Origin of the sequence: Ekhidna sp., from assembly GCF_964218185.1 — a bacterium.
Lineage (GTDB): Bacteria > Bacteroidota > Bacteroidia > Cytophagales > Cyclobacteriaceae > Ekhidna.
In genome coordinates, this window is the sequence record NZ_CAXPLV010000004.1 from 57672 (window position 1) to 288357 (window position 230686).

General features: G+C 42.4%; 206 protein-coding genes and 1 tRNA gene (1 of these 207 running past the window's edge). 121 read left to right on the forward strand and 86 right to left on the reverse strand.

Annotated elements, in window-relative coordinates:
- Positions 1-2: 2 nt before the first annotated feature.
- The 3 genes from ACEQZT_RS04085 to ACEQZT_RS04095 are packed head-to-tail and all read left to right on the forward strand — an operon-like array spanning position 3 to position 2192.
- A complete protein-coding gene (locus ACEQZT_RS04085) occupies positions 3-1427 on the forward strand; it encodes an MATE family efflux transporter (RefSeq protein WP_370087499.1) in 1425 nt (474 codons plus the stop codon).
- A 3-nt stretch (positions 1428-1430) separates the two neighbouring features.
- Positions 1431-1814: a DUF1801 domain-containing protein gene (locus ACEQZT_RS04090; RefSeq protein WP_370087501.1), complete on the forward strand. Its 384-nt coding sequence runs from the start codon at positions 1431-1433 to the stop codon at positions 1812-1814.
- Between the two features lie 27 nt (positions 1815-1841).
- Positions 1842-2192, forward strand: coding sequence for a DUF2200 domain-containing protein (locus ACEQZT_RS04095; RefSeq protein WP_370087503.1), 351 nt, complete (start codon positions 1842-1844; stop codon positions 2190-2192).
- A gap of 71 nt (positions 2193-2263) precedes the next feature.
- Here the strand turns inward: ACEQZT_RS04095 and ACEQZT_RS04100 are convergent, their stop codons facing one another.
- The 3 genes from ACEQZT_RS04100 to ACEQZT_RS04110 all read right to left on the reverse strand — a co-directional run bounded on the left by ACEQZT_RS04100 (position 2264) and on the right by ACEQZT_RS04110 (position 5599).
- Entirely contained in the window at positions 2264-3682 is a 1419-nt protein-coding gene (locus ACEQZT_RS04100; RefSeq protein ID WP_370087505.1) for a DUF5689 domain-containing protein, read from the reverse strand.
- A 180-nt stretch (positions 3683-3862) separates the two neighbouring features.
- Positions 3863-4624, reverse strand: a complete 762-nt coding sequence (locus ACEQZT_RS04105; protein WP_370087507.1) for a hypothetical protein — start codon at positions 4622-4624, stop codon at positions 3863-3865.
- A gap of 102 nt (positions 4625-4726) precedes the next feature.
- On the reverse strand, positions 4727-5599 hold the full coding sequence (locus ACEQZT_RS04110; protein WP_370087509.1) for a hypothetical protein: 873 nt from the start codon (positions 5597-5599) through the stop codon (positions 4727-4729).
- A gap of 159 nt (positions 5600-5758) precedes the next feature.
- On the opposite strand from ACEQZT_RS04110, the gene ACEQZT_RS04115 reads away from it, so the two are divergent.
- From ACEQZT_RS04115 to ACEQZT_RS04130, 4 genes are all read left to right on the forward strand, one after another.
- On the forward strand, positions 5759-6415 hold the full coding sequence (locus ACEQZT_RS04115) for a DUF4386 domain-containing protein (protein WP_370087511.1): 657 nt from the start codon (positions 5759-5761) through the stop codon (positions 6413-6415).
- Positions 6416-6513: 98 nt separating this feature from the next.
- Complete coding sequence (locus tag ACEQZT_RS04120) at positions 6514-6804, forward strand: YciI family protein (RefSeq protein ID WP_370087513.1); 291 nt, start codon at positions 6514-6516, stop codon at positions 6802-6804.
- Positions 6805-6975: 171 nt separating this feature from the next.
- On the forward strand, positions 6976-7290 hold the full coding sequence (locus ACEQZT_RS04125; protein ID WP_370087515.1) for an ArsR/SmtB family transcription factor: 315 nt from the start codon (positions 6976-6978) through the stop codon (positions 7288-7290).
- A gap of 190 nt (positions 7291-7480) precedes the next feature.
- Positions 7481-7963, forward strand: coding sequence for an SRPBCC domain-containing protein (locus tag ACEQZT_RS04130; protein WP_370087517.1), 483 nt, complete (start codon positions 7481-7483; stop codon positions 7961-7963).
- Positions 7964-8058: 95 nt separating this feature from the next.
- Here the strand turns inward: ACEQZT_RS04130 and ACEQZT_RS04135 are convergent, their stop codons facing one another.
- Positions 8059-9315: a hypothetical protein gene (locus ACEQZT_RS04135; protein WP_370087519.1), complete on the reverse strand. Its 1257-nt coding sequence runs from the start codon at positions 9313-9315 to the stop codon at positions 8059-8061.
- A 446-nt stretch (positions 9316-9761) separates the two neighbouring features.
- Here ACEQZT_RS04135 and mraZ point away from each other — a divergent pair, with 446 nt between their 5' ends.
- The 14 genes from mraZ to ftsZ all read left to right on the forward strand — a co-directional run bounded on the left by mraZ (position 9762) and on the right by ftsZ (position 25638).
- Complete coding sequence (gene mraZ / locus ACEQZT_RS04140; protein ID WP_370087521.1) at positions 9762-10205, forward strand: division/cell wall cluster transcriptional repressor MraZ; 444 nt, start codon at positions 9762-9764, stop codon at positions 10203-10205.
- A gap of 111 nt (positions 10206-10316) precedes the next feature.
- A complete protein-coding gene (rsmH, locus tag ACEQZT_RS04145) occupies positions 10317-11240 on the forward strand; it encodes a 16S rRNA (cytosine(1402)-N(4))-methyltransferase RsmH (protein ID WP_370087523.1) in 924 nt (307 codons plus the stop codon).
- Between the two features lie 61 nt (positions 11241-11301).
- Positions 11302-11664, forward strand: a complete 363-nt coding sequence (locus ACEQZT_RS04150) for an FtsL-like putative cell division protein (protein ID WP_370087525.1) — start codon at positions 11302-11304, stop codon at positions 11662-11664.
- Positions 11661-13760 carry a penicillin-binding protein gene (locus ACEQZT_RS04155; protein WP_370087527.1) on the forward strand — a complete coding sequence of 700 codons (2100 nt, stop codon included), beginning with the start codon at positions 11661-11663 and terminating at the stop codon, positions 13758-13760. The genes ACEQZT_RS04150 and ACEQZT_RS04155 overlap by 4 nt, the downstream gene beginning before the upstream one ends.
- Positions 13760-15211, forward strand: a complete 1452-nt coding sequence (locus ACEQZT_RS04160) for a UDP-N-acetylmuramoyl-L-alanyl-D-glutamate--2,6-diaminopimelate ligase (RefSeq protein ID WP_370087528.1) — start codon at positions 13760-13762, stop codon at positions 15209-15211. Before ACEQZT_RS04155 ends, ACEQZT_RS04160 begins: the two co-directional genes overlap by 1 nt.
- A gap of 106 nt (positions 15212-15317) precedes the next feature.
- Positions 15318-16493, forward strand: coding sequence for a phospho-N-acetylmuramoyl-pentapeptide-transferase (gene mraY, locus ACEQZT_RS04165; RefSeq protein ID WP_370087530.1), 1176 nt, complete (start codon positions 15318-15320; stop codon positions 16491-16493).
- A complete protein-coding gene (locus tag ACEQZT_RS04170; RefSeq protein ID WP_370087532.1) occupies positions 16493-16861 on the forward strand; it encodes a hypothetical protein in 369 nt (122 codons plus the stop codon). Before mraY ends, ACEQZT_RS04170 begins: the two co-directional genes overlap by 1 nt.
- A complete protein-coding gene (gene murD, locus ACEQZT_RS04175; protein ID WP_370087534.1) occupies positions 16861-18240 on the forward strand; it encodes a UDP-N-acetylmuramoyl-L-alanine--D-glutamate ligase in 1380 nt (459 codons plus the stop codon). Before ACEQZT_RS04170 ends, murD begins: the two co-directional genes overlap by 1 nt.
- Positions 18237-19388 (forward strand): FtsW/RodA/SpoVE family cell cycle protein, encoded by a 1152-nt coding sequence (locus tag ACEQZT_RS04180; protein WP_370087536.1) that lies wholly within the window; start codon positions 18237-18239, stop codon positions 19386-19388. The genes murD and ACEQZT_RS04180 overlap by 4 nt, the downstream gene beginning before the upstream one ends.
- Before the next feature lie 26 nt (positions 19389-19414).
- Positions 19415-20494, forward strand: a complete 1080-nt coding sequence (gene murG / locus ACEQZT_RS04185) for an undecaprenyldiphospho-muramoylpentapeptide beta-N-acetylglucosaminyltransferase (protein WP_370087538.1) — start codon at positions 19415-19417, stop codon at positions 20492-20494.
- Positions 20494-21888: a UDP-N-acetylmuramate--L-alanine ligase gene (murC, locus tag ACEQZT_RS04190; protein ID WP_370087540.1), complete on the forward strand. Its 1395-nt coding sequence runs from the start codon at positions 20494-20496 to the stop codon at positions 21886-21888. Before murG ends, murC begins: the two co-directional genes overlap by 1 nt.
- Positions 21881-22639, forward strand: a complete 759-nt coding sequence (locus ACEQZT_RS04195; protein ID WP_370087542.1) for a cell division protein FtsQ/DivIB — start codon at positions 21881-21883, stop codon at positions 22637-22639. Before murC ends, ACEQZT_RS04195 begins: the two co-directional genes overlap by 8 nt.
- A gap of 75 nt (positions 22640-22714) precedes the next feature.
- The gene (gene ftsA, locus ACEQZT_RS04200; protein ID WP_370087544.1) at positions 22715-24010 is read left to right on the forward strand and encodes a cell division protein FtsA; all 1296 of its coding nucleotides are present in this window, start codon (positions 22715-22717) and stop codon (positions 24008-24010) included.
- Positions 24011-24081: 71 nt separating this feature from the next.
- Complete coding sequence (ftsZ, locus tag ACEQZT_RS04205; protein ID WP_370087546.1) at positions 24082-25638, forward strand: cell division protein FtsZ; 1557 nt, start codon at positions 24082-24084, stop codon at positions 25636-25638.
- Between the two features lie 272 nt (positions 25639-25910).
- Here the strand turns inward: ftsZ and ACEQZT_RS04210 are convergent, their stop codons facing one another.
- The 8 genes from ACEQZT_RS04210 to ACEQZT_RS04245 all read right to left on the reverse strand — a co-directional run bounded on the left by ACEQZT_RS04210 (position 25911) and on the right by ACEQZT_RS04245 (position 36032).
- Positions 25911-28502, reverse strand: coding sequence for a hypothetical protein (locus tag ACEQZT_RS04210; RefSeq protein ID WP_370087548.1), 2592 nt, complete (start codon positions 28500-28502; stop codon positions 25911-25913).
- 622 nt (positions 28503-29124) lie between these two features.
- Positions 29125-29421, reverse strand: a complete 297-nt coding sequence (locus ACEQZT_RS04215) for a type II toxin-antitoxin system RelE/ParE family toxin (RefSeq protein ID WP_370087550.1) — start codon at positions 29419-29421, stop codon at positions 29125-29127.
- Positions 29409-29588, reverse strand: a complete 180-nt coding sequence (locus ACEQZT_RS04220) for a hypothetical protein (RefSeq protein WP_370087552.1) — start codon at positions 29586-29588, stop codon at positions 29409-29411. Before ACEQZT_RS04220 ends, ACEQZT_RS04215 begins: the two co-directional genes overlap by 13 nt.
- Before the next feature lie 290 nt (positions 29589-29878).
- Complete coding sequence (locus tag ACEQZT_RS04225; protein WP_370087554.1) at positions 29879-30367, reverse strand: hypothetical protein; 489 nt, start codon at positions 30365-30367, stop codon at positions 29879-29881.
- Between the two features lie 236 nt (positions 30368-30603).
- Positions 30604-31086, reverse strand: a complete 483-nt coding sequence (locus tag ACEQZT_RS04230; protein WP_370087556.1) for a hypothetical protein — start codon at positions 31084-31086, stop codon at positions 30604-30606.
- A gap of 494 nt (positions 31087-31580) precedes the next feature.
- Positions 31581-32690, reverse strand: a complete 1110-nt coding sequence (locus tag ACEQZT_RS04235) for a hypothetical protein (protein WP_370087558.1) — start codon at positions 32688-32690, stop codon at positions 31581-31583.
- Between the two features lie 37 nt (positions 32691-32727).
- Positions 32728-33459: a lysophospholipid acyltransferase family protein gene (locus ACEQZT_RS04240; protein WP_370087560.1), complete on the reverse strand. Its 732-nt coding sequence runs from the start codon at positions 33457-33459 to the stop codon at positions 32728-32730.
- A gap of 113 nt (positions 33460-33572) precedes the next feature.
- The gene (locus tag ACEQZT_RS04245) at positions 33573-36032 is read right to left on the reverse strand and encodes an ABC transporter permease (RefSeq protein ID WP_370087562.1); all 2460 of its coding nucleotides are present in this window, start codon (positions 36030-36032) and stop codon (positions 33573-33575) included.
- Positions 36033-36200: 168 nt separating this feature from the next.
- On the opposite strand from ACEQZT_RS04245, the gene ACEQZT_RS04250 reads away from it, so the two are divergent.
- A complete protein-coding gene (locus ACEQZT_RS04250) occupies positions 36201-37364 on the forward strand; it encodes a thioredoxin fold domain-containing protein (protein ID WP_370087564.1) in 1164 nt (387 codons plus the stop codon).
- Between the two features lie 25 nt (positions 37365-37389).
- On the opposite strand, the gene ACEQZT_RS04255 is transcribed toward ACEQZT_RS04250, so the two are convergent.
- Positions 37390-37833 carry a GNAT family N-acetyltransferase gene (locus tag ACEQZT_RS04255; protein ID WP_370087566.1) on the reverse strand — a complete coding sequence of 148 codons (444 nt, stop codon included), beginning with the start codon at positions 37831-37833 and terminating at the stop codon, positions 37390-37392.
- A 4-nt stretch (positions 37834-37837) separates the two neighbouring features.
- Positions 37838-38479, reverse strand: a complete 642-nt coding sequence (gene pyrE, locus ACEQZT_RS04260; protein ID WP_370088023.1) for an orotate phosphoribosyltransferase — start codon at positions 38477-38479, stop codon at positions 37838-37840.
- A 103-nt stretch (positions 38480-38582) separates the two neighbouring features.
- Between pyrE and ACEQZT_RS04265 the strand changes: the two genes are divergently transcribed.
- Positions 38583-39257, forward strand: a complete 675-nt coding sequence (locus ACEQZT_RS04265) for an NUDIX hydrolase (RefSeq protein ID WP_370087568.1) — start codon at positions 38583-38585, stop codon at positions 39255-39257.
- 11 nt (positions 39258-39268) lie between these two features.
- On the opposite strand, the gene coaD is transcribed toward ACEQZT_RS04265, so the two are convergent.
- The 4 genes from coaD to ACEQZT_RS04285 all read right to left on the reverse strand — a co-directional run bounded on the left by coaD (position 39269) and on the right by ACEQZT_RS04285 (position 41795).
- Positions 39269-39721: a pantetheine-phosphate adenylyltransferase gene (gene coaD / locus ACEQZT_RS04270; RefSeq protein ID WP_370087570.1), complete on the reverse strand. Its 453-nt coding sequence runs from the start codon at positions 39719-39721 to the stop codon at positions 39269-39271.
- A gap of 18 nt (positions 39722-39739) precedes the next feature.
- Positions 39740-40630 carry a DUF3822 family protein gene (locus tag ACEQZT_RS04275; protein WP_370087572.1) on the reverse strand — a complete coding sequence of 297 codons (891 nt, stop codon included), beginning with the start codon at positions 40628-40630 and terminating at the stop codon, positions 39740-39742.
- Positions 40631-40636: 6 nt separating this feature from the next.
- Positions 40637-41230, reverse strand: a complete 594-nt coding sequence (locus ACEQZT_RS04280; protein ID WP_370087574.1) for a hypothetical protein — start codon at positions 41228-41230, stop codon at positions 40637-40639.
- A gap of 73 nt (positions 41231-41303) precedes the next feature.
- Positions 41304-41795, reverse strand: coding sequence for an NUDIX domain-containing protein (locus ACEQZT_RS04285; protein WP_370087576.1), 492 nt, complete (start codon positions 41793-41795; stop codon positions 41304-41306).
- Between the two features lie 56 nt (positions 41796-41851).
- On the opposite strand from ACEQZT_RS04285, the gene ACEQZT_RS04290 reads away from it, so the two are divergent.
- Complete coding sequence (locus tag ACEQZT_RS04290; protein ID WP_370087578.1) at positions 41852-42256, forward strand: DUF1573 domain-containing protein; 405 nt, start codon at positions 41852-41854, stop codon at positions 42254-42256.
- Here the strand turns inward: ACEQZT_RS04290 and ACEQZT_RS04295 are convergent.
- Entirely contained in the window at positions 42253-42921 is a 669-nt protein-coding gene (locus tag ACEQZT_RS04295) for a YggS family pyridoxal phosphate-dependent enzyme (protein ID WP_370087580.1), read from the reverse strand. The genes ACEQZT_RS04290 and ACEQZT_RS04295 overlap by 4 nt on opposite strands.
- Positions 42922-42980: 59 nt before the next feature.
- Here ACEQZT_RS04295 and ACEQZT_RS04300 point away from each other — a divergent pair, with 59 nt between their 5' ends.
- Complete coding sequence (locus ACEQZT_RS04300; protein WP_370087582.1) at positions 42981-44534, forward strand: GH3 auxin-responsive promoter family protein; 1554 nt, start codon at positions 42981-42983, stop codon at positions 44532-44534.
- Positions 44535-45155, forward strand: coding sequence for a LysE family translocator (locus tag ACEQZT_RS04305; protein ID WP_370087584.1), 621 nt, complete (start codon positions 44535-44537; stop codon positions 45153-45155).
- Positions 45156-45212: 57 nt separating this feature from the next.
- Here the strand turns inward: ACEQZT_RS04305 and ACEQZT_RS04310 are convergent, their stop codons facing one another.
- The 10 genes from ACEQZT_RS04310 to ACEQZT_RS04355 all read right to left on the reverse strand — a co-directional run bounded on the left by ACEQZT_RS04310 (position 45213) and on the right by ACEQZT_RS04355 (position 52274).
- A complete protein-coding gene (locus tag ACEQZT_RS04310) occupies positions 45213-45545 on the reverse strand; it encodes a hypothetical protein (RefSeq protein WP_370087585.1) in 333 nt (110 codons plus the stop codon).
- Between the two features lie 113 nt (positions 45546-45658).
- Positions 45659-46498, reverse strand: coding sequence for an ABC transporter permease (locus tag ACEQZT_RS04315; protein WP_370087587.1), 840 nt, complete (start codon positions 46496-46498; stop codon positions 45659-45661).
- Positions 46491-47384, reverse strand: a complete 894-nt coding sequence (locus tag ACEQZT_RS04320) for an ABC transporter ATP-binding protein (RefSeq protein ID WP_370087589.1) — start codon at positions 47382-47384, stop codon at positions 46491-46493. Before ACEQZT_RS04320 ends, ACEQZT_RS04315 begins: the two co-directional genes overlap by 8 nt.
- Positions 47381-47866, reverse strand: coding sequence for a hypothetical protein (locus ACEQZT_RS04325; protein WP_370087591.1), 486 nt, complete (start codon positions 47864-47866; stop codon positions 47381-47383). Before ACEQZT_RS04325 ends, ACEQZT_RS04320 begins: the two co-directional genes overlap by 4 nt.
- A gap of 58 nt (positions 47867-47924) precedes the next feature.
- Positions 47925-48452: a DUF4252 domain-containing protein gene (locus tag ACEQZT_RS04330; protein ID WP_370087593.1), complete on the reverse strand. Its 528-nt coding sequence runs from the start codon at positions 48450-48452 to the stop codon at positions 47925-47927.
- 57 nt (positions 48453-48509) lie between these two features.
- Positions 48510-48926 (reverse strand): hypothetical protein, encoded by a 417-nt coding sequence (locus tag ACEQZT_RS04335; protein WP_370087595.1) that lies wholly within the window; start codon positions 48924-48926, stop codon positions 48510-48512.
- Complete coding sequence (locus tag ACEQZT_RS04340) at positions 48910-49419, reverse strand: RNA polymerase sigma factor (RefSeq protein ID WP_370087597.1); 510 nt, start codon at positions 49417-49419, stop codon at positions 48910-48912. Before ACEQZT_RS04340 ends, ACEQZT_RS04335 begins: the two co-directional genes overlap by 17 nt.
- 54 nt (positions 49420-49473) lie before the next feature.
- Complete coding sequence (locus ACEQZT_RS04345) at positions 49474-50517, reverse strand: VWA domain-containing protein (protein WP_370087599.1); 1044 nt, start codon at positions 50515-50517, stop codon at positions 49474-49476.
- Positions 50507-51409: a hypothetical protein gene (locus tag ACEQZT_RS04350; protein ID WP_372530134.1), complete on the reverse strand. Its 903-nt coding sequence runs from the start codon at positions 51407-51409 to the stop codon at positions 50507-50509. The genes ACEQZT_RS04345 and ACEQZT_RS04350 overlap by 11 nt, the downstream gene beginning before the upstream one ends.
- Positions 51390-52274: a DUF58 domain-containing protein gene (locus tag ACEQZT_RS04355; protein ID WP_370087603.1), complete on the reverse strand. Its 885-nt coding sequence runs from the start codon at positions 52272-52274 to the stop codon at positions 51390-51392. Before ACEQZT_RS04355 ends, ACEQZT_RS04350 begins: the two co-directional genes overlap by 20 nt.
- 135 nt (positions 52275-52409) lie before the next feature.
- On the opposite strand from ACEQZT_RS04355, the gene ACEQZT_RS04360 reads away from it, so the two are divergent.
- From ACEQZT_RS04360 to ACEQZT_RS04410, 11 genes are all read left to right on the forward strand, one after another.
- Complete coding sequence (locus ACEQZT_RS04360) at positions 52410-52742, forward strand: DUF4296 domain-containing protein (RefSeq protein WP_370087605.1); 333 nt, start codon at positions 52410-52412, stop codon at positions 52740-52742.
- A complete protein-coding gene (locus tag ACEQZT_RS04365) occupies positions 52742-55102 on the forward strand; it encodes an endonuclease MutS2 (RefSeq protein ID WP_370087607.1) in 2361 nt (786 codons plus the stop codon). Before ACEQZT_RS04360 ends, ACEQZT_RS04365 begins: the two co-directional genes overlap by 1 nt.
- Positions 55102-55329 (forward strand): cytochrome b5 domain-containing protein, encoded by a 228-nt coding sequence (locus tag ACEQZT_RS04370; protein WP_370087609.1) that lies wholly within the window; start codon positions 55102-55104, stop codon positions 55327-55329. The genes ACEQZT_RS04365 and ACEQZT_RS04370 overlap by 1 nt, the downstream gene beginning before the upstream one ends.
- Positions 55330-55338: 9 nt before the next feature.
- Positions 55339-58191, forward strand: coding sequence for a histidine kinase (locus ACEQZT_RS04375; RefSeq protein WP_370087611.1), 2853 nt, complete (start codon positions 55339-55341; stop codon positions 58189-58191).
- Between the two features lie 5 nt (positions 58192-58196).
- Positions 58197-58928: a LytR/AlgR family response regulator transcription factor gene (locus ACEQZT_RS04380; protein ID WP_370087613.1), complete on the forward strand. Its 732-nt coding sequence runs from the start codon at positions 58197-58199 to the stop codon at positions 58926-58928.
- 490 nt (positions 58929-59418) lie between these two features.
- Positions 59419-60519, forward strand: a complete 1101-nt coding sequence (locus tag ACEQZT_RS04385) for a DegT/DnrJ/EryC1/StrS family aminotransferase (protein WP_370087615.1) — start codon at positions 59419-59421, stop codon at positions 60517-60519.
- Complete coding sequence (locus ACEQZT_RS04390) at positions 60512-61378, forward strand: sulfotransferase domain-containing protein (protein WP_370087617.1); 867 nt, start codon at positions 60512-60514, stop codon at positions 61376-61378. Before ACEQZT_RS04385 ends, ACEQZT_RS04390 begins: the two co-directional genes overlap by 8 nt.
- Entirely contained in the window at positions 61379-62023 is a 645-nt protein-coding gene (locus ACEQZT_RS04395; RefSeq protein ID WP_370087619.1) for a sulfotransferase family 2 domain-containing protein, read from the forward strand.
- Positions 62013-62924, forward strand: coding sequence for a glycosyltransferase (locus ACEQZT_RS04400; protein ID WP_370087621.1), 912 nt, complete (start codon positions 62013-62015; stop codon positions 62922-62924). Before ACEQZT_RS04395 ends, ACEQZT_RS04400 begins: the two co-directional genes overlap by 11 nt.
- Positions 62921-63613 carry a glycosyltransferase family 32 protein gene (locus ACEQZT_RS04405; RefSeq protein WP_370087623.1) on the forward strand — a complete coding sequence of 231 codons (693 nt, stop codon included), beginning with the start codon at positions 62921-62923 and terminating at the stop codon, positions 63611-63613. The genes ACEQZT_RS04400 and ACEQZT_RS04405 overlap by 4 nt, the downstream gene beginning before the upstream one ends.
- Entirely contained in the window at positions 63594-64283 is a 690-nt protein-coding gene (locus tag ACEQZT_RS04410) for a methyltransferase domain-containing protein (protein WP_370087625.1), read from the forward strand. Before ACEQZT_RS04405 ends, ACEQZT_RS04410 begins: the two co-directional genes overlap by 20 nt.
- Here ACEQZT_RS04410 and ACEQZT_RS04415 read toward each other — a convergent pair.
- Genes ACEQZT_RS04415 through folK form a run of 4 tightly spaced genes read right to left on the reverse strand, consistent with a single transcriptional unit; the run spans position 64268 to position 69440 of the window.
- Positions 64268-66700 carry a YfhO family protein gene (locus ACEQZT_RS04415; RefSeq protein ID WP_370087627.1) on the reverse strand — a complete coding sequence of 811 codons (2433 nt, stop codon included), beginning with the start codon at positions 66698-66700 and terminating at the stop codon, positions 64268-64270. The two genes, ACEQZT_RS04410 and ACEQZT_RS04415, sit on opposite strands and share 16 nt — an antisense overlap.
- Positions 66697-68190 (reverse strand): lipopolysaccharide biosynthesis protein, encoded by a 1494-nt coding sequence (locus ACEQZT_RS04420; RefSeq protein ID WP_370087629.1) that lies wholly within the window; start codon positions 68188-68190, stop codon positions 66697-66699. Before ACEQZT_RS04420 ends, ACEQZT_RS04415 begins: the two co-directional genes overlap by 4 nt.
- 10 nt (positions 68191-68200) lie before the next feature.
- Entirely contained in the window at positions 68201-68947 is a 747-nt protein-coding gene (locus tag ACEQZT_RS04425) for a sulfite exporter TauE/SafE family protein (protein ID WP_370087631.1), read from the reverse strand.
- Between the two features lies 1 nt (position 68948).
- On the reverse strand, positions 68949-69440 hold the full coding sequence (folK, locus tag ACEQZT_RS04430) for a 2-amino-4-hydroxy-6-hydroxymethyldihydropteridine diphosphokinase (RefSeq protein ID WP_370087633.1): 492 nt from the start codon (positions 69438-69440) through the stop codon (positions 68949-68951).
- An 82-nt stretch (positions 69441-69522) separates the two neighbouring features.
- Here folK and sppA point away from each other — a divergent pair, with 82 nt between their 5' ends.
- Complete coding sequence (sppA, locus tag ACEQZT_RS04435) at positions 69523-71256, forward strand: signal peptide peptidase SppA (RefSeq protein WP_370087635.1); 1734 nt, start codon at positions 69523-69525, stop codon at positions 71254-71256.
- A 441-nt stretch (positions 71257-71697) separates the two neighbouring features.
- On the opposite strand, the gene ACEQZT_RS04440 is transcribed toward sppA, so the two are convergent.
- From ACEQZT_RS04440 to ACEQZT_RS04475, 8 genes are all read right to left on the reverse strand, one after another.
- Positions 71698-72000: a hypothetical protein gene (locus tag ACEQZT_RS04440; protein WP_370087637.1), complete on the reverse strand. Its 303-nt coding sequence runs from the start codon at positions 71998-72000 to the stop codon at positions 71698-71700.
- Between the two features lie 107 nt (positions 72001-72107).
- Positions 72108-72266 carry a zinc ribbon domain-containing protein gene (locus ACEQZT_RS04445; protein ID WP_370087639.1) on the reverse strand — a complete coding sequence of 53 codons (159 nt, stop codon included), beginning with the start codon at positions 72264-72266 and terminating at the stop codon, positions 72108-72110.
- Positions 72266-72640, reverse strand: a complete 375-nt coding sequence (locus tag ACEQZT_RS04450) for a DUF423 domain-containing protein (RefSeq protein ID WP_370087641.1) — start codon at positions 72638-72640, stop codon at positions 72266-72268. The genes ACEQZT_RS04445 and ACEQZT_RS04450 overlap by 1 nt, the downstream gene beginning before the upstream one ends.
- Positions 72640-73254 (reverse strand): hypothetical protein, encoded by a 615-nt coding sequence (locus ACEQZT_RS04455; RefSeq protein WP_370087643.1) that lies wholly within the window; start codon positions 73252-73254, stop codon positions 72640-72642. The genes ACEQZT_RS04450 and ACEQZT_RS04455 overlap by 1 nt, the downstream gene beginning before the upstream one ends.
- 100 nt (positions 73255-73354) lie before the next feature.
- Entirely contained in the window at positions 73355-73543 is a 189-nt protein-coding gene (locus ACEQZT_RS04460) for a hypothetical protein (protein WP_370087645.1), read from the reverse strand.
- Between the two features lie 93 nt (positions 73544-73636).
- On the reverse strand, positions 73637-76510 hold the full coding sequence (locus ACEQZT_RS04465; protein ID WP_370087647.1) for a tetratricopeptide repeat protein: 2874 nt from the start codon (positions 76508-76510) through the stop codon (positions 73637-73639).
- Positions 76511-76674: 164 nt separating this feature from the next.
- Complete coding sequence (locus tag ACEQZT_RS04470; RefSeq protein ID WP_370087649.1) at positions 76675-77355, reverse strand: nitroreductase family protein; 681 nt, start codon at positions 77353-77355, stop codon at positions 76675-76677.
- Entirely contained in the window at positions 77355-78992 is a 1638-nt protein-coding gene (locus ACEQZT_RS04475; RefSeq protein ID WP_370087651.1) for a Zn-dependent hydrolase, read from the reverse strand. Before ACEQZT_RS04475 ends, ACEQZT_RS04470 begins: the two co-directional genes overlap by 1 nt.
- A 96-nt stretch (positions 78993-79088) precedes the next feature.
- Here ACEQZT_RS04475 and ACEQZT_RS04480 point away from each other — a divergent pair, with 96 nt between their 5' ends.
- The 4 genes from ACEQZT_RS04480 to ACEQZT_RS04495 all read left to right on the forward strand — a co-directional run bounded on the left by ACEQZT_RS04480 (position 79089) and on the right by ACEQZT_RS04495 (position 83122).
- Positions 79089-80720 carry a M28 family metallopeptidase gene (locus ACEQZT_RS04480; protein WP_370087653.1) on the forward strand — a complete coding sequence of 544 codons (1632 nt, stop codon included), beginning with the start codon at positions 79089-79091 and terminating at the stop codon, positions 80718-80720.
- Between the two features lie 72 nt (positions 80721-80792).
- Complete coding sequence (locus tag ACEQZT_RS04485) at positions 80793-81365, forward strand: RidA family protein (RefSeq protein WP_370087655.1); 573 nt, start codon at positions 80793-80795, stop codon at positions 81363-81365.
- A 44-nt stretch (positions 81366-81409) separates the two neighbouring features.
- Complete coding sequence (locus ACEQZT_RS04490; RefSeq protein ID WP_370087657.1) at positions 81410-82030, forward strand: FISUMP domain-containing protein; 621 nt, start codon at positions 81410-81412, stop codon at positions 82028-82030.
- 12 nt (positions 82031-82042) lie between these two features.
- A complete protein-coding gene (locus ACEQZT_RS04495; RefSeq protein ID WP_370087659.1) occupies positions 82043-83122 on the forward strand; it encodes a BamA/TamA family outer membrane protein in 1080 nt (359 codons plus the stop codon).
- Here the strand turns inward: ACEQZT_RS04495 and ACEQZT_RS04500 are convergent.
- A complete protein-coding gene (locus tag ACEQZT_RS04500; protein ID WP_370087661.1) occupies positions 83119-85320 on the reverse strand; it encodes a radical SAM protein in 2202 nt (733 codons plus the stop codon). The two genes, ACEQZT_RS04495 and ACEQZT_RS04500, sit on opposite strands and share 4 nt — an antisense overlap.
- A 69-nt stretch (positions 85321-85389) precedes the next feature.
- Here ACEQZT_RS04500 and ACEQZT_RS04505 point away from each other — a divergent pair, with 69 nt between their 5' ends.
- Together ACEQZT_RS04505 and ACEQZT_RS04510 are read left to right on the forward strand one after the other, a co-directional pair.
- The gene (locus tag ACEQZT_RS04505; protein WP_370087663.1) at positions 85390-86010 is read left to right on the forward strand and encodes a hypothetical protein; all 621 of its coding nucleotides are present in this window, start codon (positions 85390-85392) and stop codon (positions 86008-86010) included.
- Between the two features lie 106 nt (positions 86011-86116).
- Complete coding sequence (locus ACEQZT_RS04510) at positions 86117-88228, forward strand: M1 family metallopeptidase (protein ID WP_370087665.1); 2112 nt, start codon at positions 86117-86119, stop codon at positions 88226-88228.
- Between the two features lie 159 nt (positions 88229-88387).
- On the opposite strand, the gene ACEQZT_RS04515 is transcribed toward ACEQZT_RS04510, so the two are convergent.
- From ACEQZT_RS04515 to ACEQZT_RS04530, 4 genes are all read right to left on the reverse strand, one after another.
- Positions 88388-88741 (reverse strand): SiaC family regulatory phosphoprotein, encoded by a 354-nt coding sequence (locus tag ACEQZT_RS04515; RefSeq protein ID WP_370087666.1) that lies wholly within the window; start codon positions 88739-88741, stop codon positions 88388-88390.
- 211 nt (positions 88742-88952) lie between these two features.
- Positions 88953-91553 carry an ABC transporter permease gene (locus tag ACEQZT_RS04520; RefSeq protein WP_370087667.1) on the reverse strand — a complete coding sequence of 867 codons (2601 nt, stop codon included), beginning with the start codon at positions 91551-91553 and terminating at the stop codon, positions 88953-88955.
- On the reverse strand, positions 91553-91891 hold the full coding sequence (locus ACEQZT_RS04525; RefSeq protein ID WP_370087669.1) for a PadR family transcriptional regulator: 339 nt from the start codon (positions 91889-91891) through the stop codon (positions 91553-91555). The genes ACEQZT_RS04520 and ACEQZT_RS04525 overlap by 1 nt, the downstream gene beginning before the upstream one ends.
- 114 nt (positions 91892-92005) lie before the next feature.
- A complete protein-coding gene (locus tag ACEQZT_RS04530; RefSeq protein WP_370087671.1) occupies positions 92006-92506 on the reverse strand; it encodes a metallophosphoesterase in 501 nt (166 codons plus the stop codon).
- Between the two features lie 99 nt (positions 92507-92605).
- On the opposite strand from ACEQZT_RS04530, the gene ACEQZT_RS04535 reads away from it, so the two are divergent.
- From ACEQZT_RS04535 to ACEQZT_RS04565, 7 genes are all read left to right on the forward strand, one after another.
- Positions 92606-93529: an ATP-binding cassette domain-containing protein gene (locus ACEQZT_RS04535; protein WP_370087673.1), complete on the forward strand. Its 924-nt coding sequence runs from the start codon at positions 92606-92608 to the stop codon at positions 93527-93529.
- A gap of 3 nt (positions 93530-93532) precedes the next feature.
- Entirely contained in the window at positions 93533-94255 is a 723-nt protein-coding gene (locus ACEQZT_RS04540; protein WP_370087675.1) for an ABC transporter permease subunit, read from the forward strand.
- Position 94256: 1 nt separating this feature from the next.
- Entirely contained in the window at positions 94257-95768 is a 1512-nt protein-coding gene (locus ACEQZT_RS04545; RefSeq protein WP_370087677.1) for a GldG family protein, read from the forward strand.
- 16 nt (positions 95769-95784) lie between these two features.
- Positions 95785-96684, forward strand: a complete 900-nt coding sequence (locus ACEQZT_RS04550) for a DUF4340 domain-containing protein (protein ID WP_370087679.1) — start codon at positions 95785-95787, stop codon at positions 96682-96684.
- Between the two features lie 63 nt (positions 96685-96747).
- Entirely contained in the window at positions 96748-97278 is a 531-nt protein-coding gene (locus ACEQZT_RS04555; RefSeq protein WP_370087681.1) for a thioredoxin family protein, read from the forward strand.
- A gap of 82 nt (positions 97279-97360) precedes the next feature.
- Complete coding sequence (locus ACEQZT_RS04560; protein WP_370087683.1) at positions 97361-98107, forward strand: head GIN domain-containing protein; 747 nt, start codon at positions 97361-97363, stop codon at positions 98105-98107.
- A gap of 62 nt (positions 98108-98169) precedes the next feature.
- Positions 98170-99189, forward strand: a complete 1020-nt coding sequence (locus ACEQZT_RS04565; protein WP_370087685.1) for a tetratricopeptide repeat protein — start codon at positions 98170-98172, stop codon at positions 99187-99189.
- On the opposite strand, the gene ACEQZT_RS04570 is transcribed toward ACEQZT_RS04565, so the two are convergent.
- Positions 99174-99890, reverse strand: coding sequence for a hypothetical protein (locus ACEQZT_RS04570; RefSeq protein WP_370087687.1), 717 nt, complete (start codon positions 99888-99890; stop codon positions 99174-99176). The genes ACEQZT_RS04565 and ACEQZT_RS04570 overlap by 16 nt on opposite strands.
- Before the next feature lie 72 nt (positions 99891-99962).
- On the opposite strand from ACEQZT_RS04570, the gene ACEQZT_RS04575 reads away from it, so the two are divergent.
- The 8 genes from ACEQZT_RS04575 to ACEQZT_RS04610 all read left to right on the forward strand — a co-directional run bounded on the left by ACEQZT_RS04575 (position 99963) and on the right by ACEQZT_RS04610 (position 106313).
- Positions 99963-100604, forward strand: a complete 642-nt coding sequence (locus tag ACEQZT_RS04575) for a CoA pyrophosphatase (protein ID WP_370087689.1) — start codon at positions 99963-99965, stop codon at positions 100602-100604.
- Between the two features lie 56 nt (positions 100605-100660).
- The gene (locus ACEQZT_RS04580; RefSeq protein ID WP_370087691.1) at positions 100661-100810 is read left to right on the forward strand and encodes a hypothetical protein; all 150 of its coding nucleotides are present in this window, start codon (positions 100661-100663) and stop codon (positions 100808-100810) included.
- Between the two features lie 173 nt (positions 100811-100983).
- The gene (gene fsa, locus ACEQZT_RS04585; protein WP_370087693.1) at positions 100984-101640 is read left to right on the forward strand and encodes a fructose-6-phosphate aldolase; all 657 of its coding nucleotides are present in this window, start codon (positions 100984-100986) and stop codon (positions 101638-101640) included.
- Positions 101641-101691: 51 nt separating this feature from the next.
- Positions 101692-101895 (forward strand): fructose-6-phosphate aldolase, encoded by a 204-nt coding sequence (locus ACEQZT_RS04590; protein WP_370088025.1) that lies wholly within the window; start codon positions 101692-101694, stop codon positions 101893-101895.
- A gap of 6 nt (positions 101896-101901) precedes the next feature.
- Positions 101902-102612, forward strand: a complete 711-nt coding sequence (locus tag ACEQZT_RS04595) for a cell division ATP-binding protein FtsE (protein WP_370087695.1) — start codon at positions 101902-101904, stop codon at positions 102610-102612.
- 98 nt (positions 102613-102710) lie between these two features.
- On the forward strand, positions 102711-103952 hold the full coding sequence (locus ACEQZT_RS04600) for a DEAD/DEAH box helicase (protein ID WP_370087697.1): 1242 nt from the start codon (positions 102711-102713) through the stop codon (positions 103950-103952).
- Complete coding sequence (locus ACEQZT_RS04605; protein WP_370087699.1) at positions 103952-104998, forward strand: trans-acting enoyl reductase family protein; 1047 nt, start codon at positions 103952-103954, stop codon at positions 104996-104998. Before ACEQZT_RS04600 ends, ACEQZT_RS04605 begins: the two co-directional genes overlap by 1 nt.
- 85 nt (positions 104999-105083) lie before the next feature.
- Complete coding sequence (locus ACEQZT_RS04610; protein WP_370087701.1) at positions 105084-106313, forward strand: caspase domain-containing protein; 1230 nt, start codon at positions 105084-105086, stop codon at positions 106311-106313.
- A 129-nt stretch (positions 106314-106442) separates the two neighbouring features.
- On the opposite strand, the gene dinB is transcribed toward ACEQZT_RS04610, so the two are convergent.
- Together dinB and ACEQZT_RS04620 are read right to left on the reverse strand one after the other, a co-directional pair.
- Positions 106443-107489, reverse strand: a complete 1047-nt coding sequence (gene dinB, locus ACEQZT_RS04615; protein WP_370087703.1) for a DNA polymerase IV — start codon at positions 107487-107489, stop codon at positions 106443-106445.
- Between the two features lie 607 nt (positions 107490-108096).
- Positions 108097-108543, reverse strand: coding sequence for a hypothetical protein (locus ACEQZT_RS04620; RefSeq protein ID WP_370087705.1), 447 nt, complete (start codon positions 108541-108543; stop codon positions 108097-108099).
- A gap of 347 nt (positions 108544-108890) precedes the next feature.
- On the opposite strand from ACEQZT_RS04620, the gene ACEQZT_RS04625 reads away from it, so the two are divergent.
- From ACEQZT_RS04625 to ACEQZT_RS04660, 8 genes are all read left to right on the forward strand, one after another.
- Positions 108891-110531 (forward strand): TldD/PmbA family protein, encoded by a 1641-nt coding sequence (locus tag ACEQZT_RS04625; RefSeq protein ID WP_370087707.1) that lies wholly within the window; start codon positions 108891-108893, stop codon positions 110529-110531.
- Between the two features lie 20 nt (positions 110532-110551).
- The gene (locus ACEQZT_RS04630) at positions 110552-111868 is read left to right on the forward strand and encodes a TldD/PmbA family protein (protein WP_370087709.1); all 1317 of its coding nucleotides are present in this window, start codon (positions 110552-110554) and stop codon (positions 111866-111868) included.
- A 275-nt stretch (positions 111869-112143) separates the two neighbouring features.
- Positions 112144-112776, forward strand: coding sequence for a DUF4159 domain-containing protein (locus ACEQZT_RS04635; protein ID WP_370087711.1), 633 nt, complete (start codon positions 112144-112146; stop codon positions 112774-112776).
- A gap of 21 nt (positions 112777-112797) precedes the next feature.
- A complete protein-coding gene (locus tag ACEQZT_RS04640) occupies positions 112798-113784 on the forward strand; it encodes an AAA family ATPase (RefSeq protein WP_370087713.1) in 987 nt (328 codons plus the stop codon).
- A 1-nt stretch (position 113785) separates the two neighbouring features.
- The gene (locus ACEQZT_RS04645; RefSeq protein WP_370087715.1) at positions 113786-114649 is read left to right on the forward strand and encodes a DUF58 domain-containing protein; all 864 of its coding nucleotides are present in this window, start codon (positions 113786-113788) and stop codon (positions 114647-114649) included.
- Positions 114649-115803 carry a BatA domain-containing protein gene (locus tag ACEQZT_RS04650; protein ID WP_370087717.1) on the forward strand — a complete coding sequence of 385 codons (1155 nt, stop codon included), beginning with the start codon at positions 114649-114651 and terminating at the stop codon, positions 115801-115803. The genes ACEQZT_RS04645 and ACEQZT_RS04650 overlap by 1 nt, the downstream gene beginning before the upstream one ends.
- The gene (locus ACEQZT_RS04655) at positions 115800-118019 is read left to right on the forward strand and encodes a DUF4175 family protein (protein WP_370087719.1); all 2220 of its coding nucleotides are present in this window, start codon (positions 115800-115802) and stop codon (positions 118017-118019) included. The genes ACEQZT_RS04650 and ACEQZT_RS04655 overlap by 4 nt, the downstream gene beginning before the upstream one ends.
- Positions 118016-119683 carry a hypothetical protein gene (locus ACEQZT_RS04660; protein ID WP_370087721.1) on the forward strand — a complete coding sequence of 556 codons (1668 nt, stop codon included), beginning with the start codon at positions 118016-118018 and terminating at the stop codon, positions 119681-119683. The genes ACEQZT_RS04655 and ACEQZT_RS04660 overlap by 4 nt, the downstream gene beginning before the upstream one ends.
- A 17-nt stretch (positions 119684-119700) precedes the next feature.
- Here ACEQZT_RS04660 and ACEQZT_RS04665 read toward each other — a convergent pair whose 3' ends face one another.
- The 3 genes from ACEQZT_RS04665 to ACEQZT_RS04675 all read right to left on the reverse strand — a co-directional run bounded on the left by ACEQZT_RS04665 (position 119701) and on the right by ACEQZT_RS04675 (position 123050).
- Positions 119701-121059 carry a M20/M25/M40 family metallo-hydrolase gene (locus tag ACEQZT_RS04665; RefSeq protein WP_370087723.1) on the reverse strand — a complete coding sequence of 453 codons (1359 nt, stop codon included), beginning with the start codon at positions 121057-121059 and terminating at the stop codon, positions 119701-119703.
- Between the two features lie 107 nt (positions 121060-121166).
- The gene (locus ACEQZT_RS04670) at positions 121167-121799 is read right to left on the reverse strand and encodes an alpha/beta hydrolase (protein ID WP_370087725.1); all 633 of its coding nucleotides are present in this window, start codon (positions 121797-121799) and stop codon (positions 121167-121169) included.
- A gap of 9 nt (positions 121800-121808) precedes the next feature.
- The gene (locus ACEQZT_RS04675; protein ID WP_370087727.1) at positions 121809-123050 is read right to left on the reverse strand and encodes a DUF819 domain-containing protein; all 1242 of its coding nucleotides are present in this window, start codon (positions 123048-123050) and stop codon (positions 121809-121811) included.
- Positions 123051-123098: 48 nt separating this feature from the next.
- On the opposite strand from ACEQZT_RS04675, the gene ACEQZT_RS04680 reads away from it, so the two are divergent.
- Genes ACEQZT_RS04680 through ACEQZT_RS04690 form a run of 3 tightly spaced genes read left to right on the forward strand, consistent with a single transcriptional unit; the run spans position 123099 to position 125008 of the window.
- Complete coding sequence (locus tag ACEQZT_RS04680) at positions 123099-123260, forward strand: 30S ribosomal protein THX (protein ID WP_370087729.1); 162 nt, start codon at positions 123099-123101, stop codon at positions 123258-123260.
- A gap of 3 nt (positions 123261-123263) precedes the next feature.
- Positions 123264-123938, forward strand: a complete 675-nt coding sequence (locus tag ACEQZT_RS04685) for a porin family protein (RefSeq protein WP_370087731.1) — start codon at positions 123264-123266, stop codon at positions 123936-123938.
- Positions 123938-125008 (forward strand): alkane 1-monooxygenase, encoded by a 1071-nt coding sequence (locus tag ACEQZT_RS04690; RefSeq protein WP_370087733.1) that lies wholly within the window; start codon positions 123938-123940, stop codon positions 125006-125008. The genes ACEQZT_RS04685 and ACEQZT_RS04690 overlap by 1 nt, the downstream gene beginning before the upstream one ends.
- Here ACEQZT_RS04690 and ACEQZT_RS04695 read toward each other — a convergent pair.
- The gene (locus ACEQZT_RS04695) at positions 125005-127281 is read right to left on the reverse strand and encodes a DUF5916 domain-containing protein (protein ID WP_370087735.1); all 2277 of its coding nucleotides are present in this window, start codon (positions 127279-127281) and stop codon (positions 125005-125007) included. The genes ACEQZT_RS04690 and ACEQZT_RS04695 overlap by 4 nt on opposite strands.
- Positions 127262-127684 (reverse strand): TerB family tellurite resistance protein, encoded by a 423-nt coding sequence (locus ACEQZT_RS04700; RefSeq protein ID WP_370087737.1) that lies wholly within the window; start codon positions 127682-127684, stop codon positions 127262-127264. Before ACEQZT_RS04700 ends, ACEQZT_RS04695 begins: the two co-directional genes overlap by 20 nt.
- A 249-nt stretch (positions 127685-127933) precedes the next feature.
- Between ACEQZT_RS04700 and ACEQZT_RS04705 the strand changes: the two genes are divergently transcribed.
- From ACEQZT_RS04705 to ppk1, 14 genes are all read left to right on the forward strand, one after another.
- The gene (locus ACEQZT_RS04705) at positions 127934-129325 is read left to right on the forward strand and encodes an anthranilate synthase component I family protein (RefSeq protein ID WP_370087739.1); all 1392 of its coding nucleotides are present in this window, start codon (positions 127934-127936) and stop codon (positions 129323-129325) included.
- A complete protein-coding gene (locus ACEQZT_RS04710; protein WP_370087741.1) occupies positions 129322-129894 on the forward strand; it encodes an aminodeoxychorismate/anthranilate synthase component II in 573 nt (190 codons plus the stop codon). The genes ACEQZT_RS04705 and ACEQZT_RS04710 overlap by 4 nt, the downstream gene beginning before the upstream one ends.
- A complete protein-coding gene (gene trpD / locus ACEQZT_RS04715) occupies positions 129891-130883 on the forward strand; it encodes an anthranilate phosphoribosyltransferase (protein WP_370087743.1) in 993 nt (330 codons plus the stop codon). The genes ACEQZT_RS04710 and trpD overlap by 4 nt, the downstream gene beginning before the upstream one ends.
- Entirely contained in the window at positions 130883-131668 is a 786-nt protein-coding gene (gene trpC, locus ACEQZT_RS04720; RefSeq protein WP_370087745.1) for an indole-3-glycerol phosphate synthase TrpC, read from the forward strand. Before trpD ends, trpC begins: the two co-directional genes overlap by 1 nt.
- Positions 131665-132285, forward strand: a complete 621-nt coding sequence (locus tag ACEQZT_RS04725; protein WP_370087747.1) for a phosphoribosylanthranilate isomerase — start codon at positions 131665-131667, stop codon at positions 132283-132285. The genes trpC and ACEQZT_RS04725 overlap by 4 nt, the downstream gene beginning before the upstream one ends.
- Complete coding sequence (gene trpB / locus ACEQZT_RS04730) at positions 132282-133466, forward strand: tryptophan synthase subunit beta (RefSeq protein ID WP_370087749.1); 1185 nt, start codon at positions 132282-132284, stop codon at positions 133464-133466. Before ACEQZT_RS04725 ends, trpB begins: the two co-directional genes overlap by 4 nt.
- Positions 133451-134239, forward strand: coding sequence for a tryptophan synthase subunit alpha (trpA, locus tag ACEQZT_RS04735; protein ID WP_370087751.1), 789 nt, complete (start codon positions 133451-133453; stop codon positions 134237-134239). The genes trpB and trpA overlap by 16 nt, the downstream gene beginning before the upstream one ends.
- A gap of 2 nt (positions 134240-134241) precedes the next feature.
- The gene (gene aroF / locus ACEQZT_RS04740) at positions 134242-135249 is read left to right on the forward strand and encodes a 3-deoxy-7-phosphoheptulonate synthase (protein ID WP_370087753.1); all 1008 of its coding nucleotides are present in this window, start codon (positions 134242-134244) and stop codon (positions 135247-135249) included.
- A 1-nt stretch (position 135250) separates the two neighbouring features.
- Positions 135251-135982, forward strand: coding sequence for a phenylalanine 4-monooxygenase (locus ACEQZT_RS04745; RefSeq protein ID WP_370087755.1), 732 nt, complete (start codon positions 135251-135253; stop codon positions 135980-135982).
- Positions 135983-136395: 413 nt separating this feature from the next.
- A complete protein-coding gene (locus ACEQZT_RS04750; RefSeq protein WP_370087757.1) occupies positions 136396-137877 on the forward strand; it encodes an NAD(P)/FAD-dependent oxidoreductase in 1482 nt (493 codons plus the stop codon).
- A 107-nt stretch (positions 137878-137984) separates the two neighbouring features.
- A complete protein-coding gene (locus ACEQZT_RS04755) occupies positions 137985-138533 on the forward strand; it encodes a DUF2911 domain-containing protein (RefSeq protein WP_370087759.1) in 549 nt (182 codons plus the stop codon).
- Positions 138534-138539: 6 nt separating this feature from the next.
- Complete coding sequence (locus tag ACEQZT_RS04760; RefSeq protein WP_370087761.1) at positions 138540-139661, forward strand: amidohydrolase family protein; 1122 nt, start codon at positions 138540-138542, stop codon at positions 139659-139661.
- A gap of 164 nt (positions 139662-139825) precedes the next feature.
- Entirely contained in the window at positions 139826-140764 is a 939-nt protein-coding gene (gene mdh / locus ACEQZT_RS04765) for a malate dehydrogenase (protein ID WP_370087763.1), read from the forward strand.
- Between the two features lie 77 nt (positions 140765-140841).
- Positions 140842-142941 carry a polyphosphate kinase 1 gene (ppk1, locus tag ACEQZT_RS04770; protein ID WP_370087765.1) on the forward strand — a complete coding sequence of 700 codons (2100 nt, stop codon included), beginning with the start codon at positions 140842-140844 and terminating at the stop codon, positions 142939-142941.
- Here ppk1 and ACEQZT_RS04775 read toward each other — a convergent pair whose 3' ends face one another.
- Both ACEQZT_RS04775 and ACEQZT_RS04780 read right to left on the reverse strand, forming a co-directional pair.
- On the reverse strand, positions 142942-143325 hold the full coding sequence (locus tag ACEQZT_RS04775) for a hypothetical protein (RefSeq protein WP_370087767.1): 384 nt from the start codon (positions 143323-143325) through the stop codon (positions 142942-142944).
- 87 nt (positions 143326-143412) lie between these two features.
- Complete coding sequence (locus tag ACEQZT_RS04780) at positions 143413-143571, reverse strand: DUF1328 domain-containing protein (RefSeq protein ID WP_370087769.1); 159 nt, start codon at positions 143569-143571, stop codon at positions 143413-143415.
- Positions 143572-143798: 227 nt separating this feature from the next.
- Between ACEQZT_RS04780 and ACEQZT_RS04785 the strand changes: the two genes are divergently transcribed.
- Complete coding sequence (locus ACEQZT_RS04785) at positions 143799-144221, forward strand: hypothetical protein (RefSeq protein WP_370087770.1); 423 nt, start codon at positions 143799-143801, stop codon at positions 144219-144221.
- A gap of 69 nt (positions 144222-144290) precedes the next feature.
- The gene (locus ACEQZT_RS04790; RefSeq protein WP_370087772.1) at positions 144291-144746 is read left to right on the forward strand and encodes a hypothetical protein; all 456 of its coding nucleotides are present in this window, start codon (positions 144291-144293) and stop codon (positions 144744-144746) included.
- Positions 144747-144798: 52 nt separating this feature from the next.
- Here ACEQZT_RS04790 and ACEQZT_RS04795 read toward each other — a convergent pair whose 3' ends face one another.
- Positions 144799-145638, reverse strand: a complete 840-nt coding sequence (locus ACEQZT_RS04795; protein WP_370087774.1) for a M57 family metalloprotease — start codon at positions 145636-145638, stop codon at positions 144799-144801.
- A gap of 247 nt (positions 145639-145885) precedes the next feature.
- Here ACEQZT_RS04795 and ACEQZT_RS04800 point away from each other — a divergent pair, with 247 nt between their 5' ends.
- Positions 145886-148660: a S8 family peptidase gene (locus ACEQZT_RS04800; protein WP_370087776.1), complete on the forward strand. Its 2775-nt coding sequence runs from the start codon at positions 145886-145888 to the stop codon at positions 148658-148660.
- 26 nt (positions 148661-148686) lie between these two features.
- Here ACEQZT_RS04800 and ACEQZT_RS04805 read toward each other — a convergent pair whose 3' ends face one another.
- The gene (locus ACEQZT_RS04805; protein ID WP_370087778.1) at positions 148687-149022 is read right to left on the reverse strand and encodes a single-stranded DNA-binding protein; all 336 of its coding nucleotides are present in this window, start codon (positions 149020-149022) and stop codon (positions 148687-148689) included.
- A gap of 178 nt (positions 149023-149200) precedes the next feature.
- On the opposite strand from ACEQZT_RS04805, the gene ACEQZT_RS04810 reads away from it, so the two are divergent.
- The gene (locus ACEQZT_RS04810; RefSeq protein ID WP_370087780.1) at positions 149201-149557 is read left to right on the forward strand and encodes a hypothetical protein; all 357 of its coding nucleotides are present in this window, start codon (positions 149201-149203) and stop codon (positions 149555-149557) included.
- A gap of 3 nt (positions 149558-149560) precedes the next feature.
- Here ACEQZT_RS04810 and ACEQZT_RS04815 read toward each other — a convergent pair whose 3' ends face one another.
- Positions 149561-149926: a hypothetical protein gene (locus tag ACEQZT_RS04815; protein ID WP_370087782.1), complete on the reverse strand. Its 366-nt coding sequence runs from the start codon at positions 149924-149926 to the stop codon at positions 149561-149563.
- A 358-nt stretch (positions 149927-150284) separates the two neighbouring features.
- On the opposite strand from ACEQZT_RS04815, the gene ACEQZT_RS04820 reads away from it, so the two are divergent.
- From ACEQZT_RS04820 to ACEQZT_RS04850, 7 genes are all read left to right on the forward strand, one after another.
- Entirely contained in the window at positions 150285-154043 is a 3759-nt protein-coding gene (locus ACEQZT_RS04820; protein ID WP_370087784.1) for a GEVED domain-containing protein, read from the forward strand.
- A gap of 77 nt (positions 154044-154120) precedes the next feature.
- A complete protein-coding gene (locus tag ACEQZT_RS04825; RefSeq protein WP_370087785.1) occupies positions 154121-156022 on the forward strand; it encodes a histidine kinase dimerization/phosphoacceptor domain -containing protein in 1902 nt (633 codons plus the stop codon).
- Positions 156019-156714 carry a LytR/AlgR family response regulator transcription factor gene (locus tag ACEQZT_RS04830; RefSeq protein ID WP_370087786.1) on the forward strand — a complete coding sequence of 232 codons (696 nt, stop codon included), beginning with the start codon at positions 156019-156021 and terminating at the stop codon, positions 156712-156714. The genes ACEQZT_RS04825 and ACEQZT_RS04830 overlap by 4 nt, the downstream gene beginning before the upstream one ends.
- A 115-nt stretch (positions 156715-156829) precedes the next feature.
- Positions 156830-161833, forward strand: coding sequence for a T9SS type A sorting domain-containing protein (locus ACEQZT_RS04835; RefSeq protein ID WP_370087788.1), 5004 nt, complete (start codon positions 156830-156832; stop codon positions 161831-161833).
- Positions 161834-161904: 71 nt separating this feature from the next.
- Entirely contained in the window at positions 161905-162357 is a 453-nt protein-coding gene (locus ACEQZT_RS04840; RefSeq protein WP_370087790.1) for an isoprenylcysteine carboxylmethyltransferase family protein, read from the forward strand.
- Positions 162358-162460: 103 nt separating this feature from the next.
- A complete protein-coding gene (locus ACEQZT_RS04845; RefSeq protein WP_370087792.1) occupies positions 162461-165205 on the forward strand; it encodes a 7TM diverse intracellular signaling domain-containing protein in 2745 nt (914 codons plus the stop codon).
- A 110-nt stretch (positions 165206-165315) separates the two neighbouring features.
- Positions 165316-165705, forward strand: a complete 390-nt coding sequence (locus tag ACEQZT_RS04850) for a hypothetical protein (RefSeq protein WP_370087794.1) — start codon at positions 165316-165318, stop codon at positions 165703-165705.
- Between the two features lie 221 nt (positions 165706-165926).
- Here the strand turns inward: ACEQZT_RS04850 and ACEQZT_RS04855 are convergent, their stop codons facing one another.
- Positions 165927-166223, reverse strand: a complete 297-nt coding sequence (locus ACEQZT_RS04855) for a hypothetical protein (RefSeq protein WP_370087796.1) — start codon at positions 166221-166223, stop codon at positions 165927-165929.
- 602 nt (positions 166224-166825) lie between these two features.
- Here ACEQZT_RS04855 and ACEQZT_RS04860 point away from each other — a divergent pair.
- Positions 166826-167104 carry a DUF1778 domain-containing protein gene (locus ACEQZT_RS04860; protein WP_370087798.1) on the forward strand — a complete coding sequence of 93 codons (279 nt, stop codon included), beginning with the start codon at positions 166826-166828 and terminating at the stop codon, positions 167102-167104.
- Positions 167101-167598, forward strand: coding sequence for a GNAT family N-acetyltransferase (locus ACEQZT_RS04865; protein ID WP_370087800.1), 498 nt, complete (start codon positions 167101-167103; stop codon positions 167596-167598). Before ACEQZT_RS04860 ends, ACEQZT_RS04865 begins: the two co-directional genes overlap by 4 nt.
- Positions 167599-167840: 242 nt before the next feature.
- Here ACEQZT_RS04865 and ACEQZT_RS04870 read toward each other — a convergent pair whose 3' ends face one another.
- The gene (locus ACEQZT_RS04870) at positions 167841-168416 is read right to left on the reverse strand and encodes a hypothetical protein (RefSeq protein WP_370087802.1); all 576 of its coding nucleotides are present in this window, start codon (positions 168414-168416) and stop codon (positions 167841-167843) included.
- Between the two features lie 23 nt (positions 168417-168439).
- Between ACEQZT_RS04870 and ACEQZT_RS04875 the strand changes: the two genes are divergently transcribed.
- Positions 168440-168628: a hypothetical protein gene (locus ACEQZT_RS04875; protein WP_370087804.1), complete on the forward strand. Its 189-nt coding sequence runs from the start codon at positions 168440-168442 to the stop codon at positions 168626-168628.
- Between the two features lie 33 nt (positions 168629-168661).
- Here ACEQZT_RS04875 and ACEQZT_RS04880 read toward each other — a convergent pair whose 3' ends face one another.
- The 10 genes from ACEQZT_RS04880 to ACEQZT_RS04925 all read right to left on the reverse strand — a co-directional run bounded on the left by ACEQZT_RS04880 (position 168662) and on the right by ACEQZT_RS04925 (position 183810).
- Entirely contained in the window at positions 168662-169537 is an 876-nt protein-coding gene (locus ACEQZT_RS04880) for a hypothetical protein (protein ID WP_370087805.1), read from the reverse strand.
- Positions 169538-169611: 74 nt separating this feature from the next.
- On the reverse strand, positions 169612-169914 hold the full coding sequence (locus ACEQZT_RS04885) for a tyrosine-type recombinase/integrase (RefSeq protein WP_370087807.1): 303 nt from the start codon (positions 169912-169914) through the stop codon (positions 169612-169614).
- Positions 169915-170001: 87 nt separating this feature from the next.
- On the reverse strand, positions 170002-171432 hold the full coding sequence (locus ACEQZT_RS04890; protein WP_370087809.1) for an alpha-amylase: 1431 nt from the start codon (positions 171430-171432) through the stop codon (positions 170002-170004).
- 166 nt (positions 171433-171598) lie between these two features.
- The gene (locus ACEQZT_RS04895; protein WP_370087811.1) at positions 171599-173446 is read right to left on the reverse strand and encodes a glycoside hydrolase family 13 protein; all 1848 of its coding nucleotides are present in this window, start codon (positions 173444-173446) and stop codon (positions 171599-171601) included.
- A 15-nt stretch (positions 173447-173461) separates the two neighbouring features.
- Positions 173462-176605: an alpha-amylase family glycosyl hydrolase gene (locus ACEQZT_RS04900; protein ID WP_370087813.1), complete on the reverse strand. Its 3144-nt coding sequence runs from the start codon at positions 176603-176605 to the stop codon at positions 173462-173464.
- The gene (locus tag ACEQZT_RS04905; protein WP_370087815.1) at positions 176559-177392 is read right to left on the reverse strand and encodes a hypothetical protein; all 834 of its coding nucleotides are present in this window, start codon (positions 177390-177392) and stop codon (positions 176559-176561) included. Before ACEQZT_RS04905 ends, ACEQZT_RS04900 begins: the two co-directional genes overlap by 47 nt.
- A gap of 7 nt (positions 177393-177399) precedes the next feature.
- Positions 177400-177846, reverse strand: a complete 447-nt coding sequence (locus ACEQZT_RS04910) for a DUF5004 domain-containing protein (RefSeq protein WP_370087817.1) — start codon at positions 177844-177846, stop codon at positions 177400-177402.
- A gap of 11 nt (positions 177847-177857) precedes the next feature.
- A complete protein-coding gene (locus ACEQZT_RS04915; RefSeq protein ID WP_370087819.1) occupies positions 177858-179222 on the reverse strand; it encodes a RagB/SusD family nutrient uptake outer membrane protein in 1365 nt (454 codons plus the stop codon).
- 5 nt (positions 179223-179227) lie between these two features.
- Entirely contained in the window at positions 179228-182278 is a 3051-nt protein-coding gene (locus ACEQZT_RS04920) for a SusC/RagA family TonB-linked outer membrane protein (RefSeq protein WP_370087821.1), read from the reverse strand.
- A gap of 68 nt (positions 182279-182346) precedes the next feature.
- Positions 182347-183810, reverse strand: a complete 1464-nt coding sequence (locus ACEQZT_RS04925) for a DUF4625 domain-containing protein (RefSeq protein WP_370087823.1) — start codon at positions 183808-183810, stop codon at positions 182347-182349.
- Between the two features lie 216 nt (positions 183811-184026).
- Here ACEQZT_RS04925 and ACEQZT_RS04930 point away from each other — a divergent pair, with 216 nt between their 5' ends.
- The 7 genes from ACEQZT_RS04930 (at position 184027) to pfkA (ending at position 194483) form a co-directional block, all read left to right on the forward strand.
- Entirely contained in the window at positions 184027-185049 is a 1023-nt protein-coding gene (locus ACEQZT_RS04930; protein ID WP_370087825.1) for a LacI family DNA-binding transcriptional regulator, read from the forward strand.
- A 131-nt stretch (positions 185050-185180) separates the two neighbouring features.
- Positions 185181-187580, forward strand: coding sequence for a glycoside hydrolase family 31 protein (locus tag ACEQZT_RS04935; RefSeq protein WP_370087827.1), 2400 nt, complete (start codon positions 185181-185183; stop codon positions 187578-187580).
- Positions 187555-189870 carry an alpha-amylase family glycosyl hydrolase gene (locus ACEQZT_RS04940; RefSeq protein WP_370087829.1) on the forward strand — a complete coding sequence of 772 codons (2316 nt, stop codon included), beginning with the start codon at positions 187555-187557 and terminating at the stop codon, positions 189868-189870. Before ACEQZT_RS04935 ends, ACEQZT_RS04940 begins: the two co-directional genes overlap by 26 nt.
- Positions 189871-189879: 9 nt before the next feature.
- The gene (locus ACEQZT_RS04945) at positions 189880-191229 is read left to right on the forward strand and encodes an alpha-amylase family glycosyl hydrolase (RefSeq protein ID WP_370087831.1); all 1350 of its coding nucleotides are present in this window, start codon (positions 189880-189882) and stop codon (positions 191227-191229) included.
- Positions 191222-192562 carry an MFS transporter gene (locus tag ACEQZT_RS04950; protein WP_370087833.1) on the forward strand — a complete coding sequence of 447 codons (1341 nt, stop codon included), beginning with the start codon at positions 191222-191224 and terminating at the stop codon, positions 192560-192562. Before ACEQZT_RS04945 ends, ACEQZT_RS04950 begins: the two co-directional genes overlap by 8 nt.
- On the forward strand, positions 192559-193515 hold the full coding sequence (locus ACEQZT_RS04955; RefSeq protein WP_370087835.1) for an ROK family protein: 957 nt from the start codon (positions 192559-192561) through the stop codon (positions 193513-193515). The genes ACEQZT_RS04950 and ACEQZT_RS04955 overlap by 4 nt, the downstream gene beginning before the upstream one ends.
- Positions 193512-194483, forward strand: coding sequence for a 6-phosphofructokinase (pfkA, locus tag ACEQZT_RS04960; protein WP_370087837.1), 972 nt, complete (start codon positions 193512-193514; stop codon positions 194481-194483). Before ACEQZT_RS04955 ends, pfkA begins: the two co-directional genes overlap by 4 nt.
- Before the next feature lie 110 nt (positions 194484-194593).
- Here the strand turns inward: pfkA and ACEQZT_RS04965 are convergent, their stop codons facing one another.
- Positions 194594-194734: a hypothetical protein gene (locus ACEQZT_RS04965; protein ID WP_370087839.1), complete on the reverse strand. Its 141-nt coding sequence runs from the start codon at positions 194732-194734 to the stop codon at positions 194594-194596.
- A 65-nt stretch (positions 194735-194799) separates the two neighbouring features.
- Here ACEQZT_RS04965 and ACEQZT_RS04970 point away from each other — a divergent pair, with 65 nt between their 5' ends.
- The 7 genes from ACEQZT_RS04970 (at position 194800) to ACEQZT_RS05000 (ending at position 211034) form a co-directional block, all read left to right on the forward strand.
- Positions 194800-195348 (forward strand): PKD domain-containing protein, encoded by a 549-nt coding sequence (locus ACEQZT_RS04970; protein WP_370087841.1) that lies wholly within the window; start codon positions 194800-194802, stop codon positions 195346-195348.
- Positions 195349-195354: 6 nt separating this feature from the next.
- The gene (locus ACEQZT_RS04975; RefSeq protein WP_370087843.1) at positions 195355-196326 is read left to right on the forward strand and encodes a hypothetical protein; all 972 of its coding nucleotides are present in this window, start codon (positions 195355-195357) and stop codon (positions 196324-196326) included.
- Positions 196319-198904 (forward strand): two-component regulator propeller domain-containing protein, encoded by a 2586-nt coding sequence (locus ACEQZT_RS04980; RefSeq protein WP_370087845.1) that lies wholly within the window; start codon positions 196319-196321, stop codon positions 198902-198904. Before ACEQZT_RS04975 ends, ACEQZT_RS04980 begins: the two co-directional genes overlap by 8 nt.
- Before the next feature lie 21 nt (positions 198905-198925).
- Positions 198926-200890: an OmpA family protein gene (locus ACEQZT_RS04985; protein WP_370087847.1), complete on the forward strand. Its 1965-nt coding sequence runs from the start codon at positions 198926-198928 to the stop codon at positions 200888-200890.
- A gap of 127 nt (positions 200891-201017) precedes the next feature.
- Complete coding sequence (locus ACEQZT_RS04990) at positions 201018-209456, forward strand: Ig-like domain-containing protein (protein ID WP_370087849.1); 8439 nt, start codon at positions 201018-201020, stop codon at positions 209454-209456.
- A gap of 166 nt (positions 209457-209622) precedes the next feature.
- The gene (locus ACEQZT_RS04995) at positions 209623-210528 is read left to right on the forward strand and encodes a type IX secretion system membrane protein PorP/SprF (RefSeq protein ID WP_370087851.1); all 906 of its coding nucleotides are present in this window, start codon (positions 209623-209625) and stop codon (positions 210526-210528) included.
- A 113-nt stretch (positions 210529-210641) separates the two neighbouring features.
- The gene (locus ACEQZT_RS05000; RefSeq protein WP_370087853.1) at positions 210642-211034 is read left to right on the forward strand and encodes a DoxX family protein; all 393 of its coding nucleotides are present in this window, start codon (positions 210642-210644) and stop codon (positions 211032-211034) included.
- Here the strand turns inward: ACEQZT_RS05000 and ACEQZT_RS05005 are convergent.
- A complete protein-coding gene (locus ACEQZT_RS05005; RefSeq protein WP_370087855.1) occupies positions 210984-211175 on the reverse strand; it encodes a hypothetical protein in 192 nt (63 codons plus the stop codon). The genes ACEQZT_RS05000 and ACEQZT_RS05005 overlap by 51 nt on opposite strands.
- A 154-nt stretch (positions 211176-211329) precedes the next feature.
- Between ACEQZT_RS05005 and ACEQZT_RS05010 the strand changes: the two genes are divergently transcribed.
- Positions 211330-211842: a GNAT family N-acetyltransferase gene (locus ACEQZT_RS05010; RefSeq protein WP_370087857.1), complete on the forward strand. Its 513-nt coding sequence runs from the start codon at positions 211330-211332 to the stop codon at positions 211840-211842.
- A gap of 49 nt (positions 211843-211891) precedes the next feature.
- On the opposite strand, the gene ACEQZT_RS05015 is transcribed toward ACEQZT_RS05010, so the two are convergent.
- From ACEQZT_RS05015 to ACEQZT_RS05035, 5 genes are all read right to left on the reverse strand, one after another.
- The gene (locus ACEQZT_RS05015; protein ID WP_370087859.1) at positions 211892-212635 is read right to left on the reverse strand and encodes a hypothetical protein; all 744 of its coding nucleotides are present in this window, start codon (positions 212633-212635) and stop codon (positions 211892-211894) included.
- Positions 212636-212701: 66 nt separating this feature from the next.
- Entirely contained in the window at positions 212702-214033 is a 1332-nt protein-coding gene (locus ACEQZT_RS05020) for a hypothetical protein (RefSeq protein WP_370087861.1), read from the reverse strand.
- A complete protein-coding gene (locus ACEQZT_RS05025) occupies positions 214033-214299 on the reverse strand; it encodes a type II toxin-antitoxin system RelE/ParE family toxin (protein ID WP_370087863.1) in 267 nt (88 codons plus the stop codon). Before ACEQZT_RS05025 ends, ACEQZT_RS05020 begins: the two co-directional genes overlap by 1 nt.
- A complete protein-coding gene (locus tag ACEQZT_RS05030; RefSeq protein ID WP_370087865.1) occupies positions 214299-214496 on the reverse strand; it encodes a hypothetical protein in 198 nt (65 codons plus the stop codon). The genes ACEQZT_RS05025 and ACEQZT_RS05030 overlap by 1 nt, the downstream gene beginning before the upstream one ends.
- Before the next feature lie 13 nt (positions 214497-214509).
- Positions 214510-215415, reverse strand: coding sequence for an AAA family ATPase (locus tag ACEQZT_RS05035; protein WP_370087866.1), 906 nt, complete (start codon positions 215413-215415; stop codon positions 214510-214512).
- Between the two features lie 184 nt (positions 215416-215599).
- Here ACEQZT_RS05035 and ACEQZT_RS05040 point away from each other — a divergent pair, with 184 nt between their 5' ends.
- Positions 215600-217513 carry a PAS domain-containing protein gene (locus ACEQZT_RS05040; protein ID WP_370087868.1) on the forward strand — a complete coding sequence of 638 codons (1914 nt, stop codon included), beginning with the start codon at positions 215600-215602 and terminating at the stop codon, positions 217511-217513.
- Positions 217506-217898: a response regulator gene (locus tag ACEQZT_RS05045; RefSeq protein WP_370087870.1), complete on the forward strand. Its 393-nt coding sequence runs from the start codon at positions 217506-217508 to the stop codon at positions 217896-217898. Before ACEQZT_RS05040 ends, ACEQZT_RS05045 begins: the two co-directional genes overlap by 8 nt.
- Before the next feature lies 1 nt (position 217899).
- Here ACEQZT_RS05045 and ACEQZT_RS05050 read toward each other — a convergent pair whose 3' ends face one another.
- Both ACEQZT_RS05050 and ACEQZT_RS05055 read right to left on the reverse strand, forming a co-directional pair.
- Entirely contained in the window at positions 217900-218535 is a 636-nt protein-coding gene (locus tag ACEQZT_RS05050) for a transglutaminase family protein (protein ID WP_370087872.1), read from the reverse strand.
- 7 nt (positions 218536-218542) lie between these two features.
- Entirely contained in the window at positions 218543-219706 is a 1164-nt protein-coding gene (locus tag ACEQZT_RS05055) for a methionine aminotransferase (RefSeq protein WP_370087874.1), read from the reverse strand.
- 213 nt (positions 219707-219919) lie between these two features.
- Between ACEQZT_RS05055 and ACEQZT_RS05060 the strand changes: the two genes are divergently transcribed.
- Positions 219920-223039 carry an endonuclease gene (locus ACEQZT_RS05060; protein WP_370087876.1) on the forward strand — a complete coding sequence of 1040 codons (3120 nt, stop codon included), beginning with the start codon at positions 219920-219922 and terminating at the stop codon, positions 223037-223039.
- 106 nt (positions 223040-223145) lie between these two features.
- Here ACEQZT_RS05060 and ACEQZT_RS05065 read toward each other — a convergent pair whose 3' ends face one another.
- Positions 223146-223502 (reverse strand): hypothetical protein, encoded by a 357-nt coding sequence (locus tag ACEQZT_RS05065; RefSeq protein WP_370087878.1) that lies wholly within the window; start codon positions 223500-223502, stop codon positions 223146-223148.
- Between the two features lie 163 nt (positions 223503-223665).
- On the opposite strand from ACEQZT_RS05065, the gene ACEQZT_RS05070 reads away from it, so the two are divergent.
- From ACEQZT_RS05070 to ACEQZT_RS05080, 3 genes are read left to right on the forward strand one after another with little or no spacing between them, the layout of a single operon-like run.
- A complete protein-coding gene (locus ACEQZT_RS05070; protein ID WP_370087879.1) occupies positions 223666-224226 on the forward strand; it encodes a hypothetical protein in 561 nt (186 codons plus the stop codon).
- A gap of 13 nt (positions 224227-224239) precedes the next feature.
- Entirely contained in the window at positions 224240-224422 is a 183-nt protein-coding gene (locus tag ACEQZT_RS05075; protein ID WP_370087880.1) for a hypothetical protein, read from the forward strand.
- A gap of 11 nt (positions 224423-224433) precedes the next feature.
- Positions 224434-225072 carry a hypothetical protein gene (locus ACEQZT_RS05080; RefSeq protein ID WP_370087881.1) on the forward strand — a complete coding sequence of 213 codons (639 nt, stop codon included), beginning with the start codon at positions 224434-224436 and terminating at the stop codon, positions 225070-225072.
- A 159-nt stretch (positions 225073-225231) separates the two neighbouring features.
- On the opposite strand, the gene ACEQZT_RS05085 is transcribed toward ACEQZT_RS05080, so the two are convergent.
- Positions 225232-225305 (reverse strand) — tRNA-Ile (locus tag ACEQZT_RS05085).
- 57 nt (positions 225306-225362) lie between these two features.
- Between ACEQZT_RS05085 and ACEQZT_RS05090 the strand changes: the two genes are divergently transcribed.
- Both ACEQZT_RS05090 and ACEQZT_RS05095 read left to right on the forward strand, forming a co-directional pair.
- Positions 225363-225998 (forward strand): HAD family hydrolase, encoded by a 636-nt coding sequence (locus tag ACEQZT_RS05090; RefSeq protein ID WP_370087882.1) that lies wholly within the window; start codon positions 225363-225365, stop codon positions 225996-225998.
- Entirely contained in the window at positions 225991-227211 is a 1221-nt protein-coding gene (locus ACEQZT_RS05095) for a site-2 protease family protein (protein ID WP_370087884.1), read from the forward strand. The genes ACEQZT_RS05090 and ACEQZT_RS05095 overlap by 8 nt, the downstream gene beginning before the upstream one ends.
- Here ACEQZT_RS05095 and ACEQZT_RS05100 read toward each other — a convergent pair.
- The 4 genes in view from ACEQZT_RS05100 to ACEQZT_RS05115 are tightly spaced (at most 34 nt apart) and all read right to left on the reverse strand, a layout consistent with a single transcriptional unit that may run on beyond the window.
- Positions 227208-227507: a rhodanese-like domain-containing protein gene (locus ACEQZT_RS05100; protein WP_370087886.1), complete on the reverse strand. Its 300-nt coding sequence runs from the start codon at positions 227505-227507 to the stop codon at positions 227208-227210. The genes ACEQZT_RS05095 and ACEQZT_RS05100 overlap by 4 nt on opposite strands.
- The gene (locus ACEQZT_RS05105; protein ID WP_370087888.1) at positions 227504-229366 is read right to left on the reverse strand and encodes a T9SS type A sorting domain-containing protein; all 1863 of its coding nucleotides are present in this window, start codon (positions 229364-229366) and stop codon (positions 227504-227506) included. Before ACEQZT_RS05105 ends, ACEQZT_RS05100 begins: the two co-directional genes overlap by 4 nt.
- Positions 229363-230214, reverse strand: coding sequence for a PASTA domain-containing protein (locus tag ACEQZT_RS05110; protein ID WP_370087890.1), 852 nt, complete (start codon positions 230212-230214; stop codon positions 229363-229365). The genes ACEQZT_RS05105 and ACEQZT_RS05110 overlap by 4 nt, the downstream gene beginning before the upstream one ends.
- 34 nt (positions 230215-230248) lie before the next feature.
- Positions 230249-230686, reverse strand: the 3' portion of a protein-coding gene (locus tag ACEQZT_RS05115; protein ID WP_370087892.1) for a choice-of-anchor J domain-containing protein. Its footprint extends 2493 nt past the window's final position; only the last 438 of its 2931 coding nucleotides appear in the window; the start codon falls outside the window, past its right edge; it ends in the stop codon at positions 230249-230251.

The following is a 230686-nucleotide window of genomic DNA, read 5'->3' on the forward strand; positions in this document are numbered from 1 at the left end:
GAATGGAAAATCAAAATGAAATAGCGGAGACACCAGCTCCAAAAAGATCTCTGTGGAGAGCCCTCAATGATGCCATCCGTGGTACGGATGCAGACTATACCAAAATAGATTTGAAAAAGGCCATTTTTTTGCTAGCCGTGCCAATGATTCTTGAATTGGTAATGGAGTCCACGTTTGCTGTCGTGGATATTTATTTTGTGGGACAGCTTGGATCTTCAGCTGTAGCTACTGTTGGTCTCACCGAGACTTACCTGTTTTTGCTCTACTCTATCGCCATGGGGCTTGCCATGGCGGTCACCGCTATTATTGCACGAAGAATTGGTGAGAAGAACAAAGAGGAGGCTGGTAAATCGGCTGTACAGGCGATCTTTCTATCTATCCTGATTTCGCTTCCATTTGCCATTGCCGGAATATTCTTCGCCAAAGAGCTCCTTGCTCTCATGGGCGCTGATCAATGGGCTATTGAAAATGGCTATGGATACACTCAATGGATGTTGGGCGCCAATGGGATCATTATTCTGCTTTTCGTAATCAATGCAGTTTTTAGAGGTGCGGGAGATGCCGCCATTGCCATGCGTGTACTATGGATTGCCAATGGCTTGAACATCATACTTGATCCATTATTCATTTTTGGCTGGGGACCGATACCAGCTATGGGTATCGAGGGAGCTGCCATTGCAACAACAACAGGAAGAGGTATCGCAGTAGCCATTCAACTTTGGACTTTATTCAAAGGAGGAAAGCATATCCGGGTACTGCTCTCACAAATCAATTGGGATGCTAAAGCAGCTATGAACATCATTAAAACTTCCCTTGGAGGTATTGGGCAGATGATTGTGGCCATGACCTCCTGGATATTCATCATGCGAATACTTGCTGATGTGGGGAGTGAGGCAGTAGCAGGATCTACCATTGCTCTTCGAGTGATGCTATTCACGCTCATGCCTGCCTGGGGACTTTCCAATGCAGCAGCAACGCTGGTAGGCCAAAATCTTGGAGCAGGAAATGCAGAACGAGCAGAGTCAGCGGTCTGGAAGATTGGATTTTACAACATGATTTTTCTGGTAGGTGTTTCATTTGCTTACTTCTTTTTCAATGAGCAACTGATGGGCATTTTCACCAAGGATCAGCGTGTAATTTCCATAGGAGGGGAGTGGTTACGAATCCTGTCTTATTCCTACTTTGTATATGGATGGTGGATGGTTTCTGTGCAGGCATTCAATGGTTCAGGCGACACAAACACTCCTACAAAAATCAATCTGGTCTTCTTCTGGATGATTCAAATTCCATTGGCTTATTTACTTGCCTTGAAGCTGGATTGGGGCCACTCCGGAGTATTTTGGGCGGTATTCTTCTCAGAGACAGGAGTTGGGTTGTTTACTCTTTGGCTCTTCAAGCGAGGTAAATGGAAAACAGTGGAAGTCTGATTTATGAAGATCAGCGAATACAATCAAAGTCAATCTGAGAACGATCAGCAAATCTGTAAACAGCTGATGAACGCGATCAATGAGGGGCTTCCGGAAGCTGAGAGCAAAATCTGGCATAAACATCCGGTGTGGTTTCTGGAGGAGAATCCAATTGTTGGGTACAGCAAGCTAAAAGGTGGAATTCGATTGATGTTTTGGAGTGGGGCAAGCTTTAATGAGCCAGAGTTGAAGCCGGGCACTGGTAAGTTCAAAGATGCCTCTAAGACCTATTCATCTGCTGATCAGATCAAGATTGAAGATGTGAGGCGATGGTTGGAGAAAGCAAGGGATATTCAGTGGGATTATAAAAACATTGTAAAGAAGAAGGGGCAACTAGATCGTCTGTAGTAAATTGGATTAGCAAAAAAATACAGAATGACCAAGCACAGAATCTATACCATGAGCTTTGCTGGTGTGTATCCGCATTACATCACAAAAGCGGAGAAAAAGGGACGTACAAAAGCGGAGGTGGATCAAATTATTGAATGGTTGACGGGATACGGTGAAAAGGAACTAGAAAAAGTCCTCGCAGACAAAACCAACTTTGAAGATTTCTTCGCCCAGGCACCTAAGCTTAATCCCAATCGTAGCTTGATCAAGGGAGTGGTGTGCGGTGTTCGGATCGAAGAAATTGAGGATCCGCTAATGAAAGAGGTACGTTACTTGGACAAGCTTATTGATGAGCTTGCAAGAGGTAAGAAGATGGAGAAGATTCTCAGGGAGTAATAGGGGATGCTAAAAATAAACGCCATCATCTGAATAGATGATGGCGTTTTTGCATTTCAGTATTCTTCATTTTAGAAATACTGAACCGATGAAGCATTGATCACATGAAGATGATTCCACGATCCTGCAACCCCGATGATTGAGAAAGTTCCTCCCGGCAATACCTGCTGACTAAAATCAACATGATTGTAGGTAGTGACTATACCTTTATTAGGATTCACACCATCAGACAGCTGGTTTGAACCACCCCATTTCCTAACGCCATCAGCTTGTGGGAAGTGAACTCCAGTTAGTTTCACCAGGCGCCCGGAATATGTTCCGGCAATCAGGTCGTCGATCGTGATTTCCACCGGCTGTATATAGGCGTTTGTAGCTAGTGTCGTCCCAAGTCTGTCTTCAACACCCATCATCGCCTTTTGATTATTCACATTTTCGCCAATTGCATTTTTCAGATTTAACCGAACCTTGGTGCCAACTTTCAGCATATTTTCCGCATTAAAGATGAGCATAATCCCAGCAGTTTCGTCCTGGATGTAGATGCTCTTGTCATTTATCACATTCCTGGTGCTTGTAACCACACCTTCAATGTAATAATCAGTGGGGAAGAACCAGCTTCCTTCATGTGTTTCAAAGTGATCTCTTAAATCCTGGATTGAATGAACTTCAGCAACAATATCTTCTTCATCGTCGATGAGGGAAATGCGGGTGTCAAACTGCTGACCAGGTTCTACGCCTGTACTCCAGTCATTGATAGTGAAAATGAATTCGACATCATTAGCCAGCACATTATTGTTGATTGGATAAAACATAAAACCCTTGCTGATTTGACCTACTTCAAAGTAGATAGGGATAAGGCCATCCGCCATGGCAGGCTCTGTGTAAAAATGCACTCCGTACTCTATGCCTGTTGGGATGCCCACAGCTACCATAACAGCCTCCTGCACCCGAGTGGCTTGAGAGAGAAGTAGATTTACTTCAATTCCATTCGAGTTGTTTTCTAAAATAGACTCACTATTAAAGGAGAAATTAACAATGGCCACCTCTCTGGAACTTCCATCCTCATCGTCATCAGCAATGCTCACCTGCAGCTGTTTATGATGTCCTAGCTCAAACCCATCCGAAGGATTGGAGAGTTCTATTGTCACAGACTTATTGCCTGTGTTCAAATCGTCATTGATTGGGAGTAAAAGAAATTGTACCTCATCATCTCCCTTTTCAAATTCCAGAATCAGGATGTCATCCTCAAGTTCTGGCAATACAATGTAGTGTTCTGGGTTTGTTGCAGTTCCACTAAAAGTTACCTCAACCTGCCCATCTGCTTTGGCAGGTTGATCAAAAGATACGGTCACTACGAGTGACTCGTCAGCTTCATTAAGTGCAAGCGTGCTGCTTGCAAATGCTACCACGGTCTTAGCCGGGTTTACTCGATCATCGTTGGAACATCCAAGAGCCAACAATGCAATAATTAGGGTTGTGAATTTTGACCTCATAGCTCATCAGAGATAAACTGAGAGCGGCTTGGCAAATCGAATGCCAGATTTGAAAAGGTCTCAAAAATTATGATTTAAATGATGTGAATTTCTTCATTTTGTCCGTTTATGGACGCTGAGAGGTGATTATTGATCGTTTTCGATCATGTAACTTAGAGTAACCCTCAGCGGATATTGACTTTAACGATCCCTTCCGAAAAGAAATTCTCGTTCCTTATAAGTTGCTTTTCTAAAGTCAAAATGAAATCTTTTTCCTTCATGAGGGAAGGTGATTCGATGATAGTTCTTCACTTCTGAAACTCTTCTAAACAGAACCTTGCCGTAGTAACTCTCACCTGGATATATCACATCCTTGTGAAATAACTCAGCAGGTAGATATCTCAACTCATCTTTTGCCGATTCTCCGCTTTGTAATGCAGCCTCTGTTAAAATATCCGTAGCTAATAAGGTAGTAGCCGTGGCAATATCGCGTCCTAATGATTTCTTCTCATCTTCTTTCGTCCAGCTAGACTTTCTATTGTCCTGCTCATCTTTGATAGCATCATAAGTAGAAATGGCGGCACCCACTAAAAAAAGAAATACTGCAGCAGCTTGAGCATCCTGTTCCTTTTTCTTAAAAAACCGTTTTACTTTATCAGGTGTCATTGCGATTGTGATTTCCTGAAAGGCTTTTGCTTCTTCGTCCTGATAGGAAAGGTGATGTGCATACTTTCGAATTTGTTCCAAATCTATAAATACTGGCTTGTCACTATGATTTTGTACCCCCATCCCAAAAACATAATGATCACTTTTAATCTCAAGGTTTACAAGTGATACAGAGATGGAATCAACTTCTACATAGGCCTCATCATTATTTTGCGCGATGCTAAAGTCATTAGGAACGAGTAGCTTGGGTAAACAACTGGAAAAGATGAATGGAATTAAAGCTATGGTGAGTTTCATAATTGAGGGTTTTGCAATTATGAGGCCAAAGTGCCGAAAGCTTATTAAAAAAGCCGACCCATTTGTGGGTCGGCTTTTAGAAAATTTATTCTGATTGTTAGCCTATTTTTCTGACTGAATTACAAGGTAGTTGCCGCTTTTCCAGAAGGTCTCAGGATCCTTGATGGTCAACTTACCTCTTTTATCTCCAGCTAGTGTCCACTCATATGAGCCATCCGGGTGCTGAGAAATTAATTGTGAATTTTTGCCAGTCATTTCAAATTCCAAATGTTCATCTTTTCTGATTTGAATGAACAAACTGTCTTGTGTATTGGCGCGGATCATTTTTACCCGTCCAATGCCAATGAATCCACCTTCATTAGTTACAACTCCAAGTGACTTAAGCTGCTTTCCACTTGCATTTATATAGTAGGCTCTGTTTAAGATTGCTTTTAATTCAGCTGCATACTTAGCCTCCATCTGATACAGTTCTTCCATCTGATCCAACTCATTATCAAGAAGCTCTATTTCAGCATCCTTGTCTAGTAAGTTTTTGGTCAGGCTTTTAACTTGCCTATCCAACGCCAATATCTCATCACTTTTACCGGCAGATTCTTTTCTAAGCGCATTCATGGATTTGTCCAGCGTCATAACCTTTAGTCTACTGTTCTCCATCAGAGCTTTGATGTTTGCAATGTGATTTTTGATTTCTGAACTCACATCTTTTTTTCCACCTTTAGCCTCCTGGTTTAGTTTAGTCACCAGGTCCTTGCTTTTGTTTATCTCGGCAAGGTTCTGCTCAATTTCTTTTAAAAATTTATTGTACTGATCTACCGATGTTTTCAGTTTCTTCTCACCGGCTTTCAGTTTGGTGTTCTCACTTTTGAGAGCCTCAAGCTCAATTTTCATTTGAGCCATTTCCTGATCTTTCTTGTTGTCTGAACAGGCGATTGTTGCCGTCATTGCCAGCAGTACAATCATAAATTTTATTTTCATTCTCACTTTATAATTTCTAAACCACTTAATTTAATGTGTAGCTATTTGACTGAGTTTTAAGGAAAAGTCACATCGTTTTGAAAACATTCTTCAGCATTTTCTTTTAAACGAAGCAACTATTTGAAGCACTGAAACATCAACAAACTAAACAACCTAATCATGCATACACTATTAGAACAAAAGAGCGCCGTAAAATGGCTAAGAGTCATCTATCCACTGTGGGCCATTCTTGGAATATTCAGCCTTTTGTATGTTCCTTCCGAATTGATAGATCTTGAGAATGCTCAGCTTACGGTAGATAATATTACCTCAAGCGAGCTCCTTTTTCGTTTGGGAATAGTCGGCAGTCTGATTACCCAATTGTTTGTAATCGCCGCAGTGTGGTTTCTCTACAAGCTATTCTATACCAATTATAAGGATGCGGTGATTCTGACTGCCATTTTCGCATTGGTGGGGATACCCATCGATATGCTTAGTACAGCCAATGAACTGGTAGTGCTTGAGGTTTTGGATCAGCCGAACCAGGTGGTTTATCTACTTACGCAAAGTAGAAAGGGTACTGCGATTGCATCCATTTTCTGGGGATTGTGGCTGCTACCAATCGGCTATATGATAATTAAGTCACCGCTTTTTCCTCGAATCATTGGTTGGCTGGTGGTCCTGGCCGGAGTAGCCTATACGATTATTGCTTTTGCCTCCTTTCTGGGTATCAAAGGAGCATTTATGGAGATACTTGATTATCTCACCTTTGGTGAACTGATCTGGATGTTGTGGATCATGATTATGGGAGCAAAGTGGAAGGCGGTGGAGCATTAACTTCTCAGTGAGTCGTACTTTTCATTTACTGTATTAGAATTCCCCTTTAAAAGGGAGAAGGGGATTGTTTGTATTAGTTTAACACAAAAAACATCCCTATGTACGTCATCGATTTAAATTACATCGTGTCGCTAGAAGAACTTGATGCACACATGACCGAACATGTGAAATACCTCCATCGATATTATAAGCAAAATAAATTTGTGGCTTCCGGGCGAAAGGTACCCCGGACAGGTGGGATCATCCTGGCACTTGCCGATTCAAAAGATGAGGTGGAGCAGATCATTTCTGAAGATCCATTCTTCATTCATAAGTTGGCAGAATTTAAAATCACCGAGTTTCAAACCTCCCAGATGCATCCTGATTTGAAGCCTTTGCTTAAAGCTTAAAAACTACTTTATCGTCATGCCGGACCTGATCCGGCATCTTCCACTGTTGTTTCTAATTCCCCCTTTGAAGGGGGCGAGGGGGTTGTTTTGACAACCTTGCCAAAAATTTCTTGTATAAACTTGCGCAAGTAAATACTTGCATATAAATTAGCAAGCACTTACTTGCATATTATGGAGCAACGTAGAGATATTTTTCAAGCCATAGCTGATCCTACTCGTCGTGAGATTCTGTCAACGCTTATTGAGGAGCCTAAGAATCTGAACACACTGGCAGAGCAGTTTTCAATTTCTCGTCAGGGGGTGTCGCTGCATGTGAAGGTGCTGGAGGAGTGTGACATGATCTCCATATCAAAGGAGGGAAGGGAGCGGTATTGTCACATCAAGCCCGAAAAGCTTTTGGAGATTATTGAGTGGTTGGAACCCTTTAAGCAATTATGGCGCGATCGATTTGATCAGCTGGATGACCTATTAAAAAACATTAAATGAATTTATAACAGATACTACTTCAGTTCTTCAAAAACTGTCATATTGAATGCAATATCTACATCGACAATTGTTAACTATTTTCAATGTCAGACACCACTCGAGATTTTAAAGATTTCTCCTTACGTCGAAAAGACAGGTTTTAAAGAATTGTATTTCTAAAACAAAACTTCAAAAATCAAATCCTACAACAATGAACAAAACCACATTCACTGAAGATCTGGAAAACAACCAACTAATTGCTGTGCGCACCTTTGATGCACCGGTTGAAAAAGTATGGAAAGCCTGGAGCGATCCTGATATCCTATGCCAGTGGTGGGCACCACAACCTTACGTCTGCAAAATCGATAAGATGGATTTTAGAGAAGGCGGCTACTGGATTTACAGTATGACAGGACCGGAAGGTGATGTGCACCGTGGACGCATGGACTATCTGAAAATAGAGCCACACAAGCGACTGGAAGCTGAAGACTATTTCGTGGATAAGGATGGCAATGCATCAACCGGCATTCCACCCATGCAAATGTCCGTGAAGTTTGACTCAAATGGATCATCTACTACCGTGACATCCATTACCACCTTTGCCTCAGCAGAAGCCCTCAAACAAATGTCCGAGATGGGCATGGCAGAAGGCTGGGAGCTGGCTTGTAATCAGTTGGAAGCGCTATTGGTTTAATTGAAACTTTAAAGAGATTCTCATGACTCGAACATGTCTGCGACTGAAAGTGAGGTACGAACGAGACCCCTTTAAGTCTGGTAAGATAAGTAATGTCAATTACTGCACAAACCTTCTGAAATCTCTTTCAGCGACGGATTATGGGCATTGCCAGTAATAGAAAATGAGTAAGCGCTTGGTTCTTCTAAGATTAATGATTTAGCAATTTCTGTTATTCCGCATAAGTTATTCAATGAAGTGTTACCAGATATTCTAATTCCCGAAAAATTACTGGAAAGACTTATAGATGGTATATTTTGTAGCGCATCTAATGATAAAAGTTTTGAATTATTTGTAATTGTTAAATGCTCAATCTCGGAATCTAAATTTTCAATTCCTTTAAGACTGGTCAGATTCTCATTACGATCTATATGTATCTTAGAAACTTTTGATAGTTCTAAGCCCTCCAAATTTATCAACTGATTATTTTCTATTATAGTCAGCTCGCTAACTCCAATTTTAAGATCGAATGATTCTAAAGATGAGTTTCCATTAATATAAAGAACAGGTATGTTGAAATCGGTGAAATTAGCTGTGATATGCTTTAAACTATCATTGTTGTTGAAACTAATTGAACCATGAATTAGCACTAAATTCAACGGCCCATCTATTATTTTCAGTGAATGGCATCCCCCTATTAACAAATTAGAGACCACTTTGAGCATTGCGAGTTCATTAATTGATTCAAGCATTTTGTTGTCAACGACTAAAAGATCTCCTCCGATTTTAACAATATTTTCAAGACCAGCTAAATCATTAAGCTGATTATTGAGTACGATTGATAGATCTCCTCGCACTTCCTTTATGGATTCTAATCCATTCAAACTTTCAAGTTGAGGATTATTCTCAATTGCAATATTTCCGCTAAAAATTCCACCAATTTTATTTAAACCTTTGATTGACTTAAGTGAGTTACAATTTATTATTGAAATATTTCCAGCCACATTGGTAGATCCGTTGAGTCCATCGAGATTTTTTAGCTTACCACTATTATTGATTTCTAGATTACCGGCTATTGATTTTATTTGATTTAAACCATCTAGGTCTTCAAGATTATGACAACTTTTAATGACAAGACCAGAGACTTCTTCAATTGTACTTAAAGGAGAAAGATCGACTATTGAATAACTATTTAAGATTTTTAATACTCCATTAACCTTTCGAGGTGACGCATTGCCCAGTTGGTTGATTTCCTCTTGAGTTGTAAGAATCAAGTCTCCTTCATAGATATAAGTCTGATCTTGATCTTCTTTGCACGCTGAAAGCAAAAGCAACAGTAAGGAAATTAAAAGGTTTTTATAAGTGTACAGCATGATTAGAATAAAGATAAACCATAACAAGAATTTAATAAGAAGTTGTATCGACCTGAAAACACGTTACAAATTAAACATATAGTCCTACATATAACCCAATCTAATCCTCGTTGCAACGAGGATCCTAAAACACCTACTAATCCTACTCCAAATTTTCCCATTTCCAATCCTCCTTTCTTAATCATCCCCCACCATCTCCCACCAAACTCCCTAAATCCTAAATTTCTGCTGCATAATTCTGAAAAATTTTCAAAATAAAGTGGCTGAAGTGGCTGATTCTCATAACTCTCTCATTCACAGAACATTCATTTTAAGCTCAAAATCATTGATTTAATGCTCAAATAAGCAATTTTTTGTATTTTGTGTATGAAAGTGGGGGAAAGTGGAAGAAAATAGGAAAAGTTGATTACATTTGTTCCGGTGGTTTATATTTTTCAAGGCTCAGTATGACGTTTTTTACAAGCGAATATGAGTGTAAGTTGGATACTAAAGGAAGGTTGGTCTTGCCTGCAAAGATCAAGGTCAACCTTCCGGAGGTCTCCACTGCAGAACTGATAATTCGGAAGGGATTCGAGCCGAACCTAATCCTCTACCCAATGGTGGAGTATAAAAAGATACACCACAAGATCTCATCACTTAGTGAATTCGATCCTGAACAGCGAAAGCTGAAACGGACATTTTTCAGGAGCATCGCGCAGGTGGAGCTGGATAATGCTAATCGCATCCTGATCCCGAAACAGATGCTCGCTCATGCGCAGATAGACAAGGAGGCTCTCCTCATCGGCACGGGCAATTATATAGAAATGTGGAATCCTGAAGTATTCGAGAAGCATATGATCAGTGACGATAGCGAATACTCAGAGCTGGCACAGAAGTTTTTGGATGAATAGTGTGATGGCAGTCTTCGAGAGCCTCAGACTGACAGCTGAAAGTTTCATACAGACACAAGTGGGTTGTCATCCTGAGCTTGTCGAAGGGTGTGCGGGGGAAGGAGGAGAAAGATGAGTCAATACCACAATCCGGTGATGCTGAAAGAGTGTCTGGAAGGATTAGACATAAAACCAGATGGAGTATACGTGGATGTGACCTTCGGAGGAGGCGGGCACAGCAAAGCGATACTTGAAAAATTGACAACCGGCCACCTCATTGCTTTTGATCAGGACAAAGACGCTGAACAAAATGCACAACAGCTGGCAAAAGAAGCCGGCAAACGTTCTTTTACATTCATTGAATCAAATTTCAGATACCTGAAAAAATTCCTCAGACTACATGGCATCACGGAAGTGGATGGCATTCTGGCGGATTTGGGAGTTAGCTCCCATCAGTTTGACGAGCCATCGCGTGGATTCACCATTAGGGCAGAAGGTGTGTTGGACATGCGCATGGATCAGGCCGCTGCTAAAAGCGCCAGGGAAGTAGTCAACGAATATGAGGAAAAGGATCTGATACACATTTTGAGTGCGTACGGGGAAATCAGAAATGCACGAACACTCGCAAGAGAGATAGTGAATTTCCGAATGAACCAACCCATTGAGACCAACGAGCAATTGAAAGCCATCGCGTTGAAGAATGCTCCTAAAGGTCGGGATCTTAAATACCTCGCACAGGTCTTTCAGGCCATTCGTATTGAGGTAAATGAGGAGATGGAGGCACTCAGGGAATTTTTGGTACAGGCGGGCGAGGTGCTAAAGGCAGAAGGCAGACTCGTGGTGATGAGTTATCACTCATTGGAGGACCGGCCGGTCAAGAATTTTATAAATAAAGGAAATATTAAAGGGGTCGATGAAAAAGACTTTTATGGGAATCCAATCAGGGTGTTAGACCCGGTGAACCGAAAGCCGATCGTCCCCACAGCGGCAGAAATTAAAGAAAACAGCAGAGCGAGAAGCGCTAAGCTGCGTATTGGCAGAAAAAGAAGTAAGTAACAAGCCTCAAGCCACAAGCTTGACTTGAAACTTGCAGCTTGAAACTTGTAACTAACAAGAAATGAAGAACACCTACAAATTACCCCAAAGAGAAGAGCGAGGAGGCTTATTCCGTCTCATCAATCGCTTTCTACGCATGGACTCATCCATGAGCGAGGTGATACACGTGCGTTTTCTTCCCCAAATTCTATTTCTGGCATTCTTATGTCTGCTGTATATCGGCAACCGCCACTACGCAGAAAAGAAAGTTCGTGACATCAGTCATCTCGAAAATGAGGTAGAGGATTTGCGTGCGGATTATACCACTCTGAAGGCTGATTTTATGTATGAAAGTAAGCAATCGGAAGTGGCAAAACGAGCTGCAGAGCTTGGATTAAAAGAGAGTAAGGAATTACCGGTACTTATCAAGGAAGTTCGGAAATGAGTATAAAAAGGGACATAGTATTACGCGTGCGCATCGCTTTCATCCTCACCTTTCTGGTGGCGGGAGCGGTCGTTTTTCGTATTGCTAAAATCCAGTACATCGAAGGAGAAGAGTGGAGAAGCCTGGGTGAAACACTTGGTATGCAGGTGATGAATGTGAAAGCTACACGTGGCAATATCTATGCGGATGATGGTAGCTTGCTGGCCACTTCACTTCCTTTTTACCGATTAGCGATTGATCCGTACTTGCCTTCCAATGGACTTTATAAGAATAATATCGATTCACTCTGTTATTTACTGTCCCGATACTATGGGGATTTAAGTCCAACTCAATACAAGCGAAAAATTGATGACGCCCGAAAAAATGGTCGCCGCTACCTAACGCTCAATCGAAAGGAAATTGGCTACCAGGACAAAAAGTACATGGAAAACTGGCCACTCTTCCGGGAAGGCCGGTTGAAAGGTGGGGTACTCTTTGAAAAGGTGGAAAAGCGATTTCTACCTTTCTCTCATTTAGGTATTCGCACCATCGGTAGTGTCAATGCCAACGATCGCGGAACAGTGGGATTGGAGTATAGCTTCAACAAGCAGCTTGCCGGAGTAAATGGAAAGGGATTGTACCAAAAAATGGCTGGTGGAGGCTGGAAGCCAGTCTATGACGGTACAGAAAGACGACCAGTCGATGGATATGATATTCAAACCACGATCAATGTAGACCTTCAGGATGTCACTGAGTCAGCTCTGCTCGATGAGTTGCAGAAACATGATGCCGACTATGGGGTAGCCATTGTGATGGAGGTGAAAACGGGAGAAATCAAGGCGATTTCCAACCTAAGTAGAAATAGTCAAGGCGATTATTACGAGCGATACAATTACGCGGTGGGTAGCCAGGGATCACGTGAGCCGGGATCTACTTTTAAGCTGGCTAGCATGATAGCCTTATTGGAAGAAACCGATATCAAACTCACTGACACAGTAGACACTGGCGATGGTAAGCTTGAGTTTTTTGATAAAACCATGCGGGATCATACTCCTGAGGGATTCGGGAAACTCACCGTGCAGGAGGTATTTGAAAAGTCATCCAACATTGGTGTGGCAAAGTTGATCTCTCATCATTTCGGAAATAATCCGGAGAAATACATCAACTATCTCAAGCGTATGAACCTTCATCAACCACTTGATTTTCAGATGGTAGGAGAGGGTAAGCCATACATCAAAGATCCATCCGATAGCACATGGAGTGGGGTTTCCCTACCCTGGATGTCTCATGGTTACGAGCTGAAAATGACGCCTTTGCAAATGCTAACGCTGTACAATGCTGTGGCTAATAATGGCAAGATGGTAAAGCCAATGATTGTGAAGGGAGTAATGAAAGCAGATCGAATGGTTGAAAGGTTTGAAACCGAGGTGATCAATGAGCGAATCGCTTCAAAGGAAACATTGAGAAAAGTGAAGTTGATGATGGAGGGCGTTGTAGAGCGAGGTACTGCAAAAAATATCAACCATAGCCACTACAAAATAGCTGGTAAGACCGGTACTGCCAAAAAGGTGAAAAACGGACGGTATGTACGCGAATATTACACCTCATTTGCTGGGTATTTTCCAGCAGAGGCACCTCGATATAGCTGCATTGTAGTGATCGACAATCCGAAAGGCTATCAGATTTATGGTAGCGATGTGTCAGCTCCGGTTTTCAAAGAAATAGCTGACAAGATTTACTCGCTTGAGCTGGATATGCACGAAATAGGCACCCAGGAGCGCACCTATGTGACTGGCGTTTTCCCATACATCAAGGCAGGAAAGCGCGATGAGCTCACCATGATTTGCAATGAGCTAGGAATATCAAATCATGCAAAAGCTGAAACAGAGTGGGTGAAGACGGATGTGATCAATGATGCGGTTTATTGGAAAGGAAATAATATAAAATATGAAGTGGTGCCGGATGTGAGAGGTATGACGCTACGAGATGCAATCTATGTACTTGAAAATCTGGGGCTAGATGTAGAAGTAAAAGGCAGAGGGCGTGTAGCCACTCAGTCTATGACGCCAGGTGGAAAATTAACCAAAGGTTCAACCATAAAACTCCAACTAAGCTGATGCAAACGCTGAAAGACATATTGTTTGGAGTATCGCTGCAGTCTATCACTGGAAATCGTGAGGAGGAAGTGAAAGGAGTTGCATTTGACTCCAGAAAGATTGAGCCAGGATTCTTATTTGTAGCTGTCAAAGGACTTACAGTGGATGGCCATGATTTTATCGAATCTACTATCGACAAAGGTGCGCGAGTAATCGTGTGTGAAAAGGTACCTAAGAATTTACCAAATGACATAACCATCGTTCAAACGGATAATTCAGCGAAGGCTTTGGGTGTCATCGCTTCGAATTTCTATGGACGACCATCTGAAAATATTAAGCTTGTGGGTATTACGGGCACGAATGGAAAAACCACTTGTGCAACGTTGCTATTCGAGCTTTTCCAAAACCTGGGCTACTCGGTGGGCTTACTTTCAACTGTAGAGAATAAGATTAACCATAAGGTCTTAGACACCAGCTTTACCACACCGGACGCGATACAACTAAACCAGCTTTTGGCGGAGATGGTCGAGAGTGGTTGTACGCATGCTTTTATGGAGGTAAGCTCCCACGCCCTGGTACAGCATCGGGTGTCCGGTATTCATTTTACCGGTGGTGTTTTCACCAACATCACCCACGATCATCTGGACTATCACAAAACATTTGACGAATACATCGCAGCAAAGAAGCTGCTGTTCGACGGCCTTTCGTCAGAGTCTTTTGCTTTGGTCAACGTCGATGACAAGCGTGGAATGGTGATGTTGCAGAATACAAAAGCAGACAAACACCGATTGGGCATTCGATCCATGGCGGATTTCAAAGTGCGAATCATCCACAATACGCTGCAGGGGTTGGAATTGAATTTCGATGGGGTGGATGTGTGGTTCAAACTGATTGGAGAGTTCAACGCCTACAATCTACTCACAGCTTATGCAGTGGCTATTTTATTAGACGAGGAGAAAGAAGATGTACTTAGTGGACTTTCAACTACCACAGGAGCAAGTGGACGATTTGAGAAGGTGGAAAACACCTCCAATGTGATGGCAATAGTGGATTATGCACACACACCGGATGCGCTTGAAAATGTGCTAAAAACAATCGATGATCTCAGAACGAAAAATGAGATGCTGGTGACTGTAGTAGGATGCGGTGGAGATCGGGATAAAGCAAAGCGACCAAAAATGGCAGGTATAGCCGCTCGATTTAGTGACAAGATCATTTTGACATCAGACAACCCAAGAACGGAGGATCCTCAACAGATTTTGGATGACATGAAAGTGGGAATACCCAAATCAAAAGAGCGAAATGTGATGGTTATTGCAAATAGAAAAGAGGCAATAAGAACGGCATGCAATCTGGTGAGTGATCAGGATATCATTTTGGTAGCTGGAAAGGGACATGAAACCTATCAGGAAATAAATGGAGTTCGTCACCACTTTGACGATAGAGAAATACTCAAGGAATTATTGAATTGATAAAGACAAGGAAAAATATTGTAAAGAAATATTCCCCCTTGGAAGGGGGGCGTGAAGGCCAGTGTGCTGGCAGGGGGATGTTTAACAGCAAACAGATTAGTGAATAATGCTGAATTACTTATTTGAATACCTAAATCAAATAGACTTCCCAGGGGCGGGAATGTTTCAGTACATCTCGTTCAGAGCGGGGATGGCGGCTCTTCTGTCCCTTTTGATTACGATTACTTTCGGAAAGTACCTGATCGAAATGCTCCGCAAGTATCAGCTTGGAGAATCGATCCGTGATCTTGGGCTGGACGGCCAGATGGAGAAAAAAGGAACCCCTACTATGGGTGGTATTATCATCATCTCAGCTATCGTCATCCCTACCTTGCTTTTTGCTGATTTAGGAAACATCTACATTATCCTTTTGATTATCTCAGCTCTTTGGATGGGAAGTATAGGCTTCCTTGATGATTACCTGAAGGTGAAAAAGAAAAACAAAGAAGGTCTACGCGGTAAATTCAAAGTGATTGGTCAGATTGGGCTGGGACTACTTGTAGGTCTGGTGATGGTTTTTCATGACGATATTGTGGTTCGTGACTTCTCAGGAGAGGCATTCAAAGATGAGAATTCATTACTTACCACCATTCCATTCGTAGCTAACAATGAGTTTCAATACGATTGGCTGCTACCTGAATTTTTAGTTGATTACTCATGGGTGCTTTATGTATTGGTTGTGATTTTCATTGTCACAGCTGTATCCAATGGAGCCAATATCACTGATGGTCTGGACGGGCTTGCAGCCGGAACATGTGCGATCATCGGACTAACGTTGGCTGTGCTTGCATACCTGTCTGGTAACGCCATTTTTGCCAATTACCTCAACATTATGTTCATACCAAACTCAGGTGAGCTGGTGATATTCTGTACCGCTTTTGTTGGTGCATGTATTGGATTCCTCTGGTACAATTCATACCCGGCACAGGTTTTCATGGGAGACACTGGCAGTCTTTCATTGGGAGGAATCATCGCGGTGTTGGCGTTTGTCATTCGAAAAGAATTATTGATCCCGGTGTTGTGTGGCATTCTTGTCATCGAAAATCTATCGGTAATCATTCAGGTGTCCTATTTCAAGTACACCAAAAAGAAATACGGTGAAGGCAGACGCATCTTCTTGATGTCGCCACTCCATCACCACTATCAAAAGAAAGGACTTCATGAAGCGAAGATTGTAGCTCGCTTCTGGACCGTGGGGATCCTATTAGCCATTTTCACATTAGCAACTTTAAAAATCAGGTGATGACAGTAACGCAAATTCATGAATTAAATGAAAAGTTTCAGAAGAGTGCAGTGCAGCTTTCTGAACTTATTCCTTCCGGCACCTTGGTGCAGGCCACTTCTATGTTGATAAGGAGTGCCAGAAAGATAGATGAGCAATTTTTAAGGTTGCTAAAAGCTCCAACTGAGGTGGTATTCAACCAGATTATGGACAAGCTGGAAGACGAAACTGATGAAGTACTATTCATCCTTGATCAGTTGGAAATAGCTAATAAGAAACAGAAGATCAGTCTGATCAATGACTTTTTGAAGGATGGTTACGACCTGATTTCCATCTACTCAAAATGCTTTGACGTGATCATCGACGGAAAAGTAAAAGACGAAGAATAATGAATGAACGCATAGTCATATTAGGCGGTGGTGAGAGCGGTGTTGGTGCCGCTGTGCTTGCTCTGCAAAAGGGCTATGAAGTTTTCCTGTCGGATGGCGGGAACCTGGCTTCTGAGAGGAGGCGTGTGCTCAAAAGTCAGAAGATCGATTTTGAAGAAGGAGGTCACACGGAGGAGTTGATTCTCAATGCGTCGGTGGTAGTAAAAAGCCCGGGGATACCTGATTCTGCCCCGTTAATTAAAAAAATAGTTGCTAAAGGGATACCCGTAATCTCTGAGATAGAGTTTGCTTATCGATTCATTGATAAGGCGAAAGTCATCGCCATTACAGGTACGAATGGAAAAACAACGACCTCATTGCTGACCTACCACCTGCTAAAAACTGCAGGCTATAAAGTGGCTTTAGGAGGCAATGTTGGCAAGAGTCTGGCGGGACTGGTTGCCAAGGGTGGATATCATTACTACGTGGTGGAGGTGAGCAGCTTCCAGCTGGATGGCATTGTCAATTTCAGACCTGATGTGGCAGTATTGCTCAATATCACCCCTGATCATCTGGATCGGTATGAATACAATTTCAATAAGTACATCACCTCCAAATTCAGAATTGTAGAAAACCTGACCAACGAGCAGGCATTCATCTACAGTGCAGATTCTGAACCGGTTACAGAGGAGATCAGCAGAAGGAAAATTGAAGCGAGCATGTTTGCCATGTCAGCATCAAACAACAGCAAGCTCAATGCCTACCTGAAGGATGAGCATTTGATTTTCAATTTCCAATACAAAGAAGACAGGAAACAATACCAGATTCCGATTTCTGAAGTTTCGCTGATTGGCAAGCACAATATGGTCAATAGCATGGCGGCTGTATTGAGTGCTTTGAATATGGATGTACCGATAGAAAAAATCCTTAAAGGATTAAAATCCTTTAAAAATGCACCGCACAGATTAGAATTTGTGAAGGAAATAGACGGAGCTGCATATATCAATGATTCCAAGGCCACCAATGTGGATTCAGTTTACTATGCATTGGACGGAGTGAAAGGAAAGATCATTTGGATTGCCGGAGGCATTGACAAAGGAAACGACTACACGCAGATCGAAAAGTTGGTGAAGAAAAAGGTGAAAGCACTGATCTGCATGGGTAAGGATAATCGTGGACTCACCGATTTTTTCGGATCAAAACTGGACATGATTGCCGAGGTGGATAGTGCGAAGAAAGCAGTGGAGCAGGCTCACGAATGGGCAGAAAAGGGAGATGTGGTATTGCTGTCTCCGGCTTGTGCCAGCTTCGATTTATTCAACAATTATGAAGATCGTGGTGATAAGTTCAAGAGTGCGGTAAATAAGCTGAGTAAGAAACTAAAAGTAAACGAGGCATGAACGAGATAAAAAATTGGGCATATCGTAACCTGAAAGGTGACCCGGTAATATGGTTCATCGTGTTCATCCTTTCACTGTTTAGTATTCTGGTGGTTTATAGTGCCACTGGTAGCCTGGCATACAAAATGATGGATGGAAATACAGAGTATTACCTCATCAAGCATTCATTATTAGTGATCCTCAGCTTGGTAGCCATTTGGGTGGCACACCGCATTGACTACCGATACTACTCTAAAATTTCAAGACTTGTACTGTGGCTATGTGTGCCATTATTATTATTCACATGGTTATTCGGATCAACCATCAATGAAGCCTCTCGCTGGCTCACTGTACCTGTGATCAATCAGGCATTCCAGCCATCAGATCTTGCGAAGCTTGCACTTTTGGTTACACTAGCCAGTATGCTTTCTAAACGTCAGAGATCGATCGATGACTTTCAAAAGGCTATCGTGCCTATGCTTTTCTGGATCGGTTTGATCTGCGGACTAATTGCATTGACCAATTTCTCTTCAGCGATTCTATTATTCCTGACTTGTATGCTCGTGCTATTCATTGGACGGGTGCCGGTAAAATACCTGGCCATGCTGGTGGTGATCTGCATGTCATTTGGGTCTGTCGCTTTCATGATCGGTCAAAGAGGCGGAACCGCAATTTCCAGGGTAGAAGATTTTGTTAGTGGTGATACTCCCTATCAGGCCAAGCAGGCATATATAGCCATTGCTTCCGGTGGGGTGATCGGAAAAGGACCGGGGCAAAGTGATCAAAGAAACTTCCTGCCACACCCATATTCGGATTTCATCTATGCAATCATTTTGGAGGAGTATGGAATGATCGGGGGTGTGCTTATCCTGTTTTTATACCTCGCTCTTTTGTATCGGGGAATGAAGGCAGCCGAGCAAAATGATCGGGCTTATGGAGGCCTACTCTCTGCCGGACTGAGCTTTGCGCTGGTCGTTCAGGCATTGGTAAATATGGGCGTGGCTGTTGGCCTGGGACCTGTTACCGGGTTGACACTTCCGTTTATCAGTATGGGAGGAACGTCACAGCTATTTGCCGGGGTGGCATTGGGAATTATTCTCAGCGTTAGCCGGGGTGAGATAGACAATTTCGGAGGAACGATAGGTAATCAATATAAAGAAGCAGCATAATCGAAAAGGAACGTACATATCGCATTATGATAAGCGGTGGCGGCACAGGTGGCCACATCTATCCTGCTATTTCCATTGCGCAGACCCTAAAGGATATGCTGCAGCATGTAGAGATTCTCTTTGTAGGTGCGAAGGACAAAATGGAGATGAAGAAGGTGCCGGAAGCAGGCTTTGAGATTGAGGGATTATGGATCAGCGGCATCCAACGAAAAATCTCTGCAGATAACCTGATGTTTCCAATCAAGCTGTTTTCGAGTTTACGTCAATCTGCGCGATTGATCAAGAAATTTAAGCCGGACGTGGTAGTAGGTGTTGGCGGATTTGCCAGCGGTCCTTTGCTTTATGTTGCCAGCAAAAAGGGCATCCCAACGTTGATTCAGGAACAAAACTCCTATGCAGGGCTGACCAATAAGTGGCTGTCGAAATCAGTGAATAAAATCTGTGTAGCTCACGAGGGAATGGAAAAATACTTTCCTGCGGAGAAGCTGGTGGTTACAGGAAATCCTGTGAGAAAAACCATCAAGCTAAATCCAAACAGGAGGGGAGAAGCTTACAAGCATTTTGAGTTGGATGAGAGTAAGTTAACACTACTTGTGATCGGCGGTAGTCTGGGAGCAAGGACGCTAAATGAAAGTGTGATGGCTGGGCTGGATAAGCTCAAAGAAGAGGACATTCAGTTGATCTGGCAGTGTGGAGGATTTTACAAAAATGAAATGACCGAGCGAGCGGAAGGCAAGGGAGGCAAGGTGGTTCTCAAAGATTTCATTTTGCAGATGGACTTTGCTTATGAATGTGCAGATGTGGTGATCTCAAGAGCAGGGGCTCTGTCGATCGCTGAGCTAATGCTAACTGGTAAACCATCCATTTTGGTGCCTTCACCAAACGTAGCGGAGGACCATCAGACGATCAATGCAAAGGCATTGGTGGATAATGACGCTGCAGAGATGGTAAAAGATAGTGAGGCGATGGACAAGTTGATCAACGAGGCTATCGCACTGTTAAAAGATAAAGATCGGCAGCAAAAGCTGTCTAAAAATATAGGAGCCATGGCGCATGAAAATGCCGCTGTGGATATTGCCAACGAAGTAATGAAACTCATTGCATAATGAAACTGAACGAAGTAAATAACGCCTATTTCATCGGTATCGGAGGTATCGGAATGAGTGCATTGGCTCGTTGGTTTCAGGCCAAAGGAAAAATGGTGGCAGGGTACGACAAGACAGAGTCCGACCTGACCAAAAAGCTGATTGAGGAGAAGATAGATGTACACTATGAAGATCAGCTGGATCTGATCGATGATAAATTCCTTGAAAAAGAAGGGACGCTTATTGTGTACACTCCTGCAATCCCTGCAGATCATTTTGAGTTGAATTATTTCCGTGACAATGGCTTCACAGTCATGAAGCGCTCAGAAGTGCTGGGCATGATTACTGAGAATCATTTCACCATCGCTGTTGCTGGTACACATGGCAAGACAACAACCACTTCCATGATTGCACACTTGCTGAGCCATTCCAGAAAAGGATGTTCAGCATTTGTCGGTGGCATTATGGCCAATACAGGCACCAACCTAATTATCGGTGACGACAATGCACCAATTGTTGTGGAGGCCGACGAGTACGATCGGTCCTTTATGCGACTGAATCCAAACTATGTGATAATCACCTCACTTGACCCGGATCACCTGGATATTTATGGAGATGAGACAGCCATGCTGGACACCTACGAGGAGTTCGTGAAGAAAACGCCTAAGGAAGGTAAAGTCTTGATGCACTCAGAGGCAGGTTTTAAAATCAATCCGGGCAATAAATACATTTCTTATGCCATTCGAAATGGAGATGCCGTAGCAGATGCACTTCGTATTGTAAATGGAGCTTTTGTCTTCACTTACCGATATGGCATGGAGAAGATTTCAGACGTTCATCTCGAATTCCCTGGCTACCACAATGTGGAGAATGCACTTGCTGCAATCACGGTAGCTGTTGATCTGGGAATGGAAGGTCGCGAAATTAGAAAGCTGATGCGATCCTATAAAGGAGTAAAGCGTCGCTTCGAATATGTCTTCAGAAGTCCGCATGCCACGCTCATCGATGACTATGCACATCACCCGGAGGAGATCAATGCCTTTTTGAAATCAGTTCGGTCATTAGCTGGTAAGCGAAAGATCACGGCTATTTTCCAGCCGCACTTGTATTCCCGCACCAATGACTTCAAGAAAGGATTTGCTGAGGCCTTGGATAAAGCTGATGAAGTGATATTACTGGATATCTATCCGGCCAGAGAAGAGCCGATAGAAGGTGTGTCCTCCAAATCAATTTATGATTTGATGGAGAATGAAAAGAAGGTGATGGTGACAAAGGATTATCTCCTGCAAGAGCTTGACGATCACAACCTGGATATCGTGGTAACAATTGGCGCAGGGGATATTGACAGAGAAGTGCCAAAGATCGCTGAGTATATGAAGAATAAGTTCAACCCTAAATCTGAAGAAGATGAGTAAGGAAGAAAAGAAAAATATTCTGATCTATTCTTTCAGTGGATTATTGTTGATCACACTGATCACTTTTGCGGGTATAAAAAATAATGGACGAACTGTAGAGGAAGTAAAAGTTGAAATCACGGATCAGGAAGGAAACTTCTTCACCGACCAGCTGGAAGTGGTGGATCTGATGACGGATAAAAGCGCAGACTATGTGCTTGGTGTGGAAATGGGCAACCTTGATCCTAAAGTGTTGGAGGAGCGGGTGGAAGCAAACCCATTTGTGAAAGATGCGCAGGTATATAGGGACCTTAAAGGCAACCTGCAGGTGAAGGTGGAGCAGAGCAAACCGATTGCCCGACTGTTTATCGATGGGAAGAAAGATCGATACATCGATGCTGATGGAAGGGTACTTCCGGTGAATGCCAAGCATACTGCGAGAGTACCATTGATGGAGACTGAGTTTGAGTTTATGTGGGAGGAGAATTTGAGCGAAAGCAAATATGGAAAGCAGATATTTGAACTGCTGACTTTTATAGAAAAGGATAAATTCTGGAAAGCCCAGATCGCACATATCTTCATCAAAAAAGATGGAGAGATCGAATTGTACCCGCAGGTGACAAAGCAGGTAGTGGAGTTTGGTAAGCCTGAGGATTTAGATAGGAAGTTTTCGAAGCTGATGACTTTCTACAAAGAGATTTTACCGAAGAAAGGATGGAACACCTATGATCGGGTAAATCTGAAGTTTGAGAATCAAATTATTTGTGAATGAAAAAGCCACAAGTCATAAGCGACAAGCCACAAGCTTACTTGAAGCTTATTACTTGCAACTTATAACTAAAGAATTATGGAAGATAAAATCATCGTTGGATTGGACATAGGCACGACTAAGATCTGTGCCATTGTCGGAAAGAAAAATGAATACGGTAAGCTCGAGATACTCGGCATGGGCAAGGCAGTATCTGATGGTGTAATCCGTGGGATCGTGACAAATATCGACAAGACCGTTCGGGCGATCGAGAAGGCCATTGCGGAAGCAAGTGAGCAGTCTGGAATCGACATAGGAGTGGTAAATGTGGGTATTGCCGGTCAGCACATCAAGAGTGCAGTCCACCATGGAGGGATCACGCGTGAGGATAAGGACGGTGAGATCACCATCGAAGATTTGGCTCGCCTGAATAGCGATATGCACCGAATCGTGACTCCTCCGGGCAGTGAGATCATCCATGTGATGCCTCAGGATTACATCGTTGATTATGAGGACGGTATCATGGATCCTGTGGGCATGACCGGGGTAAAACTCGAGGCAGACTTCCATATCATCACAGCACAGACCAACGCGATTAACAACATAAACAAGTGTGTGAAAAAGGCTGGACTCCAGATTGAGAACCTCATTTTGGAACCACTCGCGTCCAGCTTATCTGTTCTTTCCGAGGAGGAGAAAGAGGCAGGTGTTTGCCTGGTAGATATTGGGGGTGGTACCACCGATGTGGCGGTGTTCTACGACAACATCATTAGGCACACGGCAGTCATTCCTTTTGGTGGCAACATCATTACTTCAGACATCAAGCAAGGATGCATGGTGATGGAGCATCAGGCGGAGTTGCTGAAGACGAAGTTCGGTAAGGCCATCTCTGAGGAGGCCAGCCCGAATGAGATCGTTTCGATCCCTGGCTTGAGAAACAGACCTCCTAAGGAGATTTCCATCAAGAACCTTGCGCACATCATTGAAGCGAGGATGGAAGAGATCATTGAACTTGTGCACACCGAAATCATTAGCTCCGGCTACAATAAGAAGTTGGCAGCCGGTATCGTGGTGACTGGTGGAGGCTCACAACTGACCAACCTGAGCCAGCTATTCGAATACATGACTGGGTTGGATACACGCATTGGCTACCCGAATGAGCATTTGGGCCGAAGCAAGGTGGATGCGGCAAAGAGCCCAATGTTTGCAACGACCGTCGGACTGGTGCTTTCAGGATTCAAAGCGCTGGACATCCGTCAGGCTAGGTACTCCGAATCTCCAACCTATAAAGGAGAAGGAAAGAAAAAGATGAAGCAAGGCAACAAGTTCTTTTCCAACATTTTGGAGAAAACGAAAGGCCTTTTAATCGATGATTTTGATGATAAGATTAATTAAGTAGCAAGCTGCAAGAAACAAGCTACAAGGTGACTTGGGGCTTGAAGCTTGAAACTCAAAACTTTATAAAAATGGCAGAAAATATGTATCAATTCGACTTACCGTCACATCACAAGTCCATCATCAAGGTGGTGGGAGTTGGTGGTGGTGGCAGCAACGCTGTTAATCACATGTACAGCCTGGGGATCCGGGATGTAGAATTTGTGGTTTGTAATACAGACCATCAGGCGCTGGAAAGCAGCGCAGTACCGAACAGACTGCAGATTGGAACTAATCTGACTAGTGGTCTGGGAGCAGGAGCAAATCCTGAACGAGGCAGAAATGCCGCAATCGAAAGTAAAGAAGAGATTCGTGACCTACTCTCGCAAGACACGAAAATGGTCTTCATCACCGCCGGAATGGGTGGAGGTACTGGCACAGGTGCTGCCCCGGTTATTGCGCAGGTGGCCAGTGAGCTGGATATCCTTACCGTGGGTATCGTGACGGCTCCATTTGCTTTCGAAGGAAAGAAAAAAATGAAAGCTGCTGAAGATGGAATCAAAGAGCTGAAGAAGTACTGCGATACCGTCTTAGTAATTATGAATGACAAGCTGCGTGAGATTTATGGAAACCTATCCATCAGCGAAGCATTTGGTCAGGCAGACAATGTATTGACCACAGCAGCGAAAGGAATCGCGGAGATCATTACCGTTCCGGGTTATGTAAACGTTGATTTTGAGGATGTGAAGACCGTGATGAAAGGAGCAGGACCAGCTGTAATGGGCTCTGCAAAAACCATTGGTGACAACAGAGCGAGAAGAGCCGCTGAAGAAGCGCTCAACTCTCCACTGTTGAATCAGCAGGATATCTACGGTGCTGAGAAGATTTTGCTTTCCATCATCTCCGGTGAGGAAGCTGAGCTTCAGATGGACGAGCTTACAGACATCACCGATTACATTCAGGAATATGCCGGCGACAATGCAGAGGTGATCTTCGGTCACGGTGTAGATAGCTCACTGGGTGAGAATATCAGCGTGACGGTGATTGCCACAGGTTTTGGTAAAGTGGATGAGCATGGTGAGTACATCTCTAAGGAGGAGGAAGCCAAGCGATTTGACCTGAACTCTCAACGGGAGATTGACGAATCAAAAAGACGCGGAAATACTTCAGACTTCATGTTTGAAATTGAGGAGGAGAGTGACAAGGAAGGTGTGGAAGACTGGAACTATGAATTCAGCTCGCTGAAAGATGAAATAAAGCGCGAAGTAGAAGAGGAAGAGCAGCGTAGAAAGCGACCTGCTGAGCAGTCTTCTTTTGAGTTTGATTTTACCAATGGATTCGATGACGAAGAGGAAGAAATACACGAAGATGAAGTGAGCATAGCCGACGCATTTGATGCTTCGCCTAGCTCCAAGCAAGTGAGACTTGCACAAGAGCGAGCAGAGCGCGAGGCGATGTTCGCCAGCAAGAAGTTCGACATGCCAACGGAGGAATTCAAGGAAAGACTGGATGTGCCTGCGTATGAGCGTAAGAAAATCAAGCTTCAGAATGTACCTCACTCAGCAGAGCGAAACATTTCCAAGTTCAACCTGAACGAGGAGAATCAGATTTTAGGCAACAATAAGTTTTTGCACGATAACGTGGACTGATTGAAAGGCTAGTCCTTCAATCTACCGTCATCACGAGGAGCAAAGCGATCCTAATTTTGAGATTGCTTCACGAAATGAGTGTCATTCTGAGCTCAGCTGTCATCCTGAGTTTATCGAAGGATAGACAGCCATCGAGTGCCTCAGGATGACATTAAAGACATGGTTAACAGTAGGTGTTAGTCATACATCGCTGGTCTAGAACCAGCATTCTGCCAAGAATAAGCCCCGGCCATGGTCGGGGCTTGATTGTTTTTGGTACACGCTGAATCCAGCTATTTGATTGAGATTTTTTGGGCGTAGAATCTTTCGGTCGTCTCAATGATAATGAGATAAACCTGACCATTGGACTTTTGAAGTTCTGGAATCTTATAACCATCAGATCCATTCTTTTGTAGCTTTGAAATAACAGCACCATTCAGGCTATTCAGGGTTACATTCACGATCTGTTCGTAATTATTCTGTAGTTCAATAGTTACAATTTCTCCCGTCGATACCGGGTTTGGATGAATAATGATCCTCCTCATGGGAATAACCTCTTCTCCTTCAATTAGAATTACTTCATGATGTTCAAATTGACCATCAAAATCTACCTGCTTCAACCTATAGTATGATGAATTGATGGGCTTTACTACATAATAGTAGTAGTCTATTCGGCTATTGGAATTTCCGTTACCAGGGATGTTGGCCACTTTACTCCATGTAATACCATCTTTGCTAAGCTCCAATTCAAAAAAATCATTGTTCACTTCACTGGCAGTAGCCCAGTGTAGAAGGATTTTGTTATTCAATTTTTCACCCCTGAAAAACAGCATCGTTACCGGTAAAGGATTGCTTGATTTATCACCACCAATACCAAACTCACCAAAACCTGACATGACTGTTCTTCTAAGCACGGGTGCTACGTTCGAACCTGTGGTTGTCTGATGTGTTCCATCGAGAAGCCAGGAAGAAGCTGAGTTTGTTCGCTTGACCAGGTGTAAGGTTGAATAATCGAGGACCCCAGTGAAGTTCGTTCCCGTAAAAGTCCCGGTGTAATTACCTCCGGAAAGGGTGATAGGTGTAAGTTGCCAGACTCCTGATTCACCTGCTTTGTTTATATCTACTGCGGATTCATTTAATGGGAGACCCACATTTCCGGGATCACCCTCGATAAATTGGGCTGTTAATCGTCCACCTGTTGTTGGCGAAGAAGTGAATTCAATGGTCACCGGGCGATAATCGGTTAGCGTTCCAACAGGAAAATGCCCCGTCGTGCCGGAGTTGGTTGCGTTGGTAAACCAGCGGGTGAAAGAACCAAATATCAGGCCCGATGTACGAGTGAGTGTACCACGAGATGATGTAGATGTGCCAAGAGTGAACGTGTTTGATCCAGTGTGAATATCACCTGAAGTCATTGTAAGGATATTCCTTACATTCAAGGCTGTACCTAGTGTCACAATTCCGGAGGAAGTTCGGTTTACAGTTAGATTGTTTAGACTCTGCGACCCTGAGGTGAAATTTAGCGTACCTAAACTGCCAGAACCTCCAATAACCATATTGGAATTAGTCCCTCCGGAGATGGTTCCATTCACGTTCGTTATTGTTCCGTTCAAAGTTAAGGTATTGCTTCCGATAGCCAGAGCACCCTCTTCCAGGAGTAAATTCCCCGAAATCGTTATGCTGCCGGAGATAGTCACTCCGTTGGTGTTGTAAATTTCAAGATTTCCAAATATGCCATTCCCTGTGATGGTTTGAGAGGAAGCTCCGTCAAGCAGGAGTACCCCATCCGGACTACTCAAGTGGGTGCCTGAATTTGTGATGTTTCCCTCAACGGTGAAGATGGAACCACCATCAGAAAAAGTGGAGCTACTGTTTATGGTTAATGTTCCTTCGGTACTGCCTGTGCCTGACAAGGTTTTAGTGCTTGCGCCGGAGATAATCAAATTATGGTACGCCCGTCCCGAGACATTCTGGGCCGTAGAGGCACCATATGATATTGTAGAAGATCCTCCGTTGCTTGTTCTGGAAATCTGTCCGAGGGTAGGCAGGGTAGCGTTATTTAGGTTTACCGTAGCGTTATTGGATACGTCCATTTCTCCCGTATAAGTGAATCCGGATGGGATGGTAAACTCTATCGCATTACTTCCATTGCCCACCACCAGCCTTGATCCGGTACCTGAAATCGTCAGGTTGTCAGCAAGGGTTACTGTAGCTCTATTTCTTAAATTAAATACCTGATTGTTGCTAGTGAAGTTGCCGGGGGCTGTTCCTGAGCCATCAGTATTTGTACCCCAGCTGCTTAGCAGGTTTAGATTTCCGGTGGCCTTGGAGTAAAAATTGTTTTGATTGAAGTAGACAGTGATCCTCACATATTCCACCCTGGGTGTAGCCGTATTTTTCCTTGCCTTAGCAGCTATATCAATTCCAAATGCGCTGTTATTAATATCTGAGTGCGACCAGCTGGTTCCCCACAGATCAGCAGCCCCGCCAAATCGAACATACCTGGCGCTATTTTTTGGCCAGGTAGCTTTCTTACGGGCTTTATTCGACCCAACAGGACCAGCTGCTTTTTTCAGTTGGATGGTTTGATCACGGCTCCTTCCATTTGTGCCTTGCATTCTTATTTCTACCAATATGCCGTTGATCGTAGCTCCGATGGGGATGCTGAAACCAAAGTTGGTAAGCCTTAATAGATTGGTGGTATTATTAGCACCAACGATAGTAGCCGTAGCTGCAGATGTATTATCTGTTAGGGCATTGGACGGGTTTGTCCAGTTGTATGATGTGCTGCCTGAGGTAGTGGCTGTTCCGGGTCCAAATGGACCCTGCTGACCGTATATGAAAACAACAAGGCCAAAAAAACAAAGGGACAGAATGCTTTTCATGGTGGTATTAGAAAAACCAAAGATAGTCTGAGTTTGGTCAAAATTATTATGTGAGCTAGTCGGCTGCTTAATAGTTTCGATGTAATGCTAATGTCTTGCGATCCGCCATTAGCGGAGAGCCGATCATAAAAATGTGATCATAAATGAGTGTCCCCCTGAGCCTATCTGGCCCCCTGAGCCTGCCTGTCATCCTGAGTCTATCGAAGGATAGACAGTTTTCGATATCAGTCTTCGATAAACTCAGTCTTCGATAAACTCAGTCTTCGATAAACTCAGACTGACACTTTATCTCTTGATACCCGACGGAGCATCTCCGAACCTCAGCCTTGAGTATTTTATATGCGGCGTTGAGTCTTTTTATGTCTCGCTTGAGTCTTTGATGCTCTCCGTTGCACCTTTTATATGCACGCTTGAGTCTTTTTTACTCAACGTTGAGTCTCTGAACCTCACGTGTTAGTCTTTTATATGCTCGCTTGCATATCAAACACTCAACGGAGCATATCTGAGCTGGGAGGGGGTACCTCGGAGGTGGGTAGGGGCACTTCGTAGGGGTAACGAAGGAGATCGGGCCATCCTGCGATACTTGCTAGAAGCAGTCTGACATCTGCATCGCTAGCATATGTTAGTCATCGTTTTTCAACTTCAAAATTCTAGAGCTATGATGCACAGTTAGGATGAAGATATTGTCGTTGATAATCTCATAGATAATTCTGAAGTTGCCCTCTATGAGTTCTCTTAAATTTTCCAACTCCATTTCAGGAACTATGCGTCCAACTCGTGGGTGCGTTAATAGTACTTCAACCTTATGATAAAGCTTTGATACAGTTAGTTCGGCATACTTAGGTGAATCGGTTGCAATGTATTCACCAATTTCACTTAAGTCAGTTAGTGCATTGCTAGTCCATACTACTTCAGCCACTTGTCAAGTTTGCTTTTTGCTTCGTCATGGGAAAAAGTTTGTCCGGTTTCAATGTCTTTTCGACCTTTTTCGATCTTATCAAGAACAACTAACCGCTCAATCAATTCATCAAGTTCGAAATCTTGAGGCATGTCTTTTAGCGAATCAATAGCTACTTGTCTATTCATAGTATAAAGTTACTGAAGATCGATGATAAAAGTTGCAAAGAGACAGATGATGACTAGCGCTCAGGTAAAATGCTGTGTGGCCCGAGCTTTTTAAATTTCGATAAAAGTAGCGATTCTGGCTCAGGCTCACAACGGTTCAGATACATCACGTTTCACAAGCATTTTTCCGAGTGGCAGTAAGAAAAGTAGAAAGCACTGACCTCTCCAAAAGCCAGAAATCGCGGTTCAGTTGCACAAAAAGTGGCAGATGGGCAGTAGCCACATGCATTTTTACCGCTTGTTAGCACCAGTTATTTCTTGGTTACTTTGAGTTGTCCGTTCGTTAAAATCTCAACTTCTAGAAGTTCATCGCTCTCAATGAGTTCAAAAGTTCGAAAGTCGGTCCATTGCTTAAAGCTGAGGTTGGTCAAACGTCCATATTCGAGGACGTTCTCTGCTAGGTCAAAACCTGTATAGAAGTTACGCTCAATAGCTTTCTTTGCTTCACCTTCTTCGTTAGGTAGTTCGATTTTCTCTACTAATAAGTTGTAATAAATCTCACTGACGACAAATGAAATGCGATATCTGAAAGATCCTGCATATTCAGTGTCATTCTTCCAAGTCTCGTATTGATCGTTGGAGTTTGCCACCTTGTAAAACCGTTCGCTCGTTGTTAAAAAGTCTACGTCAATATCCAAGTCGATTCCGTTCTTGGGGAATTTGTAGGGTTCTACAGTTTGCGATTGGCCTAGAAGTTCAGCCGTTGAGAAGATAAGAAGGGAAAGCAGAATTAATCTCATTGCAGTCTATTGGTGCTAACGCCCAACTAGCGGGCTGTGACCTAAAAGTAGCAAATACCGATGAAAGAGCGAACCTGAACGGTGCGATAAACTCTCAGAAACCACTGCGAAACACAAGAAAAACAAACCAGTAGAAGGGCAGAGTAGAATGCACTAATATTAGTTTGGCGGAAGGTGAGCGGTTTAGCTCGATGAACTCTGCAAATGGCTCATGTGGCCATGCCCGCTAGTGTTTGTTACACACTGTACTTTTCGAGCAGGTTAAGGTGTATTTTTCGAATAGGTTCAAGTTCAGCTACGGCCAAGTCGATTTGCTTGCATTCGAAAGTCAAAGTTGTAGAGTTTCTAAGGTCAGATGGCCAACCAAGATGATGTTGTCCAGTAGTCCATTTAAAAGACCCAATTCTCTTTCCTAGTTGACTTAGCAGTTCTAGAAGGGTCTCGGATAGTTCGAAATTAGTCTTGATAGCAGGCTTACCGATCAATCTTGTTTTTACTTGAATTGAAAGTTCGCCCGTAGAATTGGAGTAAATTGAAAGTTTACTACCGTACTCGGCGATTGGTTTGGAATGCTTGAGTTCGTAAAAAATGTTATCCTTCTCTTTGAGTTGATATGTTGTTACAGTTCCGCTCCCGTATGATAAATCTGACTCTTTTAATTGAATTTGATGTTTGTTAGCAAAACCGGTGATGTCGTTATGTAGTTTCTTCCAGTCCAAATCTACGGTGAGCAAATGGTGTGTAACATTAATGTAACGAACATAAACCCGTGCAAATTAGGGTTTAATAGCATTCTATTTGATACAGTCAAATATACCGTTTTATCAAATTACGTCATCGCGAGGAACGGAGCAATCTTAATAATGAGATTGCTTCAACCGCCTGTCAGCGGATTCGCACTGACGGAAAGGGTTTAAGACACACTTTTGACTTTTTATAGGAGCCAGTTCATATCGGAACCGAACCAGTTTCCCTCTGATATGAATTCACTTCCCTTTTATACGAACTCACTTCCCTCGGAACCAAACTAGTTCATCTTTTATACGAACCAGTTCATATCTGAACTGAATTAGTTTCCCTTTGATATGAGTTGACTTCCATTTTATATGAACTCACTCCCCTCTGAACCGAACCAGTTCATATCTGAGGTGGTAGGGGGTACCTCGGAGGTGGGTAGGGGTACTTCGTAGGTGGGGGTAGATGGCTGGTTTAGTCATTTCTCAAAAGCTGCCTCCCATGAGCCAAGGGCTTCTTTCTCTGCGCCATCTTCGTTCACAATGCCGGTGCTGATCCATAGTTTTCCCAGGTCTTTTACATCGTCTGGGAAAGTCTCCCAAAGTACGTCATAGTCTCTGTGTGTCCACCAGATCACGTAGAGGTAGTTTTCTTCCTGCGCGTTGGTGAGAAGCGTTTCCAGGTAGTCCTTTTGTTCGGTCTCATTTCCGGGAATGAAGAGATCAAACGATTCCACTTCCAGGTCTTCAGACAGGTGCCCTGTCTCGGCAAAGGCAATGGGTTTGGTAATCTTATCGTGCAGGAAGTCCAGCGCATCCTGAAATCCTGCTTTATCATTCAATCCTTTGAAAAAAGGATAAAAGCTAATCGCCGCAAAGTCCAGCGCATTGGCATAGCCGGCTACCTCGTTGATGTACTCATCAGGGTTATCTACTGAGGGTTGGTATAGGTTGTGTAGCGTCATCGATTCGGAGATCGGAAGCGTGGGGAATGCGGCCTTCATGCGGGTGCGGATATTCGCCATCACCAGCTTGTATTCTTCCCATTTATCAGGATCGTGCATCAGCAGTTCATTCCCTTCAATTGACACAATCAGGTAGTCTGGGTTTAGCTCATTGGCAATGTATTGCAGGTGTTTGAAGTAGGCATCCTCTATTGCCTGATCATTCAAAGCGGTATAGGTAGGAGGTGCTCCATTGTAATCGGTGGCAATGTCATTCCTCGAGAGATTTAGAAAGCTTACCGATACGGCAAGCTTGGCATTAGCGATTTTTCTATTCTTTCTCGAAACGATTTCATCCGTAAATGCTGTCGGGAGTTCCGTGTCATTCATCCAGGCATCCCATGGCACGCTCAGATCCAGGTGTTCGGAATACACGTCCGCATGATTGGCGATAAAATTGTAAGTGTCGTCAACTGATTCTATTGAGGGTTCATAAGGCCAGGTACTGAATCCCATTTCAAAGCTTCGCGAATCATACTCACTAAAAAAGCTTGTGATATCATCAGGAGCACTGTCATCTTTGCCGCAGCTGATGATAAAAGCAGTTGCCATTGCAAAATGGATAAGTATCAGATTCTTTTTCATAATGGGCTGTGATAAACAATGATGATGCCGAAATGGGTTATGCTGCCGGGTGATCCTCCCCAATCGCCACCCCGATCTTCTTGACCAGCACTTCCACAGAATCATTCTCGTAATCGATATCCAGTGGCTGTCCGAATTTTAGAGATAGCTCTGTTCCTTTTTTCAGTCGCTTCAGTCCGGTCTTATCAAAGGCGGTGCGGAAACCATCTACTCGTACAGGGATCACGACAGGCTTGTGTTGTTTGATGAGGTGTGCTGTCCCCTTTCGCACCGGAGCACCTTGTCTGGTAGTTCCCTGCGGGAAGGTCACCACCCAGCCGTCTTTGATCGCCATGCCAATAGATTTGGTATCATCCGGATTTACATCCCGTTTGATCATCTCTTCTCCTTTTCTCCACGTTCTATCCACAGTCACTGCTCCCGCTAGTGCCAGGATAGGGGGTAAGATTCCTTTTTCCATGGTTTCGCGTGCAGCCACATAGTACACGTTCACCTTTGGATTCTTGAGAAAACTCCAGTCATCAATGGAATCAAGTTGTCCGTTTAGCGCAGCAAACATGGCCTGAAACATGGCAATCACATCGGTGAAGATGGTCTGGTGGTTGGCTACAAAAAGCACATTTTCACCGGGTATTTTCGTGAGTATTTCGCTTCCAGTGATTTTTACTTTGTTGGGCTTAAGCAGGTACCACATCACAAACCTCCCCACGGTTTGAAAGATCTTCTTCTTGACCCAAATAGACTGACCGAATACGTTCTTCTTTCCCATAGTTTTTCTTTTCCCACCTCGAAATTAAATCAACCTTGTGAATGAGTTCGGAAAAAAGAAAACCCCGCCGAAGCGAGGTTTCTAGTAGAGTAAGTAAGTGATTGGGCGTTTCTTTATTCTGTTCGAAGTGATTTCACCGGATTGGTTCGTACGGTTCCCATCACCTTAGAGAAGATGCTCAGCAGTGCCAGGCCTATCACAAAAGCGATCGGGATAACGATAAACCACCAGCCAAGCTCAATTCTAAAGGTATAATCCAATAGCCACTGTGACATGATCCACCAGGCAATAGGCAGGCTGATAATGCAGGCAGCACCAACGAGGATCATATACTCTTTTGACAGTAGCAGCATGAGGTTTTTGGCTGTAGCTCCCAGCACTTTTCTGATGCCAATTTCTTTGGTTCTTTGTTGCACGCTAAAAGAGGTGAGTCCAAATAACCCAAGGCACGCAATCAATATGGCCAGCCCGGAAAACCCGGAAAATATTTTACCAAAGCGAATGTCTTCTTTGTATTGCTCATCAAATGCACGATCGAGGAAGAAATAGTCCATCTGATAATCAGTAAATACCTGATTCCATTCTGCTTTTACAGTAGCAACCAAATCGTTAAGCTGATCGTTTTTCGATTCCCCACTGGTTTCATCCAAGCGAAGTTTAATAAAATAGAACTCTGTCCATGAACTAAGTATATAAGCTAGTGGCTGATAATCATTATGGAGAGAGGTGTGATGATGATTTTCCAGCACGCCCTGCACCTTGAGGGTGGGGCCATAGAATCCTTCGATCTCAGCACCCAGCGCATCTTCCGGATTGGTAAACCCAAGTTGCTCTGCAAGCTTTTGATTGATGACCACATCACCCTTTGCCCAGGGGCTATCTCCCTTTCTCAATCCTCTTCCGGCAATCACGTCAATACCAAAAAATTCAGGGAAATCTAAATCCATTGAGATCAGTCCGGTGTATACTGAGTTTTCATCCGATTCATTCTTGAGCTTAAGCGGCGCTCCCCATCCCACCGGCTCGCCTGGTATTTCACCTGCATTCGTGATTTGTTTGATGCCCGCATATTTAGACAGCTCGGTTTTTAGTGTGCTGAATCTTTTTACGTCCTGACGATCTTCGTCTTGCACAGATCCGGGAGGAGATTTAATTACCAGAATGTTTTCAATGTCAATTCCAAGATCAGCCTCACGCATGTAGTTGATTTGGTGATAGACTGTGACTGTTCCTGCAATAAGTATGAACGTGATCATAAACTGTACGAAAACCATACTTTTGCGCATTTTCACTCCACCGACTTTACCCCTGTTGCCCACAAGGATATTCACGATATCCATGGTTTTTAGGAGGATGTAAGGGTAAAAGCCGATGAGCAAAGTGCCAACTCCGATTAGTCCTAATAATAGAGTTAAAACCTTCAGGTCCATTAAAGCAGCAACAGGCAGTCCCGTCACCTCAATCAAATATTTTTCGCCGATCTGAGTAATGAAAAGAGCAAATAGGAATGCGATCACGTTCATTACAAAAGCTTCCAAAACGAAGAGCTGTGTAATTTGCTTCATGGATGATCCCATACACTTCCGAATGCCCATTTCTTTGAGTCGCTCCATGGTTCTCACCAGAGAGAGATTCATGTAATTGATCCAGGCAATCACCAGGATGATAATGGCAATGAAGCTTAGCACAAATACCGTTTTGCTATCTACACCGGCACTATTGGCCCATTCGGTTTCAGCATTTAGGTGGATGTCTGTGAGTGGACGGAGAAAATAGTCTACTGCATATCCATTGGAGGCGTAAGATTCTTTTGAATTTTCTTCATGCAGCTGATTTACCACGGACATAGCCTCCGATTGTCTCTCCGGGTTGGAAAGCATTAAATAGGTAGTTACGCTACTCCATGTCCAGCTGCTTCTGGCCTTTGTGTAATTGTCCATCGATGGGTAGGAGAGCAGCAACTCAAACTGGATGTGAGAGTTTTCAGGTATATCTTCCAAAATCCCAATGAGCTCATATTCGTGAGGGCCATTATTTCCACTGAGTGTAAAGGATTTCCCAATTGCTTTTTCAGGATTGTCAAAGTATTTTCTTGAGGCTTCCAATGTAAGGATAGCCTTTTGTGGCTCTTTAAATCGTGATGCACTACCTGCGATGAAATCGAAATCAAACAGTTTGAAAACTCCATCATCCGCAACGAAAACACCAGTCTGCTCAAAGCTGACTTTATCATTCCCGTCTGTATAAATGATGGAATTGTTGGCGTAGTTGTAATCATAGAACCGTGCCACCTCTTGTACCACAGGAGATTGGTCGCGGACCGTTTCTCCCATCAGTGATGGTGCATTGTATGATTGACCAAGAGATTCTCCATTTTTATAAGCGTTGGATTCCAGCCTGAATACCTTATTAGCATTGGAGTGAAATCCATCAAAGGAGGTGTGAAAATTTACATACTGGGTAATAACCAGACAGGCAGCCATCCCCAAAGCCAACCCCAGAATATTAATTGAGGAAAAGACCTTGTTCTTTTGGATCTGTCGGGTGATCGTAATCAGATAGTTCTTTAGCATGTCGATTTTGGTTTGGTTAATACTTAAAAGTCAATCCGCATGCCATGAATTATAAAACTCAGTAAATCAGCTACTTATATGCAGCAAACAAATTCAACTCTGTGCGAAATCGCACAATTGACTGTACACTATGAGCAGATTTTGACGTTTTTTGTTGAAATTTCAGCTATGAAAAAATTGATTACGATCTTTTGTCTGATTCCGCTTCTGGTTGATGCACAAATCAACTTTGAGAAAACATGGGACGAGGCAGTTTCCAAGTCCAGGATGTCAGGAAAGCTGATTTTTCTGAATGCCTATGCGGAGTGGTGTGAGCCATGCGAAGAGATGGAAGAGTATACTTTTTCAGATCTCGAAGTGATCAATTATTACAATGCCAACTTTATCAATGTAAGCCTGGATATGGAGGATTATCCAGGGGTGGAGTTGGCTGAAGATTATTCCATTGGCGTGTTTCCTTCCATGCTTTTTGTCAATGGAAATGGTGAGGTGGTGCACAGAGGATGTGGCGCCATGGATGCTGCAGAGTTTTTGCAGCTTGGTGAAGTGGCACTTTCAGAAACGGGAACTTTAATGTCTATGGAGGAGAAGTATGATGCCGGTGATCGCTCAGCGGACTTCATGCTCGACTATTTGGAAATGCTGGAAAATGCATGTCTTGATGCTGAGCGATTTGCTGCAAACTATCTAAAAGGAGTACCACTGGATCAACTCACTCAAGATACTCCATGGGAAGTTTTTGCCTCCTATCAGTGGGATATTTACAGCAGGGAGTTTCAGTATGTTTTGAAAAACAAGTCTGCTTTTGAAGAAAAAGTAGGTGCGCGACTGGTGAGTGCGAAGCTTTACGATACTTATTTGGCGCAGTATCAGGAAGTGTATGAGGCTGAAGAATTGCATGACTATGGCATGCGAGCCTTACTTCACTCCATCAGGGATGTGACTTTTACGGGGGCTGACACACTCAAGCTGATGATGAACCTGCATTATGCCGAATTCACTGAGAATTGGAAGGAGTATGCTGAATACGCTGTTGATTTGGTGGGCATGAGTGGGATGGAAGATCCAGAAGAGCTTAATGAGCTTGCATGGAAATTCTACTTGTTTGTGGATAATAAAAATCAGTTAGAGATCGCTTCAGGATGGGCACAGCAGGCAGTGGATAAAATGCCTCAACCTTCGATAATAGATACTTACGCATCACTACAGTTCAAGCTCGGCAACAAGAAAAAAGCCATTGATTTGGAAAAGCGAGCACTAGAGCTTGCCCGTGAACTGTACGATGACACCTCACATTATGAGTATCAGTTAAAGAAATTTGAGGGCGGATAGCATAATCACTCGATGCATTGCTGCCTTAGCTGAAATTGAAATTATAGAATTTGAGTAAGGTATACTTTCCTTCATTTGAAGTGCCTTGAGATACTTTTTTCCATCCATTATTAAGGTAAAAATTCATTGCCCCCTCATTGAGGTCAAGACACTTTAGGGTTAATGGTTCTTCTACCATTTCCTGTGCCTTTTGTATCAAGGCTTTACCAATACCTTGTCGCTGATGTGAGGGTAAAATGTATAGGTGATGTAAAAAGCTGTCAGGTAACCAAATGGAGATAAACCCAACCGGCTGATTGTTAATTGATGCGACAAGAATCTCTTCACCAGCAGTATCATCGTCGAAAGAGGCTTGCGCTAAATAGTTTTGATCCATCCAGGTAAATGTGGAGGATCTTACTCTCAAATAAATTTCGCGAAGTACAGGACGATCCGTTTCTTTAAAGGAGGAAATTAATAGCTCTCTCAAGTTTTCAACCCCAATTTCCCGGATCTTCTCGCCACTCTTTCAGAGTCTTCAGCACCTCGTTTTCAAACATGCGCTCATCTTGTGCATGATTCAGTAGATGATGATAATCACTTAGCACCACCAAGTCTACACCTGCCTTTTGGAAGTTTTCCTCAGATACAGAAAATCCATAAGTGAAGATGGCTACCATGCCAACCACCTCTGCACCAGCTTGTCTTAGTGCCTCAGCGGCAGCCAGCGAACTGCCTCCTGTGGATACCAAATCCTCAACCAAAAGCACTTTCTGCCCCTTCTCAACCTTCCCCTCAATCATATTTTGCAACCCATGTCCCTTTGACTTGGAACGAACGTAAATGAATGGGAGCCCCAACTCTTCTGCCACTAAGGCACCTTGTGGGATGCCTGCAGTAGCAACCCCCGCAATCACATCGATTCCGTCAAATGAATTTGAAATGGCGAGCGCAAGTGCGGTTTTGATTTTCGATCGGACGTCAGGAAAGGAGAGGCTTAGTCTGTTGTCGCAATAGATGGGTGACTTCCAGCCAGATGCCCAGGTGAATGGTTCTTTTGGACTCAGTTTGATCGCTCCGATTTTCAGTAGATCTGCGGCTATTTCAGCGGCAAGTTTAGAGTTGTAGATTTTGATGCTCATGAGAGTGCAAAAATAAAACGCAAGTATTACCCATCAATAGCATAAACAGCTTGTTTCATTTTTAATTTATAGTTTAATTGCTGCTTCAATTTCTCACATGAAGATTTTTATCAATGACATCCCGGTCTACATACTTTCTGAGAAGAAGGTGAACATGAACCGGGCTTATGGGCTGATCGTGCGTGAGTTTGAAACCATTGTGCCGGATGTACTTGTGGATGATACGCTCATAATGAATGCCACTTTTGAGCAAATTGACAGCCTGCTAAAGCTTATGACGGATAAGAAGTTGAAAAAAGTGCACTCAATCTTTATTTCTTCGAGGGAAAAACGAGCGCTGATTGACTACCTGAAAAGCAAGTTTAAGGTGATTGAAGCAGGAGGGGGGATCGTTGAGAAAGAGGGAAAACTACTAATGATTTACCGCAGAAAAGTTTGGGATATACCAAAAGGTAAACGAGATAAGGGAGAGACCTTGGAGGAATGCGCCGTGAGGGAAGTGGAGGAGGAGACAGGAGTGCGGGCTGTTATCGATAAGGAAATTGATGCGGTGTGGCACACATACACGACCAAGAAGAAATACATCTTAAAGAAAACACACTGGTATGCGATGCATTGTGTGGATGATATGAATATGGCTCCCCAAAAAGGCGAGGGTATCAAAAAAGTAGAGTGGATGGACTTGGAGCAGGTGCGTATAGCTCTGCATGATTCTTATCGATCTATCAGGTATGTGATGCAGGAGTATACTAAAATGATGAGAGAGGCCTAAATCGTCCTAACTTATACTTCGTACGGCAAAAAGGGATTTACATCTCCACCATATCTATGTACCTCTCGAATGATGCTGGAACTGATGGGAGCGAGCTCCGGAGAAGTAATTAAAAAGATCGTTTCCAGGTCTTCATTCAGATATCTGTTGATTTGGGAGATGCTGTTCTCATATTCGAAATCGGTGGTATTTCTTAATCCGCGAACCATGAACTGAGCATCGAATTTTTTAGCAAGAGAGGCAGTTAGCTCATCATACACTTCGATCTCCACCCGGCTTTCATTGGCAAATGCTTCATTGATTTTATCTACCATCCAATCCAGTTCAAAATATCTGGTGTTTTTAGAGGTATTGTGCCCGATGGCGATAATTACACGATCAAACAAATCGAGGCTCCTTTGCACAATATCAAAGTGACCTTTAGTAAACGGATCGAAGGAACCGGGGAAAATTGCCGTTTTCATATTCGTGCTCGATTGTGATTATACACAAAGATACCCACTCAGTACGTCAAAGTACTGGTGGTCTTCTACTTCATCGTAGAGGTAACTAAACTTGAGGAAGGAAGGCTTAGAACCAAAGGAAATGTTGCGTATGTATCGTTTGAGCAGAGCCATCTCTTCTGATGCTGGCTTGATAAAACCCCAGAGAAACACATGGCTTTCTTTCCCACTCATTCCCAGCTCATTGAACACCAACATGATATACTTAAGGTAATCTTCTTTCTTACGTGCTGCAAACTGGTTGTAATAGAGTAAATTTTTACCTTCAGTTACAACCAAATGTAAAATACCTCTATCGACGTACGCATACATGCTTTTCTCATCAATGTGATCTGCATGCTTCATGAAACCCTCAATAAGCGCACTGCCTTGATGGATGATGTGTACCTTCTTCTTTTTATAGATCGATTCGATCCATCGGCAAAGTTTGGTTTCGGCGGCAAATACGTTTACGGTATCCACAGCCACCTGTTTGTAGTAGTTTACTTCTTCGAACGCCGTTTTTATTTCGCTATTCAGAGCTAGGTAGTCAGCGGCAGACTCTTGTACAAACATATTGGAGGGAACCAGGGAAAACTTATGCGTTTTCAGGCACAGTTTTACATCCTTCCAAAACCCAGCCGTCATGTATTCGTGAGTGTCAAGGATCTCCTTGATTAGTCTGAGGCGACCATTTACCGTTTTTATTCCTTCGAGACGGTAATCCTCGAGACCCATCACCACATTATCCTGAGAGTCTACAACTGCAAATTGCAGGTCGTATATCCCAACCTGCATGATAAGCGAGTAATGGTCAAGTTCATCAATTGTGAACTTGGTGTCCTTTACTCGCTTAATCAGCTTGTAGGTCGATGTGTCTTGTGCAATCAAAATATTTTATTCCCAGTTACCAGCGGTGGTCACACTCGTGCGCGATCCAAATCTCAATGGCTTTCGGGTATTGTATTCACTTTCTTCGTCTCTGCTTGGATCCACAGGTCTTGGGTTTTTCACTTCAATAGCGTTTACCAATAGACCTGCCTTTAAGATTTTATCAGCCCAAATGTCAAACTTCACAGGAGGCTCTACACCCGGTACGTAAGGCAAAGTAGCAAGATTAAATCTTGGCCACTTGTTGTTGCCAAAGAGTGAATCCATCACAGCTTTGGTGCCCAGCGTGTCAATCTCTACGTAGATGCTATCTTTTCCATAGGGCTGAGGGATGATGGTTTCAGTCTTCTCGGTAAGGTAGAAACTACCTGTGTCGATGAAGGCTAACAGTTTATCCCAGTCGCTAGTGTATTGCCCGTTTACAGACATGTAAGCAATTTCTGCTTCGCGGATCATCTTGAGTTGCTCAATGATTCGAGCTTCGGCTCTTTCAATTCGTTCCGCTTCATCGATGGATGATTTGATACTGTATACTAAAAATACGGCCAATGACACCCATACCACGAGCATGACCACAGAAACAATTTTTGTTTTACTCATTGCTAAATTTCTTTTTCGCTAGGTTTTTGCAATTATAAATATTTAATGGTGATTCTTGAACACCAGAATACTATTAATGCTTAAAAGTAATCAAACCCCTAAGTTCGGTAATTTTATCTCTTGCACCAGCGGCATTAAATGCATTATGAATGGCATTTTCAGGAAGTGAAGCTAAATCTTCCGCTGAAAAGAATCTAACCTCTGTCAAAATCTGCTTTTCTGCGCTTAATTCAGGATCACTTCCTAGCTTTAAATTACCTGAGGGCCTTTTCACCTCAAAAAAAAGTTCGATAGCGTGATGGTTTCCCCCAATGTATTCATTCGTGAAAAGATATTCCCCTACTTCCACATGCAGGTTGGTTTCTTCAGCGAATTCTTTTTTAAGTGTTTCCGTAATGTGTTCGCCAAATTCCACACCACCACCAGGTGGAGACCACAAATAGCCTGCTGGCCCTATCGAGTTGTGTTTCAAAAGCAAGATTTTGCCATTTTCCTGTAATATGCCGCAGACTCGTACTCTCACTCTATCCTGAAACGGATTTTTGGAATGATTTTGATTTAACATTTGCCAAATATGTTCGTTAACTTTGGTTCTGGAATTACATTTTAATTAAAAATACTATGAAATACTTAGCGTCATTGCTGTTGATTGGATTTGCATTTTTTGCGACAGCACAGGAAGAAGATGAGCCAATGACAGGCCCAAAGATTTCTTTTACGGAAAAGTCATTTGATTTTGGGGAAATCACTCAAGGTGAGAAAGTGGAGCATGTTTTCGAATTCGAAAATGTGGGAACTGAGCCATTGATCCTGTCGGATGTGAGAACTACATGCGGATGTACAGCACCTGAGTGGCCGAGAGAGCCAATTGCTCCTGGTAAGAAGGCCAAACTAAAAGTGGTGTTTAATAGTGCCGGAAAAATGGGCATGCAAAACAAGGTGATTACTGTAATGTCAAATGCGGTGAACAATCCGGAGCGTGTGAAGATCGTCACCAATGTGATGCCTCCTGATCCAAACAATTAATAATTTCTGGAGCCAAAGATTGCGCTCCCTATTCTGACCATATTACTTCCTTCCTCCAGAGCGATTTGATAATCCCCGCTCATTCCCATGGATAGGATGTTCATTTGAACATTGGTATGGTCAGAATTTTTTATTTCATTGAAGAGGTTCTTAAGTCCTCTAAATTCCCTTCTCACCTGTTCTTCATTGTCTGTATTGGTGGCCATGCCCATGAGTCCGGCGATACGAACATGCTTCATTTCCTTAAATTCTTCGCTGGATAGAAGCTCAGTTAATTCATTTTTGTCTAGTCCGAATTTGGTGTCTTCTTCTGCAATATGCATTTGAAGAAGGCAGTCTATGATGCGGTTAGCTTTTCTCCCCTGTTTGTTTATTTCTTTTAGAAGTTTAAATGAATCGACTCCATGAATAAGGTGAACAAATGAAGCTATGTATTTTACCTTGTTTCTTTGAAGGTGACCGATCATGTGCCAGCGAATATCTTTGGGAAGCTCTTCTGCCTTTTTGGTTAGTTCCTGAACTTTATTTTCACCAAAATCGAAATGCCCGATTCTATACGCCTCCATGATATCTTCATTAGGTTTGGTTTTGCTCACCGCCACCAAAGTGCATGATCCTGGAAGGCTTTTCTTTAAATCTGTCAGTTGGTTTGATATTTCGCTCATTATTGTCTCTTTTACATCCTTAAATTTGAAAACGAAAAAATAAGTTTCGATAGGATTGAATGGCAATTTTAGGGACATTACTCAAGAAGGGGATCATGTTGCGCGAAAGTTTGGAGCAGTTATATACTTCCCCACTGGATTTGCAGAAGCAGGAGCTCAGAAACTTACTCATCCACTGTCAGAATACTAAGTTTGGCAAGGCATACTCGTTTGATAAAATCCTTAGTTCCTTCAAGCGAAGAAACGATCAGTTTTACCAGTCATTTAAGCAAGAGGTTCCCATTTTCGATTATGACAAGCTTTACGAGGAGTGGTGGCATATGGCGAAAGAGGGGAAAAAGGATGTGTGCTGGCCTGGTAAAATCAGATACTTTGCGCTGAGCTCAGGTACCTCAGGTGCGTCTTCAAAATATATTCCAATAACCAGAGAGATGGTGAAGTCTATCAGGAAAACCTCCATGAGACAGATCCTGACTATGAGCAAATACGATCTTCCGGCCTCATTGTTTTCAAAGGGGATATTGATGCTGGGTGGCAGCACAGACTTAAAGAAAAGTGGTCACTATTTCGAGGGGGATTTAAGCGGCATTACAGCAGCTCAGATTCCGTTCTGGTTTCAGCATTTTTATAAGCCGGGAAAGAAGATAGCGAAGACGAAAGATTGGAATGACAAGCTTGAAGAAATCGTCAAAAGCGCACCGGAATGGGATATCGGGATCATTGTTGGTGTTCCTGCATGGCTTCAGATTCTGATGGAAAAGATTATTGAAAAGTACAACGTGAAGACGATTCATGACATCTGGCCTAACCTGCAGATTTTCGTACACGGTGGAGTATCCTTTGAGCCATATAGGCGAGGCTTTGAGCGCTTGCTGAGTCGTCCGCTTCACTACATGGAAACATACCTTGCCTCTGAGGGTTTCATTGCTTTTCAGGCGTATCCCAATCAGAAGTCAATGAGACTTGTGCTTAATAATGGGATATTTTATGAATTCGTGCCATTCACGGTAACAAACTTTGATGAAGACGGAAAGATCAAAGAGGGTGCAGAGACTCTGAAGATTGATGAGGTAGAGGAGGGTAAGGAATACGCTTTGTTGATCACAACCAATGCAGGCGCATGGAGATACCTTATTGGAGACGTTATCAAATTTACATCTGTTGAGGAAAATGAGATTGTGATTACAGGCCGAACAAAGCTATTTATGAGCTTGTGTGGCGAGCATTTGAGTCTGGATAACATGAACAAGGCAATTGAATTGGTGGAGGAAGAAATGAAGATTGATATTAGGGAGTTTACACTACTTGGAGAAAGAGCAGATAGCTTATTTGCTCATCATTGGTATATTGGAACGGATGACCCAGTAGATGAAAATCAATTGAAAGATAGAATTGATCACTATCTAAAAGAATTAAACGATGATTATCGGGTGGAGCGAACCTCAGCACTCAAAGAGGTGAGAATAAGCGTGTTAGCATCAAATACCTTTTATGAATGGATGGAGTCTCAAGGTAAGGTTGGCAGTCAAAATAAATTTCCGCGTGTATTAAAGAAAGAAAAAGCCCAACTTTGGAAAAATTTTCTAACCGACCAAAATACCCAAGCGAGCTAGATGCCACCAATTATTAACGGACTGATCTTTGGACTGATCTTCATTTTTGCTCTTGGTCCTGCATTTTTTGCACTTATCCAAACCAGCATTCAGCAAGGATTTAAAAAAGCTATCGTACTTGCAGTCGGTATATCTATAAGTGACGTGTTTTATGTGGTTCTGGTCTTGCTAGGTATGGCAAAAGCTCTGGAGACAGATGACTTCAAATTTTGGATGGGAATTTTTGGTGTGATCATGCTGGGAGCATATGGTCTCTATAGCTGGTTTAAAACACCAAAAATCCAAAGTGAGGAGGCTATCATGAACGACTCAAACTACGCGAAACATTTTGCGAAAGGGCTTTTTTTAAATGGGCTCAACCCCTTTATTATCGTTTCGTGGGCTACCTGGGTGAGCGCTATAGCAATCAATTTTGAGTACAGCTTCAATGAGCAACTTCAGTTTTTCGGAGGCATGCTCATTACGATCTTAAGTATGGACATTGGAAAAGCGTTTATTGCGCATCGTTTGAAACACCTGATAACAGTAAAATTCGTTCGTAACATGAATAGAACAGTAGCTGTAATACTGATTCTCTTTGCTTTCCAGATTCTATATTTCCTGCTAAATAATTACGTATAAAAAAAGCGCGTCCCGAGATCGGAACACGCTTACTTTTAACTTACTAACCTAACCTAATTATTGTATTGTAAAACCAAATACCTTTTCGTCTGCATTGGTATTTACTACTAATGTGTAAGTACCTTCTACAAGGTTTGTGATTTTAGATAAATCAATTTTTTCTTCGTTGATTTCTTTTTCTTCCTCGTTGAGGTAAAGTTTTATTTCTTCTTTCTTTGGATTGGTAATCCAAATTTTAGTTCCTTTCGAGAAAACCGGCTGTCCGCTTTCGATGGCAACAGCGCTATTGCTAAACTCTACCTCCAGTTCCTGAGGCTGAGACGAAGTGGTGAATGATACAACAAAATTAAATCCAACCACTGACAGTAAAATTGCTACAAACTTTATCATAACCTGCTTTCTTTAATAGTAGTGTAACACAAACAACGAGAAAAACCCTGACTTGGTATCAGGGTTTTAGTTTAGTTACAATAAAGTATAGTCGAAATGCTAAATATTGTCGTTTAGGCCTTTAAGTCTCTTTTATTGAGAATCCAGGTGATAAAAAGCATGAAAATAGCTCCCCAGCCGATAGCAATAACCCATTCGTGCCAATAGATGTCATCTTTAATTTCTTGAAAGAAATATCGTGCAAAAGGACTTTCGTAAGCTTTACCGCAAAGCTTCTCCATGGAATAGATTGGGAAAAACTTGACTATCCCTGCTGTATAGTCTTTGGTAAATGGAGCAAATTCCAAAATGGAAGTGACAATAGGCTCAAAGACCAGGCTATACATCATCGTAAATACGATTGCAAAACCTGCCTTTTTAATGACCATTGCCAAACTGAAAGCAAAGAGACAAAAGATGACCAACTGGAAGAAGTAGGCGAGAAGATACTCCATCTCGTCAAAGATGTATTTGAAATCGGTGACATGTGAGTATAGGAAGCCCGCTATAAGTCCGGAGGCGAATAGCACCAGCGTACACACTGCAGACAGAAAAAGAATTAACGAAAGCTTAGAAAGCAAAAACTCCTTTTTACTCACACCATCTATAATGTTTTGGCGGAGAGTGTTATAGGATAGCTCATTGTTTACCGAAACAATCACGATAAATGAGATGAGAACCTTGACGAATGATGCCAGCCAAACAGAATTTTGCCAGATGTCCGGGAAATCGTAAATCGGTAGGATGGTTGGATCAATGCCGTCAAAGTCAACATCCTTGCTCTTGAGCCACTCCAGGAAGAACACACCTCCATTGGTAATGATCAATTGAGCGAGTAAATAGAGCCCAAACAGAATCCAGAATACCCTGTAATGCTTCAGTTTCAGCCATTCAAGTGTAAAAGCTCTAATCATTTTCTTTTAAGATTTTTAGGAATTCCTGTTCTAGTGATTTGGATTGTGGAATTAGTTTTTTCAGAGCTATGCCCTGATCAAAGCAGAATTGGTTTAGGTGATCCGAGGATTGTCCTTCTTTTAGGTAGGCCATTAGTGAACCATTTTGACGCTCCATTTTCTCCAGGCCATCAAATTTTTCAATGGCTGTCGAGAGCTGATCGAGATCAGGCGATGATATTTCTACCGCGTTGGTCTCACCCAGAATTTCATTTACGGATCCTTCGTGTAGTTTCACTCCTTTTCTCAGGATGCAGAAATCTGTACATACCTTTTGTACTTCATCCAGCAAGTGGCTGGCCATGATGATGGTTTTTCCCTGTGCAGCGATATCTCTGATTAGCTGCCTCACTTCTGCGATTCCTTCAGGATCAAGCCCATTGGTTGGTTCGTCGAGCATTAATACCGGAGGATCGGAGAGAAGGGCTGCCGCTAAGGATAGGCGCTGCTTCATTCCTAAGCTGTAAGTCTTAAATTTATCGTCCTTGCGCTCGTACAGGTTTACTTGCTTCAAGATTTCATCGATCCTACTCGTCCCACATTTTTTGATGTGAGCGACAATTCTTAGATTTTGAACGGCGGTGAGATAGCTATAGAAGCAAGGAGTCTCCAGGATGGAACCGATCTTTTGTCTGGCCTCTACATTTTTCATTCCACCAAACCACTCAAAGCTTCCACTCGATGGTGCTACAACTTCAAGTATCATTCCGAGTGTAGTTGTCTTTCCACTTCCGTTCGGCCCCAGTATACCGTAAACCTGACCCTCTTTTATGGTGAGATCTAGTTGGTTTACAGCCGTGAGTCGGCCAAATTTCTTGGTGAGTTTATTGATTTTTAAAACACTCATTTGAATTGCTCAGTTATCATTGGTAGCACATCATCACTTTGGAAGGTTTGAATCAGTGTGGGAATCTTAGCAAATGGAATATCTCCTCTCAGGTAAAATGCCATAGCTCTTCCTTCTGAAGCCATCACGCCAACATACTCTTGTTTTTTCCCGATGATTCGAATCTCCTGTTGACCGAGCATAGTCATATACTCTTCATATCCGACAGCCTCATAATCTTTAAGGAAGCTTGTATATGTTTTTGATGCAACTGTTGCAGAATCCAACGTATAGATCAATACCTTCTCTATGTCGTTCACAAGCTCATTAAAGTTAGGATCTTGAGTGATATTAATCATCCGGAGTGTGCTTGGGTAGAAACACAGTGGATTCATCCATCTTGTGGGTCTTCGCGGCTCTGCAAAGTCTTTGATGATTGATTCCTGTGCTAGCAGGCTGCAGCTGAGAAGCAATGCAAAAGCAAGTAGTGATAGTTTTTTCATTGTGATTTAATAAAGGCAGGGGAGATATATCTCACCCCACCTTGTCAACTAACTGTCTTTAGTTCTTACCGTCTTCTTCCAGATTTTTGAGGTATTTCAGCTCGCTCATTCGCATCATGCTTGCCAGCTTAGACACCTGCTTTAGGTCTATAATTCCGTACAGACTGACCATGGCAAATTTCTCTTTACCACCGGCTACCAGAATCAACTCCTCAATGATGCCGTCTTTCTCTTTGATAGAGATTTTCACATTTTCCTCGGCATCTTTTACAGTCATCAATTCCTCATATCCTGCTTTGGCAACATCGCTGATGGCGCTGTTGTAAAGCCCTTTAGGGTCAGATACCTTTTCGCTGGCTACTACTTTCATGCCTTTCAGCTTACTGATAACATCCAGAAATTCCTTTTCATCTTCGGTGTTTCCTTCCATCTCTGTGAATAGCGAAAACATCTTGCTACTCACAGATACCTTTGTGAATGTTTCATCATTTTCATACTTGTCAAAGTATTTGGAAACTACGGCTCCCTGTCCGAAGGCATAGCCTGCAACAGAAAGAACAAACATGGTTAATACAATCTTTTTCATCGTTTTATTTTTTATGGTCTTAAATCGAGGTTTTGGTTTTCTGTAGTAAAAAGTGCTTTAGGATTCTTCCTGTAGCTCTTCTTTAGCTTTATTAAACTTTGTGAGCTCCAACGTGTGACTCTGCCCTTGATTTAGCTCAGAGCCAATCATCATTAAAGCATCTTTGGTTGCCTGGAGTGCAGTTTCAGGGTCATCAATATCAAACGGGTCCTTACCTGCATCATTGAAAACCAACGCTGCTGTAATAACTCCGATCGTAATTGTGGCTGCTGCTGAAAGCCAGGCTTTTTTTCCGCTAAGGCCTTTTGATCCTTTGTACTTCACCTCTTTTTGCTTGGTGAGGTATCGGAAATAGTGACTTTCATTGTTGAGAGCAGGGTTGGATTTGAAGTGTGATTTAATCACTTTCTCTTCTTCCAGGCTGGTCTCACCGTTCCAGTACTTTTCCAGTAGTTTATCAATTTGCGATCCCATATGCGTCTATTTTTTGCATGGCTTCCTTCACTTTCTTTCTGGCCCGATGAATGTTGACTTTTACGTCACTCTCACTGAGGCCACATGTATCAGCTATATCCTGATAGCTCATGTCTTCCACTTCACGAAGGTGAAAGACCTCCTGCTGCTTGGCCGGTAGCGTTTTGAGCACTTCATTCATCAGTGACATAAAGTCATCTGTGATGGCCTGCTCTTCTACCGTGCCTGAATATCTCATATTCACCACCTTTTCATCCAGGTCTGCATATCGGTTCCTTCGCAAGATCTCGATGCATCGGTTTCTGACAATACGAAAAGCCCACGCGTTGACTTTTTCTACTTTGTCCAGATCCTTGCGAATACTCCAGATTTTCGTAAGACAGTCCTGCACTACATCCTTGGCAGTCTCCGGTTCATGTACTATTGATAACGCGTATCGGTACATGCCGTCGCTGGCTGGTAGGATGTGTTTATGGTAAAGGTTGTGTGACATTCAGCAAGATGATGTGGAAGCCGAATGAAAAGTTACAGATTAGTTTAATCTTTTTTAATCCGTCAACACATTAGTAACGAAAGTCGACTTAGTCATCAGCCAAAGCAGCAAGAAAATAGCTGCCCATTTCAGGTATACATAGTAGAAGTCAGTCGTGTCCTTATATCTGGTTTCTTTGATCTCTGCTTTTTCAAGCCTGTCTATTTCGTCAAAAACCTGAACCAGGGCTTCTTTGTCCGACACCCTATAAAACTTACCGTTTCCGATCTTGGCAATTTCCCTGAGGGTGGTCTCATCAAAAGTATTTTCCACTAGCCTTGGCCGTCCAAAAAAATCAGTCCCAAATGGGACCTTTCCTTCTCTACCAATGGCAATCACATACATCTTGATGTTGTAGGCGTTTGCCAGATTGGCTGCTGTGATAGGATCTACATTGCCGGCTGTATTGTCTCCATCGCTAAGCAAAATCATCACTTTAGACTCAGACTCTGATTCGCGCAAGAAATTTATCCCAGAAGTAATGGCATTACCAATGGCTGTGCCCCTGCTTTCTATCTTGTCAAAGTCTATGTCCTCAATTAGTTCGTAAAGAAGACCATAATCGGTGGTGAGAGGGCAAGAAGGCAAAGCATCACCAGAAAAGATCACGAGTCCAATTCTATCTTGAAAGCGACCGGCAACAAAGTTTCGCGCTACTTCTTTGGCTGCTTCCAGACGATTGGGGAGGAAATCCATGATTTGCATTGATTCTGAGATGTCAATATTCAGAACTATGTCAATTCCTTCACTCCATTGCTCTACCTGCTCATTGGTGGTTTGAGGCCTGGCCAGACTGGTCATGATGAGCACCAGACTTAAGATGAAGAAAATAGGTGGAATGAATCTTAGGTAAGTAATTGGATCACTCTTTAGATCCTTCTTAGTAAGCGCTACAGGTAATTTTTGGCTAAACCGATTTACAATTAACCATCTAAGTATAAAAATTAATGGAATAGACAGCATGGCATAAAACCATAGTGGGTTGGCCCAATCAAAGCTTTGGAGTCTTGCAGGGCTAAACCATTCAAGTGAGAGCCAGTTTGCTGTTTTACTTTCCATTTTTGATTTCCTCTACTTTTTTAGAATACCTGTCCTGAGTAAAGTCTTCTATCTGCTGAAAATCCTGAAATACATTTTCTTGCACACGCTTACCATACACCACCCGATCAATGGCTTTGAGTGGTTTTTCCAATTCTTGTGCAAAATCATGGCTTAAGATTTCCTTCGTTGTAAGTACTGAGAAAGGCACCTGATCCAACTGCTCCTGATAGTTTTTCCAGAAAACGAGCGTTTTTTCTGCTAATTCCGGATCTGGGTCTACTTTAAGTTTGGTTACATAGGAGTTGAAAATCTCAGAGAACTGCTCGTATCGTTTCCTCAGCCTCATAAGCTTAAACCATTTCGCAATTCGCTTTCCGAAAATCAAAAGCAATGTGATTGTCAACAGAATCAGTCCACCGAGGATGTAGTACATCAGTGGATAGTTGAACTGCCTATCTACAGCCTGGTAGTCAAGGTTAGTTTTAAGTTTTGTTGAGTCTGAAACAATTGGCGCCAGTTCCGTCAGGAAAATAGAGTCTAGCGGGGTTTCGATCCTGGTGGAGTCTTTTCCTTTCAAAATGACGGCCGGCAGTTTGAGATACTGTACTAGATCAATCTCGAAGGATTGAATCGTGTACACCGTGCTGTCATATGCCAAGCCATCCTTTATGGATGTAGGGAAATAAGTTTTGGAACTAAACTCAAATGGCGCAAATGAATATAAGCTATCCGGGAACACCATTTCCAAATCAGGAGGATAAGACGCTGACATCCAGAAATTCACATCCTGCCCAATAAGCAGGCTATCCTCTACAAAGCCGCCCTTTACAGAAATTTCCTGTGCGCTCATGTTTATGGAGCACAAAAGGGCAATGATCGTCAACCAACGTTTACCTTGTCCTTCTCGCATTGCTTCTGTTTCTGTGTCTGAAAAGTTTGATGAGTTTAGGAACGTAATCATCCTCTGTGCCAATGGAAATGTAGTTTACGTCATTTCGCTTACAGAAATCCTCAAGGGATTCTTTATTCTGCCCATGCGTCTTTTCCACGGCATTTTTAAATTCTTTTGATGAGGTGTTTAGCCACACTGTTTTGCCGGATTCCTTTTCGTAAAGGGGTACAATGCCCAAATGAGGAATTGCAGATTCTCTTTTATCTGAGATATGCACAACCACCAGGTCGTGTTTACGTGCCAAACCCCGCATTGAATGGGTAAAGTTTTCATCGATGAAATCAGAGATAACAAATACGATGGCTTTTTTATTTAGAAGATTGAGCGTGTACTTGATGCCTTCGTTGATGTTGGTCTTTCTGGACTTTGGCTTGAGCGAAAACATTCGATTGATGATCTCATATGCATGCTTTACCGTCTTGCTCGGCTTCACATAGTCTTCTACCTGATCAGAATAGCAGAGCAGACCCACCTTGCTGCCTTCACGTATAGCCGAAAGTGCCAAAAGCCCGGTCATTTCTTTCGCCAAATCTATTTTTTGTCGTTTGTCTTTCCCGATTTCCTGAGAGGCTGAAACATCCAAAAGAAAGAAAACAGTCTGCTCTTTCTCTTCAATGAATGTTTTCATGAAGGTACCATGACCTTTGGCGGTTACTCGCCAGTCTATGTTTCTTACATCATCTCCCCATTGGTAGGGACGAACGTCATCAAACTCCAATCCCGATCCTTTGAAGATGGAATGGAAGTCTCCCTGCATCTGCGAATTGATCGCTTTTCTGATGCGTATTTCGTACCGTCTAAGTCTTTTGAGGATGTCCTTCATGTCGAGTTTTTTGCTTTATCAAGTTTGGCAAGAATATGGCATCATTGATAATTGCATTGCTTGTATGATCTTTGCTTTTAGATCAAAACAAGCTTTGACCTTCAAAATTATATTTTCACGAATTTATAGACCGATTTGAGAAACATTTTTTTAACCGTTCTTGTAATAGTTTGCTCCTGCACAAGTTCAGACACTCCTGAGGATCTGATTACGCCACCCAAGATGGTGGAGGTGATGATCGAAATTCACCTACTTGATGCTAAAATCAACAATGTGCCGGTGGTTCCTTCCGATAGTACGCAAGCGGTTTACGAACACTATGAGAAATTGTTATTTAAGGACCTAGGTATCACCCAGGAACAATACGAGCGTAGTTTCAACTATTATGTAGATAATCCAAATGATTTTGAGAAGATCTACACAGCTGTAGTGGATACTTTGATGGCCAGAGAAAAGAGGTATAAGTAGTGAAAGTATATCCGCAGGATATTGAAGAAAAATTAGGATTTGATCAAATCCGCAATCACTTGATCGGGTTTTGTCAGAGCGACCGGGGGGAGCAGCTCGCCAAAAAAGCAAAGCCAACCGATAATTATGAGGTACTGATAAAGTGGCTAAATCAAGCCAAGGAGATGATCAGGCTTAAACGGAGTTCTGAAGATAAAGTGTCTTTCGAATTTCCGGATATTGATGATTATCTCACCAGAATAAGAGTGCCGGGTTCATTTCTTGATCCACAGGATTTTCATGAGCTCAAAAGGGGTGTAAAGACGCTAACATCCTGGGTATTGTTTTTTCAGCAAAAAGGAGATGGCTACCCGGAGCTCTTCAGTCTTTCCAGCAGGATTGAAATTGATTCGAACCTTGCCATCCACATTGATAAAACAATAGATGATAGGGGAGAAGTAAAAGACTCAGCTTCTCGAGAGCTTGCTGAGATCAGATCAAAAATTACAAAGTCCGAGCAAGCGGTGCGTTCGGCCATCCAAAAGATACTGAAGAAGGCAAAGGAGGATCAGTTTACAGAGGATGATAGTACGCTTACGGTACGAGATGGACGGCTGGTTATTCCTGTAAAAGCAGAGCATAAGAAGCGCATTCAGGGATTTGTGCATGACGAATCCGCAACAGGGCAAACGGTCTATCTTGAGCCTGGAGAGGTGCTGGATTTGAACAATCAGGTGAGGGAGCTGAAATATGCGGAGAAGAGAGAGGTTATTCGCATTTTGATTGAGTTGTCAGATCATGTCCGAGCTAATCTTTCAGATTTAAAGAATGGTTCTGACTTACTGGAAAAGTTGGATTTTATTCATGCGAAAGCCTTATTGGCTGACTTGATCAATGGAGTGATTCCAGAGGTTGGTAAATCAACCAGTTTTTCAATGATTAACGCTATCCACCCGCTGCTCTTTTTGTCGCATCAAGCTAGTAGCAAGCCAGTGATTCCATTAAACCTGACTCTAGATCAGGAGAAAAGAATTTTGATCATATCAGGACCTAATGCTGGTGGTAAATCTGTAGCATTAAAGACCGTTGGGTTACTTCAATACATGCTGCAAGCAGGATTACCGGTTTCCATCAATGAAGAAAGCAAAATGGGCATTTTCTCTTCTATTTTCATTGATATTGGAGATACTCAATCTATTGAGGATGATTTGAGTACATACAGTTCTCATTTGGCCTCCATGAAGTTTTTTCTTAAGCAAACGAATAAAAAATCCTTATTCTTAATCGATGAGTTTGGGAAGGGAACCGAACCGCAGTTTGGCGGTGCTATTGCTGAATCTGTTTTACATGAGCTAAACAAGCAGCGTGCATTCGGGATTGTGACAACACATTATCAAAATCTGAAAAAGATTGGTGATGAAACCCCGGGGTTGATCAATGGAGCAATGAAATATGATCTGGAGGCTCTGGAGCCACTTTTTGAATTGGAGGTGGGTAAGCCGGGAAGCTCGTTTGCGTTTGAAATAGCAAGTAAAATTGGATTGCCGGCTGAGATCATCGAATCAGCGAGGAAGAAGATAGGTAGCTCACATGTAGCCTATGATCAGCTTTTGAACCAACTGGAGAAGGAGAAAGCTCGATATGAAAAGTTGACGAAGAAATTGGAGAAGGATCAGGGTGACTTAAATAAGGTTCGCAAGGACTATGAGGATCTAAGGAGCATGCTGGAAGAGGATAAAAAACGAATCATTAAGGAAGCTAAGAAAGAGGCTAATCACATCCTGGAAGCTGCGAACAAAGATGTGGAGCGGGTGATCCGGGAGATAAAGGAGAGCAAAGCATCAAAGGAGAGAACAAAGGCTGCCAGGGAAAAGCTTGATCATAAAAAATCTCAATTGAAAGAAAAGCAGAAGCCCCGAAAAGCTGAGATAAAAGAAGGTGATGTTGTTAGCGTCATTGGTCAGGATACAACTGGTACGGTTCAGAAAATAAAAGGCAAGCAGGCTGAGGTTTTATTTGGATCTATGAAGTCCATCGTATCAACTGACAAACTGCAAAAAGCGAACGCTTCGCCTCAGGTGAGCTATCAAAAGAAGGTGAAAAAACTGGGGATTGATCTAAGCAATAAGATGGCCAACTTCAATCATGAAATAAGCATCAGAGGGATGAGAGCGGATGAAGCTATGAGTGAGGTTGAAGCTTTTATTGATGAAGCTTTGCTAGTGGGAGCAGACGAGATAAGAATCGTACATGGAAAAGGACATGGTGTGCTTAGAGAGATTGTGAGGACGGTGACCAAAGGTCATCCGAGTATTGCCAGCATCGAAGATGAGCATGCAGATAGGGGTGGAGCTGGCATTTCAGTGATTAAGCTACAATAATGGAATTTACCAGGCAGCAACTAGCACTTAGAAATGGCAATGATCGGGAAGAAATCTGGATTGCATACCGAGGAGTGATTTATGATGTGACGCATTCCAGATTATGGAAAAACGGAAAGCACTATGAGCACTGGGCAGGCCAGGATCTCACAGACGAATTGCAAGATGCTCCCCACGATACAAAAGTTTTTGAGAAATTGCAGGTAGTAGGGAAACTTGTTAAATGACTTCAGGTAGTGTTACGAACGTTATTTTTCCTTTCATCATTCAGCTTTTTAATTGGATTGTCATTTTCACAATTTCCAAATTCTATCAATTATACTATTAATGATGGCCTTCCTTCAAACACCGTTTATTGCATAATTCAAGATAATCAGGGCTTTATTTGGTTCGGGACAGACGCTGGATTAAGCCGATTTGATGGTGTGGAATTCAGGAATTATGGATTAAAAGAGGGGTTACCGGATATGGATATCCTTTCCTTTTTTAAGGACTCCAAGGACAGGATATGGTTTTACACCTATAATGGGAGAGTAGGGTACTTAAAGGATGGAAGGATTTATAATTCTAAAAATGAAAGCTTTTTGAAAAATGCTGATTTTAAATCCCGAATCTCAAGTATTGTTGAAAGCCAGGGAAAGATTTATGTTTCAGCTCTGGTTGATGGCATTAAGATCTTGAATGAAACCACCACTGACTCATTAAAATTTGATGGGTTTACCTATTATTTGACCGAATTAAATGGAAAATGCAATTGGGTCATTGTGAGTGGTTATGATGTAAAATACACGATCTTAGAAGTTGATAAATTAATGGAGCTTGATAGCTTATCTAACTCCGATTTAAAATTAATGGGTCAGGGAAAGTGCCATTCTTTCTCTTACCTTAAATCTTATGATGAAAAGATCTACACTTGCTTCCCCTCGCTCAATCAGGGGTTGATGAAAATTGATCCTCAAAAAAAATCTATTGAGGAGTTTATCATCCAAGACACCAAAATCTACAATTTTGACAGAGGTGAGGATGATTTTTTATTATTCACTGACAAAGGAATTAAGTCTTTAGATCCTCATATACTCAATAGTACTGATATCTTAAACCTTGATGAGACAACCTCTAGCATACTGGATAATGAAGGAAATCGATGGGTATCAACATTGGATAAGGGAGTTTTTTTTCTACCAAAAAATGAGGTAAAAAAGCATGAAGACCTTGAAATAGAAGGTTTGAGTGCTTATAATGATTCGATTCTTTACCTGGTCCACTCAGACAATAAAGTCGGGTATTTAGATCATGGTCAAGTAACCGACCTATATGACGTGCCCAGTTCTTATTTGAAAGCCATCTATGTGGATTCTCTTCAGGATATATGGACACTTCATTCAAATTTTTTTTATAAAAATGGTCGAATTAATGACAATCGCTTCAAAGCAACCAATACAAGTTTTCTAAAAGGGCACATATTCATTTTTCAATCACCAAATGGGCTTAAGTATGTCCATTTGCTGGATGGAACAGAAAGGGATTTTGCATACCATCAAATCGGTAAAATCAGAGATCTAGAGTTTTTATCAGATGAGGAAATCTTCATTGCGAGTTCCAGAGGGTTGTTTATGATGGATTTAGGTAAGAATACCATCAAAAGCTATCGAGCATTTGATAACCTTCAAATTACAGATATAGGTATGGATCGGTATGATTTTATCTGGGTTGCAACAAATGGATTAGGCCTATTGAGAATTAAGCTTAGTGCATTAAAAGATCTAAATCCTGATCAACTCAACGCTTTTCGGGCCACTAATTATTCCAATGTGTATGGAAAGACATTAATCATCGATACAATCATCTATGCCGCCAGTCCCAAAGGAGTGAGTAAGTTTTATTTCGATGAAAACACCATTTCCAAACTTTCACATATTTCCGAATCAAACGGCCTGATTCCTGCCAGAGTGAATGATATCAAGTATTTTAGAAATGATATATATATAGCTCAGGATAACGGACTATTTACTTTTTCACATAGTCAGGACTTTGACGAAAGTATGGATTTTCCAATCATTATAGACGAAGTAGTGGCGGATGATTCGTTGTTTTCAAATACAGATGATATAATTTATTTTCCTTACGATGTTGGTCCTATTCAGATTAATACGAAAACTATTTATTTCAAGGATCATAGAAATCTGGCTTATCAGTTTCGGCTAATCAAGGACAATGAACTTGAACCTGTTTGGTCAGGGAGCCCCAACAATGAATTTATTTTCTCAAAGCTATCACCGGGCAGCTATACTTTTCAGGTCAGGTCAAAGTCAATCAATAGTGAATGGTCCACTCCACAAATTTTGAAATTTCACATTGATAATATTTTTTGGCAAACACAATGGTTTCTCTTAGTTGTCACTTTGGCGCTCCTATTATTTGCTTACTTAATTTATTTCTTTATTTCAAAGGCAAAGAGGAATCGGCAGATGCTGATGCGTGCCAAGATTGAATCTGATCTGAAAGCGCTTAAAGCTCAAATAAATCCTCATTTCCTTTTCAATTCGATTAATTCAATTCAGACGTTTATCCTGGAGGGTAATAGCTCTATTGCAGAAAGCTATTTGGTTAAGTACGGCAAGCTAATGAGGACGATTTTAAATCATTCTGATTCTCTCACAGTATCCATAAGTGAAGAAATAGATGCGATGAGGTTATATGTTGAGTTGGAGAAACTGCGATTGTATAGACCTTTAGATTTCGAGATTTCAGTTGATGAAAATATCGATATCTATCTCGAAAGAATACCATCAATGATAGTGCAACCCATAATTGAAAATTCAATTTGGCACGGTATTCAGCCTAGCGATTCGGCCAATAAAATTCTGCTAACATTTGAACTTAAGGGAAAGCAAATATTTGTCAAAGTTGAGGATAATGGTGTCGGTTTTACCTCTAATGAGGATTTGCATAACAATCCTCATGGTATTCAACTGATAGAAGAAAGAATAAGTCTAATTAATAAATTACACGGTGTAGAGTCCAAATTTGAAATAAATTCTGATGAAACAGGCACAAGTGTGACATTTTGTTATCCTTCCATAAGTTGAATAGAATGATAAAAGGATTAATTGTAGATGATGAACCAAGAGCCATCAAAGGCCTCCAGATACTCATTGAACAATATTGTCCGGAAATTACTTTGATTGGTTCTGCAAACAACATTAATGAGGCATATAAAATTATAGTACAGAAAGAACCAGATCTTATATTTCTTGATATCAATATGCCGAACGGATCAGGAATTGATCTACTGAAAAGATTAAACAAGACCAGTCAAGCTAAAGTCATATTTACTACTGCTTACGATGAGTTTGCGATTACTGCACTTAGGCTGTCAGCCTTAGATTACCTACTCAAGCCGGTGGATAAGGCAGAACTGATAAGTGCGATTGAAAAATATAAAGAGCTGGCTAAAACCGACGAGAGGCTCAATATTCTATCAGAATTGATAGAGAACAAAGTTTCGGACCGATTTTCCATTAATACTGTAGATGGTATTTACATTTTGAAATATGCAGATGTGAATTTTCTATCCTCTGAAAAGAATTACACCAAATTTCATTTAGCAGATTCCACCATGATTGCTTCTAAACCTTTGGGAGAGTATGAGAAGCTTTTGAGTGACAAAAATTTTGTTCGCCTTCACAGATCATATCTAGTCAATATGGATAAAATTGTGGAGTATGATAAAAAGCAAGGAAGTGTGGTTCTTGAGAACGGTGTGTCTGTGGAGGTATCACGAAATAAAAAGGATTACTTGATTGAAAAATTGCAGCAGCTATAGCTGTCTATTCATTGGATACGACACTTCATCCGCTAAAACTGGCCTGTTATTCATTTGATTCAAGATTCGTTGTAGGTCATTTTGCTATCACCTTCCTTTGTAAAATGAGAAAACTTCAATTGGTCTTAAACAATCCGAATTTTAGTTCAAACGCCACCTTTATTGTGAAGGCAGTAATATTAATTGGTCTGTTTTGGTTGATTGGGAGTTGAGAGAAGTTAATTCTAATCTTTTTTACATCCTTACCTTGTTCACTAATTGTGTCACTTTTTATTCACGAAAAGTAAGGTCTATTAATTTCGAAAAATAGGTTCAAATCATTCGATTTCCGGGATATTTGTAATCATATTAGATTGAAATCCGATTCGGTTTTCTTTCAAAGAAAGTCGTTTGTTATTATAAGATATTAAATCTTGAGTGAAAGCGTATAGACTTTACTTGTGCATCGAATTCAAGGCTGAAAGAGAAATTGGGATTGATTAATAATCAAATGAGTGTTCCATTCACAGATTTAAAGGCACAGTATCTTTCTATTAAAGATGAGATTGATGAGGCTGTTTTCTCGGTGATCAATCAAGGTAGTTACATTCAAGGGGATATAGTCCATCAGTTTGAATCGAATTTTGCTGATTATCTCGGGGCAAAGCGCTGCATAGGTGTTGCTAATGGAACAGACGCTCTGGAAATCGCGCTTAAGTCTTTAGGAATTGGAATAGGGGATGAGGTGATAGTTCCGGCCCTTTCCTGGATGAGCACTGCAGGGGCGGTGAGTAATGTTGGAGCAAAACCGGTATTTGTGGATGTTCTCGAATCTGAGAAAACCATTGATCCGGACGGAATAGAGATCAAAATATCAAATAAAACCAAAGCGATTATTCCGGTGCATCTTTATGGATTACCTGCGAGAATGACCGATATCCTTGCAATAGCTAAAAAACACAATCTGAAAGTTGTGGAGGATTGTGCACAAGCTCATGGCGCGGAAATAGATGGCAAGCGAGTTGGAACATTTGGTGATGTTTCAGCTTTCAGTTTCTATCCAACTAAAAACTTGGGAGCCTATGGTGATGCAGGAGGTATAATCACCAATGATAACGGGATTGCTCAAACATGTAGAATGATTTCAAACTATGGACAGATGTCTAAACATGACCATCAGGTTGTTGGAAGAAACAGTAGGTTAGATTCTCTACAAGCAGCAATTTTAAAAGCTAAACTTCCCCACTTGGAAAAATGGATAGATGCCCGTCAGCAGGTGGCAGCTTGGTATGCGGATAAGTTGAGCGGAGTTGTACTACCAATCATCCCGCAAGATTTAAGGCATGCATTCCACCTCTTTGTGATTCAGAGCAAAGACCGAACATCATTGATTAAAAAATTTGATAAAGCAGAGATTGGCTATGGAATCCATTATCCAACACCTTTACCATTTCAGAAGTGCTACGCAGATCAAAATCATAAATTGGGTGATTTTCCCATAGCTGAAAAACTTTGCAATGAGGTAATTTCCCTTCCAATTTATCCTGAGATGAAAGAAGAGTGGGTGGGTAGGGTTTGTGAAGTTTTAAACAATTCAACTTCTGATGAATAGTATTTCTCTTGAAAAGATGCAGCTTCCAAATCTTATCATTGTTGGTCCGCCAAAGACAGGTACTACGTCAATTTTTAATTGGCTGAATGCACATCCTGAATGTTTTGGGACGCAGCAAAAGGAGACGCATTTTTTTGCTGATCACATAAATTCCTATAATCAGAGTTGTAATTATATTGAGCACGGTATGTCTGCTTACAACAGATTATTTTCAGAGGTTGAAAACGAGAGAATAATCATGGAAGCAACAGCAGGGTATATAGACTCTACCAACGCATTCGAGGCAATACCATCTTTAGATAGCAATCCATTATTATTCTTTATTTATAGAAATCCTGTTGAGCGAATTTGGTCTGAGTATGTTTTTATGAAATATAAGACTAAAGACTTTAAGGGTGATTTGATGGAGTATTTAGGATACGATGGAAATCGGTTTAGTGGTAAAAATTTTGAAAGAGGCAAGATCGTATCCTTGATAAATAAGTGGATTGAAAAAGTCGGGAGAGATAGGGTTTACGTTTTTGATTTTTCAGACTTGAAGAGGCCTCTATATTTGATGAGGATGATGTGTGGAATTCTTAAGATTGAATCTGGTTTCTATGATTCCTTTAGCTTTGAAAAGCTTAATGAATCATATCGGGTACGAAATAGAGCTTTTCACTTATCAGCAATGAGTATTAAGAAGATCATACCAAAAAAAATGACTCAGTTTGCGTCTGAAATATATTTCAAGTTAAATGGCTCTTCTTTGCCAGAGATTACAGCTAAAGAGAAACATATACTGTCCGAACTAGGAAAACATTACGCTGATCAAGATGCTCGGAATCTTTTAACTCCTATAGTAACCCTTGATAATTGAATGGTTTTTAGAAGTAGATTTTTAAGTTCTATAGTTCCTGAACTCTTCAATGAGAGACTTAATAGGTCAAGTGTTTACAAGAACTTTTATGATAGAAATGAAACTATATTCATTCATACACCCAAGACAGGAGGGACAAGTGTATCTAAGCTGATGTATGGCGATGATCCATGGCATTACTCTGCCTGTGAGCTCTCACTAATAAACCCTGAAAAATTCAAAAGATATCGTAAAGTTGGCTTTGTGAGAAACCCTTTTGATCGATTGGTTTCTACCTATTACTACGGACAAGAATGGATAAAAGTACATCCCACTACATCTTTAAAATTTCTTAGTGAATTCAATTCTTTTGAACATTTTATTGAGTCAGGTCTCAATAGACGATTGGTGGCCAACCACTACTTCTTCTGGCCATATACCAAATATCTATTTATAAACAAAAAGCTGCCAATGGATGAAGTTGGACGCTTTGAAAACTTGGCCAATGAGGTTAATCGGATTTTTGATTTACCGATGGACAAGATTCCATTTGAAAATAAATCTTCAATAAAGAGGAATTATAAAGAGTACTACTCGCCCTCTACCGTTAAAAAGATCAATCAATTGTATCAAAGCGACCTTAGAAATTTTGACTATGACTTCTGACAAAATTTTAACGGTTATCATTTGTACCTATAACCGAGCCAGCCTACTTAAATACTGCTTGGACTCCTTAGTCAATCAGAAGTGTAATGACTTTGATGTATTGGTGATTAGCAATAATTGCGATGATAATACATCCGAAGTTGTAAAAAGCTTTCATAAAATCCTTTCAATTAGGGAAGTCATCGAAAAAGAACAAGGACTAAGTTTCGCAAGAAATAGAGGGTATAGAGAAGCAGCTACTTCTTGGGTCGCTTATCTTGATGATGATGCAATGGCACATAGCAATTGGGTGAAAGTGATTTTGTCAACCATTAAAAGCTATGATTTTGGAGCTTTTGGAGGTATATATCTTCCATGGTATAAGGAAGGCAAGGTCAAATGGTATAAAGACTCTTACGGGTCGAACCAGAAGTTTTTTAAGCAAAAAGGGGTTTATGAATTATCTGGAATCCAGTTTATAAGTGGAGGTAATGCGGTATATGATAGAATGGCACTTATGTCATCCGATGGCTTTCCTACTGACATAGGAATGAATGGAGATATTTTAAGCTATGGTGAGGAGATAGTTCTTCAACGGCAGTTGAAAAAAAATGGACTTAAGCTTGGTATAAATACAGATCTTCTGATAGATCACCTAGTGCCTTTAAGGAAACAAAAAGTATCCTTTTTCATTGAGAGCTTTCAGAATAAAGGGAAGGTCTATTGGCATGGGAAAAAGACAAATCCTGGCAAACTTATCGTTTTCACAATCCAGGGGATTCTTAGTGTAACTTTTACTGTTTTCTTTGCATGCTTCAAGCTTTTTAAAAGGGATTTTTTTAAAGAAAATGCTAAAGTTGAGATTTACTCTAAGTTTCAATTTTACCTGCAAAGCATTCTAAATTATAAATCAAGAACATGATCCCTCGGAAGATACATTATTGTTGGTTTGGGAAGTCGGCATATCCACTTCTAGTTGAAAAGTGTCTGGCAAATTGGAAAAAAAAATTGCCTGACTATGAATATAAGCTTTGGGACGAGAGCAACTCTCCAATGTCAGAGCCGGTAATTCAAAGTGCATATAAAAAGAAGAATTATGCATTTGTATCTGATTTTGTAAGATTGCATGCTGTACACTCCGAGGGTGGTATTTATCTCGATTCGGATATAGAAATTGTCCGTGATTTCGATCCTCTGTTGTCAGAAAAGTGCTTTCTGGGATTTTCTCAAAGAAACTTTGTGAATAATGCAGTAATGGGGGGAGAGAAAGGTTTTGCCTTGCTACTTGAAATGATGGATTTCATGAAAAAGATGTATTTAGAAGGCGAAGAACAACTAACCTCCCCGAGAGTAACGACGGCTGTATTAAGAGAGCATGGATTAAAAGACTATGGAGATCAAATCATAGCTAATGCTAGGTTGTTACCCAGAGAAGCTTTTTATCCATACAACCCTTATGATCCTGAACGACCACTCAATAATTTCTTCTTTGAAGATGTCAAAGAGAACACGTTTACCGTGCATCACTACATGGCTAGCTGGAACAAGACAAATAAGCTTAAACTGATTTTGAATAAGATAAAGAACACGAATGTTTTTAAGAAAAATTAAGACATTACCATTGGTCGGACCTCTGGTAAAGCGAATTCATAACCAATACCTATTAAGAAAGCGAAGTAAGAATTTTAAATCATCAACTCAGTTTTGGACCGAAAAGTATGTTCAGGGCGGACACTCGGGTTTCGGATCCTATAATGAATTAGCAGAGTTCAAAGCGGATGTGATTAACGAATTAATTAAGCAAAACAATTTTTCCACATTTGTTGAATTTGGAAGTGGAGACGGGAATCAGGTTAAGTTGATTGATTACCCAAATTATGTCGGATATGATATAAGTGAAGTTGCTGTTGAAATGTGTAGGGAGCATTTCAAAGGTCAGGATAACCGGGACTTCAGACTGATGAGTGATTACGGTTCAGAAAAGTTTGATGTATCCATTTCTTTGGATGTGATCTTCCACCTTGTAGAAGATGATGTTTACCAATCCTATTTGAAAACACTGTTTGGAGCAGCTGAAAAAGCAGTAATTATTTACTCATCCAACAATGAAGAAAACACGGATAATTACTATCCTCAGGTGCGCCACAGAAAATTCACAGCAGATGTGGAAGCAATGTTTCCTGACTTCTTTTTAGAAACTCACATTCCCAACAAGTACCCATATAAGGGCAACTCTCTTACTGGATCATTTGCAGATTTTTACATCTATAAGCGGAAGTAACTGCGAATAGCGAAACCGAGTGTAATCAAGAATGCTGCTAAGATTATTATAGAGCTTAGTAGCATAATGTTATTACCAGACTGATAAATTTTCGGCTTAAACTCAAACACAATCTCGTGAGTGCCTTCAGGTATCTCCAATGCCCTGAGGACATAGTTAGCTCGGAGGATGTCTACCTCAGTCCCATCAATGGTGGCTGTCCACCCCTTAGGATAGTATATTTCTGAAAATACACCCAGCGCAGAGCCTCCGGTTATTGTTGCTGTATAGCTCACCTTGTTGGGTGTCTTCTCTGTAAGTTGGATCGATCCGAATCCTGAAACCTGAGGAATGGCAAATTTGGTCTGATCTATTAAAGCTTGAGATTTGGTATTGATAGCGCAAACTTGCCCCACTTCTTCATCGGCGGAATTAACAGGAATAATTTCCGAAACCACCCAGGCATTTCCGTTAGCAGCCGGATTGGGGATCACTCCGTTTTGCTGCGTTCCAAAATACAGGTAGCGCGTATTTAGCATATTCAGAACCTGCAGATCGGAAAAATCAGTCGACTGACTTTGAAGATTCCCAATGGCCGTTTGCAACTCGGACTGGATGCAGTAATCAATTAAATCCTGGTAGCGACGAATCTTCGCGCCATGGTATCCACCAATCGATTCATGGTAGTAGGATGTTCTGTTTTCATTAAACGGATTTTGTAAGTTCAGCACCCGCTCACCGTATAGAGCCCTCGAGGCAATGGCTCTATCTGCCTCTGTCATTTGGAAGAATTCCTCAGATGGATCTTTTGCAAATTTTTCCTCTCCGAGAAATCTTTTTGTCAATGAAAAGCTATCCACAAACACAATGAAAACCAGCCCTAACATAACCTGGTTGGTTTTTACTTTCTTTTTGAAGATTGCCCAGGCCATCACAGCAAAGGAAACGACAAACATTAAAGCTCTCAAGCTGTCTTTAATCAGCAGTGATTGTCGGTCTTCTCTAATCGCATCAATGAACCAGTCAGGTAGCTGAGCATCAATAGCACCTCGGTATCCTAGTGCGCCGGAAAAAACCAAAAGTGCGATCAAGAAACCACCCCCTATTCCGAACAGAATATAGATTTTCTTTTTCAGCGCTACATTCCATTCACTGCTCACTAGCTTTTCTAAAGCAATGGACCCTAGCAGATTCATAGCAAAAATGGTGATGATGATGGTGAAGGTGACCGATCTGAATTTGTTGTATCCCGGTAGGTAGTCGAAGAGGAAGTTGTTAAATCCTTCGAAATTTTTCCCCCAGCTCATCATTATGCCAAGAATCACTAGTGTGATCAGCCAAACTTTATGTTTTTTAGGAAGCAGAAGTATACCTAATATAAATAGCAAAACGGTCAATGTACCAGCGTAGTACGGCGCTGTTAGTGGCTGATCTCCCCAATAGGTGGGGATCGCCTGAATCTGCTGGGTGATCTGCGAACGATTGTAGCCCGCACTTCTAAGTGCATCGGCTACCGCAGATTTTGGAGTAAGCTCCTGCTGCGATGAGCCTCCGAAAATGTTTGGAACAAAAAGAAAAAGGGGTTCTGCAATTCCATTGCTGTAGCGGAAAGCATACTCTTTGTCCAGACCTGAAGATGCTTGCTGATCACTTTTCAGTTCTGATTTTCCTCTGATTGTATACTTACTATATTCCAATGTGGTGGCCAGTCGTCCATAGTTAGCACCCACAGCCAGCACAGCTGCAAGTATCATTAGGGCAGCATTGATTCCAAATTCCTTGTAGCTTTTTTCTTTGATGACATTGACTATCAAGTTGATTCCGTAGGCCGCCACAATGATCACCAGGTAGTAGGTAATCTGCGGGTGATTTGCACGAATCTGCAACCCAAGTGATAGAGCAGTCAGCCCAAAACCAAGCCAGCGTTTACCTGAAAAAGTCAAATGAATTCCTGCAAGCACCAATGGCATCAATGCTACAGCTGCAATTTTCGCATTGTGACCAGCCATGATTCCTATGACATTGAAGCCATTCAAACCAAAAGCAATCGCTCCGGCAGCCGCAATTAGTGGTCTCACTTTGAAGCATAGCAGCAGAATGTAGAAGCTTACAAATGATAGGAACATGATACCCTCCGGATGTCCCATCCCGATCATAGCTGCTTTGTACGCATATCTTAATAGATCTCCGGAATATTGTACTCCTGTCAAATAGGCCGGCATTCCGCTAAACATATACGGATTCCAAAGTGCTTCTTCACCAGTTCCACTTCGGTGCAACTGAAGCTGATTGTTACCACCCTGCCCTTGCAAAATGTCATGCTGGTGGATCGTTTTATCACCTAAAAAGGAAGGGTAGTGAACAAGAATGGTGATTAATAAAAAGCCCAGAATGATCAGTCCGTGGGTGAGTAGATTTTTCTTAAGTGCTGCGTTCATTTTGGAAGGTTAATTTTCAAGAATCGCTCAAAGGTAGAATGAATGATTTTATTGATATCGGCTGAGATTCTAAATCGATAAATAAGGAATACATAAACGATGACCGTAAGTATGGATCTGATGGTGATATCAAAAACAGGATGAAGACCTGTTTTGAAAAAGTAGGCAGAAATGGTTACCAAAGCGCCAATTATGAAAAGTGGAACGTGAGACTTCATGAGCGGATGAATCCCAAAGTGATATCTCACAAAGGCTACCTTTAGCAAGATGTGAAAAAAGATAGCAGACATGTAGCTGATCACAGCACCATTGAGTCCCCACTGCGCAATGAAAATCGAATTGAGAGCAATCAGAATGACGGCTGCCAATACCTGAAAAATCAGGTTGTATTTATACATTTCAGAAAAGTTGATGATCTCACCTGCAAAACTTGAGGTCATCAAACTCAGCTTCACCAGACACACGCCTATTACTACCCAAAATCCTGTTTGAAAATCTGACCCTTTTGGAATGAAATCAAAAAGTGATTGTAGGTTGGTGACGATACCGATGAAAAGAAGTAGGCCAAGCACAGACATGGTGATGGAGCCTCGTTTGTAAAGCTTCTCCACTTCCGCCATGTTATTTTTTTCAAATTCTGATGACAGAATCGGAGAAATCACCTTGGCCATATTTCGCCTGGGCATTTCCACGATCATTGCTATAAAAAAACAGGTGGTGAATATTCCATTCATTTCCGGCCCAAGAATAGTCGTAACCTGATCGTACGAGACATTATTTAGTAGAGCAAAGCTTCCTGCCAGCAGCATGGAGTAGCTGCCAAATTTCAAAAGATTAATACGCCATTTTTTATCAATAAAGCCAAAGGAGAAATTGAATCGGAAGCCGTGGTAAACCACCAGCTGGATGAATAAGAAAACGAATGCCAGTAAATAGATTAAGCCCAGTCCAATCACAGCACCATTAAAATTCCACCAGTCGATCGCATAGCCAAAGACAAGAAGTAGCGAAGCAATGCGCAAGTACACATCCCTTAAAAAGGAAGGGAATATCACCTTCATGATCGTGCGGCTGTAGCTGAAAAAGAGTTCAAACAAACTATTAGACACAATGATGATGGCCGTAATTGAAAGATAGTTGATGTAGGTAGGTGCCGTCTCAAGGTATCGTGCAGCTATATGATCTCTCAGTAAAAAACCCGTGAGCAGTACTAATCCATTTCCGATAATGGTGATGAGAAGGAGGAAGGTAAAAAACTGATTTCGCTTACCTGCCTCAAAGGAGGGGAAGTACTTGATAAATGAGCTACCCATCCCAAAAGATGAGACCGGTGATACAATCATGGCATTGGCAGTGATCAGGGTGAAAAGACCAATCTGAGAAAGATCGAAATACTCCGCACGCAAGTACAGTGTATTGAAGTATCCAACGATGACCCCCAGGTAGGCGATCACTGTTCCCCAAAAACTTTGCTTAATGACTACTCCCACAAAAGTTCTGTTAGAAAAACCACAATTTAATAGAAAGTGCCACCACCATCACTAGCAATATCATACGGATGAGTTTATCACTTTTCTCCACCGACCACCGACTTGCAATCCATCCTCCTGTTGCATTGCCCACTGCCAGCACAAGTCCATATTCCCACCTTATTTTATCACTGAGATAAAAGACCACAAGTGCTGCAACAGTATAGGTTAACGCTACAAACACTTTGATAGCGTTGGTTTTGGCCATTTTAAACCCGTGGATCGCGGTAAGAGAAGCAATGATCAAAAAGCCTACTCCCGCCTGTATAAATCCTCCATAAACTCCCAAAAAGAAGAAAATGATTACACTCAGCCACACCTTTTTTGTGGTGAGCATCTCTGACGCCTCTTTTTTTACATTGGGCTTAAATACCGTAATTCCCATGACCATCAGCATGATCACTGCCAATATTTTGTTGAATACATCTTCATTGATATCTACAGCAATTTTTGACCCGACGATGGCGCCAATAGTAGCCGGGATAGCGACCCACACTGCAAATGGAAAGATTCGAACGCCTTTGCTTTGAAAGCCTGCGACAGAAAAAATATTTTGAACAAAAATGGCTACCCGATTAGAAGCATTGGCTTCTGCCGATGGTAAGCCAAGAAAGATAAGCAACGGCAAAGTAATCAGTGAGCCGCCACCAGCGATGGTATTAATAAACCCTGCAAAGATTCCGGTGGCAATTAGAAAAGCTCCTTCCAGTACAGTCATATCAAAGCTTATAGTCTGTGAGCTTGCAATCTAATTCATCCTTACATGCAGCCAGCAATTCCATCTGATTTTGGTTGAGTGTTGGGTGAATTTCTATAGGACACATTTCTACAAGGGGGATTAGTGTGAACTTCCGATCGGGGATGCCCGGGTGTGGTACGGTCAGTTGGTCAGTTTCAACGATCTCATCATGAAAGTAGAGTATATCAATGTCGATGGAGCGCTCACCCCATTTTTCCTTACGGATTCTACCCAATGATTTTTCAATACTTAGTATGGTGGTTAGTAGCTCTTCGGGACTTTTAGAGCATTCAATTTGTAGAACCACATTTAAAAACCAATCCTGATTTTCCTTACCCCACGGCTCAGTCTCGTAAATAGACGACTCATCAATCACATGTATGCCATGCTGAATGAGCAGCTGCTCGGCCTCTCTCAGGTATTCCAGCCGGTTGCCCATATTGCTGCCCAGTAGGAGATAAATTCCGTTCATATACTTTCTAAATCCAATGTTTGCAAACCTCGTCTTACTTTTGCTGCTTTCAAAGACTAATTAAACGTACTAAAAAATATCCATGGCTTTTTTAAGGAATCTTCTGGCTACCATAGTGGGCCTCATCATTTTTTCAATCATTGGCTTTTTCATGCTGATAGGAATTGTAGCTTCAGCCTCGGCTGATGAAGCTCCTACGGTAAAGACCAACTCTGTCCTTTACTTTCCTATGACGGGCGTTTTACAGGAAAAGGCAGTAGAAGATCCGTTCCTTACTGTATTTGCTGATGCTCCTCCGGCTCAAAGCCTGCTTGACATAATATCAGCTATTAAAAAAGCTAAGACCGATGATCGGATCAAGGGAATCTATGTAGAGCCGATGTACCTGGCAGCCAGCTACGCAGGATTGCAGGAGATCAGGGACGCGCTGCTGGATTTCAAAGAGTCTGGAAAGTTCGTTTATGCCTATGGTGAGTACCTCAGCGAAGGTGACTATTACGTAGCGTCGGTAGCTGATAGCTTGTTTTTGAACCCGACGGGTGCCATCGAATTCAATGGGCTGGATGTGAATATCACCTTCTTTAAAGGGATGTTTGATAAACTTGACATCAAGCCGGAGATATTCAGGGTTGGCGAATTTAAAAGCTATGTGGAGCCCTATATCAGAAAGGATTTAAGTGCAGAAAACAGACTTCAATATTCTGAGCTGCTCAATTCTATGTACAACATCTATTTATCGAACGTATCAAACTCTGTGCAGATTCCGGTAGATAAGCTCGCAGAGATCTCGGATCAGATGAAGGTGAGTCTACCGAAAGATGCCGAAGATGTGGGGTTGGTGCATAAAGTTGGATTTGAAGATGAACTGAAGAGCGTGATGAAGCAGAAGCTGGGCTTATCCGAAAGTGCAGAGCTGCGAACGATGAAGATGAATAAATACATCCAGGCTATCGAGAAGGAAAGTAATTACTCCCGAAACCGCATAGCTGTAATAGTGGCCGAAGGTGACATTGTCATGGGAGGTGATGAAGGCATTGTGGGAGCAACCTATGCGGAAGAAATCCGAAAGGCTAGAAATAATGACCGAGTAAAAGCCATCGTGATGCGGGTAAACTCCGGAGGAGGGAGCATGACCGCTTCGGATATGATCTGGAGAGAGCTGATGCTGACCAAGGGTAAGAAGCCAATCATTGCCTCGATGGGTGGAGCTGCGGCTTCAGGCGGATACTACATAGCCATGCCAGCGGATACGATCATTGCTCAGCCAAATACGATTACAGGTTCCATTGGAATCTTCGGGATGTGGTTCAATTTCGGGGAGTTTCTGGAAAATAAAATAGGGATCACGCATGATGTAGTGAAGACCGGTGAATACTCGGATATCTATACCCTGACTCGTCCGCTCAGAGATGCCGAACGAGCGATCATCCAGCGTGGAGTAAATGAGGGGTATGAAGTATTTACCCAAAAAGCGGCGGATGCCAGAGGCATGACGCAGGATGACTTGAAAAAAATAGCGAGTGGCCGGGTATGGAGCGGTGAGCAGGCATTGAGCAATGGACTGGTGGATCAGCTGGGTGATTTTTATGATGCCGTTGAACTAGCGGCCAAAGCTGCAGGTATAGAAGATGATTATGGTATTTCGTACTACCCTAAAGAAAAGCCATTCATTGAGGAGTTTCTGGAAAAGATGAATGCCAAGGTGCAGTTTACGCTGTTTGGGATGGATGCCGACCCTATGGCCAAAGCAGTGAAAGAACTAAACCAACATAAAGGACTGCAAGCGAGGGTGCCGGGGAATCTTGAGGTGAGGTAACGCCCAGATATGGCGCTGTGGCCTCCGAGCTTTATTAATTGCGATAAAAGTAGCTTATCTGCCGGTGCATTCAAAGTATCAAACTGACACTGCGCCAACACAAATAAAAATCTCCCACGAGCAGAACTCAGTAGAAAGCACTTCACTTTCTTGGTGGCTGCTAAGCGGGATGTTTCGCAGACACTTTGCAGATGACTAAGTAAGGCCATGCGCAATATTGTCTGTTAGCAAAAGTTCATTCTTTGTTCAGGAAAGTAGTTACTAGACTATTGTCTTCAGATTCCATTTCAGTTGTCCAACTGTCAATCCACCAACGACCGTTTTCGTAATGCAATTGTATGCTGTTAAGTCCTCTAATAGAAGATTCAATGTTTGGGTCCGTTCGTATTTCAAATGCACTCCATACTTGTGCAATGTTACCATACCGACTCACTTTCCGTTTTAGTTCTTTTTCAAAAAAATCTTCTCTTGGGGATAATCCAATGGGTATATATTCTGCCTCCAGCGAATGGGTATCAGCTCGTCCGTTTTCATCGATTCTTGTGATAAATGCACTTTTTGAATGAATGTATTTATCTCTTTCAAATCCCAGGGTTCATTACTTGAACCTGAAACAACATCGTAGTAGGCAGTTATAATAGCGTCTATCGACTCAACATCCTTCGCATATTTTTGATCCAGATTTTGTCCAGTAACCCCTGAGGAAGTTATTATGGTAAAAACGAAAAGCATGCTTTTTTTCATAGCGACTATTTTTGCTAACATTAATGTAACGCACACAAACCCGTGCAAAACGTTACTTCCTTTCAAATATAGCGGAAGTGTCCGCTTTTTAGTTTATGAGGCTTTCTTTAAAACACAAACAGATACAACAGCATCACAACAATCAAGACAATAGCGATCCACTTGTAGTTGGTGCTTGTTTCAGCAAACTCGTATTGACAGATAGGGCAGACGGTAGAGGAGATGTCTACCTCCATGGCACAGGATGGACATTCTTTGGTTTTCATCACAGTGATTTTATGGCCGTCATCAATAGACACAGCCAACCGGCTATAAACATCAACCCACCGATAGGCGTGACAGCTCCCAGCCACTTCATGCCGGTAAAGCACAATACATAAAGTGATCCTGAAAATATAAGAATGCCTAGTGTAATGCTATAGCCTGCATAGGTGAGCCACTGGCTTTCTATTTTGGTCATGAGCAGAGCTATGCCCAGCAGCGCCAGCGTGTGATAAAACTGATACTGTACTGCTGTTTGATAGATGTCCAGCGTGCCTTCTGTTTCCAGCTTGGATTTGAGTGCATGCGCGCCAAAAGCCCCTAGTCCTACTGCCAGTATGCCTGAGATGGAAGATATGATGAGGAAGAGTTTATGCATTACTTCTGTTCTGTGTAGTATTCAGGAAAAGTAAAAAGAATGGGGTTCGGAGAGACGTCCAGCTTTACTTCAGTCGCTGTGGCTTCTATGTCGCGATCTCCTAGTTTTATTTTTCTTTTTAGTACCAGACCATTCCACACCCATAGCTCCTGAATGGCTTTCCCTTCAAAGGTCCATATCTGACACTTTTTATCTAACAGCATGGCATCCTCTGCCTGCTGACCACCCATGGAAAACAAAATGGCTTCCGAAACCTGATCCGGTGTTTTGTAGGATGCCTGCTGGCTCCATTTAAAATCTTTTTTCAATGTGTAGGTAGAATCTTCCTCATTGAGCCGATAGACAAAATCCCCATCAGTGATTTCATAAACAGACTGGGTGCTGGTAATACCATACAGCTCGAATGTCATGGTCTGCTGCTTCAGACTGGTCCATCCAAAATCTGTGAAAACCATGGATTCCTCGCCTGAGGCGTCTCCCGAAATCTCATAAGTGATTTCAGCACTTTCGATGGTGTATTTTTTCAAGTCCTGAGCTCTGAGTTCTTCGGCTGTTTTGGCCTGAGAAAAGCCAAGGCAGGGGATGAGGACGAGGAGGGAGATGGCTGATTTCATTTATGGGTATGTGTTGTTATCTCAAAGATAAAAAAACCCCTGACAGTAAGAAGTCAGGGGCTGTCAACCAGCTATAGTCCAAAAATCCCTAGTCAGGGGATTACCTTAAGCGCGAGAGCTGGCACTTGTTCAGCTCTGCCACAATTTTTATCAATGTTCTTTCCGATGCATCTCTGAATCGCTCCAGGGCTAATATCTCATGTGGTTTCCCGGAGATTTTGGCTTGAAATTCTTCATAGCTTCCAAACTGGTAGGACTGAACGGCGGTGTTGTACCAAATAACTTGCATGATGGTGGATTTAATTTGGTTTCGTAATTCGAATGTGAGAAGATTTGATTTTCAAATCCTGCCAAGTGTCTTTCAAATCCTGCCAAAGTGTATTTAATTGCTCAATACCTCCTTAAAAGGCTGTCCGAAACGTTTTTCATACTGAGTAGCAAAAGAGCTGGCATTGTTCATACCTATGAGCTGTGCCGCTTCGGTAGCAGTTTGCACCTTGTGATCCTTCAGGTAATTTTCCAGATATTGCCATCGCACCTCTTTGATCAATTCATAAGGTGTGAGTCCCGAGATTTTCTTGATCATCCGATAGACTTTACGCTCACTTGCTGCCATTTCATCAGCCAGATCGAGGACAGATAGGTGAGGGTCATCCACGCGTTTGATGATGAGTGCTTCCATCTTTTGCATGATATTTTTCTCAAATTCCTCAGCTGTTTCACTATACAGTTTGGTGAGCGCTTTGTTGCTGTCCCATTCGCGACTCATAATGTTTTGAATCTTCAGCATCAGTTCTTCTTTATCAAAAGGCTTGCTGATCACATCCTCAGCACCCTTTGAAATCAAGTCCAGCTTTTCTTTCTTATCTGTACGAGCACTCACTACCATTACTGGGATCTTTTTCAATGTTTTGTCCTTTTTCAGGTGATCCACCAGCTCAAATCCATCCATGTACGGCATCATGAGGTCTGTGATGATCAGGTCGATTTTCTCGGCCTGCAAAAGCTCCAGGGCACTAGCGCCATTGGCAGCAAGGAAAACCCTGAACTCACTATTGAGGATGCTCTGGAGGTACGTTCGCAACTCTTTGTGATCTTCTACAATCAGTACAGCTTTCGCATCAGGGTCTGCATTTTTTATTCCGGGCACCTGTAGTCGTTCCTTTTCTTCCTGCAAATCCATCCAGAGGGAATTGCGTGTGACTACATCCAGGGATCGTTCCGGAATGATGGCTTTTGAAACCCAATCGCTCTTTTTGAATGGAAACCGAATGATAAATACAGATCCATTGTCTCCGCTTGCCGCTTTTATGCTGCCTCCATGCAACTCTACCAACTCCTTCACCAGAGCAAGACCTATCCCAACACCCGCCTGTGCAGCATTTGCAGCCGCTGATTGATAATAGCGATCGAAGATCAGATCGAGGCTTTCGGCAGGAATGCCGGGACCTGAATCTGAGATGGCGATTTCAAGGTATGCCTTGTCCGTGTTGAGCTGCACATCAACAACTCCATTTGGTGGAGTAAATTTTATAGCATTGGATAGGAGGTTGTAAATGATTTTTTCGAACTGATGTGGATCTATTTGCAGAGTAGTTTCATCCTCCGCATGGCTGGTAAATTTTAGTTTGATAGACTTAATGTCTGCGGCACTGCTAAACATCTTGGTAAGGAGTCGTAAGTAGGGAACGATCTTGACGTACTGAAGGTCGAGGTTGATCTTACCTTCTTCCAGTCGTGTCAGATCCATGATTTCGTCAGCAAGATAGAGCAGCCGCTTCCCGTTTTTAATCCCCAGATCCAATAGTTCTTTTGATTCCTTATCCAGTATTTCATAGTCACGTTCGGTGATTTTGTCGAGTGAACCCAATATGAGTGTGAGTGGTGAGCGTAGATCATGAGAAATGTTAGCAAAGAAGCGTGTCTTGGCCTGATCCAGCTCTTTAAGCTTGGCTGATTGTGCCTCAATCTTTTGAAGCAGCTTCTTTCGCAATGCCAGTTGATTTCTGAGAATAAATGCGATAACCAGGAGCAGAATGACGATCACAATCGCTGAAATGATCATAATGGTTTGCGTTCGAATTCTTTGATTTTGAATGATAGCTTCCTCACGCAGGATTTGATTTTCCTTTTCCTTTAGTTCATTCTGGAACTTTGCTTCGGCATCTTCAGCGGCTTGTAGTATCGCTTCACTTGTTATTTTCTCTCTTATTTCTGTGTATTCCTGAAAAAGTTTGGCCGCTGTTTCAAAGTTTTTGAGACCGGCTTCTGCTACGCCCAAAAACCAAATGGCCTCAGAAAGTCGTTCAGGATTATCATATTGCTCTGCAATACTGACTGCCTCAGTAGCGTATTCTTTTGCCTTGGTATGATTTCCTAGTTCACTGTAAATTTTAGTCAGGGTGATGGTGGCATAGGTAAGCGTGAGTCCCTGACCGAATTTCTTTTTAAGATCGTACGATTTGTGAGCGTAGTACAAGGCAGAATCGTACATTTTATCATCCTGAAAGGACTCTGCGATATTCCCGTATGTGCTCGCAAATCTCAATTCGTTTCCTTCTGAGCTTAGATTGCTTACGGCCTTTTGTAAATAGTGTCGGGCCTTGTCGCTTTGACCAAGCTTTGAGTAAGCGATACCCATATTGTTAAAGATCCCATTGGCTCGGCTACTTTCTTCCCCAACAATAGCGAGTGCTTCCTGATAGTATTCCATCGCCTTTTCTGCATTCTCTAATTTCATGTACACCAGGCCCAGATTACTCATCGTGCTGGCTGCCGACTCTTCCCGCCCGGTTTCCATTTTGATTTGGATGGATTTACCATAGTAGGTGATGGCAGAGTCATAGACTCCCATGCTTTCATAGGCATTTCCCAGGTTATTATAATTGGAAGAAATCCCTCTTTGATCGTTTGCCTTGAGATTGAAGTAGAGCGACTTCCTTAAGTCACCTATACCAAAATCAGCGATGTTGTTTTGCATCTTGATGACTCCATTGGTAGAAAAAGCAATGGCGGTCAGTCGATCATCTTTCAATTTTTCTACTTGCTCGATAGCCATTTTCCCGTACATCAGTGCTGAATCTGCGTCCATTCGCCTGTAAGTCCATGCCAGTTCATCGAGTACTCGAAACCTCAGTGAATCATCGGTGACCACCTGAAGATCGTTTTTCAAACTATCCAGGAAAGGACGTACCTGAGCAGAAAGAAGAAATGTGGCGGTAAAGAAGCAAAGAGTAAGGATTATTTTTTTAAACATGGTGTATATGCTTGGTGACTAAAGATATAAAAAAAGCTCCCCTGAATAGATCAAAGGAGCTTTACTTCTACCCACGGTGCTATGCGTGATTAGGTGGATTTCGAAAGTGAAGGTAGGAGATCAGTATTTAATTATTCTGCCAACTTGCTTCACAATCCTGCCATTCATTCATAAAACACCGCTACTTCTTCTAATGGCTTCCTATCCAAATCGGGTACGTACACCTCATCTTTCGGATAGCCGATGGGTAAGAGGAGGTAGGGACGCTCATTATCCGGTCGGTTGAGAATCTTCGTGAGGAAATTCATTGGGGAAGGCGTGTGTGTCAAAGTGACCAGGCCTGCTTTGTGAATAGCTGAAATGATCATCCCGCATGCGATACCTACGGATTCATTCACGTAATAATTGTTGCTCTTCTCACCATCCACCATTTCAAACACCCGCTTAAAGATTACCACTATCCAGGGTGCTTCCTCCAGAAAAGGCTTGTTCCAGTCCGTGCCGATAGGAGCCAGATCCTTAATCCACCGCTCGCTCATACGTCCGTGGTAGCTGTCGTACTCTTCTTTCTCAGCTGCTTCACGAATAGCCTTCTTGATCTCCTTATTTGAGATGGCACAAAATGTCCAGGGCTGCTTATGTGCACCGGATGGCGCAGTGGAGCCAGCCATAATGAGACTTTCAATCAGTTTTTTACTAACCGGCTTATCTGAGATATCCCGAACAGTCCTTCGAGTATCAAGCCATTCGTGAAACGCCTTGGCTCGCTCCTCAGCTTCCTTCAAGTCATAGGTATCCCGCTCATAGGAAACATGCGGGTATCCATTAATTTCTTTTTTACTCATTACAATCCTAAAACTTCTACTCCTTGTTCAAATACAATATCTACCGGGATGTTCTGCTCTGCCAGCCTGTCCAGCTCTGCTTGAAGCACTTCTCCGATTTTCCCTTTTTCAGCGACCAGCTGTGCTACGCCATCATAGTCACCATTACCCTGTAGTGTCAATATTTTTTCTGAAAGTGCATCCATTGCCTCTCTCATTTTATCAAAATCAACCATGTAAGTGCCGGTCTCCTCATCCTTAGCAAAAGCGCCGTACTCGTTAAAGAAATTGAATCGGATCATGTTGGCTTTGCCATGCGAGCTAGCCGCACCGAATCTCACGGATCTAAAAATTCCAGCCATAAACGTGACATAGTAATCATTGAGGTCACCTTCAATCTCGCCTTTCTCATGGAGTTGGGTGATCATGTAAAGCCCAAGAATGTCTGCTTTTCCTTCTTCCAAAGCTGAAGAGTGTTCCTTCAAAGCATTTCTAACAGTACCATTTCCATTGATCGTGTTTTTGATACCCAAGCCGTGAGCCACCTCATGAAACATGGTATTTCCGAAGAATGCATCGAAAGTGATGTGCTTTCGCTGATCCGGGTGAATTAGAACATCTGCGATCGGAACAAGGATGTGATCGAATTTGGCCTGCATCGCGTTCTTGAGTTGTAACCTTCTTGAGCCTTTGGCCAATTGCACTTTTTCATCGTTAGGCAAGTTGATGGCAATGGTTTTCGAGCCAGCGTTGCAGTCTCCCGCGTAGTAAACCACGTCATAGGCATTCAGGTCTGCATCGGTTCCCGGTGTTTCAGCCTTGTATTCATCAGCTACTGGTAATCCCGCCTGTAGCTCTGGGAGGAAGTCGGCATACTTGGCTAAGCGCTCGCTCCAGCTTTTGTCTTTCACCAAAACGTACGCTTCATGTGCTGCTTTGTAGTTGTAGAGTTGATCTTCATAGTTTTCTATCGGGCCCACCACGAAATCAAGGCCATTCGTTTTCATATCCATCCAAGCCATATCACTTGGCTGGTAGTCATCGGTTAGCAGGGCATCTGCTCGGAGTGTTAGGTAGTTTTTTAATCCCTCATCCTCTGCCAGTTCAGCACATTGACGAAGGAGCTCTGATGCACGTTGAACTTGCTCCGCAAACATCTCATTGTATGGAACAGTGATCAGGTTTCCATCCTCATCTCTTCGAATGAATGTATAAAGACTGGTTTTCCCTTCCAGATCTGCTGCTTCAAACTCTTCTTTAGTCATATCCACAGGATAGAAGTTGGCACCTTCAGGCTTGGCACCTACACCATCCAGAAATGGTTCATTGTTGGCCAGCCTGTCCCATGGACCATAGTTAATTTGAACATACTTTCTGGTCGCCGGATCGGTCATGGCGGATAAAAGTGAATCCTTCTTCCCATACGCTTCATACCAAAATAATTCATCCATGATCTTGGCAGCTCTAATCATCAGAGGGATCATTTGTTTCTCCTTTTCACTCAGCTGCTCAATATTGGTTGTCAGCTTTACATTTTTATAGATTGCTACTTTCTCCTGCATGGGAGTGAGCTGAGTCTCAGGTTCATCTTTGCTCTCTGGTGCGGTACACTGACTAAGGAGTAGGCCAATGAGACCAATGCTTAATATTTTTTTCATTTTTCTAAAAATAAGTCTGGTTAGTAACTCCGAAGTTAAGAAGATTATCGTGTTCTTAAATTCAATTAAATTGGCGACTTAGAAATTAACCTTACTATGAAGAAAATTTTAACCTTACTGGTACCGGGAATGCTTGTATTTTCTTGTACCAACTCCGGCGAAGAAGCATCGCCAGCTATTTCAGAAGCATCGCTTAAAACCCATATCGAGGTTCTTTCCTCAGATGATTTTCAGGGTAGAAAACCTTTTACCGAAGGGGAGATCAAAACAGTGAATTATCTGACTGATCAGTTCAAAGCATATGGGCTGGAGCCTGGAAACGGAGACTCTTACGTTCAGGAGGTGCCAATGGTAGAACTGACGGCTATGCCTTCCGAGACGATGACCATTACGGGAGGGAGTGAAGATGTGGTGCTTAATGTGCTGAATGATTTTGTGGCCTATACTGAGCGTGTAGTGGAAGAGACCTCATTGGATGCTTCTGAGCTGGTATTTGCCGGATATGGGGTAGTAGCACCCGAGTACGGCTGGAATGACTATGAAGGGCTTGATGTGAAAGGAAAAACTGTTGTTGTACTCGTTAATGATCCGGGATTTGCTTCCGGTGATTCCACTTTTTTCAAAGGAGAGACCATGACCTACTATGGTCGCTGGACATACAAGTATGAGGAGGCTGCACGACAAGGAGCTGCTGGCTGTCTGATCATTCATGAGACTGTGCCGGCCGGATATCCATGGTTAGTAGTTCGAAATTCATGGTCTGGAGCCAGCCTCTATCTCGATCAATCTGGGGATAGCTATCAGCCGGATGTGCTGGGATGGATTACGCGTGATGCAGCCATCAAAATCTTTGAGGCTTCCAATCAGGATATGAAAAACTACAGTGAGATGTCCAGAAGTAAGGACTTCAAACCTTTTAGCCTGGGATTGAATGCTTCTGTGTCGGTAAAGAACAAAATCAAAAAGGATCAATCTCAGAATGTGATCGCAAAGATCACCGGCACTGAGCGACCGGATGAGTACATCATTTACTCTGCTCACTGGGATCATTTAGGAATAGGCCAGGAGATTGACGGAGATAGCATCTATAATGGGGCTCACGACAATGCTTCCGGAACCTCCACGATGCTAGGCATTGCGGAAGCCATGGCTAAGATGGAAACGAAACCAAAGCGATCAGTTGTTTTTCTCGCTGTGACGGCAGAGGAACAAGGACTGCTCGGTTCAAAGCATTACGCTCAAAACCCTATTTACTCACCAGCTCAAACGGTTGCTAATATCAACATGGATGGCATCACGGCCTGGGGTCCCATGAAAGACCTGACCGTGGTTGGATACGGACAGAGTGAATTGGAAGATATCGCTGAGGAGGTTGCTAAGAAACAGGGGCGCTACATCATTCCTGATCCTGATCCGGGAAAAGGTTATTTCTTCCGATCAGATCATTTCCAATTTGCAAAAGTGGGGATTCCGGCACTTTATGCTTCAGGAGGATATGAGCACATGACCAGGGGGGTAGACTATGTGGATAGCCTCAATCAGATTTACCTTTCTTCCAAGTATCACCGTCCTCAGGATGAGTATGATGAGTCATGGACCTTTGATGGGATGGCGCTGGACGGTGAACTATTGATGGAAGTTGGATTGAAAATCGCAAACTCTGCCGATTGGCCTCAGTGGAAAGAAGGGTCAGAGTTCAAGGCAATAAGAGAGAGTAGTAAGAAGTAAGTTGTCACACTGAGCCTGTCGAAGTGTGTTGATCTTTCGACAGGCTCAAGATGACACACAAATCAAAACACAATGAAAAACCTAATCTTAACCCTAACGCTTTCCACACTTTTCTTTGGCTGTCAGCCGGAACATGATCATACCCATGAAGATCAGTCGAAAGAGCAAGAAGCGCTTTACAGCTATGATGTGGAGGAGAAAATAGCTTCCATGGGCATTACGCTTTCTGAGCCGGGAGCACCAGTCGCCAACTATGTCAATGCTGTGCGGACAGGTAACCTGGTTTTTATGGCCGGGAAAGGCCCTAACCTGCCTGAGGGTGGCTATGTGACCGGAAAAGTAGGAGAAGACCTGACTGTGGAAGAGGGCTATGAAGCTGCAAAGCTGGTGGCTGTTGCTCAGCTGTCCGCTTTGAAAGCAGAAATCGGCGACCTGAATAAAGTTGTGAGAATTGTGAAAGTATTTGGGATGGTCAATTGTACATCTGATTTTGGTGATCAGCCAGAGGTGATCAATGGCTTCTCAGATACCATGGTCGAGGTGTTTGGCGAGCGGGGCAAGCATGCGCGAGCGGCTGTTGGGATGGGATCACTGCCTCGAAATATTGCGGTGGAGATTGAGATGATCGTGGAGGTACAGGATTAGATTTTCAGAATTGTTTAATTTCAAATCCTAATCGCCTAACTGTTATGAAAGCTAAATTTGCTGTTGCTATTTGTTTCTTACTCGCATGTGTGACCCTGGTTTCTGCTCAAAGTAGGGAAGAAAAAAACAAACACTTCTCTCACAAGATGGGGTCATATACCGATCCCAGGGATGGAAAAGTGTACAAGACCATCACTTTCATGAGGGAACATCATGGTGCGATGATCACACGAACATGGTTTGCAGAGAACATCACTTTCAATGTGCCAGGCTCAAAGGCCTATAACAATACGAGCGAGTACGCTAAAACTTATGGCAGGCTTTATAATTATGAGCAGGCCAATTTAGCATGTCCTGAAGGGTGGCATGTCCCTACCATTCATGAGTGGAAGCACCTGTTTCATTTCTTTGGAGGTTGGCATCACTCTGGTCAGTACCTGATTGAAGGCAAGTCCAGTGATATGGATATGCTCTTTGGTGGATTTGGCAATCCGGATGGCACTTTTCAGGGTATCGGTGTTCACGGAAACTGGTGGGATAATGAGCTGAAAGACAGCAACTCTGCCGGGATCATTACACTGAAAAAAGGAGATGAAAACATCTATCACTCCAAGGTGGGAGATAGCCATTACCTGAGCTGCAGATGCGTGAAGTTTCACAATTGATCGAGTTGGTGAGTGCGTAGACTATTAAATGTTCTCTTTTTGGTGCCTTTCATTTCTCTGGCTCAGGAGCAGGATACTGTTGCCGACAAAGGCTCATTCGCCATTTTCCCAGCAATTAGCTATGCGCCTGAGACGGATTTACAGCTTGGAGCTGTCGGGATTTGGGTGCTGAAAAATGCAGACAACTCTCAATCCACTTTTCAGCGACAGTCCACCATTACACCTTACTTTGTCTACACACTCAAGAAGCAATCGATAGCGGTTGTCAACCTGGACTACTATTTCCATGAGGGGCAAAACCTGAATACTGCCATTCGGTATTACAACTTTCCGGATTCTTACTATGGCATTGGGAATGACAATGATCCCGATGTGTCCGAGCAATATACCAACCGATTTGTCCAGCTTGAGGGGCAGTTTTTGCATCCACTCAATGAAAAGATTTTCGTGGGTGGAGCGTTTGATGCGCACTTTACCAGCATCAGAAAAGTCATTCCAGAAGGGCTGCTGGAAACACAGAATCCAAATGGTGCCGATGGTGGCAACCTTTTCGGTTTTGGTCCGGCTTTCCGTTATGACACCCGGGACTACACTATCTACCCAACGTCCGGTTATTTTATCGCCAGCAGACTGGTGTTCAATCTGGTGGGCGATTTTAACTATACTACCTACATCGCCGATTTCAGAAAATACATGAAGATTGTGAATGAGGACAACATCCTCGCCTTTCAGTTCAGATCGCAGTTTACCATGGGCACGGATGCTCCTTTTTACAAGCTCCCACAGCTCGGTGGGGATGAGCGATTGCGAGGCATTGCCAATGCAAGCCTATACCGTGACCGACAGATGATGTACACGCAGGTGGAGTACCGCAGGCCTTTGTTCTGGCGATTTGGGATGACCGTGTTTGCCGGTGTAGGAGATGTAGCCTATGACCTGGACGACTTCAGCTTGTCCGAGTTTAAGTATATAGCCGGGATAGGTGGAAGACTCGCCATTATGCCGGACCGGAAGCTCAACGCGCGGTTGGATATCGGTGTGGGGAGAGGCGGACAGACCGGCATTTACATCGGGATTAGCGAGGCATTCTAAACTGCAATCAGCCCATTTGCTCTCAGTACATTCACAGGCTTGCTGTACCAAAACGGCTCAAAATCCCCAAACTGCTTTTCAAATGATTCCTTCAAAGATTTGAATGAGGTTGACGATTGATCAACTCGCAAGGTTTCCAGTTTATCCAGCAGCCACTGACCTTCATCTGCAGGCATGGAAACCTGAAACGACTCAGTATTAGAGTGGAATTGCACTTTCATTTTTCCTTTTTTAGAAGACTGAATAATGGGTTTTCCACCCAGCCAAATGATTCGGGCGGTTGGCTTAATGATGTACCCTTCCGGTTGGTTCAGGGCATCTTCAATAAAGGTGGGAGGGATTGTCGTCTTCGGCATCTGCTCCTCAAACCACTCGTGCACAGGCCAATCAAAACCCACTCCATGCATGTAGTTGTACAGGGACTTCTTCAGTCCAAAGCTGAAGATGCTGTGATCGATTCCGGTCTTGTCCTCAAAGGCAATGTCATTGTTCGCAAACAGGATTTCGTTTTGTTTTGGGATCACGCCGAAGGCCTCCGGATTTAACCCTACCGGGCTGTGTGCCGTCATGGCAAACTGGTGCCAAAATCCTGACTGAATGATGCCCAGCTCAAACATCTGCTTCACCATCTCCAGGCTGTCGATCGTTTCCTGAACGGTCTGGGTAGGGTAGCCATACATCAGGTACGAGTGCACCATGATACCGGCCTGGGTGAAATGATCAGTCACACGTGCCACCTGCTCCACCGTCACCCCTTTATCGATGAGCTGAAGGAGGCGATCTGATGCTACCTCGAGTCCGCCCGAAACGGCAATGCAGCCACTCGCTTTCAGTAGAAGGCAAAGATCCAGGGTGAAGCTTTTCTCAAATCGGATATTCGTCCACCAGGTCACGGAGAGTTTCCGCTTCAGGATTTCAATCGCCAGCTCCTTCATCAGGGCGGGAGGTGCCGCCTCATCCACAAAGTGGAATCCGGAAAATCCCGTCTGCTCGATGAGCTGCTCCATCCTGTCCACCAGCGTCCGGGCCGCAATGGGTTCATATATTTTAATGTAATCCAGCGAGATATCGCAGAACGTACACTTGCCCCAGTAGCACCCATGTGCCATGGTGAGTTTGTTCCACCGTCCGTCGCTCCATAGGCTGTGCATGGGGTTGGCTACCTCGATGACCGAGATGTAATCTTCCAGCAGCAGACCTGCATAGTCTGGCGTGCCAATCTCACTCTGCTTGAAATCCGGTTCGGTGGCATTGTTTACATACGTCACCTCGCCACCTTGAATGCAAAAGGTCCGCTTAAGGTAAGATTCAGCTTTTAGATTCTGAATGTGATCCAGCAAGAGCTGCATGGGTCGCTCTCCGTCATCCAGCGTGATGTAATCGAAATAGTCAAACACCCTTGGCTCTTTCAGGTTGCGTAGCTCGGTGTTGGGGAAGCCACCACCCATGGTGATGTGGATGTGCGAATGATGGGCTTTCAGGTACTGTGCACAGCGAAAGGCGCTGTACAGATTGCCGGGAAATGGCACAGAGAATCCAACCGCTTTAGGTTGTGTTTGCTGGATGCGATTTTCTAAAAGCCGAACGGTGATCTCATCAATAAAGGTGGATGGTTGCTGTAGCTCGGCTTGCAGCTCGTCAAACGAATTGGCGCTCCGGCCCAGCCGCTCCGCATATCTGCTAAATCCAAAATGCGAATCTACACACTCCACGATCATGTCGGAGAGGTCTTCGAGGTACAGGGTGGCCAGGTGCTTGGCTTTATCCTGCATGCCCATGCTGCCAAACGCCCAGTCCATTTCTTCCAGCTGCTCAAACCGTGAAGCTTGCGGCAGGTAAGGGTCTGCACAGATCTGACGTGCAAGTGCCAGGTTTTTACCTTGCAAAAAACCAATGACCGGATCGATGGTGCTGAGGTAGCTTTCCTTCAGGGTGAGGATTCGCCGGGCATTTTCTGAGGGCGCTGGAAAAGCTTCTGCCTTGGTGAAAAGCTGCTCCAACCCTTGGCGTGAAAACAGCTCCAGGATCACCTCGATACCCAGATCCTGCTGATCTACCGATACCTGCTGCGTATTGAAAAAACCTTTCAGGTATGCCGTGGCAGGGTAGGGTGTGTTTAGCTGGGTAAACGGGGGCGTGATAAGAAGGAGCTCTGCCAAATACTTTTTTGGCAAAGGTAAGGAGGCAGGCTGTGTCATTAATGTTGTAGAGAACTATTCTTCATTGTTAGAACTATATGTTTTTATATTTGAAAATTATAGTTAACGATGGAGATTGATATTTTTGAAGCTTTAGAAATGTGGATTCAAGGTGTAGATTTATCCACTTATAAACTACATGGTGTATCAATTCTCTGGCTAGGTCGCTTTGGTAAAATGATTCAGATTCTGGGAGCATTTGTGGTTTTAGTGGAAATAGTTGGAATTCAGAGGTTTTCTGAGTTCAGTATCAATTTAAAGGAAACTATCAATTTCGGGAACATTAGAAAGATTGCATTTTACACAATAAGTAATACTAAAAGATGGTTTCAAAGGATTCGTCAGGGAAAAGGTGAGAATGAAATTGAAATTGACAATTCTTATGTTCTTATCCTTGTTCTATTTGCGGTTGCTATTTCTTTTTTTTCATTTATTAGATTAAATCAATCAATTCATTGGTTTTGGGCTTTTAATATTTCCTCTTTGATTTTTGCTTTATCTGGGTATCTTATACCAGTCGTTATCGCCTTGTCTCTTTTTTCGTTTTATATCATTGCATCTGTTATAAATGTGGTTTTCATAAGCCCTTTAATTTGGGTTATGGACAGAAGAAGACTAAATACAATTGTTAAATTAGTTGCCTTCCTATTGGTAGTTATTGGTAGTGCTCTGGATCTTTTAGCTTCCTAATAAATTATATCCCTTACACCTCATCCGTCAATTTCCATCAGCGGTTGTGGCTGTGCTGCAACAATTCGTTTTCTTTACGGATCATCTTATTCAAACAAACTATACTATGAGAAAAATAGCAACACTAATCACACTCATGCTTTGTGTGTCGCTGGTGGCGCAGGAGAAGCGATTCTTCATGCCTAAGGAGATGCAGCAGGCATACGAAAATGGCACCCGCTCGTATGACGGAAAGCCGGGACCAAACTATTGGCACAATACGGTAGACTACACCATCAAGGCTACCATCAATCCGGAAACGCGTGGCATCTCCGGGGAGTCGGCCATCACCTATACCAACAACAGTCCGGATGATCTAAGCACCATCGTGGTGCGGCTGTATAATGATGTGTATCGCAAGGGCAACCCGCGTGCCTCCCGTGTGGATGAGCGCGATGTGGATGATGGCGTGACGCTGAATATGGTGCAGGTGCGTGGTGATTCGGTAGACCTGGAGAGCAGATCGGTGACCAGAAACGGAACCAACCTGTTCATCCGTCTGAGTGAGTCGCTCAAAAGCGGCGAGAGCATAGACCTGGCCATCAATTGGGAGCAGTTTATACCTTATACTAACCGCAGGACGGGTGTTGCGGACAGCACGTCGTTCTTTGTGGCGTACTGGTATCCGCAGGTGGCGGTGTACGACGATGTGTTCGGCTGGGATACGCAGGACTATTCGTTCCGCACGGAGTTTTATAACAACCTCGCCAACTTCGATGTGGAGTTTACCGTGCCGAAATCCTTTACCATGTGGGCGACAGGCGTACTCCAGAATCCTGAAGAGGTATTCAATGCAGATATCCTGGAGCGATACAAGAAGGCTCTCACTGCTACCGAACCGATGGACATCATCAATGGGGATGACCTGAAGGATGGGTTTGAGCACAAGTCCGGCACGTGGAAGTTTAATGCAGATGAGGTGCCTGATTTTGCGTTCGCAATGAGTGACCATTACGATTGGAATGCTGCTTCGCAGAAAGTGGAGGGCAAAGACATTCTGATCAGCTCGGTATACCCTACAGGCAATCCTCAGGGCTTTGCCGCGATGACACCCAATCAGCAAAAAACGATGAAGCACTTCTCGGAGGATATACCGGGTGTAGCTTATCCATACCCACGATTTACCACGTTCATCGGGCTTGGTGGCGGAGGCATGGAGTTTCCGATGATGGCCTACAATGGTGGTCCGGGGCTTGGTGTGACGGTGCACGAAATGTTCCACATGTACTTCCCGATGTATGTGCGTGTGAACGAGCGAAGATTTGCCTGGATGGATGAAGGCTGGGCTGACTACATCACCTCTTTGGTGACCAGCCGGTATTTTCAGAATGACAATTCGGACCTGTTTACTAACTACAAAGGAAGTGTAGGAGGAATGCAGGGGCAGTATGAGGACTTGCCGCTGTTTGCTTCTTCCCAGTTTATGGATGGCACCAACTATGGCTACTCTGCTTATCCGCTTCCGGCATTCATTTACTCGATGCTGCATTTCCACCTGGGTGATGAGATGTTTTTTAAGGCGTACAAAGAATATATCAATCGCTGGGCAAAGAAGTCACCGATTCCGTATGATTTCTTCTACACGTTTGAGAACGTAAGCGGGCAGGATCTGAGCTGGCTATGGAAGCCATGGTTCTTTGAGTTTGGTGCACCGGATGTGAAGATCGGCGGCATCAAGAAGGATAAGCTGACCGTGATCAATGCGGGCAACCGGCCTGTTCCGATAAAAGTAGAGGTGAAGTACAACGATGGTACTGACTATGAAACCTCCATGTCTGGAAAAGCAATGGCAGGCAAAAGTGAAGTAGTGCTGAGCATTCCTGAGTACAAAAAGATTGAGACGATTTCTGTGAATGCAAGCCTTCCTGATCTGGACGATACAGACAATTTTTATCCTCCGCTAAAGGATCGCATGGCAGGTGTAGAGGTGCCGGACTACTTGTATGGTACGTACAACATTGCGAACTTCAACATCCAGGCGATGATGGAGGATGATGGTGGACTTGTGAAGGTATTGGTGCCTGCCGCTGGTATGAATGTGGTGGTGATGCCAAAGGAAGACAAGTGGGTTTCGCTGGACGGACAAATCGTAATTGAGTTTGACAACTCAGGAGACAAAACGGCCATGACGATGGAATTGAAGCAGTTTGGCGTGACCGTTCAGGGCACGAAGGAGTAACCCTTTTATTAAATCAAGAAGCTGTCTTAAAAGGTCTTATTTTCATTTGAGTGTCATTCTGACGAAGGAAGAATCTCTTTTTTAGTGTATAACTACACACTTATAAAGTAAGAGATCCTTCATGAATTCAGGATGACAGACCTTTTGAGGCAGCTTTTTTTACTTGCTAACGAATTGAAATTTTACTTCTGATCGGCTGGAAAGATCTTCTCCAAGCTCCTTGTGGTCTTCATCGCCTTCGTCGCTAAACCACCTGACCATGATCATAGCGCCCATCTTCTGCTTTTCTTTCAGCTCCAGCATTAGCTGGTACAGGCATTTCATCGTTCCCGTATCGAAGTGTTCCAGCTTTAGCTCCACAATGAAGGTGGGAACGGTTGTGTTTTTCACTTGCTCGATAATTGGAAGATAAAAGTCTTGTACATCCCGCATACTGGATCGACCTTCAATTTTCAAAAGGCCTGTATTGGGATTGAATCTTACACTAGGTATGATGTCCTCATGTTCTGACATGGCACGGTGGTTTGGTGTGTATTCCTTTTTCTACTCAAATTTATCAGACTTAGTTGCTTTTCGAAAGTTGGGATACAAGAATTAGATTAAGCAATCAAAGATAGCCATTGACTTACCTCAGCGGAATTAAAATTATATGAGCGGAGTTTTTGGAACAAAAAGGAAAGGCTAACTATCATCATTAGCCTCTCTCACTGTCTCTTAGTTAATCTTACTCCTCCTTCAATGCATTCGCAGGATTAGCCACTGCCGCACGATAAGATTTGGCACTGACAACTGCCCAGGTAAGTAAAAGAATGAGAATAATTGGAAGTGCCAATAGATACCATTCCAGATCAATTCGATAGCTGTAACCCTCCAGCCAGCTACTCAGCCAGTAAAATGCTGCTGAGATGCCTATTGCTCCACCAATGAGCACAAGGATGGAAAAGTCCTTGAGCATCATCCTTAGCAAGGAAGGAATAGTAGCTCCCAGTACTTTTCTAACTGCAATCTCCTTGAATCGTTTCTGCAATACAAAAGTGGTGAGAGCAAAAAGACCAAGCAGGGCTATGAAAATTGCCAACAGGGCAAAAGTTGTGAATACTCCTCCAAATTTTTGCTCGGCAGCAAAATGTCGCTCGAACGAATCATCAAGAAAGAATGAATCCAAAGGGTAATTTCTAGCATGTTCATTCCAGAGTTTTTCCACCTGATTCAAGGTTCTAACCAGGTCTTCGGCAGAAATCTTGGCCAGAACATAAGCTTGGTGGTGCTCACCAATTTCCTGTGATGCTATACCACCATATCTAAAGACCATAGGGCCAATGTCATGCTTTAATGAGGTGAAATTGAAGTTTTTCATTACCCCAACAATTGTAAACTCAAGCTTGTCCTGCCTCGCAATCTTTTTCCCGATAGGGTTATCCCATCCCAGTTCTGCAGCAAGGGACTCATTGATCACAACCGAGTTTGTATCGGATGGCATATTTTCCATAAAAAACCTACCCTTTATCATTTCCAGGTCCAAAATATCGAAGACCTCAGCTGATGTGAAACCATTGTAGGGACCTACCGATCTTTTTTCTTCGGATGGAATATTGTAAGACCAGTCTCCAAAGCCATGAAACGGCACATTGCTGGCTTTCCCTACTTTTTCAATTCCAGGTATTTTCTCAAGCTGCGTTTTGAAAACTTCGTATTTATCGCCGAGCACCCTGCCACCGTTTATGACCAGCGTTTGGTCAATGTTTACACCGAGCTCATGCGATCTCATGTGATGAACCTGCTTGTAGATAACCAGCGTGGCAGCAATTAGAAAGACGGAGATAGCAAACTGAAAAGCCACCAGTCCACTCCTTAGCCCTCGTTTGCCTGCCTGCTGTTTTTGTCCTCGAAGTGCTTTCAAAGGAGAAAAGCCTGACATGATGTAGGCAGGATATGAACCCGCAAGTAATCCAGCTACGATAAGAAGCAATCCGATGTAAACCAGATTTTGTCGGGTAAATAAGTCCTCTATTAAGAATTCCCTGCCCGTCAGTTGGTTAAAATACTGGATCGATGAAGATGCGATCACAATCGCAATGATTATCGCAATGAGTGTGATTAGAATAGATTCAATGAGAAACTGAGAGACGATATGCTTTCGATATGATCCCAGGGCTTTTCTAATGCCCACTTCTTTGGATCTCAGTGCGGAGCGGGCAGTGGCCATATTGATGTAGTTTACACAGGCAATCAGCAAAATGAATAGGGCAATGAGGGAGAAAATGATCACATTCTTGTAGTCCCCGCCTGGAGCCATTGATAGTCGAGACCTGTGCAGGTGAATATCTTCTATTGGGAAGAGGGTATATCCAAAATGGCGGTCAGGAAACTCGGCTTCCAATTCCTCAAAAGAGCTGTGACCACTCCATGATAATGACTCAGGTCCTGCATATTTTTTGTAGAGGTCTTTCAATTTATTCTCTATCAATATGATATCCGGATTTTGATACGTCTTTGCATAGGTCCATACGCTATTTCCTGTCCAGTATGAGTGGCCTGCTTCCAGACTTGCAATCATGTATTTGAATGGAAAATGTGTATTGTTTGGTCTATCCTTGATAACACCAGTTACTTTTAGGGCTTCTTCGTCTACCATGAGCGTCTTTCCAAATGCCGATTCATTTGGGAAACACTTCTTTGCCATTGATTCGGTTAGCACAATAGATTTTGGTTCCGATAGGGCTTTTTCAGGATCACCGTACAAAAATTCACATTCGAAAACTTTGAAGGTGTTTTGATCCCCATATGCTGCTCCATCCTGAATGAAACTCCTATCACCGATTTGAAAAAGGGACTCCCACAGCCCCATGATTCTAGTGGCTACTTCTATTTCGCTCACATCTGCTTGCATGGTTTCGGCCAGAAGTGGAGGTGTCCATGGGCCGGTCTCTCCATTCAGTACCCTGAAGATTCGCTCGGAGTTAGGATAAAACTTATCATAGCTTCGTTCATGCGTCACATAGATTGTAATCAGCAGGCAGGAAGCCAAGCCGATGGCTAATCCAATTATATTGATGGATGAGTATGATTTTTGTCTTAATAAAGTCCTGATTGCTACTTTGAGATGGTTTTTGATCATGGCAAGTGTGGTTAATTGTTCGAAATCATCTAGTCCTTTTAGATATCTCCACCGAAAAAATCGGATCGTGTTCCACGCGAATTTCCTGCGTGAGGGATTCCGTTCGAATAGCTCAAAGAGATCTCCCTCAATTTGCTCGAGGTAGTGTTCCCTGCAGAAAAAGCGAAGGAATCTGATGGCCCATTTTGGTGGAGATTTTTCCTTCATTACTTAAAGCTTAGGCTGGTTTTTGGAATTTGGTGATACAGTGCATTACGGGATTGATGCACATACTCTATGGCTTTGCTACCTTCTGCTGTAACCTTAAATAGTCGTTTCCTTCTACCTCCTCGCTCCGCACTGGCACCTCCCATATAGGAGGAAACAAAGCCTTTCTTCTCCAGTCGATCAAGTGTCGTATGAACGGCACTAATATTTACCTTTCGATTGATCTGGTTTTCAATTTCATCCATCACCCGCACGCCATAAGCTTCCTCGTTGAGAATTGCCACTATCATCAAGACAAGTTCTTCCAATTCTCCCAGTTGATAAGATTCCCTTTTCATATTAATTTCATAATTGTCAATCAAATACGAAAATAACTATAAATAGTTTCTTTCATGATTGTAAATTAAATACAATTGAAAATTGGAAAGGTTGCATGTTGGTAGGTTTGAACGTTAAGATTTAGCTCTCGGCCCCATCTCCACCACTTCCAGATTCTTGATTTCTCCATTCTCCAGATCAAAACGGAGGAGGGTCTTCACCTTATGAAATCCATGCTTTCCTGCCGCACCCGGATTCATAAAGAGTAGGTTATTGGTTTTGTCAGGCATGACTTTTAAAATGTGTGAGTGTCCACAAACAAGCAGTTTAGGTTTATACTGCCGTACATACCCAAGCACTTTGGAATTATATTTTGGCGGCTTACCGGCTATATGGGTAATTAGAACCCGGACACCTTCACGTTCGAAGATTTCTCCCTCTTTGCATTCTTGCCTAAGCTTTCCACCGTCAATATTTCCCCAGACTGCTATGGTTGGCTTAAACTTTTGAAGCTCTTCCAATACCGCATGTGTGCCAATATCGCCGGCATGCCAGATTTCGTCAACTTCAGCGAAATATTTAAAGACTGCAGGATCTAGATATCCGTGGGTGTCTGATAGCAGACCAATTTTCATACTAGTTATTAACAAATTTTAACAATGCTTAATGTGTTCGATATTGAACTTTTTTTCTCTGGTTTTTATACTTGCCAGCGTTTTTGAAAGCTAGCAAATATGGCGATTGTAGTAGAGAATCTCACCAAAAAATACGGCGTTCAGAAAGCGGTAAATGACATCTCATTTGAAATCAATACAGGTGAGGTCGTAGGATTTCTTGGTCCCAATGGTGCCGGGAAAAGCACGACCATGAAAATGATCACCTGTTTCATGGCACCAACAGCCGGAGATGTTACTGTTGAAGGAGCGTCTATTCTTTCAGATCCCGAATCGGTCAAACGAAAGATTGGGTATTTGCCCGAAAACAATCCATTGTACCTGGACATGCCAATTGTGGATTACCTGCGATTTAGTGCAGAAATCCAGGGAGTACACAAATCAGATATACCTACTCGAATAGGTGAGATGATTGAGAAGTGTGGGTTGGATGCAGAAAAACACAAAAACATTCAGGAGCTTTCAAAAGGGTATCGACAAAGGGTTGGGTTGGCCCAGGCCATGATCCATGACCCGGAAGTGCTTATACTGGACGAGCCAACCACTGGACTCGATCCTAATCAGATCGTCGAGATTAGAAAATTGATCAAAGAACTCGGAAAGGAAAAGACGGTCATCCTGAGCTCACATATTCTGTCGGAAGTAGAGGCCACTTGTGATCGTATTCTGATTATTAACAAAGGAAGGATCGTTGCAGATGGTACCGCTGATACGTTGCGACAGCAGGCACAGGGGCAAGAGTTACTTACCGTCCACATTGAAGCCTCAAAAGGTGATATTCAAAAAGAGTTACTGGGACTGAAAACAGTTGAAACTGTGTCGGCCATTGAAGGAAAAGAGCATTGGTTTACCGTACAAAGTAAGCCGGATGCTTCTTCCAGAAAGGAAGTGTTTGATCTCTGCGTGAGTAAAAAATGGTATTTACTCGAGATGACCGGAATGGAGACAAGACTTGAGGATGTATTTAGAAATTTAACCAACTAAGAGATGAGTAAAGTCTGGATCATAACAAAACGAGAGCTTTCAGCCTTTTTTGATTCATTGATAGCCTATGTGATGATCATCCTCTTTCTGGGCCTAAGTGGATCATTTACCTGGCTTTTTGGCACCAACATTTTCATGCTTAGTCAGGCCAGTCTTGATGTTTTTTACGATGTGGCATATTGGTCCTTGTTTTTCTTTATACCGGCCATTACCATGCGCATGATAGCTGAGGAAAACAAGTCAGGTACCATTGAGCTGCTCATAACTAAGGCTATTTCTGATAATCAAATCGTGCTAGGTAAGTTCCTCGCTTGTCTCATACTGGTGGGAATTGCGCTGCTGTGTACGGTACCCTATTATGTCACCATCAGTCAGCTGGGAAATGTGGATGATGGAGCTGTACTAGGAGGATACCTGGCCATGTTTTTTTTATCTGCCAGCTACATCGGCATTGGACTTTTTGCCAGTAGCCTTACGCAAAACCAGATTGTGGCATTTCTTGTAGCACTGTTCATTGGCATATTCTTTCACATGTTATTCGATGTGATTGGTTCAGGAGGAACCGGTTTTGTCGGGGAATTATTCAGCTACCTAAGCATTCGAACGCATGTGGACTCACTCAGCAGAGGCGTAATTGATAGCAGGGATATCATCTATTTTGTTTCGCTGATCCTTGTTGGTTTGTTGGGTACACAAATCATGTTGTCAAAAAGAAATTGGAAGTAAGATGAAGAAGCAAACCATCATCATTCAATTATTGGTAATCATTGCTATTGTCGTGGTAGGTAATATCCTTTCCAATCAGCTTTATTTCAGATTGGATTTCACTGAGGATAAGCGATACACACTCAGCGATGCTTCCAAAGATGTTTTAGAAGAGCTGGATAATGTAGTTACAGTTACAGCGTATTTTTCTGAGGACCTTCCTCCGCAGCTTTTAAACAACCGTAAGGATTTTGAGGATATGCTTATCGAGTATGAGCAACGGTCCGGCGGTAACGTGGTTTATGAATTTGTGAATCCGAATGAAGACCAGACAAAAGAGCAGGAAGTTCAGCAAAAAGGGATAGGGCCTATCATGATCAACGTTCGCGAGAATGATCGTGTGGAGCAGATGCGTGCTTACATGGGTGCAGTGCTGCAAATGGATGATAAGAAAGAAATCATTCCATTAATTCAGCCCGGAGCAGCAATGGAGTATGAATTGACCACCTCCATCAAAAAGCTGTCAATTGATGATAAGCCTAAAGTTGCCCTGCTTCAGGGACATGGCGAGGTATCGCTTTCGGCCATACCACAGCTGAGACAACAGCTGAGTGTGCTTTACGATGTTGAAACTTTCACCATTTCGGACACAGAAGATATTCCATCTTATTATCGTGCATTGATCATTGCTGCCCCTACAGATACCATCCCTCAATCTCATTTTGACAAACTGGATACTTACTTAAGCAATGGTGGAAACATTTTTGTCTCGTATGCTAATGTTCAGGGTGATCTTCAGCAAGGAATGCTTTCCACTTCACCTGACATTGGTTTAGTGGGTTGGCTGGAAGAAAACGGAATTAAGATTGGAGGCAACTTTGTGATTGATGCAGAATGTGCTTCCATCACGGTAACTCAGCGGCAGGGATATTTCACGATCAATAGTCAGAAGGAATTTCCATACTTTCCGCGTGTTTCCAACTTCACTGATCATCCGATGACCAGAGGGTTGGATGAATTAACTTTTACATTCACATCCAATGTTGTTCCGATTGAGGAAGATTCAACAACAAGCATTACAACGATTGCTTCTACGTCACCAAACTCAGGAACTGAACCTGCTCCATCTTTTGTGGATATTCAACGCAGATGGACACAAGGAGACTTTGACATGGGTGTGCAATCACTCGCAGTAGTAGCAGAAGGAATCAATGGTTTTGGTAAGATGGTGGTGGTAGGTAACGGAGATTTCTACGTGAATGGAGAAGGACAGCAAGCAAGACAAGTTCAGCCTGACCATGTCAATTTTGCTTCCAATGCAGTAGACTGGCTGGCTGATGATACCGGATTAATAGCTCTGCGAACTAAAGGAATTACCTCTCGTCCATTAGAAAGCATTGAAGAGAGTAAAAAGAACATGCTTAAATATGGAAATGTGTTTGCACCTATTGTGTTGCTGCTGATATATGCATTCATCAGAAAGTTGCAAAACCAGCGAAAAAAGCAGAAATGGATGCAGGGAAACTTTGAATAAAACCAATTTAAGTCAGATGAAAACCAGGAATCTGTTAATCATATTAGGTGTTTTGGTCTTAGGGCTAGTTGTGGCTCAGCTGACCAAAAAATCTGGGAAAAGCGATGTACTCACCGGTGATTTAGTGGAGATAGACACTGCCAGGGTCACAAGAATTCAAATTTCATCTCCTGATGGTGAAGTGGAACTAGTTGCCTCTGACAAAGGATGGGAGGTTTCACTCGTAAATGGCAGTTACAAGCCAGCTAAAGAGAATTCAGTCATCTCACTATTAAATGATTTGAACAGCATAAAGCCCGGTAGGTTGGCAGCCCGCAAAGAAGAAAAATGGAAGGATTTCATGGTAGATTCTACAGGTACCAGAGTGCGTGTATATGAGGATGATGATCTGACTGCAGATATGGTTGTAGGACGTTTTGGAATGGATGGACAGAGTAGCTATTATACGTTTGTTCGTCCGTTTGAAGAGGAAAATGTATATGTAGCTAAAGACTTTATGGGCATTACTGTTGGAAAAAAGTCAGCAGATTACAGGGATGGATTGCTAATGAGATTGAAGCGCGATTCAATAACGCAAATCACGTTTGATTATCCGGATAGTGCATTTTCGCTGAACAAAGGAGAAAAATGGTTTTTGGATGATGTGGAGGCGGATAGTGCAGCAGTGGTCAAATATCTAAGAGGGTTAAGCTACGTGAATAGCAAAAATTTCTATGATGGAGAGCTTACATCAGAACCTACCCATATTATTACTTATGCCTTCAGCAATGCACCTGAAATTGTTGTAAATGGCTATTTCAGGGAAGGAGATAATCTGCTGAAAACAACAGAGAATGATGCTGAAGTATTCAATGACAGTACGATTGTTTCCAAGATCTTTAAAGGTAAAAACATCTTTGCCCCGACATCTGATTGATTTTAGAATCCATTAAATTCGTAAAATGAACCAAGAGAAGCTTTCGCTTCGTTAATAGGGGTAATGAAGGTTTTACGAATTCTATTTAGCACGGTACTTATTCTTTCACTGGGTAGCTGGAAGCAGCCAGAAGTGGCTGAGGTCAATTGGCTAAACTTTGAGGAAGCTATTGCATTGCATGAAAAGCAGCCAAAAAAGCTCCTGATTGATCTTTACACTGATTGGTGTGGCTGGTGCAAGGTAATGGATAGAAATACCTACAGCAAAGCAGAAATCGCTAATTACATCAATGAAAATTTTTACCCTGTAAAGTTCAATGCTGAGCAAAAAGAACCGGTTGAATTTAGAGGTCACACTTTCAATTTTGTTGCTCAAGGCAGAAGGGGTGTTCACGAATTAGCAGCTGCCCTTACAAGAAACAAGCTCAGCTATCCAACAACTGTTTTCATGGATGAAGAGTTGCGAATCATCCAGCCTGTGGCAGGATACCTCAAGCCGGAGCAGATGGAACCAATTTTATTATTTATTGGAGAAGATCATTTTAAAACCACTCCATTCGAAGATTTTAAGAAAAATCATAAATCTTCTCTCTGATCTGCAACCTTTCGATTTTTTCCGAATCTATAGAGTAAATACCGGGCCCAAGGCTCAATCCTAACTCTTAAATAAAAAGACCATGAAGAAATCGATATTTATAACTATGCTGGGAATCCTTGTAGCAGGGATCACTTTCGCACAATCCGAAGAAACAAGAAACTTATCATCTTTTTCAGAAATTTCAGCTCATGAGGGCATTGATGTTTACATATCAAAGGGAGATAAGGAAGAAGCTAGAATTGTTTCTGATAGTCACGATCTGGATGAAGTGCTTACTGAGGTGAGTGGAGGAAGACTAAAAATACACTTAGAAGGAAACAACCACAGAAATATTGATGTAGAGGTTCATGTGACATACAAATCCATTAATTCTATCTCAGCTGCATCTGCTTCAACTTTAATTGCACGTGGAACCATTGATGCAAATGGAGGTGACTTTGATGTAGATGTGAGCAGCGCCGGAGACATTGAAGCTACGATTGAAAACGCCGATGAGGTGAAGATAGATGCTTCCAGCGCTGGTGATGCACGTCTTAAAATCAGTGCCAATGAAATCGAAGCGGATGTGTCTAGTGCAGGTGAAATCGAAATTGAAGGTGTAGCTAAAAAACAAGACATTGAAGTAAGCAGCTCAGGAGACTATGATGGATATGATCTTGAGAGTGAAGAAGTGGACGCACGTGCCAGCAGTGGTGGATCTGTAAAAGTTAGTGCTAGCAAGAAGTTGGATGCTCGCGCCAGCAGTGGAGGTACAATAAAATATAAAGGGAATCCACAATACCTGGATGCCAACTCCAGCAGCGGAGGTTCCGTTCGGAAATCATAAGATTTTATAAGAATCGATGGAAGGCCTGCATACATTTGTGCAGGCCTTTTTATTTGTATAGCATGAATAAGATTTTTGGATTTTTGATGTTGGCATTTTTGCTGATTGCGTGTGAAACCACCGAGGAGCGTAGAGATCGTTTTTTTAATCTTGGCAATCAGGCACTCAACGATGGATACTATGAGCAGGCCATTGATTTTTATGATCAGTCACTAAAAGCTCAACCGGATTATGCGCCTGCAATTAACAATAGAGGTGTAGCTCGAATTGAATCCGATCATCCATATGAGGCCATTTTAGATTACAATAAGGCCCTCCAGTTGTCCCCACAGTATCTGGATGCGCTTTTCAATAGAGCCTTTGCTTATGAAGAAATCGGTCAATTTGAGAATGCGCTAAAAGACATAAATACGATACATACTCTGGTTCAGGATTCTGCTTTTGTCTATTTCTACGAAGGATTGGTGCAAACAAAACTCCGAAAATACGATGATGCACTTGAGAACTTTCTGAAGGCAGATTCTCTCGATCCGGTGAACCCGGAAACGATCATCAATATGGCCACCATATTCTATTTTCAAAAAGATTATGAGCAAGCCAAAAGACTTGTAAACGATGCATTAAATCTTAGCCAGAATGATGCAAATGCTTTTAATCTTCTGAGTTTGATTGAGCTTGAGAGTGGAAATTATCAGGCCGCATTATCAGAAATAAATCGCGCACTGGATGTGGTGCCAGAAGAAGCTTACTTTCTCAACAACAGAGGTTATATCTATTTGCAAATGGATAGCTTGAATCTGGCGATTGAGGATATAAATCGAAGCATTGTCCTGAACCCAAAGAATGGATGGGCCTACCGCAATAAGGGAATTTACCTTTCCAGATTAGAGCGATATGATGAAGCTATTAATCTGTTCAACCGTGCACTAAAAACCGGAGAATTCATTGACGAAATCTACTTCTACCTTGGGGAAGCACATATGAAGCAAGGCAATAAGGATAAAGCCTGTGGTACTTGGGGTAAAGGCGCTGAGCTGAATGAATCAGCCAGTTCAATGATGCTCGATCAAAACTGTGATTGATCTTTTTTAAAGATCAATTGCATGAGCGACACCAGGTGGCAGAATAGCACTGACGGCACTATGAATGTTGGTAAAAGCACATAAGGGAAGTAAAATACTCCAAGATTTGCAATCTCTCCACCGCTTGTGGGCGTATAAAAATAAGGCATGTATCCGACGGCCATTTTCACAATATGAATAAGTAGGAGTAGAGCTAACACATTCCATATGATGGCTCCCACACGACTCTGACTTCTGGCACCTACCATAAATACAGCGGCAAATGGTGCGGAAATACCAGAGATAATATCAAGATTACTTCCCTCAAAGGTCAAATCCATCGGAATGGCTCGTGAAACTGCCAGCCACCATAGTACCATCTCTACAGGGACTCGCACAATGTGGATGTAGTGGAGTGTTGTGATAGGCATCTCCATCAGGATAGCCCTCGTTCTGGGCCAAACGAATAAGAGAATGATCAGAATGATAGTACATCCGACAAACATGGGAAGCCTCGGGACTCCTGAAAGATTAGTGAAATACCCGTTGAAAGTCTGGACAGAAACAAAGAAGATCCAACCTACAAGAAGTGTGATCACCAGCGAAGAGGTGATATTTTTCTTTCCGGGGGTGGCTGAGCTCACTGCGTAATACAGAAAGCCTAGTACGGCGATTACAATGGCAATAAAGGTGCCTGCTACATATCCAGGAATATCTTCCATGAGTGAGATTAGGGTGTGCTAGCAAGATAAATAAAAAATGAAATGAATCAGTCATGCTTAATTTGCAGGCAAATGAATTTCGATGAACTGATAAGATTCTTGGAGAAGCGTCTGCAAATGCCCATGCCAGGCACGGTTGCCCATGACAAAATGAAGCCAAAAATGGCAAATGGTGCACCTCTCAGAATGAAACACGCCACTCCTCCACGAAAGGGCGGAGTACTCATATTGCTATTCGAAGAGAACGGTGTTGCTCACTTTCCACTTATCCAGCGACCTAATTATGAAGGCATTCACAGTGGGCAAATGGCTTTGCCGGGAGGGAGGTATGAACACACAGATCAGGATCAGTTTCAGACAGCTCTGAGGGAGACAGAAGAGGAGATTGGAGTAAGCAGGGATAACGTAGAAATTATTGGAAGTCTATCCGAATTTTTTGTGGCTGCAAGCAACTACATGGTGTTGCCCGTCATTGGCAAAATAGATCATCGTCCAGACTTTATACCAGAGCCGCGAGAAGTGGATGATATTGTCACACCTCCGGTTCATCATCTGATTGAACCACAGAGATTGAAAAAGAAAGAAATGATCGTGCGGAATGGATACAAGTTGGAAAGTCCATACTTTGATTTGGAAGGGAGAACAGTCTGGGGTGCCACAGCCATGATGTTAAGTGAATTGGTAGAAATTCTCAAAGAATTCCCTCAACATTAATACAACAATAACATTAGCTTTCACTCCATCGTTGAAGGAGAATCTACCTTTGATATATGGATTCTAACGAATTAGATATTGATTTTTCTTACTCCGATTTTGACGATCGGATAGACCCGGAGCTGAACAATCTGGAAGACGATCCGGATGAACAAGAGCATCAGGAAGAAGAGGATTCATTCTACCGAAATCTGGAAGAATACTAATCTTAAATAATCCTTACTTCCTACTAATCTATTTACTAATTTTGCAGCGGCAAACGGGTACGACCAGCTCCTGCTGAATCCCCCAGGACCTGACGGTAGCAAGGGTAGGCGGTCGTAGCGGTGCGATGCTTCGTTTGCCATTTTTTCTTTCCTCAATCTAACTTCCTAAACAAATGAAATTTTTCATTGATACTGCAAACCTTGACGAAATCAAAGAGGCTCAGGATTTGGGCGTGCTCGACGGTGTAACTACCAACCCTTCCCTGATGGCCAAAGAAGGAATCACAGGAGAAGCGAACATTCTAAAACACTACAAAGACATCTGCAATATCGTAGATGATAATGTAAGTGCGGAGGTGATTGCCACCGAGTTTGAAAAGATGGTGGCTGAGGGAAGAGAGCTAGCAAAGATCGATGACAAGATTGTGGTGAAAGTGCCAATGATCCGTGATGGAGTGAAGGCTATTTCAGCACTCACAGCCGAAGGAATCAGAACAAACTGCACGCTAATCTTCAATGCCGGTCAGGCTATTTTGGCTGCAAAAGCGGGAGCAAGCTACGTTTCGCCTTTTATCGGAAGATTAGATGATATCTCTATGGATGGCCTTGCGCTAATTGAGCAGATTGTTGGTATCTATGACAACTATGGTTTTGAAACTGAAGTGCTGGCTGCATCTATCAGGCACAACATGCACCTGATCCAATGTGCAGAGATAGGTGCAGATGTGGCCACTTGTCCACTAAGCGTGATAACCGGATTGCTCAAGCATCCGTTAACGGACTCTGGATTAGAAAAATTCCTTGCGGATTACCAAAAATCTAACAAATAAGATAACTCGTAGTTGATGATGGGAGCGCTAGATTTAATTAATTTAGAAGAAATGTACATCATCAAGGTTAAAGGGAAAGCCAAAATCCCTGACTACATCCAAATACGTGATCAGGATTTTGTACTTGTAGCCTATTTCCGTACGGATCGTCCATTAAAAAGAATGGATAAGTTTGGCCTTGAAGGAAAAGATCAGGAACTTAAAAACCTGATTGAAAAGTTGCCGTACGGCAAACTACAAAAACTAGAACTGTAAAATCCAATGTCATTCTCTGAAGAACCAGTTGTACGAGTCTCCAATGCATCAATTTTTCAGGAAGACCATACGGTGCTGAGTGAGATAGACTTTACCATCGATAAAGGTGAGTTTGTTTATCTCATAGGAAGAACCGGTAGTGGAAAGTCATCCCTCTTAAAGACACTTTATGCAGATCTGCCTTTGCGTCTTGGACATGCGGAGGTAGTGGGTTTTTCTATCAACAATATCAAGAACAAAGAAGTACCTCACCTGCGCCGAAAGGTTGGGATCATATTTCAGGATTTTGAATTGTTTTATGATCGTACGGTAGCTGAGAATCTTACTTTCGTAATGAAAGCCACAGGCTGGAAAGATCCTGCCAAGATGAAAAACAGGATAGCTGAGGTATTGATGAGAGTTGGTTTAGGTGCCATCTCCGCAAAAATGCCACACCAGCTTTCCGGTGGTGAGCAGCAGCGAGTAGTAATTGCCCGCGCAATGATCAACGAACCACAAATTCTATTTGCAGATGAGCCTACAGGAAATCTTGATCCTGATGTCAGCGATGGAATTTTGAAACTATTTGAAGAGATCAATAACAGTGGAACAGCTGTATTGATGGCTACTCACAACCATAAATTCATTGAAAAATTTCCGCATCGGGTATTGAAATGCGATAAAGCAAAGATTCTCGATTCATCTAAAGAAAAATTTGAGCTAAGCGGCTGGTATTGAGAGAATACAAGCTCTGTCACCCTCACCATTATTTTAGACTTACCTTTGCATTTCACTGAGATGGAATGTAGAAGTATCCATTTCATCAATTACAATTTATGTCATTCAATTCATTGGGTTTATCCGACCCATTGCTGAAAGCTATCAGCAAAAAAGGATACTCAGAACCTTCCCCCATCCAGTCAAAGGTAATTCCAGTAATTCTTCAGCGAAAAGATGTACTTGCCTCTGCTCAGACGGGTACTGGAAAAACCGCAGGCTTCACGCTTCCAATCCTTCAGTTGCTTTCCGACAGTCCTGAAATGCGAAAACGACCTGTGAGAGCACTTATCCTTACGCCCACACGTGAATTGGCGGCTCAGATTTACGACAATATCAGAGCTTATTCCGCTTATTTGGATTTGAGATCGGCGGTAATTTTTGGAGGAGTTAAGGCAAACCCACAGATAGCTGCTCTCAGAAACGGAGTTGATATTTTGATTGCAACCCCGGGGAGGTTAATTGACCTTCATAATCAACATGCACTTTCATTGCATACGGTTGACATTCTGGTACTCGATGAGGCTGACCGAATGCTTGACATGGGTTTTCAGCGAGATATCAATAAGATTTTGGACTTGCTGCCACCTAGAAGGCAAAACCTGCTGTTTTCTGCCACTTTCTCGAAAGAAATAAAAAAGCTAGCCAACAAGTTCATGCATAAGCCTCAGTACATTGAGGCAACTCCGGAAAACACTACCGTTGAGAAAATTAATCAGTTGGTTTATCGGGTAGATAAAAATAAAAAGACGGACTTAATTCTTGACCTGATTGCCGGAGGCAGATGGCAACAGGTTCTTGTGTTTACCCGGACAAAGCATGGGGCAAATCGCCTGGCAGAGAAAATGGTTAAAGCCGACATTAGTGCTGCTGCTATCCATGGAAACAAAAGTCAGGGGGCAAGAACAAAGGCTTTGGCAGGATTTAAGGAAGGGAAAGTAAGAGTTTTAGTAGCTACAGACATTGCGGCACGGGGTTTGGATATACCACTACTACCGCATGTGATCAACTTTGAATTGCCAAATGTACCCGAGGACTATGTGCATAGAATTGGACGGACGGGAAGAGCGGGAGCTAGTGGAATTGCATTATCATTGGTAAGTCTTGATGAAGTAGATTATTTGCGAGACATTGAAAAATTAATTGATATTAAAATTCCGGCGGAGGTGATTGATGGATTTGAACCGACAGAAAAGCAGGGAGATTTGCCACCATCCCCAAAAAAGCAGAACTTTAAACGGTCGCAGCATAAACCTAAGAACAAGAGCTTCAGAAGAAAGCCAAAACCGAAAAGAAATTGATGAATAGTAAACTCCTAATCTATGGTGCCTATGGGTATACTGGTCGCTTGATTGTGGAAGAATGTCTGAAGCAGGGCATCAAGCCCATAATTGCAGGCAGAAGTCCCGAAAAGGCCATGACCTATGCGAATAAGATGGAGCTTGAATATGATGTCTTTGAGGTTTCGGAAACAGAAAAATTGGAGAAGTGGCTGAGGAGAGGGGATACCGTTATTCACTGTGCAGGACCTTTCATTCATACGGCTAAACAAATGGTAGAAGCTTGTATTAATACAGGCACACACTATCTTGATATCACAGGAGAATATCAGGTATTTGACTTGATTAAGGAATACCATGAGCAGGCCACTGAGAAGAAAATTATGCTGATGCCCGGAGCTGGTTTTGATGTGGTGCCCTCTGACTGCCTGGCTAAACACCTCCATTCCAAACTTCCAACAGCTACTCACCTTCAATTGGCTTTTGTCAGTAAAGGAGGGAAGCTCTCACGCGGAACAGCAAAGACCATGATTGAAAACATGGGCGAACCGGTGATGACTCGTGTCAACGGAAGCTATCAAGGTCAGCCTATAGGAAAGACAACCAAGGAGATTGATTACGGAGACTTCAAGCAGCTGTCAATGGCTATTTCATGGGGCGATGTTTCCACAGCTTATCACAGTACAGGCATTCCTAATATTGAAGTTTATTCTGGAACTACCGAGCAGCAACTTTCTAAAGTAAAAAAGACACTTCGTCTGTCATTCATGCTTAGATCGAGGATGATCAAAAACTTCCTGATCCGACAAATGGATAAGAGACCGGCGGGTCCCAAAGAGAAAAAACGGGATGCTTCGTGTATGTATTTGTGGGGGAAAGTCACCGATGGAAGTAAAACCATAGAAGCTAGGTTGAAGACACCAAATGGATATACACTAACGGCTAAAACTGCAGTATTGATCTCAAATAAAATTGCCAACGGAGACTTTAAAGTTGGCTTCCAAACTCCATCCACAGCTTATGGTGAAGGGTTGATTTTGGAAATTGACGGCTGCTTCTATTCGTAGGGCAGTATCTACATTTTGTCCCGAGTGCCAACATAACAATCGAAAGTGGTGATCCTTTTCGTGCTAAATGGCGTAATTTCATACCATGAGACGGACCCTAATCACCCTATTCATCACGCTCAGTTTATTCACCCATGCCCAAAAATCAGACCTTACAGGTACCTGGATTGGCACATCTACCTTTCTTAAAGAGCATACCCAACTCAAGTATGAACTAAAACAGCAGGGCGATAAAATCACCGGATTTCTCTATGCTAAAAATCTCGACAAAAAAGATTCGATCAAAGCGTCGGTAAAAGGTGTGATAAAAAAGGGAGTGATTACGCTGGAGGGAGATGAAATCATCTACCGGACGGGGATGGCATGCATGGCGAAAAATGAACTGACCTATCTCCTCAACAATGGAAAAGAAACCCTGACGGGGAAGTGGAGGGGAGATATGAAACTAAATACCTGTCCACCGATGGTATCAGGTACAGTGACCTTATTTAGGGAAGAGCCCACTGCCATGGTGACAGTTGCCATGGAAGCTGAGTCAAGTCCTACTAAGACTATTGCTAGTGAAGACGGAGTAGGAAAAGCATTGGTGACTGAACTGGGCAAGCGTAAGTATTTTGCATTGATTATCGGTATCAATGATTATCAGGATGAGAACATCCAGAATTTGGATAACCCCATCAATGATGCTGAACAGCTGGCTGGAGTGCTTACGTACCACTATTCGTTCGATCAGGAAAATGTAAATGTCCTTGAAAATCCACGGAGGGAAGACATCATTAAAGCTTTGGACGAACTAACCAACAAGGTCACTGAGAAAGACAATCTCCTGATTTTCTACGCCGGACATGGCATATGGAATGAACAACTGAATCAGGGCTACTGGCTACCCAGTGATGCATCGATGGATTCAAAATCTTACTGGCTGTCAAACAGCACCCTTCGGGATTATGTTGGTGGTATCAATTCTAAGCATACTCTTCTGATCTCGGATGCCTGTTTTAGTGGAGGGATTCTGAAAGAGCGAGCAGTCTTTGAAAATAGCCGTGCGATTTTGGAAGTTTACAAACTTACTAGCCGCAAAGCCATGACCAGCGGAACCCTCAAAACTGTTCCTGACGAAAGCGTGTTTATCGAGTACCTGCTTAAAAACCTGGTCAATAATCAGGCGCCCCTCTTATCCGCTGATCAACTTTTCAGGCATTTCAAAACAGCCGTGATCAACAATAGCCCAAATGGACAGGTACCCCAATATGGCCCCATCTCGCAGGCCGGTGACGAAGGTGGAGATTTTATATTCCTGAAAAGGAATCAATAATAAAGTACTAGTCAGTCTGAGGTTCTCGAAGACTATTTTTTTTGAAGAAGGTATATCCAACTAAAGATAGCAAGAATGCCATCCGCACAACCCACACCCTTCGACAAGCTCAGGGTGACACACTTTTTCTCAAAACTCCAGCGTTAGCTGACTGGGAGTTTCTGGTTCTTCATCCTTCCTGAAGTTGGAAATACCAACTCCGATCAGTCTGATTCCTTGCTCATCCAGCAAGTCCTCGGTGAGCAGGGCTAAGGCTATGGAGGTAAACTCTTCCTCTGTATTGATGGCATGATCCACCGTCTTGCTGCGGGTGATCTGTCTGAAATCACCATACTTCATTTTGATAGTGATGGTGTGGCCATCGCTGGCGCTGCTTCGCTTGTATCGTTCGAAGGAAATCCTGGCAATTCGATCCACTTCTTCGGTAACATCATCCAGCTCGTAGATGTTGTCTTCAAAGGTTCGCTCTGCACTGACCGACTTAGTATCTCGGGTAGGCTGCACTTTGCGGTGGTCAATCCCCCTGCAGATGTTGTAGTAATATTGACCTGACTTGCCATACCGAAGCTTCATGTCTTCCAAAGATTTTTTGCGCAGGTCTTTCCCGGTGAAGATTCCTGCCATTACCATCTTCTCAGCCGTGACCTTCCCTATCCCATGAAAGCGATGTACCGGTAACTTAGCAACGAACTCCTCCGCATCCTCTGGGAGGATCACATAAAGTCCATCCGGTTTGTCCATGTCTGAGGCAGTCTTAGCTAGGAATTTATTGTAGGAGATTCCAGCAGAGGCGATCAGGCCGGTTCGTTCCTTGATCTTCCGCTTGATCTCTTTGGCGATGAGGGTAGCCGAGTTTAACCCTATTTTGTTCTCAGTCACATCCAGATATGCTTCATCCAGCGAGAGTGGCTCCACCAGATCTGTATATTCAAAAAACACTTCTCTGATCTGAGCTGACAACTCTTTGTATCTGGGAAACCGTGGTGGAACAAAGATGAGCTGTGGACATTGCTTAGCAGCTTTTGCAGAAGGCATGGCGGACTTCACACCAAATTTGCGGGCTTCATAGCTGGCAGCTGCCACCACGCCTCGTTGAGAGTCTCCACCCACAGCTACGGGCTTCCCTCTAAGCTCCGGATTATCCAGCTGCTCCACTGATGCATAAAATGCATCCATATCTATGTGTATAATCTTGCGGTGCTCCACTCATGCAAAGTAAAGCAGGGAAGTGACAACCTTATGTCACTATCGGATACATCAGTTTGGGGGGGGGATACGCCTAACAATCAGATTGCTTGACAAAATAACTGTCACCCTGAGTCTGCCTGTCATCCTGAGCCTGTCGAAGGATAGATAGTCTACGATAAACTCAGACTGACAGATTAAATGAAAGTTTGACTCTTTGATATCCGACGGAGCATCTCGGAACACCGGTGTTGAATATTTTATATGCAGCGTTGAATCTTTTTATGTCTCGCTTGAGTCTTTGATACTCTCCATTGCACCTTTTATATGCACGCTTGAGTCTTTTTTACTCAACGTTGAGTCTCTGAACCTCACGGGTGAGTCTTTTATATGCTCGCTTCCATATCAAACACTCAACGGAGTATATCTGAGGTGGGAGGGGGTGCCTCGGAGGTGGGTAGGGGTACTTAAGAGGTGGGTAACGTCCAACTAAAATGAGCATGCGACCCAGTGGCTAGAAGCACCAAAGACAGCTTTTTACATTGTAATATCAAACTGCTCAGCTCGCATATTCATTTTAGTGTTTGTTGTAAACAGTTTAGTCTCCAGCCTTAGGTTCAGCTACCTTTCTAAATTTATAAATACAGCCCTCATCACATGAAAAAGTTGGAGATAATAATAGATTGCCACCTTCAAAGTAGTATAGGTACTTGAGGGAGAATACATCATTATCACTTTCTTCACAAACAAGATCGATGATGATATAGTTACCATCCTTTTCATCTGAAAAACTAAAAGTTCCTATGTTTGAAGGGTTACTCGGGCAAATTGGGTTGTTACTGGATTGATAGTTTTTATTAAGAGAAAACTCGATAAAGTATTTATTTGTCGCTGATTGCCAATCTCCATCCCCTCCAACCGAGGAGAAAAATTGTTCACTTAGTTCCCATTTTCCATAGATAGTGGTTTCCTGATTAGTCTGTTCATCTTCGCTACACCCAGTATAGAGCACAAAGATCAAAAAGGTTAAAATTATATTTTTCATAGCTGTACTTTTTAATTAATAATTATATGCTGTGTGTCTGTTTGACTGGAATTAATGATTTTCAGTAGATATCGACCCTTTTTTAATGATAGAAGGGGTTCTTCGGAAATAGCTGTTCTCATCCTTAAGCCTTACTCCGTAAATCAACAGCCTCAATCAAATATACCTCTTTTACTTCAACACCTTCCAGGTCAAGAATCAAGGCTCACTTAATGACCGAATCAAACCATTCACATAAAAACAATTTCATTCGTGAGTAGATATTTCTATCTTGAATGCAAAGGGTCAAAATAGATTCTTCTAACTAATCCAATTTAAATAGTATTATTAACTAAACTCACTAAGATTTGAAAAGAAGAGATTTTATTCAGATTGCGGGTCTTGGGGCCGGAGCGGCCATGCTCCCCTTCCCGATGATGGGCAATACTGTTCCATTAGAGGCATTGTTGGCTGAAGGTATTGATGTTAAGCAGAAGAAGATACTTTCTGATGTAGGACTAAATGCAGCAAAATCAGCAGGTGCCAGTTACGCAGATGTCAGGATTGGGAGGTATCTCAATCAGTTTGTATTCACACGAGAGGACAAAGTGCAGAACGTGGTAAACACCGAGTCGTTCGGGGTGGGTGTGCGTGTGATCGCAAACGGTACCTGGGGATTTTCATCTACCATTGATGTAACCCCTGATGGTATTAAGAAGGCGGCAGAGATTGCCGTTCAGATTGCCAAGGCAAACAGCAAAATTCAGAAGGAGCCCGTGGTGCTTGCTCCGGTAGAGTCTTACGGCGAAGTTTCGTGGAAGACACCTATCGAACGAAATGCTATTGAGGTGCCGATCTCTGAAAAAGTAGACTTGCTCCTGGGAGCCAATGCTGCTGCCATGGAAAATGGCGCCAACTACGTGAACTCAGCGCTCTTTCAGGTAAATGAGCAAAAGTATTTTGCTTCTACCGAAGGTTCTTACATCGATCAGGATGTACACCGTATCTGGCCATTCATGCAGGTGACGGCCATTGACAAAGGAAAGTTTAAGTCTCGTCAGGGACTGAGCGCTCCTATGGGTATGGGCTATGAATATATGACCCCTGATCCGAATGAGACTATCGAAGGACCGGCAGGTATCAAGATGTTCAGAAACCGATACGACATTGTAGCAGATGCAAAAGATGCAGCACTTCAAGCGAAAGAGATGCTATCCGAGAATACCAAGTCGGTAGAACCGGGTAAGTATGATCTGGTGCTAGAGCCAAATCACCTGGGTCTGACTATCCACGAGTCTGTGGGGCACCCGCTGGAGCTGGATCGTGTACTTGGATACGAGGCAAACTATGCAGGTACTTCATTCGCCACACTGGACAAGTGGAAGACCAAAGATTTTGAATATGGAAGCAATCTGGTAAATCTGGTGGCTGACAAAACGCAGGTAGGATCGCTCGGTGCAGTTGGATATGATGATGAAGGCGTGGCTTGCAAGGAGTGGGATCTGGTAAAAGATGGCATTCTGGTAAACTACCAGGCGATCAGAGATCAGGTGCACATGATTGATCAGAAGGAGTCTCACGGATGCTGCTATTCCCAGTCGTGGAACGATGTGCAGTTTCAGCGTATGCCGAACGTATCGCTTCGTCCGGGTAAGGAGAAGCTGTCTGCCATGGACATGATCAAAGATGTAGAGAAAGGAATTTATATCGCGGGACGTGGATCATACTCAATCGATCAGCAGCGATACAACTTCCAGTTTGGTGGCACGGTCTATTATGAAATTAAGGACGGTGAAATTGCCGGTATGCTAAATGATGTAGCATATCAATCGAATACACAGGAGTTCTGGAATTCTTGTGCAGCTATTTGTGATGAGTCCGACTATCGATTGTTCGGTTCATTCTTTGATGGTAAGGGTCAACCTTCCCAGATCAGCGCGGTATCCCATGGATCTTCGACTACAAGATTCAATGATGTAAACGTGATCAACACAGGTAGAAATATTTGATTAATTAAGACTACAAGAAAATGGCAATATATACGAAAGAAGAAGCAAAGCAATTATTAGATAAGGCCTTGTCTTACTCCAAAGCTGAAACCTGTGAGGTCAATCTCTCCGGAGACAATAGTGGCAATATCCGATATGCACGAAACACCGTTTCTACGGCCGGATATCAGAACAACCAGAACATGGTGATCCAGTCCAGTTTCGGTAACCGGGTGGGTGTAGCCACATTGGATGAGTTTACAGATGAGGCAATTGCGCGAGCAGTAAAAACATCAGAAGAGCTGGCAAAGCTGGCACCTGAGAATCCTGAATTTATGCCTCCATTGGGTCCGCAGGAGTACGATGAGTCGAAGCAATATTATGAGTCTACCGCTAATATCAGCCCTGATTATCGAGCTGAGGTAGCCTCTAAAAGCATCGAACCGGCCAGAGCAAAGGATGTGACTGCTGCAGGGTTCTTAAATGATTCTGCAAATTTCTCAGCTATGGCCAATAGCAATGGACTGTTCGCTTACAATCAGTCGACCAATTTAGATTTTACTGTGACCATGCGTACAAACGATGGTACAGGTTCAGGTTGGGTAACACGTGATGTAAATGATGTCAACCTGTTTAATGGAGAAGAAGCTTCCGCTATTGCGATCGACAAGGCATTGCAATCACGAAATTCGAAGGCCATTGAGCCTGGTAAATACACGGTGATACTTGAGCCGGCAGCTTCGGAGCAGTTGCTGGGCAATATGTTTGGATCGTTTGATGCCAGAACAGCTGATGAAGGGCGAAGCTTTATGTCCAAAGAAGGTGGAGGCACCAAATTGGGCGAGAAGATTGTGGACGAACGAATTAACATCTATTCCGATCCTCAACACCCGCTGGTTCCTGCTCCTACATGGAATGGGAGTGGTCAGGCAGTAAAAAGAATGGATTGGCTCAAAAATGGTGTTGTGAAGAACCTTGCATATTCCCGATACTGGGCAAAGGAAAAAGGAGTAGACCCTGTTCCGTTTCCGCAGAATGGTATCATGGAAGGTGGAAATGCTTCATTAGAGGACATGATCAAAGACACCAAAAAAGGTGTGTTGGTTACTCGACTATGGTACATTCGTACAGTGGACCCCCAGACATTGCTCTATACTGGACTGACCAGGGATGGGACATTTTACATTGAGAATGGCAAGATCAAGCATCCGATCAAGAACTTCCGTTTCAACGAAAGTCCGATTATTATGCTAAACAATCTGGAAACACTGGGACAGCAGGTACGAATCAATGGAAACCTGATTCCGTACATGAAGGTGCGTGACTTCACATTCACCAGTTTGTCTGATGCAGTTTAAATCCTAAGACCCCTCCTTGGAGGGGTTGGGGTGGGTATAAATTTTATTCAAAATGACTTATTTGCTATAACCCACCTCTACCTTCTCCGTGGAGGAGATTATAGGAGTCATTTATGAATAAGATTGAAATACGAATTAATTGGCTGTTCGCATGAGTGAGCAGCCTTTTTTAATGACTAAAAAATTGGGGTTAATCCTCCTAAATAACCACTGGTAAATTTCTAACTGGAGATGGAAAATGAAACACGTAATTTGGTTGTGGAAGTTTATGATTTATGAATGCGCCAACGCCTAATAATCCTTTCTTTTTCACCCGTCTCCAGTACGAGTCGGGCGATTGGGATGTGGATCAGCGCATGCCTTCAAATATCCTACATTCGCTAGTGCAATACACCACCATTCCTGTGGATACGGTTGAAAAGGTAGTGCCACTTAGCAGCGATGATGTCTTTGAGTCACCTTTTTGCTACCTCTCGGGACATAAGCTGGTGCAGTTCACGAAGGAGGAGGCAAGCAACTTCAAGGCTTATGTTGAGAACGGAGGTTTTGTATTTGTTGACGATTGCAATCATGATATTGAAGGGTTGTTCGCCAAGTCTTTCGAAAATCAGATGGAAGATTTATTTGGGACAGGAGAGTTGAAGAAGATACCTAATGATCATATTCTTTACCGAAGCTTCTTTGAGTTTGATGGACCACCAGCCACTTCGCAGGAGTTGAATGGGTGGGGGGATGATCTGGTGCATGACTACCTTAAGGCTATAGAAGTAGATGGACGAATCGGGGTGCTGTATAGCAATAAGGACTATGGATGTGAGTGGGATTATGACTTTAGAAATAAGCGATGGTACAAAATTGACAATACACGTTTCAGTGTGAATATCATCACCTATGCATTGACTAGCTGAGACAGGACTTAATGAAATAAAATGGACAAAAATTTAGAGAAACTCGAAAAGGAAGTTGGCGATTTGGTTGCCAAACTCCAGGACTTAAAGAAGGAGATTCACAAGGTGGTAGTGGGGCAGGAAGCGGTCATGGATCAATTGATTATCGGGATGCTAGCTGGTGGTCATGTGCTGATTGAGGGCTTGCCTGGATTAGCAAAAACACTGATGATCAAATCATTGGCAAAAGCATTGAGCCTTGACTTTAACCGAATTCAGTTTACGCCGGATTTGATGCCCACTGATATATTAGGAACAGAAGTGATTGAGCAGGATGATGCTGGCCATAAGATGTTCAAGTACATCCAGGGGCCTGTTTTCACCAATGTTTTGCTAGCAGATGAAATTAACCGAACACCACCAAAAACCCAGGCGGCTCTCCTTGAGGTAATGCAGGAATACAAGGTGACCTATGCAGGTAAGGATTACCGGATGGACAGACCATTTTTCATGCTTGCTACTCAGAATCCATTGGAGCAGTCAGGTACGTTTCCATTGCCGGAAGCACAGGTTGATCGCTTCCTTTTGTATGTGAAGATTGGCTACCCAACGGAGCTTGAAGAAGAGGATATACTGAAACTTACTACAGGTAAAATGTCAGCCGACATCAAGCCTGTATTGAAAGGAAAGGAAATCATTCGATTGCAGGAATTGGTGCGAGAGGTGTTCATCTCAGATGATCTGATTAAATCCATCAGTCAGTTGGTGAGATCCACTCGCCCGGATATGAGTAAGGTGCAAGAGGTGAAAGATTATGTGGATTTCGGTGCAGGACCTAGAGCAGGGCAGGCGGTTATCATGGCTGCCAAAGCCCATGCACTGATGAACGGTCGTTTTTCGGTTACACCTGAGGACATTAAGTCTATTCTACTACCAGCTTTAAGACACAGGATACTGCTCAATTTCAAAGCTGAGTCAGAATCGAAAACGACAGACGATCTACTTCAACCATTTTTGAAAACCATCTGATATGCCGGATCGCCTGTTTCAAATCGTTCCTGAGATTTTATCTTCTATTCACGAGTTGGATTGGGCTATCCGATCATTGGCGATGGGGGAGTATCATGGGATCAAACAAAGCAGGCGATTGGGTACAGGTATGGAGTTTAGCCAATACAGACCATATAGTCAGGGTGATGATCTGCGCCAGCTCGACTGGAAGATGTATGCCCGTACGGATAAGTTTTATATCAAGCAATCTGAAGTTGAAACTAATATTGATGTCACATTTCTGATCGATACCTCCAAATCGATGAAGTATAAAGAGGGTGGATGGTCTAAGCTTGATGCGTCGAAGATGCTATGCGGAGTTCTTGCTCATGTTGCATTACAAAACGGTGATTGGATTGGACTAGCAAACGGTGTGAACATGAAGTCAGGGAATGACAAAAAGCACTGGACACGGTTTTTATTGAGCCTTCAAAATCTTGCAGAAACCGATCATTTTGAAGCTCCTTTTATAGAGCAGCGAAAATCCAAAGAGCTGTTCGTCTTCATGACGGATATGTATGATGAGGAGGTTGAAATGATTCAGTTCATTAAGTCATTAAAGTCTCCACGAAATGAGGTGATCGTTTTTCACCTGATGGGCGAAAAGGAAGAATCTTTAGAGTTTGGAAATGCGGTGAAGCTAAAAGATCTGGAAACGGGAGCAGCCACGCAGTTGAATCCGCAACTCTTAAAGGATAGCTATCAAAAGAAAGTCAGCGAGTGGAAAGATGACTTGTCTCATGATTTTTTATCAGTCGGGATAGACTATCATCCTATTGATTTTACCATACCCATGGCTATGCTGATCAACACGTTTATCAACCGAAGAAAACGATTGCTCTGATGTCATTCTTAGCTCCTTTCTTTCTTATTGGATTAGGCGCATTGCTTGTGCCGATTATTATCCATATGTGGAGCAAGGATGCAAAGAAATCTGTTGATTTTGGGAGTCTCCGTTTTTTAAGAGAAACCGAAACCAGGACTACTCGCTCCATCATGCCAAGTCAGTGGCTGCTGCTTTTGACGAGATTGCTCTTTCTCACTCTTCTGGTATTCCTAATTGCTGAGATGCACTTACCATCCAAGGTAGAGAAGGTCTCACGTCTTTATCTGGTGGATCCCATTTACCAAAATTCTGAACTATTATCCAACCTGCTTGATACTGTTTCTCAGGAAGCAGAAGTTAAGTGGCTTGCAAATGATTTTCCTTCTGTCACAGAACCGATTAAAAAATCCGAGACGACTTATTGGGATTTGCTAAGTCAGGCGCCTTCTAACGCTGAATGCCTAGTGGTGATTTCGCCTTTGTTTCAAAAAGATTTTAATGGTGTTCTAAAGGAAGTATCTCCTGTTTGCCAGTGGATAAAACCTCCAATGGAACCACAAGAGAGTGAACTTATCTCTATAGTGAAAAATGGAGAAGGTAAAGCTGCAACGGCAAGATATGACGAGTGGGGTACAATATTTGAATGGGCAAACGCTGAGAATGGTGAACCACTAGAAATCAAATATCACCTTCGAATAGATGAATCCTTTAAGAACCTTGGAGGAGTATTTAAGGCAGCATTATCCTCCATTCAGCGAGTCTCTTACGTCACATTAAAGGAAGTAAATGAAATCGAAGAAGCGGATTGGGTCATTTGGCTTTCCGACCAACCCTACAGCTATGAAAGGCGGGTTGTTTTAGCTGATGAAGATGTCTTAAGCTGGCAGCCAATTTCGAAAGATTACATTTTAGTATCCACCACTCTGACTAAAACAGAGGCTATTCAAATTGAGCTTCCGAGAAAACTATTAGATGCTTTAGTAGGCGATTTAATTGATGTTCATAGCAACGATCTACTTACCGTGGATACAGAAGTTTTCAAGTTTAAAGAGCAGGCAAATACCAAAGCAGAGGTTTTGGTCGATGCTTCGTCTTACTTATGGGTCTTGTTACTCATTGTTTTTTTGGTAGAAAGATGGCTGAGTTATAAATCAAGTGCTGTGGAGATATGAGCAATTCAGGTTTACATATCGTCAGGCAGAAATGGAGGTCACGAATATTTATCAAGTGCCTTGCCTGGTTGGTATTGATACTGTCAGCAGCTGTCCTTACGAATTGGTTAGGCGGATTTGATTGGTATTGGATGGTGGGTTTTGGTGCTATAGGCCTGATCCTGATTGGGTTGGAACTGAGGCGACTTCCGATTCAAATTGATCTGATTCGATTGGTAAACGAACAATATGCCCCCGCTGAGTATAGTACCGACTTACTTTTCCAGCATCCGAAAAGTGAGTTGCAAACCTTACAGCAGTCAAGAGTTGATAGTCAATTGAAGCAGCAACTTCCGTCTTTCCATTATCCGGTTCGTTGGAATGATCTCCTGGTCGTTGGTCTGCTACTCATGCTGACTTTAACAGGATTTTCATTCATAAATAGTCAGTCAAGAGCAAGCTTTGATAATACTAATTCGAATTCGTTAGCTGAAAGTGAGATGGTAGTGATAGAAGACACAGTCTTCATTGCTCGTAATCGATTAAGTGTAAATCCACCCCGATACACAGGACTTCCAAACCGCACCTATGAAACCATGAATATTGATGTGCCTGAGCAATCTTTGATTCAGTGGAATCTGATCTTTAATGGCACACCAAAAGCTGTTTGGATGGGTATAAATGGAGGAGATAGCCTTCCGGTTTCTTCAGTCAACGAAAACTATCAATTGAAATTCAAAGCATTAAAAAGCACGCTCTACACCATCAACTATCTAGATGATAAAGATCGCTTGATCTCATCCCCTTATTATGAGATGAACGTAATCGCGGATGAAGCTCCTGAGATTGTGGTAAATGGAATTCCTTCTTTCCAGCGAATGGATTATCGTAAGAATATTTCAATTGACATGAATGTAACCATTGCCGACGACTATGGGCTAACAGATGGATACGTAGTGGCAACTATTACTAAGGGTTCAGGAGAATCTGTAAAATTCAGAGAACAACGAATTGCAATTCCCGGAGGGGTTCGTGGAAAGAAGGTTATTCGACCGGTTTCTTTTGATTTGGATAAATTGAATATGGAGCCTGGCAATGAATTGTATTTCTATGTCACCGCTTTTGACAACAAACTCCCTAAAAGTCAGCAATCTCGAACAGACACCTACTTTGTGGTACTAAAGGATACCGCTGAGGTTGAGTTTTCGTTGCAGGGAGCGCTAGGTGTTGATCTGATGCCTGATTTCTTCAGAAGCCAGCTTCAGATTATCATTGACACCAAAAAACTCATTGAAGAGAAAGGCCAGATTTCTGAATATGATTTTAATTTCGAAAGCAATGCGCTGGGTTATGATCAGAAGCAATTGCGGCTGAAGTACGGGCAATTTATTGGTGAGGAGGAGGATAGTGGGTTGGAGATAGAAGATGAGCCAATTGAACCAGGCACTGATGGAGATGATGTGCTTTCTGAATTTGGACATGATACCGATGCAGAAAATGAAGAAGGTCAGTGGATGGACCGAGGAACCGAATCAGATCACGATCATGAGGATCATCAGGAAGAAGAAAGTCTATTGGAACAGTTTATGCACAACCATGAGGATGAAGAAACAGCTACTTTCTACACTCAGTCACTGAAATCTAAATTACGAGCGGCGCTGAATGAAATGTGGGATGCTGAACTTTACCTCCGCTTGTATAAGCCCAAGGAATCACTTCCTTATCAATTAAAAGCTCAGGAGCTGCTTAAGGAAATCCGAAACCATGCGCGCATTTATGTGCAAAGGATAGGCTTTGATCCGCCACCTGTAAATGTGGATGAAAGTCGCCTGACAGGTGAGCTGAAGGAATTAAATGATCAGCCTTTTGAAGCTTCCATTGATAAAGAGCAGTCATATCCAGCTATTCGAAAAGCTATTCAGACGATCGATCAATTTAAGATGGGTACATGGAAGTGGAGCGATGACAATAAATCTATTTTGAAAGCAGCAGGGGATGAGCTGGCAGGATTGGCAATCGAAAATCCGGGTAAGTACCTCTCCTCTCTTAATGAATTGAAGTCAATCCTGGATAAGGATCAGCTAACCGAAAGCGATTACAGGAACCTATTTGAATTGCAAAAAGTATTGGAGCAGGCACTCCCTATAGAAAAAACTCTCCCTCCATCAGAAGTGCGATCTGGTGATGCTTATACGGATGCTTTTGTTGAGTCACTTGTAAACAGCAACGGCCAATGATGATTACCGTCGTTCCGGAGTGGTGGGTGTTTGTGATTGCAGTTGGTTTGCTTGCAATTCTGATTTGGCTGGATTTTACATCAAGAGCTGGGAGACTAAGAGTTTGGCGAATTGTAGCGTTCATATTGATCATACTGTCTTTCCTTGGACTTTACATGAAGCCTTATTTTCGGACAGCTGGAGATGAAACCAAAATTGTAATACGGACAGATTCACACTTGCCTCTTGATTTGGATAGCCTGAAACAACTGGGCTATCGAGTGGTAGATTTGAATTCCTATTATGAATTAGCGAAGACAAATACGATCAGCGATTTAATTGTGGTTGGCGATGGGCTGGAATCCTGGGAGCTTGATCGAATGAAGCATAGATTTAAGTATTCAGCTCCTTCCCAAATTGTTGAAGGTTCCTTGGAGGTGAGTACAGATCAAGCAGTTTCAAATACCCTTACATCTATTACTTTCAGGACATACGTCACTGATTCAATTGATCTTCACTTATCAGGAGCCGGAATTGAAACGACAACTAAGTCATTGGAACCTAACCAGAAACAAATAACATTTGAAATCAACCCACAGGTAGCCGGAGATCTAACCTATGAACTTGCAGGCATTAGAGGAACTGATACCATATTTTCTGAACCTGTACCAATGAAAGTAGTCGATAGGGAGGGATTCAATACGCTGATATTAAGCTCAACACCATCTTTCGAAATCCGCTTTTTAAAGAATCTTCTTAAAGAAGAAGGTTATGGAGTGGCAGAAAGACTCCAGGTTTCCAAAGGGACATTCAGAGAATCCTTTAGCAATTTGGAGCGACGATCACTATCGAGATTGACTAAAACTGTACTTGAGGATTTCAAGGTGATTGTTTTAGATGAAGAGAGCCATGAGCAATTGACTTTTTCTGAGAAACAAAATCTGGACCATGCTCTAAAGCGAGGTTCGTTGGGCATTGTGTGGATGGATGACACTTCAAACGATTGGTTCACGACCAAATCAACCCGGTCCCAGACCTTTACTTTTAAATCGGGTCAGAGAACAGTTGAGCTTGAAAGTAGGAAGTCCGCTTCAGTTAAAAATTCTGATCAGGCAAGGTATCAGGGAGTCGTTGTTGGGCATGTGCATGATTATGGATTAGGAAAAGTGGTCTTACCACTCCTTCAATCGACCTATCAGCTAAAGCTAAAAGGATTTGATAGAATGTATAGTGATTTGTGGAATTCGATTCTCCGATCAATTGTAGGTTTTGATTTTGCAGCTTCAGAAATTGCCATATCTGATTTTCCACGAGTGGACGAACCAGTTACATTCACTTTCAGAGCTATCGGAGACCAAAAAGTATATCTTGACTCAACCAGGCTGTCAATAGAAGGAAAATGGCATCAGCCGGGAGTTGTTGAAGCAGTAGGTTGGCCTAAAAGCATGGGTTGGAATACCCTGAGAATTGGAGATTCAGAGCACTCCTTTTTTGTATTTGATGATTCAGACTGGAAGGCTCAGAAAGTTCATCAGAAGCGTCTTCAGACCAAGATGTATTCAAATAGTTTCACGTCAGAAACAGTAGACTCACAACCACAAGAAAAACCAATTTCGAAGTGGATTTTCTTTATTGTGATCGTGACATCATTGGGTTTTCTGTGGGTGGAGCAGAGGGTTAGCTAGTAGTTAAATATCCTCTTCTACTTCAACCCCTCTCTATCCAATAAATAAACCATCGCACTCATGCTGGCAGCTCCTAGTTCCAGCTCTCGCCGGTCCACTGCTTCAAATACATCCGCAGGAGTGTGATGGTAGATGAAGTATTTCTGTGTGCTGGGCCTTAAGCCGATCAGTAGGGTACCATGTGATCTTAGTGGACCAATGTCCGCACCACCACCATTTTGATCAAAATCCCAAACACGGTATGGAAGAAAGTAGTCTTTCCATGCTTTGATTTGTTCTCGTTGTTCATCCGTGCCAGAGGAGGAAAAGCCTAATGGCTGAAACCCACCTGAGTCAGATTCCAGTGCAGCGATATGCTTCTCGTCTTTTTCCTTAGCTACCCGAGCGTACTCACGTCCACCTCGCAATCCATTCTCTTCATTCATCCACATCACAGCTCTAAGCGTTCGCTTGGGAGTGATACCCAAAGCTTTGAAAAGTCTTAGGGCCTCTATGGCCTGCATACACCCGGCACCATCGTCATGAGCGCCTTCACCAACATCCCAGGAATCTAAATGACCACCCACAGCAATGATTTCATCTGGGAACTCCGAACCCCGCAGCTCGCCAATCACATTATAGGATAGGACGTCAGGCAGTTGCTGGCAGTGTGTTTCAATATATACCTTCAGTTTTTGTTCTTTTAAAACCTGGCTCAGTTTGTCGGCATCATTGGTGCTGATAGCTACAGCAGGAATCTGGTTGATTAGTGCTTTATAGTTGAGAGAACCTGTATGAGGGATGTCATCCTTTCGATTAGTAACTGAACGAATAATGATGGCTTTTGCCCCGTATTTGGCTGCTTCTGAAGCTCCGGAAGATCGCTGGATTACAGCCCCTCCATAAGCTCCGAAGGTGTTGATGATGGTAGGGTCCATTGCTCCATTGTAAAAAACTATTTTACCTTCCATTTTTTTGCCCAGTTCATTCACTTCATCAATTCCACTTACTTCAATCACCTCAGCAAGCACCCCTGCAGGACCAGTACCAACAGAATTTCCCAGAGCTAGTGCATTCATCTCAAAGGTTCCGTGTTTATCTGAATTAATAGCTCGAACAATTTCTTTCTTCCCACGAACCCAGTGAGGCACCATCACAGGCTGTAAATACACAGTATCAAATCCATAGGACTCCATGAGTTGCCTGGTGTACTCCACGGCTGCCGCCGCTTCAGGGGAGCCCGACAATCGGCTGCCAATGTCTTTGCACAAAACACGTAGATCTTCATATACATGTCCATTGGTCAGGGCTTCATCATAGATTTTTTTAATGGTTTCCTCATGCTGTGCTAAAGAAAGGATTGGGATTAGGAATAGGAGCGTTGCTATTTTTTTCATAATCGAAAATTAGAAAATATGAATGATGAATTATTAGCTCATTTGATCAGTGAAAAATTCATGCTTTGAAGGGAGTGTAAAGAGGTATGAGGGGTAGAAGGGGATGTTTATAAATTAGCTACTATCTCAGGGATCACCCTGTGTCCACCTTCATACCAGTGCAATTCTGGCTCCCGGCCCATAGCAGTTTTCACCACTTCATTCTGATTTAGTATCATTTCTTCTTTGAAATAGATGTCTTCCCGGCTGGTATAATAGTGAATGCCTTCTTTTCCAGTTAGGAAATTCCAGTCATTTGGATTGGTGTCCGGAGGGAAAGTACCTGCCCATATAATCATCTGGTCAAATGGATTTTTGGCGTGAGCGGCATATCTGCCCATGGTGGCTGTGCCCTGAGAAAAGCCAAAGTAGATAAGCTTTTTATCAGAAATATTGAATTGTCCAAGTACTGTGTCTATGTATGAATACTGATTCTCAATTTCCGTTAGTCGGTCTTCTTTAGTCATCCATGAAGCCCCTACACGTCCATATACACCTTCCAGATAGTATTTTGATAGTCCTTGCGGAGCAATGATGAAGTTGTTACCTGGATCAAGCACCTCAAACTTTTTGATGAAATATTCAGCAAGCTGGCCATAGCCATGAAAGATGAGCCACACCCGTTCGGTTTTTTCTGTAAGCCTATTGAGCGTATAGAAAGAGGCCTTTATTGAAATATCAATGTGAGACTGAGTACTCATATAATAAGATTACCCCGCCACCATTTGCATCATCAGTCCACATAGGTAAGCCCCATAGGTTCCTAGCACATAACCCAGTACAGCCATCAGCACCCCCACAGGAGCTAGAGAAGGATGAAACTCAGACGCAATAACTGGGGCAGAGGCAGCACCACCCACATTAGCTGTACTACCTACCGCAATAAAGAAATAAGGAGCCTTGATCAGTTTGGCGACAATAGCCAGCAAAAGGACATGGAATAATATCCATGTGATGCCTAGGAAAAAGTATCCGGGATTAGAAAATATGGCCAGAATGTCCATATTCATACCAATAGCTGCTATCAGAATATAGATAAAAGCTCGTCCAACGCGTGATGCACCTACTCCTTCCAGTTCTCTCATTTTCGTGAATGAAAGGATCACCCCCAGAGTTGTAGCAATCACCACAATCCAGAAAAATCCGGAGGTGAGACTGTATTGTTCAAGGGCAGGAAACTGCTCGAGATAAGGCACAATCAGGTCACTGCAAAAGTGGGCAAAGCCCGTGCAGGCAAACCCAACCATTAGTACTTTCATCAGATCTGTCAAATTTGGAATCCGAGTGACGCTGGCCTGATAGTTTTCCATTTTTACTTTCAACGACTCAATCGCTGAGGAATCTGCCTTGAGTTTTCGATCTATCAGTTTTGTCACAGCCACTCCTGCAATCAGAATCCCAAGCCATGCATTTCCGACAATAATGTCCACCGTTACCATCGTGGAAAACAATTCATCACTTACCTCAAAAACTTCCTTCATGGTGGCTTGATTGGCACCACCACCTATCCACGACCCGGCTATGGTGGTCATCCCTCTCCATACCTCATTAGGAGCTACTCCACCCACTAGATCAGGAGCTATATGTGAGAAAATGATGATGGTGAGTGGCCCACCTATCATGATACCAACGGTCCCGGTTACAAACATGATCACAGCCTTTGACCCCAACTTGGCAATTTCTTTCAAATCAACACTGATGGTGAGTAGCACCAAACTGGCAGGAAGTAGATACCTTGAAGACACAAAGTATAAGTTGGATTGGGAAGGATCGATCAATCCAACGGCCTTCATCAATGATGGTAGAAAGTAGCATACCAAAAGCGCTGGCACATAGGAGTAGAACTTTTTCCATCCTGGATGATCTAAAGAAGAGGTATAGAAAACTCCGCCCAACATAAGCATGAGTATTCCAAAAATCACGGCATCATTTGTGATGATAGGTTGATCCATAGTTTTGTCAATTTGCTTCAAGAATAATCATTTCCATTGAGCATATCCATGAATATTTTATTTTTGAAAGAAAATACGATTATGGGAAAAGGAGATAAAAAAACCCGAAGAGGTAAAATCGCCATGGGCACTTATGGTGCAAAAAGACCCAGAAGCGCAAACAAGAAAGTGGAAGCACAACCGACTAAAAAGTCATCAAAAAAGAAATAGATAATGAGATTAGTGTGGCTAATCTGCGCTGTATTTTTTATTAATACGGCAGTGGCGCAAAAGACATATGTGGGAGTGAAAGCAGGAGGCCATGCATCTTCAGCATTTATTGAACATACCATTTTCAACATCAACCTGAATGCTAGTTTCTTGCCGGGTGTAAATAGTGGCGTATTCATTAAATACCTACCAAAGCCGGGAGATACATTTTTGAATTCGGGTATTCAGCTTGGGGTTAATTATGTGCAAAAAGGGTGGAAGCAAACCTTCCTAACCGATGAGCCATCTTATACAGCAAGGATGAACTATTTAGAGATTCCCCTGGAAGGCATTGGGTACTTTGGAGGAGAAAACAAATATTTCATCTCAGCCGGGCTTTATGCTGAGATTTTGATGAGTGTGGATAAAGATCCTGAGCCGGCAGCAGACAATCGGGGAGGAGCAGACTTTTATACATACGAGGAGGATCGCGATCGTGAGTTTGGGTATGGTGCCAGACTCGGCGGTGGAATTTTTAGAGACCTATCCATAGGCACTTTCCAATTGGAAGGATTTTTTACCTATAGTTTCAGTAATTTTATTGACCCTGGGGATTTGGTGGATGAAACACCCGATCTCTCGAATCATTGGTCGGTCGGGGTGACCCTTGGATATATGATCTCTTTTAGTAAAAACTAATGAATAGAAAAAAACTGAATGCACTCCGGTATATGAACGTTTTGGTTCTGCCGATCTTAGCATGGATCAGTTTTAACTCTAAAGGTTGGATCACCTATCTGCCACTTATCGAGTCTTTTATTTTTATCCCGCTTTTGGAGCTGGCCTACACTCCAGATCCGAGTAATCTAACTGAAGAGAAGGAAGCGTTAAGAAAGGATGACCCAATCTACGATTGGCAACTTTATATTATGGTTCCAATTCAGTTCGCCCTATTAGTTACGTTTTTGTTTTCTATGCAGGAAGTGGGACTCACATGGGTGGATAAGGTGGGACGAATCTCTGCCATGGGATTGATGTGTGGTGTGATCGGAATCAATGTTGCACATGAGCTGGGGCATAGAAAAACCTGGTATGAGCAGCTAATGGCCAAGGCGCTTTTGATGACGTCCCTATACATGCACTTCTTCATTGAACACAACCGTGGGCATCACAAAAATGTAAGTACCAAGGAAGATCCATCTTCTGCACGTTACGGTGAGATGCTTTATACTTTCTGGGTTCGCTCTGTTGTGTTTGCGTACCTGTCAGCCTGGAAATTGGAAGCTAACCGCCTTGCTAAAAAAGGAAAGTCGTCTTTTTCAATAAGCAATGAAATGATTCAATTTCAACTTATTCAGGTGGCGTTTACATTAGGTATTGGATTTTTATTTGGATGGACTGTGATGGGCTATTTCATATTAGCTGCTGTGATGGGATTCCTGCTGCTGGAGACGGTCAACTACATCGAACACTATGGACTGGAGAGGGACAAGAAAGGAGATGCTTATGAGCGTGTGATGCCACATCACTCATGGAATTCAGACCACAAAATTGGTCGCATTATTTTGTTTGAGCTATCACGTCATTCTGATCATCACTACATAGCAAGTAGAAAGTATCAAATCCTTCGTCATATTGATGAAAGTCCTCAGATGCCTACGGGCTATCCAGGCATGATGATACTGGCAACCATTCCTCCATTATGGTTTGCGGTTATGAATCCACGTATCAAAAAGATGAGAGAGTCAGGCCTGGCTCAGGCTGCCTAGAGGTTTAGCCAATAGTTGATTTTGAAAATGATGGCTCTATTTCTAGTCTGAAATCCATCAGTAACATAATTATCTGTGTACACCAGAAATATATCCGACACGGGCTTGAACCTCCATTGAAATCTTGAATTATGACCTAGATTTTCCTGCTGCGAATTGTACTGAATGAAAGTGGTAAAGAAGATGTTGTTACTCAAAGTTAGATCAATCCTCGGGCCGATCAGGTAGAGATTTGCATCACTATAAGGATCAGGAAGGTTGATTTTATTGTACTCACCATTTAACTCCACCTGCATAATTGGTGGTAACCTAAATGTAAGCCCCAACTCGGCATTGAATCGTTTGCCATTAAAGAAGCCACCATTGCCAACAAACGCTCTAAAGATGAAATTTTTTCGCCTATCAGTACGGTAGAATATTCTGTATCTGTACCAATCATGAGTGGTGTTTGCTTCCAGTTCCAACCCATCTGACCCGGATGGGTCAAATGACGAAGTTAGGGACACGAAGTTCCAGTTTGCACCAACTTCTAAGTATGAGGTATTCAAAAATGAAAACCCGTACTCAAATCCTCCATCATTGTCCAACCTGTCCCATTCGTTAGTCAATACCCCTCCAAAGTTCAATCTAGGACCGTGCCTCTGTATTGCTTTTCCGTCAGCAGTAAAGAAATTATATTCTGAGCCAATGCCATAATTAGTCACTCCGGGTCTAGGAACAAATCCCACTTCAGCATTGTGATTTTCACCAATACGTTGAAAGTTTGTTCGAATTCCAAACTCAGGTTTTTGATAGCGAAGAAATGCTCCTGTGGCGTACTTTCCATCAGCGCTCACATTTGGATCAGCTGATCGGTGATAGAAAAAGTCACCCTCCCATGTATTATCTACAGTTGCCAGGTTGTAATCCAATCCATACACATAGTTGTACTCACTTAGCGTAATTAAGGTATCACTGGGTGAAAGCTCATTACCTTCAAAGTCTCTCAACTGTCCAGTCTCTGCTAGAGTGGTTGAGTCATATTCTACTGCCGCATTGCCCAGGTTATTTCTTCCTACGAATATGGCACTGAGTCTTGAGCGCTGAAAAATCTGACGTTCAAGTACAGCTACAGAATAGTTTTGAGCTGGTGAAATTTCATCCTTCGTTTCATCTCTATTTGTCACCATGTTGAGAGCACCTACTCTCCATTTACTCCCGATTTTCCCACTGAGTCTACCACCGGCAATGATGGGTACATTCCTTCTGGTATCCCCAGACCCCTGGATTCCAATTCTCCGTGAGAAAAATGGTCTGGATCGGCCAAAACCTCCATCAGCAAACAAGTCCTGATTTTCCAAAAAGAATTGCCTCCGCTCAGGGAAAAAGATTTCAAAACGTTGAAGGTTAGTCACTTGCTGATCAACCTCTACCTGACTAAAGTCTGGATTAAAAGTTAGATCCAGGTTTAGCGAGCTGGAAACTGCAATTTTTGCGTCAAAACCTGCATCCAGTTTATACTCAGTAGATTCACCAGCTGCATGATCTTTGCCAGCACTCGAGGCTACATAGGGTATGACCGTCATGTTGGGGCCGGCTGATTTTGGAGGAGTATCCCACAGCATTTTACCTGAGAAGGTCATATTGCTGGGACGGTATCCCTGCGGTACCTGAATCCATGCACTTTGTTCATTTCGCTTTAGGTTGTTCCTTAAAACTTGAATATTCCATTGAGGATCGTTGTTGTACCTTATCGTTTTAAATGGAATAGAAAGCTCAGCTGACCAAAAGCCGTCACCTTGATGAACCGCGCTATACCATTTGTTATCCCAGTCGTCTCTTACGTCACCGCCAAGTAGAACCAGCCCTTCTCGCTGCACATTGTTGGGAGTGACCTGAAAGGAAAACCCATTGGTTTTGTCATTATATGGATCTATATAAACTGCTACATTATCATTGGATCCCCAGTTAAAATCTCTTCGAAGGGTTGTAGATATGTAACCCCCTTCCAGTTGATCATAACAGATGATCCCAATAATGATGGAATTATCTGTGTAGGTGATCATAAACTGAGTACTGTCCTTGGCTAGCTGATCATCCGTAGGAAATATCTGGACAAATCCACCTCCTCTGGGGAGGGTTTGCCACACATCTTCATCCAGACGTCCATCGAGTTCTATGAAGCCATCTGTTTTTTGAACAGCATAGCTTACCTGATCAGGTTCGTTTTGAGCCTGAATTGTAAACCATAAAAAAGCAAAAAATATGGAAAGTTTACCCTTCGTTCCGTTCATCCATCGGTATCAGGTGCTGATCAGCCACTGATCTTAAGAAGTTCCTGTTAGAATTAATGCTTGGGTCTTTATAGATATATGCTGAAAGATCAGCAATCACCCCTGGCTTGTATCCAAGATTCAAAGCGAGCTTTTCACAAAATTTGATTTCATTCGAGTGTACCTTGCCATCTGCCTTCATCATTCTGATGATGTTGAACAAATAGTTGAATTTCTCATCGGGTGGTAGATCCTTAAGTTTAGGAATTGGACGAGGGTTGTTTATAAGTTCTGATGTTTTTTCCTCAGAAACGCCAAGTCCATCTGCGATAAACATGATTAATCTATATTCTTCCTCAGCCACTACATTGTCTGCCTTAGATAGATGTGCTAAAATGCTTATTTGTTCTTCATGCGATAACATGGCGGAAATTTAGTTTAAAAACCTTAATCGAGGGATGCACTTACACCAGCGGATTAAAAATAGTTTATAAATTTTGAAAGAGCCTTGCATTTTAATTACAAATGCAATTAGCTTAGCGATCGTAATGATGATGACAAACAAATATTGGTGGTGGCATATCGACAATCCTGATTGTTGACGAGCTACTGCTGTGTTTAAAAATATACCTAAACCCTGACAGTTTCGTCAGGGTTTTTTTTGTTTATACCAATGAGTAAAATAGAAATAAAGACCCGTGAACGTACCATTTTGGCGGATACTATTACTCCGGTAAGTATCTACCTTAAGTTACGCGATCGCTTCGCCAATTCCTTTTTATTGGAGAGTTCAGACTATCATGGTGCTGAAAACAGCTTTTCATATATCTGCTGTTCTCCTATGGCCCATATAAAAGTGGAGAATGGAGATGTTGAGAAGCGTATGCCCGGAACAGCCCCTGAGCAATATCCACTAACTAATTTAAAAAATGAGATCAGTGATTTTACTAAATCTTTTCAAACAAAAATTGCTGACAATGGCTATATCCGATCCGGCCTGTTTGGCTATTTCAATTATGATGCAAAAGCGGAGTTCGGAGATCTGAAGTTAAAAGAGACAGACCGTTCAATTCCAATTGTACAGTATCATTTGTTTCAGTTTATCATCGCTCTAGATCATTTTAAAAATGAGTGTCACATTATTGAATCATATGTAAATAAGAAAGATGACGGCTTGTTCGATGAGGTGGTCTCTTTGATTCAGCAGCGTAATATTCCGGGATACCCATTCAAGGTTACGGGTGATAAAGTTTCAAATAAGACAGACGAGGAATACCTGGAATCTGTGAAGAAAGGAATTCATCACTGTCACGTTGGAGATGTGTTTCAGGTCGTCTTGTCCAGAAATTTTCAAGTACCGTATCAAGGGGATGACTTTCAGGTCTATCGTACGCTTCGATCGGTTAATCCCTCACCATACCTGTTTTATTTTGATTATGGCAGCTTTAGGATTTTTGGTTCATCCCCGGAAGCACAAATCGTCCTGAAAGACAGGAAGGCGGAGATTCATCCGATAGCCGGGACTTTCAAGCGAACAGGTAATGATAAGGCTGATTTTGAATTGGCAGAAGAGCTTCTAAATGATCCCAAGGAAAATTCTGAGCATGTAATGCTAGTGGATCTGGCGCGTAATGACCTAAGCCACAGTTGTAATAATGTAAAAGTGGAAACCTACAAAGAGGTACAATATTACTCGCACGTCATTCACCTGGTATCCAAGGTAACTGGTGAGATGAAATCTGATGCCTCATTTATGGATATCGTGGCTGAGACTTTTCCAGCAGGCACTTTATCAGGGGCACCCAAGATACGTGCGATGGAGATCATCGAAGAAAATGAAAATACACCTCGTGGCTTTTATGGCGGTGCTGTCGGATTTATGGATTTTAATGGAAACTTCAATCATGCCATTATGATCAGGAGCTTTATGAGTAAAAACAACAGGCTAAAATTCCAAGCAGGGGCAGGAATTGTAGCCCAATCGAAACCTGAAAATGAGCTTCAGGAGGTTTTCAATAAGATTGGAGCATTGGAACATGCAATAAAAGAAGCTGAGCGATTATGAAAAAGGTATTGGTAATAGATAATTACGATTCGTTCACCTACAACCTGGTTCATATTTTGAGAGAACTAGGGTATGAGGAGTCAATGCAGATAATGCGCAATGACAAATTTGAACTAAGTGAAGTAGAGCCTTTTAGTCACATCCTACTTTCGCCGGGTCCGGGTCTCCCAAAAGATGCAGGGCTCATGCCGCAGGTTATTGAGAAGTATGCACCAACCAAAAATATCTTAGGTGTTTGCTTAGGACATCAGGGTATAGCTGAAGTTTTTGGTGGAAAGCTTTTCAACCTTCCTCAGGTTTATCATGGAATGGTGACTCCAATCACACTAAAAGCACAAGACCTACTTTTCGAAGGACTTCCTTCTACATTCAATGTTTGCAGGTATCATTCCTGGGTGGTGGCAAAGGACAGTCTTCCTGATATATTGGCAGTAACAAGCGAAGCTGAGAATGGAAACATTATGTCTGTTCGACACAAGCAATACAATGTCAGAGGGGTTCAGTTTCACCCTGAATCAATCATGACAGAACATGGAAAAAAGCTAATCCAAAACTGGTTGTCGCTATGAAGGATATACTCAATCGTTTAATAAATAACCAAACCCTCTCACGTGAAGAGGCTAAGGAGGTCCTTACTGGGCTTGCAACAGGGCAGTATAACAATAGTCAGATTGCATCATTCCTGACAGTCTACCTGATGAGGGCGATTCGTGTAGAGGAGCTGGAAGGCTTTCGTGATGCGATGTTGGAGCTATGTAATCCTGTTGATTTGGAAGGGTACAACGCCATCGATGTGTGCGGTACCGGAGGAGATGGCAAGAATACCTTTAATATCTCTACCATTTCGTCATTTGTGGTAGCCGGAGCTGGTGTCCATGTGGCCAAGCATGGAAACTATGGAGTCTCTTCAGTGAGTGGTTCCTCGAATGTGCTCGAATATCTCGGGGTAACATTCTCAGGTGATCCGGATCAAATGAAGCGATCGATGGATGAGTCAGGAATCTGCTTCATGCATGCGCCCCTGTTTCATCCAGCCATGAAGAATGTGGCACCTATTCGAAAGGAGCTTGGGGTAAAAACCTTTTTCAATATGCTCGGACCGATGGTGAACCCTGCATTTCCACCAAATCAATTGGTTGGAGTATTCAGCTTGGAGCTAGCGAGGCTTTATGGCTACTTGTATCAGAACACCTCTAAGAATTTCTCTATAGTTCATTCATTGGATGGGTACGATGAAATTTCCCTGACGAGTGATTTTAAATTGATTTCGAACAGGGAGGAGGCCTTGGTTTCAGCAAATCAGATTGGACTTACGAGTTTTAAACAAGAAGATCTACATGGAGGTGAAACCATCAAAGATGCAGCAGCAATCTTTATCCAAATTTTAAAAGGTAAGGGAAGTGAGGCTCAATGTCAGTCGGTGCTGGCCAATGCTGGCCTGGCTATCTCTACCGTCAAACAGTCATCTTTTTCAGAGGGAATTGCTGAAGCCAGGGAATCACTTGCTTCCGGAAAAGCCCTACAATCATTCAAGAATTTTTTAAGTGTAAATAGTTAATGGATATCCTTTCAGAAATAGTAGCCAATAAGCGAAAAGAAGTAGCAGCCAGCAAGGAGCTTTATCCTGTTAAACTTCTGGAAAAGAGTGCCTATTTTGAGGGACAGCCCGTTTCGTTAAAAAAGTATTTGCAACGACCGGATAAGTCGGGCGTGATCGCTGAGATCAAACGGAAGTCACCTTCAAAAGGCATCATAAATGCGCACGTATCGGTGGAGCGAACTTCTATAGGATACATGCAGGCGGGTGCTTCTGGCCTTTCGGTTTTGACGGACAAGGAGTATTTCGGTGGAACGTCAGAAGACCTCAAAGTGGCCAGAGCTTTCAATTTTTGTCCAATTCTACGGAAGGATTTCATGATAGATGAGTACCAGGTGATTGAAGCTAAATCCCTGGGAGCTGATGTGATTCTTCTCATTGCAGCAGTTTTGGAAAAGAAGGAAATAGAAAGTCTGGGAGAACTGGCACAAAGCCTGGGGATGGAAGTTCTTTTGGAAGTTCATAATGAAGATGAACTAAAGAGAAGCCTGACGGATAAGGTGAATTTAGTTGGAGTGAATAATCGTGATCTGAAAACATTCAAGACCGATGTGCAGAACTCCATCAACCTGGTCGATAAAATCCCTAATGAATTTGTGAAAGTGACCGAAAGTGGATTGTCAAATCCTGAAACGGTTAATAAACTCAAAAAACTTGGGTTTGAGGGCTTCTTAATTGGTGAGACATTTATGCAAAGTGGCCGCCCGGAAAAGGCCGCTAAAGAATTTATAAAGCAACTGATATGAAAGATCTAAAGCTGAAAGTGTGCGGAATGAAAGATCCCGAAAACATTCGAGGACTTATCGATCTGCATCCCGATTTCATTGGATTTATCTTCTACCCAAAATCACCTCGATATGTGGATGAGATGGATGAGGATTTTATCATGAGAATTCCAATTAGTATTCGAAAGGTTGGCGTATTTGTGAATGAAACCATTGAGAAAATCGTCAAACTCTCTGATCGATACGGGATCGAATATATACAGCTTCATGGCGATGAAGATTTAGATTTTGCTAAGCAATTAAAATCGAAGGGATTGAAAATAATCAAGGTGTTTCGAGTAATGGATACCGTCCCATTTGTAGCGAAAAAGTACGAAGGAATAGCAGACTACTTCCTGTTCGATACCGCTTCCATTAACTATGGCGGATCAGGACGTCACTTCGATTGGAACATTCTGCGTACTTACAATCTATCCGTTCCTTTCCTTTTAAGTGGGGGTGTGCAACTGAGTGATATTGAGAAAATCAAGGCAATGGAGATAGAAAAGCTGGTGGGCGTGGATGTAAATAGTCGATTTGAACTAGAGCCAGGCCTTAAGGATCTCGAAATGGTAAAATCACTAAAGGAAGTTTTATGAGCAGTTTTAGTGTAGATGAGCGAGGATTCTATGGAAAGTTTGGAGGTGCCTACATTCCGGAGATGCTGTATCCCAATGTAGAGGAGTTGCGAATCAACTACCTCAAGATCATTGAGTCCGAAGATTTTCAGAATGAGTTTAATGAACTGCTTAAGACCTATGTAGGTAGACCCACGCCCTTGTATTTTGCTTCTCGTCTTTCTGAAAAATATAAGACCAAAATTTACCTGAAAAGGGAGGATTTGTGTCACACCGGTGCACATAAAGTCAACAATACCATAGGTCAGATTTTGCTTGCTAAACGACTTGGTAAGTCAAAGATCATTGCTGAAACTGGTGCCGGTCAGCATGGTGTAGCAACTGCCACCGTATGTGCATTGATGGGTATGGAGTGTGTGGTTTATATGGGGGGAATTGACATGGCTCGTCAACGGCCAAATGTGGAGCGGATGAAGATTCTGGGTGCTGAAGTAATGCCTGCGGTTTCCGGTAGCAAAACATTGAAAGATGCAACCAATGAGGCGATGCGTCACTGGATCAACAATCCAACCGACACACATTATATCATAGGGTCTGTTGTGGGTCCTCACCCATATCCTGATATGGTGGCAAGGTTCCAGTCAGTTATCAGTGCTGAAATACAAAATCAATTGCAGGAATCTGAAGGAAGAAATGCCCCTGATCATGTCATTGCTTGTGTGGGTGGGGGTAGCAATGCAGCAGGAGCCTTTTATCATTTCCTGGAAGATGAATCAGTCAACCTGATCGCAGCTGAGGCAGCAGGGCAAGGCTTGCAAACAGGTAAATCTGCAGCAACAACCGCATTGGGTAAACCAGGTGTGTTGCATGGAAGCAAAACGCTACTCATGCAAACTAATGATGGGCAAGTAGTAGAACCTTACAGTATTTCTGCGGGGTTGGATTATCCAGGTATTGGCCCGATGCATGCCCACCTTGCTGATACGAGGAGAGCAGAGTTTTACTCGATCACGGATGAGGAAGCGATGATAGCGGGTGTGGAGCTAAGCAAATTGGAAGGAATTATCCCCGCGATAGAGTCAGCACATGCATTGGCTATATTGGGAAATAGGAAGTTTGACAAAGATGAGGTTGTCGTTATTAACCTGTCAGGTCGTGGAGACAAAGATTTAGAAACATACATCAAATGGGGAAAGTACTGACCATGCAAAATCGAATAGATCAGATTTTTGAAGAGCGAAAGGATATCCTCAATATCTATTTTACCGCAGGATTCCCTTCTGTTGATGATACGGTGCGAATCGCAAAAGCGCTGGAAGAGGCAGGAGCCGATATGTTGGAAATAGGCATGCCTTTTAGTGATCCTGTGGCAGATGGCCCTACCATTCAAGACAGCTCGCAAACTGCACTTGAAAATGGGATGACAATTCAAAAACTTTTCGAGCAGCTAGAAAATTTACGAAACGAAGTTTCTATTCCGGTGCTTTTGATGGGATACATCAATCCGATTATCCAATTTGGGATCCAACGATTCTGCGATAAATGTGCGGAGGTTGGAGTAGACGGTGTAATTGTACCTGACCTACCTATGCAGGAATATTTAGAAAGCTATCAAAGTCAGTTTCAGGCCAAAGGCCTTCACAATATTTTTCTGATTAGTCCAAACACTTCTGATGATCGGATCAGACAGATAGATCAACATTCAGGAGGTTTCATTTATATGGTTTCATCTTCGAGTATCACGGGTGTCAAGACTGGAGTGCAGGATGGTCAGCTGGAGTATTATAAAAGAATAAAAGAAATGGAACTAAGAAATAAGAGGCTTGTCGGGTTTGGAATTTCAGACAAAGAGACATTTGATGCAGCCTGTGAATTTGCAGATGGAGCCATTATCGGAAGTGCCTTCATTCGCCAACTGAAAGGTGATGCTTCTGAGGCTGGGATTAAACAATTTGTTAAAAACATAAAAGGGTAACAATGATCATACAACTTGAAAATGGAGTAAACGGTGAGGTGTTGGCCTTAGTAGAAGAGGAGCTAAAGTCTTTAAAGTACAAAACCACTCATGTTCAGACACAGTACGGAAGTTACCTGATTGGAACAGGGAAGAAGCAGTTTGATATTCGGAAAATTGGACATCTGAAAGGGATCAAAGATATTCATGTAGTTTCAGATGACTATAAATTGGTTTCTGCGAAATGGAAGGTGAACCCGACGGTCATTGATCTTGGAGATGATGTAAAAATCGGAGGAGGCCATTTTGCCCTCATGGCCGGCCCTTGCAGCATAGAGGGCGAAGAAAACATTATGGACACCATCAACTTCCTGAAATCAAATAATGTAAAGATTATGCGTGGCGGAGTTTATAAGCCCAGAAGTTCACCATACTCATTCCGAGGACTCGGCATTGATGGATTGAAGCTGTGGCATAAGCTGGCAAAGGAAAATGGGATCAAGATCGTGTCGGAAGTCATGCAGGTATCTCAGATAGAGGAGATGTATGACTATGTAGATATGTTTCAGGTAGGAGCCAGAAATACTCAGAACTACAATTTGCTAGATGAACTTGGTAGGGTAGATAAGCCGGTTATGATAAAGCGAGGTATCTCCGGTACGATAGATGAACTGTTGTATAGCGCAGAATATGTGTTTTCAGGAGGGAATGAGCGATTGCTCCTTTGCGAGCGCGGGATTCGGACCTATGAAAAAGCGTCTAGAAATACCTTCGACATAAATGCAATACCCATTTTAAAAGAAAAATCGCACCTTCCTGTTATCGCTGACCCCTCTCACGGGATTGGAATTCGTGACCATGTAGGTGCAGTGGCCATGGCTGCTACCGTTGCAGGCGCGGACGGTGTGATCTTTGAAACGCATTGCCGACCTGAGGAGGCCTTTTCTGATGGTCAGCAGACACTAGACTTTCCAGACGCCAGTAAGCTGATAGAAAAATTGAATTTATTAAATGGAATGACCACTAACTAGGATGAAGCAGATTTACGAAAGTTATACGAAAGAGGATTTTGAGGTTTGGAAGATCCTCTTTGATCGTCAAATGAAACAATTTCCAACCCACGCTTGTGATGCTTATAAGGAGGGGCTGAAGATTGCTGATTTTGAAACTGGCCTCATTCCAAATTTTGATGAGACCAATAAGATACTGAAGGAGACCACCGGCTGGCAGCTGGCTGTGGTGCCAGGCATTGTGCCGGATTATACGTTCTTTGAGCTGATGGCGAATAAACGCTTCCCGGCCACTACCTGGTTGAGGAAGATGAAGGAACTCGATTACCTGGAAGAACCGGATATGTTTCACGATGTGTTTGCTCATGTTCCATTGCTCACTAATCAGCATTTCGTCAATTTTCTGGAGGAGCTCAGTAAGATTGGGCTTGGTTATGTGGGCAATGATCACGCGATCCAGCTTCTTTCCCGTGTTTATTGGTTTACGGTGGAGTTTGGATTGATTCAGGAAACTGAAGGCCTGAGAATTTATGGTGCTGGGATTCTCTCATCTGCCGGCGAGACGAAGTTCTCTTTGAGTGACGAGCCACCCAAGCATGCCTTCAGTATAGAACATATGTTGGAGACACCCTACAGGAAAGATGTATTTCAGACGGAGTATTTTATCACCGAATCGTATGAGCAGCTATATGAAAGCATTCCAGAGATTAAAGAATTGATGTCTGCTAAGCTGGAGAAAGGGGTTTTAAAATAATGTGGATAAACCCGTGGAAAAGTGAAGGAAAACTTGTTGAAAACTAGATAGTTACATTCTTTGGAGATGTAAAATTATACTCTACATTAGTATCATCAAACAAGGGATAGGAAACTGAAACGTAAGTTTCCAGTCAGACAAAGGGAAGTTGATTTTAAGTTTGGCTTGGGTCAGCGAAGTTTGAATGACTGTTGAGGAAAAGCGATCGCAGAGGCAACTCTCGAAGACGCATCCGAAGGGGTTCCGAACAGTAGTTTGAAATATTGCAGTTGCTACGGCAGTTGCAGTATTAAAAGGGTGAAGATCAATCTGATTCTTCACCCTTTTTGTTTTCATGCCTGGGCCCTCCGTATTTCTTCTGATTGATTGAATCAATCAAATCCTTATCTTTATGCAAACAATCGCCTAGCCAAATGAAGAAATTTGACATCTGTGTCATCGGCGGTGGTCCGGCAGGATATGCAGCTGCTATGAGGGCCATCGATTTCGGAAAACGTGTTGCACTTATTGAAAAAGACAAACTGGGAGGAGCAGGAATCCACCAGGGAGCACTCTGGAGTAAGACCTGGTGGGAAATATCCAGAGAGGCGCGTATGATCAACCTCCACGGGAATGCCCTAAATGTTGGGAGCACTGAATTTAGTTTCGAAAAAGTAAAATACGAAGTGGCTCAAGCGGTGGAGCAGCGGGTAAGCCTGCTTACTCACCATATGGAAAATATCAATCTTGGATTGGAAAATGAACTGTTCGAGTACATACATGGTGTGGGAAAAGTAAGTGGTAAAAACACAGTGGAGGTAACAGGGAATGGGCATGATCAGACGTTGGAAGCTGATTTTATTGTGCTTGCTACTGGCAGTGTGCCACGTAAACTTCCTCACCTCCCAATAGATGAAAAAATTGTTTTCACTTCCGACGGACTTAGTAATCTGACCAAATTCCCTAAATCCATCGTGATCGTAGGTGCTGGGGTCATCGGGTGTGAGTTTGCAACTATTTTTTCAAATTTTGGCCACACAAAAGTTCATTTGATCGATAAAGGTGATCGTATCCTTCCTTTCGAGGATGAGGATGTGGTTAAGGTGATTGAGAAAAACCTGGAAGAAAAGGGTGTACTTATCCATCGCAATTCACAACTCATTGAAATGAAGGTAGACGAAGACGAGGTAGTCTATATTCTTGAGTATAACGATGGAAGAAAAGAAAGCTTCCGTGTTGAAAAAGGTTTGATTTCTATTGGTCGTGTGCCACAGTATGATCAGCTGCTTGATGAAAGCCTCGGTGTGGAGGTAGATAATAGAGGTATCAAAGACGATCTTACTCAAACTTCTGTATCCAATATCTATGCTGTTGGTGATATCACTGCAGATATTTCACTAGTAAACGTAGGGGAGTTGGAGGGGCGGTATGCAGTGGAGCGAATTTTCGGAAAACCTGAGCAGCCACTAATCTATAAAAACATCTCAACCATCATGTTCCTTGATCCTGAAGTTGCTGGTGTGGGGATGAACGAAATACAGGCAAAACAAGCAGGACTGCAGTATAAAACAGTGAGCTTGAATTATGAAACCATTTCCAGGGCTACTGCAATGAGAAACACCGAAGGATTCATCAAAGTGCTAGTGACGAACGATGATGACATGCAGATTCTTGGTATGAGAGTGGTTGGTGAACATGCTTCTAGTGCCATACAGGCTGTTGCTTTGCTTATTTCTCAAGATCGTAGTATCAAGGAACTGGCTGAACTCATACACCCACACCCATCTATTATAGAGGGAATTCAGGAGTGTGGAAGAATCCTGATGGGCAAGCCATTGTTTAAGCCTCGCGTATTGCGAAATGCGATTAGGTGTCAGGTATGGGATGGTAAGACTTACAAGGATTTAGTCAATTAAGGACGACTCCTTAAGATTCAAAACCAACTTGAAGGTTTCAAGTTCCCCTAATTGAAGTTTTGGAGTTAGATTGAAGTATATTTAATCAACCTAAAAAGCTGTCAATCATGATTAAAAAAATATTGTTAGGCCTGCTGGCCCTGATCGTCATTTTTGTACTTTATGTACTCTATGTAATATTTATTGCAGAACCGGTGAGCCCCCCGGACTCTGTTAGCTACAATGCCGATGGATTAGAAATCACTGTAGACTACAGTCGCCCATTTAAAAAAGATCGGCTGATTTTTGGTGAAAAAGAGGATGGAGCTTTACAGCCATACGGTGTTTACTGGAGGTTGGGCGCGAATAATGCCACGGAGATTGAGTTTAGCGATGATGTAATCTTTGGCGGGGAGCCGGTAGATGCAGGTAGGTACAGAATGTATGCTGTGCCCGGTCCCGATGTATTTGAGATTTCTTTAAACTCCGAGCTTGATGTTTTCTTTGCTGTGGCAGAACCCGATTATGAGCTTGATGTAGCTAAAATTCAGGCACAAGTCACTTACAAAGATCAGATTACAGAGCAGCTGACTATCAGCTTTTCAAGTGATTCTACAGCCGTCTGGATGAACATTGATTGGGATAATTATTTAGTAGCTGTTCCAATCCAGCAATAGTCTGGAATGAAAAAGTGGATACTTGGTGGGTTGGCGATACTAATTTTCCTTGGGCTTACCTATTGGCTCATTGGTAAGATTCAGTACCGACTTAATGTGATGGACATAGAAGTTTATGAACCCGTCTCTTCACTCAAAGTCCCCGAGACGCTACTCAAAAGAGCCAAGTATCCATTTATTGATGTCCACAACCATCAGTGGTTCATGCCAGTACAGGATTTGGAGAAGCTTGTGGTGGAAATGGACTCCCTCAATATGGCTGTGATGGTCAATCTCAGTGGATTCAGGGGCAAGTTTCTGGAATGGTCTTTAGAAAATGTGAACAAACATTTTGGCAATCGTTTCGCTGTTTTTCTGAACATCAATTTTGAAAATCTGGATGATGAAGGCTGGCCTGAGGAACCAGTTCGGATGTTAGAAGAGGCCGTAGCAAATGGGGTGAAAGGACTAAAGGTGTATAAGGGCCTTGGTCTTACGGATAAAGACAATCAAGGCAATCGCATAGCTGTAAATGATCCGCGACTGGATGCCATTTGGTTCAAGTGTGGTGAACTAGGCATTCCTGTCCTGATTCACTCCGGAGAGCCAAACTCTTTCTGGAATCCAAAGGATCGATATAATGAAAGGTGGCTAGAGCTGAAGCAGTTTCCCTCACGCTATAGAGACCCTAAAAAGTATCCATCGTTTGAGGATGTCATGGCTGAGCAGCACAATGTGTTTCGAAAGCACCCAAATACTAAATTCATCAATGCACACTTAGGATGGTTTGGCAATGACTTGGCAAGGCTGGGAGCTCTATTTGACGAATTACCAAACGTTTACACTGAACTTGGAGCAGTAATCGCTGAACTTGGAAGACAACCTCGGTTTGCCCGTAAGTTTATGATTCAATATCAGGATCGGGTGATGATGGGGAAGGATACCTACAAAATGGAAGAGTACTATACTTACTTCCGAATACTGGAGACAACCGACGAATATTTTGATTATTACCGGAAACGTCACGCTCACTGGAAAATGTACGGGTTAGACCTGCCTGACAGTGTACTCAAAAAGATATACTATCAAAACGCACTCAACGTCATTCCAGGATTGGATCGGGGCTTGTTTGCAGGAGTTGATGAATAACGATCTACATGTAGCTATTTGAGACTATTACGGACCGGCTAAGCTTAGAAATCTGGAAGAAATCACAATCCTAATTCAACCGTCTGAAACGTCCTTTTCTCCTGCCTAATCACTACTTTTGCGCTTGAAAAAATTTATCTCAATTCATAAAACTAAAATAGATCATGAAGGTAACCGTAGTAGGCGCTGGAGCCGTAGGTGCAAGTTGTGCCGAATACATCGCAATCAAAGATTTCGCAGCGGAAGTTGTACTCATAGATATTAAAGAAGGTTTTGCTGAAGGTAAGGCCATGGATTTGATGCAAACGGCATCATTAAACAGCTTTGATACAAAGATCACCGGTACTACCAACGACTACACGAAAACAGCCAATAGTGACGTAGCGGTTATCACTTCAGGTATCCCTCGTAAGCCAGGTATGACTCGTGAAGAGCTAATCTCTACCAATGCCGGAATTGTAAAGTCAGTAGCTGAGAATTTGATCAAGCACTCACCAAATGTGATCATCATTGTGGTATCAAATCCAATGGATACGATGACTTATCTTGCTCACAAAGCACTGGGTCTTCCTAAGCATCGAATCATAGGTATGGGTGGCGCACTTGATTCTGCGAGGTTTAAGTACAGATTGTCAGAAGCATTAGACTGCCCTGCTTCAGATGTGGATGGAATGGTGATTGGTGGACACAGCGATACCGGCATGATTCCTTTGACCAGATTGGCAACTAGAAATAGTGTCCCTGTTTCTAAGTTTTTGAGTAAAGACAAACTAAACTACGTGCTGGAAGAAACCAAAGTGGGAGGTGCTACTTTGACGAAACTATTAGGTACTTCTGCTTGGTATGCACCGGGTGCTGCTGTATCTGCAATGGTACAAGCCATCGCGTGCGACACTAAGAAAATGTTCCCATGTTCATGCCTGCTAGAAGGGGAGTATGGATTGAATGATCTGTCTATTGGAGTGCCAGCTATCATAGGAAGAAATGGTATTGAGCAGATCGTGGAGATAGAGCTGGATAATGCTGAGAAAGCAAAACTGGAAGAAAGTGCTGCGGCAGTAAGCAAAACCAATGGCGTACTTTCCGAGATGAATATTATTTAAATTTTCAATTTTAAGATAATATTAAGCCTGTTCTGCATGTGGTAGGGCAGGCTTATTTTGTACAATATCGTATTCAAATGCACACTACGAACGACCTCATCAGTAATAGCGACTTGATCAGTCGGGATTTGAGCTGGCTGCAGTTCAATCATCGTGTGCTTGATCAGGCGCGAAAGGAGAAGCGAAATTTGTTCGAAAAGCTCAAGTTTCTGGCCATCACGTCCAGCAATGCGGATGAGTTTAACATGATTCGAGTAGGTAGTTTGTACAATTACCTGGATTATGGGAACGATCGGGTGGACTATTCCGGCCTCCAGGCGATCCCCTTTAAAAATGAATTGCTGTCTGGCTTGAAGGAGTTCGGGAAGCAGCAGAATCAACTTTTTATTGATCTCAAACCGGGTTTTAAAAAGCACAACTTTGACATCAGGGGATACGAAGAGCTAAGCGAGAAACAACAAAAATCAGCGAGTAGGTATTTTGAAAAAACCATTTTTCCGATGCTCACTCCGATGGTTTTTGACCCATACCACTCTTTCCCTATCCTGATGAACAACATCCTGATTTTCGGGGTGGTAACTAAGGCGGTAAAGTCAAGGGAAAAGAAGAAGATGTCTTTCATTCAGCTGCCTCAAAACCTGCCGCGTTTTTTTGAGATCAATGAAAAGGACAAGGTAACTTTTGTGCCGATCGAAAAGATTGTGCAACAGCACATGGATCGCATCTTCAAAAATGTTGAAATCATTTCCAGCTCGATATTTCGTGTGACTCGAAACGGAGACTTCACGTTGGAGGAATCTGAAGATATCGAGGCAAACTTTCTGGAGGAGATGAAGAAGAAGCTCAAGACCCGAAAGACTGGCAGAGTGGTGAGAATGGAAGTGCAGGAAGGCGCTGATCCTTGGCTGATAAAGCAGCTGAAAAAACGATACGAGATTGGAAACGAGAATGTAAACATTACCCCAGACGGCTCTCTGATTGACTTTACTTGCCTATGGCAGATTGTAAATCACGAAGATTTTGTTTCGTTTCTTCCGGTACGTCCTAAGCCGGCCCCACCTATAAGTATGAGTGACTTGGAACATCAGGATATGTTCAAAATCCTGAAAGACAGAGATATCCTGTTGCACCATCCTTACAATACCATTGAGCCTTTGTTAGACTTGCTGGATCAGGCGGCAGAAGATCCACATGTGCTATCCATAAAGCTCACCATCTATCGTCTAGCCAAAAATAGCAGAGTGGTAGAGGCTCTGTTAAAAGCAGCTGAAAACGGGAAGCACGTTTCGGTACTCTTTGAGGTGAAAGCACGTTTCGATGAGGAAAATAACATGAAGCAGGCTCAGAGGCTTCAAAAGGCAGGATGCTTTGTGATATACGGTGTAGGCTCGCTTAAAACACATACCAAGCTGTTATTGATCGTTCGCAAGGAGAAAGAGAAAGTGACCCGCTATGTGCATATGGGTAGCGGTAATTACAATGAGTCCACCGCTAAGTTGTACACGGATATAAGCCTGCTTACCTCAGATGAGTCTTATGTAAATGATGTGCAAGAATTCTTTAATGTAATCACCGGCCATTCTATGCCGGAGGATTATGACAATCTGATCACTGCGCCTACTCATATGAGACGGGACCTGATTGCATTGATCAATAATGAGAAGGAGAATGCATTAGCTGGAAAACCAAGTGGGATTGTGATTAAAATCAATTCTTTGCAGGATAAAGATGCAATCGAGTCTTTGTATAGCGCTTCGAAAGCCGGAGTGCCAATCAAGCTGATAGTGCGGGGTATTTGCTGCCTGCGTCCGGGAAGAGAAGGCCTGAGTGAAAATATACTTGTGCGCTCTATTGTAGGAGAGTACCTGGAGCATTCGAGGATATTCTACTTTCACAATGACAATGACCCGAAAGTTTATTGTGGAAGTGCAGACATGATGGTTCGTTCTTTTGATCGCAGGTTGGAATCACTTTTTATCATTAGTGACCCACTATTAAAGCAGCAGGCTATTAATATTTTGGCTTATAATCTCAAGGACAATGTGAACACCTATGAGATGAAGGAGGATGGTACATACGTACACCTTGAGCCAAATGGTGAGCGACCATTTGATATCCACCAAGAGTTTTACAAGGTAAAGCGTGAGGTGATTATGAGAGCTAAATTGTTTGTCTGATCAGCACTGAGCATCAATCATCCTTTTTATAAACTTCTCATTACCTGGTTCATTGAATTGAATAAACTTTCCATCGCTCTCAAGTAGCAAGTAGTTTTCATATTTGATGGTTAATGATTGGAAGGGCATGACCCATGAGTACGCCTGAAGTTTATGCCTGAAGTGTAAGATGATGCCTTTTGGTCTCAACTCAATGTTTGCAGTGGATTGATAATGATCGGCATTCATGTACTTTTTGTACTCCTCGCTCACAGCATGGATAGTCATTCGCTTCGATCCAATACCACCCATCCGTAAGCGCTCTCTCCAAGAAAAGGGTGAACCCACAGCTTTATCTATTTGCCGTGTAGTTTCTTTATCCGAGTACGAGGTGTCGTAAATCATTGAATGTTGAAAGCTACAGAAGGAATATCATTCCATATAGCATTTCGCAATCAACTTGCCCAGACGATTCATTTTCTTATTTGTCATCTATGTAAATAGATCTGAAATCAAAGAAATGATTAATAGGATAACGAAAAGGAAGAATAGGAAACGAGCAATTCCTGCTGCTCCTCGTGAAATTTTTGAAAATCCGAATAAGCCAGCGACCAGCGCCACTATTAAAAATATTAATGTCCACGTAAGCATGATATTGAATTTAAGTTGAAATGATGAGGATGATAGGAATATCGTGCCGTACGTGCATGCCTTCTGTAATGCCAAATTCCATTAGCTATTTATCTCAGATTGATTTCGTAATTCTCATTTTGAGAAACATTTTTAAGAGCGGTATCTGTTTATTGCCTTTTTTAAGCGATTTCCGTATTGGTACATTTTTTCTTGTTGAGTTAGCATAACGAAAAAATTGAAATACCATGAGATCTACAAACAGCTATTTAAGACTTACATTGAAATCACTTTCAATTCTGACATTAGTTTTCTTATTCGCCTGCTCTAATACCAAGGAAGGAGCAGAAGAGGATTTTGAGAATCAGAAACAAGAAATTGTTGCTGATCTTGAAAGAATGAAATCTAGTGTGGAAGATGCCATTGAGAAGGTTGAAGACGAATTGGATATCAACGAAGGCCCGGTAGAACGAACGCTGGAAGAAGCAAAGGCAAACCTTCTGCGAAAGAAGACTCAATTGGAAGAGTCTATTCGTAAAACAAAGGCCGCAACCAAAGAAAATTGGGAAGGTGTGAAATCGGAAGTAAATGAGGCAATGTCTGAAATTGGTGATGGGTTTGAAAAGGTGAAGCAGGACATAGAAGAGACAATCGACAATCTCGCTGAATAAAGTCATTATTCATTGCGATCAAAATATTTAAGTTTAATGTTCTTTGCTTATTAGACTTAAGTTTGATCTATGGATTTAGCATTTAAGAAAGAAGTTCATGATACATGTGTCAAATTACTCGAAGGCAAGATTGGGGACTTAGAAGCGGAGCTGGCTGCTGTAAGGGAATCTGCCATTTCTGAAACCAAAAGTAGCATGGGGGACAAGTATGAAACTGGTAGGGAAATGATGATGCAAGAGGGAAATAGGCTTAGCCATCAGCTCGATCTATATTTAAGTCAACTTGCCACATTAAAGTCCATAGATGCTGAAAAATCACTAGACCATGTAAAGAGTGGTAGTTTGATTCAAACAAACAAAGGATGGTTTTACATCAGTGCTCCAATAGGACAAGTTGTGCACAATGAAAAACGCATTTTTGTTATTTCTCCAAGTGCCCCTCTGGCAAAAGAAATGATGAATAAAGCAATAAATGACTCATTTACATTTAATGGCCAAGCCCAAACCATTGTTGATTTGATATAAAAAAAGCCGACTAAAAAGTCGGCTTTCATTTGGTGAGGGCAATTATTTGTAATTAATACAGATACTCAAGAGCTATTCTGTCGTAGTTACCAAATTCACCATCTTCGTTAGCGCTAAAGCAGCTAAGCATCAGTGAATTAGCATCGAAACCAGTTGGAGTACCTGGGATGTGTACAGCACCTACGCCACCAGATCCTTCGTTTCCACCAGATCCACAAGAAAGAGATCTGTTGAAGTAGTCAGTGTGACGAAGACCCAAGCAGTGACCGATCTCGTGACCGATTACGTGCTCAGTTGTGTTGGTTCCGTAGCTACTGGTTCCAGACAGGATTTGAACCCACTTATAAGGGTTGCCACCTGAAGGGAATCCAGCAGATCCTCCACCTCCACCACTTACTCGGTAAACCACAATGTCATATGCATTGTAATTAGTACCATAAGAAAGTGTGAAGTTTAGCCCAATGTTAAGAGCATTGTAGTTGTCAACAGCCCAAGAAAGAGCTGTTCTCATGGTGTTGTCTAGTGCGTTTGAACCTCCGGTGTATCCTAACACACGGATTGTTCTGTTATTACTCACTAGGTTGTTGGTTCGGTACTGCTCACCCACAGCACCAATGTGAAAGATGTCGCTGTTAAGCATATCTCTCATTTGAGTTTCGGGAATCAAGATATCGCCCTCCAGCTGATATTGCTTACTTGATTCTCCAGTAATAGGATTTCGATGGTTGATCATCTGGATGTCACTCACATCAAATCCTAGGTCAGCAAATTGAGCCAAAACCTCGTCTGAAATCACATCTGCTGTTGGCTCATCCTCAGATGTACAAGAGGTGAAACCGAATGCTAGAAACATTACTAGCACGCTCCATAGCGCATAATTTAATCTTCTCATAATAATATTAGGTTAAACATATAGTGCCAATATAAATATTCTGATTTAAGAAATAAAAACAATATTCTATTTTTTATCAACATTATCAATTGATAAACAGAAGAATATTTTGATTGATATAAAAAATATCCAATTTTTTTTCTTAAAAATTAAAATGAGAGATATTTAATATTAAAAATGTGCATTAATCGAAGAATAATATTTTTTCATCGATGATATGTGGTGTTTTGTCTAATTTGGCAAACCTATGAGAGGTGTTGTTTTAAGTATGCTTCTGTTTGTTTGGTGCAGTGTGCTTTTCGCGCAAAAGCCTGACAGCTGGAGCACTATTAAAAAGAATGAAGTTACTAGTCAGGTCGAGCCAAATACATACTATCTGATTGAAGGTGATTTGGCTTTGATTCGAAAAGAAAATCCTGATTTAGAAGTCTGGAGGATTCTAGATAAGGATCATCATATTGTGAGTGGAATTTTAGATAGTCCGTCGAATCACGCTTGGACTGCTGATGATAGATGGAAGTTGAATTTGGCTCGTGATGAATCAAACCTTTTTAAAATCGTGACCAGACCAGGAACGAACCTTAATCTGCCGGATGAACTCAGAGTAATCCGTACATTTCCAGATAGGAATACAATTATTGTAGAAGGTGATCGGTCAAAGGTGATTGATGCGCTTCTTCCAAAACCAGAGGTGGTACACATAACTAATCGAGCTTTGACACCTTCGGTTGAGAGTAGGGTGATCGATTTGAACTTGAATCCTAATCGTGTAAATAAGGTGCATCATTTTTTTCCTGTATTAAATGGCTCCACAGAAACCGTATCCATACAAGAAAATAGATTTAACGAAGATGATATAGATCTCTTGAATAGAACTGTAGCTTCAGGTCTGGAAAGTGAGACTATAGATAATCACGCAACAGAAATGGCCACCGTGATTGCGGGTAGGGGAAACTCATTCGTGACTGGGCGTGGAGTGGCCCAAAGTGCAAAGATTACCTCTTCGAGTTTTGATGATGTGATGCCTGACTCGGATGCTTCTTACACGGATCTGTCCATTCTGACTCAGAATCACTCATATGGAATTACCGATGATACGAGCCACTATGGTGTAGAGGCTCGTGCATTTGATTTGAGCGCCGTAAATAATCCAAATCTGCTGCATGTTTTTTCAAGTGGTAATGGTGGTGCCGGAGTTGCCAATGGCGGTAATTACCACGGAATCACAGGATATGCAAATCTGACCGGTAATATAAAGATGTCTAAAAACTCATTGGTGGTTGGGTCTGTAGATACACTGGGTAATGTACCTGGCTTTGTGTCCAGAGGGCCGACTTACGATGGGCGTATCAAACCCGAGGTGGTGTCGTATAGTGTTGTCGGAAGTTCTAATTCTGCAGCACTTACATCCGGAGTTGCCACATTGCTTCAGCAGCAATATAGAATTGACAATAGCTCAGATATGCCTTCAGCCTTAGTAAAGGCTTTATTGATTAATTCAGCAGAAGATGTAGGTGCAGCCGGTCCTGATTTTTTCACTGGGTTTGGAAATTTGAATGCATGGAGAAGCCTTCAAGCACTGCAAGGCATGCAATATTTTAATGGATTAGTTACTAATGGCAATACCACCTCGTTTATCCTGGCAGGAATCCCCGCCGATGCAGTTAACCTGAAGGTGACGCTCGTCTGGACTGATCCACCGGCTAATGTGGATGATTTTGAAGCGCTGGTTAATGATTTGGATCTTCGGCTGGTAAGTGGAGGAGCAACTACCACTTTGCCGTGGGTTTTGGACACGAACCCTGATGCGGATGATCTTTCCAAGCCCGCAACCCGTGGTGTAGACAATCTAAATAATGTAGAGCAAGTGACCATAGCAAATCCCGAAACTTCATATACTATAGAGGTAGAGGGGAGCATGGTTACTGGATCACAGGACTTTTACTTAGCATGGCAGTACGATATTGCCGATAGCTTCGAATGGGATTTTCCAACGGGAAGTGACAATATGCCTTATAATGGAGAAACGGGATCGTATTTCCGTTGGTCTACAGCAAAAAGTGGTATTGGAGAACTAGCCTATACTATCGATGATACAAACTGGATTGTACTCGATTCTGAAGTTGATGTAGAGAGAGGCTACTGGCGTTGGAATAGTCCGCCATCCATTGGAGATGAGGTTCGGGCACGAATGCAAATTGGAGGAGAATTTTTTGAAACAGATCTTTTCACAGTATCTGAGCCTCTAAAAGCAAGGGTTGGATTTAATTGCGGTGACTCACTTATGCTACGGTGGCATCCGGCTATCAATGCAGATGATTACACTGTATTCAATCTAGGTGAGGAGCAATTAGAAGAGATAACCACTGTAATGGATACTTTTTTGGTGATAGATAATATCAGCTCACTTGCAGACCGAAGGTTTTCAATCAGACCAAATTTATCAGGTGGCAAAAGCCTTCTACCGACTCCTACCTTCGACTATTCCCTGCAGGGAGTTGGGTGCTATCTGTTTTCTTTTTTTCAGACGATAGCGTTAGATACTGGCATTTATTTAAACCTGTCACTAGGAACGATCGCAGGGATTGATGAAATCATTCTGGAGAGAAATAATCTATATGAATACGTAGAAATAGCCAGGCTAAGTGAACTTTCTGAGACTATTTCATACCTGGACAAATCACCTAATCAAGGATACAATGAACATCGAGCTACCATCAGGTTTATTAATGGGGAGGAGTTGACCTTGTCTGCCGGTACTTCTTTTTATCTCACAGAGATTCCAGTGAGGGTTTTTCCGAATCCCGCTCAATCGGGTGAGTTTATAAGTATCATAACCCGGCAATTCGAAGAGCGTACTCCGGTGTTGGAACTGATTGATCATAATGGAGCGCTCATTCACTCTCAGCTGGTTCAAGGGACTCAGGATGTTATCGGTACGGAAGCATTACGATCCGGCATTTATATTTATCGGTTAAAAGCTGACGGAGTAATTTATACAGGAAGGATATTAATAAGGTAGGGGAGGCGGACCTCCCCTGATTTGATTTAATCTTTTTTGCCCATCATGAGCAATTCATTCAGGTTAATCTCAGTGACGTATTTCTTCACTCCATCCTTTTCATAGGATCGGTTGATCAGCTTGCCTTCCATAGCTATTTCACTCCCCTTATGCAGATAGTTTTCTACTACATCTACTTTCTTGCCCCATACTACGACGTTGTGCCATTGAGTATCCGTCACTTTTTCACCTTTGTTGTTGTAATAGGTTTCATTGGTGGCGAGTGAGAAGGTTGCCATTTTCTTACCACTTTCAAAAGATCTAACCTCTGGTTCGTTACCTAATCTACCAATTAGTTGTACGCTGTTTTTTAAACTTGTCATGATTGTAAAATTTTAATTTTTAAATATTTCATCGTTGGTAGATGAATTTGTCGTTTGACGATGGCAAAGGTTGATTAGGAAGGAAACGTTATTCGGTTTTTAAATATTTGTAGTCATTTATTATCCGTTTGTAGTCGTTTGTAATTGGATTTGTATCTGAATATCAATACTTTAGAATATGGAAAAAAGAGAATGTCCTGAGTGTGGAAGATCAGTTCAGGGTCGGATAGACAAAAAATTCTGCTCGGATGCCTGCCGAAATGCATATAATAATAAGGTTAATTCTGCGGCTACCAATTACATGCGAAATGTGAATAATACACTAGCGAAAAACAGGAGAATCTTAGCTGAAATGAATCCGGACGGCAAGAGGAAAACTCATAAGGATAAGCTCCTAAAAAAGGGGTTTGATTTCGATTACCACACAAATACTTATACCACCAAGGCAGGTGATACTTATCACTTTTGCTATGAGCAAGGCTACTTAATGTTGGACGAGGGATTTGTTTTGCTAGTAGAACGAAAAGAAGATTAGCGTTTACCAGGTCGCATGATCCAGGTTTGCATCTACAATCGTGGTTGAGTCTGATTTGATCTCAAATGGGTGGCATATACACTTATCAGGACATTGAATTAATGTGCACACAATCTCATCTCCATCCTTTAAGAATAGACTATACTGACCAGGAGGAAGACTGGTGGAATACACGCCTTCTTCATTTGATCTTAATTGCTTTACCAGAAGTGCTTCATCAAAACTTTCTGCTAGTTGAGTGATGAGAATAGTCGCTGCGATAGGTTTTGGTTCACATGGAGTCACGCCTGGCCCGGGCATACAGTTTCCTTCATACAGCCCTATTGTTCCAGCCAATATTCCTTCCTTGCTATCTGTGCGTTGAGCCATGCATGATACCATTGTAAACAAGACGATTAATAAAGTGTTATAAGTGTGTTTACGCATAACGTATTTTAAATGTATTGTATCAATTTCTATGGAATTTAGGAAAATTCGTCTATTCAAATATCTATTTCATCGACAGAATGAAACTTTCATTATCATTTGATAATCCATTTTTGTCATGTTTTTGTACAAACACAATCAAGTGTGTTTGGTTGAATTTATTTTTGAAGAATTAAATTCTATTTAAATACAAATAACAGAATAATTTATTGAATTAGTTTTTTAAGGACGAAGGTTATTGGAAGTCCCTGAAAAATACCTTTATATTCGTCGGATTAATTGATAACCTAATCGTTTTATTATGAGAAGAAACAAGCGACAGGTTAAGGCGTTGTTGCTAGCCTTTGCCGTGTCCACTACGATGACTTTTGCTCAGACTTTACAACAGAAGCAAGAGATAAGCAGCAAATACGACAAAACAAAACTTACCCAACTAAAACAAGACTTTGCTCAGAAAGAGAACAGTCGAAAAGCCCAGGCCATCAACATGGCATCTCTACGAGGTTGGGAAATTCTTAAACCAAATTCAGACGGTTCTGTAGATGAATTGGTAGCAGTCTCAAAAGATGGTCAACCGATTTATTACACTGTTTACAATGCGGATGCAGCGAGATCTACTCGAGCTAACCACCTGAACATTGGAGGTTCGTTAGGGTTAAGTCTTGATGGTCAGAACATGACCGCTCATGTGTGGGATGGTGGAGCTACCAGAGTCACTCATCAGGAGTTTGATGGACCTGGTGGAAACAATCGTGTAACGATAAATGACGGTGTGACTACTTTGAATGGAAATAGCTTCCATGCTCAGCACGTAACAGGAACCATCGTAGCTTCTGGTGTGCAGGCAGCTGCAAAAGGTATGGCTCCTCAAGCAAGAGCGCTTACGCATGATTGGAACAATGACTTATCTGAGGCTACCGCTGAGGCGTCTGCAGGTATGCTTCTTTCCAACCACTCGTATGGATACCGAGCTAATCTAGTGCCAGACTGGTACTTTGGAGCTTATTTGGAAGAGTCCAGAGATTGGGATGCATTAATGTACAACTCACCATACTACCTAATGGTGGTTGCTGCCGGTAACGACGGTAACGACAACTCATCAAATGCACAACCACTTGCAGGACAGTCAGCTTATGACAAGCTAACCGGACACTCTACCTCAAAAAACAACATGGTTGTAGCTAATGGTCAGGATGCCAACGTAAACAACGATGGTACTTTCAACTCTGTAGTGATCAACAGTAGCAGTAGTGAAGGTCCTACAGATGATTACAGAATTAAGCCTGATATCACTGGTAATGGTACTGGAGTTTACTCCACGTATGACAACAGTGACGTGGCTTACAATTCAATCAGTGGTACTTCCATGGCTTCTCCGAATGTGACCGGAACTCTTCTATTGCTTCAGCAGCATTACAACAATGTGAATGGATCATTCATGAGAGCAGCTACACTTAAAGGATTGGCACTACATACAGCTGACGATGCAGGTATTTCTGGTCCGGATGCTGTTTATGGATGGGGACTTTTGAATGCTAAAAAAGCAGCTGAGGTAATCAGCTCTAATGGTGGAGCTTCAATCGTTTCGGAGCTAACACTTACCCCAGGCCAAACATATACATTGAATGTTGATTCTGATGGAAGCAGCCCATTGATGGCATCTATCTCATGGACAGATCCTGCGGGTACAGCAAACACTGGAACAGCTAACCAAACTACTCCTGTTCTTGTAAACGACCTTGATATCAGAGTTTCTAAAGGTGGTACCACTTACAATCCGTATCGATTGACAGGTGTAAACTCAAACGGAACTGGTGATAATAATGTAGATCCATATGAGCGAGTAGATATCGCTAGTGCAACTGGTTCTTACACGATCACTGTTACCCACAAAGGATCTCTTTCTGGAGGTAGTCAAAACTATTCTTTGATCGTAACTGGTCTGGGAGCATCTGTACCTTGTACAGCTACTACTCCAACTGGTCTTTCTGCATCTAACGTAGGATCGTCTACAGCTTCACTTTCCTGGAATGCTGTTGCAGGAGCCACTTATGATGTACGATACAGACAAACCGGAACTTCAACATGGACAACTCAAGCTTCTTCTGGAGCATCTGCAAGTCTTTCAGGACTCACACCTTTGACTCAGTATGAAGCTCAGGTTAGAAGCAAGTGTTCTGATGGTTCAAACTCTTCTTACTCTAGCTCGGTGAACTTTACTACCACTGAAGTACAGCTTAACTACTGTGCATCGAATGGTAACAACACCAATGATGAGTATATCAGCAGAGTACAAATTGGAACGATTGATAATAGCACCGGAGCTTCTTCTGGTGGTTACGGTGACTTCACTGGCCAATCAACGAATCTTGCAAAAAATGCTTCTGCGACTATCACTGTAACTCCTACCTGGACTGGAACAGTTTACAACGAAGCATACAGCGTTTGGATTGACTACAACAAGGATGGTGACTTTACTGATGCTGGAGAGCAAGTGTGGACACAGTCTGCAACACAAACTACTCCGGTTTCCGGAAGCTTCACGGTACCAAGTAGTGCTGTGGAAGGAAATACTCGAATGAGAGTTTCCATGAAATACAATGGCATCCCAACAGCTTGTGAGTCGTTCCAGTATGGTGAAGTAGAGGATTACACAGTAAACATTACAGGAAGTGCTGGAGATACTCAGGCACCATCTGTACCTACAAACCTTTCTGCATCAAGTGTAACTCAGACTAGTCTTACACTTAGCTGGACTGCTTCTACTGACAATGTAGGCGTGACCGGATATGATGTTTATCAGGGAGGTACCAACATTGGATCAGTAACAGGAACTACAGCTAATGTAACCGGCCTTACTGCTAGTACAACTTATTCGTTCACAGTGAGAGCTAAAGATGCTGCTGGAAATGTTTCTGCTGCAAGTGCTGCTCTGAATGTGACTACTCAAAGCGCAGGTATGAGTTGTCCAACAACTGCAACACTTCCATATGCACAAGGATTTGAGGTGAATGACGGATGGACTCAGGTAACCGGTGATGATGGTAACTGGGTGCGAGATGCAAACGGAACACCTTCATCAAATACAGGACCAAGCTCAGCAGTGGAAGGATCTTACTACATGTTCCTTGAGGCGTCTACCAACGGTAGCACAGGTCAGATAGGAAGTAATGCAACTGCAATTCTTGAAAGTCCTTGCTTTGATCTTTCAGGTGAAAGTGCTGCAACCTTCTCATTCCAGTACCACATGTACGGAAGCAACGTAGGTTCGCTTACTGCACAAGCTTCTACTGATGGAAACAATTGGACAAACATCTGGACACTTTCAGGAAACCAGGGTAACTCATGGCAGTCAGCTAGTATTGATCTTGCTTCTTACCTGGGTGCTGATGTGAAACTTAGAATGGTAGGAACTACCGGAAATGGATGGTCTAGTGATATTGCTATCGATGACCTAAGAGTAAATGCAGGAGGTGGAAACACAACTGTTACGCTTACCATTACACTGGATAACTACCCTGAAGAAACTAGCTGGCAGATCAGAGATGGTGGTACTGTGGTTGCTTCTGGCGGAACCTACGGTTCACAGCCTGATGGCTCTACAATTACTGAGAACATCTCTCTAGCTGCAGGATGCTATGATTTTGTGATCAACGATTCTTACGGTGACGGAATCTGCTGTTCTTATGGAAACGGATCTTACAGCCTGACTGACGGTGGAACTACGCTCGCTTCGGGTGGAGCATTCGGTTCCAGTGAGACTACTGCTTTCTGCGTAGGTGGAGCAACTAGCTCATATGCTACTCAGTCATCTGCTTCTGTAGGTGCCCCTGTAAGCGTGAATATGTATCCAAACTATAGAGTTGGAGATAGACTAAACGTTGTGTCTACACGTCATGAGGTATCTTACTCAATCACCAATCTTAACGGACAAATTGTTGACAGAGGTCAGTTGGTAGATGGTAAAGCTTATGTTGGCAACCTGGATGCAGGCATGTACATGATTCACCTTGTAGATGAAGGTGGTAAGTCTGTCATGAAGAAATTCGTAAAAGAATAATTTAGACCTAACCTAATCGAAAGCCCTGTCTGCCTTGCGGATGGGGCTTTTTGTTTTTATTCGATTATTTTTATCTCATGCGAAATCTGCTGGCCAGCCTGATTATAATTTTTGGATTCTTTACCGCCTATTCTCAAAACCTTCAGTTGATACGCTCGCTTACTGATTCCGCAGATCAAGTAGCCGATGATAGCCTACGAGCCTGTATCTACTCTGACCTCAACTACCAATGGGCGGAATACAATTTTGACTCGGCATGGCATTACGCAAACAGGGTGTTGGATATTGGAAAGCAACTGGATGACCCGGTGCTGATAGGAAAGGGACTTAGAGCACAAGGCCTTGCTTTTGATTATCAAAACAACTTTGATTCGGCCATTTACTTTTACCAAAAGGCAGCCGATCATTCTTTCAAATATGGAGACCCGCTAGGAGCGGCCAACGCTGTTTTTAATCTGGGAGTGGTTCATTCTTTTAAGGGTGAACTGGAAAAGGCCCTGGAGAAATACAAGGAAGCAGCTATTACGTATGAAGCACTGGAGGATTTACGGATGTTGGGCATTTTGCACAACAATATGGGCATCATCTACCGAAAGACTGAAAAGTATGAGTTAGCCAAGCAGTCCTACAAAAAATCATTGGCTATTAAGCAAATCAGAGAAGATAAAAATGGCACCCTCAATACACTTACCAATATCAGTGCGGTGTGCCGTTTTCTGAATCAATACGACAGCTCCATTCATTATTCAAATAAAGCCTTGGTTTTAGCCAGTGAAATGCAAAATGCTACCGCATACCTGCACGAATTAATCAACCTTGCGATTGCTCATGAAGCACTTGACAATCGGAATGCCGCAGCAAAATACTACGAAGAAGCAGCTGCTTTACTCCATGAGGATAGCCCGTACGATACCAAAGCCCAGGTGCTCAATGCGCTTGCCCTTTTTTATTACGAGCAAAATGATTTGGGGCAGTCGCTTAAGTATCTGAACCAGATGGGAGAGGTGGTGAATGAGGAAGTGAAGCCTGATATTGCCTATGAATACAACAACCTGGCCGCCAGTGTGCATGAAAAGCTAGGCAACTCCAATCAGGCACTCGCTCATTTGAAAAAGGCGGTTCAGCAAAAGGAGCAACTGTGGGACAATGAAGTGCTATCCAAAACCACTGAACTGGAACAACTCTACGAAAAGGAGAAAAGAGAGACAGAGATTTCAAAGTTACATGCTGAAACGCAACTCCAAACCCTTGCGCTGAGCAAGAAGGATCAGCAGCGAAACGGGTTAATTGTATTTGCCATTCTGCTGGCTATCGTGGCAGGGTTAGCTTTTTTTATGTTCCGTCAGAAGCGAAAATCGCTCAGTGAAAAAGAGATGTTGATTCAGGAAATCCACCATCGGGTGAAAAACAACCTGCAGGTGATATCCAGCCTATTAAAACTGCAGGCAGGAAACCTGGAAGATGAAGCAGCACAAAAGGCGGTAAGAGAGGGAGAAAACAGGGTGAAAGCTATGGCATTGATTCATCAGCGACTTTATGGTACTACCGACCTGAAAGGAGTGGATGCACAGGATTACTTTGAAAACCTGCTGTCAGAGCTGTTTTATTCTTTTGGCGTCAATGAAGAACTGATTGATTATCAAGTACATTCGTCAGGAATTAAGCTTGACATTGACACAGTCATTCCTTTGGGACTTATCGTAAATGAGCTGATTACCAACACCCTGAAATACGCTTTCGACCAAACCAAGAGGGATGGAAAAATCACCATTTCACTGTTCGAAGAAAATAATCAATTAGTGGTTTCGGTAGCGGACAATGGAAAAGGTGTGGATGAATCCATGTTATCATCATCAGATTCTTTTGGCTGGAAAATGATCAAATCCCTTTCCAGAAAACTGGAGGCAGAAATACGTATTTTAAATGAGGAAGGCACGTGTGTGCAACTAACCCTTTCGCAATACAAACTGGTCGCATGAGCAAACCAACCATAGTAGTGGTGGAGGATGAACCACTGATCTCCGACGATATTGTAGATACCCTCGAACGGCACGGGTATGAAATAGTAGCATCCTTTTTGAATGGGGTCAAAGCCCTGGATTTTTTTGAAAGTAATACAGCTGATTTAGCCATTCTGGATGTCAACATTGATGGCAGGATGGATGGAATAGAGCTATCCAAACAGCTAAACATTCCCTTCATTTTCTTAACCTCCTATTACGATCAAAAGACACTGGACAGGGCCAAGCAAGTCAACCCATCCGGCTACATTGTGAAGCCTTTTAATGAGCGCGATCTCATTGCCAACGTGGAGATTGCACTGTCAAGAAGGAGAGAAAAGGAAGTAGTGAAGAAAGCTCCCGAAAAGTTATTTCTGAAAAACGGTCAGGAGATTGTATCCGTGATGTCCTCAGATATCGTGTATGTGGAGGCGTTTGACAATTACGCAAATGTCTTCACGGAAAAGGACAAATTCATCATCAGTCATACACTGAAGAGTGTGGAGGAAAAACTTCTGCCTTTCGGCTTCATGCGTATTCATAGATCCTACCTCATCAATTTTGCTCATGTGGACTCACTTTCAGAAGGCTATGTTTTTCTGAAAGGACACAAGGTGCATCTCGGCAAATCATATCGAAAGGACTTTATGGATGGTCTGAGCATGCTCTAAATGCATACTTCTTTGAAAGGTACCTTCACTAAAAAAATCTATCCCTTCACTAAATACCGATTTTAGGGTTGGTCATTCAGAGGCAATTTGAAAAGCATTCAAAAAAAGTTGCCTTATGAAACGAATTATTTACTGCCTTTTTGGCCTTTTAGCCTTTCAACTAAGTTTTAGTCAATCCTATGTCGATAAATGGGTTGCCAGCTATTCTCCTTCCGGTTCTTTTGAACTGGCAGAGTCAGCGACCAGCTCACTGGGAGAAACCTATATGCTCGGTACAGTCTTTACCGGATCCGATTACGATGCGGTCCTTGTCAAGTTTGATGCAGATGGAAACCTGGACTGGTCCAGAACCTACTCATCGGCCTTTGGTAGCTCCGAGGACTATGGAGTGGCACTCGCGGTTGATTTGAGTGACAATGTATTTATTCTGATCAATATCAACCCGGATGAGGCACAAAACTCAGCGGTAGCCAATGGTATCCTCATTCGGAAATACAATGCTGTCGGGACGCTATTGTCTGAGTACGAAAGTGTGAATGACGCCACCGTGAAATTTGGAAATATCGGTTATGATATCGGTTTTATTGATCATCCATCGTATTCCGATATTTATCTCACAACCTCGCGTGCAGCGACTGGTGGAATGGGGCTGGAAGCTCGTTTGTGGCGTTTTGACAGTTCATTGAATTTTGAAGCCTCAGCTAAATACGACACCAGTGATGATGACATTCCTGAGCAACTGGTTTTTGCCGGTCCCAGACCATTCATGGTGATCCGTAAGCCGTTGGGAGTGCAGGTAGAAGGTTGGTTGACAGCCTTTGCTTCCAATGAAGCCTCTTCTGAAAGCAGAACCTATAATGCAGGCAGTGCGGTAGCGGAAATCGTGGACGCATCACCTTACTATTCCAATACGGAAATGGTTGTGCTAGTCAGACTGACGTCTGGCAGCTACCGATATCGTGTATTTGATATCTATGATTTTGACGGAATATCAGGAGAGTTTACGAAAACATTTACCAGCACCTACACCTTGAATGACCTCACCGTCAATGACAACACCCCTCAGGATGTGTATGTTACCGGATCAAAAACGGTTTCGGGACATGAGGAGATGCTGCTCATGAAGCTAAACGCTACAGGTACCACACAGTATGAAAATCTGCTGTCAGCTACTCATGGAAGCAGCAGCTCGGTTGGGATGACCATTATCAAAGATGGAAGCAGCCTAAAAATAGGAGGCATGGTGGTAGAATCAAGCACTGCGCTACCAGGCTCTGCCACATTCGATACGGATGGAAATCAGACCGATGTGTCGCCTTTTTATTCAGGTGCTAATTCGGTTGATCAGATGGAGCAGGGAGCCAATGGTGAAAACATCTTAGTCGGAAGTAATGGGAGTAGCGTGTATGCTTATGCCCAATGCTCCGGACCACCAAGTGTTAATCTGGGTGAAGATATCGTCTCCACTACAGGACAGACCGTAACCCTGGGCTCTACCTTACCAACAGGACAGACTTACTTATGGTCTACAGGTGCAACCTCACGCACCATTCAGGTCTCCACAGGCGGTACCTATTCAGTTACAGTTAGAAACTCCTCAGGATGTCCTGGGAGTGATGCGGTCGATGTGAGTTTCCTTGAAGCAGCTCCCGATGCGCCGACTCTCTTACAGCCTGAGATTGTTGCTACGCATGCTTTTAACCCTGTGATCCGGCTCAACTGGGCAAATGATGATCCTAAAGCGGTCAATCACTCGCTGACGTATGAGGTTTCATGGAACCCCGGATACTCTTTTGAAGAGTACCTCGGACCGAATACGACGTATGACTTTACCGCCAGCAACCTAAGCAACGATCGGTATGACATGCGGATTGCCTCACGAAACAATGACGATGTGGAGTCTGGAGGAAAGCTCTTCAGCTTGAGGCCATGTAACTTGTATGACATTACGGCATTGGAAACCTACATGAGTGGACTTACGCTCAACGGGCCTTCCTCATTCACTGATGCAGGTGGAACGGGCTCCTTCAACCTGAGTGGTTTCAACGGGGGTGACGATGAGCTGGATTCCTTCTTTGAGTGGGTGTTGCCAGCCGGGTGGGAAGTGACGAATTACACCGCGGTAAACGTGTCCGTTTCTGTCCCTGCCGATGCAACCAGCGGTCAGGTAGGTGTCCGGATTGTAAATCCATGCTCCGGCGAAGCTACCTCTACCATTACCAAAGATGTATCTATTGTTAGAGACCAAACGATCACTTTCAGTCAGCCGTCAAACACCAAAGTAGGAGAACCTGCTTTTGATTTGGGAGCTACGGCCACCTCCGGTTTAGCGGTGACATATGAAACCAGTCCCACCGATGTTTTAGAGATCAGCAATGGAATGGCCACCCCATTAAAGGCAGGAACAGTGACGGTGACAGCAAATCAGGCAGGCAATGAAGAATGGAACGCTGCAACACCTGTACAGCGCACTTTCACTGTCAACAAAGGCGATGATGTCATTACGTTTGATGCACTGGATAATGTGGTGTGGGATGCGGCTAACTTCGATCTGGATAATCTTGCCACCTCTAAAAGCGGAAGGCAAATCACCTGGTCCGGAACGGACGATCTCATTGCTACCGTTTCGTCTCTCGGAAGCGTGGATCCAAAGAAACCGGGCACCATCACGATCACGGCTAGCTTGGCAGCCAATGACGACTGGAATGCGGCTGTTGATGCGCAGCAGACGCTTACCGTAGAGAAGGCCGATCAGACCATTACTTTTTCTGCTGTGCCGAACAAGCTCGAAACCGATGATGATTTTCAAATTTTTGACTACATCACCGTGTCATCCGGACTTCTCCCGACAGTGGTTAGCTCGCAAACTTCTGTGGCAGACATTACAGGTTCCGTATTAAATATCATAGGTCCTGGGACGACAACCCTTACTGCCTCGCAGGTAGGGAATGATTACTATAACCCTGCATCGAATAAGCAGCAATCATTCACTGTAGAGGCAGTGTCTACACTGGCATTTTCAGCAGGGTATCCACAGTTTGAGCATTTCCTCGGATCGACTTATCGCCTTTTGTTGAAGCTGACGGAGACCGGGAGTGTGTACTATATCGTGGAGCCGGATGGAAGCGCAGAACCCACACCTTCTCAAATTGAAGCTGGAAAAAATGCTTCAGGTTCCGATGCTTTTAAGAAGGGAGTGGCCTTTGATCTGGAGGCAGAAACAGAAAACAATGCTGCGCAGATCAGCGGATTGGCCGAGGGAGCTTCTTACGATATTTACCTGGTCTTGGCAGATGAAAGCTACGCCTTGCAATCTAATGTGACCAAGTTGGATGTGACCATAGAGGACAATACAGCTCCATCCTGGAGTGAAGGATACCCCCAGATGGGAACGATTTCTTCTCTGGAAGCTGACATAGAAATTGAGCTGAATGAAGAAACGGGGACAGTGTATTATGCCGTATTCGCCAGCAGCTCCACTACACGCTTTCCTGCTAATCTGAAAAACGGCAATAATTTTGGAGCAATCGATGAAGGATCTGTGGCAGCCAGTGCCACCGGGTTTACCCTTACCGGGCTAACCGAGGCTACCGAATATGATGTGTGGCTGGTGGCGGAAGATGCAGCTGAAAATCTGCAATCCACTGCCGTGAAGATTGACTTCACCACCATCGATGACATTGCCCCTGAATTTGCGAATGGGTTCCCTACGATTGCGGCAATCGATGAGACTGCCGTGGACATAGATGTGAAGATCAATGAGGGAGGAACCGTATATGCCGTAGCACAGCTTTCCGGTGAGCCGGCCCCAAGCTTTGGGCAGGTGAAAGGTGGAAACAACAGCAGTGGAGCTGCGGCGATTAGTGCCAGATCTCTTTCAGTCATCAAAAACACTCAAGGTAAGATGACATTGACCGGCCTCACTTCAGAGGTTGCTTACGACTTTTACGTGGTGGCGGAAGATGTCTATGCCAATAACAGTGGAACGCCGGTGAAGCTGTCTGCAACTACCGCTGATTTGAAAGCACCGACAATCACTCCAACCTATCTAACTGAAGTTTCAATTACCTCAACGGAAGCTACCTTTTCCTTTTCGTTGGATGAGGAAGGTACTTTCTATTATGTACTGGACAGAAATATTGTCACCAGCCCAAGCCCTGCGCAGGTAAAAGCAGGTAAAACAGAAAACGATGAGATGGCACAAATTTCAGGATCGAAAGTGGTGAATAGCGTGGGAGTAGATCAGGACATTACCATTTCTGGATTGAATCCGGGACAGGAATATGAACTGTACTATGTGGCGGAAGATGGTATTGGAAATATCAGTGCTAGTACACTGGGCAACACGTTCAGTACTGAAAAGCTTGATCAGACGATTACGTTTGAGGAATTGCCAGCCAAGGTTTTCGGTGATGCGAATTTCAATCTGGAAGCCACGGCAAGCTCTGGTCTCACAGTCATTTACTCCAGTTCAGATGAAAGTGTGGCGATGATTTTGGACAACACAGTCACCATCGTTGGGGCCGGCACCACAACAATCACAGCGATGCAAGAAGGAGATGTTACTTACCATGCGGCGGAGCAGGTGCTTCAGGACCTGATGGTGAGCAAAGCGACCCAAACCATCAGCTTTGCAGCACCTGATATCAAAACCGTAGGTGATGCTGCCTTTGATCTGGAAGCAACCGGCGGAGCGTCCGGCAATCCGATCACCTTCACAAGCTCAGATGAAAATGTGGCAACCATCTCTGGTAGCACCGTGACCATCGTAGGAGCCGGCACCACCACCATTACGGCCAGTCAGGCTGGAAATGCGAACTATGAGGTGGCAGTAGAGGTAACCCGGGACCTGGTGGTAGAAGCGCAGGTGGTGGCGAGTGTTCCACTTAAAGCCACGGTGAAAATCTATCCGAACCCGACGGCAAGCAAGCTAACGGTTACCGGCAGGCGACTGAGTGGTGCTACGTTGTATGACCTGAGTGGTGGTAAGGTACAGCAGTGGGGCATTGGGGATAAGACCACCCTGGACCTGAGTGAAATTCCGGACGGGGCATATTTGCTGCAACTGACGGATCATGAGGGTACGCGTACAACACAGCGAATACAAAAGAAAAACTAAGGCAGCTTTAGCTAAGGCTATAGCGAAAGGTCACTCTGGGAGTGGCCTTTTTTTATTTGTATCTTCCCTTCATGAAATTGAAAATTCCACCGGTTGTCATATTCTTTATCTCTCTTGGAATGCTGTTTGGACTATATTATCTCATCCCTGAATTGGCGTATTCATTTCTATATCAGCGACCTATTTCCAGAATATTTCTGATAGGAGGTGCTTTATGTGCTTTGATGGGGATTGTGGCATTTCGGACGAAGAGTACCACTGTAGATCCACTAAATCCAAACAAAGCTTCATCACTTGTGACACACGGCATCTATCAGTACAGTCGGAACCCGATGTATGTAGGTATGGCAATGGTGCTGTTGGGAGGAGTGATTCGAATCGGTAGCCCATTAGGAATTCTGGCTGTATTGTTTTTTGTGTGGTATCTCACCCAATTCCAGATTAAGCCGGAGGAGGAAACGCTTCGAATACTTTTCAAAGAAGAATATGAAAACTACTGCCAGAAAGTGAGGAGGTGGATTTAGCTATTAAAGTTGAATGGTTATCTTGAGGGAAAGTTATGACTCATTGAATTATCTGATTCACACTGCCTTACCCAAAAGGGTAAAATTGCTATTCTTCCTTTCAATGTTTTCCTATGCAGGGACTACTTTCTCGCAAAAGCTACCTGATCCTATAAACCTGGATGACATATCTAAAATCAATAGTTTCAAATTAGAAGAAAGGGATTTTCTTCTCGTAAGTCAATCAGATTCTGCTACCAGAAATTACTTTGGTCTGGATAGTCTGGAGGGTGTGTATGGTATAGATCCGGATATAGAATATAGTATAGAACCTTTCTGGCTGATATTCCAGTTAGAAAATTCTTTGAATCAGGAACAAGAGCTTTATCTGAGATTCCCAGTAGATATAGCTAAGCTTATTACGATTGACAGTACAAAGCTTGGATCAATGCAAATTGGTGGCTTCTATCCACCGATCAAGTCTCTGACATCCATGCATCAAACTCCACCCATTTTTGACCCATCAGCATTCATTGTTTCAGTTCCACCTGACTCAACCATTACCATAGCCACTTGGGTAGGTGGAAATTTCCTGACCGGAGGAGTTATAGATATTGAACTGATGACAAGGAGCACTTTCTTAAATACCATGCTCCCGGAAATCACCCGAGCATATTACTTCCAGGTACTATTTGTGGGGATGATGTTTCTATTGGCAATCTTCAATTTTTTAATTTTTGTTGGTAATAGAGATCGAACGTATCTTTTTTACAGCCTGTACGTCGTTGGCATTAGTCTTTATTTCTTTTCTGCAACTGGGCTGGACCGATATCTCTTTGCTCCTGATTCACCTTTTGGAATACTGAGACTCAATCTCACCAGCTATTCTACTTCTATTTTTTATCCGCTATTCTGCCTTTATTTCCTTCATAGAGATGGATGGAAGCCTCGACTAAGGAAAGCGTATAAACTGATGCTCTGGGCATCTATAATCTTGTGTACATTAAGCTCTTTGCTGCTGATATTATTGCCTTCTTGGCAATATAAGGGACTACTCTACATCAATCAGATGTATACTCCTGTCGGACTCATTAGTGTTGTCGTGTTTTTGTACAGCATAATCGTTTATGTATTCAGTAAAAATGTACTTGCTCGCTACATTGGCTGGGGTGGACTCGTTGTTACTTTGTTCGGATCGCTTCAGGTGTTGCGATCCAGCCTGTTTGCTTACGAGGCATATCCTGAGTGGGCGGGTAGTCTTGTATTTATTGTTTATGGTTTTCAAATAGGCACACTGATCCAGGCGTTGGTTTTTGCACTTGCATTGAGCTATCGGAGTAGGAAAATCGAGATGGAGCGTGCCGCCCTTTTGGAAATAGATCGGACCAAGACACGATTTTTCGCCAATATTTCTCATGAATTCAAAACTCCACTTTCATTGATCATTGGGCCGGCGGGAGAGCTTTTACGGAAGGCCAAAGATGATGGAACGAAGAAATTATTGACTTCAATTAGTCAGAATGCACAGCGGCTTCTTAAGCTCATCAACGAGATACTTGATTTGTCTAAAATAGAAGCCGGGCAGTCTCAACTCAATAACTCATCCACCAATGTGGTTGATTTTGTTGAAATGATTGTGCTTCAGTTTCAATCCTACGCCGAGGCACGACAGCAACAACTAACCTTTACATCATCTAAAAGTGAATGCTGGATACTTACAGATCAGGACAAACTGGAGAAGGTATTGATCAATCTGATTTCAAATGCCTGTAAATACACCCCTGCGGAAGGAACAATACAGGTTGAAGTTTTAGCTACAGATACTGAGATCACAATTAGGGTAGTGGATTCAGGAATGGGCATTTCGTCAGAGCATTTGCCACATATCTTCGATCGTTTTTATCATGTTTCTAATGCTGATTTTGTCACCGATCAATCTTCTACTGGTATTGGGCTGGCGCTTAGCAAAGAGCTCGTTCAGGTTTTAGGAGGTACTATTGAGATCAAAAGTGATCAAGATGAAGGTACAGAATCGGTGGTTTTCCTGCCATTCATACCTGCTGATCCAGTCGTTTCAGAAAGTAGTGCAGAAATAGATCAGGAGTTGAATGATAAAAATGGACAGGCTAATCTCCTGCTTATTGAAGATAATGTCGAACTACGAGCGTTTATCAAATCCTGCCTCCCGGATAATCTGAATGTGCTGGAAGCTGAGGATGGTGAAAAAGGAGTAAACGTTGCGATTAGTCAAATTCCTGACATCATTGTGACGGATGTGATGATGCCAAAAAAGGATGGTCTGGAAGTTTGCAAAGAGCTAAAATCACATGAAGCCACAAATCATATTCCTGTTGTTATTTTAACGGGCAAGTCTTCACAGTCCAGCCGGCTGGAAGGATTGGAGTCCAATGCTGATGCTTACCTGTCCAAGCCATTCGATGCGGATGAGTTACGATTGGTGATCAGAAACTTGCTCGCCAGCAGAGATCAGATGAAGTCTCGCTACAGCAACACACTAAAATTGGAAGCATCTGAAATAGAAGTCAGCTCACAGCAAGAAATATTTCTGAAGAAAGCCATTGAAATTGTAGAGCAGCACATGGCAGATGAAAACTTCTCTGTAGAGGAGCTTAGCAGTCAGCTAGCTCTGGATCGGACTCAGCTTTTTAGAAAACTGAAAGCGCTGACTGGCGAAAGTCCAAGTACATTTATTCGTACCATCAGACTGAAAAGAGCTCATCAACTGCTCAATGCACAGGCAGCCACTGTCTCCGAGATTGCCTACGCTACTGGGTTTAGCAGCCCGAGTTATTTCATCAAATGCTACAAGGAACAATACGGTCATTCACCCGGAAAAGTGCATAAGTAGCCATAAAAAGTGGTTTACAACATAATTACAACACGATACAACATGAGTCTTACATATGCTATACAGATTGATTTTAAGATTGCATTGTTGTTTCACTTAAATACAAAGACATGAAAAAGCACAGCCCTATCATCGCAACATTGATTTTTATTTTGACATTTACTTCTTCCTGTACGAAGGATGAACCTGCTGCTGCATGCGAGCAGAACAATACGGGAACACTGATCATCAAGAACAATTATGGTGAGAACCCAAACTCTAGCAATTCATTACTCATTTTTATTAACCGTGATCCACGCAGCGCCAATGAAGCAGGTGATGTAACCATTCCTTATGGAGAAACAGGAGAAATCACTTTACCCGCTGGTATCCATGAAATAAACGTATATCGAAATACTGGTTATTGCTCCACCAGATGCTATGTAAGCAGAGAATTTGAGGGAATGAGAGAAGTAGATCTTGACCAATGCGAAGAGCTAAATATGGCATACGGGAACTAGTAGGTTTTAACACGTTAATAGATGCTATTACTTAAGTTAAGTATGAGTGGTTACTTCGATGTTGACTTCCTGTATCGCACGAAAGCGATTGTTATCGAGCCAAGTACAAAGCCCGGTATAATTTGGACCAGTGCTCCATATATCATTTGATTTAGCAGCACCTGTGGCCAGCTATCGAAATATAGACCGTAATGAGTGCCTATTTCCCATGTAATATCAACTCACCATGCAGCAACAACAGTAAGACGTGAAATTGGTGAAAAAATGGCTAAACTGATCAGTAAAAGGAGATATGGCTGTTTCTCATTAAATAGTTTTATTCCCCAAAACACAGAAAAGGCTAAGGTTAGCCATAGTAGGCCAATTAAAAATATGGCGTATTCAGGAAGTCCGGCAAGCTCCAATAGAAAACGAATGGGAGTTACAAAAAAACTGATGATTATAGGAGCTTTGGCAAGATGAAGAGCTTGTTGAAGAACACCTTTTCTGTTGCTTAATTCCTTTTGATTTATGTCCATATGCTAGTTAATGTTGCTTGAACTCAGTAGATAACCATTTTGGTGCATTCGTGCTAGCGACTGGTATGCATATCTCTCTGATTTATTCCTGAAATAGGCATGACCTGATCGACTGGAAAAACCAACCGTATGGTTCACACAAATTGACTTGACACTTTGCCTAAAGTAACAGGTTGCTTTGCCTAAAGTAACAGGTCACTTTGTTCAAAGCAACAGGTCACTTTGCCTAAAATAAGCGGTTACTTTTAAGCTGCTACGTTCAGGTAAAATGCTGTGTGGCCCGAGCTTAATTAATTGCGATAAAAGTAGCTTATCTGTCCGCGCCCGGCAAGGGGGTGCATTCAAAGTATCAAATGGGCACTGCGCCATGAAAGATTAAAAACTCCCACAAGCGACAGATAGTAGAAAGCACAGCAGACTCTTGGCGGCAGATAAGCGGGATGTTTAGCAAGCTATTGGCAGATGGCTAAGTAAGGCCATGCGCTATATCGTATGTTAGCTTGCGTGTTTCAAGAGTTTTAAACATGTACGTTTAATATACGTACATATTCTTGCACGGTACGGTTAATATACGTACGTTTGTAGAATAAAAGTTTAAGATTATGAAAACTTTAGAAGCAAGATTTGACACTAGGCTACCTAAGCAGCAAAAAGAATTTTTTGAGAGAGCAGCTGTGCTTGGTGGTTACCGTACTCTAACAGAGTTTGTTATTTATTCTGTTCAGGATAAGGCTAAGAAAATCATTGAAGAGCACAACAGGATATTATCATCTGAAAAGGATAAGGAGATTTTTTTTAATGCCCTTCTTGGCGAGTCAAAACCAAATGAGGCGTTAGCAACAGCCGCTAAGAAATACAATGAGGAGTTAGGCAATAAATGAATTACCTAACCACCCCATTATCCAAATCCCATAAAAAGTCCGAATTCTCTTGTGGGAACCAATTATTGGATAGTTATCTGCATAAACAAGCTGGTCAAGATGTTAAGCGAAAATTGTCTGCTTGCTTTATTCTTTCGGATGAATCGAATATTGTAAAAGGTTATTATACTTTATCAAGTTCAAGCATTGAAAGAACTGAGTTGCCAGAAGAAATAATAAAGATTCTCCCTCCCTCATACGAAAACTTGCCAGTTACTTTGTTAGGAAGATTAGCTAGAAATGTTAACAATAGAGGGGAAGGAATTGGTGAGACTTTATTACTGGATGCTCTTAAAAGAAGTTATGATACTACTAGTACTGTTGCTTCGATGGCAGTTGTTGTTGATCCAATAGACCAAGCAGCAGTTGAATTCTATGGTAAGTATGGTTTTGTTCATCTTCCTTCTAGTGGCAAGATGTTCATAACGATGAAAACTGTGTCAAAACTATTTTAGTGCGTTTATGCAAGCTAACGCCCAGATATGGCGCTGTGGCCTCCGAGCTTAATTAATTGCGATGAAATTAGCGAATCTGCCGGTGTTCACAAAGTATCAGACACGCACTGCGACATACAGATTAAAAACTCCCACGAGCAGAGGCAAGTAGAAAGTACATCAGTTTCTTGGCGGCAGATAAGCGAAATGTTTGGCAGACTCTTCGCAGATGACTAAGTAAGGCCATGCGCCATCATCGTTTGTTAGCCATAGTCATTTTCAGTTGACTTGAGTTTAGTTACAATTTCTGGCTCATTTTTTATAATTCTCCAGATTTTCTTAATTAATGACGGTAATAGTAGAATGCCGAAAAAGAGACCATAGCCTAAATACTCTTTCCATCGATCAACTTTGCCCTTATTATAATTTGATAGTGAGTAGACCCAGTCTTTGTTCAGTTGCTTCAAAGCCAATACCTGTATCTTACTCTTTGCACTTCTGATGTGGCTTCCATTCATTTCGGATTTCTCTATGCTTATTACTAACTCGTTTCCAGTTTGGATTTTGCTAATTGCATCAATTGTTTGTTGATTTAGAACCCAATATTTAACAATGAATTTTCTGTGGATTCCTTCTGCATTAAGGATGAAGTATTCATACCCGGACTCAGCGTCTTCACCAAATTCTGGATTATTCGTTAAGGTTATTCTAATTAGCTTGGTATCATCTGGCTCAATGGTTCCAGGCTCATATATTACATAGATTACCAGTCCAGCGAAGAGTAGCATTAGCCCGATAAATTCTTTGACATCAATATCAGAAAGGATCCTTTTTAGCATTCTCTTTTTCTCTGCTGCAGATTATGGCTAACGATCAGCTATCGGGCGTATGTCCCGCAGCTTGTAAAAGCACTAAAGTAGTGAAATCTGCCGAAGCTCACAATGGTTCCAAATGGCACCTGCGTTCTGAAAGTCAAAATCTCCTGCGAGCAGAAGATGGTAGAAAGCACTACCGTATCTCAGCGGCAGATATCACGGTCGAGTTGCACTGAAACTAGCCAGAATGCACTTAGACATATGCCCGATCAGCGACTGTTAGATGCTGAATTAGATGTTAAGCGAATTGAGTTGAGGACTCTGGATTTCAGTCTTTTAGATTGCCGCACGAAATTCACCGGATATCTGATCAAAAGAGAATAGTTATTAGTTCGGGAGTTCAGGTATATTCTAAATATTCCTTCCTCTATTGGATTCCCGTTCCAGTTTCCTTGTGAATCAACGACATAAAATTCGATTCCATTGATAGAAAAAAGCGTATCATAAAGAAACCTCGCATTGTACAGAGAAGTATGAAGCTCTGGTGTTAGTTCCTTTATTGCTGCGAGTTCTATTCGCTCTCTTTGCGATATTTGTATTTTAATTAGATTATCATCCGAATCTATGTAAATATGGCCTAGTGGCTCTGATAGTTCCTTTTGTTTTTCAGTTAGCGTCAACCAGTATGGGAGACTGAGTTCAAGTTGATCAAAGAATTGAAAAGGCTTAAGGTTAGTCGAATCATTAAAATCTATATACTCACAATGAAAGGAGTCAACTTTTTGCATAAAACCATTGTAAGTATATCCTGAATCCAGTTGAAGTTGGTAACTGAACCCATGCTTTGATTTTTCAGTAATGTGTACCTTTTTCCTACCTATTCCATTTGCAGCAACTAAATAATAGTTGTCTTCATCGATCCATTGAATTTTTACTGTGTCTAAAATACTTCTTGTCAACTCAAATGTGATTTGACTTGAAGTATCTCTGATAAAATGCCAGTGGAAATCAACAATTGAATCTCCAATTAAAAAACTTTCATTTTGAATATAGAAACCTTGTCCATTGTCATAAACCTCGTCTGACGTTCTGCATCCAACCAGTAGAATAAAAAGAAAGATTTGTATACTTTTAATAATGTGCATTTTGGCATCTAACATTAATGTAACGCGCACCAAGCCTGCGGCTGTGCGCGTTATCCACCTTTCAAATATACCCTTTACACCATTAAGTCCAATGGACTTTTTACATCATCCAGCACTTTGGTGGTCACATGGGTGTAGATTTCGGTAGTCTTAGCACTGGAGTGACCCAGTAGTGTTTGGATATACCTTAGGTTCGTTCCATTTTCCAGCAAGTGCGTGGCAAAACTATGCCTCAGGGTGTGAGGACGCACGGTTTTGTAAATATTCGCATTTTTCACTGATCGTTTCAGGATTTTCCTTACACTCGACGCACTGTAAGGCTTTCCATTCGGTCCCTCAAATAGGTATTGCTTAGGTCTGTGTTCAGGCAGGTTCATGTTGTCGGACCTTTCTTTTGTTATGCAGTCATAAAAAAGGCAAGTCGAAAGATCGAACTTGCCTTTAGAAGAGAATTGATTACCTAATTAAATATTTGGAGACCAAATGCTGTAGCTATTTGGAGGACATTGAATTTGAACCCATCCACCACTTTGGGTAGTTGGATACCATCCGGAGTGTCCGGTAAAGTCCTTGATCTGAGTGCTATACCAGTTGGTAGGTATCCATCGTGTTTTCCATGAGCTAGAGTTGTTGATGTAGACGATGAGTCCGGGATTTCCATTGTACCCATTTCTTCTTGCCACATATTCATCGTTATCTACATGAAGGATGCTGGTATTTCCTGTTGCCTTGTTGTTGTGAATCCAGATCAGGTTATTGAGTTTGTTTTTATCAAGCCACTCTTCATAGTCTCTATAGAAGATGGTGGGATAACCTTCATGTGTGAGGATATAGGCATAGGCCAACATTTTATTCCATATTTCATCTGTATCATGATTGGTCACGAAGGTCACCGCTTTGTATGGGTTGCGCTTCCACATCATATCATCGTTGAGGATGTTTAGATTGTTTCCATCGAAGGCGTCATTCATTTTGTAATAGCAGGCAAAATCAAACACACTGCTATTTGCAGAATTTGCCCAAGACTCTAGCCAGTTCACATCAGAATCCCAAAGTTCGCCAACTGAAAAGCCTCCTACTGCATTGTTCCACGCAGCAACTACCCATGGCTCAAATCCCTTTACATAGTCAAACCTCCACCCATCAAACCCCATGGTATTCTTGTAGTACTTAGCTACTCCGTCCGATCTATTCCAAAGCCAATCCTGAACATAGGGAACATCATGGCATAAGTCAGGGAATCCTCCGAATGCTCCAGCATCACCTCCATGAACCCAGTTCGGATGGAAATCATGCTGTGAACGTAAAAACTTGCCTGATGCTACTCCGCTAAAGTCCGTCCATGTATTTGTGCCAGTATACTGATTGGCTTCCAGTTGGCCACCGCTGTTGTGGTTGAGGACAATGTCAGCGTATACTTCCATGTTTTCTGCATGTGCTTTGTTGATCAGAGACTGCAGCTCGGACTTAGATCCAAAACGTGTTTCCACTGTGCCGTTTTGGTTATAGTTACCAAAATCAAAATAGTCTGTAGGATCATATCCCATAGAATAGGGGCCATTCTGTGCCTTTGATACGGGTGGTAGCCAAACGGATTGAATACCAGCATTGGACCATGCCGTCAACTTTCCTTTCACTGTATTCCACCAGGTGCCTCCGGCGGGAACATCCCAGTAAAATCCCTGCATCATCACACCACCCCCGGGACCGGCAGTGAAACGTCCTTTTTCATCATTGGGTTGAGTACTAAAAGGTTTACCATCATGACTGGTTACCTGAATAATTTCTGCTGCTTTCTCTGTCTGATTCAAATCCGATACATCTGTATCTTCATCACAGCTAAATAGGAACATTACAAGTCCCGTTCCCAGAAGGACTTTGGTGAGTCTTCTCATAATATTTTTAAAGGTTGTTTATCTAGATTAAGATAATTATTAAAGTGATGGTTTTTATCAAAAAAGTCAGTTAAATAACTGATTATCAGTGATTTTTACATTTCATCTAATCCGAAAACGTTTGCGGGTATTGGGATTTGCAATGAAAAATGATGTCTTACTTATATTACTTTTTTAATTCAAATATCTCGGTACTTATTGGCTTGACAGTGAAGTTAATATTGGTGTTGATTGTTTCGGCTGTGATTACATTTATTGCCGAGGAATAACTATCCAAAATTTCAGCATATCGTTCTCTTCCAACTTTCACTTCCGATTCATTTCTGTTCATTACAACCATAACTGCTTCTTCATCGGTATATCTGAAGTACACATAAATATTATCTTCAGGAATGAAGTGGGTTAGTTTACCTTCATGAATGACTTTAGCATCCTTTCTCCAGTTTGTAATTTTCTTAATGAATGAAAAAGCTGCTTGTTCTTCTTCGTTTCGTTCATCTTCAATGAAAACGGATCGCTCATCATCCGTCCATCCGCCCATCATGTCGGCACGCTGTTTTGCCCAGCTGCCTGCAGACGAGTTTCCCAGCATAAGCTCCGTACCATAGTACACTTGAGGGATACCGCGCATGGTCATCAGATAAGCATAGCCCATTTTGAATAGATCAAAGTCATTGTTTACACGATTAGAAAAACGCTCCAAATCGTGATTGTCCAGGAAAATTACGTTCTTCATTGGGTCAGCATACAACCTGTCTTGTGATATGGTGTAGTAAAGTCTTCTAAGTCCGGTATCCCACCCGAAATCTTCAGTGAGAGCTTTATCTACAGAGAAGGTAACCTGGAAATCAGTTACGCTAGGGAGTTTAGAATCGTATCCCTTGGTGCCGGGAGCTCCTGTCTGCCAGTATGATTCGTGAGCTACTTCATTCACCCAAGATTCACCTACAACATTGAATTGTGGGTAGGAGGTAAGTACTTCATCTACCCACTTGGTCAGATATTCTTTGTATGGATACACATAGGTGTCCATCCGGATCCCATCAACTCCTGAATACTCAATCCACCAAATGGAGTTCTGAATCAGGTACTTAGCCAGGATTGGATTCCTTTGATCCAGGTCTGCAAGCTCAGGAACGAACCATCCTTTAATCAACTTATCCATATCAAATTGTGAAGCGTATGGATCGGATTGTACTTCTCCTCTGAAATTGGTGGTACCGTACGTTTTGATATCATGAAACCAATTGTCAGATGGTAAATCTTTTAGCCACCAGTGCTGATCGCCAACATGATTGTGGATCATATCCATTATTACCTTTAGTCCCATATCGTGGCATTTATCTACAAAGGATTTGAACTCCTCGTTGCTTCCAAAACGACGATCAATTTTGTAGAGGTCTGTGGCCGCATATCCATGATAAGCTCCATATTCAGGAGTTTGATCATTTTCAAATGTAGGGGTGAGCCACGCAGCAGTCATGCCTAGTTCTTTAATGTAATCGAGGTGATCACTTACCCCTTTGATATCACCTCCATGCCGAGCGTCCGGGTTGCTTCTGTCCACACCTTCAAGCATACCATCCACCGTATCATTTTCAGGATTTCCATTAGCAAATCGGTCGGGCATTAGAAGGTAGATCACATCACTTGCATCAAAACCCAGATTTCGATTGGTCTCGGTACTTCGTTGCTTCAACTCGTAGCTGATTTTTTGTTTCGTCTTTTTCCCATCCTTCAAAAGAATTTGAAATGCGCCGGGTCTTGCTTCTTTTGAAATCTCAAGATTTAATACCAAATAGTTTGAATTTGAAAGTTTATCGACTGACTCAATAGTGACGCCTTCATAATTGATTGATGGTTCCAAATCGCCCAGATCAGTTCCATGCAGCATAATTTGCAATTCATTGGTCGGCATATCTGTCCACCAAAAAGGTGGGTCAATGTGGTTTAAATCTTGGGTGAATCCGCTGCTCCACGATAAGCTGAGCAGAAGAATTGAAAGTATTCTCATTTGAATGCTGAATGCTTAATCTTTAATGAACTTTTGAATTATTCTGGAATTTGAACTTAGGAGCTCAATAAAATAAACACCAGAAGTTAGTTGATCTAGATTAATACTTTTCTGGAGTGTCCCCTTTCCAACTGTTTTACCCGAGATATTTATAATGCGGTATGATTCGAAGGCACCTGTTATATTAAGCTCGTGAACAGCAGGGTTAGGATAAACCAAGCTTTCCAAATGATTAATACTCAAGATTACATTATTAGCTGTAATGCTAATATTCTCTGAGCTTCGCTCACCAATTACATTATAAGCTGAAATATAATATTCATATGAACTTCCCTCCGTTACAAATTCATCTAGATAACTCGTAACATCTCCTACCTCGGCAATAAGTTCAAAAGTACCGCCTGAGGATCTGAAAATTTTGTAACCCTTGTTTATTGATGACTCATCTACCCAGCTAAGTTGAATGCCATCTTCTGTATCCAATCCCTGAAGACTTGATGGAGCGAGTGGCTTAAGCGTTGAGATAAGTTCAGGTTCAGTAGGGTCTAATTTCACATCAGTATAGACCCTAAATTCTCCAGGCTGTAGGGATATTGTTGTTGTACCGCTAATATCAATAGATTCACCAAGGTCGAAATAGTGGTACCATTCGCCATCATGAGGAAAACTTACATCAAGGTCTTTCTTTGTAATATTGAAGTTGCCAACAATTACAGCATTCATTTCGGATGGAGTGGATGGATTTTCCAGATCGTTTTGTTTTACCCACATGTATCTGGCAAGATTCGTTCCTCCAAAGAATGAGACATTTCCAGTTTTGAAGACTTCATAGGTGGTTTTAAGATGAATCAACTCACTGGTAACCTTGAAAAGGTTTTCATTTCCTGTATTGTCCAGATAATGCCATGTTGTGGGTTTATTTGAGAGTCTACAGTTGTTGCTGATGGAGCCATCAGTACATCTATTTATTGAATAGTCAAATCCCATTTCTCCAAACTGCCATAAAAGTTTAGGTCCTGGAACGGTATAGAAAAAAGCTGATACCCCCATTATTCTCTCGAGTGCAGTTTGGTAGTTTTTGATTGAGTAGGAGCTATTACCATTACCGTAATTGAGACACCTGTACATCAAACGTTCCTCATCATGGCTCTCCATGTATCCTACCAGATTGTTTTCATTCCAGCCTCTTTCAGAGGCGTCTACCCAGTTAATGCTACTTTCCTGAGAGAAGCCCATTGCAAGCTGACTATAATTATGATTCAGGTGTCCCCAAAGCATCATCCCGTAATTGGCGAGCACAGCCTCCTCATCATTCTCTCCAAGGTGTTCAAGTATAACATATGCATTCGGATCATAGGCCCATATTTGATCAGCCATCCGTTTTAGTATATCAATGCGTTCCTGATTATAGTTAAAAAAGGAGCCAGTCTGCATAAATCCTTTGCTCAGGTCAAAGCGGAATCCATCAAACTTGTACTCGCCTATCCAATACCGGTTGACCGAATCAACGTAGGCCTGTGTTTTTTCATACAGATGATTGAAATCATAGAAGACGTTGAATTCGTGCGGAGCACCATTTTCACCAAATCCATCATTATTGAAGTACAAATTTTCATTTGATGGTAGGTTTTCTTGATCATTCCAATTCAATAATAGGTAAGGAGAGGGGAGATCCTGATGGTTTAAAACCATATCAAGAATAACCGCAATGCCCTGTTGATGAGCCTCATCAATAAATTGTTTTAGCTGCTCTCGAGTACCATACGATTTATCCGGGGCAAACATGAAAGTAGGATTATATCCCCAGCTTTCATTTCCATTAAACTCAGTGATAGGCATTAGTTCAATAGCATTAACTCCAAGACGCTTTAGGTAGGAAAGGGTATCAATCAGATTCTGATAGTTTCTTTGTCCACTACCGAAGTAATCTCTGATCAGTAATTCATATATGACAAGCTCATTTTTATCAGGCTTTTGAAAATCTTCGACTACCCAACTATACACTGCTCGATTGGTCTCAATTACTGAAGCCCGCTGATAGTACCACTCATTCCTCTGGGCCTCATCTGGAAACACTGGCAAATCAGGGTAAGTGTCTGAAGAAATGTAGGTGTCATTGGGATCAGATATTTTATCTGAGTAAGGATCAATGACATAAATGGATTCATCAACCAGGTATTGAAATAAGTACTCTGTGTTGGGTGTTAATGAGCTTATTTCTAACCAAAATAGGTCCCCATCTTTTTTCATTTGAAATGCGGGATCAATATTCCAATTATTGAAGTCACCAACAACATAAATGGAGTTTTTAGACGGAGCATCAAAACACAAAGTGACCTTGGTGTTATCACCTCCGTGGTAGTTGATACCAAGCTTGATTCCTGCAGGAATTGATTCTTCTACCGTGGCTGTCCGAACAATGTAGTCGAAACCAACTTGTTCTGTATCACTGCCATTCGTGACAGTAATGACAACTGGAATTGTCCCCGATGTTTCTGTCACTGTGTGAGAATAGGCATACTCTGTAATTCCTGATACAGTTTCGATATTGGAGCCGTCTATACTCAGGTTAAAGTCAGAGTTTTCTGAAGCGGCGACTTCAATTGCTATTGTTTCATTTTGATCAACGAGTAAACTTTCTTGTGCTGGAGAAATCAGTGAAACACCATATCCGTCCTGAAGTAAATCAACGAATATATCACCATTGCTATCTGACTTTCCTTCAGCACTTCCATTGGCGTTTCGAAAGACCATTCCAATACGATAGATAGGGTCTGAAGGAACATCAAAATACGTTCGAGGATTGATGGTAATAGACCAAAGATCAGTCTCTCCGTCTACTTTAGTCATTTGTCCGACTCCATTATCTGCTCCCCAAGTTCCTACTACATTTTCCCAAGATGTACCAGTCTCTGAGCTGAGAATAACCCCAGCATGCATGTATACTTTAGATGCTCCCTCCAAACCTGAAGTTCCCTGAGTTGCATTGTAAAAGATTGTTAAATTCTCATCTGCAGTGGGAAATACAGGGTCAGTGGTAACTTGAGAAAATAGACTGTGCCCAAATGGCACAGTCAGAAGTACGAAAAGTATTTTGATCAATTTTTTCATTCTAGCATCCTCCTCCGGCAGCTTCGCAACCCATGTCAAAGTAAGCATCTTCCTCTACACGATCGTCATCTGAAAGCATGTCCTTCTTTCTAACGATGAAGAGTAATTGCTCAATGCTTTGTTCCGCTGGAACATCGGTGAAGAAAACATTTGGTACGAATGAAAGCACAAACTTCCCATCACCAAGAGATGTCATTTTGAGATCGTCATTGTTACCAACTTCACTCATATCAGAGATAGGGTATTCTACACCGCCAGCTATTGCAGCGGCATACACATAAATTTCTTCCAAGTTCTGCATAGTTTCTTTTGTCTCTAATGTATTATCATAATGAAACGAAAAAACATCATTGGTGAATACAGCTTTTGGCAGGGCGAATAATTTCGCACTTGTAAAAGGGGGTGCAACGGCTAGGGTGTAATCAGAGGTTTTGAATTCACCACCTGTGGCGCTGCAGTCACCACCTCCGCCACCATCTTTTTCTTTTACGAGCAATGAGAAACCGTTTGCATAAACTACATCGGCTTCAACTCCGTAGAATTCTGTGGGAACCATAGTATATGACCAAAGATTATCTCCAGTCTTTGTCAACTCCAATGCATCATTAGAGTTTGACCATTCTCCATTTCCACCGTCAATAGCAGGCCCAGCTGGCATCCAAGTCCACATATAAAGAGGGCCGTCAGAATCTACAATACTCTGACAATCTCCTTGGCTAATATCTATAGTTAATGTAATCTCTTCACATGGTAACCACTCTTCAGGTTCGATTGTAATCTGTGCGTATGTCGCAAGGACACTGATACAAGAGATAAATGATATAAACTTTTTCATGGGACTTCTATTTTCTGGTGAATAAATACTCATAACTTGATACAGTCTTCTCCTCGCACTTTCTCTCCAGTTTGAGTACCAATGTGTCATTATATGTTCGTATAGGTTGACCTATCTGTAACTGCGTTGTTTGATTCAAGCTCAAATATTCCGGATAGTTCTCATCGTCAAACTGCCACGTACCATCACTTTCAAGAAAATCAGGGCCGCTCCCATGGGTATAGGTAAAAGAAGATGAGGTAAACTCTATTTCCGAAGCAGTGGCTGTAAACAAAGAAGTAAGATCAGTGAACGGTTTGTTAAGATCTAGCTCGTCTATATGATGAACTCTAACCAACACCCATTGATCCAAAATAGCCTCAGATTGATCAAAAGGCTCACCAATTTCCAGATTATCAACTGGATTGGTGCATGCAATCAATCCTACCATGAAATATATTATTGTCTTTTTCATTGTTATAAAATTTAGCAACCTCCAGATTCATTAAACACAAAACCTGGGAACCCTTCAGTTGCAGGAAACTGCAAAGCAGAACCTGGACAATCCCAGTTAGCACCTCTGATTTGAATATCCTCACCAGAAGCTCCTCGTCTATTCAATTGCATAATCCTATCTCCCTCTAGAGACATTTCAAGCCTTCTTTCATTTCTTATTGCTTCAATAATTTGCTCTTGAGTGCTAATCGGACTGATATTAGCAACTCCTGCGCGATTTCTCACTTGATTAAGATCTGCTCTGGCCTGATCCAGGTCTGTACCAAGGATGGCGAGTGATTCTGCACGAGTGAGCAACATATCAACCATATGAATGAGTGCAACATTTTGGAAGTTGCTGTTGAATTTTGTTGTTACATAAAAAACACTTCCATCCTCTCTTGTTTGCTCCTCAAACCACTCAGCTCGCTCATCACTTGCATTTACATTGGCCAGATCATACAATTCCTGACTGACTTTCAGGAAAGGCTCATTGACATCACTACGATAGGATCCGATGAGCACACCTGCTCGATTATCAAATGCTCCTGTACTTAGTGTATAAAAGATATGCTCTGAAGTAATATTTTGAGAGTAGCGTGCATTTATATTGTTTACTACAAGGGAAAAAGGAGATCCAGGATCAATTATTTGACTAGCGTAATAGATGGCAGAATCATAATTCTGTTCCATGAAATACACTTTAGACAAATATCCTTGAGCAGCATATGAAGTTGCATAAACACCATTACTCTCCGGTAAATTTTCCTCTGCAAAACGAAGATCCTTTATGATAGCATCATAGGTCTCATCTACTGTGGAGCGAGTTACAGGTTCGGATCCTGTGAAAGTTCTAACTGCGATTCCAAGGTGAGAGTTATCATTGGTAAACCCAGGAGGATGAGCCATCAAATTCACGAGGTTGAAGTGAGAAATAGCTCTTATGAATCTAGCTTCTGCAATGATTTGATTGCGAGAATCTTCGTCCAGATTTATTTCATCCACTTTTTCTAACAGGGTATTTGCTCTGTGAATGGCAAAATAGGGCTCCTTATAATAATTTCCGACCTCAGAATTGAAAAGGTTGGTGTTTCTATTATATATCTCATTGAAGAATCCAGCAGCGTCAGTGAAGCCACTGGCTATATTGTCAGATAAAAGTTCTGATAGTCGCTGAGATAGTCCATTGTTATAATTTGCAACTACATCATACGCAGAGTTTAAAAGATCTTGTAGATCCTTTTTTGTTTTAATTGCCTCTTCCTCCAGTATTTCCGTGGTAGGTATATCAGTCTCCAACAAGCTGCAACTGAAGGTTATCGTCACTATGAAAAATATGGTTTTAATCTTTTTCATACCTCTTAAAAATTAATGTTTATACCTAGGTTGAAAGTCCGCTCCTGTGGAGGAGTTAGGAATGTAATATTGCTACTCATGTTTCTATCAGTTGGATCTTCGAAATCACGTGCGATTTCAGGATCTAACCCGATGAAATTGGTGAAGGTGAGTAGGTTGGTAGCAGAAAATGTTACACTCGCACTTTTAACTAGATCAATAACCTGAGGTAAATTGTAAGTGAGGCTAACATTTCGTAGGCGAATATATGATCCGTCGTGCAACCAAAGATCAGTATTGATCCACGGGGTACCTGAACCATACGTTTCCGTATCCAACGTTAAGCGAGGGTATGTCGCAATATCTCCGGGTTGCCTCCACCTATCAAAAATATCCTCACGCATGTTCCATGTTGTCACTACACCAAGCTGTCTTTTGGAGGATGAGTCGTATATGTCTCCACCTTTAGTAAAGACAAATAGAAATGAGAAATTCCAGCTTTTATAGGTAAAAGTATTGGTTATTCCTCCTGTGAAATCAGGCAGTACATTGCCAACAGCTACACGGTCTTTAGGATCCCAATCGAATGTTTCATTCCCATCAATATCAAGATATACCGGCCGGCCTGATTGTGGATCTACGTGTGAAAATCTTACCAAGAAGTTCGTTCCAACCGGCTGACCTACAATGACTCTAGTATCATTTGTTCCTCCACTCACAGCTTCCTCAGAGAAATTTCCAATAGACTCGATTTTGTTTTTGTATTGAGAGATATTGAAGTTAGTAGCCCACTCAAAGTCACCATTTGAAATGTTGACTGTTGACACGGATACCTCAAATCCATTGTTAGATATTTCTCCAACGTTTTCAAAAACGGAATTATCAATTCCATTTTGAGGAGGGAGCGCAATCTGAGCTAGCACATCGCTTGTCAGCTTTCTGAAATAGTCAAACTCAACAATGATACGATCGTTAAAAAAACCAGCTTCAAATCCGATATCGAAATTGCTTGTAGTCTCCCATTTTAAATCAGGATTCGGAAGCTTGGTAGGATATAATATTGGGTTAAATCCGTATCCATTTTGATCCGGGGGTCCCTGTCTTTGATATGTTCCTATAAATTCATTAGCTCCAAAATCAGAATTTCCAGTAATACCATAGTTGATTTTAAACTTCAGTAAGCTGATTGCATCAACTGATTGAAGGAAGTCTTCTTCACTCGCAAACCAGCTAAACCCGACAGTAGGGAAGAAGCCAAATCGATTGTCTGGACCAAATTTTGATGAGCCATCGGTTCTTAAAGTAGCTTGGAAGAAATACTTATTCCTTACATTATAATTAAATCGGGAGAAGAAACTAATGAATTTTGTCACTTCATCTTGCAGAGGAGTACCACCAAAAGTTTCACCATTCTCACCTACGATAGGGTCAAATCGAAGCTGCTCCGAGACATCAGTAACTCCTTTTCCTGTGACTGCACTTCTTACTGATTGTTGATATTCGGATCCTACTAAAACCTTAAGATTACCCGCTCCGGCCTTAAATGTGTAGTCTGCCGTAAGGTTTGCATTGTAGTTGTCTACTTCAGTGATATTAGCATAAGCTTGACCAATGATATCATTTCTACCTACAAGTTCTCCCGCTTCCCATTTATCATCATTTGATTTGAAGTAATCATATGATCCTCCACCTCTAAGATTAATTCCATTTGGTAGGCTATGACTGATATTCAGGTTTCCAATAATACGTGTATCCACTGTATTCCAATCTGTAAGAGCTCTTTGCCTTACTGAATTTGGAACTCCTGATTGTACCCAGAAAGTGCCATCATCATTATAAATTGGGTAAATGGGCAAAGCGGTAGACATAGCGTCTCCAAGTCCTCCAGACCAAGCTGCATTTACACGTTCATTGTTTCCACGTGAATAGGAAAGAGAACTCGATAGTTTGGTTTGTGTAGATAAAATATAGTCAGCATTTAATCTGGCACTTGCGCGATCATAACTATTGCCAACCAAATAGCTTTCATTATCTGAGTAAGAAATTCCAAAGTAGGTTTTGAGCTTTTCACCTCCACGCGTCCACGAGAAGTTATACTCCTGCTTAAAACCAGTCTGAACATTTTGATCCCACCAGTCTGTATCTATATTTCTTCGTTCTATTTCTTCCCATGTCATACCCCCTGGCAGAGTAGCTCGTCCCACGTTTCCATCATTTTCCCATGCTTCTTGATATAGTTGGAGGTACTGCTCTGAGTTTAGCATTTTGGCCTTAGCAACTGGTTCTGAAATACCAGCTTTAGAAGAGAAATTGAAGGAGTTGCCTTTTGAAGAAGCCCTTTTTGTGGTAATCAAGATCACGCCATTTGAACCTCTTGAACCATAGATTCCGGCTGCAGCAGCATCTTTTAGAATTTCAATGGAAGCTATGTCATTAGGATTAAGTGTTGCTAACGGGTTAGTATTCATTGCTCCGCCATTTCTACTAACATTGGTGAATTGGCTTTGAGTGATCGGAATTCCGTCTACAACATATAAAGGATCGCCTCCTGCTGAAATTGAACCAATTCCTCTGATTCGTATAACAGACCCTGACCCTGCAAGTCCACTTCCTTGGATTACTTGAACACCCGCAGCTTTTCCTTGCAAAGCAGCTTCAAATGAAGGAGCCTGGACGTTTTGAAGTTCATCACCACCTATTTTGGTGATTGAACCAGTAATTTCTCTTTTCCTTAATGTTCCGTACCCAACTACCATCACTTCTTCTAGTTCTGATACCTCAGACTCCATTTTAAGGTCAATTGTACTTTGACCTCCAACAGGAATCTCCACTGTTTTGTACCCGATGTATGAAAAAACAAGAACATCGGTATTTGAAGCATTGATGCGATAATTACCATCAATATCGGTGCTGGCACCTTGACCGGATCCTTTTACCATAATGGTTACTCCAATTAAGCTGGTTCCATCTGTAGCATCTACCACTTTTCCACTTATCGTCTGATTTTGGGCAATGAGTTGTGGACAAATGCTAGCGAGAAGTACTAGCGTGAAAACGCCACGTAAAAATCTCTCCATAAATTTCTGTCAATTAAGATTTTTGAAAAAAAAGGTGGCAACCGCCACCTTTTTAAATGTTCAATTAATTAGCTAGAAGGTGGATCCTCTCTCCAGTGTTCGAATACAGCTTTAACTTCATCTCCACTACTATTAGCTGATATGTTTACAGCAGCTGTACCTCCATCTCCAGCTACTCGAGTAGCAGCACCTTTCCACCAGTCTGCCCCATAAGTTTCTTCTTCATAGAAGAATTGAAGTTGGTCATTTGCCTGCAGAGTCAAATCAATGTAGTAGCATCCATCACTGATTTTGGTCATCTTATATTCAGGGCTGATAGTACCCCAAACATCGGCACCATTAATTTTACCGGTTGCATACATATCACGTGTTCCCAGGTTAGTATTAACACTTATCATCACACGCGTCATCGATGCACTTACAGCATCTAGACCACTACCATCACAAGGAAACTCTACAATATTCAATGTTGCATCACCTCTTCCATTGTTTCCATCTGCATCAACAGCGTAAACAAACACTTCATAGCTACCTAATTCTAAGCTCTCGATCGATACACTTTCAGAATAATTTCCTTCTCCGTCCAGCGTAAGTGAGCCAGAAGCTACTTCTGTTTCACCATCATCCAAAATTGAATAAGTTGTAGTTGAAATTGCCGATTGTGTACTTGCAGCAACTACTACTTTCCCTTTTATTTCAATAGAAGTAACTCCTGTCCCTGAAATTACATCAACAGTCGAGTTATCTTGTACATCAGGATTGTAATCTTTCCATGTCTTTATTTCATCTAAAGTTACGTGTGTTGCTTCTGCCTCGATGGTTCTATTATCAATCTCCTCTCCTTCGGCTCCTTTTTCACCTGCATTCCATCCAAGAGTGGTTCCTCTCACCATTTTAAAGCCTTCGACACCTGTATTATCTACCTGTACATAAAATGTCTCAGTTCCTTCTGAGTCCACATGACTTGATAGTGGGTGAGTGCCTGATTCTGGATCCCATGCACCTGCTCCGGTTTCATCTCCTTGATGACTTCCAACCATGTGAATAATGTTTTCACCGGTGTAATCAGTTACTTGACTAGGAACAGTTTCAACCATTACAGTAGTTTTTCCATCAGTATAAACTGGCAAGGCAGTGATTGTGGCAGTTGCTGAAGCTACATTACCTGAAGCATCAGTTACGGAAACCTCTACAGTATGCTCACCTAAAACAACATTAGCTGGTATTGATATGTTTTGACTGAATGAATAAGATGTACTTGCCACATCAGTATCTTCATTCTCAAAAACTATTACTGTTCCATTACCTACTGTGATGGTCACAGTACTGATCTCTATATCATCCTCAATTGATATAGAAGTTGCCACCTGGCTTCCTGCCGCTACAATAGCTCCATCTGCAGGTGCATTTAGGGTAATGGTTGGATCGTTAGAATCTACCGCTCCGCCACCATCATCACTGCCGCATGAAACGACGAATAGAAGAGCCCCCATAACCAGTAAAAAACTTAGGGATTTTAATGCGTTTTTCATCTTAATTTTCAGTTAATTTTTCAGTTAATTTTTCAGCGTATTTTGGTCAGGAAATTGCTAATTTCTTAACACTCACATACCGAATTTTATGAAATCAAAAATTCCAAACAACACTTTTAGGAAGTTTTTATGGACTTTTTTTTCTGCAAACGTTTGCGTTTCAGAGTTTTATAAAACCTATTCAACAGAATTGAGTCATTTATCTATATTTCGTCTATGAAAAGGCAAACAACAACCATCAAAGACATAGCCCGAGAACTAGGAATATCACCATCAACGGTTTCTAGAGCTTTAAAGGACCACTTTGAGATCAGTGAAGAAACCAAGAAAGCCGTTAGACGTGTTGCGGAAGAATTGAACTATCAACCAAACTCGTTGGCACTAAGTTTACGGTACAGTAAATCCAATACGATTGGAGTGATTGTTCCTGAGATTGTGCACTTCTTTTTCTCTACCGTCATCAGCGGTATTGAAGACATAGCCCAGAGCCGGGGGTACAATGTGATTATCACCCAGTCTAATGAATCGGTCGAACGTGAAATGATCAACATCCAGACATTATTTAATAATCGGGTGGATGGAGTTTTGGTATCACTATCAAAGGAATCGTTTGATTATTCTCATTTCGAAGCAATGATGCAAAAAGGTTTGCCCATTGTCTTTTTTGATCGGGTGGCCGACACCATAGAAACAAGTAAAGTGACCGTTGATGATTTTCAAGGTGGTTATCAGGCAACTGAACATCTCATTAAACAAGGCTATAAGTCAATTGCTCATCTTGCGGGTCCAAGAAACTTAGATATTACCAATGAACGTCTCAATGGCTTCAGAAAAGCACATCAGGACTTAGGTCGAGAAGTTGATGAAGACTTAATTGTCTTTGGGCAGGCCTCTAATGAAGGGGATTCTTACACCGCAACGTATGAACTTTTAAAAAGGAAAAAGCCGGACGCATTGTTTGCTTCCAATGATCTTGCCGCGATGGGGGCCATCAAGGCAGCTCAGAAATATGGAAAGAATGTCCCACAGGATTTTGGCGTGGTAGGATTTAGCAATTGGCAATTTACAGCTCTGACCAATCCATCAATCTCAACGATCGAACAACCAGGCTTTGAAATGGGACAGCATGCAGCTGAGTTGCTAATTAGGCAGATAGAATCAAATGATGAGGAAGTACATGCTGAATTTATTAAGCTGGGTACCAACTTGTTAGCTAGGGATTCATCAAGAAAGGTGTGATTTTTTACAAAATCTTCATAATCAGGCGGTTTCGCAACCGTTTGCGTTATTTTTTTTGAAACATCACTGCAATAGCCACTGATAATATTCATTAATTTGGGCTAGTCACGTACTCAACGATAGCTCAAAATATGTTGGATATTACCAAAAGTGATAAAGTAAAAAGAATAAGCAATGGGGGTGAATTAAGCTCTTTAAGAACGACCTCTAATGGTGTTGTTCTAGATGCAGATGGTTGTCAATATGAAGTTTCCTATTACACAGATCGAATCGTAAGGGTACATCAATTTGCAGGCGCAAAAGATATAAATCCATATTCAGTAGTTCAGAAACCGACTTCTGTAACATTTGAAATTGAAGAAAATGAGCATTCAGTAGTTATTGCATCAAAGCACCTTGATGTTGTAATTAACCGATCACCAATTCTCTTTACATTCCTCGATAAGCGTGGAAAAGTACTTAATCAAGATGAGTCCGGTTTGGGTATACAATCTCAAGGAGAACAAAAGACGGTTTATAAAAAATTACTGGATGGGGAACGATTTGTAGGTCTGGGTGAAAAAACAGGACCACTGGATCGGAGGGGAAAGGGATACCAAAATTGGAATACGGATCATTTCGCCTACCATATAGAGGCAGATCCCTTATATGCTTCAATCCCTTTTTATATGGGCATTCATCAGGATGGGTGCTACGGAATATTTCTGGATAATAGCTACAAGAGCCATTTCAATTTTGGTGCTTCAAATAATCGATTTTCAAGCTTTTCGGTAGATTCTGGCGATCTGGACTATTATTTCTTTGCTGGTTCAGTGAGTGAAATCATTGAATCATACACTTGGCTTACTGGCCGGATGTCATTACCACCTATGTGGAGCATTGGCTATCAGCAATGTCGCTATAGCTACTATCCGGATACTGAGGTTTTGGATGTAGCTAAGAAATTTAGAGATAAAGATATACCAGCGGATGTCATAGTTCTAGATATCCACTACATGGATCAGTATAAGATATTTAGTTGGGACAAGGAGCGCTTCCCCAATCCGGCAAAGATGATAGAGCATCTGAAGGAAATGGGATTCGAAGTGGTGGTGATCTGTGATCCTGGTATCAAAAATGAGGATGATTACCAGCCATACTCCACAGGTGTTGAGAAAGATGTTTTTCTAAAGTATCCGGATGGCATCTACTATGAAGGTGAGGTGTGGCCAGGATGGTGTCATTTTCCCGATTTCACAAAGAAGGAAACAAGAAAGTGGTGGGCTGAGATGATGAAAACCTACACCAAAATTGGCATTAAAGGTTTTTGGAATGACATGAACGAGATCGCCACCTGGGGCCAAATGCTACCAGAAAATATAGAATTTGACTTTGAAGGCGAGGGGGCGACTTCACGAAAAGGAAGGAATATTTATGGATTGCAGATGGTGCGAAGCGCTTATGAGGGAGCTAAAAGCAATCTAGCGGATGAACGGCCTTTTATCTTGACCAGAGCTGCTTTCGCCGGGGTTCAGAGATATAGCGCTCTGTGGACTGGCGATAATGTAGCCAACGACGAGCACATGCTTTTAGGAGTGAGGATGGTCAATAGTTTAGGGTTGTCGGGAGTGCCTTTTTCCGGGTACGATGTAGGAGGATTTGCTGGAAACGGACAAAGTAACCTGTTTGCCAGGTGGATTCAGGTAGGAGCTTTTTCTCCATTTTTCAGAGGTCACTCCATGATCAACTCGCACGATTCTGAGCCATGGTCATATGGTGAGGAAGTGGAAGAGATATCCAAAAACTACATTCGACTAAGATATAAGTTGCTACCGTACATCTATGGTGCTTTCCTAAAAGCAGCAGAGACTGGGATGCCAATTACAAGAAGTCTTTGCATCGATTACGCTTCTGATGAGAAAATATTTGATGCTGATTTCGAAAATCAGTATTTGTTCGGTGATAGCGTTTTAGTTGCTCCATTGGCTAGCGATCAGCGTTTTGGGAAGGTATACCTACCTGAAGGTGACTGGTATGAATTTTTTACCGATGAGAAATTAACAGGGGGTCAAGAAATGATCCGGGAGTATGCCTTAGAGCATTTACCGCTTTTTGTTAAAGCATCTTCAATTATTCCGGTTTACTCAGATGCCAGACAAAATTCAAAGGATGTAGGAGAGCATCTGGAGTTTCATATTTACAAGGGAACAGATAAATCTGAAGCTGAGTATTATGAGGATGATGGGGTCACCTCCAGAAATGAAAACGGCATTTATCATCGCAGAAAAATTACCTACGATCCTGCCTCAAAATCGATTAACATAGATAAGGCTCAAGGAAAGTATGGCAGCCGAATAAAGAAAATGAAGCTAGTACTTCATGGGTTTGAACCTTCTGAAATGAAGGATTTTAAGAAGGAATGCTATTCGTATGTCCAGCCAATTTCCAATTTTGATCCATTCGAAAAGGATCGAAGAGATAACCTAAAATCGGAATCTGTATTTACTGTCGAAAAAGACTATTCCAATGAAGAAATGGTATTTAGCTGGTAGTGTACTTGCTTTGATGGTTGCCTGCCAGCCGAGCAGTTTAGGAGAGCTTGAATCTCCACTGATCTATGGAAAAGCTACACCCATTAGCCTTGATCTTGAAGTCACAACAATTCTGGTTGAAGACTATGTAATTGAGACCGAGAGGATTGATTCTATTTCTACAGATGGACCATTTAATCTAAGCTTAAAGGACGCTGAGCTGACGATAGTCGGAAGACCGAAAAAACCACTTTATAACTTAACATTTTGGTCTCAAGGTGTTGGTGAGAGTGTGATGCTAAAGCGAACCAAGAAAACGATGTTTTCTTTTCTCTTTAATCCCACTGAAGAGGTCAGCGAGGTTAAAATTAAAGGAGAATTCAATGCCTGGAATCCCAATAACACAGTGCTTGAAAAGAAAGGCAACAGCTATTCAACCTATGAATTGTTGAGTCCCGGCAGCTACCAATATCTGTATGTTGTGGATGGTATAGAGATGAGAGACCCGTTGAATCCTGATTCTGTGAGCAATGGAATGGGAGGGTGGAACTCTTTGATTACGATTGAAGGCCCTGATCCTAAGCTAGTTCCAACCATTAAAACTGAAACGCATACATCCGATAAAGTTACTTTAACATCAAACAATCCGGTTGAGAAAGTTTATGCCTATTGGGAAAATATCCTTCTCCCAGCAGAGTATATTTTAATGGATGGCCAGTCTGTTTCAATAAGAATTCCGGCAAACGCAAAAGCTAAAAATCGTTCAGCAATCAGGCTGTGGGCTTACAATGAGGAGGGGGTAAGCAATGATGTACTGATCCCACTTAACAATGGTCAGGTGATTTCATCTTCAGATCAGCTGACACGACATGACAATGAAGCCATGGTCATGTACTTCCTCATGGTGGATCGTTTTAATAATGGAGATGCGGAGAATGACAGACCTCTGAACATACCCGAAGTGCATCCTAAGGCAGACTATTTTGGAGGTGACCTTATAGGGGTTGCCGAAAAGATGGATTACTTCGAAGATCTCGGAGTGAATACGATCTGGCTTTCGCCCATTACACAAAATCCTGAAGGAGCTTTTGGAAGATACCCTGAGCCGGAAACAAGCTTCTCTGCTTACCATGGCTACTGGCCCATTTCCAACATTAGAGTAGATGATCGTTTTGGGGGAGAAGTTGATTTCCTTGTTATGATGGACTCCATTCGAACGAATGGAATGAATGTGCTGCTTGACTATGTGGCAAATCATGTACATGAGCAGCATCCGATCTATCAGCAAAACCCTGATTGGGCTACTGACCTATACCTTCCTGATGGAACACTAAACACGGAAAAGTGGGATGAACATAGGCTTACCACATGGTTTGATACATTCATGCCAACACTGGATTTATCCAGGATGGAAACCGTAGATCCAATGACGGATTCAGCTATTTTTTGGCTAGAAAATTATCAAATTGATGGTTTTAGGCATGATGCCACTAAACATATACCTGAAATATTCTGGCGTGTGCTGACAAAGAAAATCAAACAATATTCGTCTGAAACTGGTAAACCGGTTTTTCAAATAGGTGAAACCTATGGAAGTCATGAATTGATTAAAAGTTACATCAGCACGGGGATGCTGGATGCTCAATTTGACTTCAATATGTACGATAGAGCCGTGTCTGCATTCGCTGGAGCGGGTTCACTGTCTGATCTGGCTGGTTCTTTAAAGGAAAGCATCAAGTATTACGGAGATCATAACCTGATGGGGTATATCACTGGCAATCAGGATCGTCCAAGATTTATATCCTATGCTGACGGGTCGCTTGAATTTGGAGAGGATACTAAATATGCCGGATGGAATAGAGAAATAAGCATTCAGGATACGATCGCTTATCAGAAGCTCTCCGCTCTAACTGCTTACATGATGTCCATTCCTGGGATTCCTTGCATCTATTACGGAGATGAATATGGGTCTCCTGGAGGCAATGATCCGGATAACAGAAGACAGATGCAATTTGATGGATTAGACGCTTTTCAGACTGCTACATTGGAGAGAACTAAAAAAATGATTGAAATAAGGAGAAATAACCTTGCTCTGATTTATGGAGATACTGAAATTCTAGAAGCGAGTGATAATTTATTAGTCATAAAGCGCTCCTATTTTGACAATACGGTTATTTCTGTTTTCAATACAGGATCTCAAAGTATTGAAATTGACATTCCAGAAAATGGAGCGTCTAATTTTTATGGAGTCATTACTGATAAGCAAATCAAACTGCCTCCTTATTCTTTTGACATGATAACTTACAATTAACTACCCATTATGAGACTCTTATATTTCATTCTACCATTTCTTTTGGTATCAAGTGCATGTACTTCTACATCACAAAGTTCAGAAGAAGATCCTGTAGAAGTTTCTTATCCTGAGCGAGCGAAAGACATGGTGATATACGAAGTAAATATTCGTCAGTATACGCCGGAGGGTACATTCAATGCGTTCGCAGAACATCTGCCTCGACTTGAAGAGCTGGGAGTAGATATTCTTTGGATTATGCCGATTCAACCAATAGGTGAGAAAAACAGAAAAGGAGGATTGGGTAGCTACTATTCAATCAAAGACTATACGGCCGTAAACCCTGAGTTTGGGACGATGCAAGATTTCAAAAATATCGTCGATGAGGCGCATAAACGAGGCATGATAGTCATACTTGATTGGGTTGCTAACCATACCGCATTTGATCACGCCTGGACGGAGAAAGAGGGTTATCACAATACCGATTCATTAGGTAACGTGACCTGGCCGGAAGGAACAGACTGGACGGATGTTGCGGACTTGAATTATGATAACAAGGACATGCAGAGCGAAATGATCGATGCACTTCGATTTTGGGTAAAGGAAGCAGATGTCGATGGTTATCGTTGTGATGTTGCCGGATTCGTTCCAATGGAATTTTGGAATCGGGCAAAGGACTCGTTGGATGTGGATAAAGACCTATTCATGCTGGCAGAGTGGGATGAGCCAAAGATGCATGAAGATGCTTTTCACATGACTTATGGATGGGGGTTGCATCATTACATGAACGAAGTAGCCAAAGGCCACAAAAATGCTGACAGCCTAAAAAGTTTTGTAAGTAAAGATTACGAACGATATCCTGAAGATGCCATCCGAATGAATTTCACCACCAATCACGATGAAAACTCATGGAACGGAACTGTATTTGAGCGTTTTGGTGATGGGCATCAAGCGTATGCTGTTTTTGCTTTTACGGTTCAGGGAATGCCACTTATCTACAGTGGACAGGAAGCCGGGTTGGATAAGCGACTTGCATTTTTTGAGAAGGATACCATCGATTGGGGTGAGGTGAAGTATCAGGATTTCTATGCATTTCTAATTGACTTGAAGAAAAACAACCCGGCACTTTATAATGGCGAGTATGGTGGCAAGCCTGAGTTTGTGGATGTTGGAAATCCTATGGTAATCGCCTACACCAGAGAGAAAGAAGGTAATAGGGTGGATGTAATTATTAATCTATCCGGAAAAAATCAATCCGTTTCTATCCCAGAATCATGGGATTTTTCAGATGTTTTTAGTGGAGGGAAAGTAAGTGCTTCGATCACGGAGCTTCAACCATATCAGTATTTCGTTGGATCAAAATCAGCTGGCAATGAGTAATATTTCATTGAACTCAGAGAAGCCTAAGCTTAGCTTCTGGCAAATATGGAACATGAGTTTTGGCTTTCTAGGGATCCAGTTTGGGTTTGCGCTTCAGGGCGGATTTATGTCCCGAATATTTCAAACCCTAGGTGCTTCAAAAGATGAAATTCCAATTTTATGGATAGCCGCTCCACTAACCGGATTGATCGTACAGCCAATAATTGGTTATTTAAGTGATCGAACATGGAGCTCTAGACTTGGGCGCAGAAGACCTTATTTCTTAATCGGGGCAATCCTTAGCTCAATTGCATTAATCTTCATGCCCTATTCTTCCACATTGTGGATGGCCGCTGGATTTTTGTGGATACTTGACGCGAGCATTAATATTTCAATGGAGCCATTCAGGGCTTTGGTGGCAGACAAACTTCCTGAATCACAGCGATCATATGGTTTTGTCGTCCAAACATTAATTATTGGAGTTGGCACATGGATAGCCAGCAACTTGCCAAAAATAGTGACAAGTTTAGGAGTTGCTAATGAAGCTGTCCCCGGAGTGGTTCCCGACAGTGTAAAAGTTGCCTTTTTTATAGGATCAATAGTTTTTATATCGACTATACTATATACGATCTTTACTACTAAAGAATATCCTCCGGAAAATATCGAAGCTTTTAAGAAAGCAAATAAAGAGACAGATGGGCTTCTCAATGGCATCAAGGAAATAGGGAAAAATCTAGCGGATATGCCAGTAGTAATGAGAAAGCTAGGAGTAATTCAGTTTTTCTCCTGGTTTGCTTTTTTTACTATGTGGAGTTTCGCAACCCCTGCATTGACAGAGCATATTTTTAATGCACCCAATCCTAATTCTGCTGAATATAATATAGCTGCAAATGAAGTAGGCTCTTATATGGGTACTTATGGACTTGCTTCTATGGTGTACGCTTTACTTCTGGTTTTTATAACCAGTAAATACTCAATCAATCGGAAGTATTTGCACATGCTCAGTTTAATTATTGGTGGACTAGGTTTTATATCGATGTTGATGATCAAAGAACCATGGATGCTACACTTGTCATTCACTGCAATAGGGATAGCATGGGCAAGTATTTTATCTATGCCATATGCTATGCTATCAAGTGCAATTGATGCAAAAAAAATGGGAGTGTATATGGGATTATTTAACATGTTTATTGTTATCCCACAAATTGTAGCAGCCATCGGAGGAATAAATCTGACATATAAGTTTTTATTCGGGGAGTCAACTATAAATACAATGTTACTTGCTGGATGTTCTCTAATCCTGGCTGGTTTATCCAATCTTATAATTATTAACAAAAAGGCTATAGCAGGATGACCAAACTAGCCATAGGAGTAGATATCGGAGGGACAAATTCCAAATTTGGGATTGCAGACAGAGATGGTAATATCCTGGCTCAGTCGAGAATTAAGACCCAGCAGTACAGCGATTACTTTTCATTCATTGCCACTCTGAAAAAGGAGATAGAAAAAATTCATCCGCTGGACAATGTAATTGGTGTGGGTGTTGGAGCTCCGAATGCCAATTATTATAAGGGAACAATTGTAAACCCTCCGAACCTGCCTTGGAAGGGTGTTTCAAAGTTTGCTGCTGAGGTAGAAAAAACGTTTGGACTCAAGTGCGTACTTACCAATGACGCAAACGCTGCGGCGCTGGGAGAAATGGTTTACGGCAAGGCTAAAAACATGAGGGACTTTGTGGTTTTGACTGTTGGTACCGGGCTAGGAAGTGGGATTGTTATCAACGGAGATCTGGTTTACGGAAAACATGGGTTTGCTGGTGAACTTGGCCACACGTTGGTAAATGCGAATGGTCGATATTGTGCATGCGGCAAGCGCGGTTGCCTGGAAACCTATGTGAGTGCAACTGGCATCCGTCGAACAGTTTATAAGTTGCTGGCTGACCATACAGAGCCAAGTATGCTGAGATCTATCAGCTTTGATGATCTGAGTACCCGAACGATTACCGAGGCTGCAGCCAAAGGAGACAAAATAGCCATCGAGGCTTTTAAATACACAGGTCGGGTTTTGGGAATGAAATTGTCGGATTTTGTAGTGCATACAGATCCAGAGGCTATATTTTTGTTAGGAGGATTGTCAAACGCCGGCGATCACATCTTCATCCCCGCCCAGGAAAACATGGAGCATTTTATGATGCCTCTTTTTCTTGATAAGAAGATTCAACTTCAACCCTCAGGTCTAAAGGATGATGATGCACCTATATTGGGAGCATCTAGTCTGGTTTGGAAATATTTAGATAAAAGCAAATGAAAAACATTGGAGTATTTACCTCGGGAGGAGATGCACCAGGAATGAATGCCTGTGTGAGAGCAGTGGTTCGATCCGGATTAAGCCTTGGCCTCAACGTCTACGGAATCAGATACGGGTACAATGGCATCATCAATGGTGACATGTACCTGATGAAATCGTACTCTGTGAGCAATATCCTTCAGAAGGGTGGTACCATTCTAAAGTCAGCCAGAAGTGATGAATTCAGAACTAAGGAAGGAAGGAAAAAGGCCTACGAACAATTGAAGGAAAAAGGCATAGAAGGATTAGTAGCTATTGGAGGAGATGGGACCTTCACCGGAGCAAATATCTTTTACGAGGAATATGGAATCCCAACTGTGGGAGCACCCGGCACTATTGATAATGACCTCTATGGATCTGACTATACAATCGGATTTGATACAGCGGTTAATACCGCACTGGAAGCCATCGATAAGATAAGAGACACAGCCAATTCGCACGATCGGGTGTTCTTCATTGAAGTAATGGGCCGACACTCAGGATACATAGCTATTCATTGCGGGATTGGAGGTGGAGCTGAGTTGGTCATGGTGCCGGAGACTTCTACGACTATTCAGGATGTTATCGATACGCTCAACCAAGGCAGAGACAAAGAAAAGACTTCAGCCATTGTCATAGTCGCTGAAGGCGATGAACAGGGTAATGCACACGAAATCGCGAATAAGGTCATGGATAAACTTCCTAAGCTGGACATTCGCGTTTCTACTTTGGGTCACCTGCAAAGAGGGGGCTCTCCAACTTCGTTGGATAGGATCCTTGCCTCGCGCTTAGGTCTTGCCGCAGTGGAGGGTTTAGTCGATGGAAAATCTAACGTGATGGCAGGCATCATTGATGATAAGGTAGTGTACACGAGCTTCAAACTAGCGATCAGCAAAAGCAAGCCAATCAACAGTGAGTTGATGAGACTTGTAGAAGTCATGAACAACTAAATGAAAATAGAAATTTAGTTGAACGAAGAATAAGGACTTCTAACGGTATATTATGTCCTCCTACCGAATATAATCTCTTCTTCGTTTTCCTTTGGTACAAGTTTGTGATGTCATTCAAACAAACTGCTTGGTGAGGCAGTGAATGACGAATAGTAGGTGATAGTGGCTGTCCCGTTTGGGGCAGCCTTTTTTATTTCAGCAGATACTAAATAATCCGATATAAAATGACATCCACCGAGTGATTTGTCCATTGAACGAAAGTTTTGGAAATGCACTATTGGGTCATTTTACCTTAGTACCAGATTAAAAACATCACATGAAATTATTACTATCATTATCTGCTATTCTTTTCAGCTTTAGTTTAATAGCTCAAGACTATCCGTCCGCTTTGGCTGACCGGGAATGCATTGAACTTGACCTTAGTGAGTCTGTTCAAGTCGAAAACAGTCATTTTATCTATCGCTGGGATTTTGGTGATGGCACAGTAAACTATGGAGTTATCGCCAGTCATTGCTACGATTCATTAGGTACATTTCGTGCCTCACTTTCCATTCAGGATCCAATCTCAGGTACGGAATTCGAAGAAGAATATGCGCAGACAATCCAGATTGTTCCAGCCGTAGAGCTCATGATTGAGCTAGATAAACAATCTGAGGTTTACAATTTAAAGGCCATGCTTGATGGGGAGGGTATTTCAAACACCTCATTTTTTTGGACGGTTAATGATCAATATTTTGTTTCCAATCAATTAACTGATCTGCCATTGGAAGATGGAGATAATGTTCGAGTGCTGGCAAGATTTGATTTTCAGGGGGAAGAAACGCTACTTGCCAAGCAAATCACCATAGGTTCTATAAATCAATAATTATTCATGAGAAGTTTAATATTATCTGCTGCATGTATGCTCATTTTTGCGACCAATGCCTCAGCGCAGCTGGTTCCGAGTGAGTTTGAACAAATAACACATCTTGTCACTTTTGGCGCGGAGAGCAAGCCTGGCTGGGGAGATGATGATCACAACCAGACCTTCTTTTTTGTGGTGCCTGAGTCTTTCACCAAACCGGTTTACATTCGGGTGTTTGATCCGGATATCGGAGGAGCTCATGACGAGCCAAATGGCGAGTGGGACACAGGAGTGAAATTTAGTGTGTATGGTGGTATTGGAGCTCATAGTGACCCTGATGCTAAAAAGATTGACCCTGTGGGGAATCATAAAAGTGGGACTCTACTTGCTTCCAAGCTTTTCCAATCAGAAACACGATATGATAATGATTGGTACACATTCGGACCTTTCAATCCCATGGAGGGAGAGGACGCTCCGGAGCTAAACGGAAGAGTGTTCAAAGTGATTGCAGAAGGAATCGCTGGGAATGATGGTAACCTCTACAAATACTTTTTAAGTACAAAGGCAACCGAGAACAAAGAAGTAGAAGGAGCCAATGCCTTTACATATGAGTATTCCTTCAGGCTCCCTGAAAGAAAAAACACAGTGGCCCACCTCTATCCATTTATGGATGAGAAGGTGGTATCCATTACTCAACACAATTTCGATTTTGATTTTGAAGGGTCGATTCTCATTTACTCTATTGCTAAAAATAGACACAGAGTTACGGCTAGTGCCAACAGTAAATGGGGAACAAGCAAGCACCCGATCGTGGAGGAGGAAAGAAATACAACAGTTGACATGCAGATCGTAAAAGGACGCACTTCAAGAAATGACATGGTATGCTACATCACCAATCAATACGATGAAGCGGTTGCTTTCTTCTCTGTTCCTGTTGGCGGTCCGCCAAAGTTCAAGTACAAGGTAAACCTTCGCTACAAAGACGGAGACAATGAATAAATACTTACTATACCTACTTCTCACTTTCAGTTCTGTTGTTTGCCTGATAGGAGGTCCCAGGGATTTCACTAAGGTAGTTTACAATGCAGACCGAGACTTCAATGGGGTCTTTATCTATACCATCGTACAGGATGATGATGGATTTCTTTGGATTGGTAGTGATGATGGCCTTTATCGTTTTGATGGTAAAGAGATGCTAAATCTCAATAAGAAAGACACCACAATCAACAACCTCATTACTGCCTCTACTATTACAAATGATGGACATGTTTACCTCGGATATATCCAAGGAGGTATCAGCATTGTGGAGCATGGTAGATATCGAAAGGTATTGAAAAGAGAAGATCTCCCAAACAGGGTGGAACAGCTCAAGGTGGATGACAATGGCAATCTTTGGGGACTCACCAGGAATAAAGGTATTGTGAAGGTGGTTGAAGATAGTGTGACCTATTTTGAACTACCCTTACTTGATGAATTGATAAGCAATGATCTGGTCGTATATCAGGATAAAGTTTTCATCGCAACCAATGAGGGAGTTTTGGTGTGTGTAATAAAGGATGATGAGTTGATTCCAACTCAATTTATAGAGAAGACGATTGACCATCAATCTTACTCACTTTATCATGATAAGGATGATGAGGACATCATTTGGATTGGTACAAGTGAGGGTTTATACCGCTATACAGTTTCCAAAAATAAAATTGAATTTATTGAAGGATTTCCAGATCATGTACAGATAAGTGCTATCTCTAAGGATGATTTAAATACACTTTGGGTTGGCACATTCAATCATGGGCTTGTGGAAGTAGACCTGGTGGATGCTGAAGTTGAAGCGATCACTTATTTCAACACATCTAATGGTTTTGAGAGCAATGAAATTGGTGAAGTGTATGTGGACAATGAAAATGAAATATGGATTGGGACTTTTGGGCGTGGATTGGTGCAGCTCAATAGAGCCTATTTCCATCACTACGAATTGAAACAAACCATAGGTGCCGAGGGAATCCATGATTTAAAAAATTACAAGGGTGACGAGCTGATCTTAGCCTCAGACAAAGGATTGGTTCATGTTTATCACAAGCCCATGAGGGATAGTCTGATCTTTGAAACTCTTCCGTATACGTCCAGCTATTCTTTTACCTCCCTGCTAGTGAAGAATGATATGGTTTGGGCGGGAACCAAGCGAAATGGCGTTCTTCAGATCGACCTCAAGGAAAAGAAAGTCAAATCCATTTTGTTGAATCCGATAGATCCTGTACAGAATCATCTAATCAGGGACATTCAAATGGATAACAATGGAAATATCTGGATTTCCGCAGCAGGTAATGGGGTGTATCAGTTAAGCCCGGAGGGCGAATTGATCGAACACTTCAACACTCGAAATGGCTTTTACCACAACGAGATTTTTTCCATTTTCCCGGATAGGGGAGGTAATATTTGGTTTGGTTCACATGCGGTTGGTCTGGCTTTAAAGAAAGCGGATGGGGAAATGGTATTTCTATCGAGAGATGGTGTATTCCCCGCATTCGATATCAATGGCATTACGCAAGATCCCGATGGAACAATATGGATAGCCACCGCCGGTTCAGGGATCTACCACTTCGATGGTGAAAACTTCAAACAGTTTACTGAGGAGGACGGCTTACTTTCAAACTTCTGCAATGCCGCCATTGTGGATAATATTGGGCAAATATGGGTAGGTCATCGACTGGGAATAAGCTTGATTCAACCTGAGTACGGTTTGGTTAGATTCTTTAGTCATCCTAGTGAGTTGGGAGAAACGGAATCAGAACTCAACTCAGTAGTAAAAGATGTCCACGGTAATGTCTTTTTTGGGAACCCCTATGGCATCACCAAAGTGAATCTTCCTCATTTCAATTTTGAAATAAATAAACGGGAAACGCACATCAAGGACATTCGTCTTTTCTATAACGAAGTTGACTTGCTTAACTACACGAAGAGTTCTAAGCTTGACAATATTCTACCCTCAGATTTGCATTTTGAGCATGGAGACAATCACATTTCCTTCGATTTTGTGTCCATTAATCTGAGGAACCCCAATGCGATTTTCTACCAATACACACTTGAAGGATACGATAAAAGCTGGTCGAGGGTGGATAAAGCAAATAGTGCAACCTATACCAATTTAGATCCCGGTAAATACACTTTTAAGGTGAAGGAATCAGACCACAAAGATTTGTGGGATGATGAGTATGCTAGCATATCATTCGTTATAAAGCCCCCATACTGGCGTACCTGGTGGTTCTACATTTTGCAGATCGGAGGAATGCTGCTCATTCTCTACATCACGTTTGTGCTAGCCTCCAGATTAAGAAGTCAATTTGCCATCCGACTGATGGTGTATGTGAGTCTGTTCATATTTTTTGAATATATACACACAGAAGTAGAGCCATATCTGGAGAGTCTCACAGGAGAAACCCCGATCTTTCAGGTAGGCACAAACTTGATACTAGCCCTTGTACTTTTACCAATCGAAATAAGACTTTCTTCCTACTTGAAGCGAAGAGCCAATAGGAGGGATAAGATTGCAATCGCAATGGAGAAGTTGTCCAATTAAGAATTAAGCATTGAATTTAATATGAGATTCGTTTTTATAAATATAGCCATTTTTTCATGCCTCCTAACGGAGGCCCAAGTCACATTTAAGACACTAAGAGCTGCGGATGATGCTTTCGGAAAGTACTCTTATGCCAAAGCTGCAGACCTGTATGATGCTGCTCTTGAGGATGCAGAAGATTCACTTTATATCCATCAGCAGATGGCGTTATGCTACCGCAATATGAACGATACTAAGCAATCTGAAAAGTACCTGGAAAAAGTAGTGAAAGACCCTGCATCAGATGCCGAGTTTTACTACCTCTACGCACAGGCACTTTCCTCAAACGGAAAGTATGATCAGGCAAAAGAGTGGTACGGTCGATATCAAAACAAAGTAGCCAATGACCCACGAGCGAATGAAAAGCTTGCTGCTTTGGATGACTTCCATCAGTTTTTCTCAGATAGTTCAAAATTTACAATCGAGCGATTGGAATTTAATTCTCCTGGTCTCGACTTCAGTCCGGCTATCTATGATAGCAGTGTAGTTTTCGCTTCCTCACGTCCATCAGGAAACAAATGGGTAAAGACAAATTTCAATTGGGACGAGTCGGAATTCCTCGATTTATATATGGCAAAGAAAGGGGAGACAGAAGCCACTCGATTCATTCAAGACATCCAGACGAAATATCATGAGGGTCCATTGGCTTTTTATGATAATGATCAAAAGGTGGTCTTCACTCGGAATAATTTGGTTGGTAAAAGACTAAAGAAAGATGATCAGGGAGTGACAAGGCTAAAACTATTTTTCGCTGAGAGCGACGGTGAGGGTGGTTGGAAAAATACCCAACCTTTTAAGTACAATAGTGATGATTATTCAGTGGGTCACCCCGCCATCAATGACGAAGGTACGGTGCTAATATTCTCTTCAGATATGCCAGGAGGCTTTGGTGAGTCTGATCTTTATGTGAGTTATAAAGAAGGTGATGGTTGGTCTCAGCCAAAAAATCTAGGCGAACGTGTCAATACTGCCGGAAAAGAAATGTTTCCATCTTTGGTTGCAAGCAACCTCTATTTCGCCTCAGATGGAAAAGGAGGACTTGGAGGATTGGACATTTTCGAAGCTACACTTGATAATCGGTTTATGCCTAGAAAAGTGAGCAACGTAGGATATCCAATCAACAGCAGCAAAGATGATTTTGGGCTGGTGTCCAATGACCGGTTTCGATCCGGCTATTTTACTTCAGCAAGGGTAGATTCATTGAAAGATGATATCTACTATTTCGAAAGAGACTTCTATATCCTGAGAGGAATAGCTTATAATCAAGAGACCAATGAACCTCTGGAAGGAGTAGATCTTTTCATAGAGGATGGATCTGGTCAGCTGATTTATAGAAGATCTAAAGAAAATGGAGAGTTTGCGGTTGAGGATATTTCTCCTGCTGTATGGAAAGTGTCTGGTGTGAAAAACAACTATCGTCTGGTAGATGAGAAGAAGATTACAATTAAGGATGGTGATGAGGTTGAGAGTCTGGTAGAAGTCTACTTTGTGCCAGTTCCTAAATTTCCGGTCGATCTCCCTGCCTCTGTTGCTGATTTTATAGCTGTAGTAGGTACGGGTGCCGATAGCCTTTCTGGAGAATACAGTGTTGGGCAAGCATTATCTATCAATCCAATCTATTACGATTTTGATAAATCTGAACTGAGAGTAGTGGGTAAAGAAGAACTTGAGAAACTGATCATTTTTATGGATCAGCACCCATCATTGATCATTTCATTATCCTCTCATACGGATAAAAGAGGTCCTGACAAGTACAACTTACTTTTATCACAGCGAAGAGCAAACGCGGCATTCGATTACCTGGTCGAGCGAGGTGTAGATCCCTCCAGATTGCAGGCCACTGGCAATGGAGAAGCTAATCCGCAGGTGGAGTGCGAGCCGTGTACCAAAGAACAGCATCAATTGAATAGAAGAACTGAATTCCTAATCACAGGAATTAAAGAATAGCCCCAATTTCTTCAATCGAGGAAAAACTTCCATTCACGGGTTTTTGGGGTCAACCATCGAGTAATTCGCTTTGTCAACCTTGTATCATATGATATTTGAAGTGGACATTAGGAATCCAAATGGAATTATGAGAAAACTACTATTACTTACAACTACACTATTTTTATTATTTAACGGATTTGTTGCCAATGCGCAGTTAGATACCAAGCACTACATCCCTCCCATGCACGCACGGGTAGATCCCGGGCAAGGAGGAATTTTTCTATTGCTTAGTACGCCACAAACTGATGCTTTTGATGTCACAGTAACAGATGGAGCTGGAAATCTACTTTATACGCAACAGATTAGTCAATCGGCCCCAGCCACCATTAATTTCGGAACCGGGGGAACATCCACTAAGTTTCTGGTAAGTTCAGCTCAGCTGGCCAGCGTCCTTTCAGATGAAGGACTTATTCTCACAGCCAATAAAGCTTTCTTTGCCAGCGTCAGAGTGGTGGCGGGAGCACAGGGTGCTTCGATGACTTCAAAAGGTACTGCAGGTTTCGGTACTGAGTTCCGTTCAGGTCATATATACAACACCTCAGGTGCTACCAATCGCAAAGCACACATCATTAGCTTCATGGCTACAGAAGATGACACAGAAGTAGTTGTGAGCGAGTATGACGATGGAGCTGGTAACCAGGTGGAATTTGAGGGATTTGGTGGAGCTACTCCATCAACAATTACTGTCAACCTGGACGAAGGAGAATCTTATGTGTTAGCGGCATATGCGGATCAAGGAGCAGCCGCCAACCTAAATGATGTGAATGGTACTAGAATATCTTCAGATAAGCCTATAGCTGTTAACACCGGATCATGGTTAGGTGGATCACCGGGGGGGACACAAGGTGGTAGAGATATTGGTATAGATCAGATTGCGTCACTTGAAGAAACCGGATTTGAATACATCCTTGTAAAAGGTGAAGGTTCCACGAATGAAAATGTGATTGTAGTTGCTGGTGTAGATGGTACTGAAATTTTCTTAAATGGAAGTGCAACACCTTCAGCAACATTAAACGCTGGTGATTATCACAGATTTGATGTTACAGCTTATACTTCTTCCACTTCAGGCGAAAATATGCACATCAGCTCCAACCAACCTGTTTATGTTTATCAGGGGCTAAATGGAGCAGTAGATAGCAATGAAAAGCAAGTAGGTATGAATTTCATACCTCCGATTGTTTGTCTTGGGGGTACCAATGTGGATATAAGCGATGTAGATCAGCTTGGTTCTGCTGTGTTGCAGATAATAGCAGAGAAAGAATTCAATTCCAATCCGGTAATTGTGACTGTGAATGGGGTTGACATTCCCACTGGAGATCAAAAAGTGGTAGATGGCAATTCCAACTACGTAACATACAAACTAACAGGTTATACAGGAGATGTTTCAGTGGAAAGTGAGAGGCCGCTACGGGTAGCTCTTGCCAATGCCAGTGGTGCAGTTGGAGCAGCTGGATTCTTCTCAGGCTTTACAACAGCACCAGTTGTCGAATCTCCAAATGGGTATGACGCATCTGCATGTATTCCTGAGAACGTACCTGTTGAGCTTACTGCTGCAGGGTTTGACTCTTATCAGTGGTATAGAAATGGTATCAAACTAAATGGAGAAACCAATGCAAGTCTTTTTGTAGATGCTCCGGGAAATTATTCAGCGAAAGGAATTTTGGCTGGATGTCAATCATCTGAACAATCATTTTCACTTGAAGTCGCACTTTGTCCGGCGGATGTAGGTATTGCTAAGAATGAGGTGAGTGTAGATAATGTGAGTGGTAGCATCTTTGATGTAACGTACGACCTATACGTGGAAAATTTTAGCTCTGCGAATGATGCTGACAATGTTCAGATCATTGAAAATATTAATTCCGGTCTTCCGTCTGGGGCTACTGCAGTGCTTCAAAGTGCCCCTCAGGTAATAAGCGGTAGCTTTTCTCAGGGTGGGATCAATCCTTCCTTTGATGGAGACGCGGTTACTCAAATGCTTCAAATAGCAACAGAAACCAAAATTGATCCTTCACAAATAGTAGTCATTCGATTTGTTGTTCGCATTGATATGTCAGGAGCTTCATTTCCAACATATACCAATCAAGCAATAGTTTCTACAAAAGATGTTGGTCCCAATGATGGTTCTAATCCTGATCAGCAAGATTTTTCCACCGGAGGAACTGACCCTGATCCAAATGGAAACGGAGATCCTACAGATACAGACGAAAATGAAACAACACAGACTTGTGTAAGCAACACTACTATACAATATGATTCTCCTATCTACTATACTACAGGTAGTAATCCAACTCCTGATATTATTGGGTTTACAGGAGGTGACTTTTCTGCACCTAGTGAGATTACCATTGATCAGGTGACGGGCGAGATAAATTTGTCCGAATCAATCGTTGGTACATATGAAATTGAGTACTCTTTTGGAGGGCTGTGCCCGGACGTGACAACTGTTACCATTGCACTAAACCCACCAGCCGAGCCCACGGTTGTTGCACAGACGGCAAATACCTTTACTCCAACCATAACTGGTTCAGCGGTGATCGAAGCAGGAGAAACACTTTTTGTTACGGTAGAAGGACAAACCTATGAATTAGGAGTCGATCCTGAATTGACAATCAGTGGTACTACCTGGTCATTGGCTCTTCCTGCGGGGGTTATCACGATGGATGGCACCTATGATGTGGATGCCGTGATTGATGATGGAGTGGGAGGGACTACTCCTGATACAACGAGTGGAGAATTGGTGATTGACTCTAGCGGGCCTGGAGTTGATATTCAGGGCGAGCCAGCTATAGTAAACAGTACTGATCCTTACACCGTCACCATTCAGTTTGATGAAGATGTATTCGGATTTGATATCACAGATATCAATATTGGGAATGGATCGGCATCAAGTTTTGTCAAGGTGGATAACAATACATTTACTGTTGTAGTCACACCAAATGGAAGTGGAGACATTACCATTGATGTACCTGCTGGATCGGCCCAAGATGGCGCGGGAAATGCTAGCACAGCTGCTGCACAAGCAAGCACTGTCTATGATGATATACCGCCAGCAGTTCCAACCTCGGATAGTCAAACTACAAATAACACTAGTCCGGTAATTACCGGAACCACGGGAACTGGAGCAGCCCTACAACCAGGGGAGACTATGGAAGTCACCATCAATGGAGCGACCTATGTAGTAACTCCCGCTGCTGATGGCAGTTGGAGCATTGATACAGGGGTAGATACTCCTGATAGCGGAACATTAGGTGCATTTACAGACGGTTCCTACGAAGTGGTTGCGTCCGTAACAGACGAAGCTGGAAATGTATCCACAGATGCAACTTCGAATGAATTGGTTATAGATACTTCAGCACCTACGGTTCCAATAGTAGATAGCAAAACTACCAATGACACAAGCCCGGTAATTACCGGATCTACAGGAACAGGAGCGGCGCTTCCAGCGGGTGAAACAATGGAGGTAATGATAAATGGAGCCACCTATGATGTAATTCCGGATGCCGATGGCAAATGGTCCATAGATTTAGAAACAGCAACCCCTTCAAGTGGCACACTAGGCGCATTTGTGGATGGAATCTCCTACGATATAGAAGTAACAGTCACCGATGAAGCAGGCAATAGCATAACTGATGCTACCACGAACGAACTGACCATCGACACTACGGCTCCAGCAACACCATCAATTACAAATGAGACCATATGTGAAGGAGATAATTTGGTAATAGAAGGTACTACTGGAACAGGATCGGCATTGAATGCAGGAGAAAATCTTGAGGTAGAGATTAATGGTGCAACATACGCTGTAATTCCGGACGGAGCTGGAGACTGGTCTGTGGATACTGGTGCTGATACACCAGCTAGTGGTACTTTAGGCGCATTTGCTGGTGGAAATGATTATACGATTACAGCACGGATAACGGATAATGCTGGGAATGAATCTTCAACTACAGGCACAGCCACCATTGTAGCGATACCAAGTGTAAGCCTGGTAAGCAGTGCTGACCCATCAACGTGTGGAGGATCTGACGGAGAAATAAACCTAAGCTTCACCGATGTACCAAATGGTAGTTATACCATTGACTATGTGGATGACCTCTCCAATCCACAATCTATTTTGGGAGTGAACGTAACCAGCGGGACAGCTACTTTGACTGTCTCAGAGGGGACTTACAATGATATCAGCATTACCATTTCAGGATGCCAATCCACAGGAAATGTAGATGTAGTGCTTTCAGATCCGGCTATCCCAACGATTGCAGTAAATAGTTCAACCAACCCAACAACCTGTGGGGGTAACGGAACAATCGAGTTAGCATTTACAAATGTTGTGGATGGTTCCTATACAATAACTCATGCAGCTGGCTCTTTTAACAATGTAAGCGTAAATGGCGGTGCAGCTACCATTTCGACAGGTGATGGTACATACACAGATCTAAGCATTACTGTAAATGACTGTTCATCAGTGGAAGACCCTGATGTAACGCTAACAGAACCAACCCCACCAACAATCTCTTTTGTTCAGGTAAATGATCCCACTACATGCTCAGGAACTGACGGTAGTGTTGAGATAACTGGCTTGAACGCCTCCACAAGCTATACGGTAGATTATGAATTTGAGGGCTCGTCTGTTTCAACAACCATTACTTCAGATGGTACCGGTAATCTTGAGATAGGAGGCCTTGGAGCAGGAAATGTTACAAATGTCAGCGTTACAGCAGCTGGCTGTACGTCAAACACCTTGACAGGTCCATTTATTTTAAACGATCCTGTTACAGCCACAATTGCTGTTCAGTCCTCATCAGACCCTACAACTTGTGCGGGTGCTGATGGACAAATCGTTCTAAGTGGCTTTGAAAATAGTCTGGCGTACGATTTGACCTATAAAGCTGATGGTGCAACTGTAACAGTGAATGGAATTTCATCCGAGGCTGACGGAACATTGATAATCTCAGGACTTTCAGACGGTAACTATACTGATTTTCAGGTGACTAAAAATGGTTGTGTCTCCAATCAGGTAGACGGACCAGTGACTCTTGCAGACCCTACACCACCGACAATAAGCTCCACGGTGGGGACTGACCCTTCTACATGTGCAAATACGGATGGTGAAATTGATTTGAATGGTCTAAATGACCTGGACACCTATGATGTCACTTATACCAAAAGTGGTACAACAACCACAATAAATGGTGTTTCGCCAACAGGGGGAACTTACGTGATTACCAACCTTACCGCTGGTACTTACACGAACATAAGTGTTTTAGAAATCGGTTCAGGTTGTCAATCAAACATCATCCCTTCACTAGTATTAACTCCACCGGATATCGTACTAGGGATCACCTCTGACCCAACCACCTGTGGCGGTACAGAAGGAACAATCCAGATTACTGGTTTAGCTGAAAATACTACTTATGATTTGAATTATGAGTTGGATGGTGTAGCCGCTACAACTGTTTCGATTACATCCGATGCTGATGGTGAGTACATTGTGAGTGGTCTCACTGCTGGAGCTTACACACTGATGAATGTTACTGATGCCGGGGGATGCGTTTCCAATGATCTGGCTACAACACTAAATGACCCACCAACTCCAACAATTACTTTGGGAACTACGAGCGATCCATCTACCTGTGGTGGAAATGACGGAAGTATCCAGATTACTGGACTAGAGGCTACAACACTCTATACAGTAAGATATTTTACAACGAGTAGCATTTCACAGAGCTTAACTTCGGATGGAAGCGGAAACATTACCATCTCCGGATTATCAGCAGAGTCTTATACCGGAATTACAGCTACGATCAATAACTGTACCTCTAATGCACTTGCAACAACATTAAATGACCCTCCGTCTCCAACGGTAGTACTTGGTTCAAATCCTGAGGTTTGTTTTGGTGAAGCAAATACACAGCTTACTTATTCCGGCCCAACAAACAACCCGAATAAATATCAACTGGATTTTGATGCGATTGCAGAAGGAGAGGGTTTTACGGACGTCTTGAATGCAACATTGGGTGCTAGTCCTATCAACATATCTGTACCAACAGATGCTGCTCCGGCTGTTTACAACGCTACTTTCAGGGTGATCAATACAACAACAGGATGCGAGACGGATTATCCGATTACATTGACGGTGAACCCACTTCCAACCGTACCAACCGTGGACTTTCAGGTTACAAATAACACAACACCGACCATTACAGGTTCGGCAGATGCAGGTAACAATGTAGTGGTGGAGGTAGCTGGGGCCATATTTAATACTGTAGCAACAGGTGGAAATACCTGGACAATTGATACAAACACACCGGATGCCGGAACCTTTGCGCCAAATGTTAATGGGGCTAATGAGGTGATCGTCACTGTAAACGATGGGACATGTGAAAATGAAGATGCTACTTCAAATGAATTGATCATTGATACCACTGACCCGGAAGTACCAGAGGTATTCAGTCAGATTACCAATGATCCGACACCTGTGATTCGAGGCACGGCCGAACCTGGAAGTACTGTCACGGTACAAGTAGGAGGCGCCACATATGAAGTAACTGCTGACGGAAGCGGAAACTGGACAATCGATACGGAAACATTGGCTCCAACCAGCGGCACATTTGCTCCTGATGTCAACGGTGCAAATGAGGTAATCGTAGAAAGCACTGATGCCGCAGGTAATTCAACTTTTGATATAACCAACCTTGAGCTTACGATCGATACGACAGATCCTGTAGCACCTACAGTAGAAAGTCAAACAACCGTGGATACTACACCTGTGCTAAATGGAACTGCAGAGCCAGGTAGTCAAGTGCAGGTCGAGGTTGGAGGAGCTACTTATCTGGTGGTTGCAGATGCATCCGGCAATTGGTCGGTTGATACGGAGACAGCTACCCCAGCTTCGGGCACTTTCGCACCAGATACAAATGGATCCAACGAAGTAGTGGTGACAAGTACTGATGCAGCAGGCAATAGCTCAGTTGATACTAGCACTTTGGAGTTGACCATTTTGACCGGTGATAGCGATGGTGATGGAATACTTGATGTAGATGAAGATATTGACGGTGACGGTGATCCTACCAACGATGATAGCGATGGTGATGGAACACCAGATTATCTGGACGAGGATGATGATGGTGACGGAGTAAATACCATAGATGAAGATGTAGACGGTGATGGAGATCCTACCAATGACGATACTGATGGCGATGGAACACCAGATTATCTGGATGAGGATGATGATGGCGATGGAATCAATACCGAAGATGAAGATATTGACGGAGACGGAGACCCTACGAATGATGATACTGACGGTGACGGGACCCCAGATTACCTGGATGAGGATGATGACGGGGATGGAATCAATACCGAGGATGAGGATATAGACGGAGATGGAGATCCAACGAATGATGATAGCGATGGAGATGGTACACCGGACTATTTGGATGAGGATGACGATGGAGATGGAGTGAATACCATAGATGAAGATGTGGACGGAGATGGTGATCCTACCAATGATGATACCGATGGTGATGGCACTCCTGATTACCTGGATGAAGATGACGATGGAGATGGTATAAACACCGAAGATGAAGATATTGATGGGGACGGTGATCCTACCAATGATGATACCGATGGTGACGGCACACCTGATTACCTGGATGAAGATGACGATGGAGATGGTATAAACACCGAAGATGAAGATATTGATGGGGACGGTGATCCAACCAATGATGATTCAGACGGAGATGGTACGCCTGATTACCTGGATGAGGATGACGATGGTGATGGCATAAACACCGAGGATGAAGATCTGGACGGAGATGGCGATCCTACCAATGATGATTGTGACAATGATGGCACACCAAACTATCTGGATACTGACTATTGTGACTCAGATGGTGATGGCATCCTGGATAATGATGAAGACACGGATGGCGATGGCGATTTCTACAATGATGATTGCGATAATGATGGTACTCCAAACTTCCTTGATCCTGATGCATGTGACACGGATGGTGACGGATTGGATGATGAGGATGAAGATACAGATGGAGACGGTGATCCATACAACGATGATTGCGACGAAGATGGAATTCCAAATTTCCAGGATCCGGACACCTGTGATACGGATGGTGATGGAGTACTAGACGAAGATGAGGATACCAACGGAGACGGGGACTTAAATAATGATGATTGCGATGAAGATGGAATCCCCAACTATCTGGATACAGACGTATGCGAAGCAGTAACTCCTCGAAAAGGATTCACTCCGGATGGCGATGGCATCAATGACTTCTTCTTCATTAAAGACATTGAGTTCTATCCCAATAACAATGTTCAGATATATAACCGATGGGGAAATAAGATATTCGAAATTAATGGTTACGACAATCAGTCCAGAGTATGGTCAAGTGAGGTAACGCAAGGCTTGACCTACGGTGATCGGGTGGTGCCTGATGGCACCTATTATTATCTGATCAACCTGGGTGATGGTAGCAAACCGATATCAGGATTTGTAGTAGTGAACAAGTAGGTTAGTACACTATGTTTTGTTGGAAAGGGCAGCCATTGGCTGTCCTTTTTTGTAAAAAAACACCAACCCGAAAAATGGGCTATTCACCGTGAAATACCCTCCCATTGGCGAATTATAGCCCTTTTCATCTCCTTGCTTTAGTTGCTTTGTATTAAAGGAAATTGAAATGAGATCACGACTATTACTTCTACTATTCACATTTGTTGCTATTCTTTCTCTAAATGCTCAGCAGCAGACTATGTTCACTCAATATATGTTTAACGGATTGGCTATCAATCCGGCATATGCGGGTAGCCATGAGTCAATCAGTGCTACCGCACTGGCAAGGGTCCAATGGGTAGGCATAGAAGGTGCCCCGCGGACTCAGACGTTCTCCGTTCACTCACCTATTCCTGGAAAAAATATTGGGCTTGGAGCCTTCTTCGCTCACGATGAGCTGGGCGTGACCGAGCAAAACACCCTTTATCTATCGTATGCTTACAGAATGCAAATGTCAAAAGGGACCTTGTCCTTTGGATTGCAAGGAGGCTTAAGATCCAGCAGCATCAACTACAGTGATCTGGGAGTCAATGATCCTAACCTTCAATCCAACATCAGCGAAGCGTCTCCCAACTTTGGAGCAGGATTGTTTTACTCCACAGAGCGATTTTACGCTGGAGCCTCCATACCTGTAATGATGAACAATGAAATTGGATCGGGAGATAATTCAGATGTGCAATCAAAGCAGATAAGACACTTCTTCGCAACAGCCGGGTATGTATTTGACCTTTCACCAGTACTGAAATTGAAACCAAGCACCTTGATTAAGTCAGTATCTGGAGCACCTATCGAAATGGATATCAATGCCAACCTAATCATTAATGATCTGGTATGGTTTGGACTTTCCTACCGATCTGGCGATTCCATCGATCTATTGTTTGATCTGCAAATCAATCCGCAGCTACGGTTTGGGTATGCTTATGATTACACGCTTTCTGATCTAGGTCAGGTCAATTCAGGCTCACATGAATTTATGATCAATTACCGATTTGTATTCGCCAAAAACAAGATCGTAACTCCTCGTTATTTCTAGGTTTTGATTTTTTTGATTGTCCCCTTGAGGGGACTACAGGGATGTTGGAAACTAAACTTATCTATAAAGTTTAAGTATACGGGATTCATTAAATTGGGCTGAAAATTCAGCCTATGAAATCTATCTTTCTTTCTGCCCCGGTTCTTTGCCTGGCCTTTCTTGCCATTCTCTTTCTCCAGTCCGGACTTGACAAAGTGTTAAACTATAAAGGCAATAAGGAGTGGCTTACTGGCCATTTTGCAAATAGTCCACTCAAAAAAATAACTGGTTTGATGATCCCGATGATCACGGTACTTGAGGTGGCATCCGGCGTATGCTGTGCAGCAGGAATCTATTTCTTCATTTTTGAGAGTAGTGCACAAGTAGGATTGATCGGAGCACAACTTTCCACCCTCTCCATCCTTGCATTGTTTTTTGGTCAGCGCGTGGCGCAGGACTATGCAGGAGCGGCAACCTTAACCACCTATTTCATTATTTCCATAATGACGATCTACTTGCTGTGGTGAAACACCTCTTTGTAATGCATCCGGCACTTCTTGCAGTCGTGTAATCACCTCTTGCACTGCTACCACTACTTCTTGCACTGATGTAAATGGTTCTTGCAACGATGTAAGTACTTCTTGCAGCAATGTAAATGGTCTTTGCATTGATGTAAGAGGTCTTTGCAATGGCGTCAGGGGTTCATGCAATGATGTAAATACTCTTTGCAACGGTGTAAGTACTTCTTGCAGTACTGTAAGAGGTTCTTGCAGTCATGTAATTCCGAAAAAATAGCTTAGGATTGCAGAATACAACTTAGTTATGTCCATAATCATTTCTCAGGCAAAACCGGAAGAACATAAAGCCATCGGTCAACTCATGGTGGAAGTCTATTCAAACCTGCCCGGATTTGCTACAAAGGAAGAGCAACCTGCATACTATGAGATGTTGGCCAATATTGGGGAGTTTGCCAAAAAGGAAAGTGTGGAACTGCTGGTGGCAAAAGAGGGAGAGCGGCTGCTGGGTGCGGTGGTCTATGTGGGTGATATGAAAGATTATGGCTCTGGAGGCACGGCGACTATGGAAAAGGACGCTGCAGGATTTCGATTACTGGCGGTAAGTCATGAGGCCAGAGGCATGGGCTTGGGGAAGCAGCTGACCGAAGCGTGCATTGAACGAGCCCGATCGAATGGCTTAAAACAAATGATCATTCATACGACCGAACCCATGAAAGTAGCTTGGGGGATGTACGAGAAGATGGGCTTTGAGCGCTCACTCGATCTGGACTTTAAGCAAAATGGCCTGCCGGTGTATGGGTTTAGATTGGGGCTTTAGTCATCCTCGTTACAAACGAAGACGAGGGAGGTCAAGAAATACAATGACGTCATTTCTGCCTAGCTTTTCCATTAAGTTCATGAATAGTTCTGGGCAAAGTATTAAATAAGAAAACACGGTCGAACTTGAAGTTGTATTCACATTCTATTGTATCCTTTGGAACAATAAAATTACCTGAAGCCCTACCTCCATGAATGATCATTACTAACCATATTAGGTCGCAGGAATTCAGGTAGGATTTTCTATGAAATTCTTTCTTGTTTATTGTTTTCTGTACAATGGATGACTTTAACGTAGGTGACCATATATGATCATAGTATGTCCAAATACTATGATTATAATCACAAATCCTTTCTATGTTAAATCCTGATATGCCGTTAATCAAAACTAAATTTGGATTGTTGTTTGATGACCAAGATTCACCTATTGGTGGTATATGATTTTTTACTAAATCCACGAGCTCCATCGCCTTCTCTTCTATTTTAGATTTGCGTATGGGTGAGTATTGATTAAAATTGATACTTACGTGAGCATTAGGGAGGTTGTTATTTTCCCATATTCTTTTTGAAGCATCCATAAGAGAATCCCAACTTCCTTCTAAATAAATTCGAGGATATTTGCTTTGAATGGTATTGTAAATCTGTGTGAGTTCGATTCCAATATGTTTTTCAGTCTTTACAATAAAATCTGGATTATCATCATGTTTTATATTTTCTAAATCATAATCCCCGAGACTTTCAAGAAAAGCTAATCCAAATTCATACTCAAGTATTTTCTTTGTTTCTCTATCCATTATAATTATCAAATTAGGGATACCCTCAAGACTAACCTATCAAATATACCGTTTCTGAAACTTGGTTTACCCCGCCGTATTCTTCTTGTTCATCTCCCTTACCGCTCGCTCTATGCCGTGAGGGGTGAGTGGGAACATGGGCACCAGCTGCTTCATCGCCTGTATGGTGTAAGTGCCCGGCCAGTAGCGTAGTGGCTCAGGGTTGAGCCAGACAGACTTTTTAAACTTCTTCACAATCGCCTGAATGTTTCGGATGCTGAGTGCGCTTAGCTCATAGGGTGCCATGGCAGAATCCCCAATGAAAAACACCCGGTAGTCCTTGCTGTGCATGAGCAGCTTTTCTATAGAAATGTAGGTGCTTCGTCGCTCATCTATCCACACCCGGTCATAAATGGTGTTGTGGAAGTAATATACCTCAAGATCATGCGCAAAGCGGGTCTTCATCTTGCGAAAGAGCTGCTGCACGGTGCGTACATAAGGAGACATGGAGTATCCGCCATTATCTATCAGCACGATCACTTTCAGGTCTTCATTCTTCTCGCTGGTAAGTTCCGGAATGAATAGTCCACCTCGCTTCAGCCCGGATTTGATTGTGGTAGGCACATCCAGCTTTTCCACGGCACTTTCTTCGATCACCCCTTTGATGGAAGCCAGAGCGGCATCCACGTTGTTGTCATTAAGGATGGCGTCCCTGTCCACCGGAAAATAGTTTTTGTCACCCATGACTTTGCGTGCCATGCGTCCACCACCTTGTCCACCCACACGAATGCCATTCTTTGCTGCACCTCCATGCCCGTAAGGAGAGATGCCACCCGTGCCTATCCAGTGGCTACCGCCGCTGTGGTTGGTGCGCTGCTGGTCTTTTACTTTTTCCATACGCTCCAGTAGCTCCTCAAGTGTGAGGTCAGAGTAGTCAGCCATCTTATCCAGCACGCGCTCTGCCGGCTGTCCGTCTACCTCCTGAGGGTCTTCATCCTTCAGGTCGGGATTGTCTTTATCCCAGATTTCCTTGCCATTGATCACCTCTTTGATGTCATAGGAGGTGAGGTGTACCTGATCCAGAAAGAGGTTTGCGAGCTCCTCATCAGAGAGCGCTACATCCTTATCTGCTTCGTCTATGTATTGGGTCTTCCACTGCTTAAAGGTCTCTGATCGGAGGATAGCATCTTCAAGTGTCTGTCCCGGGGCAATGGGCACATGTAGGAAATATTCGTAGTATGCCTTAGTAAACGGTCCGATATCGGCGGGTTCTTTCACCACGATACCTTTCAGAACATTGTGAAGGTCACCAAGTGTTTTCACAAGCCCCTTTTGCATCGCCTTTCTCAGAATGAGCAAGGTTCTTACATCGGCCTGGAGGCCGTGCTTTCGAAACGATGATGGAAGAGAGCTTAGCATTAAGGAAATATTTTATAAATATCTTTTCGATGCGCAATTCTAGCTAATTCAAGATGATCCTTTTCAGCAAATAGTCCAACACGGTAATTGCCTAATCGAATTCTGTAAGCATTTTTAAATCCTGTTAATTTCTTAATGCCTGAAATATCGGAAAGTTGATCTGAAGACTTTAGCTGTTTGATTAAGTCAATAACAGCATCCTTGTCCTTCCGATTTTTGAGTTTGTCTAAATCCTTATGAAACCTTTTAAGGAATATAAGTTCCATTAGCTGGCTAACTTGGATAAAATATCTTTTTCGGAAACCGTATCAGTGCGATCGATATCCCTCATTAAGATACTTAAACCTAAATCTTCCATCTCTTCTTCTGTTAGGATCTTACTCTTGACTTTCATTTTTGCAAGTAAAGTTTTGATGAGTTTTAGCTCCTCCCTATTTTTCGGATTTATTACTATTGAATCCATGATATAAAGTTAATCAATTCCACGATGGTCCGCCAAAATTGTTGTCAGCACCAATCATACGATTGACACGTTCCATATCGGCCTGGGTCTTTATCAGCGCCCCAATTCCCTCCAATCCTTCAATTTTTTCAATGGCTTTTTTGGGAGCTATGTCACTCATGTATTTCAGCCAGTTTAAAATCTCACGGGTTGTAGGAGATCGCTCCAGTCCAAGTCTTCTGAGGTGATAGAATACATCCAGCGCTACTCTTACTACCTTTTCGTCCAATCCGGGATGATGTTTTTCAATGATTTTTTCCATCACATCTTTTTCGGGAAAGTGGATGTAATGATAGATGCATCGTCCCTTGAAAGCGGTAGGTAACTCCTGTTCTCGATTGGAGGTAATGACGATGGCCGGCATATCTTCTTCCGAAACCTCAATCACCTCGCCGGATTCGGGCATGATAAACTTTCGGTGGCTAAGTGCATACAAAAGGTCGTTTGGAAACTCGCGTGGAGCTTTGTCTATCTCATCGATCAAAAGAACAGAATTGGGTTTACTGTAAGCAATAGCCGCCGGACCTTTCACCACATAGTCAGCCAGATTCTCCGGATTTCGATCGCTGGTGGATCGTGGTGCCAGTCCCTTTTCTTCTCGTTGGGCATTCAGGATTTCAATCTGTGAATCCCTCAAATACTTCACATGATCAAAGCGAGCTACGAACTGCTCTACGTTGCTTTTTGATCCCACAGGGTAAACCTCCAAATCCAGTCCTCTGTCGTTTGCGTAGTGAATCGGAAGTTCAGTCTTCCCTGTCCCCGGTTCTCCCTCAATAAGCAGGGGCATGCCCAATGTACGTGCCATGTGAAAGGCCTGAGCCAGTTCAGGGTCGCACAAATACTTTTCCGATCCGGTCCAATGTGTGGTTTCTGCCATGTCTTACTAACTCTTTACCGCAAATTAAGTTCATCTGGTCGTGGAGAAAAGAAATCAAGCTGGTGCATTATGATTTAAATATTTTACCGTTACTCGAAATAGCTTTTTATTTTCCAAACAAATTGCTAACTTTTAAAGAGATATTAAGAACTCACAAGTAAGAACTCATTAAATCTACCAGCTAATGGAAAGCCCGGCTACCGAGTCTTTTATTGGTAATCATGTGCTTGACAGAAGAATAAGAACCACTCTGTCTAACGCTAAAATTACGCTGTGTGAGTTAAATCTAACCAAACGTATTATCAATTGGTCAGTGGATGATTCATTCCACTTTTTCGAATTTTCTAAATCTTATGATGGGACTTTTGATGGATATTTCGAGCTGATCCATGATGACGACAAGGATCGAGTAGCGAATGCGCTTGAGAATTTGGAACTAGATAGGTACGTAACGCTGGAGCATCGTGTAATGTGGGTAGACGGAACTTATCACTGGCTGGAGGCTATAGGAAAATTGTATCAGCAGGACGGTATGAACCTATTAATCGGAACAATCCAGGACATTACTGACAGAAAGCGGTTGCAAATAGAACGTGAAGAGTGGGAGCGGAAACATAAAGTGATAGCTGATGCGGCAGGTATTATTGTTTATGACTATGATATATCGTCGGGTAATATTCTGTGGAGCGGAAATGTGCAAAAGATACTTTCTTTTTCAAATGAGGAGATGGGAGATATAGATCGATGGGGTGACCTCATACACCCAGATGATCGGGAGGAAACATTTAAAGCACTGGAAGAGGCGCAAGCTAATCTTGGGACTTTTGAGGTCTATTATCGATTCATGCGAAAAAACGGTGAATACCGACACATATACGATAAGGGAACATTTCTTTCGAAACGCGGAAAAGCCGCTCGTATGCTTGGGATGATGAGCGATGTGACGGAACTGATGCAATCCAAATTGGCCTTGCAAGAGAGTGAGAATCGCTTTAAATCTCTTATGAACAACTTAAATGTTGGAGTTGCGCTTTATGATGAAAATTTGACACCCAAAATTTTCAATAATGCAGCTTATGAGCTACTCGGTATGTCGAAAGAAGCTTTTGAAGGTAAAACTGTTACAGATCCGGAATGGAATGTTATTGATGGTGATGGAAATCCAATGGTGCCAGATGAATTTCCAATCGTTCAAAGCATAAAAACCGGAGAAACCATTCGGCAAGTTGTGATGGGAGTTTACAGGCCAACTTTAAGGGATCGAGTATGGTTGATGGTGGATGCAGAGCCTATTTGGAATGAATTCGAGAAAATAGACCATGTCATTTGTACCTACTCCAACTTCACAGCTAGGAAGCGGATGGAAGAGGTTTTGAAGGAGAAGAATCAGCAGTTGAAGATTACAACCAACGAGGTGGTGAGGAGAAACGAGCGGCTACTTGAATTCGCACAAATTGTTTCTCATAATCTCAGGTCTCCTTTAAGCAGCATTAAAGGACTGAGTGAGCTTTATTTTAGTAGTGATTTGCAGGATAGAGATCAGTCTGTAGAATACATCAAAGATGTTTGTGATAAAGCCCTGGAAACCATCGATGACTTGAACCAGGTATTGAAGATGCAGCAAGACGATCGCATACAGTCATCTGTGGTTCAGTTTGATCAAATACTTGATTCGGTTTCTGAATTATTAAAAATAGGCCTGTTAGAGAATAACATTGAGATAGAAACAGATTTTGAGCGTGCCCCTCGCATCAGCTACCCATCGGTCTTTTTGGAAAGTATCCTGTTGAACTTGCTTAGCAATTCCATCAAGTTTACCTCTCAAACAGAAAAGCCTAAAGTGATCATCAGAACAGAAAGAAATGCAGATAATGTTGTTTTGCATTTTATAGATAACGGATTAGGTATAGATTTGTCAAAGTATGGGTCAGATATTTTTTCCTTCGGGAAGACATTTCATGACAATAAAAACAGTAAGGGAGTAGGGCTCTTTTTGGTGAAAAATCAAATCAGGGCGATGGGGGATGAGATTACTGTTGAAAGTGAGGTGAATAAGGGCACTACGTTTAAAATAGTTTTTAAGAATCAGTATGAGTAGTAAGGTTATTGGGTTAGTAGACGATGAGGAGGTATTCCATTGGATTGTTGAGAAATACATCAAAAAACTGAACAATGGATGTGAGTTTCTCTCCTTTTTCAATGGCGAGGAGATTTTCAAATACTTGAGTTCTGCACCAGAGGTAGTTCCCAATATCTTGCTTTTGGATTTGAATATGCCGGTATGTAGTGGTTGGAGATTTCTTGAAAATTATACCAGCACCACCAGCACCACCGCCACTACGGATATGGATATTTATATTCTTAGCTCATCTATTGATCCAGAGGATAAAATAAAGGCTAAGAAATTTCCCGTTGTGAGAGAGTTTATCTCAAAGCCCATAAGCAATGATTTCTTGAAGCGAGCATTGGGAAGAATAGAATAGGCTAAAGCTTTAGCTCACCAGCTTCATTTAGGAGGTTTTTTAGGTTGGGATAATTCTCCTCCATATTTTTCTGAATGAATTCAAAAGGCATATCCTCGAACGAGCCATAATCGTCCAGATACTCCATGAATTCCTTTCCTTCATTATTGAATTCCTGAAAAATGGAATCTGATGTTCCATCAAATTCAAGAGGCTCTACTCCGGTGAGTCTGCAAAGCTCCTGATTGAAAGCCGGAGTGGCTTTCACCCATTTGTTGTTTAAGAAAACGTCCACCATCCCGTGTGGAGTCAGCTCATTAGTGCCAAACTTTTCAGTTAGTCGTTCTACCGCAATGTGATTTTTCACTTTAGCCAAATGAAGCTTGGCCGGAATTCCCAATGCTCTCAATCCAGCAATGTACAGAATGGCCTTGTCGATACAGTGTCCGTGTTTTTTTTGAACGATGCTGCTGGCCTTGAGCGCCTCTTTCCGGAAACGTATATCATACGGATTGTATCTCCAGCCATCACGCACTTTTAGGTACAGTCCTATGGCTTTCTCCTGATCTGATTGGAGGGGAGCGAACTCCGAAATCAAATCCTGGATGAGCGGGTGACCATAATCAAAGAAATAGGTGCTGGCTGTGTTCTCTTTCATCCCCCTTTCAACCTTTTAATTTCATCAATCGTTCAGCTGCTGCTTCGATGGTCTCAGTGCGCTTAGCAAAGCACAATCGAATGACTTTATCCCCGGGAGGATTGGTGTAGAATGGTGACATAGGTATAGCTGCCACCCCGATAGCTGTGGTCAGGTATTTAGCGAAAGCCAGATCATCCATATCGCTAACCTCAGCATAGCTGTAGGCCTGAAAATATGTACCTTTTGCCACCTTGGGAGTGAGTGGCGTATCAGCCAGTAGCGAATTCATGGTGTCTCTTTTTTCTTGAAAGAATGAGGGGAGATAGGTATAGTTTTTTGAATCACTCAGGTAATCGGCAATTGCAAACTGCACGAAGGAGTTTGTGCAAAATACATTCCATTGATGGATGGATTTAAACTCGCTTACCAAATACTCTGGACCAACAACATATCCCATCTTCCATCCGGTAGCGTGTAGTGTTTTCCCAAACGAAAACACCGCCATTGACTGATTGAATAGAGTAGGGAACCGCATGATACTTTGGTGCTCTTCACCATCGTAGATCAAATGCTCGTACACTTCATCACTCAAAACAATAATGTTGGTGTCCTTTACAATCGCTTCCAAGGACTGCATATCTCCTTTGGATAATATTGTGCCGCTAGGGTTGTGTGGGGTGTTGATGATGATCATGCGCGTTTTATCATTGACCATATCTTTTACCCGATCCCAATCGATGGCATAATCCGGATAGGTCATCGAATATGGCTTCACCACACCTCCTGCCAGGTGTATTTGTGGAGTGTAGCAATCGTATGCGGGCTCAAAAATGATCACTTCATCGCCTGTGTTCACAAATGCCATGATTGCTGTGTAAAGTGCCTGGGTAGCTCCTGCCGTAACACAAATCTGCGTGTCTGGCTTTATTGGCATGCCATACAGCCCTTCCATTTTCTTACTCAGTGTCTCATTAAGTTTTGGAAGTCCGGCCATTGGGCAGTACTGATTCATCCCATCGGTTACATACTTCGATACCAGCTCTTTTAGCTTCTCATCGCATTCAAAATCCGGGAAACCCTGACCTAGATTTATTGCTCTGTGCTCTGTAGCGAGCTTCGACATGACCGAGAAAATGGTAGCTCCACCTCCTGATAGCTTTGATTGAATTGAGACTTGATTTTGTGCCATGGTTCAAAAATAAGCGAATGAGTCAAGTTACAGCAGCAACAAAATTTGATCATATATAATTGAGAATTTGAAGTATTAAATTTTAATGATGGCTGGAATTTGAAATGAAACTTAACAATTCGTTCATCTCTAAAAATTTCATCAATTAGGTATTTCGTCTTTTTTTGCCGAAATTGAGTACCCGTAACAACCCGAAACCTAACTGATCTTATTATGAGAAGAATTCTTGGCATTTTATTGCTATTAGTCACAAGTGTGTCTATAGCTCAGATACCTCCTGGCTACTATGATGCAGCCCAGGGAAAAAGTGGAGCCGACCTGAAGGCAGCACTAAATACAATCATTAAAGGACATACGGAATATCCCTATTCATCATCTTCTACGGACACATGGGATATATTAAAAGAGACGGATGTAGATCCCAACAACCCCAACAATGTGATAGGACTCTACTCGGCATTTTCAATGAATGCAGCTGCCGAGTACGATGGTGGAAATGGCTGGACTCGAGAGCATGTGTGGGCGAAATCACGAGGGGATTTTGGTACTACTGCTGGTGCAGGTACTGATGTACATCACCTCAGGGCAGAGGACGCCTCCACTAATTCTGCAAGAGGGAATCGAAATTTTGACGAAGCGACTGAGCAATACATTGATGGAAGCGGTCAATATTCCGGGCCTACTGATTCGTATACAGGAGGTTCAGGTGCATTCACCTGGGAGCCGCGTGATGCAGTAAAGGGAGATGTGGCCCGTATGCTTTTTTACATGGCCACTCGCTATGAAGGAGAAGCTGGTGAACCTGACCTTGAATTGACCGAGACATTGTTATCATCTACGGATAATTCACCACTCCATGCGAAACTCTCTGTTTTGCTTGCCTGGCATCAGCAAGACCCGGTAGATGCATACGAGCAAAATAGAAATGATATCATTTATGGATATCAAGGCAATAGAAATCCATTCATTGATCATCCGGAATATGTATCGTTGATTTGGGGTGGAGGTACTCCAGCTGCAGGCTTCACTTCATCACCTGAGACATCAGCCACCGAAGGAGTTGCCTACAGCTACAGCATTACAACCTCCGGAGGAAGTGGCACTCGCACACTTTCTGCTACTACTCTTCCAAACTGGCTTACATTTACTAACAGCGGCAATGGTAATGGTACGTTGAGTGGTACCCCGGCTGCCGGTGACGTAGGAAATCATGCTGTTACTCTAGAGGTGACTGATGGTACTGATATTGCTACTCAAAGCTTTACGATCACAGTTAGTGCAGCTTCGTCAGGTGGTAGTGCCACTGAGCTCCTGTTCTCAGAGTACGTTGAAGGCTCCTCCTATAATAAGGCCATTGAAATAGCAAACTTCACTGGTGAGGACGTTAATCTTTCAGGATACGTAGTGAAGAAACAAACTAATGGATCCGGTGCTTGGTCCGCTGGAATTGCTTTGTCAGGTACTCTAGTCAATGGTGATGTGTATGTACTAGCACATTCCTCAGCTTCTTCAGCTGTTTTAGCGCAGGCAGATTTTACAAGTAGCAGTACAGAACTGAACTTTAATGGTAATGATGCCTTGTCCTTACACAAGGATGGTGTCATGATTGATGCAATCGGTGAATTCAACAGCACTGCAACTTTTGGAGCCAATGTTACTTTGGTCAGGAATGCAGACATCACCTCACCCAATGCTACTTACACCACTTCTGAATGGACATCAAATGCCTCCGATTACTTTGGAGATCTCGGCTCACACACCATGAATGTGACGCCTCCCAATGCTGCTCCTTCGGTGAATATTACAGCGCCATCAAGTGGAGCAACGGTTACAACAGGTGATGCAGTAAATATGACTGCTTCCGCAAGTGATTCGGATGGCTCGATTACATCTGTAGAGTTTTTTGTCAATGGGAGTTCGGTAGGAACCGATACATCATCTCCTTATCAGACATCCTTTACTGCGGTGGAAGGCAGCATGAGCTTGACAGCTGTCGCTACTGATAACGATGGAGCCAGCACTACATCAGCTGCTGTTTCGATCACAGGTGAAACGCCGGTGGTGACAGGAGCACTTTACTTCTCAGAATACATCGAAGGAAGCAGCAACAATAAAGCCCTTGAAATCGCAAACACATCTGGTGCAAGCGTTGATATGACCGGCTATGTGGTGAAGAAGCAAGCCAATGGCTCAGGAGACTGGTCTGGCGGTATAGCCTTGAGTGGCACTTTAAATCATGGCTCTGTATATGTTTTAGCCAATTCATCAGCGAATGCTGATATGCTTTCTAAAGCAGACTTTACTGGCGGCAATACGGAATTGACTTTCAATGGTAATGATGCAGTAGGTCTATTCAAGGATGGTACCTTGATCGATATACTTGGTGCTTTTAACAGTTCCGCTACTTATGCTCAGGATGTTACCTTGAGAAGAGATGATGCGATAGACGCACCCAATGATGTGTATACCACCTCCGAGTGGACCCCTCATGCCACCGACAACAGTGCAGGTCTTGGATTGAGGTATGGTGAAGCATCTGGGTCGAGTGAGACACTCTTGACTTATGATGGCTTTGAGTCAGGCTGGGGTAACTTTTCTGACGGAGGTAAAGACGCCTATCTATCTTCAGATGCTTCACGAGCTTTTGCAGGAGTTGGATCTGCAGGCATTCAGGACAACACGAATTCTTCTGTGATCACCTATTCCAGTGGTGTTGATATCACGGGATATGATCAAGTTAGAATTGATTTCAATTTTCTCCCTGTTTCCATGGAGAACGGAGAGGACTTCTGGGTGCAGATTTATAATGGTTCGTCTTATGTGACCGTAGCTTCATTCGCCAGAGGTACTGATTTTGAAAATAATATATTCTACGCAGCATCAGTTGTCGTTGATCCAGGCATGGTGAATTTTGCTTCCAACATGAGAGTGAGATTTCGTTGTGATGCTTCCGGCAATAGCGATGATGTATACCTTGATGAAATCTTTGTCACGGGGATTAATACAGCCGATGCACGATCGATTGGAGGTAGTAGTCTAGTTGAGCTTCATAAAGCAGCAGTGGAAGAAACATTGGAAGTAGTCGAAGAATTTATCGTTTATCCTAATCCGGTTGTAGAGCGATTGACTATTCGTATAGAAGGTGATAAAGATGAGGAAGTAAAGTTTAGGTTGATGGATATGAATGGAAGGGTACTACTCTTCAAAGATGTGACTTTAGTGGATGGTGCAAATGATATAGAGCTGGACATCTCCACTATGGAGCAAGGAATGTATCTTCTGGATATCATTCAAAACAACACCTCGCAATTGAGCAAGGTTTTCAAAAAGTAGTCGGTTTTAATTTTAGATATTATTAAAAACCCTGCTGTAGTTTACATGCAGGGTTTTTTTATAAGTTTTCAGGGTGGGGTAGTGAATTTAGAATCAGAGTGCCGAGCTAAGAAGCCAGGTAGTCTTTGGCATCTTCTTCAGAATCAAAAGGCTGTACCTCGGTCCCAGTGACCAGCGCATACCCTTTCAGCATAATCTTCTTTATCCCACTCACGCCAAGCACAGCTCTTTTTTCAGACTTCCCTTTGAAATACTGCTTACCATAGCTTTTGAGCCTATCCATTACTTCCGGATCAGTAAATGTCCCTCTCACGTCTAGCAATAGATAGATTTTCTCTGTTGCTTCCAGGTAGTGCTTTTTCATCTCTTCAAGATTATCTAACACCACCTCCTTGGATTTCATGTCTTTGAAATTGACATATAGAATTTTCCGTCCTTTATGAGCAATATATGATACAGGCATTCAGTAATTTTTTCAATTCATAAAAGTATACCGAATGAGTTTAACTAATGGTTTTTAATTATCTGATAGGTTTAGAATTCGATGACCAGCGTAAGTATTTCGAGTAAATAAAATACCAAATAATTGCTATTCACTGATTAAAGTAATCAGCGTTGATTTGAATATGAAAACTTCAATTATCGCTTTTGTATTACTATCCTCGTTTAGCCTTCATGCAAAAAGAGCTCACCTCTCTGAGCTCTATAAGGTTGAGGAGAGAATTTTGTTTCTGTCAGTGAATCTGGATGCGGAAATGATGCAGCTTTCGAAGTATAAAAATCTCAAAGCATTTTGTAGTGATGATAGTTACAGACAAACGATTTTCGGCTTGTTAGATCAGATTCATGAGTACCATGATATGTTGGAGTCGGATCTCCAGAATACCACCTACAATCATTCCACAAGAACTATCACCCGGATTTTAAGTCACATGGATAGGTTGGATCAAAAATTCAATCCAACTGCTTTTACCAGCTTTTTTAGAGAGCAATGTTCTTACCAATCAAAAATTGAGGAGCACTCAAATCATTATAAAGCTGGTTTTGGAACACATTCTTATGGGGGAAGAGTGTATGCTCAGGAAGTTGTAATGTATAGATATCTCAATCGATTAACTAAGAGGGTGGAAAAGATCAAAAGGCATGTTGAGCTTTTTTATATCCGAAGAAAGGTTTGGGAGCACTAATATTTTACTCGACATGACGAATAGAAAAAGAAATACAATGACCATGCTGGAGTACTGCAAGGTGCTTCTGAGTAAGCTTAGTTTCAGTCCAGAACTAATTGAAAAGGAGTATAAAAAGGCGCTTAAATATTTAAGCCCAAATGATCAGACTGAGCTTAAGAGATGGTTGCGAACAAATAGAACAAAGATTCACTAAATGATACGGACATGAAATGGAAAAGAATTCTAAGTAAAAAAAGAAACGAAACACTTATTCTGTTTTCGGTGCTTTTGATGATATCCATGATTGCGACTATGCACAAAAAGCATTTGTTGGATTTGGAAGAAACAGTTACCTCAATCTATGAGGATCGGTTGGTGGCAGAAGACTACATCTTTGATTTATCGAAAATGATGAATTCAAAAAAGGTGGCACTTAATAATGACAATGAGTTAGTTGAAAAAATAGCTCTTGCGAATCACTCTGTTGATGAGCTCATTTATGATTATGAACGTACCAAGTTGACGGAGAAAGAAATCGTCATTTTTCGGAAGCTTAAAAAAGACATCAGTGTTTCGAAAGAGTTTGAGAATCAAATAATTCATAATCCTACTCTATCTCAGCAGAGATCAATTAGAAAAGCACTAGACAATCAATACGATTTGATCCTGGAAGATTTAGATAGGCTATCTGAAATACAGTTGTTTGAAGGAAAGCGCCTTCTCGAAACATCAAATCAGATCATAGCTTCAAACGGAATCACAAACCGTTTAGAAGTGGCACTACTGATTGTCATATTGCTAATCTTCCTCATGGCAGTTTCATCTCCTAAGGCCCTTATTCAGAAAGACTTATGGTATAATTAGCGCATCGTATGGAACGAGTGCAAAAACAAAGCCCCAACCAATTTGGTCGGGGCATTTTGTTTGTGGGCCCACCAGGGCTTCCTTCACTATCGTTCAGGATAAACTTCTCTCCTCAAGCCATTTAAACAAAAAAACCTCACAATGTGAGGTTTTTAAAAGTGGGCCCACCAGGGCTCGAACCTGGGACTTACTGATTATGAGTCAGTTACTCTAACCAACTGAGTTATAGGCCCAATCTTTCTTTCAAAAGGGAGCGCAATATTACATATTTGCCATTTAATACCCAACGAATGTCAGACCTACTACAAGGCATTGATGCCATAATTTTTGATTTTGGAAATGTACTGATTGATCTCGACTACCCGCGAGTAATTCGCCGATTTTCTGAAGTAGCTAAAAAGAATCAAGAGGAGATAGAAGAGCTGGTGGTGACTGCCCCTGTTTTACAAAAATTTGAAATGGGAATGATCGGTCCTGAGGAGTTTCGAGCTAGTATAAATAAGCTTCTAGGAACAAATATGGGCGAGCGCCAGTTTGAAGATATCTGGAATAGCATGCTTAAGTCTATTACCAAGGAACGGATGGATAAGGTTCTCAAAATAGGTGAGCGATTTGATACGTTTATTCTTTCCAACACCAACATGATCCATGAGATTGCCTATGAGGAAATGATCATGGAAGAAACTGGTAAATTTAGTCTTAGGGACTTTGTAAAAGAGGTATACTATTCCCACGAGATTGGCATGCGGAAACCAAACCTTAACTGCTACAACTTTGTTATTGAAGATATTGGCTTATACGCCTCCAGGATGTTGTTTTTGGATGACAGATTGGACAATGTGGAGGCCGCAAAAAAAGCAGGAATGAAGGCAATACAGATTTTCGATCCTGACAAACAACTAAACGAAATATTTGGGCTTGGATAAGAATCAAAAAACCAAACTCATCCAGCTTGGTTTGTTTGTGGTGACGTTGATCACTACAACATTTGCAGGTGCAGAGTGGACAATTGGGAAATTTGTGATTCTCGGTATGACCTGGGATGATTTTTTGTTCGGCTTTCAGTTTTCAATTCCATTTCTTTTCATCCTGACTGTCCATGAGTTTGGACACTACTTCACTGCCCGATATCATAAAATCAAGGTATCTCTACCTTACTACATCCCAATGTGGTTTGGATTTTTGGGTATGCCTACCATTGGCACGATGGGAGCATTTATCCGAATCAGAGAAAATATTGTAAGTCGCATCAAGTACTTCGATGTAGGTGTATCAGGCCCAATCGCAGGGTTTGTGGTGGCAGTTGCGTTACTGATCTATGGCTTCACCAATTTGCCGGAAACGGAGTATATCTATGAGGTGCATCCTGAATACGAAGTGTTTGGTGAAAACTTTGCGGAACGGATGGAAGGACTGGATACACTGATTCTCAAAAGTGATTTGAACCCTGACCGACAGGCTTATGACATGAGGCCTGATTCGATTTATACGAATACCCCAGGCTCAATCTCGTTTGGAGATAATATACTGATGAATCTGGGACGAAAATATTTGGCACCTGATGATCGCTATATTCCAAGCTCCAGTGAGCTCATGCATTATCCGGTTTTACTTGCAGCGTATCTCGCATTTTTCTTCACAGCTTTAAATCTGCTGCCAATCGGTCAGCTTGATGGTGGGCATGTGTTGTTTGGGCTTTTTGGCGCAAAGAATCATGCAGTGATTTCACGTGTGCTTTTTACAGCTTTTCTTTTTTACGCTGGTCTTGGATGGGTCACCTCTGCCGATTTGATTAATACTTCACTCGAGAGCATCGCCAACTTTTTAATCAGTATTGGGGTATATCTCTTTATAGTTTATTGGTCTGCATTCAGTGTTTTTAGAGAGAAACGGGATCGTCTTTTGTTCGCTACGGTAATTTTGACAGTACAATTTTTTGTGTCATCTATCTTCAAAGTAGAAGGATACACCGGCTGGCTGCTCTTCTCTGTTTTGATTGGAAGATTTATTGGTGTGGATCATCCGCAAGTGATTGATAATCGTCCATTGACGACAGGGAGGAAGATACTAGGCTGGGTAGCACTGATCATTTTCATTTTGTGCTTTAGTCCCCAGCCATTGGTTGTAGAAGGTTTCTAAAGCTCCAGATAAGCTGTAATTCCACCCTCCATATTTCGCACATTTGTAAAGCCCTGAGAGTTAAGGAATTTTTTTGCTCTGCCTGATCGTGCACCCGACTTGCAGTGGACAATGATTTCTTCGTTTTTTAAATGCTCGATTTCAGAAATCCTATTTGGCAGGTCGCCTAAAGGTATGAGTGTTGCACCAATATTTGCTTCCTCATATTCCCATTCTTCCCTAACGTCTATGAAGTTAAACTTTTCGCCGTTTTCTAAACGCTCTTTTACTTTTTGGCAAGTGATATCTTCGTTCATTCTTTGATGATTTTAATGGTCTGATCACCTTCTTTTCGGTGAATTGTAAGCAAATATAATCCTGCCTTCAGACTCGAAAAATCATGAACTCGATTAACCTCTTCTTGAAGTAATATACGACCTGAAAAATCAATCACGGAGATGGATTCATAGTCTCCATCAATTTGGATAGAACTGCTAGTTGGATTGGGGTATACAATGAGCTTTTTAGGTTTATCAGGCACATTTGCTACGATCTCATCACTTGGTTTGCCAAAGACCGGACGAATCATCAAGGCACCAGAGAGTTTGGTATTTCGTTCCCAAACCCCAGTGTTATTCTGAAAGATGTACTTGGAGGCTTCCGGGTTGCTCCGATCAAAACCGATACCAACATAATCAGATGTATCCTGTTCATAGGCTACATAAAAAGTGTCGGATAAAACAACGGGTGAGGCAAGCTGGAATCTTTGAAACTCGTTGATATAAGACGCGGTACGAACAGATACCCGCTGACTTCTGATCAAGCCCTCATCGTTAAGTTGTTTGTAAATCTTTAAGATAAGATTTCTGCCATCACTCAGGGGGTTAATCTTTGGGAAGTGAATGTCTACATGCGTGAGTGTGTCCCTTTCCTCCAGCCAATATTGAACAGCCACCTGACCCTTGTTTACATTATTGCCAACAGCAAATTCAGCTGTACCGTCATCGAAGGCATAATAGTTATGAAGTAGATATGTTGTTCGGATAGTGTCATTGATTTTTAGGTTGACATTTGTTCCATCCAAAAAGTCGTCAAAGGAGGCATCAATATACACTTGTGTTTCAAGGACGACAGAATCAACTCCATCCATTATTGAATAGTCCAAGCTATCAAACTGTAATGTCCTATTTATGGTGATCTTAAATGGGTCTGGGTTTATTTGAAGAGGACCAAAGCCTCTACCTGAGCCAAATAATTCATCGGCAAGTAAGATATTTCTATTTAACTCTCGAACAGAAAATTGATACTCAGTGACTTGAAACTGGTCTCCATCAAGATTATTGGCATTTATGGTCTGCACATCTCTTCGGTTACTAATTAGAGAATTAAAGTGAGAAATAGGAAGAGACTTGAATGGAGATGATGGCCCTGTTAATTGCTCTGTAAAACTTCTGTCTTGGTAATAAAAGTCATCGTTTTGCCTACTATCATTTAGATAAATCCAATCCACATGCCAGGCATCAAAAGGTCCGTTCTTATCTCCGAATGACTGGAATCTGAAAAGGAACTTTTGTGTCCTGAATTTAGCAGCGACATTTCTTGTAACCTGAGTAAATACCGAATCCTGATCAGACTCCAGATCTCCACCGTCTTGCTTCCATACGGTTTCCCAATGGCTATTACCGTCTAGTATTCTGTGAAACTGGAGAATTAAGGAATCACCTTCATCCGGCATTTCTACATTACCTCCTGCCTGCCAATAAAAGGAGAGGACTACATTGGTTGTACCTTTCAGGTTAATGGTGTCTGACACCAGCTGATCTGCCCAGGGATTTCCAGATCCGTGAAACCTACCATCTGCATCAACACCATCAAAGGTTGCAACTTTATAAGTAGGTGGGTTTACTGCGAGGGTAGCGTTGACATATACATCCTTGCTTAGTTCAGCATTCCATTGCGAAGTGGTATCATTACCCCAGATCCGGATACCATCTGGAGAGTCTGCTGTAATGGAAAAATCATCCCAAAAGGGGAGTGTTGCTGGGTTAACAGCTTTTGTTTTTTTTACTTCTCTGCCACGCGATATGTTCTCGTATTTCTCAATAGGTCTCACGGTCAATTGAGAAAAAGTCAATTGAGAGACGCAAAGCAGTATGATTAGCAGTGCTACTCTCATTGATTATCCAAAATCGTAGTTGTGGTACTCACTGTATCAGGTTTGTAAATCCAGATATCTATTGGATCGCCTATTCTCACTCTTAGTTCAGGTCTTGGGTATTGCTGTTGTACAGTTCCTGGAGCTATGTCTCGATAATCTAAAGCATCATTCCCCAATGAATCGATCACGCTGAATCCAGCTTGAGATTTACTTGTCGTATTTATTTTTCCAATCTTCAAACCAGAACCAATGATGGCAACTTCTGCTTCCTCCTGATCCAGGCCGATCAGGTTGGGTGATTGAAATATAGTATTTCCATATCCATCTCCTGCAACCAAATCAATAATGGAGCCTTTTTCAATTCGCTCTCCTTCCAGCACAATGCGTCCGTTCATGCGAGCTTCGTGTACTACGCCAAAAAAGAGGTCAGGAATGAACTTCACTTCTCCTAGTTTTAAGTCATAAGATTTAAGTACCATCCTTGCACTTTTGAGAGACAGGTCTTCCACTTTAGGCATTCTTACTTTCGGGGGACTTTCTGCATTCAGAGTAACGTAGATTTTTCTATTTTCTTTCACCTTGGTGTTAGGCTTTGGTACTTGTCTCAGTACAGCCAAGGGTGGATGGTCAGGAGAGTAGCTTGAGTCTGCAGTGACTTCAAACCTTAAATTTCTTTTTTCTAAAAAATCGCCTAGCTCAGAAACCGTCATTCCCTGAACATTTGGTACTGTAATCGTTTCGCCATGATTGGTAGTCACAGGCAGCCAGATATAAAATACAATTACAATAATAAGAGCTGATCCTCCGATGAGTACTCCTAAATGGATCAAAAAGTCTTTAATGCTTGCTGGTTTTTTGAATGACATAATGCGTTTAGAATAAAGTGATAAACCTAATCAATTAGCGACTAATAAACAGTTTTTGAGAGGCAGTGAATTGATTTCCAACAACATTTATAAAATACAAACCTTGTTGACTGGGAGCGGTGTATTCGAGAATTTGATTCAAAGCATTTTCAACATATTCTTCAAAGACAATACGCCCACTCATATCCAGTAACCTGATAGTCACGGGCTCTTTTCGGGGGAGATTAAGTCCCAAATTGAACCTTAACACCGCTGGATTGGGATAAACTCTAATCACATCCTCATAAAACGGAGGCTCATTTCCACGTATACTGATGTCGTCTATATAGAGGTCATTCCCTCCTCCAGGGGTAAACACAAATGCAATTCTTATGTCTTCATTAAAGAAAAATGAATGTGAAAGGTCCAGCCGGAACTCTTTCCAGTCCATATCATTTGATGGCAGCCATATTTGCGTTTCCTCAGACACGGC

What these genes read in the sequence shown, in the direction of transcription:
- ACEQZT_RS04085 (WP_370087499.1), top strand. Translation starts at nt 3, where the DNA reads ATGGAAAATCAAAATGAAATAGCGGAGACACCAGCTCCAAAAAGATCT.
- ACEQZT_RS04090 (WP_370087501.1), top strand. Translation starts at nt 1,431, where the DNA reads ATGAAGATCAGCGAATACAATCAAAGTCAATCTGAGAACGATCAGCAA.
- ACEQZT_RS04095 (WP_370087503.1), top strand. Translation starts at nt 1,842, where the DNA reads ATGACCAAGCACAGAATCTATACCATGAGCTTTGCTGGTGTGTATCCG.
- ACEQZT_RS04100 (WP_370087505.1), bottom strand. Translation starts at nt 3,682, where the DNA reads ATGAGGTCAAAATTCACAACCCTAATTATTGCATTGTTGGCTCTTGGA.
- ACEQZT_RS04105 (WP_370087507.1), bottom strand. Translation starts at nt 4,624, where the DNA reads ATGAAACTCACCATAGCTTTAATTCCATTCATCTTTTCCAGTTGTTTA.
- ACEQZT_RS04110 (WP_370087509.1), bottom strand. Translation starts at nt 5,599, where the DNA reads ATGAAAATAAAATTTATGATTGTACTGCTGGCAATGACGGCAACAATC.
- ACEQZT_RS04115 (WP_370087511.1), top strand. Translation starts at nt 5,759, where the DNA reads ATGCATACACTATTAGAACAAAAGAGCGCCGTAAAATGGCTAAGAGTC.
- ACEQZT_RS04120 (WP_370087513.1), top strand. Translation starts at nt 6,514, where the DNA reads ATGTACGTCATCGATTTAAATTACATCGTGTCGCTAGAAGAACTTGAT.
- ACEQZT_RS04125 (WP_370087515.1), top strand. Translation starts at nt 6,976, where the DNA reads ATGGAGCAACGTAGAGATATTTTTCAAGCCATAGCTGATCCTACTCGT.
- ACEQZT_RS04130 (WP_370087517.1), top strand. Translation starts at nt 7,481, where the DNA reads ATGAACAAAACCACATTCACTGAAGATCTGGAAAACAACCAACTAATT.
- ACEQZT_RS04135 (WP_370087519.1), bottom strand. Translation starts at nt 9,315, where the DNA reads ATGCTGTACACTTATAAAAACCTTTTAATTTCCTTACTGTTGCTTTTG.
- mraZ (WP_370087521.1), top strand. Translation starts at nt 9,762, where the DNA reads ATGACGTTTTTTACAAGCGAATATGAGTGTAAGTTGGATACTAAAGGA.
- rsmH (WP_370087523.1), top strand. Translation starts at nt 10,317, where the DNA reads ATGAGTCAATACCACAATCCGGTGATGCTGAAAGAGTGTCTGGAAGGA.
- ACEQZT_RS04150 (WP_370087525.1), top strand. Translation starts at nt 11,302, where the DNA reads ATGAAGAACACCTACAAATTACCCCAAAGAGAAGAGCGAGGAGGCTTA.
- ACEQZT_RS04155 (WP_370087527.1), top strand. Translation starts at nt 11,661, where the DNA reads ATGAGTATAAAAAGGGACATAGTATTACGCGTGCGCATCGCTTTCATC.
- ACEQZT_RS04160 (WP_370087528.1), top strand. Translation starts at nt 13,760, where the DNA reads ATGCAAACGCTGAAAGACATATTGTTTGGAGTATCGCTGCAGTCTATC.
- mraY (WP_370087530.1), top strand. Translation starts at nt 15,318, where the DNA reads ATGCTGAATTACTTATTTGAATACCTAAATCAAATAGACTTCCCAGGG.
- ACEQZT_RS04170 (WP_370087532.1), top strand. Translation starts at nt 16,493, where the DNA reads ATGACAGTAACGCAAATTCATGAATTAAATGAAAAGTTTCAGAAGAGT.
- murD (WP_370087534.1), top strand. Translation starts at nt 16,861, where the DNA reads ATGAATGAACGCATAGTCATATTAGGCGGTGGTGAGAGCGGTGTTGGT.
- ACEQZT_RS04180 (WP_370087536.1), top strand. Translation starts at nt 18,237, where the DNA reads ATGAACGAGATAAAAAATTGGGCATATCGTAACCTGAAAGGTGACCCG.
- murG (WP_370087538.1), top strand. Translation starts at nt 19,415, where the DNA reads ATGATAAGCGGTGGCGGCACAGGTGGCCACATCTATCCTGCTATTTCC.
- murC (WP_370087540.1), top strand. Translation starts at nt 20,494, where the DNA reads ATGAAACTGAACGAAGTAAATAACGCCTATTTCATCGGTATCGGAGGT.
- ACEQZT_RS04195 (WP_370087542.1), top strand. Translation starts at nt 21,881, where the DNA reads ATGAGTAAGGAAGAAAAGAAAAATATTCTGATCTATTCTTTCAGTGGA.
- ftsA (WP_370087544.1), top strand. Translation starts at nt 22,715, where the DNA reads ATGGAAGATAAAATCATCGTTGGATTGGACATAGGCACGACTAAGATC.
- ftsZ (WP_370087546.1), top strand. Translation starts at nt 24,082, where the DNA reads ATGGCAGAAAATATGTATCAATTCGACTTACCGTCACATCACAAGTCC.
- ACEQZT_RS04210 (WP_370087548.1), bottom strand. Translation starts at nt 28,502, where the DNA reads ATGAAAAGCATTCTGTCCCTTTGTTTTTTTGGCCTTGTTGTTTTCATA.
- ACEQZT_RS04220 (WP_370087552.1), bottom strand. Translation starts at nt 29,588, where the DNA reads ATGAATAGACAAGTAGCTATTGATTCGCTAAAAGACATGCCTCAAGAT.
- ACEQZT_RS04225 (WP_370087554.1), bottom strand. Translation starts at nt 30,367, where the DNA reads ATGAGATTAATTCTGCTTTCCCTTCTTATCTTCTCAACGGCTGAACTT.
- ACEQZT_RS04235 (WP_370087558.1), bottom strand. Translation starts at nt 32,690, where the DNA reads ATGAAAAAGAATCTGATACTTATCCATTTTGCAATGGCAACTGCTTTT.
- ACEQZT_RS04240 (WP_370087560.1), bottom strand. Translation starts at nt 33,459, where the DNA reads ATGGGAAAGAAGAACGTATTCGGTCAGTCTATTTGGGTCAAGAAGAAG.
- ACEQZT_RS04245 (WP_370087562.1), bottom strand. Translation starts at nt 36,032, where the DNA reads ATGCTAAAGAACTATCTGATTACGATCACCCGACAGATCCAAAAGAAC.
- ACEQZT_RS04250 (WP_370087564.1), top strand. Translation starts at nt 36,201, where the DNA reads ATGAAAAAATTGATTACGATCTTTTGTCTGATTCCGCTTCTGGTTGAT.
- ACEQZT_RS04265 (WP_370087568.1), top strand. Translation starts at nt 38,583, where the DNA reads ATGAAGATTTTTATCAATGACATCCCGGTCTACATACTTTCTGAGAAG.
- coaD (WP_370087570.1), bottom strand. Translation starts at nt 39,721, where the DNA reads ATGAAAACGGCAATTTTCCCCGGTTCCTTCGATCCGTTTACTAAAGGT.
- ACEQZT_RS04280 (WP_370087574.1), bottom strand. Translation starts at nt 41,230, where the DNA reads ATGAGTAAAACAAAAATTGTTTCTGTGGTCATGCTCGTGGTATGGGTG.
- ACEQZT_RS04285 (WP_370087576.1), bottom strand. Translation starts at nt 41,795, where the DNA reads ATGTTAAATCAAAATCATTCCAAAAATCCGTTTCAGGATAGAGTGAGA.
- ACEQZT_RS04290 (WP_370087578.1), top strand. Translation starts at nt 41,852, where the DNA reads ATGAAATACTTAGCGTCATTGCTGTTGATTGGATTTGCATTTTTTGCG.
- ACEQZT_RS04295 (WP_370087580.1), bottom strand. Translation starts at nt 42,921, where the DNA reads ATGAGCGAAATATCAAACCAACTGACAGATTTAAAGAAAAGCCTTCCA.
- ACEQZT_RS04300 (WP_370087582.1), top strand. Translation starts at nt 42,981, where the DNA reads ATGGCAATTTTAGGGACATTACTCAAGAAGGGGATCATGTTGCGCGAA.
- ACEQZT_RS04305 (WP_370087584.1), top strand. Translation starts at nt 44,535, where the DNA reads ATGCCACCAATTATTAACGGACTGATCTTTGGACTGATCTTCATTTTT.
- ACEQZT_RS04310 (WP_370087585.1), bottom strand. Translation starts at nt 45,545, where the DNA reads ATGATAAAGTTTGTAGCAATTTTACTGTCAGTGGTTGGATTTAATTTT.
- ACEQZT_RS04315 (WP_370087587.1), bottom strand. Translation starts at nt 46,498, where the DNA reads ATGATTAGAGCTTTTACACTTGAATGGCTGAAACTGAAGCATTACAGG.
- ACEQZT_RS04320 (WP_370087589.1), bottom strand. Translation starts at nt 47,384, where the DNA reads ATGAGTGTTTTAAAAATCAATAAACTCACCAAGAAATTTGGCCGACTC.
- ACEQZT_RS04325 (WP_370087591.1), bottom strand. Translation starts at nt 47,866, where the DNA reads ATGAAAAAACTATCACTACTTGCTTTTGCATTGCTTCTCAGCTGCAGC.
- ACEQZT_RS04330 (WP_370087593.1), bottom strand. Translation starts at nt 48,452, where the DNA reads ATGAAAAAGATTGTATTAACCATGTTTGTTCTTTCTGTTGCAGGCTAT.
- ACEQZT_RS04335 (WP_370087595.1), bottom strand. Translation starts at nt 48,926, where the DNA reads ATGGGATCGCAAATTGATAAACTACTGGAAAAGTACTGGAACGGTGAG.
- ACEQZT_RS04340 (WP_370087597.1), bottom strand. Translation starts at nt 49,419, where the DNA reads ATGTCACACAACCTTTACCATAAACACATCCTACCAGCCAGCGACGGC.
- ACEQZT_RS04345 (WP_370087599.1), bottom strand. Translation starts at nt 50,517, where the DNA reads ATGGAAAGTAAAACAGCAAACTGGCTCTCACTTGAATGGTTTAGCCCT.
- ACEQZT_RS04350 (WP_372530134.1), bottom strand. Translation starts at nt 51,409, where the DNA reads ATGCGAGAAGGACAAGGTAAACGTTGGTTGACGATCATTGCCCTTTTG.
- ACEQZT_RS04355 (WP_370087603.1), bottom strand. Translation starts at nt 52,274, where the DNA reads ATGAAGGACATCCTCAAAAGACTTAGACGGTACGAAATACGCATCAGA.
- ACEQZT_RS04370 (WP_370087609.1), top strand. Translation starts at nt 55,102, where the DNA reads ATGGAATTTACCAGGCAGCAACTAGCACTTAGAAATGGCAATGATCGG.
- ACEQZT_RS04380 (WP_370087613.1), top strand. Translation starts at nt 58,197, where the DNA reads ATGATAAAAGGATTAATTGTAGATGATGAACCAAGAGCCATCAAAGGC.
- ACEQZT_RS04385 (WP_370087615.1), top strand. Translation starts at nt 59,419, where the DNA reads ATGAGTGTTCCATTCACAGATTTAAAGGCACAGTATCTTTCTATTAAA.
- ACEQZT_RS04390 (WP_370087617.1), top strand. Translation starts at nt 60,512, where the DNA reads ATGAATAGTATTTCTCTTGAAAAGATGCAGCTTCCAAATCTTATCATT.
- ACEQZT_RS04395 (WP_370087619.1), top strand. Translation starts at nt 61,379, where the DNA reads ATGGTTTTTAGAAGTAGATTTTTAAGTTCTATAGTTCCTGAACTCTTC.
- ACEQZT_RS04400 (WP_370087621.1), top strand. Translation starts at nt 62,013, where the DNA reads ATGACTTCTGACAAAATTTTAACGGTTATCATTTGTACCTATAACCGA.
- ACEQZT_RS04405 (WP_370087623.1), top strand. Translation starts at nt 62,921, where the DNA reads ATGATCCCTCGGAAGATACATTATTGTTGGTTTGGGAAGTCGGCATAT.
- ACEQZT_RS04410 (WP_370087625.1), top strand. Translation starts at nt 63,594, where the DNA reads ATGTTTTTAAGAAAAATTAAGACATTACCATTGGTCGGACCTCTGGTA.
- ACEQZT_RS04415 (WP_370087627.1), bottom strand. Translation starts at nt 66,700, where the DNA reads ATGAACGCAGCACTTAAGAAAAATCTACTCACCCACGGACTGATCATT.
- ACEQZT_RS04425 (WP_370087631.1), bottom strand. Translation starts at nt 68,947, where the DNA reads ATGACTGTACTGGAAGGAGCTTTTCTAATTGCCACCGGAATCTTTGCA.
- folK (WP_370087633.1), bottom strand. Translation starts at nt 69,440, where the DNA reads ATGAACGGAATTTATCTCCTACTGGGCAGCAATATGGGCAACCGGCTG.
- sppA (WP_370087635.1), top strand. Translation starts at nt 69,523, where the DNA reads ATGGCTTTTTTAAGGAATCTTCTGGCTACCATAGTGGGCCTCATCATT.
- ACEQZT_RS04440 (WP_370087637.1), bottom strand. Translation starts at nt 72,000, where the DNA reads ATGAAAAAAAGCATGCTTTTCGTTTTTACCATAATAACTTCCTCAGGG.
- ACEQZT_RS04445 (WP_370087639.1), bottom strand. Translation starts at nt 72,266, where the DNA reads ATGAAAACCAAAGAATGTCCATCCTGTGCCATGGAGGTAGACATCTCC.
- ACEQZT_RS04450 (WP_370087641.1), bottom strand. Translation starts at nt 72,640, where the DNA reads ATGCATAAACTCTTCCTCATCATATCTTCCATCTCAGGCATACTGGCA.
- ACEQZT_RS04455 (WP_370087643.1), bottom strand. Translation starts at nt 73,254, where the DNA reads ATGAAATCAGCCATCTCCCTCCTCGTCCTCATCCCCTGCCTTGGCTTT.
- ACEQZT_RS04460 (WP_370087645.1), bottom strand. Translation starts at nt 73,543, where the DNA reads ATGCAAGTTATTTGGTACAACACCGCCGTTCAGTCCTACCAGTTTGGA.
- ACEQZT_RS04465 (WP_370087647.1), bottom strand. Translation starts at nt 76,510, where the DNA reads ATGTTTAAAAAAATAATCCTTACTCTTTGCTTCTTTACCGCCACATTT.
- ACEQZT_RS04470 (WP_370087649.1), bottom strand. Translation starts at nt 77,355, where the DNA reads ATGAGTAAAAAAGAAATTAATGGATACCCGCATGTTTCCTATGAGCGG.
- ACEQZT_RS04475 (WP_370087651.1), bottom strand. Translation starts at nt 78,992, where the DNA reads ATGAAAAAAATATTAAGCATTGGTCTCATTGGCCTACTCCTTAGTCAG.
- ACEQZT_RS04480 (WP_370087653.1), top strand. Translation starts at nt 79,089, where the DNA reads ATGAAGAAAATTTTAACCTTACTGGTACCGGGAATGCTTGTATTTTCT.
- ACEQZT_RS04485 (WP_370087655.1), top strand. Translation starts at nt 80,793, where the DNA reads ATGAAAAACCTAATCTTAACCCTAACGCTTTCCACACTTTTCTTTGGC.
- ACEQZT_RS04490 (WP_370087657.1), top strand. Translation starts at nt 81,410, where the DNA reads ATGAAAGCTAAATTTGCTGTTGCTATTTGTTTCTTACTCGCATGTGTG.
- ACEQZT_RS04500 (WP_370087661.1), bottom strand. Translation starts at nt 85,320, where the DNA reads ATGACACAGCCTGCCTCCTTACCTTTGCCAAAAAAGTATTTGGCAGAG.
- ACEQZT_RS04505 (WP_370087663.1), top strand. Translation starts at nt 85,390, where the DNA reads ATGGAGATTGATATTTTTGAAGCTTTAGAAATGTGGATTCAAGGTGTA.
- ACEQZT_RS04510 (WP_370087665.1), top strand. Translation starts at nt 86,117, where the DNA reads ATGAGAAAAATAGCAACACTAATCACACTCATGCTTTGTGTGTCGCTG.
- ACEQZT_RS04515 (WP_370087666.1), bottom strand. Translation starts at nt 88,741, where the DNA reads ATGTCAGAACATGAGGACATCATACCTAGTGTAAGATTCAATCCCAAT.
- ACEQZT_RS04520 (WP_370087667.1), bottom strand. Translation starts at nt 91,553, where the DNA reads ATGAAGGAAAAATCTCCACCAAAATGGGCCATCAGATTCCTTCGCTTT.
- ACEQZT_RS04525 (WP_370087669.1), bottom strand. Translation starts at nt 91,891, where the DNA reads ATGAAAAGGGAATCTTATCAACTGGGAGAATTGGAAGAACTTGTCTTG.
- ACEQZT_RS04530 (WP_370087671.1), bottom strand. Translation starts at nt 92,506, where the DNA reads ATGAAAATTGGTCTGCTATCAGACACCCACGGATATCTAGATCCTGCA.
- ACEQZT_RS04535 (WP_370087673.1), top strand. Translation starts at nt 92,606, where the DNA reads ATGGCGATTGTAGTAGAGAATCTCACCAAAAAATACGGCGTTCAGAAA.
- ACEQZT_RS04540 (WP_370087675.1), top strand. Translation starts at nt 93,533, where the DNA reads ATGAGTAAAGTCTGGATCATAACAAAACGAGAGCTTTCAGCCTTTTTT.
- ACEQZT_RS04545 (WP_370087677.1), top strand. Translation starts at nt 94,257, where the DNA reads ATGAAGAAGCAAACCATCATCATTCAATTATTGGTAATCATTGCTATT.
- ACEQZT_RS04550 (WP_370087679.1), top strand. Translation starts at nt 95,785, where the DNA reads ATGAAAACCAGGAATCTGTTAATCATATTAGGTGTTTTGGTCTTAGGG.
- ACEQZT_RS04555 (WP_370087681.1), top strand. Translation starts at nt 96,748, where the DNA reads ATGAAGGTTTTACGAATTCTATTTAGCACGGTACTTATTCTTTCACTG.
- ACEQZT_RS04560 (WP_370087683.1), top strand. Translation starts at nt 97,361, where the DNA reads ATGAAGAAATCGATATTTATAACTATGCTGGGAATCCTTGTAGCAGGG.
- ACEQZT_RS04565 (WP_370087685.1), top strand. Translation starts at nt 98,170, where the DNA reads ATGAATAAGATTTTTGGATTTTTGATGTTGGCATTTTTGCTGATTGCG.
- ACEQZT_RS04570 (WP_370087687.1), bottom strand. Translation starts at nt 99,890, where the DNA reads ATGGAAGATATTCCTGGATATGTAGCAGGCACCTTTATTGCCATTGTA.
- ACEQZT_RS04575 (WP_370087689.1), top strand. Translation starts at nt 99,963, where the DNA reads ATGAATTTCGATGAACTGATAAGATTCTTGGAGAAGCGTCTGCAAATG.
- ACEQZT_RS04580 (WP_370087691.1), top strand. Translation starts at nt 100,661, where the DNA reads ATGGATTCTAACGAATTAGATATTGATTTTTCTTACTCCGATTTTGAC.
- fsa (WP_370087693.1), top strand. Translation starts at nt 100,984, where the DNA reads ATGAAATTTTTCATTGATACTGCAAACCTTGACGAAATCAAAGAGGCT.
- ACEQZT_RS04590 (WP_370088025.1), top strand. Translation starts at nt 101,692, where the DNA reads ATGTACATCATCAAGGTTAAAGGGAAAGCCAAAATCCCTGACTACATC.
- ACEQZT_RS04595 (WP_370087695.1), top strand. Translation starts at nt 101,902, where the DNA reads ATGTCATTCTCTGAAGAACCAGTTGTACGAGTCTCCAATGCATCAATT.
- ACEQZT_RS04600 (WP_370087697.1), top strand. Translation starts at nt 102,711, where the DNA reads ATGTCATTCAATTCATTGGGTTTATCCGACCCATTGCTGAAAGCTATC.
- ACEQZT_RS04605 (WP_370087699.1), top strand. Translation starts at nt 103,952, where the DNA reads ATGAATAGTAAACTCCTAATCTATGGTGCCTATGGGTATACTGGTCGC.
- ACEQZT_RS04610 (WP_370087701.1), top strand. Translation starts at nt 105,084, where the DNA reads ATGAGACGGACCCTAATCACCCTATTCATCACGCTCAGTTTATTCACC.
- dinB (WP_370087703.1), bottom strand. Translation starts at nt 107,489, where the DNA reads ATGGATGCATTTTATGCATCAGTGGAGCAGCTGGATAATCCGGAGCTT.
- ACEQZT_RS04620 (WP_370087705.1), bottom strand. Translation starts at nt 108,543, where the DNA reads ATGAAAAATATAATTTTAACCTTTTTGATCTTTGTGCTCTATACTGGG.
- ACEQZT_RS04630 (WP_370087709.1), top strand. Translation starts at nt 110,552, where the DNA reads ATGGCAATATATACGAAAGAAGAAGCAAAGCAATTATTAGATAAGGCC.
- ACEQZT_RS04635 (WP_370087711.1), top strand. Translation starts at nt 112,144, where the DNA reads ATGAATGCGCCAACGCCTAATAATCCTTTCTTTTTCACCCGTCTCCAG.
- ACEQZT_RS04640 (WP_370087713.1), top strand. Translation starts at nt 112,798, where the DNA reads ATGGACAAAAATTTAGAGAAACTCGAAAAGGAAGTTGGCGATTTGGTT.
- ACEQZT_RS04645 (WP_370087715.1), top strand. Translation starts at nt 113,786, where the DNA reads ATGCCGGATCGCCTGTTTCAAATCGTTCCTGAGATTTTATCTTCTATT.
- ACEQZT_RS04650 (WP_370087717.1), top strand. Translation starts at nt 114,649, where the DNA reads ATGTCATTCTTAGCTCCTTTCTTTCTTATTGGATTAGGCGCATTGCTT.
- ACEQZT_RS04655 (WP_370087719.1), top strand. Translation starts at nt 115,800, where the DNA reads ATGAGCAATTCAGGTTTACATATCGTCAGGCAGAAATGGAGGTCACGA.
- ACEQZT_RS04660 (WP_370087721.1), top strand. Translation starts at nt 118,016, where the DNA reads ATGATGATTACCGTCGTTCCGGAGTGGTGGGTGTTTGTGATTGCAGTT.
- ACEQZT_RS04665 (WP_370087723.1), bottom strand. Translation starts at nt 121,059, where the DNA reads ATGAAAAAAATAGCAACGCTCCTATTCCTAATCCCAATCCTTTCTTTA.
- ACEQZT_RS04670 (WP_370087725.1), bottom strand. Translation starts at nt 121,799, where the DNA reads ATGAGTACTCAGTCTCACATTGATATTTCAATAAAGGCCTCTTTCTAT.
- ACEQZT_RS04675 (WP_370087727.1), bottom strand. Translation starts at nt 123,050, where the DNA reads ATGGATCAACCTATCATCACAAATGATGCCGTGATTTTTGGAATACTC.
- ACEQZT_RS04680 (WP_370087729.1), top strand. Translation starts at nt 123,099, where the DNA reads ATGAATATTTTATTTTTGAAAGAAAATACGATTATGGGAAAAGGAGAT.
- ACEQZT_RS04685 (WP_370087731.1), top strand. Translation starts at nt 123,264, where the DNA reads ATGAGATTAGTGTGGCTAATCTGCGCTGTATTTTTTATTAATACGGCA.
- ACEQZT_RS04690 (WP_370087733.1), top strand. Translation starts at nt 123,938, where the DNA reads ATGAATAGAAAAAAACTGAATGCACTCCGGTATATGAACGTTTTGGTT.
- ACEQZT_RS04695 (WP_370087735.1), bottom strand. Translation starts at nt 127,281, where the DNA reads ATGAACGGAACGAAGGGTAAACTTTCCATATTTTTTGCTTTTTTATGG.
- ACEQZT_RS04700 (WP_370087737.1), bottom strand. Translation starts at nt 127,684, where the DNA reads ATGTTATCGCATGAAGAACAAATAAGCATTTTAGCACATCTATCTAAG.
- ACEQZT_RS04705 (WP_370087739.1), top strand. Translation starts at nt 127,934, where the DNA reads ATGAGTAAAATAGAAATAAAGACCCGTGAACGTACCATTTTGGCGGAT.
- ACEQZT_RS04710 (WP_370087741.1), top strand. Translation starts at nt 129,322, where the DNA reads ATGAAAAAGGTATTGGTAATAGATAATTACGATTCGTTCACCTACAAC.
- trpD (WP_370087743.1), top strand. Translation starts at nt 129,891, where the DNA reads ATGAAGGATATACTCAATCGTTTAATAAATAACCAAACCCTCTCACGT.
- trpC (WP_370087745.1), top strand. Translation starts at nt 130,883, where the DNA reads ATGGATATCCTTTCAGAAATAGTAGCCAATAAGCGAAAAGAAGTAGCA.
- ACEQZT_RS04725 (WP_370087747.1), top strand. Translation starts at nt 131,665, where the DNA reads ATGAAAGATCTAAAGCTGAAAGTGTGCGGAATGAAAGATCCCGAAAAC.
- trpB (WP_370087749.1), top strand. Translation starts at nt 132,282, where the DNA reads ATGAGCAGTTTTAGTGTAGATGAGCGAGGATTCTATGGAAAGTTTGGA.
- trpA (WP_370087751.1), top strand. Translation starts at nt 133,451, where the DNA reads ATGGGGAAAGTACTGACCATGCAAAATCGAATAGATCAGATTTTTGAA.
- aroF (WP_370087753.1), top strand. Translation starts at nt 134,242, where the DNA reads ATGATCATACAACTTGAAAATGGAGTAAACGGTGAGGTGTTGGCCTTA.
- ACEQZT_RS04745 (WP_370087755.1), top strand. Translation starts at nt 135,251, where the DNA reads ATGAAGCAGATTTACGAAAGTTATACGAAAGAGGATTTTGAGGTTTGG.
- ACEQZT_RS04750 (WP_370087757.1), top strand. Translation starts at nt 136,396, where the DNA reads ATGAAGAAATTTGACATCTGTGTCATCGGCGGTGGTCCGGCAGGATAT.
- ACEQZT_RS04755 (WP_370087759.1), top strand. Translation starts at nt 137,985, where the DNA reads ATGATTAAAAAAATATTGTTAGGCCTGCTGGCCCTGATCGTCATTTTT.
- ACEQZT_RS04760 (WP_370087761.1), top strand. Translation starts at nt 138,540, where the DNA reads ATGAAAAAGTGGATACTTGGTGGGTTGGCGATACTAATTTTCCTTGGG.
- mdh (WP_370087763.1), top strand. Translation starts at nt 139,826, where the DNA reads ATGAAGGTAACCGTAGTAGGCGCTGGAGCCGTAGGTGCAAGTTGTGCC.
- ppk1 (WP_370087765.1), top strand. Translation starts at nt 140,842, where the DNA reads ATGCACACTACGAACGACCTCATCAGTAATAGCGACTTGATCAGTCGG.
- ACEQZT_RS04775 (WP_370087767.1), bottom strand. Translation starts at nt 143,325, where the DNA reads ATGATTTACGACACCTCGTACTCGGATAAAGAAACTACACGGCAAATA.
- ACEQZT_RS04780 (WP_370087769.1), bottom strand. Translation starts at nt 143,571, where the DNA reads ATGCTTACGTGGACATTAATATTTTTAATAGTGGCGCTGGTCGCTGGC.
- ACEQZT_RS04785 (WP_370087770.1), top strand. Translation starts at nt 143,799, where the DNA reads ATGAGATCTACAAACAGCTATTTAAGACTTACATTGAAATCACTTTCA.
- ACEQZT_RS04790 (WP_370087772.1), top strand. Translation starts at nt 144,291, where the DNA reads ATGGATTTAGCATTTAAGAAAGAAGTTCATGATACATGTGTCAAATTA.
- ACEQZT_RS04795 (WP_370087774.1), bottom strand. Translation starts at nt 145,638, where the DNA reads ATGAGAAGATTAAATTATGCGCTATGGAGCGTGCTAGTAATGTTTCTA.
- ACEQZT_RS04800 (WP_370087776.1), top strand. Translation starts at nt 145,886, where the DNA reads ATGAGAGGTGTTGTTTTAAGTATGCTTCTGTTTGTTTGGTGCAGTGTG.
- ACEQZT_RS04805 (WP_370087778.1), bottom strand. Translation starts at nt 149,022, where the DNA reads ATGACAAGTTTAAAAAACAGCGTACAACTAATTGGTAGATTAGGTAAC.
- ACEQZT_RS04810 (WP_370087780.1), top strand. Translation starts at nt 149,201, where the DNA reads ATGGAAAAAAGAGAATGTCCTGAGTGTGGAAGATCAGTTCAGGGTCGG.
- ACEQZT_RS04815 (WP_370087782.1), bottom strand. Translation starts at nt 149,926, where the DNA reads ATGGCTCAACGCACAGATAGCAAGGAAGGAATATTGGCTGGAACAATA.
- ACEQZT_RS04820 (WP_370087784.1), top strand. Translation starts at nt 150,285, where the DNA reads ATGAGAAGAAACAAGCGACAGGTTAAGGCGTTGTTGCTAGCCTTTGCC.
- ACEQZT_RS04825 (WP_370087785.1), top strand. Translation starts at nt 154,121, where the DNA reads ATGCGAAATCTGCTGGCCAGCCTGATTATAATTTTTGGATTCTTTACC.
- ACEQZT_RS04830 (WP_370087786.1), top strand. Translation starts at nt 156,019, where the DNA reads ATGAGCAAACCAACCATAGTAGTGGTGGAGGATGAACCACTGATCTCC.
- ACEQZT_RS04835 (WP_370087788.1), top strand. Translation starts at nt 156,830, where the DNA reads ATGAAACGAATTATTTACTGCCTTTTTGGCCTTTTAGCCTTTCAACTA.
- ACEQZT_RS04840 (WP_370087790.1), top strand. Translation starts at nt 161,905, where the DNA reads ATGAAATTGAAAATTCCACCGGTTGTCATATTCTTTATCTCTCTTGGA.
- ACEQZT_RS04845 (WP_370087792.1), top strand. Translation starts at nt 162,461, where the DNA reads ATGTTTTCCTATGCAGGGACTACTTTCTCGCAAAAGCTACCTGATCCT.
- ACEQZT_RS04850 (WP_370087794.1), top strand. Translation starts at nt 165,316, where the DNA reads ATGAAAAAGCACAGCCCTATCATCGCAACATTGATTTTTATTTTGACA.
- ACEQZT_RS04855 (WP_370087796.1), bottom strand. Translation starts at nt 166,223, where the DNA reads ATGGACATAAATCAAAAGGAATTAAGCAACAGAAAAGGTGTTCTTCAA.
- ACEQZT_RS04860 (WP_370087798.1), top strand. Translation starts at nt 166,826, where the DNA reads ATGAAAACTTTAGAAGCAAGATTTGACACTAGGCTACCTAAGCAGCAA.
- ACEQZT_RS04865 (WP_370087800.1), top strand. Translation starts at nt 167,101, where the DNA reads ATGAATTACCTAACCACCCCATTATCCAAATCCCATAAAAAGTCCGAA.
- ACEQZT_RS04870 (WP_370087802.1), bottom strand. Translation starts at nt 168,416, where the DNA reads ATGCTAAAAAGGATCCTTTCTGATATTGATGTCAAAGAATTTATCGGG.
- ACEQZT_RS04875 (WP_370087804.1), top strand. Translation starts at nt 168,440, where the DNA reads ATGGCTAACGATCAGCTATCGGGCGTATGTCCCGCAGCTTGTAAAAGC.
- ACEQZT_RS04880 (WP_370087805.1), bottom strand. Translation starts at nt 169,537, where the DNA reads ATGCACATTATTAAAAGTATACAAATCTTTCTTTTTATTCTACTGGTT.
- ACEQZT_RS04885 (WP_370087807.1), bottom strand. Translation starts at nt 169,914, where the DNA reads ATGAACCTGCCTGAACACAGACCTAAGCAATACCTATTTGAGGGACCG.
- ACEQZT_RS04890 (WP_370087809.1), bottom strand. Translation starts at nt 171,432, where the DNA reads ATGAGAAGACTCACCAAAGTCCTTCTGGGAACGGGACTTGTAATGTTC.
- ACEQZT_RS04895 (WP_370087811.1), bottom strand. Translation starts at nt 173,446, where the DNA reads ATGAGAATACTTTCAATTCTTCTGCTCAGCTTATCGTGGAGCAGCGGA.
- ACEQZT_RS04900 (WP_370087813.1), bottom strand. Translation starts at nt 176,605, where the DNA reads ATGCTTACTTTGACATGGGTTGCGAAGCTGCCGGAGGAGGATGCTAGA.
- ACEQZT_RS04905 (WP_370087815.1), bottom strand. Translation starts at nt 177,392, where the DNA reads ATGAAAAAGTTTATATCATTTATCTCTTGTATCAGTGTCCTTGCGACA.
- ACEQZT_RS04910 (WP_370087817.1), bottom strand. Translation starts at nt 177,846, where the DNA reads ATGAAAAAGACAATAATATATTTCATGGTAGGATTGATTGCATGCACC.
- ACEQZT_RS04915 (WP_370087819.1), bottom strand. Translation starts at nt 179,222, where the DNA reads ATGAAAAAGATTAAAACCATATTTTTCATAGTGACGATAACCTTCAGT.
- ACEQZT_RS04920 (WP_370087821.1), bottom strand. Translation starts at nt 182,278, where the DNA reads ATGGAGAGATTTTTACGTGGCGTTTTCACGCTAGTACTTCTCGCTAGC.
- ACEQZT_RS04925 (WP_370087823.1), bottom strand. Translation starts at nt 183,810, where the DNA reads ATGAAAAACGCATTAAAATCCCTAAGTTTTTTACTGGTTATGGGGGCT.
- ACEQZT_RS04930 (WP_370087825.1), top strand. Translation starts at nt 184,027, where the DNA reads ATGAAAAGGCAAACAACAACCATCAAAGACATAGCCCGAGAACTAGGA.
- ACEQZT_RS04935 (WP_370087827.1), top strand. Translation starts at nt 185,181, where the DNA reads ATGTTGGATATTACCAAAAGTGATAAAGTAAAAAGAATAAGCAATGGG.
- ACEQZT_RS04940 (WP_370087829.1), top strand. Translation starts at nt 187,555, where the DNA reads ATGAAGAAATGGTATTTAGCTGGTAGTGTACTTGCTTTGATGGTTGCC.
- ACEQZT_RS04945 (WP_370087831.1), top strand. Translation starts at nt 189,880, where the DNA reads ATGAGACTCTTATATTTCATTCTACCATTTCTTTTGGTATCAAGTGCA.
- ACEQZT_RS04950 (WP_370087833.1), top strand. Translation starts at nt 191,222, where the DNA reads ATGAGTAATATTTCATTGAACTCAGAGAAGCCTAAGCTTAGCTTCTGG.
- ACEQZT_RS04955 (WP_370087835.1), top strand. Translation starts at nt 192,559, where the DNA reads ATGACCAAACTAGCCATAGGAGTAGATATCGGAGGGACAAATTCCAAA.
- pfkA (WP_370087837.1), top strand. Translation starts at nt 193,512, where the DNA reads ATGAAAAACATTGGAGTATTTACCTCGGGAGGAGATGCACCAGGAATG.
- ACEQZT_RS04965 (WP_370087839.1), bottom strand. Translation starts at nt 194,734, where the DNA reads ATGGACAAATCACTCGGTGGATGTCATTTTATATCGGATTATTTAGTA.
- ACEQZT_RS04970 (WP_370087841.1), top strand. Translation starts at nt 194,800, where the DNA reads ATGAAATTATTACTATCATTATCTGCTATTCTTTTCAGCTTTAGTTTA.
- ACEQZT_RS04975 (WP_370087843.1), top strand. Translation starts at nt 195,355, where the DNA reads ATGAGAAGTTTAATATTATCTGCTGCATGTATGCTCATTTTTGCGACC.
- ACEQZT_RS04980 (WP_370087845.1), top strand. Translation starts at nt 196,319, where the DNA reads ATGAATAAATACTTACTATACCTACTTCTCACTTTCAGTTCTGTTGTT.
- ACEQZT_RS04985 (WP_370087847.1), top strand. Translation starts at nt 198,926, where the DNA reads ATGAGATTCGTTTTTATAAATATAGCCATTTTTTCATGCCTCCTAACG.
- ACEQZT_RS04990 (WP_370087849.1), top strand. Translation starts at nt 201,018, where the DNA reads ATGAGAAAACTACTATTACTTACAACTACACTATTTTTATTATTTAAC.
- ACEQZT_RS04995 (WP_370087851.1), top strand. Translation starts at nt 209,623, where the DNA reads ATGAGATCACGACTATTACTTCTACTATTCACATTTGTTGCTATTCTT.
- ACEQZT_RS05000 (WP_370087853.1), top strand. Translation starts at nt 210,642, where the DNA reads ATGAAATCTATCTTTCTTTCTGCCCCGGTTCTTTGCCTGGCCTTTCTT.
- ACEQZT_RS05005 (WP_370087855.1), bottom strand. Translation starts at nt 211,175, where the DNA reads ATGCAAAGACCATTTACATTGCTGCAAGAAGTACTTACATCGTTGCAA.
- ACEQZT_RS05010 (WP_370087857.1), top strand. Translation starts at nt 211,330, where the DNA reads ATGTCCATAATCATTTCTCAGGCAAAACCGGAAGAACATAAAGCCATC.
- ACEQZT_RS05015 (WP_370087859.1), bottom strand. Translation starts at nt 212,635, where the DNA reads ATGGATAGAGAAACAAAGAAAATACTTGAGTATGAATTTGGATTAGCT.
- ACEQZT_RS05020 (WP_370087861.1), bottom strand. Translation starts at nt 214,033, where the DNA reads ATGCTAAGCTCTCTTCCATCATCGTTTCGAAAGCACGGCCTCCAGGCC.
- ACEQZT_RS05025 (WP_370087863.1), bottom strand. Translation starts at nt 214,299, where the DNA reads ATGGAACTTATATTCCTTAAAAGGTTTCATAAGGATTTAGACAAACTC.
- ACEQZT_RS05030 (WP_370087865.1), bottom strand. Translation starts at nt 214,496, where the DNA reads ATGGATTCAATAGTAATAAATCCGAAAAATAGGGAGGAGCTAAAACTC.
- ACEQZT_RS05035 (WP_370087866.1), bottom strand. Translation starts at nt 215,415, where the DNA reads ATGGCAGAAACCACACATTGGACCGGATCGGAAAAGTATTTGTGCGAC.
- ACEQZT_RS05040 (WP_370087868.1), top strand. Translation starts at nt 215,600, where the DNA reads ATGGAAAGCCCGGCTACCGAGTCTTTTATTGGTAATCATGTGCTTGAC.
- ACEQZT_RS05045 (WP_370087870.1), top strand. Translation starts at nt 217,506, where the DNA reads ATGAGTAGTAAGGTTATTGGGTTAGTAGACGATGAGGAGGTATTCCAT.
- ACEQZT_RS05050 (WP_370087872.1), bottom strand. Translation starts at nt 218,535, where the DNA reads ATGAAAGAGAACACAGCCAGCACCTATTTCTTTGATTATGGTCACCCG.
- ACEQZT_RS05055 (WP_370087874.1), bottom strand. Translation starts at nt 219,706, where the DNA reads ATGGCACAAAATCAAGTCTCAATTCAATCAAAGCTATCAGGAGGTGGA.
- ACEQZT_RS05060 (WP_370087876.1), top strand. Translation starts at nt 219,920, where the DNA reads ATGAGAAGAATTCTTGGCATTTTATTGCTATTAGTCACAAGTGTGTCT.
- ACEQZT_RS05065 (WP_370087878.1), bottom strand. Translation starts at nt 223,502, where the DNA reads ATGCCTGTATCATATATTGCTCATAAAGGACGGAAAATTCTATATGTC.
- ACEQZT_RS05070 (WP_370087879.1), top strand. Translation starts at nt 223,666, where the DNA reads ATGAAAACTTCAATTATCGCTTTTGTATTACTATCCTCGTTTAGCCTT.
- ACEQZT_RS05075 (WP_370087880.1), top strand. Translation starts at nt 224,240, where the DNA reads ATGACGAATAGAAAAAGAAATACAATGACCATGCTGGAGTACTGCAAG.
- ACEQZT_RS05080 (WP_370087881.1), top strand. Translation starts at nt 224,434, where the DNA reads ATGAAATGGAAAAGAATTCTAAGTAAAAAAAGAAACGAAACACTTATT.
- ACEQZT_RS05090 (WP_370087882.1), top strand. Translation starts at nt 225,363, where the DNA reads ATGTCAGACCTACTACAAGGCATTGATGCCATAATTTTTGATTTTGGA.
- ACEQZT_RS05100 (WP_370087886.1), bottom strand. Translation starts at nt 227,507, where the DNA reads ATGAACGAAGATATCACTTGCCAAAAAGTAAAAGAGCGTTTAGAAAAC.
- ACEQZT_RS05105 (WP_370087888.1), bottom strand. Translation starts at nt 229,366, where the DNA reads ATGAGAGTAGCACTGCTAATCATACTGCTTTGCGTCTCTCAATTGACT.
- ACEQZT_RS05110 (WP_370087890.1), bottom strand. Translation starts at nt 230,214, where the DNA reads ATGTCATTCAAAAAACCAGCAAGCATTAAAGACTTTTTGATCCATTTA.